This window comes from Lonsdalea quercina (assembly GCF_900107885.1).
GTDB lineage: Bacteria > Pseudomonadota > Gammaproteobacteria > Enterobacterales > Enterobacteriaceae > Lonsdalea > Lonsdalea quercina.
Genome location: NZ_FNQS01000004.1, coordinates 143819 through 312234, shown reverse-complemented (window position 1 = coordinate 312234; position 168416 = coordinate 143819). Strand labels below are relative to the sequence as shown.

The following is a 168416-nucleotide window of genomic DNA, read 5'->3' as shown; positions in this document are numbered from 1 at the left end:
ACCGGTTATGTGTACCGGCATACCTTCGCTCAGCTGATGCAGGTCGATTTCTTCCACTCGGGTCAGAACCTGAAGGCGCTCCAGTCCGATGAGCGTGAGCAGCGGCGTACCTTGCGTGACCTGCAAACCCGGTTGGGCGATTACCGCTTTTCCGCCATCGGGTGCCGACGGCCGTATAATCACTCCCGCAAACGGCGCTTTGATGATTTGCCGCTCACTTTGCGCCTTGACCGCCTGGTAACGCACCTGCGCATTCACCAGCTCCATCTCGGCAATCTCGCGCTCTTCACCTGAACCCCGGGCTTCGAGGGTGTGTAACTCCTCTTCAGCGTTAAGCAGGTCCTGCTGCTGGGTATGCGCCTGTTGGGTCAGCGTATCGACCTCCATCCGGGCGACAATGCCGCGCTCGAACAGTACCCGCGTATCACGCAGATTTGCCTGCGTGACGCCCAGTGTCGAACGAGCGGTTTGTACAGTTCGTCGGGCTCGCGTGACTTCGGGACTACTGCTCCAGTTGCGTAGTTGATAGACGGCCTGCTGAGCTTTAAGAAGCTCCGTCTGAGCCTGCCGCATCTGAATGGCAATCTGCCCCGTGTCTAACCGCAGGAGCGTCTGGTCCGCGCTCACGCTCTGGCCTTCTTGAACCAGGACTTCACGGATCACGCCCTCAAATGGCGCAGACAGCGTTTCCTGCCGGGCAGCTTGAATGCGTCCGACCAGCCCAAGCTGCTGCTCAAGCGGCTGTGGTTGCACCGGTAACCATTGTGCCTGAGCATCCGGTGACGGATCTTTGTCGTTGGATTTCCAGGGGGTCCAGATGGAAACAGTCAGTACCAGAAACAGGATCAGGAGGCCCCCTCCTATACGCCGATGTCGGAGGAGGAGAGACGGGAGGATTGGCAGGCGGTATTTAGTCATTGAGTGCGATATCCCAGCTTTGCAGTGTGGTGCCCAGCGTTTGATCCAGTTCAGCCTGTGTATTCAGATAGCTGATGAGGGCGCTGAGCCGCGCATTCTCGGCATTGCGCAAATCGTTTTCGTAGCTCAGCACCTGAAAGTTGCTGGAGCGGCCCATCGTGAGTTTTTCTCGTTCAATTTCCAGCTTGCGGCGAGAAAGGTCACGCGCGCGCTGGGAGATTTCATACTGCCGCCAGCGGGTGCCGATATCACGAACGGCATTGGTGACTTTACGTTCTAACTGCTGGTGGGCTTCCGCTAATTGAATCTCCTGATTGCGGACACTGACCTGGGCCTGCACTTCGGCCTGGCGAGGACTCAGGTCGCCGATGGGGATGTCGACCTGTATTCCTACGTAGTTTTCCCAGGCGCGTGAAGTGCCGCTGTGGGGATCGCGATTGCGTACCTGACTCGCGCCTCCCACAAGTGACACATCCCAGAGCCGACTGTCTCGCGCCACCGCCAGATTGAGGGTGGCCTGTTTGATGTAGATAAGCTGAGAGAGCCAGGCAGGCTGGGCGGCTTCAGCCTGTTGCAGCGCTCGATCCGCATTGATATTCACTTTTTTTGCCTGCAAAGACTCCGTCGCAACAATCGGCGTATTCAGGTCCAGAGCCAACAATTGCAGCAGCGACAGCCGTGCTGTATCCAGCTGATTATGTGTTTCTTCGTAAGCCAGCTCTTGCGAAGCCACTTCGGCTTCCGTTTGCACGATATCGAACTCGGCCATGCGCCCGGCGGCGATCATCGCGCGGTTGACCTCAAGCAGCTGGCGAGCGCGCTCCAGAGAATCTCGCGAGATTTTCAACTGCTCCTGCGCTTCCAATAGCGTCCGATAGGAGGAGATGACCTGTGTGATGGTCTCCGACACCGTGGATTTCAAGTTGAGACGGTTCGCCTGCTCGGTCAACTGCGCGAGGCGAACGGGGGCCGTGGCAATATCTTTTCCCGCGCCGCGCAGCAAAGGTTGAATTAGGGAGATATTGGCGCCGTCATTGCGTGACAGCCCGGCGTCATCGGATTTGACGTGACGATATGTCCATCCCAGGCTGACGCGGGAGCCATACGGTGTGAGCAAGGTGGTGGTGGGTGTCACGGTGCCCTGACGGTAGCGGTCGTCCTGATTACGATAGGAAAGATAACTGCCACTGAGGGTCAGTTTGGGGGTGAAGCGGTCCTCGGCGACGCGAAGGTCGAATTTTTGGGCGATCCGATCCAGATATGCGCTGCGGATCGATCGGTTGTCACGCAGGCCCAGATAGATCGCATCGCTTAACGTAAGATCGATGGCCTGAGCATTAAGTGAGGAAGCGGCTACCGCCGCAGAGGGCCGGCCCTGACGCGTTGCCTGAGAGGGATGCAACGGCTCATTCATGAGCGCCAACGCCACCGAAGGGGCGGTGATCGAAAGTATAAAAAGGGGAAATAGACTACGCATCACGTAATGCCTGTACCGGAGTCAGGCGCGCCGCTGCCATCGCCGGAGACAGCCCGAAGAACAAGCCGATGGCAATGGCGCTGCCGATACCGAGGGGAAGCGACGCGGCCGACAGTGAAAAAGACGACCAGCCCGAATAATTAACGAACGTCCAGGCGATGAGTAAGCCCACCGCGGCACCCATGAGAGCGCCAATCGTCGCCAGCACGATCGCTTCCAACAGAAAAAGCCGGGCAATGTCTCGAGGACGCGCGCCTAGCGCCATCCGTACACCGATTTCGCGGCGTCGTTCGGCAACGTTCATCACCATGACGTTCATGACGCCGATGCCGCCGACCAGCAGAGCGATACCGCCCAGACCGGCCAGAAGCCAGGAAAACAGGCGCGACTGCTGCGCCATGCCCGCCAGCAGAACCCGGGGGATCTGCACATCTATTTCGAAGCCGGGCATGTTGCTCTCCAGCCAGTGCTGCAAGCTAGGCGCAGTCTGCTCTAGCGTGGCGATGTCGGGATTGCGCGCCAGCACACTGGTGATCTGCGGTGTGGGGACGATGCGTCGCATGCCCTCAATCGGCAATAATATGGAATCGTCGGGCGATAACGGGAGCAGGGGGGTTTGTCCTTTGGGCTGCAGAATACCAATGATCTGAAACAGGTAATCGCCAAGCTGGATTGTGTCGCCTACGTTGACGGAGACGCCCACATTCTGCCACTGCGTCACCATGTTGGCCCCTAATACGGCGTGCGTGCTGTGCGCATCGAATACGCTCAGGAAGCGCCCCTGCGCTAATCGCAAACCCAGTACGTTAGGCAGTTCAACATTGCTGCCGAGTAGTGGAGGATTCAGCGTGCGTCCTTTGAAACGTACATCCAGACTGGTAGGGATCACAGGGGCTGCCGCCGTAATCGCGGGCAGCCTCTTGCGCAATGCGTCGGTATCCAGTTCGGTCAGGGCAGGCTTCGTTTCGACGGCGTCGCCGAGGGGAACCTGGATAGTGGCGACAAGCAGATCGCTCCCCATTCCTTTGAAAACACTCATGGCTTCATGTTCAGCGTTATGCCCGATATTCAGCAGAGCGACCACCGCCATACACCCTACAGCTATCCCCAGCAGCGCCAATACGGCCCGACGGCCCAACTGACGCAAATTCTCTACCGGTTCGCGCAATAGCTGTAGCCATGTGGGGCCGTAGCGATGCGATGGCGTTGAACTAGGGGGGAAGGGAATATGGGCGTTAAGCATGTCGCCTCTCTTCAACCCGGCCGTCGCAGACTTCAATACAGCGCGCCATGCGCTGGGCAATGCGGTTATCGTGAGTCACCACCACCAATGTCGTGCCGTATTCGTGGTTTAGGGACAGTAAGAGTTCGATGATGTCGTGCGCCGTTTGGCTGTCGAGGTTACCGGTGGGTTCATCCGCCAGGAGCAGACCCGGTTCACCGATCAGCGCACGGGCGATGGCAACGCGCTGGCGCTGTCCGCCTGACATATCCGCCGGGCGGTGAAGGTGGTGGCTGGCGAGGCCGACGCGATTCAGTTGAATCATGGCCGCCTGTCGGGCTTGCGGCTGCGATACGCCGCGATACAGCAGGGGTAAAGCCACGTTGTCGAGAGCATTGAGCCGTGGCAGCAAGTTGAAGCTCTGGAACACGAAACCGATGAGCCGATTACGCGCTATCGCACGTGACTCGGCATTGACGCGAGACATATCTTCGCCTGCCAGTAGCAATCGGCCTGTGGTCGGTTCGTCCAGTAATCCAATGAGGTTGAGGAGTGTACTCTTGCCCGAGCCGGATGCACCGACGATCGCGCAACGTTGGCCCTTGGGAATCGAAAACGATACATCATGCAACACGTTCTGAGTGGACGCGCCTGTCGTGTAGGCGTACGTAATCTTTTCAAGGCAGATCAATCTGTTGTTGCCAGTCGTTGGCATCTTCCCTCCTGCCTGCTTTTCATCCATGTGGGCGCTATAGCGGCGACCAACAACGATCCCGTGAAACTTTACTTCTGACGGCTGCGATCTACCGATAAAGTCATCTGATCCACTAGTGATTGCAGTTCATCTTTAAATTGGGTTGAATCGGTACCGTTTTCCAGCTGTGTCAACGTTTGTTGTACTTCATACCCCTCAGGCAATTGCGCTTTTTCGATCGCCGGTAGCGAATTGCTGTGATCCGACACTTCCTGGTAGCTCTCTGCGCTGATCTTGCCAGTGCGGTGGTATTCGTCCATCATTTTAGCCACCACTTTCACACGCCATTGATACTCTTGGTCATCGGCTTCTCTGAGGGCAGCCCGACGCTCGTTGACCGTGAAGGAACCGCTGTCATCATACGCAATCAGCGCCAGCTGGTCGCGGGACATCCCTTTGAACGGGTTGGTTGCTTCGCCATTAGAAAAATCGGTAGCCTGTTGGGCTTGGGCCAGTCGTTGTGGATCGTCAGAAGCAGGCACCTCGGCGTCGTGAGCCGCTTTGTTGCGCGTGTAGCTTTCGCCGAAGAGCTTTTCACTCGTCGATTGTGCGAAAGCCGCGAGTCCTTTACGGCTTGTGGTGGCATCTCGCTCAGCGGCGCGTGTGGCGGCATCGCTCAGTTGAATCGAAAGTGAGGAAACCCGTGTCGTTGTGCTGGTGGGGGTGTCCAAGGCGCTGTAAGCCTGTGATTGGGTTGACTCACTGCTGTAGTTGACGGTGTTTTGATCGCTGACTTGTGATTGTTGGGCGGTGGAACCCAGTTGATTAATGCTGTTCATCGGGAGTCCTCAATTGTCTTGATTAGCGTCATCGCTGATGGAAAAAGGTGGCCTGTGGTACTTTCAGCCGCCCTTTAACTAGGGTTACTTCATCGTGAATTCAGCAGCCCATGAAAAATCAATCACGCTCTGATATTTGAGGGTTGCAGTGCAAATGGCCCCGTTACTAGATATCGCGTTTTTGGACCATTTGGGGACCTTTGATCGAGCACCGGGAATGAGACCTCCACCAATGAATTGGTTTAAGAACGTGGTGCTAAATTCGCAGGTTTTTCTCCCCATCGTATATCGTATTATCGCTGCATTTGCATCGGCGATAATTTTACTTTGGACGATAAAAATATCAGTAGATTGGGGAAGAACTGTCGTTTTTGGTTTAGGTGTTGAGTTGCCATAAGAACTTAACTCGTTCGTGGTCACCATTTTATAGATCGCGTCTTGTGTACCCAGATTCTTAAATGTGACAGTCACCGGGGGACCAGCGAATGCTGCGCCTGCGGTGCAGAATGTGGTGGCAACAAGGGCGATGGTTGCTATTTTTTTGATGTTTTTCATTAGATTATTGCATTCTTTTGTATTTTGTAATTTTGAGCTGATGTCTCTTTAGCTCAGAATTACAGCACTTTGCTGTGCGAGTTTCGTGTGACCAACGTTTTTTGGAAAACGGATTTATTAATAATTGAAATAAATCACAGTTAATAAATATCACTGATTAATATTTCGATTTTTCCTATTAGGGTATTTAACGGCAAACTCGAGTGAAAACTTTAGAATTGTTAATTTTTTTCAGCCAGTCTAGCGTATTCTAACAAATATTCTAATGCCTTTTTTGGTGATTTGTCTATGTTAAATAACAGCATGCGTTTTCTGAGGGGGATGGATTGATGGTCATGAATGTAAAATTTGGTTAATTTATTGAATGCTGCAATGGATGCTTTAGATGACAATATTATAAGTTTTATGCATATTAATTTTTTCACCTATTTAATTAAACATCAAGAAATGGCCAATACGTGTTTTTACAGTATTATTTCCTGTGAAATGTATCGAGTATATTAATTCAGAGAGCCACGTATTTAGCTAAATGAATCTAAGGAAACATATTCTCGGCTAAAAAATAAGAAAGTTGAACTCTGCTAATGGTTGTGAATTCGAAATAATTATTTCTAATTCAATAATGACAACGCGGTAATTATTTCTATATAAGGTTATTTTAGTCGCCAATATATCCCTCTCATCTTGGCCTCAAAAAGGCCCCGTTATTTTATGCGTTATTAAGATTTGCTAAATATGACACGTCTCTATTTTTCTATCGCAATGCTGTTGTAAGCCTTATTTTTGCTTGTGAAGCCGCTCACATAATAAAATATTATCGGTCGTGAGCGTTGCCGGAACCTGCCATCTTTTAATCAGCGATGTTTCTTATACATTCAAAAACTATCACTGATAGGGAAGGGAACGATGTCGAATTTACCTATGTGTATGCTGGCCGCAGCGATGTCATCCGTGGTGCTGCCTCAGACCGCCGATGCTGTTGAAGAAAATAAAAATCGTGAATGGTGGAAAGAGGTTGTCGTTTACCAAATATATCCGCGTTCATTTAACGATAGTAATGGAGACGGTATTGGTGACCTCAATGGTATTACAGAGAAACTGGATTACCTGAAAAAACTCGGCGTTGATGTGATTTGGCTCAGCCCGCATTTTGACTCCCCAAATGCGGACAATGGTTATGATATTCGTGATTACAAGAAGGTCATGAAAGAGTTCGGCACGATGAATGATTTCGACCACATGCTTAACGAAATTAAACGCCGTGATATGCGTTTGATAATTGATTTAGTGGTTAACCACACCAGTGATGAGCATCAGTGGTTCAAAGAGAGCAGAAAGTCGAAGGATAATCCGTACCGCGATTACTATATTTGGCGAGACGGGCGCAATGGTGAGGTGCCCAATAATTACCCCGCTTTCTTCGGTGGTTCTGCCTGGAAAAAAGACGATCAGACCGGCCAGTATTATCTGCACTACTTCGCCGAGAAGCAGCCTGACCTGAACTGGGAAAATAAAAAGGTTCATCAGGAGGTCTATGACATTATGCGCTTCTGGCTGGATAAAGGCGTCTCCGGTTTTCGCATGGACGTGATCCCTTTTATTTCCAAGCAGCCCGGTCTGCCTGATTTAAGCCCGCAGCAGCTGGCCCAACCGCAAAATGTGTTTGCTACAGGGCCGCACATCCATCAATACCTGCATGAAATGAACCGGGAAGTGCTGGCGCCCTATAACGCGATGAGCGTTGGCGAAGCCTACGGTGTGACGTTCGAGGATACGCCCAAGTTCGTTGACGCGGATCGCCAGGAATTGAATATGTTGTTCCACTTCGATGTCGTTCGTCTCGACCGCGATGGCTGGCGTAAGACGGACTGGACCCTGCCTCAACTCAAGACTGCCTTTGCTAAAATCGACCGCTCCGGGGCGGCTGGCTGGAACACCAGCTTCCTGAGTAACCATGACCTTCCGCGGGCGGTGTCACATTTCGGTGATGACAGCGATGCATGGCGGGACGTGTCCGCCAAAGCGTTGGCCACACTGATGATGACCCAACGGGCTACGCCCTTTGTGTATCAGGGTGAAGAGCTGGGCATGACTAATTACCCTTTCACCAGCGAAAAGGAGTTCGAAGACGTTGAAATCCGGGGATTATGGAAGGAGTTGGTGGAAGGGGGAAAAGTCTCGTCCAAAGAGTTTCTGGATAATGTGCGCCAAACCTCCCGCGATAATGGCAGAACGCCGATGCAGTGGAGCACCGCGGCTCAGGGGGGATTTACAACTGGCACGCCGTGGCTGGCGGTAAACCCCAACTATACGAAAATCAATGCGGCGGCTCAGGTCGACGATGACCATTCGGTCTACGGTTATCATCGTCAGCTGATTGCGCTGCGGCGTCAGACTCCGGCGCTGATCCATGGTGAGTATCGCGATCTGGCGCCGGAACATCCTAAGCTTTTCGTTTATACTCGCACGTTAAAAGATCAGCAGTATCTGGTTGCCATTAACTTCTCGCGCGAGACGCAGAACTGGTCGTTGCCGGCAGATAAGAAGATTGTTCGATCCGTCATCAGCAACCGGCCGGAAAGTGCCGCCTCAGCGGGTGCCGATCGTCTGACTCTACAGGCCTGGCAGGCCGCCATTTTTAAACTGTAGCCTGCTAACCAAATCGTCACGCCTAACGCTTCGCGGCGTGACGGTTCCTATTGTGTTTCTCCTGTCGTCCGCCAGTACCCAGGTTGCCAACGATGACGCTCTTCCTGATCTTGCGTCGTTTTCACCACGTTGAACAAGCGCGATGAGTTTATTCAACGTGAGAAGGACAGGCTGGTTTCCTCGGCCTTTATGGCATAATTTTTGAGGGATTTTTAGCCACAAACGCGAGTGTGTTATCGATGTCGGCACTCGTCGTGGCGTGATTTAACGATGGCGAGGGTGGGATGCAAGAAGCAAAAATGGAGCGCGTACGACTGTTGGAAGCGCGTTTGCGACAGGCGATGTTGGACTCGGACGTCACGGCGTTAGAAACGCTGTTGGACAGGGAGCTGATATTTGTCAGCCATCTGGGACAGGCGCTGGGACGACGTGACGATCTCGACGCGCATCGTTCGGGGCTGATCAAGATCCATGATTTGCAGACAGCAAATGAGCGAATACTGCTCAAAGACAACGTCGCTATTGTTGCCGTAAAAACACAGATTTCCGGCAGCTTTGGTGGGCAACCTTCTGATGGAGTATTCCTCTTCACGCGGACATGGTTACTCTCGCCGGACTCGATGAACGGGCGTGTTATTGCAGCCACCTCCGTGCGTTTGATATCAGAGGACGCCATGCCGCCGTATTTAGATTTCCAGTTGTCATAGCTGGCTTCCGCCACACCGTTTTCGCGTCACACATCCTTCACGTGCCGATCCTCTTCAACTTCTTTTAGAACCCGCAGGATCTGAGTTTCAGTGAAACGCGCTTTCTTTATGATGCGCCTCCGCTGGTTGTCTTTTGACCAGATAACGCGATTAAGCAGTAAGACTAAATTCAGGGGGACTACAATGGTGCCTATTCTCTTCTGGCCTCTGACTCTACCCACACCGACATCCTCCCATCAATTGATATTATTTGCTGTTACATCGAGTCTTTATCGTCGCACCAACGTGGGGTGTTCTATTGGTTTAAGACAAAACCGACCGGGTAGACGGCTTTACGCTTCAAACTTGAGAGGAGATCTCAGGCCGTACTCAGCGTGTTGATGTCACGTTCGGCCTGCTCCAGCAACGAAATTCATGCAGTCCGCGGTTGTTGACAGCGCTGGGTCACGATGCGTAAGCAAGCGCATACCGCGCCGCAGGTGAGGGTCAAGTCAGATCCTTTTCCTCTTTAAAAACGTTGATTACTCCCTCGATTCGGTTTACCCACACAACGATGATACTTAAAATAGTTTTGACTATGTCACGGCGAAAACCTTGAGGAAATAGTGAGGTTACGTGAGTGTGCATAGGTATAACTAGCCATTAATACGTCGAAGATTCAGTTGTTTTGATATGAATAACCTTGGCTGAATTCCGAGGTATAACGGCCAGTACATATTGATATAAAGTAAGGATGCTTTAACTATGCAACCTAAAATGTGGGCAACCGCACTGGTGTGCGGCGCGCTTTCGGCGGGGGTTACCGCTGGCTCTCAAGCACAATGTATTTCCAACCACACCACGGAAAGTGATTCAACGTTTCCCTCCACGTTAAAAGGCAAGCTCGCCTATCACACCTACGGCAGTTATGCCGATGGCACCAGCCAAATCTTTATCTATGACTTCTCTGCCAACAAAGTGACGCAGGCGTCTTCATCGGCGTGGGGAATTCAGGACCCGATGAACGCGGTATTCAGTCCGGACGGTAAATGGCTGGCCTTTATGGGGATCAAGGACGATGCCTGGAATGTCTTCATGTGGCAGGTCGACTCGGCCGAACTCCCGGTCAATCTGACCAAAAGCACGGGAGAGACGAGAAATGAAGATCCCAAGTTCAGCGCTGATGGCGCTGCGCTGTTTTTCAAGCAGGATGGCGATGTGGTGAAGGCGACGTTGAGCTTTGAAAATGGGGGGCCGGCGTTCAGCTCGCAGACCAATCTGACTAACGCCTCTTCAACGATAGAAAGCTCAATGCCCTATCCGTCCGCCGATGGCACGCAAGTCTATTACGCGGCAGGGAAGGCATCGGGCGTCACGGGCATTTATCGTCTGACGCTCGCGACCGGCAAAAAGGTGGTTTTCGACAAGCCGAACGGCCTGGAAGCCTACTATCCGACGGTTCGTCAGGATGGAAGGGTGTTTTACTCGCGCTGGAAGGACTCGGGCGGAGCCGATCAGCTCTATACCAAGGTGAATCCGAGCGATAAGGCCGAACAACTGTCGATTAATGATTGCGACAGCAACAACTCCGACGCCTTCCCCGTGAGTGGCACTGACTATGTCTTCTTTTCGTCTACGTCTGAGGGTAAATACCAGCTGTACCTTGGCGAGGTCAGCACGGGTAAACGCTGGAGTCTTTCCTCGTTTCACGTTAATGACGACACGGATAAAGAGACTCTGGGGGCTAACTACTTCGGCGGATAAACGGCATATCGCATGACGAAGGACGCCGTTGAGGCGTCCGTTCTGGACAAAAGAAACCAGGCGTAGTTTGTCTGGTTTCGCCCGTCCCGACCTCGTGATAAGTAAGCGCTTGCAAACTATGGGCTTAGCAGGTTGGTGACGAAGCCCATGATGCGTATCAGGACGAAGCTCCCGCCTTTCAAACGGAGAATGTTCACCGGGTCTGACCGTCTGCCAGGCCAGATACAGAAGATAAAGCGCCCCGCATAAACGCATGGTGTCATAGGCATGGGGATCGCCTTGACCAGCGCGATAATTCCCGCCGCCGCGCGCATCAAGTAAAACACAAATCCCACTGTAACGCCGCCTGGCGAACTCAAGCATGTATCCCGCTATCAAGGCGGTATCACGCGAGATCGCGGGCGTGAACTTCTGCGAGCCGGCTGCTTTTGGAGTATCCCTTCTGCCCGTCAAACTGAAAAAATTTCCATTTTTTTTAATTATTGTCTGATTATTGAACTAACCTAATTGAATCGTTTTTGATGGTCATGGCAAAGCTGCCGGCCGACAGGGGGCTGCGATAGATGGAATATTGTGGTCGCACGCGTGTCGAGGAGTGAAGAGTCAAAACGCTTGCCAATTAGAATTCCCTGGGCCATAATGCCGTCCCCGAAACATGCTGTATTTTAAAATCTTTAAAAATCAGCGTGTTACAAAAGCCGCGGCGTAAATTAATTCCTTTTTGCAACAGCGCTATCGGTTTTATCCTCCAAGAGCATTCTTGCTCTCCGGAAAAGTAAATCTCATAAGTTTTTAAACAGACTTATCCACAGATTTCTTGACGACGGTGTTTGATGGCACACCGAGGGTCCGAAGATCGCTATTTTTTATCCCAATGAATTTAAAAGAAAAATTTTAGATAAAAAACGCCACTATGATCACTTGTACTTTTTGTTGCACTTGATTGGCAAAGAGTTTTTAAATTTATCCACAGGCGGGACAGGCGAAAAATCGGCGAATTTTTGTCCACACCGTAACATCCTCCTGATTGCCCCTTCACCGCCCTTTCTCTCGCTAATCTGGCCCAGTCATTCGCCAACGACATAGGGCGGAGTAAACTGATAGCTGTTTCCGCGGCCTTTACGGAAAAATGAGGCATTTTCGGTCAGCTTGGGTGACTTCCGGGGTGAGGACGAATTGCCAAGGGGCCGCGTTATCGCGTCCACGCCCGGTGTCGGCGGCGCATCTGCAGAAATGAGAGGGAGCATGCCATGATCGATTGCAGCATCAATTCTGTGTCCGAAGCATTACCTGATACGGTCTTCCGAGCCGACTGGCTACGACGAGAGGAGGCAGGGGCGGCACAATCGGCAGGCGTGTCGCTCTACACGCTGATGCAAAGAGCGGGTTCCGCCGCATTTAGACTGGCGCGTTTGCACTATCCGTCAGCTCGGCACTGGCTGGTTTTGGCCGGACACGGCAATAACGGCGGAGATGGTTATGTGGTGGCAACCCTGGCGAAAGCCGCTGGTCTGCGGGTATCGGTAATAGTCTGCCCTGGAGAGCGTCCGTTGCCGCCCGAAGCCGAACAGGCCAGAGCGCAATGGATCGCCGATGGCGGTACCGAACTAACGCCGGAGGCTGCCTGGCCTGATGATATCGATCTGATTATCGATGGTCTGCTGGGCACTGGTCTTGCCGCCGCGCCCAAGGCTCCCTACGATCGACTGATTGAGGCGGCCAATGCGCATCCGGCGCCCACGGTGGCGCTGGATATCCCCTCTGGATTGAATGCCGAAACCGGTCATACTGCGGGCGCGGTGATCGACGCCGCACACACCATCACCTTCATTACGCTGAAACCCGGCCTGCTGACCGGTCTGGCCCGAGACTATGTCGGTCGGCTGCACATCGACGATCTGGCGCTGTCGCCGTGGATAGCGCGTCAGGATGCGCCGATTCAGCGCATCACGCCGCGTCATCTTTCTCAGTGGCTGAAGCCTCGCCGGGCGGGCGCGCACAAAGGGGATAATGGCCGTCTGCTGATTGTCGGCGGCGACGCGGGGACCGGCGGTGCGATTTTCATGGCGGGTGAATCCGCTCTGCGTACAGGTGCCGGTTTAGTGCGAGTACTTACTCACCGCGAATACCTTGCAGCGCTGCTGGTTTCTCGTCCCGAGCTGATGGTTCAGGAGCTGAACACGGCGACGTTGCGGCAAGGGCTGGAGTGGGCGGATGTGATCGTAATCGGCCCCGGCCTGGGTCAGGGGGAATGGGGCAGAAATGCCCTCAGGATCGCAGAAAATTGTAACAAATCCATGTTATGGGATGCGGATGCGCTCAACCTGCTGGCAATCAGTCCGCATAAACGTCAGAATCGCATCCTGACGCCCCATCCCGGCGAGGCGGCACGGCTGCTGAACTGTCGCGTTGTCGACATTGAGAGTGACCGCTTACTTGCAGCGGAAAAGCTGGTGAAACGCTACGGCGGCGTTGTAGTACTTAAAGGTGCGGGAACGGTGATCGCCAATGAGCAAGGCGCGCTGGCCATCGCTGACGTCGGCAACCCCGGTATGGCTACGGGTGGGATGGGCGATGTGCTTTCCGGCATTATCGGTGCGCTGGCGGCGCAGAAACTTTCGTTGTATGACGCGGCCAGAGCCGGATGTGTGGTTCATGGCGCCGCCGCCGACTGGCTGGCGAAACAGCGCGGCCCCCGCGGCATGCTGGCGACGGATTTGATGCCCGTACTGGCGCAGTATGTAAATCCTGAGTGGATATCCTTAGAAAAGACAGAATGAAGACATTTTCTCTATCTCTGCCTGACGAAGCGGCAACTATTGCACTCGGTGCGACACTGGCGCAGGCCTGCGACCGCGCCGTCATTATCTATCTGTATGGCGATCTGGGCGCGGGCAAGACCACGCTGAGCCGCGGCTTCCTGCAAGCGCTCGGCCACACGGGCAACGTCAAAAGTCCCACCTACACGCTGGTGGAGCCTTACATGCTGTCGCCGCGTCCGGTTTACCATTTCGATCTGTACCGCTTGGCGGACCCCGAAGAGCTGGAGTTCATGGGCATTCGCGACTATTTGTCCGAGGACGCCATCTGCCTGATCGAATGGCCTCAGCAGGGCGCGGGGATACTGCCTCCTGCCGATCTGGAGCTGCACCTGAGCTATCAGGATGCGGGGCGTCAGGCGGAGATTCAGGTGTTGTCTGACACAGGCGAACATATTGCGGCGCGTTGTATAGGTCAGTCGGAGTAGACGTGATGATCGTGCGGTTGATGAAGGCTTTATTGGGTGTTGTCCTCTTCCTGTCCTGGCCGCTTTGGGCGGCGAATCTCTCAGATGTTCAGGTCGATAACGCTTCGGGGCTGGCAAAGGTGACCCTGAGTTTCAGCGGGCAACCGATCTACGCATTTTTCCCGCTCAGCAATCCCGATCGGGTCGTGATCGACATCCGGGAGACCGGGGTAATCAAAGGGCTGCCGCTCGCATTCAGCGGTAGCAATCTGATCGATCGCATTCGGACCAGCGAAGCGAAAGACGCGCAAAGCCTGCGTCTGGTACTTGAACTGACGAAGCCTGCCAAAACGCGTGCGACGACGACGAGGCACGGCGACACCTACACCGTGGTTTTCACGGTGAGCGCCGAACAGCCGCAGCGCGCAGCCAACCGGACATCGACGACGGAAGCCCGCGTAACCACGCGACCGGTCAAGCCGGCCGAGCCGCCGCAAAGTCCATTCGACAATAAGCCAACGGTGGTGACCAGTACCGCTTCGACGACTCCGTCTCGCGCGTCCGCACGCCGTCCGACCTCTACCGGCGATGAGATCGTGGTGGCGATTGACGCCGGACACGGCGGCCAGGATCCCGGCGCCATCGGTCCCGGCGGATTGCAGGAAAAAAATGTGACCATCGGCATCGCGCGTAAGCTGCGCGACCTGCTGAACAAGGACCCGGTGTTTAAACCGGTACTGACGCGTGACGGCGACTACTTTATTTCCGTGATGGGGCGTTCCGACGTGGCGCGTAAGCAGGGGGCCAATCTGCTGGTTTCTCTCCATGCGGACGCGGCGCCCAACCGCGGCGCAACGGGCGCGTCGGTGTGGGTTCTGTCTAACCGCAGGGCCAATAGCGAAATGGCGAACTGGCTTGAACAGCACGAGAAGCAGTCTGAGCTGCTGGGGGGCGCGGGCGACCTGCTGGCGAACAACAACGCCGATCCTTACCTGAGTCAGGCGGTGCTGGACCTACAGTTCGGGCATTCGCAGCGCGTCGGCTACGACGTGGCGGTCAAGGTGCTGCGAGAACTGCAACGCGTCGGCAGCCTGCACAAAGTCCACCCCGAACATGCCAGCCTCGGCGTGCTGCGCTCGCCGGATATTCCGTCGTTACTGGTCGAAACCGGGTTTATTTCCAATCCTGGCGAAGAGCGTCTTTTGGGCAGCAGCGACTATCAGGAGCGTATCGCAAAAGCGCTCTATCTGGGGCTACGCGGCTATTTCGAGACGCATCCGTTGCAGAATGCGCCCAAACATGACAAACGGCCTGCCATTTTGCCGGTCTCCAAACCGGTGGTTTCCAACGGCGCGGCGCCTGTCGGCTCCGCAACGCGGCATACCGTGGGGAAAGGTGAAACGCTGTCGGGGATTGCGTCGCGTTACGGTGTGAGTATGTCGACGATACGCGATGCGAATAACCTGAAAAAAGACGTTGTGTGGGTAGGGCAGAGACTGAGGATTCCGGGGGGCGTCGCATCGCAGGTCGCACAGACACGAACCGCCCCGGCAATCCAGAGAGCCACCACGGCGAAGAGGGTGACGCATAAGGTGGTGCGCGGTGATAGTCTGAGTTCGATTGCAGACCGTTACGATGTCAGTATGAAAGCGCTCCAGCAGGCAAACAAGCTGCCATCGCAGACGGTACAGTTAGGACAGACGCTGGTTATCCCTGCCACCTGAGGCCGACATTGCAGCAAACCAAGGAGATAAGATGCCGATTCTGGTTCTACCCCCCCAACTGGCTAACCAAATCGCCGCTGGCGAGGTAGTGGAACGGCCTGCGTCCGTGGTCAAGGAGCTGGTGGAAAACAGTCTGGATGCGGGAGCGACGCGCATTGATATCGACATCGAACGCGGCGGCAGCCGGCTTATTCGTATTCGTGACAACGGCAGCGGGATCGGCAAGACAGATTTGACGCTGGCGCTGGCGCGTCATGCCACCAGTAAAATCGCGACGCTCGACGATTTGGAAGCCATCATGAGTCTGGGCTTTCGCGGCGAGGCGCTGGCGAGTATCAGTTCGGTTTCCCGCCTGACGCTGACGTCTCGCACCCGCGATCAAAATGAAGCCTGGCAGGCGTATGCCGAAGGACGGGACATGGCGGTCACGGTGAAACCGGCCGCGCATCCGGTCGGCACGACGCTGGAAGTGCTGGACCTGTTCTACAACACGCCCGCGCGTCGCAAATTCCTGCGCACCGAAAAAACCGAATTTATGCACATCGACGAGGTGGTCCGGCGTATCGCGCTAGCTCGCTTCGATGTGGCGTTTAATCTCCACCATAACGGCAAGCTGGTGCGGCAATACCGGGCGGTGACCGATCCAACACAGCATGAGCGGCGTCTGGGCAGCATCTGCGGTACGGCGTTTATTCAGCATGCATTGGCCGTATCCTGGGAACATGGCGACCTGAAGATCCGCGGCTGGGTGGCCGACCCGACGGGGTCTCAGCAGTTGCCGGAGCTGCAGTATTGCTACGTGAATCAGCGGATGATGCGGGACAGGCTGATTAACCACGCCATCCGACAGGCCTATCAGGATCAGCTGCGCAGCGATCAGCAGCCTGCGTATGTCCTCTATTTGGAAGTTGACCCGCACCATGTGGATGTCAACGTACATCCGGCCAAGCACGAGGTCAGATTCCATCAGGCCCGACTGGTGCACGACTTCATCTATCAGGCGGTGATGACCGTACTCCAGCAGGCGGCTGCGCCCGCGCAGGCGGTTCCCCCCCAGGGCGAGACGCCGACGCCGGTCTGGCAGCAGGAAAACCGCACCGCGGCCGGCGAGAACCACTTTGCTCGACCTGCGCAAACCGAGCCGCCGGCACGAATGCCGACTTCCGGCGGCAAAGCACAGGAGCGCCCGCCCGCCTCGTATCCTCACGGAGCGGGGTATCAGCGCAAACAGGGCGAGCTGTATCAAAAACTGCTACAGCCTGCCTCCGAGCGGTCGATACCTTCAGGCGACGAGTCGCCGGTCCCCGCAGCGCCTTCCCGCGCCAACATCGCGCAGACCGCACAGGGCGAGGTTCCGCTGGTCAGTCGGTCAGAGGGATTAGGCAGAGTGTTGACCGTCTATCCGCCCTGCTATGCGCTGGTGGAGTATCAGCAGGGATTGGCCCTGCTGTCTCTGCCCGTTGCCGAGCGCTATGTCCGTCAGGCGCAGATGACGCCCGGCGAGGAGGGGTTACGGCCACAGCCGTTGCTGATCCCCCAACGTCTAACGCTGGGAAGTAAAGAGCGCGCGGCGGTGACGGAGAGTCAAGAACGGCTCGCCCAGTTTGGTATTGATATCGTGGTTGAGCAGCAGCGCGCCACACTGCGCGCGGTACCTTTACCTTTGAGACAACAAAATTTACAAAACTTGATCTCTGACCTGTTAGGCTATCTCGCTGATTGCCCTCAGTCAGATTCTGATGAGGTAGCGGCGTGGATAGCGCGGCGGTTGTACAGCGAGCATGAGAGCTGGACTCAGGCCCAAGCGGTGCAACTGTTAGCGGATATTGAACGTCTCTGTCCTGAGCGGGTCAAAGTTCCGCCATCAGAGTTTCTTTATGTGATGGATATTGAGTCCGCCATCAAGGCTTTAAAGCATGACTGAACGTGAAACAACGCAGTACCCGCCGGCCATTTTCATTATGGGACCGACGGCTTCCGGAAAGACGGCGTTAGCCATGGCGTTACGGCAATCCCTCCCCGTTGAGTTGATCAGCGTGGATTCCGCATTGATTTACCGGGGCATGGATGTCGGCACCGCCAAGCCTACCGCTGAAGAGTTGTCGCAAGCGCCGCACAGATTGATCGATATCCTCGATCCGGCTGACGCCTATTCGGCCGCTGATTTTCGCCGAGATGCGCTGAAGGAGATGGCGGAGATCACCGCCGCTGGTCGAATCCCTGTGCTGGTGGGGGGAACGATGCTGTACTTCAAGGCGCTGCTTGAAGGGCTTTCGCCCTTGCCGCCCGCGGATCCGGAAGTGCGACGGGAAATAGAGGCGCGTGCGCAGCGAGAAGGCTGGGAAGCGTTGCATAATGAACTGCGAGAGATAGATCCCATCGCGGCCACTCGGATTCATCCAAATGATCCGCAGAGACTGTCGCGGGCACTGGAAGTTTTTTCCGTTTCAGGTAACACTTTAACCGAACTGACAAAAACATCGGGTGAAGCGCTGCCTTACCACGTGCACCAGTTCGCCATCGCTCCCGCGTCGCGCGAATTATTGCATGAGCGTATTGCACTACGGTTTCAACAGATGTTGCAGGCAGGTTTTGAGTCGGAAGCACGCGCGCTGTTCGCTCGTGCCGATCTGCATCCAGGTTTGCCTTCCATCCGCTGCGTCGGTTACCGCCAAATGTGGTCCTACTTGTCCGGTGAAATAGATTACGACGAGATGGTTTATCGTGGGATCTGCGCTACCCGACAGCTGGCAAAACGGCAAATAACCTGGTTACGCGGGTGGGACAATGTGTGCTGGCTTGATAGCGATGAGCCGCAGGATGCGTTGGGTAAGGTCATGCAGGTTGTTAGTGCATAGGTTGGACGATTGTGTACAATTGGCTGATTCTCGGCACAAATTTTTATACCGCTATTTTAGAGCCACAGGGTTCTTTGTTACAAACAACAAGCAAATAAGGAAAATATAGAATGGCTAAGGGGCAATCTTTGCAAGATCCGTTCTTGAATGCTTTGCGTCGTGAACGTGTTCCAGTTTCTATTTATCTGGTAAATGGCATTAAGTTGCAGGGCCAGATTGAGTCGTTTGATCAGTTTGTTATTTTGCTGAAAAACACGGTTAGCCAGATGGTTTACAAGCACGCTATCTCTACGGTGGTTCCGTCTCGTCCGGTGTCTCATCACAGTAATAATCCTGGCGCGAATAACTATCATGGTAATAACACGACTAATCAGCAGTCGCAGCCTCAGGAAAGCGATGACGCTGAATAAGAGTTATTACCGATTTACCTCAGCGGGGGAAGGACATAGTGTCGTTTCCCCGTTTGTGGCTGCATTTGTTTGTTTGAGAGGTTGTTCGGTTGTTTGACCGTTATGAAGCCGGTGAACGGGCCATACTAGTTCATATTCACTTTTCCCAAGAGAAAGATACTGAAGATCTGCTGGAGTTCGAATCTCTGGTGTCTTCTGCCGGAATCGAATCGCTACAGGTGATCACCGGCAGTCGCAAAGCGCCTCATCCCAAGTATTTTGTCGGCGAGGGTAAAGCAGAAGAGATCGCCAAGGCGGTTAAAGAAACCGACGCTTTCGTCGTGCTGTTCAATCACGCTTTATCACCCGCACAGGAGCGTAATCTCGAGCGCCTGTGCGAATGCCGGGTCATTGACCGGACCGGATTGATTCTTGATATTTTCGCCCAGCGCGCCCGCACCCATGAAGGGAAACTGCAGGTTGAGCTGGCGCAGTTGCGCCATCTGGCCACGCGTTTGGTGCGCGGCTGGACTCATCTTGAACGCCAAAAGGGCGGGATAGGGTTGCGAGGTCCCGGTGAAACTCAGCTGGAAACCGACCGTCGTCTGCTGCGTAACCGCATTAGTTTGATTTTGTCGCGCCTTGTCCGTGTTGAGAAACAGCGTGAACAGGGAAGACGCGCACGTACGCGCGCGGAAGTGCCTACGGTGTCGCTGGTGGGGTATACCAACGCCGGTAAATCCACGTTGTTTAATCAGATGACGGCGGCGGACGTGTATGCTGCCGATCAGCTATTCGCCACGCTGGATCCCACGCTTCGTCGGATCGATGTGCCTGACGTCGGTGATACCGTGTTGGCGGATACCGTCGGTTTTATTCGCGAGCTGCCTCACGATCTGGTCGCGGCATTTAAAGCCACGCTGCAGGAAACTCGCCAGGCATCGCTGTTGCTTCATATCGTTGATGCGGCCGATCCTCGCATGGACGAAAATATTGAGGCGGTTAACGAGGTACTGACGGAAATCGAAGCCGATGATATCCCGACGCTGCTCGTCATGAATAAAATTGATGCGCTGGACAATTTCGCTCCGCGCATCGATCGCAATGCAGAGCATCAACCGGTCAGAGTCTGGCTGTCGGCGCAAACCGGCGAAGGAATACCTCTGCTGTTCCAGGCATTGACCGAACGGTTGTCTGGGGAGATCGCACAGTACTCCCTGCAGTTGCCTCCGCAGGAGGGGCGTCTGCGCAGCCGCTTTTACCAGCTTCAGGCAATAGAAAAAGAATGGATAGAAGAAGACGGCAGCGTGGGGCTGGTGATTAGAATGCCTATCGTCGACTGGCGTCGTCTCTGTAAGCAGGAGCAGCAATTAGAAGACTATATCGTTGAAGTTTAGTCTGATGAACTCTGGGATATTTGACCCCGAAGAACACCTATCATAATGAATGGAGCTAAACATGGCGTGGAATCAGCCCGGTAATAACGGACAGGACCGCGACCCGTGGGGGAGCAGCAATAAAAATAGCGGCAACTCTGGCGGAAACAACAAAGGTGGTCGAGATAAGGGGCCACCGGATCTTGACGACATCTTCCGCAAACTGAGCAAAAAACTCGGTGAGCTGGGCGGTGGAAAAAACTCAAGCTCCGGCGGCAGCGGTTTCGGCTCCGGCGGCCGTATTTTAGGCGTGGTGGCCGCCATCGCCGTGGTTATCTGGGCGGCGAGCGGTTTTTATACTATCAAAGAAGCTGAGCGCGGCGTTGTCACCCGTTTCGGCAAATTCAGCCATCTGGTCAGCCCTGGCCTGAACTGGAAACCCACGTTTATTGATGACGTACGAGCGGTCAACGTCGAATCTGTTCGCGAACTGGCGACGTCCGGCGTGATGTTGACGTCGGATGAGAACGTGATCCGCGTTGAAATGAACGTTCAGTACCGCGTCACACAGCCGGAGCAGTATCTGTTCAGCGTAACCAACGCGGACGATAGTCTGCGTCAGGCGACCGACAGCGCGCTGCGCGGCGTGATCGGCAAATACACGATGGACAAGATACTGACTGAAGGCCGTACCATCGTGCGTACCGACACCCAACGCGTACTTGAAGAAACTGTTCGTCCCTACAACATGGGAATCACGCTGCTGGACGTCAACTTCCAGGCAGCTCGTCCGCCGGAAGAAGTGAAAGCCGCATTCGACGATGCGATTGCCGCGCGCGAGAACGAACAGCAGTACATCCGTGAAGCGGAAGCCTATGCCAATGAAGTTCAGCCGCGTGCGAACGGCCAGGCTCAGCGTATTCTGGAAGAGGCTCGCGCCTACAAGACGCGTACCGTTCTGGAAGCGCAAGGTGAAGTGGCTCGTTTTGCTCGCGTGTTGCCGGAGTATAAGGCCGCGCCTGAGATTACTCGTGAACGTCTCTACATCGAAACCATGGAACGCGTGTTGAGCAGCACCCGCAAGGTGTTGGTAAATGACAAAGGCGGTAACCTGATGGTTCTGCCGTTGGAACAGATGCTGCGTGGTCAGAACAATACAGGCGGCAATCCGACCAATACGGTTGCGCCGCTGCGTAATTCCTCGACCTCGTCTAACAACAGTTCGAGCAGCAACTACAGCTCTTCGCGCAGCAGCATCAACGGCAACATCATGGATCAGCGCCGGGCGAACGCCCAGCGGGATGAGATCACTCGAGTAGGGAGAGAATAATCAATGCGTAAGTCAGTACTATTTATTCTGATCCTGGTGCTTCTGGTGATCTACGCTTCACTGTTTGTCGTACAGGAAGGGCAGCGCGGGATCGTCATGCGCTTCGGCAAAGTCCTGCGCGACGATGAGAACAAGCCGCTCATTTATGAGCCGGGTTTGCACGTCAAGATCCCGGTCCTTGAATCTGTGAAGACGCTGGATGCCCGTATTCAGACCATGGAAAACCAGGCCGATCGCTTTATCACCAAAGAGCAGAAAGACCTGATTGTCGACTCTTACATCAAATGGCGTATCAGCGATTTCAGCCGTTACTATCTGGCGACCGGCGGTGGCGACATCTCCCAAGCCGAGGTGCTGCTGAAACGCAAATTCAACGACCGTCTGCGTTCCGAGATCGGACGTCAGGATGTGAAAGGCATCGTGACGGACTCTCGTGGTCAACTGATGATGGACGTTCGTGACGCGTTGAACACCGGCACCGGCGAGACCACTGAAGCCGATAACGCCATCGCCTCCGCCGCCGCGCGTGTAGAGCAGGAAACCAGCGGCGAGTTGCCGAAGGTGAATCCGAACAGCATGGCCGCTTTGGGGATCCAGGTGATCGACGTGCGTATCAAACAGATCAACCTGCCGACGGAAGTGTCGGATGCGATCTACCAACGTATGCGCGCCGAACGTGAAGCCGTTGCTCGTCGTCACCGTTCACAGGGACAGGAACAGGCTGAGAAGCTGAAAGCCACTGCGGATTATGAAGTGACGCGTACACTGGCGGAAGCGGAGCGCGAAGGCCGTATGACGCGCGGTGAAGGCGATGCCGAGTCTGCGAAACTGTTCGCCAATGCGTTCAGCCAGGATCCGGACTTCTATGCCTTTATCCGTAGCCTGCGTGCCTATGAAAACAGCTTCAACAGCGGTAATCAGGACGTCCTGGTGTTAAGCCCGGACAGCGACTTCTTCCGTTACATGAAGTCACCTGAGAAGACGGTGCCGGCACGCTAATTTTCGTTCCGCTGGTTAGCTAATACGCAGCCCGCGTTGTGTGTTGTCTGTGGTAGTTTTCCTGCCGCACGGTCAGCGCCCGACGCGGGCTTTTTTGTGTCTGGAGTTTTTTATGAGTGTATCTGTCTGGCTGGCCTTGGGGTTGGTGTTGATTTTTGAAGGGCTGGGGCCGCTGCTGTTTCCCCGTATTTGGCGACGCATGATCCTCGGTATCGCACAATTGCCGGATGCGGTTTTACGCCGCTTTGGGGGCGGCATAGTGGTCGCAGGCCTTGTGATCTACTACATGTTGCGTAGCCGCATGGAAGGCTAAAATTGACGACAGTTTTCTGCGCAAACGTGTGCTAAAAAGTACTGAAAGCATACAAATGAGATGTTAGAATCTTTTTTTAAGCAACACTGGTGATTGTGAGATGGGTAAGAACGTTGTCGTACTGGGCACCCAATGGGGTGACGAAGGTAAAGGCAAGGTCGTCGACCTGCTGACTGAACGCGCTAAATATGTGGTGCGCTATCAAGGTGGTCACAATGCTGGCCATACCCTGGTTATTAACGGTGAAAAAACCGTCCTCCATTTGATTCCTTCAGGCATCCTCCGCGAAAACGTGGTCAGCATCATCGGTAACGGTGTGGTGCTGGCGCCTGATGCATTCATGAAAGAAATGACGGAACTTGAAGCGCGCGGCGTGCCAGTACGCGAGCGTTTGCTGCTGTCCGAAGCCTGCCCGTTGATTTTGCCGTACCACGTTGCCTTGGATAACGCTCGCGAGAAAGCGCGCGGCGCCAAGGCCATCGGTACGACCGGTCGCGGCATCGGTCCTGCCTACGAAGATAAAGTGGCCCGTCGCGGCCTGCGAGTAGGCGACCTGTTTGATAAAGAAAGCTTCGCCGTCAAACTGAAAGAAATCATCGACTATCACAACTTCCAGCTGGTGCACTACTACAAAGTCGAACCTGTCGACTATCAGAAGACGTTGGACGACGTGCTGGCGATGGCGGATATCCTGACCTCTCTGGTTGTGGATGTTTCCGATCTGCTGGACAAAGCCCGCCGACGTGGCGATTTGGTGATGTTTGAAGGGGCGCAGGGGACTCTGCTGGATATCGACCACGGCACCTACCCGTATGTTACCTCTTCCAATACCACCGCAGGTGGCGTGGCGACCGGCTCAGGCCTGGGTCCGCGCTACGTTGACTACGTCCTCGGCATCGTCAAGGCCTACTCCACCCGCGTAGGTGCCGGTCCGTTCCCGACCGAGCTGTTTGACGACGTGGGTGACTTCTTGTGTGAGAAAGGCAACGAGTTTGGTGCGACCACCGGTCGTCGTCGACGCACAGGCTGGCTGGATGCGGTCGCCGTGCGTCGCGCGGTACAGATCAACTCCTTGTCCGGCTTTTGCATGACCAAGCTGGACGTGCTGGACGGTCTGAAGGAAGTGAAGATCTGCGTAGGCTACCGCCTGCCGGATGGTCGTGAAGTTGACGTCACGCCGCTGGCGGCCGAAGACTGGGATGGCATCGAGCCGATTTACGAATCGCTGCCGGGCTGGTCCGAGTCTACCTTCGGCGTGAAAGACCGCGCAGGCCTGCCTAAGGCGGCGCTGGACTATATCAAACGTGTAGAAGAAGTGACCGGCGTGCCGGTGGACATCATCTCAACGGGGCCGGATCGCGAAGAGACTATCGTGTTGCGCGACCCGTTTGACGCCTAATGTAACCGGGTGCTCAAACGACGAAAGGACGGGATATTCCCGTCCTTTTTCTTTTATGCCGACCGGCAGATAATGCGTTGGAAGAGAAAGGGGAGTGTTGTTCCCCTCGGCGGTCAGACCATCAGGCCATCAGGCCATCAGGCCATTAGACCACCAGACCACCAGACCACCAGACCACCAGACCACCAGACCACCAGACCATCAGCTCTTTGCCTGTTCCTGTTTCTGAAACGTTTCCAGCAGTTTTTCATGAATATTGCCGAATCCGCCGTTGCTCATGACCAAGACATGGTCACCGGGCTGTGCGGTCTTGGCGACCATATCCACTAGCGTATCGATATCCGCACTCCAGTGCGTTGGCTGCACACAAGCTTCCGCCACTTCTGCGACCTGCCAGGAGATATGCTGCGGCTGGAACAGGAAGACTTCATCCGCGCGACCCAGCGACGGAGCCAACTCGGTTTTGCAATGTCCCAGCTTCATGGTGTTGGAGCGGGGTTCCAGTACGGCCAGGATCCTCGCCGTGCCGCCGACTTTGCTGCGTAGAGCCGCCAGCGTGGCCAGTATCGCCGTCGGGTGATGCGCGAAATCATCGTAAACGGTAATGCCGTTCGCGGTGCCGCGTTGTTCCAGGCGGCGACGCGCATTGATGAAGTGGCCCAGCGCGCGGCAGGCTTCCGCCGGCGGAACGCCGACATGGCGGGCGGCGGCGATCGCCATCAGGCCATTATGCATGTTGTGTTCGCCAACCAGGCTCCACTCGACTTCACCGACCAATTCATCGTTCAGATAAACCTGAAAAATGCTGGAGTCCGGCACGCTCTTCTTCGCCTTCCAGATGCCGTCGTCCCCGACCAGTTCCTGTTCGCTCCAGCATCCCATCGCCATGACTTGTTTAAGCGGCTGATCGTTGCAGGGAACAAGGATTCGACCCGTTCCCGGCACCAACCGCACGAGATGGTGGAACTGTTTCTGAATCGCCTTTAGATCGTCAAAGATGTCGGCATGATCGAATTCGAGGTTATTCAGAATCAGGGTTCGTGGACAGTAATGAACGAACTTGGAACGTTTGTCGAAGAAGGCGCAATCATATTCGTCGGCTTCCACGACGAAGAACGGGCTATCGCCCAATCGCGCAGAGACGTCGAAGTTACCGGGCACGCCGCCAATGACGAAGCCGGGATTGTAGCCGCAGGCTTCCAGTATCCAGGTCACCATCCCGGCGGTCGTGGTTTTGCCGTGGGTTCCCGCGACGGCAATCACCCAGCGCTCGCGCAACACGTAGTCGTGGAGCCATTGCGGCCCGGAGACATAAGGTATGTTCCGCTCAAGCACGGCTTCGACGCAGGGATTGCCGCGGGACATTGCGTTACCAATAATAACCAGGTCGGGTTGAGGCTCCAGCTGCGAAGGATCGTATCCCTCAATCAGGGTGATCCCCTGTTCTTCCAGTAGTGTACTCATGGGGGGATAGACGTTGGCATCTGAGCCAGTCACCTGATGTCCCAGCGAGCGGGCCAGCAGCGCTAGCCCTCCCATGAAGGTGCCGCAGATACCTAATATATGAATGCGCATACGTTTCCCAACTATCTACAAAAGTCTGACTTATTCTAACGCTACGGATAGTTCTCAAGAAATGGATTTGACTATGTGCTCGCTTTCTCTTTGGGCTACACTGCAAACGCAAACGTTGGCGGTACATAATTAGACCGCTTTTCATCTGCTGACTATGGAATAGTGTTATGAAAACGTTAGGCGAATTCATCGTCGAAAAACAGCACGATTTCTCACATGCCACGGGTGAACTCACCGCGTTGCTGTCTGCAATCAAGCTGGGCGCGAAAATCATTCACCGCGACATTAATAAAGCGGGTCTGGTGGATATTTTAGGCACCAGTGGTGTTTCCAATGTGCAGGGCGAAGTACAGATGAAGTTGGATCTGTACGCTAATGAAAAGTTGAAGGCGGCGCTCAAAGCGCGTGGTGAAGTCGCCGGCATCGCTTCCGAAGAAGAAGACGAAATCGTCATCTTTGAAGGTGAGCGGTCCGAAAATGCAAAGTATGTCGTGTTGATGGACCCGCTGGACGGCTCTTCCAACATCGACGTAAACGTTTCAGTCGGCACCATTTTTTCTATCTACCGACGCATTACTCCGCTGGGTTCTCCGGTGACCGAGGCTGATTTCCTTCAGCCTGGCAGCAAGCAGGTCGCCGCCGGCTACATTGTCTACGGCTCCTCGACCATGCTGGTCTACTCCACCGGTCACGGGGTTCATGCCTTTACCTATGATCCCTCATTGGGCGTTTTTTGCCTGTCGCATGAGCGAGTTCGCTTCCCCGAGATGGGAAACACCTACTCCATCAACGAAGGCAACTACATTAAGTTCCCGCAGGGCGTAAAAAAGTACATCAAATACTGTCAGGAGCAGGATGAGGCCACGATGCGGCCTTATACGTCACGTTATATCGGATCGCTGGTGGCGGACTTCCACCGTAACTTGCTGAAAGGGGGGATTTATCTCTACCCGAGTACGGCCAGTTATCCGCAGGGCAAGCTGCGTCTGCTGTACGAATGCAACCCGATGGCGCTGCTAGCGGAGCAGGCGGGCGGCAAAGCCAGCGATGGACATCGCCGTATTCTGGATATCCAGCCGCAGAAACTGCATGAACGCGCTCCGTTCTTTGTGGGGACTGAGTCGATGGTGAACGACGTCGAGCGCTTCCTGCGCGAATATCCCGACGATTAACGAGGGACGTCTTCAGACAAGTGTGGCGCGTTCGAAAGAGCGCGCCACATTTCTTTTATTGCGATGAGCCTCGGCCGGGCGTTATTTCGGCGTCGTTATAAGCTGCAAGATGACGCTAGTGCTGTTCGAACCAGCTTTCAAGAATGACGACCGCAGAGGCGGAGTCGACGCTGCCTTTATCCAGAGCCCGGAAACCGCCCTGAGCGAACAGTCCGGATCGTGCTTCCACCGTGCTTAAACGTTCATCATGCAGTTCCACCACCACGCCGAAGCGGCCATGAAGGCGCTGAGCGAATTTTCTCGCACGCGCCGTCAGTGGCTGTTCCGTGCCGTCCATGTTCAGCGGCAGGCCGACGATCACCAGCTCGGGCTGCCATTCCCATATCAGCTTCTCGACCTTTTGCCAGTCTGGCGTGCCGTCCTGTGCTTTGAATGCTTGCAGCGGGCGGGCGGTGCGCGTCAGATCCTGACCGATGGCGACGCCGATGCTGCGGGTGCCGAAGTCGAATGCCATGATGGTGCGGTGGCTCATCAGGCGTGTCCCGCATCACTGGCGATCATATGGATATCCACGCCGAGCTTCTTCGCGGCGACGCGCCAGCGGTCCGCTATCGGCGTGTGGAATAGGATGTCCTGATCGGCGTTGACGGTCAGCCAGGCATTGTCCAACAGCTCGCTCTCAAGCTGTCCGCCTTCCCAGGCCGTATAACCCAGGGCAACCAGCGTGTTATTGGGCTGGTCGACCGTCCCCATCGTCTCCAGTACGTCCTTGGATGTGGTAATCATCGTATCGGGCGATACGGAGATACTGGAGGCGAAGCCCGCCTGCGGGGTGTGAAGAATAAAGCCGCGGTCATCCGCCAGCGGACCGCCGGAAAAAACCGGTTTATCCAGCCGAATATCGGATTTTGACTCCGGCGGAGTGATTTTCAGTTTTTTCAAAATATCGTCGACGGTGAACTGCTCCATCGGTTTATTGATGATTAACCCCATCGCACCGTCTTCACCGTGTTCACAGACGTATACCACGGACCGTTTAAATACCGGATCCTGCATCGCAGGCATCGCGATAAGAAAGTGATGCTGTAAATTCATGGTCAGTTCTTATCGTTTTCTGTCGTTGTTAAGGTTCGTCGCCAGCCGACGAACCCGGCAGATGTGCATGGTCGACCAGAGATTGTTTCCTGGCCGTCGAAGAGTGATCAGCGTGCGGACAGCCGCCGTTCGATGGCGTCCATCAGCATGCCGGTAATGGAGATGTCCGGGAACGCCGCTTCGATCTCACGTACGCAGGTTGGGCTGGTGACGTTGATCTCGGTCAGACGGTCGCCGATGATATCCAGGCCGACGAAAATCAGTCCTTTCTGTTTCAAGGTCGGGGCGACGGTTCGGGCGATCCGCCAGTCGCTTTCGCTCAGCGGACGCGCTTCTCCCCGCCCGCCCGCGGCCAGATTACCGCGCGTTTCTCCCCCTTGCGGTATACGGGCCAAGCAGTAAGGAACCGGTTCTCCGTCCACGACCAATACGCGCTTATCGCCGTCTTTGATGGCGGGCAGATAGTTCTGTGCCATGCAGTAGCGGCTGCCGTGTTCGGTCAGCGTTTCAATGATGACCGACACGTTGGCGTCATCCTGTTTCAGGCGGAAGATGGAGGCGCCGCCCATGCCGTCCAGCGGCTTGAGGATGACGTCTTTATGCTGCTGGTGAAACTCGCGCAGTTTGTCGGCGCGGCGGGTGACCCGCGTCGCGGGCGTCAGGTCGGAGAACCAGGCGGTGAACAGCTTTTCATTGCAGTCGCGCAGACTTTGCGGTTTGTTAACGATTAGCGTGCCTTTTTCTTCAGCGCGTTCAAGGATATAGGTGGCGTAGATGAACTCGGTATCGAACGGCGGATCTTTACGCATCAGCACTACGTCCAGCTCATGCAGGGCGATATCTTGCGCGTCGCCGAACTGATACCAGCCGTCGTAGTTGTGCTCGACGCTGAGTTTGCGAGTGGTGGCGCGTGCTTCGCCCTCGTTCAGATAGAGATCGTCCATCTCCATATAATGCAGCTCCCAGCCCCTGCGCTGCGCTTCCAACAGCATGGCGAAGCTGGTGTCTTTTTTAATGTTGATGGCTGCAATCGGGTCCATCACGATGCCGAGTTTGATCATTCTCTTTCTCCTTTACCCCAGATCGCCGAATCGAACCTGCAATGCGGTGATTGCGGTGAGCGCTGTGGTTTCTGTACGCAGAACGCGAGGCCCCAGCAGAATATCGGTAAAGCCGTGTTCTGCCGTCATCGCAATTTCATCGGACGAAAGGCCGCCTTCCGGGCCAATCAGTAGCCGGACACGTTGCACCGGCGTGGGTAGCGTGTTGATGCTGTGCGTCGCCCGCGGATGCAGGTTCAGTTTTAACCCATTGTCCGGTTCCGCGCACCAGCTTTCCAGCGACAGGGGAGGACGAATGAGTGGAATACGGTTTCTACCGCACTGTTCGCAGGCGCCGATAGCGATTTTTTGCCATTGGGACAGCTTTTTCTCCAGACGATCACCGTCAAGCTTGACGCCGCAACGTTCTGAAAACAGGGGAGTAATTTCATTCACGCCCAGCTCAATGGATTTCTGGATAGTGAATTCCATTTTCTCACCGCGTGAAATCACCTGTCCGAGATGCAGATGCAGCGGAGACTCCCGGTCTTCCTGCTGCGCGGCGTTATAGCGTACTTGTACCCGTTTTTTGTCGGCCAGCAGAATTTCCGCATCGAAAATGCAGTTGCTGCCGTCAAATAACTGTAGCGCCTGACCGCGGTTCATGCGCAGTACGCGGCCGATATGATTGGCGGCGTCTGCGCTCAGGTCGGTTTCGCCGCCGCCTGTCGATAGCGTTTCAGGATGGAAAATGCGCGGTATTCGCATTGATGTTCTGGCCTTTACGTTATGTCTGTCGGAATGGGCGGATCCGCCCGGGTGAAGCCCACCGCCGTCCGCGGACGGCGGTGTTGAGGACCTAAGCTATAGTAGGTAGCCGGATCACTGCTGGCAAGCTTGTTGCACGTAGGGGTTGTGATTGCCCTGCACCTGGGCGATGCGATTGTCGCGGGTACATTCCCACTGCGTCACGGGATACCGCTGGTTCCAGATTTCAAACAGCTGGGTCTGCTGGCGGGAAAGCGTTAGATGATAGCGGTCGCGCATATAAAAATAGGTGCGGGCGATGGGGCCGCGAGCGCGTTCGGGCGGTTCAACCATCTTGTTTTTGAAGTCGATTTTCATCTCGCACTGACCGTACTGCTTCTCGCTGCCGTTCCACTGGTTATACATCAGGTTGCCGCGGTCGCCGTTGACCTCGCCGATGGCTGGCTCTAGGTTATGCAGGTCGGTCTCCATCTCGCGGTAGACCTCATCCTGCTCGCAGTTTTTACGGCCGCCATTTTGCCAGCATTGACGCTGGTGGCCGAACTGCCAGGCCGGTACGACATGTTCCCATTCGATACGGTTGGCGCGATTGGCGTTTTTACGGACTTCATAGCCGCAGGACTGAAGATCGGGGATGCCTTTCTTGCCTTGCCAGATGATACGGCAACCGCAGTAGAAGCTGCCCGGCACGTCTCGGTTGATTTTCACCGCGGCGGCTTTGGCCTGAGTGAAACTATGAATTTCCTGGCTGAACGCAGAAACAGTAATCAGGCCGTAGCCTACGGTAGCGATAACAAGAATGTTGCGAAGCATGTTCCAAAGCGCCTTAGGCATAAAAGCGTGCAGAGTACCGGAAGCGCTACGGTGAGGCAACGCCATGCTCGGTCGGAAAAAACTGGAATCTAAGGTTAACTCGCTCCTTTTCCCTCGCGCTTGAGAGGGGTGCCGCAGCGCCGGCAGCGGTACTCGGTTTCGCCGCGGAGGATGCGATTATGACGCCTTACCGTCAGTTCGTGTTGCTGACAGGCGCACTGGTAGCGAAAGGTTTTCCCCCGCACAGACGTCACGGCGAATGTATGCGTACGGCGAGCCGGCACCGCCAGAACATGCTCCATCATCCATCGCCAGGCTTTGCTGTGTGGGGGCGCTTTGCCGAAGCGAGCGTAGACCAGCAGGTGCGCCAACTCGTGGGGGACGACTTCATCGATGAATGCCTGTTGATTTTCCTGCAACAGCACGGGGTTAATCCGAATTTCCCAATCTTGCAGCCAGGCGCTTCCGGCGGTGGCGCCGCGCTGGTTATAGGTGACAATGGGTTCGGGGTAGTCGCTGTCGAGAGCAGCATTGGCGAGCGCCAGCTTTTCTCGCAGGCAGCGCATTACCGCCTGATGGAGTGCGATAGGGACGCGTTCATTCTTCATGGCGTCAAGCATACGGTGACCGGGGCACGGTTGTAAACGTGCCCCGGAAGGGAAGGGCTATTCGCCGATACTGCGCAGGCGCTTGCCGGACATCAGGTTATGTTCGATGTGCTCCAGCGAGACGTTTTTGGTCTCCGGGATCAACAGTAGCGTCAGTACGATGAACAAGACGTTGAGGCCGCCGTAGACCCAGAAGGTATTGGCGTTTCCCAACGTGTTCAGCAAGGTCAGGAAGGTCGCTCCGACGATCATGTTGGCGATCCAGTTCGTGGTCGTTGAGACGGTGATGCCGAAATCCCGACCGCGCAGCGGCTGGATTTCCGAGCACAACACCCAGATTAGCGGACCGGCGCTCATGGCGAATCCGACAATAAACATCAGCAGCATGATGATGGCGGCATATTGCATCCCGCTGGAAGTCATGCCGATGTGCAGCATTGTTCCCAGCACGCCCATACCGAAAGCCATGACTACGAAGCCCAGAATCAGCGTCGGCTTGCGTCCCCAGCGGTCAACCAGACCGATGGCGATGAAGGTGGCCAGTACATTGACGGCCCCGACGATCACGGTTCCCCACATCTGCTGTCCGGTGCTGGTGAAGCCTGCGATATCGAAGATCTTCGGCGCGTAATACATGATGACGTTCATGCCGGTAAACTGTTGCATCACCTGCAACAAAATGCCCAGGTAGACCGCGCGGCGGAAGTTAACATTACGGGTAAACAGCGCCCAGCCGCTCTGTTTAATTTGCAAGCTTTCCCGAATCTCATCCAGTTCTTTTTTCGCCTGTTCGGTGGAGTCTCGCAGCCTGTCCAGCACGCGTCTGGCGTCGTTAAAGCGTCCCTTGGCCGCCAGCCAGCGCGGGCTGCCCGGCAGGAAGAATACGCCGATAAACAGCAGCACTGCGGGGAGCGTAATCACCCCCAGCATCCAGCGCCAGGAGCCGGTGTAGCTGAACGCCGTGTCGGACAGATAAGCCCCGAGAATGCCGATAGTGATCATCAACTGATACATGGAGATCATGCTGCCGCGGATTTTCTCGGGCGCGATCTCGGACAGGTACAGCGGCGCCGTATAAGACGCTACGCCGACGGCGAGACCGAGGATCACGCGGGAGAAGATCAATACTTCGACGTTCGGCGCCAATGCCGAACTCAGCGAGCCGACGACAAACAGGACGGAAGCCACCATCAGGCTGGTTTTTCTACCCAGATGAGACGAAAGCCAGCCGCTGCCGATAGCGCCGATAGCCGCGCCGAACATCATTGAGCTGACGACCCACTCTTGCTGATGACTCGTCATTTGAAATGTTTGTGTGATAAACGGCAGCGCGCCGGCAATCACTCCGATATCCAAACCGAACAGCAGCCCTGCCAGCGCGGCAAGAAAGCACACCAAAAACGTCATGGTTTTATTGGACGTTCTGTTGTTATTTTTAGCCCCAACCATACAACCTCACTTGTGAATATTAACCCTGGTACGCCGTAGCATAGGCTGCCATGGCATCGCGTTGTGTGATCCGCCCCTAATAGGTGTAAACGGTTACAATTTTGTTGCCGATTGTTGATATTGGCTGGCTATCTATATATGACAATTCAGCATTCAGGCAATCCGAAAAGCGCCAGGGAATGATCTGTAATCGATTACAAAAAAGACGATAAACAACGCAGGATACGCATCGGTGAGGATTATCAAGGTGTTACGGAAAGGTAAATGTAGCCAGAAGCGGGTGAGAGGTCTGTGCGGAAGTATCTGAAAAGTGAGGAACTTAAATAATACCAAAGCCAGCCGTGCTGGCTTTGGTGGAACAGCAGGAATTACAGGCCAGCGGCGTCGCGTAGTTTCGGAGCGACGTCGGTTTTCTCCCAGGGGAAATGCTCGCGGCCAAAGTGGCCGTACGCAGCGGTTTCCTGATAGATCGGATGTAACAGATCCAGCATCTGGATCAGACCGTACGGACGCAGATCGAAATATTCGCGCACCAGTTCCGCCAGTCGATCGGAGGAGATCTTCTCGGTGCCGAAGGTTTCGACGGCGATGGACGTCGGTTCAGCCACGCCGATGGCGTAGGAAACCTGAATTTCACAACGATCGGCCAGGCCAGCGGCCACGATGTTCTTCGCCACATAACGCGCCGCATAGGCTGCGGAGCGGTCGACTTTAGACGGATCCTTACCGGAAAACGCGCCGCCGCCGTGACGCGCCGCGCCGCCGTATGTATCGACGATGATCTTACGGCCGGTCAGGCCACAGTCGCCCATCGGGCCACCGATGACGAAACGGCCGGTCGGGTTGATGAAGTATTTGGTGCTGGCGGTCAGCCATTCGCTAGGCAGCACAGGTTTGATGATCTCTTCCATCACCGCTTCCTGAAGATCTTTGAGTTTGATGTCTTCAGCATGCTGAGTGGATAGGACCACGGCGTCGATACCGGCGATTTTGCCGTTATCGTAAGCGAAGGTGACCTGGCTTTTCGCATCCGGACGCAGCCACGGCAGCGTACCGTTTTTACGCACTTCGGACTGGCGCTGTACCAGACGGTGGGCGAAGGTGATCGGTGCGGGCATCAGCACGTCGGTTTCGTTGGTCGCATAGCCAAACATCAGGCCCTGGTCGCCGGCGCCTTGCTCCAGCGGATCGGTGCGGTCAACGCCCTGATTGATATCCGGAGACTGTTTGCCGATGGCGCTCAGCACTGCGCAAGAGTTGGCGTCGAATCCCATATCTGAATTCACGTAGCCAATGTCGCGAACCGTGCGACGCGTGATCTCTTCAATATCTACCCAGGCGCTGGTCGTAATTTCACCACCGACTAACACCATTCCGGTTTTGACGTAAGTTTCGCAAGCGACGCGTGCTTTGGGATCCTGTTCCAGAATCGCATCAAGAACCGCGTCAGAGATCTGGTCGGCGATTTTGTCAGGATGTCCTTCGGAAACAGACTCGGATGTAAATAGGTGTCTAGCCATGAGTTTCTTTACCTTGTAAGAGCAAAGCCGTTAAGCAGTGTATCGGTTAATCGGTATAGACGGATTAACATCTGGATGGCTATTTTAGGTCGGTTTTTAGTCCTATTGCCAGTAGTTTTTGCCCGTCGAACCGGATCCCGTTTGATGGTATCTATCGCCCTTTGCCGCAACTCCGCGGATTGTTACGAATTTCATTTTGATTTTCTACGTTGGGATCGGTATAACCGCCGCTCAGTTTCAATACCCGTGATATGCTTGGTTTTTTGCCGTTTCCATTATTGGCCAGACCGCACAGCCTGCGGCCTGCTGGGAGGTGATAGGATTAATGATCCGTTGTTTGTTCCGTGAGTCGCGCTCTCCGCGACGCGCCGTCGCCGCTATGGCGCTTTCGTATCATCTCTTTCCGCTTTCAGCCCAGCATTGTCTTTCCCGCAGTGCGACGCAGGATTCCCGCGCCGGCTGACCCTCTTTCATTCCTGTGCAGATGGACGCCGCGCGTTCTTCTGATGATGGTTTCCCTGGATTTTTACCGAAACATATCTCGGAGCCTGACATCGTGCTTTACACTGAAAAGAGTCACAAAACGACGGCATACTACTCTCTGCCGGGCCCTGCATCATTCGTGGTGCAGGCTGAACGCCTGTTTCAGGTTGTCTACGCTGGAGCATCCATGATTGACGATAACGCTACAACAGAAGGGGACTGCCATGTCTGACGACATGATCCATTCGCACTCGTCAGCGGCGGGTAAGCACGACAATGTACGCTCCATGCAGGAGGTGGCCATGAATGACCGCGACGCTAGCGAAATGCTGCGCACCTACAATATTGCCTGGTGGGGCAATAACTATTATGACGTCAACGAACTGGGGCATATCACCGTTTGTCCCGATCCGGAGGTGCCTGAAGCGCGTGTCGACCTGGCTAATTTGGTGAAAGAGCGTCAGGGGAAAGAAGATCGTCGTTTGCCTGCGCTGTTCTGCTTCCCGCAAATCCTGAAGCACCGTCTGCGCTCTATCAACGGCGCGTTCCAGCGTGCTCGCGAATCTTTCGGCTACGAAGGCCGCTACTTTTTGGTTTATCCAATCAAGGTGAACCAGCATCGCAGAGTGATCGAGTCGCTGGTGAACTCCGGCGAACCGCTGGGGCTGGAAGCGGGTTCCAAGGCGGAGCTGATGGCCGTGCTCGGTCATGCCGGCATGACCCGCACCGTTATCGTCTGCAACGGTTACAAAGACCGCGAATATATTCGTCTGGCGCTGATCGGCGAGAAACTGGGGCACAAAGTGTACCTGGTGATTGAGAAAATGTCGGAAATCCGGCTGGTGCTGGAAGAAGCGGAGCGTCTGAACGTGGTGCCGCGTCTGGGCGTACGCGCCCGACTGGCCTCTCAAGGCTCCGGCAAATGGCAGTCCAGCGGCGGCGAAAAATCCAAATTCGGACTGGCGGCAATACAGGTACTGCAACTGGTCGAAATGCTGCGCGAGGCCAACCGCCTGGAAAGCCTGCAATTGCTGCATTTCCACCTCGGCTCTCAGCTGGCGAATATCCGGGATATCGCGACCGGCGTGCGCGAATCGGCCCGCTTCTATGTCGAACTGCACAAGCTGGGCGTGAATATTCAGTGCTTCGACGTGGGCGGCGGTTTGGGCGTGGACTATGAAGGGACGCGCTCGCAGTCGGACTGCTCCGTGAACTACGGCCTGAACGAATATGCCAACAACGTCATCTGGGGTATCGGCGACGCCTGTAACGAACATGGTCTGCCGCATCCAATGGTGATCACCGAGTCCGGCCGTGCCCTGACAGCGCACCATACGGTGCTGGTGTCCAACATCATCGGCGTGGAACGTAACGAGTTCAGCGAGCCGGAAGCGCCGGGTGAAGACGCCCCGCGCGCGCTGGAAAGCATGTGGTCGACCTGGAATGAGATTACCCAAACGGGCAACCGTCGCTCCCTGCGTGAATGGCTGCACGACAGTCAGATGGACCTGTACGATGTCCACACGCAATATGCGCACGGCATGTTGGATCTGACGCAGCGGGCGCAGGCGGAACAACTTTATCTGAGCATCTGCCAGCGTATTCAGCAGCAGCTCGATCCCAGCAATCGCGCGCACCGACCCATCATCGACGAACTGCAAGAGAGAATGGCGGACAAGCTGTACGTCAACTTCTCGCTGTTCCAGTCTATGCCGGATGCGTGGGGTATCGACCAACTGTTCCCGGTGCTGCCGCTGGAAGGGCTGGATAAACTGCCGGAACGTCGCGCGGTCTTGCTGGATATCACCTGCGATTCCGATGGCGCGATCGACCATTATATTGATGGCGACGGTATTGCCACGACCATGCCGATGCCGCCGTACAATCCGGAAGATCCGCCGCTGCTGGGCTTCTTTATGGTGGGCGCCTATCAGGAAATTCTGGGCAACATGCATAACCTGTTCGGCGACACCGCCACCGTGGACGTTTTCGTCGGAGAAGACGGCAAGGTCGACATTGTGGAGTCGGACGAAGGCGATACGGTTGCGGATATGCTGGAGTACGTACAACTGAATCCGGATGTACTGATGTCTCGCTTCCGCGATCAGGTAAATGCGGCTCAGCTACAGCCGGAGCTGCGGGCGCAGTTCCTGCATGAGTTCGAGACCGGGCTGTACGGCTACACCTACCTTGAAGACGAATAACATCTCCCGAAGCGTCACAATACAAGAAGGCTGAGTGTGAACTCAGCCTTTCTTCTTTCTGCCGTCATCATGCCGAGATTTCAGGTCATAGACGTTGTCCTCTGGGACTTCGCGCCATGTTAGCAAGCGACCGATGATAAGGCATTCGAGCCGTAGGAATGGACAGAGTAATGCGATGAAGACCTCGGGCGGGATAAATGAGCTGTGGTGGCGGAGATCAGTGAAAAGGGCGCCGCGGCGCCCTTTGTCTTTATCTGAAAGCATCCGCGATTATTTGTTTTCGGCGATACGCTTGCGGATATGTTCGGCGCGTTCTTTAGACGCCGGGTGGGAGTCAAACATGCTGCTGTCGCGGCCTGCATCCATCTTCGCCAGTTTCTCGAAGCTGGTCGCCAGACCTTCGCGGTTGACGCCACGCTTTTTCAACAGATCGAAGGAGTAGTCATCAGCCTGAGATTCCTGAGCCTGAGAGAACTGCGCGTTAACCAGCGCTTCGCCCAGATCGGCCAACTGAGACTTGGACAGCGTAGCGGCAACGCCGCCCGCAGACGCGGCTGCGGAGCGTGCCGCTTCTGCCGCGTAAGCGACCTGCATGGCTTTACGGGTGTGGCCCAGCGCGACGTGGCCCATTTCGTGGCCCAGTACACCTTCCACTTCGTTATCGTCCATCATGTCCATTAGGCCGCTGTAAACGCGGATGCAGCCGTTAGCCATCGCCCAGGCGTTGACGTCTTTCGTCAGGTAAACTTTGTAATTAGCCGGGGTGCCGTTGATGTCGTGACCGAGTGAGTTGGCGATTTTATTCAGGCGTTTGGTGTATTTGCTGTTGGCGGGTGCGATGCTCGCCTCTTTATCCATTTCCTCACAAGACTGCGTGCTCAGCGTTTTCACGTCTGAATCACTCAGAGAGGCGGCTTTGAAAGCCTGGGTGCCGGACTGCAGCATTTGTGCTGCGTCCATGCTCTTACAGCCGCTTAATGACGTTGCCATGACGATCGCTAACAGTGAAACTCGTAATTTCATCCCTTATCTCCCTAGGATTGTAAGTAAAAACAACACGTCTTCGACTAAAGACGTAATAAAAACGTGGATAATGTAAGGGAATGTACATGGTATTAATAGGAATAAATTCAGAACATTTAATTCGTCAGGAAATAGTACGCTGTAACCCTGAATGGATGGGCAACGGGGAAGTTTAACGGGGCTGAAACGGCATAGATCCCCCGTCCCAGAGGCGTTTTGGCGCGTACGGTACCCAGTGCATTCGACTAGGTTTTCATGTACATTTAAAACTATCTCTTCTTGGTCTTTTCGGGCTAACGTTCTGATTTATATATCGTGTGTTCGGCAAGACACTTGTTCAATCCGATCTGGAGTAAAGCATGTCCTCTCGTAAAGAACTTGCCAATGCTATCCGTGCGTTGAGCATGGATGGTGTGCAGAAGGCCAAATCTGGCCATCCGGGCGCACCGATGGGTATGGCCGATATCGCCGAAGTCCTGTGGCGTGACTACCTCAATCATAATCCTGCTAACCCGCACTGGGCGAACCGCGACCGCTTCGTGCTGTCCAACGGCCACGCCTCCATGCTGATCTACAGCCTGCTGCACCTGACCGGCTACGATCTGCCGTTGGAAGAGCTGAAGAATTTCCGTCAGCTGCATTCCAAAACGCCGGGTCACCCGGAGGTCGGCTATACGCCGGGCGTAGAAACCACCACGGGTCCGCTGGGGCAGGGGATCGCCAACGCGGTCGGTATGGCTATCGCCGAGCGTACGCTGGCGTCGCAGTTCAACCGCCCGGGGCATAACATCGTCGATCACCACACTTATGCGTTCATGGGCGACGGCTGCATGATGGAAGGGATCTCGCACGAGGTCTGTTCACTGGCGGGGACGCTGAAGCTCGGCAAACTGACCGCGTTCTACGATGACAACGGCATTTCCATCGATGGTCACATCACCGGTTGGTTCACGGACGATACGGCCGCTCGCTTTGAAGCCTACGGCTGGCACGTGATCCGTGGTATCGACGGTCACGATGCGGATGCGATCAAACGCGCCATCGCCGAAGCTCAACTGGTGACCGACAAACCGTCTCTGCTGATGTGCAAAACGGTCATCGGCTTTGGTTCGCCGAACAAGCAGGGTACGCATGAAGTGCATGGTGCTGCGCTGGGCGATGCCGAAGTAGCCGCAACCCGAGAAAATATCGGCTGGAACTACGGTCCGTTCGAAATCCCGGCCGACATCTACGCCGAGTGGGATGCCCGCGACGCGGGACAGCGCAAAGAAGCTGACTGGAACAAGGCGTTCGACGCTTACGCCAGCGCCTATCCGGATCTGGCCGCTGAATTCCGTCGTCGTGTCGACGGCGAACTGCCGGCAAACTGGCAGGCGGAATCCGCCAAATATATTGAAGAACTACAGGCCAACCCAGCCAGTATTGCCAGCCGTAAGGCTTCTCAGAATGCGCTGGAGAACTACGGCAAGCTGTTGCCTGAATTCCTGGGTGGATCGGCAGATTTGGCGCCAAGCAACTTGACCATGTGGTCAGGCTCCAAGCCGCTAAATGAAGATCCTGCGGGCAACTATATCCATTATGGTGTGCGCGAATTTGGTATGACCGCTATCGCTAACGGGATTGGCCTGCACAGCGGTTTCATTCCTTATACCGCGACCTTCCTGATGTTCGTGGAGTATGCGCGTAACGCGGTACGTATGGCGGCGCTGATGAAACTGCGCAGCATCTATGTTTATACCCATGATTCCATCGGTCTGGGTGAAGATGGTCCGACTCACCAGCCTGTTGAACAGCTGGCGAGCCTGCGTGTTACGCCGAACCTCAGCACCTGGCGTCCGGCTGACCAGGTCGAAACCGCCGTGGCATGGAAATATGCGATTGAACGTCAGGATGGTCCTTCCGCTCTGATCCTGTCTCGTCAGAATCTGGCGCAGCAGGAACGTACCGCTGAGCAACTGGCGAATATCGCCAAAGGCGCTTACGTACTGAAAGACAGCGAAGGTCAGCCTGACCTGATCCTGATCGCTACCGGTTCTGAAGTGGAACTGGCCGTGGCGGCTTGGCAGCAGCTGACGAACGACGGCGTGAAGGCGCGCGTGGTTTCCATGCCTTCTACCGACGCGTTCGACAAGCAGGATGCTGCGTACCGTGAATCTGTCTTGCCTGCCGCCGTCAGCGCGCGCGTGGCGGTGGAAGCCGGTATCGCCGACTACTGGTACAAATATGTCGGCCTGAACGGGGCGATTGTCGGCATGACCACCTTTGGCGAGTCTGCTCCGGCCGAGCTGTTGTTCAAAGAGTTTGGTTTCACAACCGAAAACGTGGTCGCAAAAGCGAAAGCCTTGCTGAAATAAGTACTGCGTTTGCCGAAACAGGCCGGGGAATTTCCCCGGCTTTTTTTATCTTCGATCCCTGCTTTTTCAATGCGACAAGTAGTTGTATTCATTTTTTTGACGTACGTCACTCTTCTGGCACATGCCCGTGGGGACGATTCCCTTTGACAATGAATTCGTTTATGCTAGCTGAAGCGTTTCAGTCATCGGAGCAGTCACCCATTTCCGCTCAATCAGCCGGGTTTTACGGGCCGATGACGAAGAGAACGCAAGGTATAACCAACGGTTTATTCCTGACGATGTACTGATTATTCTATAGGACCAGCGGTTTTATCATTGCACAGGGAATTTCATGACGATCCGTATTGCGATAAACGGTTTTGGTCGGATAGGACGCAGTGTACTGCGGGCTCTCTATGAGTCCGGACGGCGCGCCGAGATCTCCGTCGTCGCGATCAATGAACTGGCGAATGCCGAAGGGATCGCTCACCTGCTCAAATATGACAGCAGCCACGGCCGTTTTTCGTGGGATGTCGGTCAGGAATGCGACCAGTTGTACGTGGGGGATGACATCATCCGCCTGCTGCACGAGCCGCAGCCGCACAACCTGCCCTGGAAAGAACTGGGCGTGGACATCGTGCTGGACTGTAGCGGCGTTTACGGCAGTCGGGCCGATGGCGAAGCGCATCTGGCCGCTGGCGCCCGCAAAGTGCTGTTTTCGCATCCTGGCACGCCAGATCTGGACGCCACTGTGGTGTACGGTGTCAACCACAATGATTTACGGTCCGAGCACCGTCTGGTGTCGAACGCATCCTGCACCACCAACTGTATTATTCCCGTGATAAAACTGCTCGATGACGCATTTGGCATTGAAAGCGGCACCGTCACCACCATTCATGCTTCCATGAACGATCAACCGGTGATTGACGCCTATCACCATGATTTGCGTCGCACGCGTGCGGCCAGCCAGTCAATCATTCCGGTGGATACCAAACTGGCGGCGGGAATCACGCGGTTTTTCCCGAAGTTTCAGGATCGTTTCGAAGCGATATCCGTGCGGGTTCCCACCACGAACGTCACGGCGATCGATTTGAGCGTTAGCGTGAGATGTAAAGTAAACGTCTGCGAAATCAACAACCTGCTGCAAAGCTCAGCGCGAGGGGCATTTCGTGGTATAGTTGACTACACAGAATTACCGTTAGTTTCGGCCGATTTTAATCACGATCCGCACAGCGCGATCGTGGACGGAACACAAACCCGGGTCAGTGGACATCATCTGATAAAAACACTGGTCTGGTGCGATAATGAATGGGGCTTCGCCAACCGTATGTTGGATACAACTCGGGCAATGGCGGCCTGCGGATTCTAGTACGCGGCGGCGGTTCTGCCGACGCCTCGCTCAAGCAACTTTAAGAGAATCAACCAAGAGGATTCACCATGGCTGTAATTAAGATGACCGATCTGGATCTGGCTGGCAAACGTGTGCTGATCCGTGCGGATCTGAATGTACCGGTTAAAGCTGGCAAAGTGACGTCCGATGCGCGTATCCGCGCATCTCTGCCGACAATCGAAAAAGCGCTGAAGCAGGGTGCCCGCGTGATGGTGACTTCCCACCTGGGTCGTCCTACCGAAGGCGAATACAACGAAGAATTTTCTCTGCTGCCGGTTGTTAACTACCTGAAAGACAAACTGTCTTCACCCGTCCGTCTGGCGAAAGACTACCTGGAAGGCGTTGATGTCGCGGAAGGCGAACTGGTTGTTCTGGAAAACGTCCGCTTCAACAAAGGCGAGAAGAAAGATGACGAAGTGCTGGCGAAAAAATATGCCGCGCTGTGCGACGTATTCGTCATGGACGCCTTCGGTACGGCTCACCGCGCTCAGGCTTCGACTCACGGCGTAGGTAAATTCGCCCCCATCGCCTGCGCAGGTCCGCTGCTGTCTGCTGAACTGGAAGCGCTGGGCAAAGCCCTGGGCAAACCGGCTCGCCCGATGGTCGCAATCGTCGGCGGTTCTAAAGTTTCCACCAAACTGACCGTTCTGGACTCTCTGTCTAAAATCGCTGACCAGCTGATCGTCGGTGGCGGTATCGCCAATACCTTCATCGCGGCTCAGGGTCACAACGTGGGTAAATCCCTGTACGAAGCGGACCTGATTCCGGAAGCGAAAAAACTGCTGGAAACCTGTGATATCCCGGTACCGAGCGATGTGCGCGTGGCGACTGAGTTCTCAGAAACTGCAAGCTGCACGATGAAATCCGTCTCTGAAATCAAAGACGACGAACAGGTGCTGGATCTGGGCGACGTTTCTGCAGAACGCCTGGCTGAAATCCTGAGAAATGCCAAGACTATCCTGTGGAACGGTCCGGTAGGTGTGTTCGAATTCCCGAACTTCCGTAAAGGCACCGAAGTGATCGCTCAGGCGATTGCCGATAGCGACGCTTTCTCTATCGCGGGCGGCGGCGACACCCTGGCTGCTATCGACTTGTTCGGCATTGAAGATAAAATCTCTTACATCTCTACTGGCGGCGGCGCCTTCCTTGAGTTCGTTGAAGGTAAAAAACTGCCAGCCGTAGTGATGCTGGAAGAACGCGCTAAGCAGTAATATCGAACGACGGGAGAGGTATCTCCCGTTTACGGTTGCCTCTATGCTGAGGTGGAGGCGACCGTTGCTATCTCTAACCCCCCACGGCCAACGAAACAGGACACGTAACATGTCTAAAATCTTCGATTTCGTAAAACCTGGTGTCATCACTGGTGATGACGTACAGAAAGTTTTTGCAGTCGCAAAAGAAAACAAATTTGCCCTGCCCGCCGTTAACTGTGTCGGTACCGACTCAATTAACGCCGTGCTGGAAACCGCTGCAAAAGTTCGCGCACCTGTCATTGTGCAGTTCTCCAACGGCGGTGCTGGCTTTATCGCAGGTAAAGGCCTGAAATCCGATGTTCCGCAGCAAGCGGCTATCCAGGGTGCTATCTCTGGCGCGCATCACGTTCATCAGATGGCTGAATACTATGGTGTTCCGGTTATCCTGCACACTGACCACTGCGCGAAGAAACTGCTGCCGTGGCTGGACGGACTGCTGGACGCCGGCGAAAAATTCTTCGCGGCTAACGGCAAACCGCTGTTCTCTTCTCACATGATCGACCTGTCTGAAGAGTCTCTGGAAGAAAACATCGAAATCTGCAGCAAATACCTGACTCGCATGGCGAAGCTGGGTATGACGCTGGAAATTGAACTGGGTTGCACCGGCGGTGAAGAAGATGGCGTAGATAACAGCCATCTGGACAACTCCGCGCTGTACACTCAGCCGGAAGACGTGGCTTACGCGTACGAAAAACTGAACGCTATCAGCCCGCGTTTCACCATCGCGGCTTCCTTCGGTAACGTACACGGCGTTTACAAGCCGGGTAACGTCCAGCTGACTCCGAAAATCCTGCGCAACTCTCAGGACTTCGTTTCTGAAAAATACAACCTGCCGCACAACAGCCTGAACTTCGTGTTCCACGGCGGTTCTGGTTCTACTGCTGCGGAAATCGAAGAAGCGGTTGGTTACGGTGTGATCAAAATGAACATCGATACCGACACCCAGTGGGCTACCTGGGAAGGTATTCTGCAGTACTACAAGAAAAACGAAGGCTACCTGCAGGCACAGCTGGGTAACCCGGAAGGCGCTGACAAGCCGAACAAGAAATACTACGACCCGCGTGCATGGCTGCGTGCTGCGCAGAGCACCATGATCGCCCGTCTGGAACAAGCCTTTAAAGAACTGAACGCGATCGACGTTCTGTAATAAATACAATCTAAACGGCTTCAATAAGGCTCCTTCGGGAGCCTTATTTTTACTGCAGTTTTATACAAATGACGGTAGATTTTGGTGTGAGTGAGTGAATCAGTTTAGCGAGTTTCAAACAGGAGTGAGTCAATGGAAGATTTAGGTGTAACAGAAAGCGTCAGTCGCGTGCAGACCTGGTTGACCAACAACCAACATGTGCTGCTGGAGTATGCAGTAAATATTATTTCCTCGCTGGTCATTCTGATTGCCGGATTGATTGTCGCGCGGATCTTGTCCCGCACGCTGAACCGCCTGATGCGGGCGCGGAGTATTGATGCTACGGTTGCGGATTTCCTCTCCGCCATTGCGCGTTACGGCGTGATTGCATTTACACTAATTGCCGCGTTGAGCCGCATCGGCGTACAGACGGCATCGATTATCGCCGTGTTGGGTGCCGCCGGTTTGGCCGTAGGTTTGGCACTGCAAGGCTCATTGTCTAACTTTGCTGCTGGCGTGCTGATTGTCATGTTCCGTCCTTTCCGTACCGGCGAAACGGTCGATCTGGGCGGGGTGAGCGGTACCGTCACTCAGGTGCAGATTTTCTCCAGTACGTTGCTGACGGTTGATGGTCGAATCATCGTCGTCCCGAACGGCAAAATCATCTCCGGCAATATCATCAACAGCTCCCGCGAGCCGAATCGTCGTACCGAGATCATCGTGGGCGTCGCTTACGATGCGGATATCGATGTGGTGAAAAAAGTGCTGGGCGATATCATCAATGCGGATGAGCGTATTCAGAAAGATAAAGATGTCGTGATCCGGTTGAACGAAATGGCAGCCTCCTCTCTGAACTTCGTTGTGCGCGTATGGACAAGCAACGCAGACTCCACCGTGGTGTACTGGGACTTGCTGGAAAACTTCAAGCGCGCGCTTGATGAACACCAGATCGGCATTCCTTACCCGCAGATGGATGTGCATCTGCACCAGACCGCGACGGCGGAACCCGCCGACAAGGCGTAAATCAGACCTTTCTTTTTATGCGCTGCCCACACGCTTTACGGTCAGCGCATTTCCATTCTTCATTTTCCTTTTGTTTACCAAACCCCCCTGCCAATCTTTAGAAACTCTCCTATATTGTGGGGGAGCCACCTCACGTATGGTGTGCATTGCCGTCATAATTTGAAAGGAGAGAGTGTGAAACTCAAGACACTGACATTGGCTGCGATTATCGGTATGGGGACGCTATCCGCCGCGGCTACAGCCAACGAGTTGCCTAATGGCCCGCATATCGTCACCTCTGGCTCAGCCAGCGTAGACGCCACGCCGGATATCGCCCGACTGGCTATTGAAGTCAGCGTGTCCTCCAAGGATGCCGCTGACGCTAAAAAACAAGCGGACGCCCGCGTTGCGCAATATTTCGATTTCCTCGCCAAACAGGGGATCGACAAAAAGGATATCAATGCGGCTAATATCCGCACCCAACCTGAATACGATTATCTGAAAACCGGCGGTAGCGTGTTGAAAGGCTATAGTGCCGTCCGACAGGTGGAAGTGACCGTACGTCAATTGGATAAGTTAAACGAGCTACTGGATGGCGCGCTGAAGGCCGGCCTGAATGAAATCCGTACGGTCGATCTGAGCGTATCTCATCCCGATACCTATCGGGATCAAGCTCGCCAGAAGGCGATTGAGCAGGCAAGCAGCCAGGCGAAGGCGTTAGCCGGTGGTTTCAAAGCGACGCTGGGGCCGATTTACAGCATTCGCTATCACGTCGCCAATTACCAGCCGGTGCCGGTGGCTCGTATGCTGAAAGCGTCGGATGCCGCCGTACAGACGATGGCGTCACAGACCTACGAACAGCAAACCATTCATTTCGACGATCAGGTCGACGTCGTATTTGAGTTGCAACGTCAGCCCTGATCCCCCGATTTCGCGGGCGCGGAGCATACTGCGATCAAGGCTGACGCAGCACCCGACGCCCGTGTTCCAACAGCGCATCCGTCACTTTACGCATCATCCGGCTTTCCGGCGCGAAGCGATGCCAGTACAGCATCCGGCGCTGTAGCAGGCCGGGTGTAAGATCGATCAGCTCGCCATTAGCCAGCTCACGTTCGATCTGCAGGTGGGGGATCATGCAGCAGGTGGTGCCCTGACGGGCCAACTGAACAAAAGCTTCCGACGAGTTCACGATATGGCAGGGGACGCTGCCGGGCGACAGGTCGAAGTTTTGCTGTAAAAACGCCTGATGCATGTCATCCAAATGGTCGAAAGCCACCGCCGGTGCGCGCAGCAGGGCGGAGCGCGTGACGCCGTTTGGAAAATAGCGTGTGGCGAATTCCGGCGAGGCGACGAAAAGATAGTCCAACGCGCCTAGCGCGTCGACCAGACAGCTGGGCAGGGGCTGCGGTTGAATACTGACGGCACCGACTACCTCGCCGCGTCGCAAGCGTTCCTGCGTGCGCGTTTCGTCCTCAACCTGCAGATTCAGACGTATCGGGGAATCCGCCAATACAGACTGCAATGCCGGCAGCAGCCAAGTCGCCAGACTATCGGCGTTGACCGCCAGCGATAGCAGGAGAGGGGCCTCGCTGCTATTTTCATCGCCAAGCCATTCTTCTTCCAGCAGTTCAACCTGATGCAGCAACGCCAACAGCTTTTGCCCCTGTTCGGTCGGACGGGGAGGGATCGTTCTGACCAACAGCGGCTGACCAAAGAGATTCTCAAGCTGCTTGATGCGCTGCGATACGGCGGATTGAGTAATGCAAAGTTTCTGTGCTGCGCGTTCAAAGCCCCGCTCGCGGATTACGGCGTCCAGGGCCTGAAGAGTGCGATAGTCCGGGCGTTTCATGAAGGGGGAAAGTTCCTGTGAATAATATTACTCTTTTCACTATGCCATAATTTTTGGCGTCACCTCTCTAATAAATGACGCGTTTATCTGCGAACTCCTCAAATTTGCGTATACGCAAACGCTAAATCACGCCTTTTAGGTAACGTCTGCCTTATAATACGCACACTTTTTAAAGCAACAGGCAATCAGACCATGACACAGGATGAACTCAAAAAAGCCGTCGGCTGGGCCGCGCTGGATTACGTGCGCCCCGGTACTATCGTCGGTGTTGGCACAGGCTCGACGGCGGCGCATTTTATTGATGCGCTGGGCACCATCAAAAATCAGATCGAAGGCGCCGTGTCCAGTTCGGACGCCTCTACAGCCAAACTGAAGAGCCTGGGTATTCCGGTGTTTGATTGCAATGAAGTTGATGTGTTGGACGTTTACGTGGACGGCGCGGACGAAATCAACGGCCCTATGCAGATGATTAAGGGCGGGGGCGCGGCGTTGACGCGTGAAAAAATCGTCGCCGCCATCGCCCGGCAGTTTGTCTGTATCGTCGATGCCACCAAACAGGTCGATATTCTGGGGCGTTTCCCGTTGCCGGTTGAGGTGATCCCTATGGCGCGGTCTTACGTCGCGCGGGAACTGGTCAAATTGGGCGGTCAGCCGGAATATCGTCAGGGGGTCGTGACCGACAACGGCAACGTCATTCTGGATGTGCATAATCTGAATATTTCTGACGCGATTGCGATGGAGAACCGAATTAATGGTATCGCCGGTGTGGTGACGGTCGGTCTGTTTGCCAACCGTGGCGCGGATGTCGCGCTGGTGGGAACGCCGGATGGCGTGAAAACGATTAAGCGCAGCTAGTCAGGGATAGTCTCGCGCCGTCTCTCTCCGGCCTGTTTGGGCAGGCCGGATTTGTGGCAATCAGGCGCAATTTTTTTACCCGGCATTTTTGGTGCTTAATATCACTTTTTCTTATTTGGCACGGCCACTATAGGGCCGGCTTCTTATTTAGCAGCATTTTTTGCCACAAATGTCGCTTTACGGTGCCGCTTCCTCGCGCCGGGAAGCAATCGTTTGTATTGCCGCCCGCGTAATTTTTGTTATGTTTGCAGGCAATGGTTTTGCAAACCGTCACATCTGAAGTCTGAAAAAATAAGGTCGGGAAATGGCAAAGGTATCACTCGAAAAAGATAAGATTAAATTTCTGTTATTAGAAGGTGTACACCAGAATGCGGTCGATAACCTGCGTTCCGCCGGATACACCAACATCGAATACCATAAAGGCGCGCTGGATCCGGAAACGCTGAAAGAGTCGATTCGCGACGCTCACTTCGTCGGCATTCGTTCGCGTACGCACCTGACCGAAGAGATCTTCGCTGCGGCGGAGAAACTGGTTGCCGTCGGGTGCTTCTGCATCGGCACCAACCAGGTTGAATTGCCGTCCGCCACCAAGCGCGGTATCCCGGTCTTTAACGCGCCGTTCTCCAACACCCGCTCCGTCGCAGAGCTGGTCATCGGCGAACTGCTGCTGATGCTGCGCGGCGTTCCAGGGGCTAATGCCAAGGCACACCGCGGCGAATGGCACAAACAGGCTATCGGCAGCTACGAAGCCCGCGGAAAAAATCTCGGGATTATCGGCTACGGTCACATCGGTACTCAGCTGGGTATTCTGGCGGAAAGCCTGGGCATGCATGTTTATTACTATGACATCGAAAGCAAACTGTCTCTGGGCAATGCGCAGCAGGTTAATCAGCTGTCCGACCTACTGAAAATGAGCGATATCGTCAGTCTGCACGTGCCGGAAACCGAGAGTACACAAAACATGATCGCGGCTGACGAACTGGCTCAGATGAAGCCGGGCGCCATGCTGATTAACGCCTCACGCGGTACTGTGGTGGATATTCCCGCGCTGTGTGAAGCCTTGAGCAGCAAGCATCTGTCCGGTGCGGCGATCGACGTTTTTCCGCAAGAACCGGCCTCCAACAAAGAACCGTTCCTGTCGCCTCTGTGCGAATTTGATAATGTGCTGCTGACGCCGCACATTGGGGGGTCTACCCAGGAAGCCCAGGAAAACATCGGTGGGGAAGTGGCTAGCAAGCTGGTGAAATATTCCGACAACGGCTCTACGCTGTCCGCGGTGAACTTCCCGGAAGTCTCTTTGCCGACCCACAGTGCCCGCGCCAGCCGTCTGCTGCATATTCATGAAAACCGTCCAGGCATCATGACGCAGTTGAACACCATTTTTGCCAACGAAGGCATCAACATTGCCGCGCAGTATCTGCAAACCAGCGCTGATATTGGCTATGTCGTGATTGACGTGGTCACCGACAGCGCTGACACCGCGTTGCAGTTGATGAAATCTATTCCGGGCACCATTCGCGCCCGCCTGCTGTACTGATTATCGTCTTTATCTCTGTCAGAAAACCGGCCCTGTGAGGGCCGGTTGTGTTTTTTTACTGGCAGTCGATGACGATTTTGCCTTGAGTATGCCCTTCCAATACGGTTTTATGCGCGGCGGCGAGTGTTTCCGTCGTTAATCCGTTTAGCACCTGGCTGGCGGTTCCTTTCAGTTTGCCTTCGTCGACGTCACGAGCGATCTGCTGCAATATTTCTCCCTGTCGGCTCATGTCTGGCGTGGAGTACATGCTGCGGGTAAACATGAACTCCCAATGCAAGGCGGCGCTTTTGAGCTTGAGCTGCGTTTGGTCCAGCGGATGCGCATTTTCTACAATCGTGCAGATTTGGCCCAAAGGCGCAATCAACTGACCTATGGCGTCCCAGTGACCGTCGGTATCGTTGAGGCAGAAGATGTAATCCACCTGCTCGAATCCTTGCTGTTTGACCTCATCCACCAGATTACGGTAGTTCACTACGTGGTGCGCGCCACGCCGCTTACACCATTCGACAGAGTCCGGACGGGAGGCCGTGGTGATAATGGTCACCTTGCTGTGCAATGCGGCCAGGGAGATGGCCATGGAGCCTACGCCGCCCGCGCCGCCGATAATCAGCAGCGTCTTGCCGGCTTCCGCGTCCTGTATTTTCAGGTGTTCGAACAGTCCTTCCCAGGCGGTCAGCGAGGTCAGAGGCAGCGCCGCCGCCGCCGCCCAGTCCAGCGTTTTGGGTTTATGCGCGACAATGCGAGAGTCGATTAACTGATGAGTGCTGTTGCTGCCGGGGCGGGTAATATCGCCGGCATACCAGACCTCATCGCCTTCCTGAAACCCCGTTACCGCAGAGCCGACCTTCAGTACGATGCCACTCGCGTCCCATCCCAGGGTACGCGGCGTCTTCAGGCCGTCGGCGCGTAGCATCGCATGCACTTTGGTATCTACGGGGTTGATGGAAACCGCTTTGACGGCCACCAAGAGATCGTGGTCGCCCGGAGACGGGATGTCCTGAGTGATTTCAATAAAATTTTCCGGTTGTTTAGGATCAACCGCGATCGCTGTTGCTGTCATAGTGAACTCTCCCATTCTGCAAGGTATTGGAGTCGATGTAGCTGTGGATCACAGTGTAGAACGACAGAAGGAGGCTGATAAGATGTACAATAAATAACGCAGTGTTCGAAAAAGAAGAACAATTATGTTTAACCAACTAAAAGATATGGCGCTGTTCGCATTAGTCGCTGAGAGCGGTAGCTTCACACAAGCCGCACAGCGGGCGGGCATGGCGAAGTCGAGCCTGAGTCAGCGCGTCAGCCTGTTAGAGCAGCGGCTGGGACTGCGGTTGATGAATCGCACCACGCGTAAAATCAACCTTACGTTCGCTGGCGAGCGCTATCTGATTCATTGTCAGGAGATGCTGCAGGCGCAGGAGCGCGCGGAATTGACGATCCAGCATCTGCGGGATAATCCGAGTGGTCGCTTACGCATTACCAGCCCGGCGGGCGTGGGGGCTACTCTGCTGGCGGGATTGACAGCAGAGTTTCAACAGCGCTTTCCTGCGGTCATGCTGGAAGTGTCGGTATCGGATAACGTGATCGATTTGGTCGCCGATGGGTTTGACATTGGCTTGCGCACCGGTAAACCACAGGATTCATCCCTGATAGGGCGAGCACTGGGATTTACGCCGCGTTATCTGGTGGCGTCCACCGGTTATCTGGAACGCGCTGCGTCGCTGACGCATCCGCGTCAGCTACAGGAGCACAGTTGCATCGCGCATCGTGCCTGGAGCGAGTGGGTTCTGCATCGGGGAAAAGAGTACTACCACTGTATGCTGCCGCGCTCTCATGTCACGGACAACTTGCTCTACGCTCGCGCATGTGCGATTGCCGATGGCGGCATTACGCTTCTTCCCGAATTTTTGAGTCGAGAAGCTATCGCCACCAGAACGTTGGTAAGGGTGTTGCCGCAATGGCAGGCGGAGCCGAACGATCTGTATCTTGTCTATCCCAGTCGTAAATTGAACTCGCCTGCGCTGGCTTGTTTCATTGATTTCATGTTGCAGCACGAGGTTTTCTTCCCACAAGCGTCAGAGACTTAACACAGTGGATAGCGCCCTTGTTTCTGGCTAATGACAGAGTCGCCTTCGTCCGATGTGTCGCGAAGCTGAGGGCCGCGCTGGAGGGGCCGCTTTTGATATTCATTGATATGGTCGATAGCCATGCAGACCAGACTGATGTCGAGCTATCCATAGGGAAAAGAGATGAGTCGGGTTTAGAGGAGCGGTGCCGTTAGGTACGTAATCGGTTTACTGAACGGTGTAAGCAAACCCGGTCAACAATGCGTGAAGAACTATTTTGGAGCCGATGAGGCTTATAAAGGAGGCCCGCACTGGGGCGAGCCTCATGACTTAAACTTCATCGAAAACGTTACGCCATTTTTTTGTACTTAATGCGATGAGGCTCCAACGCTTCCGCACCCAGCGTGCGCTTCTTGTACTCTTCGTATTCGGTGAAGTTACCTTCGAAGAACTCGACTTTGCCCTCATCCTGATAATCAATGATGTGGGTCGCGATACGATCCAGGAACCAGCGGTCATGCGAGATAACCATGGCGCACCCTGGGAATTCCAGCAGGGCGTTTTCTAACGCTCGCAGGGTTTCGATATCCAGGTCGTTGGTCGGTTCATCAAGCAGCAGCATGTTGCCGCCGACCTGAAGCAGCTTCGCCAGATGGAGACGACCGCGCTCACCACCCGACAGTTCGCCGATGCGTTTGCCCTGATCCACGCCTTTGAAGTTGAAACGGCCGACATAGGCGCGGCTAGGCAGCTCGAAGTTGCCGATGCGCATAATATCCTGACCGCCGGAAACTTCTTCCCAGACGGTTTTACTATTATCCATGTTATCGCGGAACTGGTCGACGGAGGCCAATTGAACGGTTTCGCCCAGGCTGATTTCGCCGCTATCTGGCTGTTCCTGACCGGATAACATACGGAACAGCGTGGATTTACCCGCGCCGTTCGGGCCGATAATGCCCACAATCGCGCCTTTTGGCAGAGTGAAGGAGAGATTGTCGATCAGGACGCGATCGCCGTAAGACTTGTGCAGGTTAGTCACTTCCAGGACCTTGTCGCCGAGGCGCTGACCGGCCGGGATAAACAGTTCGCTGGTTTCATTACGCTTCTGGTACTCAACGCTGTTGAGTTCTTCAAAACGAGCCAGACGAGCTTTGCCTTTTGACTGACGGCCTTTAGCCCCTTGTCGAACCCACTCCAGTTCTTTCTCGATGGACTTGCGACGTGCCGCTTCGGCAGACGCTTCCTGTGCCAGACGCTGGTCTTTTTGCTCCAGCCAAGAGGAGTAGTTGCCTTCCCACGGGATCCCTTCGCCACGGTCAAGTTCCAGAATCCAGCCTGCCACATTGTCGAGGAAGTAACGGTCATGGGTGATCGCCACGACCGTGCCTTCATAATCGTGGAGGAAGCGCTCCAGCCACGCGACGGATTCGGCATCCAAGTGGTTGGTCGGTTCATCCAGCAGCAGCATGTCCGGTTTTTCCAGCAGCAGCCGACAAATGGCGACACGGCGACGTTCGCCACCCGAGAGATTGCCGATTTTGGCCTCCCACGGCGGTAGACGCAGCGCATCGGCCGCGCGTTCCAGCTGATTGTCGAGGTTGTGGCCATCATGCGCCTGGATGATCGCCTCAAGCTCGCCCTGTTCTTTGGCGAGTTTATCGAAGTCCGCATCCGGCTCGGCATAGGCCGCGTAGACTTCGTCCAGACGACTCAGCGCCTGTTTGACTTCACCGACCGCTTCTTCAATAGCTTCGCGTACGGTCTGCTCCAGATTTAACTGGGGCTCCTGCGGCAGATAGCCGATCTTGATGCCGGGCTGCGGACGAGCCTCGCCTTCAATGTCTTTATCAATTCCGGCCATGATGCGCAGCAGTGTTGATTTACCGGCTCCGTTCAGACCAAGTACGCCGATCTTGGCGCCCGGGAAAAAGCTGAGGGAGATATCTTTCAGAATATGGCGTTTCGGCGGAACAATTTTGCCGACGCGGTGCATGGTATAAACGTATTGAGCCACGTTGCTCTGAGCCTCTCTCTATCAATGTTGGTGCGGCGGCAGACAGTTTCGTCGCACCGTAGGGGAATCGGTCGGATGCGGGCATAGCTCGCTAATCCGGCCGATGAGTTCACTGTGAAGAAGTTTAGCTGTTTTCAGCCAGCGATCCCAGCCATCAAGCGTTTTGGACGTTTGCTGTGCGTAACGGATTCCAAGAGGATGCAACGACAGAGTAAAGTTTCATTGATAACTGGGAACCTGCTCGGAAATGGCATAAATACCGTTAATTTTCCGAGTGATGAATATTCCATGCTGGCGTATCGTTGTCTTACTGGATGTGCCACACTTAGCGGATATGACAAGCCTGACGGCTGTTAGACAGGCTCATCGGTGCTGGGAGCATGGGCGCCTGCGGGCAGATAAACGATAACGAATGAGGTCAGCGTAGTATGTTCAAAGTGGTGTATTGGCGCTATGCCCTGGTGGCAGTTTCTCTGGCTGGAGTTTCGATTGCCGCGCAGGCTGATTCCCTTACCAGTCAACGTGAACGCTATCAGCAGGTGAAGGCTGCCTGGGATGCGAACCAGATGGATACCGTGGCGCAGTTAATGCCTACCCTGCGGGATTACCCGCTTTATCCTTATTTGGAATATCGTGCTCTGACGCAGGATTTGACGCAACTGACGAGCATTCAGGTGAAGCAGTTTATCGCGTCGCATCCCACACTTCCCGTCACTCATAATTTGCAGACCAGCTTTATTAACGAGCTGGCACGGCGTGAGGACTGGCGGGGATTGCTGGCGTTCAGCCCGTCAATGCCCAAACCGATGGCCGCCCGCTGCAATTATCTTTATGCCAAATGGGTCACAGGGCAGCGTCAGGGCTTATGGGAGCAGAACCGAGATATCTGGTTGAATGGTCATTCGCTGCCGGCGAGCTGCGACAATTTGTTGACGTCCTGGCAGCAGTCGGGAATTTTGACGCCCTCGGTGGTTCTTGAACGTATCCTCCTGGCGATGGATTCGGGTAGTAGTAGTTTAGTGGCGCATCTGGTGCGGCAATTGCCGCCGGACTATCAAACCATCGCCGATGCGTTGAGCGCGCTGCAACGCGATCCGATGACGCTGGAACATTTCGCCCGTACCGTCGGGCCGACGGATTTCAGCCGTAAAGTCACGCTGACGGCGTTTAAACGCGTTGTCCGTCAGGATCCTGATGAGGCGCGTTCCATGTTGCCCATTATCGTGCGTTTACAGGGGTTGAGTAGTAGTGAGCGCAGCAAGATGGAAGAAGACGTGGTATGGCGTCTGATGGGGAAAGAGATCTCTGGCGAGCAGGCGGAATGGCGTGATGCGGTGATACAACGTAGTCAGTCAACCGCCTTGCTGGAACGTCGCGTGCGAATGGCGTTGGGAGAAGGCGACCGACGTGGACTGGCGGTGTGGTTGGCGCGCCTGCCCGCCGAGACATTGCAAAAGGACGAGTGGCGATACTGGCGAGCTCGGCTGGCAATCGAAAATGGGCAACGTGCAGAAGGCGAAGCGCAGCTGCGTGAATTGATGAAAGCCCGCGGTTTCTATCCCATGATCGCAGCGCAGCAGCTGAAAACCCAATATCCCTTAACGATCAAGGTGGCGGCCAAACCCGATCGAACGGTGGAGCAACTTGCTGAAGTCGCGCGTATTCGTGAGCTGATGTACTGGCATATGGATAATCTGGCGCGCACCGAGTGGTCAGGGCTGGTGGCGAGTCGTGAGCGGTTACAACAGGAGGCGCTGGCTCGTTTTTCATTCGATCAAGGCTGGTACGATCTTAGCGTTCAGGCCACGATTATCGCCAAGATGTGGGACAACCTGGAAGAACGTTTCCCGCTCGCCTGGAACGATGAATTCCGTCGTGCGACTCAGGGCAAAGACATATCTCAAAGCTATGCGATGGCGATAGCGCGACAGGAAAGCGCGTGGAATTCTCAGGCGAAGTCCGCCGTGGGCGCGTCAGGTCTGATGCAATTGATGCCGGCGACAGCGTTGCACACTGCCAAAAAATTTGATGTCGCGAGCTATTCCAATAGTGCACAGCTCATGGATCCGCAGACCAACATCGAGTTGGGTACGCTCTATTTGGAGTATGTTTACCAGTCGTTTGGTCAAAACCGCATTCTGGCGTCTGCCGCGTATAACGCTGGGCCGTCTCGGGTCAATACCTGGCTGGGAAACAGTAACGGGCGTATCGACGCCGTCGCGTTTGTGGAAAGTATCCCGTTTTCGGAAACACGGAATTACGTCAAAAATGTGCTGGCTTATGACGCGTATTATCGCTACTTCTTGAAACATAACTCGCCGGTGTTAACGGACAGCGAATGGCAGCACCGCTATTAGACTGGCTGCAGGTCAAGGTCGTCGGAAGTGGCTACTTTGGCCAGATAACGCATGCAAAGGTGTTTTACGATGTAAATTCGTTTCTTAAAACATGTTATGCTTGCGTACTAGTTTCTTGATATGGCAAAAGGCTATGACGACACCATCTCCTTACGATCCCGCACTGTCGGAAGAAGACAATGAAAACTGGTCTTATTTTCTGGATCTTTTAAGGCAATCAGTGAAGGACGACCTGGCGCTACCGCTGTTGCAGTTGCTGTTGACGGCGGATGAACGTACAGCGCTCGGAACTCGGGTGCGTATTATTCAGGAGTTGATGCGCGGTGACTTGAGTCAGCGCGAGCTGAAAAACGAATTAGGGGCCGGCATTGCAACCATCACGCGAGGGTCGAATAGTTTGAAAGCTGCACCGCCCGACTTGAAGAATTGGCTTGAAGCGCAGCTTCTGGAAAAAAAATAGGGGAGTTCGACGGGATACGGTTTACGCCTTGGAAACCGCCTGTTGAAACAACGTGTTGTGAAACGGCACCAAGGCCAGTAGTAAGGCCTGATGATAAACGCTGGCCCGTGTCAGCTTACCATTGGTGAACACGCCAATCGCGCCGCCTTTTTGATTCACGTTTTCAATACCGCTCAGGCGCGCCATTTCTTCGCCTAGCTCTCGGCCTTCGCGAACCCCCAGCAGGACCGCTTCTGGGAGCATCAAACTGGCGGAACGGGACTCTCCCCGAATCGTCGCGTTCTCGACAACCATCCAGGCGAAAGTCATGTTGTCTTCGATGCCGGCCTCGACCCCGACCCAGAAATCAGCCTCGGGACGAACCTGACGGGCCATCATGACGCGGTTTCTTGCCCCCGTACGTGTTTCCGAGGAACCCAAAGGCTGATGTGGAACGCCGCTGTCTACGTCGACTCCCTCAATGCGGCAATTTTCCGCACCAAAAACATCAGCAAATGCTAAAGTTACGGCGTTGATTTTTGCCGGGTTAGTCGTAGACGCTACAACGTAATACATAATGTTCTCTACTCTAGTCGTTAATTTGACGCAGTATAACGGAAAACAATCATGTTACAGGTATATCTTGTTCGCCACGGAGAAACCGAATGGAACGTGGCGCGGCGCATCCAGGGGCAATCAGATAGCAAACTGACGTCGGTGGGCGAGCAGCAGGCTCATCGCGTGGCGGAACGGGTAAAAAATCTGGGAATTACCCACATCATTGCCAGTGATCTGGGCCGAACGCGCCGTACGGCCGAAATCATTTCAGAGGGCTGCGGCGGTTGCCCCATTCTGCTCGAACCCAACCTGCGTGAGCTGAACATGGGGGTTCTGGAAGAGCGTCTGATCGACTCGCTTAATAGCGAGGAAGAAGGATGGCGCAAGCAAATTGTGGATGGCACACGAGATGGTCGTATTCCTAAAGGGGAGTCACTCTCCGAATTGGCCGAGCGGACGCACAAGGTGCTTGAGTTTTGCCTGACTCTGCCTCCCGGTAGCCGTCCTCTGCTGGTGAGCCACGGTATTGCACTGGGTTGTTTGCTCGGAACGCTACTGGGTTTACCTGCCTGGGCAGAGCGGCGACTTCGTTTGCGTAATTGTTCGCTGTCCCGTATTGACCACCAGCAGAGTCCGTGGCTGGCTTCTGGTTGGGTCGTTGAGACGGCCGGCGACGTTTCCCATCTGGATGCCCCGGCACTGGACGAACTACAGCGCTAGCGCCGCACCGGGATGAAGTATTCGCAGCAGATCACCGCAGGTGCTTCATCCGGTCTCACTCCGCCGGACAGCTTGAAACGCTCGATGTCGGACCCTTTGCGCCGGGTCAGCTTGAGGGTCGGCAGGCAGGTGTCATACAGGCTGACAATAAAGTTCTGAAGATCATCTTTCGGGCCTTCATAGTTGAACTTCACGTACTCGCCGCCCGGCAGGGTGATGGATTCGCCTGGGGCAGTGCCTTCCGGAACGTTATCTGGCTCCATCGCCGTGGTATAGAGCACTTCATGCTCGTCATCTTTGTCTTTGCTCGGACGAGAGTGAGCCAATCCATACAATCGGTCTGGAATTTGCTTGGCGTCACCGAGATACTGGCGCCAGTAATGAACCCTAAGCTCCATTCGGAAATGGCACAGCTGTTCCAACGTGCCGCTATAAATTTGCGTCAGGCCTACCAGTTTTATTTCTGGCAGTGTGATGAACTCAGGCTGAGGCATGGTAAAAGCGCCCAGTCGAATTGGAGCCTGAATGCCATGAGTATTCCAGTCATCCGAGCGTCGGTATGATGCCGGCGTTTGGGAAAATTGTTTCTTAAACGCGCGTGTGAAGGTTTGCTGAGAATCAAAACGATATTGCAGAGCGATATCCAGAATGGGCCGGCTCGTCAGGCATAGTGCCACGGCGGCTTTGGTCAGACGTCGGGCACGGATGTAAGAGCCGATGGCATGGCCCGTGACGTCCTTGAACATTCTCTGCAGATGCCATTTCGAATAACCCGCTTTTGCCGCGACTTTGTCCAGCGACAAAGGCTGGTCCAGGTGACCTTCCAGCCAGTTAAGCAGGTCATGTATGATACTGGCTTGATCCATAGCTCGTCCTCATAGAACACTCAGAGCGATAAAGGTTATAAGACGCTGCATGATAGCAACTTTTTTCATCTACGACTGCCAGGAATTTCAGGTAAAGGCTCAAGGGCGCACGTCGGCAGAGTGACTATTCGCAGCCGGTGAAGCAAAATAAGCTTTCTTAAAATACCTCTACACGCCATGAGTGATGGCTACATATCAGGAAAATTGCAAAATGTTCAAAAAGTCATTGTTGAGTCTTGGACTCTTTCTAAGCGTTGCGGTTTCAGCGAGTGCTGAAGAGGTGGGCTCTGTAGATACGGTATTCAAGCTGTTTGGTCCCGACCATAAAATTGTGGTGGAGGCTTTTGACGACCCGGATGTCACCAACGTTACCTGCTATCTGAGCCGGGCTAAAACGGGAGGGATCAAGGGGGGATTAGGGTTGGCCGAAGATACGGCTGACGCGGCAATCTCGTGTCAACAGGTGGGGCCGATCACGTTGAGCGAGAAAATCACGAAGAGTAAAGGGAAGGGCAACGTGGTTTTCCAACAGCGCACTTCGTTAATTTTCAAAAAATTACAGGTAGTGAGATTTTACGATGAGAAACGCAATGCGTTGATCTATCTAACTTACTCTGACCGTGTCATCGACGGTTCGCCCAAAAATGCGCTCAGCGCGGTGCCTATAATGGCGTGGGGAAAAACGCAGTAATGCCGTAGAGAGGGGCAAACCGGAGGCTTTCGTTCCGGTCTGCCCAACCCGTTACTCTTCCAGATCACCACAGAAACGGTAACCTTCGCCATGAATAGTGGCGATGATTTCCGGCGTATCGGCGGTGGATTCAAAGTGTTTACGGATGCGGCGGATAGTGACGTCGACCGTGCGGTCATGCGGCTTTAGCTCGCGGCCGGTCATTTTCTTCAACAGTTCCGCTCGGGACTGGATTTTTCCCGGGTTTTCGCAGAAGTGCAACATGGCGCGGAACTCGCTGCGCGGCAGTTTGTATTGTTCGCCATTCGGGCTGATCAGCGAGCGGCTGTTGATATCCAGCTCCCAGCCGTTAAAACGATAGCTTTCCACCAGACGGCGCTCTTCTGTGCCGCCGCCCAGATTCATGGTGCGAGACAGCAGGTTGCGTGCTCGGATGGTCAGTTCACGCGGGTTAAACGGCTTGGTGATGTAATCGTCAGCGCCAATTTCCAGGCCCAGAATCTTGTCGACTTCGTTATCACGGCCCGTGAGAAACATCAGCGCCACGCTGGCTTGTTCACGCAGTTCGCGCGCCAGCAGCAGGCCGTTTTTACCCGGCAGATTAATATCCATAATCACGAGGTTGATATCGTTCTCTGACAGGAGCTGATGCATTTCAGCACCATCGGTGGCTTCGTGAACGATGTATCCCTCGGCCTCGAAAATGCTTTTGAGGGTATTGCGAGTGACTAACTCGTCTTCGACAATAAGAATGTGGGGGGTCTGCATGTTTGCTACCTAAATTGCCAACTGATAATTTGAGAAGTACAAAAGTCTGGATTCTTCAGGCGCTCTAGAAATAATGTTCACCGTCTCACGCGCCAACTGACTCAAGTACGTAAATGCGTTTCGATGCACTTTTCCTCACCCGCAAAGTGTTTTAATGGCTGGTGAGTGGAGGCGCTAAACTCGGCCTCAAATTTTAAAAGTGGCGCACAGTTTAACCTTATTAACAGCAACATAACAGTAAGCACTGATTTCGCCAGCCAGCAAATTTACGGTTCTGTTGACATATATCAAATTTGATTGTAGCACGTTAAAATTTTTGTGAAAAACAGATATGAAAATGTCAATCGAAGTCACATTTTGGCGGCATGTTGAATCGTTTTGCCCAAAAAGTTGTGGAGTTTTTCACCCGAGCGAAGACAGAAAGTGTCCGTAATAGGGTGATACCCATGGTTTTTTATTTTGGATGCGCCATTTCAGTTAATTCATTACGTTGACTATGCAGTGGAAATAAACAAGCAAACTATTGTTGTTTTTGTGTTGCGGTAATGTTTAATTCCTAATTCCATCCCCCTCTTTATTCCTTCGCTTATTACGGCTTTCTTGTTGAAAGCACGAATTCTCCCACTTTTTACAGTGTTTGGCTGACGCCTTTCAGCGGCGCGCAAGTCATGCCTTTGTCATCTCCATTCTGCTATCCGTGATAAATTGTCTCTCACCCCCCGCGTTGCACGGTTTAGCGCGCAAGGGGAAGGTGTTTTGGCGATGCGGTATCTAAAGGGGCAGTCATGCAGTTTCATATTATTTTAGTAGCTCCGGCACGGGCTGAGAATGTGGGCGCAGCGGCGAGGGCAATGAAAACCATGGGGTTCACTCGGCTGCGCATTGTCGATAGCCGCGCGCATCTAGAGCCAGCCGCCCGTTGGGTCGCTCATGGCTCGGGAGATATTCTGGATGGTGTTGAGTCCTTCCCCTCGCTTTCGGCGGCATTGGCTGACGTTGATTTTACCGTCGCCACTACGGCGCGCAGCCGTGCGCGTTATCACTATTACTGCACGCCAGCTGAATTGCAGGGCGTGATGGAAGAAAAACGAAGCTGGGTTTCTTCCGCCGCGCTGGTGTTTGGGCGTGAAGACTCCGGGCTGACCAACGAGGAGCTGGCGCTGGCCGATGTCCTGACCGGCGTGCCGATGCAGGCGGACTATCCTTCATTGAACCTGGGCCAGGCGGTCATGGTGTACTGTCATCAGTTGTCGTCGCTGATGAATGTGCGGTCGGAGAAGGCGCCGATCGCGCAGGCGGGGCAGTTGAACGCGCTGCGTCAGCGTATGGATCGCTTGCTGGTGGATATCGGGGCGGAACAGGATGCCAAACTCAAAGATTGGTTGCATCAGCGCTTAGGCATGCTGGAACAGCGGGATACCGCGATGTTACACATGCTCCTTCACGACATCGAAAAAGCTCTCCCGAAAGAAAATCAGGGGAAATAAGTTTTTTGAAGTCAAATATAAGACTGAGTTATTTTTCATAAACCAATCTGTGGTGGTTGATTAATTTACTGGTTTATCTGTCTGTTTGGCGGTGCGCTGAATGTCGGCTAAAAAACAGAAATCCATTGACTTAGCGGTATGATTGCCCTAACTAATAGGGCCAGTAAAAGTTGATTACGAACGAGATACGACTATTCCATGCGCCCATTTAGCCTGATTACCACGATGATTATTACTATCACCGATACGATGTATTGCGGTGCGGGCTGACGCGTAAAGAAGAATCCAAAAAGGCCCGCACTTCACAGTGCGGGTTTTTTTTTATGGCAGGCGAAATCCTGCCTGCCACAAGCGGCAATCAAGAATGCAGTGGGCGTTTTTGTTGACGGAAATTCAGGAGAACAGAAAAAAATGCGAGTGTTGAAATTTGGCGGGACTTCGGTGGCTAATGCGGAACGATTTATTCGCGTTGCCGACATTATTGAAAGTAATGCTCGGCAGGGACAGGTTGCCACCGTCTTGTCCGCCCCGGCAAAAATTACCAACCATCTGGTTGCGATGATCGAAAAAACCGTTGCCGGACACGACACTGAGACGCATTTTACCGAAGTACAGACGATTTTCTCTTCGCTGTTGTCCGGGTTGGAAAAAACGCAGCCGGGTTTCCCTTACGCACGTCTCAACACGTTGCTCGATCAGGAATTGGCGCTGATCAAGCAGGTACTTCACGGAATCTCTCTGCTGGGCCAGTGTCCGGATAGCGTCAATGCCACCATGATTTGTCGCGGCGAAAAATTGTCCATCGCTATCATGGAAGGCATGTTCCAGGCGCGCGGCTACCAGGTTTCGGTCATTAATCCGGTCGAGAAACTGCTGGCGCAGGGGAATTATCTGGAGTCTACCGTCGATATCGCCGAGTCGACCCGTCGCATCAATGAACAGGCGATCCCCAAGAACGACGTGATCCTGATGGCGGGTTTTACCGCCGGTAACGAGAAAGTCGAACTGGTGGTGCTGGGCCGCAACGGTTCCGATTATTCAGCTGCGGTCCTCGCCGCCTGTTTGCGCGCAGAGTGTTGCGAAATCTGGACCGATGTCGACGGCGTCTATACCTGTGACCCTCGCCAGGTACCGGACGCGAGGTTACTGAAGTCCATGTCGTATCAGGAAGCCATGGAACTCTCCTACTTCGGCGCCAAAGTTCTCCACCCTCGCACCATCGCTCCCATCGCCCAGTTCCAGATACCTTGCCTCATCAAAAACACTGAAAATCCCAAGGCTCCCGGCACGTTGATCGGGCTAGACAGTTCCGACAAACAATATCCGGTGAAGGGCATCACCAACCTCAGCAATATGGCGATGATCAACGTCTCCGGCCCGGGGATGAAAGGCATGGTCGGCATGGCGGCGCGTGTATTCGCCGCCATGTCCCGTTCAGGGATTTCCGTCGTGCTGATTACGCAATCTTCTTCTGAGTACAGCATTAGCTTCTGCGTTTCGCAGAATGAACTGCGCCACGCATGCAAAACGCTGGAAAATGAATTCTATCTGGAGCTGAAAGAGGGCGTGCTCGACCCGCTCGACGTGATCCAGCGTCTGGCTATCATCTCCGTGGTCGGCGATGGCATGCGCACGCTGCGCGGCCTGTCGGCGCGTCTGTTCACCGCGCTGGCCAGCGCGAACATCAACATCGTTGCGATTGCCCAGGGGTCTTCCGAGCGCTCCATCTCCGCCGTAGTCAACAATGACGTCGCCACCATCGGCGTGCGCGTTGCCCATCAGATGTTGTTCAACACCGAGCAGGTGATTGATGTCTTCGTGATTGGCGTCGGCGGCGTCGGCGGGGCTCTTTTAGAACAGATTCATCGCCAACAGCCTTGGCTCAAACAGAAACACATCGACCTGCGCGTATGCGGCATCGCCAACTCGAAAGCACTGTTGACGAATATCAACGGCATCTCGATGGACCATTGGCGCGACGATCTGGCGAAAGCCCGCGAGCCGTTCAATCTGGAAACGCTGAGCCGCCTGGTGAAAGAGTATCACCTGCTGAATCCTGTCATTGTGGACTGCACCTCCAATCAGGCCGTGGCCGATCAGTATGTGGACTTCCTCAAAGACGGTTTCCACGTCGTCACGCCTAACAAGAAAGCCAACACCGGCAGCTTGAGCTATTACCATCAGCTGCGCGATGCGGCGGCTGCGTCTCGCCGCAAGTTCCTGTACGACACCAACGTGGGCGCCGGTCTTCCCGTCATTGAAAACATGCAGAACTTGCTCAACGCGGGCGACGAACTGGTCCAGTTCAACGGGATCCTTTCGGGGTCGCTATCCTTCATCTTCGGCAAGTTGGATGAAGGTATGACGCTGTCGCAGGCCACGCTGCTGGCGAAAGAAAAAGGGTATACCGAGCCGGACCCGCGTGACGATCTTTCCGGTATGGACGTTGCGCGCAAGTTATTGATTCTAGCGCGCGAAGCGGGGTACGAACTGGAGCTGGACGATATTCTGGTCGAATCCGTATTGCCGGACAGTTTTGATGCGTCTGGCGATGTCGCGACCTTTATGGCTCGCTTGCCGGAACTGGACGGCGAGTTCGAACGCCGAGTACTGAAGGCGCGCGATGAAGGGAAAGTGCTACGTTATATCGGTATGATTGAAGACGGGAAATGCAAAGTCGCCATCAGCGCGGTGGGCGGTAATGACCCGCTGTTCAAGGTGAAGGACGGTGAAAACGCCCTGGCCTTCTACAGCCGCTACTATCAACCTCTGCCGCTGGTGCTGCGCGGCTACGGAGCAGGAAATGACGTGACGGCGGCGGGCGTATTCGCCGACCTGTTACGTACCTTGTCATGGAAGGTGGGAGTCTAATCATGGTCAAAATTTATGCGCCGGCCTCCATCGGGAATGTGAGCGTTGGGTTTGATGTGTTGGGCGCCGCTGTTTCGCCGCTAGACGGCTCTTTGCTGGGAGACTGCGTCTCCGTCAGCGCGGCTGATGCGTTCAGCCTGAAGAATGAAGGGCGCTTCGTCAGCAAACTGCCGACAGAGGCTCGCGAAAACATCGTTTATCAGTGCTGGGAGCGTTTCTGTCAGGAAATTGGCGAAACGGTGCCGGTCGCGATGACGTTGGAAAAAAATATGCCGATCGGCTCCGGTCTGGGTTCAAGCGCCTGTTCCGTGGTCGCCGGGCTGATGGCGATGAATGAGTTTTGCGGTAAACCGCTGGATGACCATTGCCTGCTGACGCTGATGGGCGAGCTGGAAGGCCGCATTTCGGGCAGCGTCCATTACGACAACGTCGCGCCGTGTTTTCTGGGCGGCATTCAACTGATGGTGGAAGAGTGCGGGATTGTCAGTCAACCGGTACCGGGATTTGACGACTGGTTGTGGGTGATGGCTTACCCTGGCATTAAAGTATCGACCGCCGAAGCGCGGGCAATTCTGCCGGATAGCTACAGCCGTCAGGACTGTATTCGCCATGGTCGCTATCTGGCGGGCTTTATTCACGCGTGTCACACCGGCCAGGCTGAACTGGCGGCAACGCTGATACACGATGTGATTGCGGAACCTTACCGCACCCAGCTGCTGCCCGGTTTCGCCGCGGCACGGCAGGCGGCGCAGGACATCGGCGCGCTCGCGACCGGGATTTCCGGTTCCGGTCCGACGCTCTTTTCCATCTGCAACGACAGGGCGGTAGCGCAGCGTCTGGCGGACTGGCTGCGGGTAAACTATCTGCAAAATGACGAAGGTTTTGTTCATATTTGCCGTCTGGATACGTCCGGCGCGCGACAATTGGGATAACGCATGAAACTGTACAATCTGAAAGATCATAACGAACAGGTCAATTTTGCTCAGGCGATACGACAAGGCTTAGGAAGCCAGCAAGGTCTGTTTTTCCCGCTGGATCTGCCGGAGTTTGATCTGACGGCGATCGATGAGCTGCTGGAGCAGGACTTCGTGACCCGCAGCAGCCGTATTTTGTCGGCCTTCATCGGCGACGAGCTGCCGCCTGAAACGGTTTACCAGCGGGTCAAGGCGGCGTTCGCTTTTCCTGCGCCGGTGGTGCCGGTCAGCGAAGATATCGCGGCGCTGGAATTGTTCCACGGTCCGACGCTGGCCTTTAAGGACTTCGGCGGCCGCTTCATGGCGCAGATGCTGGCGGAAGTCGCCGGCGATCAGCAGATCACCATTCTGACCGCGACTTCCGGGGATACCGGCGCCGCGGTGGCGCATGCCTTCTACGGTTTGGAAAACGTGCGCGTCGTTATCTTGTATCCGCGCGGTAAGATCAGCCCGCTGCAGGAAAAACTGTTCTGTACGCTGGGCGGCAACATCCATACCGTTGCCATCGACAGTGACTTCGACGCCTGTCAGGCGTTGGTGAAACAGGCGTTCGACGATCAGGAACTGAAGGACACGATCGGTCTGAACTCGGCTAACTCCATCAACATCAGCCGCCTGTTGGCGCAGATTTGCTACTACTTCGAAGCCGTCGCGCAGCTGCCTCAGGAAGCGCGCAATCAGCTGGTGGTCTCTGTCCCGAGTGGAAACTTCGGCGATCTGACCGCCGGCCTGCTCGCCAAGTCTCTGGGCCTGCCGGTAAAACGTTTCATCGCCGCGACCAATGCGAACGACACCGTGCCCCGTTTCCTGCAGAACGGAACATGGCAGCCTAAACAGACGGTTGCCACGTTGTCGAATGCGATGGACGTCAGCCAGCCGAACAACTGGCCGCGCGTGGAAGAGCTATATCGCCGTAAAAACTGGCAGTTGAATACGCTGGGTTTCGGTGCGGTCAGCGACGACACCACCAAGGAGACGATGCACGAGCTGGAAGCGCTGGGCTACACCTCTGAGCCTCATGCGGCCATTGCCTATCGTTTGCTGCGCGATCAACTACAGCCTGGAGAGTTCGGTTTGTTCCTGGGAACGGCGCATCCGGCGAAGTTCAAAGAGAGCGTGGAAGAGATTCTGGGCAAAACTCTGGAACTGCCCGCCGCGCTGGCTGAGCGCGCCGATCTGGAACTGCTGTCCCACAACTTTGGTCCTGACTTTGCTCCGTTGCGTAAGTTCCTGATGGAACTGCCGCGTTAAAGCACATCGCAACCCATCGTGAGGCGATCCTTCTCCTTACGAGGGTTGCGAAAGTCCGGCGGCATTGCAGGCATCAGGCCAGCAGGCCCGCGCCGCCGGATGGCTGACTGATATACAGCGTGGGTTGCAGGCCGGTCAGGCGCGGGTACTCCCGCTCAATCACTAAGCTGATATCGCGCGTCATTTCTGAAGGCACCAGCGCGACGACACAACCCCCGAAGCCTCCTCCCGTCATCCTTGCGCCGCCCGTATCGCCGACCTCGTCCTGAATCAGTTTCGCCAACGTATCCACGGGCGGGACCGTGATGTCAAAATCATCGCGCATGGAAAGATGCGATTGTCTCATCAGCGTAGACAGTCTCGGCATGTCGCCTGCGGTCAGCGCCTCGGCGGCGGACAGCGTGCGGGCGTTTTCCGTGATGACGTGACGAGCGCGGCGCATGGCAAGATCGTCCAGCCCCGTTTTTTCCTGCTCGAACCGATCGAGAGAAACATCCCGCAGCGCGGCGACGCCGAAGTGACGCGCGGCCGCTTCGCACTGCTGCCTGCGCAGGTTGTACTCGCTGTCCACCAGACCACGATGGACGTTGGAGTGCACAATCATGACGGCGATCCCGGCGGGCATTTTCACCAGCGAGTGATCCAGCGAACGACAGTCGATCAGCAGGGCATGACCGGCGCGTCCCTGAGCCGAAATATACTGGTCCATAATGCCGCAGCTACAGCCGACGAACGCGTTCTCCGCCTGTTGCCCATTAAGCGCAAGCTCAAGCTGGCTGAGCGACAGTCCGTTCAACGCCTTAAAGGTCTGACCGATGGCGACTTCCAGCGACGCCGAGGAGCTTAATCCTGCGCCGGTGGGGACGTTGCCGACGATCGCCATATCCAACCCGGTCAGGTTGACGCCGCGCATCAACAGATATTTCACCGTCCCACGGACGTAGTTAGCCCAACCAAAGGTAGGATGCGGCACGATATCCTGAGCCAGTTCGAACTCATCCTGTTGTTGATCGTAATTGATGGCGACGACCCGGATACGGCTATCATAGCGTGGGCGGGCGGCGATCACGGTTTGATAATCAATCGCGCAGGGCAGGACAAAGCCCTCGTTATAGTCGGTGTGTTCGCCGATTAAATTGACGCGCCCCGGCGCCTGGACGAAGGCGGCCGGCGCAAACCCGAAGGTCTGCTGGAAAACCGCGTCTGCGGTCGTTTTCAAGTGGGTGATGTGGGTTGTCATCAGTCGGCCTCAGACGTGTTCGCGAAAGTGAATGTCGCTGACCGCGCGCAGGCGTTCCGCCGCCTGCTCTGCCGTCAGATCGCGCTGGGCTTCCGCCAGCATTTCATAGCCCACCATAAATTTTCGGATGCTGGCGGAACGCAGTAGCGGCGGATAGAAGTGCGCATGTAACTGCCAGTGGTCGTGGCTTTCCGCGGTGAAGGGGGCGCCGTGCCAGCCCATAGAATAGGGAAATGAGCACTGAAACAGATTGTCGTAGCGGCTGGTCAGTTTTTTCAGGGCGAGCGCCAGATCGTCGCGCTGTCGCTCGTTCAACTGCGGCAACCGCCGAACGGCGAACTTCGGCAGCAGCAGCGTCTCAAACGGCCACGACGCCCAGTATGGGACTACCGCCAGCCAGTACTCGGTTTCCACCACCGTGCGTGCGCCCGCCTGCTGTTCGCGTTGCATGTAGTCGAGCAACATCGGGGTGCCGTACCGCGTCAGATAGTCGCGTTGCTGCTGGTCTTCAATTAATGCCTCGTTAGGCAGAAAATCATTGGCCCAGACCTGCCCATGCGGATGCGGGTTGGAACAGCCCATCATCGCGCCTTTATTTTCGAACACCTGCACCCACGGATACCGCTCTCCCAGTTCCGCGGTCTGATCGCTCCAGGTATCAATCACGGCCCGCAACGCGGGAAGGGGGAGCAGGGGAAGTGTCTTGCTGTGGTCAGGGGAGAAGCAGATCACGCGGCTCAGTCCTCGGGCGTCACTCATCTGAAACAGGGGATCGTTGCCTGACGGGACATCCGGGGTATCCGCAAGCAGCGCCGAAAAATCATTGGCGAAGACAAACGTGCCGGTGTAGTTGGGGTTGGTTTCCCCTGAAATACGGGGGTTTCCGGCGCACAAATAGCAGCTCGGATCGTGGACGGGTGGCGTCGTCAGATCGGGACTATCCTGCTGTCCTTGCCAGGGCCGTTTGGCGCGATGCGGCGAGATCAGCACCCAGTCGCCTCTAAGAGGGTTGAAGCGTCTGTGTGGGTGTTCTGTAGGTTCAAACAACATCATGGACGACTCCTGTGTCATCACCGGGACCGACGTGCCGTAGCACCGTGCGTTGGTCCGCTTTTGGACTGGATAAACCCCTAAACTATGTAATCAGTTACACTTCATTTTAAATAGGAAGAATCGAGTAATTTCGGGATTTGTAGGAATGTATTTTTGTTGTCTTTTTACCTTTGGTGTAACCGGTTACCCTATTTAAGCAGCGACGGGGCATTTTGTGAAGTGCTGTGAGAGAGAAGGACCGTGACGGCGATCGCGTAAACGTAGCGCTGTTGGTTGAGGTTCCCTGGAAGGTCGCAGGCTTAGGGCGAAAGCGGTATATTGAGCGGCATGGCGAGCGCTGTGTGCCGCCCCGTAATAGGCAATGACGTCAATGAGTGTGCCGCAGCACGCCGTTACGTATACAGGAATGTGATATGGCTACCATAAAGGATGTTGCCCGTTTGGCGGGTGTCTCAGTTGCGACAGTTTCCCGTGTGATTAATGACTCCCCCAAGGCCAGCGTGGCGTCGCGTGAGGCCGTGACTCAGGCGATGGTGGCGCTGCGGTATCATCCTAACGCCAACGCGCGCGCGCTGGCGCAGCAGAGCGCCGAGACGATGGGACTGGTGGTGGCGGATGTCTCCGATCCCTTTTTCGGCACGATGGTAAAAGCGGTTGAACAGGTGGCTCAAAGCGCCAGAAAGTTTCTGCTCATCGGCAATGGTTATCACAATGCTGAGCAAGAAAAACAGGCGATCGAACAGCTCATTCGCCACCGTTGTAGCGGTTTGGTGGTCCATGCGAAAATGATCGCTGACGATGAGCTGGCGATATTGATGGACCATATTCCGCATATGGTGCTGATCAATCGGGTGCTTGAAGGTTATGAACATCGTTGCATCGCGTTGGACGATCGTCAGGGCGCCTTTTTATCCACGCAGCATTTGATTCAGTCAGGCCATCGGCGCATCGGTTTTCTGTGCTCGAACCATCCTATTTCCGATTCCATCGACCGTTTGAAAGGGTATAAAGAGGCGTTGGCTAAACATCAAATTACCTACGATGAACGGCTGGTGGCGCGTTCCACGCCGGACGAAGCGGGCGGCGAAATGGCGATGACGATCCTGCTGAGTCGCGGCGGCAATATGAGCGCGGTGGCCTGCTACAACGATTCGATGGCGGCTGGGGCGCTTTCGGTGCTGGACGATAACGGCATCGCGGTGCCGCAGGCGATGTCGCTGGTAGGATTCGACGACGTACTGATCGCCCGTTATTTGCGTCCGCGTCTGACGACGATCCACTACCCTGTATCGGCCATGGCGGTGCAGGCCGCGGAGCTGGCATTAGCGCTGTTTGAAGACAGAGAACCGGCGGAGTCAACGCATCTGTTTCACCCAACGCTGGTGAGGCGTCAGTCGGTCGCGGCGCCGTCCGAGCCATGTTGATGCCGTGGTCTAACGTGCTCGATAGGGGAGATAGTCCTCTATCCCCGGTTTGAGTATCGCGCCATGGCCACCGCTGCAACGCCTCTTTATCTTGATACGTCGCTCTGAACGCCTTATTGGAGGTGTGATCCAGAACCCCCTGGATGGCGGTAATACTCGCTAGTCCGGCGTTTCCAACGCAAAGTGGCGGTATGATAAAACCGGATGTCGGCATCCGGAATGGCGTCGGCGAGGCGTTTCAGGATTGCCTGACCGACGATGCCAGCGTCGTCTCCTGGTTCAAGGCTGTCAGACAACTCCCTGGCGATTTTTCGAATTTCCCTGCCAGCCTTGCTGCAAGGACTGGAGCGTTAAGAGCGACGACGGGTCGGATGACTGTGTTGGACGGGGGCGGAGGTGTACATCCCAAATGCTTCCACTCACGGCGGCAGAGGGCGGCGAACCGTGGTCCGCCGGCGGCTTCATCTTTGCCTATGCACGCTCTGCGCGTTTGAAGACCAGCTCGTCCGCTGACGACGCCTCGGCGGCAAAGCCGTATCCCTCAAGATCGAATTCTTTCAACTGTTCCGGTTTCGTGAGCTGGTTCTGGATGATGAAACGGCTCATCAACCCGCGAGCTTTTTTGGCATAGAAACTGATCACTTTATATTTGCCGTTTTTCTCATCCAGAAAGACCGGTTTGATAATGCGTGCATTGAGTTTCTTTGGCTTCACGGACTTGAAGTATTCGTCGGAGGCGAGGTTGATCAAAATGTCGTCGCCTTGCGCTTCCAGCGCCTGATTCAGCGTGCCGGTAATGGTATCGCCCCAGAACTGATACAGATTATCACCCGCCTGATTTTTGAGTTTGATGCCCATCTCCAGCCGGTAAGGCTGCATTAAATCCAGCGGCCGCAGTACGCCGTACAGTCCGGAAAGAATACGCATGTGTTGTTGAGCGAATGAAAAATCACGATCGCTGAAGTCTTCAGCCGCCAGGCCGGTATAAACGTCGCCTTTGAACGCGAGCAGCGCCTGGCGTGCATTATCCGGCGTAAAATGGGGCTGCCAGTCGTTGAAGCGCGCCGCGTTGAGTCCGGCCAGTTTGTCGCTGATGCCCATCAGAGAGGATATCTCCGCAGGAGTCAACGTCTTGCAGCGTTCGATGAGCTGGGACGAACGCTCCAGCAGTTCTGGCTGAGAATGACGCGTTGTCGGGAGGGGGCTGGTGTAGTCCAGCGTTTTAGCCGGAGAAATCGTGATAAGCATGAGCAGGTTCCCTGTGATTTCATTGCGCAATTTTAATAGCACTAATGTAGCAAAAAACGGGCTGACGCCGGGGAAGGAAAGGGCGATGGTTGCGACAGGGGAGGTTAATTAACGCGTCTAACTGGAGATTTTTCTCGTTTTTATATCCACAGAGACGAAAATGTTATTCGCGATTATTTTCATTTTTCTTATTGATTTACAAGGTTAAAATAATAAGAAAACCTAGAGGTAAGCCCATTGTCGGGCCGTCTTGCGTGGGGTTTCGCGCATGTTATCATCAATTTCTGGCGACGGCACCCTGCCACCAGTTCATGTACTAACAATGAGAAAGGCCAACATGACGGATAAACTGACTTCCCTACGCCAATACACTACGGTGGTGGCTGATACCGGTGATATCGCGGCAATGAAACTGTACAAGCCGCAGGATGCCACCACGAACCCTTCTTTGATTTTGAATGCGGCCCAGATCCCGGAATATCGCAAACTGATTGATGACGCCGTGAACTGGGCGCGTCAGCAGAGCAACGACCCGGCTCAGCAGGTAACCGACGCCTCCGACAAACTGGCTGTGAACATCGGGCTGGAAATTTTGAAGCTGGTTCCCGGCCGTGTTTCCACCGAAGTGGATGCTCGACTGTCCTATGACACCGAAGCCAGCGTGGCGAAAGCGAAACGTTTGATCAAACTCTACAACGATGCCGGGATCGACAACGAACGTATCCTGATCAAACTGGCTTCTACCTGGCAGGGCATCCGAGCGGCGGCGCAGTTGGAAAAGGAGGGCATCAACTGCAACCTAACGTTACTGTTCTCCTTCGCTCAGGCCCGCGCCTGTGCGGAAGCGGGCGTGTTCCTGATCTCACCGTTCGTGGGCCGTATTCTCGACTGGCACAAAGCCAACGGCGAACAGCAGACGTTTGAACCGCAGGAAGATCCGGGCGTTATCTCGGTGAGTGAAATTTATGATTACTACAAATCTCACGGCTACGAAACGGTGGTTATGGGGGCAAGCTTCCGTAACAGCGGTGAAATTCTGGCGTTGGCGGGCTGTGACCGTCTGACCATTGCGCCTGCTCTGCTGAAAGAGCTGGCGGAAGCGGAAGGTAGCGTCGAACGCAAACTGTCTTATAGCGGAGAGATTCAGGCGCGTCCGGCTCCGCTAACGGAATCCGAGTTCTATTGGGAGCATAACCAGGACCCGATGGCCGTGGATAAATTGGCGGAGGGGATCCGCAAGTTTGCCGTCGACCAGGGCAAGCTGGAAAAAATGATTGCCGATCTGCTGTAAGACGGCAAAGGCAGTAAACATTTCCTACGGCCAGCTATCGCTGGCCGTTTATTTTTCAACACGGTTACGGCTTTTCTTCGCAGCGTATAACTTGATGTCGGCCCGATTAATGACTTGTTCCAACGTTTCTTCGCCAGCCGCGTATTCCACTAAACCAATACTGACGGAGAGATGACGTTTGGATAATTTGTCGTATGTCATTTCGTGGATCGCAAGGCGAATCCGTTCCGAGACTCTGTAGGCGTTATCCAACGTCGTATTCGGTAATATCACCGCGAATTCGTCGCCGCCCAAACGCCCCAAAATATCGCCTCTGCGAAAATAGTTTCGGGTAACGTCAGCGACATCTTTCAAGGTTTCATCACCCGCGGCATGGCCTAGCGTATCATTAATTTTCTTGAAGTGATCCAGGTCGATCAGCAGGACGCACAGCGGTTGTCGTTGCTGGGTGGCATTGCGCATGACTTTATTAGCGGCATGGTAAAAGGCATCTCTGCGCAGGCAGCCGGTTAGATCGTCGTAACGCGCGATGGCCGGTAGTTCAATCAGGTACTTTTTTATCAACAGCGCCAGCATCGTCCCGAGAAAAGCGCCAAATAGGCTGATGCTAAGCAGCGCCACCAACGAACTGAGAGAGGAAAATACGGATCTGAATACAGGCGGTCCACTCAATGTGGCAAACCGGATACGGATACCCACCAGATCATCTGTGGACGACAGTAGAGGAAGTACGGACGTTAACTGATCTTCCTTGTTCAACTCCCCTACGGTAGGCAGTTTGCTCTGGCAGACGCGAGCGATCGACTTTTCACTCAACGTGATATCAAATGACGAGAGTCGGTGAATACACTCTTTGACGACATCGTTACTTCGGAAAGAAAGAATAATCACTCTGGAGAAGAGCGATTCACCATTTTTATAGCTATGGTCGCTTTCTACAAGTCCATTACCATTATTAAATGATTCATAGATCTGAATGATATTATCGAAATAGCGTTTTTCTTCCTGCCAATTCTTTCGCTGCGTGTTCAGCAGAATGCAGGCAGTAATGAGAAATGAGACTATACCAAACAGGATGAACGCGATCGGTGTATGGGATAGGGTTTTTAAAACATTGCGTTGGAATTTATTCATTCAGACATCTTATTCGAATTAAATCATTCACCTGGAATAGTTATGCAGGACAATCATAAGTAATATTGAAGAGAAACATTGTTCGCGATACCGCTCGCCAGCGCAGTATCGCGAGACCGCTATTTTGGCGGTTTTATTCTCAAGTGTCAGTAGTTGGCGATAATATATTATCGCATTCTCGAATTCATTTTTTGTCGCATGGAGTTGACCCAAACGCGCCCTCATTCGTCGACAGAAAAATGAAAAAGCAATGAAGTCGTGGTGGGTATTTCCTGATAGCCCACCAGGGCTATTTTAGAGGGTGCTATTGACGTTGGGCTGATAAAATGAGCTTTTCCGAGACAATAAAGGTAGGCACGAGGTCATTATGAACAGTTTGCGCATTGGGTTAGTGTCGATTTCTGACAGGGCATCCAGCGGCGTTTATCAGGATAAAGGGATCCCGGTACTGGAAACGTGGCTTTCACAAGCGCTGACGACGCCGTTTGAGATACAGTCGCGCCTGGTACCGGACGAGCAAGCCCTGATCGAACAGACGCTGTGCGAGCTGGTGGATGAATCCGGCTGTCACCTGGTGCTGACCACTGGCGGAACCGGCCCGGCCCGACGCGATGTGACCCCTGATGCCACGCTGGCGGTCGCCGACCGGGAGATGCCGGGATTCGGCGAACAGATGCGGCAGATCAGCCTGAAATTCGTTCCGACGGCAATACTGTCGCGTCAGGTGGGGGTAATTCGCAAACAGGCGTTGATTCTGAACCTGCCGGGCCAGCCCAAGTCGATTCAAGAGACGCTCGCAGGCCTGAAGGATGATGCGGGTCATGTCATCGTTCCGGGGATTTTCGCGAGCGTTCCCTACTGTATTCAACTGCTGGAAGGTCCCTATATTGAAACCGATCCTCAGGTCGTGGCCGCTTTCCGTCCTAAAAGCGCGCTTCGCGAGTGACCGCAATGCGTTCGGCGCTCGCTCGTCATAAGAATTAGATGGGGCTGGCTGACGTGAATTTGTCGGTATAGTCATGGTTTAGTAAGGAAACGACAGCGCCTTGATTCAATGGCGCACAGCGCGGTCATTATGGATAATGCATCTCATCGGCAGTTGAATCGACAAGATTACAAAACCCTTTCTCTGGCGGCGCTGGGTGGCGCTTTGGAGTTCTACGATTTTATCGTGTTCGTCTTCTTCGCGCCGGTGATCAGCCAGCTTTTCTTCCCGGCCGATATCCCCGAGTGGCTTCGCCAGCTGCAAACGTTCGGCATTTTCGCCGCGGGCTATCTGGCCCGGCCGCTGGGCGGGGTCGTCATGGCTCACTTTGGCGATCTGGTTGGGCGTAAAAAGATGTTCAACCTGAGCATCCTCCTGATGGCGTTGCCGACGCTGGGCATGGGCTTGTTGCCGACCTACGCAACGATAGGCATTGCCGCTCCGGCGTTGCTGTTGCTGCTACGTTTATTGCAGGGGGCTGCTATCGGCGGCGAGGTGCCTGGCGCCTGGGTCTTTGTTGCAGAGCACGTGCCGCCCAAACGCATTGGCATCGCCTGCGGAATTCTGACGTCGGGCCTTACGCTGGGCATTTTAGTGGGGTCGCTGCTGGCGTCAGTGCTGAATACGTTGATGTCTCCGGAGCAAATTCTGTCCGCCGGTTGGCGCATTCCGTTCTTTATCGGCGGCCTTTTCGGTTTTATTGCGATGTATCTGCGGCGTTGGCTCAAAGAAACCCCCGTGTTTGTCGCAATGCAGACACGCAAACAGCTGGCGAAAGAGCTGCCGCTCAAATCGATCATGCAGGCGCACAAAAAGTCGGTGGTGTTATCGATGATGCTGACCTGGCTGTTGTCGGCGGGGGTGCTGGTCGTGGTGCTGATGTCGCCCACCTATTTGCAGCAGGTTTACGGGATTGCCCCCGCGCTGACCCTACAGGCAAACAGTCTTGCGACCGTGATGCTGATGTTAGGCTGCATTGTCGCAGGCGGTATTGCAGACCGGCTGGGACTGGGCGTGACTTTCATCGGCGGCAGTCTGCTGCTGGCCGCCTGCAGCGGGGTATTTTATACCCATGCGGCGGATAGCACGGAAATCCTGTTCGTCAGCTATGCGCTGGCCGGATTCAGCGTCGGCGTGACGGGGGTGGTGCCGTGCGTGATGGTGCGTGCTTTTCCCCCTGCCGTGCGATTTTCCGGCATTTCATTGTCTTACAATATCGCCTACGCGATTTTTGGCGGACTGACGCCGATTTTGGTGACGTCCTTGATGAAACTGACGCCGCTGGCGCCCGCACTGTACGTCCTGTTCCTGTCGATGGGCGGGGTGCTGATAGGCGGCTATCTGCTGCGTTGTATGCGCGGAAAAGAACAGAGCGAAGATTTCTTTGCAAGCGAAGCGCCATCTTATTTCTCCGAACGCGAATAAATCGTCTCGCACGTCGTCACTCAACGTATCGGCGTTCACTGGTCCTATCTCTGACGGAGAAATTGTTCTCCTTCGGCGACAAAACCGCGGGAAAAGCGCGCTCAAGCGCGGCGCCAGAAGGCGGCTTGGCGCCTTTCTTCTGTACACAGAAAAAGCAAAATAGCAAAAGAATGGTTTTTTTTACCAACTAGCCCTTGATGCTGGCATTGTCGTCCCCATCTATGAGTCATCGAGAACAGTTTGACCGAATACGGCATGGTATTGCGGGGAGTTGAAAACTCATCCGCGGCCCACATAGTAGGTTGAACTACCACAACCGAATATGACTTTTAGTGGAGATGTTTAGATGGGTAAGATCATTGGTATCGACTTGGGAACAACCAACTCTTGTGTTGCGATTATGGATGGTACGAAGGTTAAGGTACTGGAAAACAGCGAGGGCGATCGCACCACGCCTTCCATCATTGCTTATACGCAAGACGGTGAAACTCTGGTTGGCCAACCGGCTAAACGTCAGGCGGTGACCAACCCTAAAAACACGCTGTTTGCTATCAAGCGTCTGATTGGTCGTCGTTTCCAGGACGAAGAAGTCCAGCGTGACACCAACATCATGCCGTACAAAATCATCGGCGCCGATAACGGCGACGCTTGGCTGGAAGTGAAAGACCAGAAATTGGCTCCGCCGCAGATTTCCGCCGAAGTTCTGAAGAAAATGAAGAAAACGGCTGAAGATTATCTGGGCGAGGCCGTCACTGAAGCGGTGATTACCGTACCGGCTTACTTCAACGATGCTCAGCGTCAGGCGACTAAAGACGCCGGCCGTATCGCAGGTCTGGAAGTCAAACGTATCATTAACGAACCGACCGCTGCCGCTCTGGCCTACGGTTTGGATAAAGAAGTCGGCAACCGTACTATTGCGGTTTATGACTTGGGTGGCGGTACGTTTGATATCTCCATCATCGAAATCGATGAAGTAGAAGGCGAAAAAACCTTCGAAGTACTGGCGACCAACGGTGACACCCACCTGGGTGGCGAAGACTTCGACAGCCGCCTGATCAACTACCTGGTTGACGAGTTCAAAAAAGAGCAGAACTTCGATCTGCGCAATGACCCGCTGGCCATGCAGCGTCTGAAAGAAGCGGCAGAAAAAGCGAAAATCGAGCTGTCTTCCGCACAGCAGACCGACGTTAACCTGCCGTACATCACGGCTGACGCTTCTGGCCCGAAACACCTGAACATCAAAGTGACTCGCGCCAAACTGGAATCGCTGGTAGAAGATCTGGTCACGCGTTCTTTAGAGCCGCTGAAAGTGGCGCTGCAGGATGCCAAACTGTCTGTTTCTGACATCAACGACGTGATCCTGGTTGGTGGTCAGACCCGTATGCCGATGGTGCAGAAAAAAGTGGCTGACTTCTTCGGCAAAGAACCGCGCAAAGACGTTAACCCGGATGAAGCTGTGGCTATCGGTGCTGCCGTACAGGGCGGCGTGTTGTCTGGTGATGTGAAAGACGTACTGCTGCTGGACGTTACCCCGCTGTCTCTGGGTATCGAAACCATGGGCGGCGTAATGACTTCGCTGATTGCCAAGAACACCACGATCCCGACCAAACACAGCCAGGTGTTCTCTACGGCGGAAGACAACCAGTCTGCTGTGACGATCCACGTACTGCAGGGTGAACGTAAACGTGCTCAGGACAACAAATCCCTGGGCCAGTTCAATCTGGACGGCATTCAGCCGGCGCAGCGCGGCGTACCGCAGATCGAAGTTACCTTCGACATCGATGCCGATGGTATCCTGCACGTGTCCGCGAAAGACAAAAACAGCGGTCGCGAACAGAACATCACCATCAAAGCGTCTTCCGGTCTGAACGAAGACGAAATCCAGAAGATGGTGCGTGAAGCTGAAGCCAACGCGGAATCTGACCGTAAGTTCGAAGAACTGGTTCAGACCCGCAACCAAGGCGACCACCTGCTGCACAGCACGCGTAAGCAGCTGGAAGAACTGGGCGACAAACTGGCTGCCAGCGACAAAACGGCTATCGAAGACGCGCTGAAAGCGCTGGAATCTTCGCTGAAGTCTGAAGATAAAGCAGACATCGAAGCGAAAATCCAGGCGCTGGCTGAAGCCTCCACCAAACTGCTGGAAGCATCTCAGCAGCAGGCTCAGCCGGAAGCCGGTGCCGCTGGCGGTGAAAGCGCGGACCGTAAAGACGACGATGTCGTTGATGCGGAATTCGAAGAAGTCAAAGACAAAAAATAATCGCCCTTGAGCGGGCGCGGCAGCGGTAAATGTTACCGCTGTCGGCAAGGCAATCAGCACGGGCGTCGGGGAAACTCTGCGCCCGTGCACGCATGTTGAGGGCAGATAACAAGCATGGCTAAGCAAGACTACTATGAAACGTTAGGCGTTGCGAAAGGCGCGGATGAACGTGAAATCAAGAAGGCGTATAAGCGCCTGGCGATGAAGTTTCACCCGGACCGTAACCCCGGTGACAGCAGTGCTGAAGCCAAATTTAAAGAAGTCAAAGAAGCCTACGAAGTGCTGAGCGATTCGCAGAAACGCGCTGCATACGATCAGTATGGTCATGCTGCGTTTGAACAAGGCGGCATGGGCGGCGGCGGTGGTTTCGGCGGCGGCGCAGACTTCAGCGATATCTTTGGCGACGTTTTCGGCGACATATTCGGTGGCGGACGCCGTCAACGTGCGAGCCGTGGCTCCGATCTCCGTTACAACATGGATCTGACTCTGGAAGAAGCCGTGCGTGGCGTCACCAAAGAGATCCATATTCCTACGCTGGAAGAGTGTGATGTTTGTCATGGCAACGGCTCCCGTCCGGGCAGCTCGCCGGCGACCTGTCCAACCTGCCACGGTAACGGCCAGGTGCAAATGCGTCAGGGATTCTTCACCGTGCAGCAGGCGTGCCCGCACTGTCACGGTCGCGGCAAGATCATCAAAGATCCGTGCGTGAAATGTCACGGGCATGGCCGTATGGAAAAAAGCAAAACGCTGTCGGTTAAAATTCCGGCGGGCGTGGACACGGGGGACCGCATTCGTCTTTCCGGCGAAGGCGAAGCCGGTGAAATGGGCGCGCCAGCGGGCGATCTGTACGTCCAGGTCCAGGTGAAGCAGCACCCAATTTTCCAGCGCGAAGAGAACAACCTGTACTGCGAAGTGCCTATTAACTTTGCGATGGCGGCATTGGGCGGCGAAATCGAAGTGCCGACGCTGGATGGCCGCGTGAAGCTGAAAGTCCCGGCGGAAACGCAGACTGGCAAACTGTTCCGAATGCGTGGTAGAGGCGTGAAGTCCGTTCGCGGCGGCGCCCAGGGCGACCTGCTGTGTCGCGTTGTGGTGGAAACCCCGGTCAGCCTGAATGAGCGTCAGAAAGAGCTGCTGCAGGAGCTGGAGCAGAGCTTCGGCGGACCTTCCGGCGAGCGCAACAGTCCGCGTTCGAAAAGCTTCTTCGACGGCGTGAAAAAGTTCTTTGACGACTTGACCCGTTAAGTCCGTTCTCGCGTCGATTCCATCAACGGCCCGCTTGCGGGCCGTTTTTTATGGCGCGACGCTGCGCCGTTTTCTTTCCCCTCGTGGACAGTTCGCGTGATGGCGGCCTTCTTGAACGCCTTGGCGCGTTGTGACAAAAACGTCATATCGCGACGATATGCTTAGGCACTTCCTCTCTAGCTTAAACGGATGCCTATCATGCAACGATTTTCCCACCGCTTCTGTGCGTTTCTGTGTTTGGCGATGGTGTCTGCCGCGGCCTATTCCGCCACCGCGCCTCAGGTGATCGCTCATCGGGGTGGGACCAGCGACGCGCCGGAAAATACGAGGGTTGCGGTTGAATCCGCGCTTAAGAACGGCGCGGATGCAATCTGGGTTACGCTGCAGGAGACGAAAGATGGCGTGATTGTGCTTTATCGCCCGACGGATCTTAAGGCGCTGACCGATAAACAGGGCCCGGTTTCTGCGTATACCAGCGCTGAATTGGCAAATGTGGATGCGGGATGGGCTTTCGGCGATATCCCGCATCACCCCTTCCGAGGCAAAGGTATTGGCATCCCCCGACTGGATGCGATTTTGCGTGCTTATCCTCAGGTGCCGTTCTATCTGGATATCAAATCGCCCGACGCTGATCCGGTGCGTTTCGGCCAGGCGCTGTTGAAAACGCTGCTGGAAACCAGAAGTTTGGCGCGCACGCGCGTTTATTCCACGGATGCTCGTTATCTTGAGGCGTTGCCGCCGCAAATTTCTCGTTTCGAAACCCGAGACCGTACCAGAACCTTGCTGGCGAATGTTTCCATGGCACATCTATGTGACCCGCTTCCGGCCGCGCGCGTACCGCATTGGTATGGGTTGGAGTTGCGTCGCGAGGTCGAGGTCGTCGAGCGCTTCACCTTGGGAGAAGGGCGTTCCAAAGCCGTACTGACCTGGGATAAAGAAGCGATGGACTGCTTCCGGTCGGCCGGGGCGGCGCAGGTGATTCTGTTCGGCGTCAATACGCCAGCCGACTACCAGCGTGCGCGGGAGTTAGGGGCGGATGGCGTGCTGGTGGATTCTCCGCGCGGCGCATGGTTTTTTCGTCAGGGAAACGTGAAATAGCGCTGCACACCGCCATCAAGAATGGCGGTTGGTGCGGAGATGACACGATTTTTCAGCCCCAAAGGCGCTCAACATTTTGGTGTGATTCGTTTCTGCCGAAGGTTATCCGGTTTTTGTTGAATATTGAGGCATTTTCAACGAGTGTATGGGCTGATTCCCGACTTCCTGACATCACAAGAAGACGGTGTACCGATTTCGCTTAAAGAGAGAATGTCCTGATGATGAGGCTATTGCGCCGGTTAGCCCGGCTGGATGCGGCGGCGGGAATGACGCTGATTGCAGCAACGCTGCTGGCGTTGCTGATGGCGAATATTCCGCTGACGGCAATGGGATATGACAAGGTGCTGACTACGCCGCTCGACGTCACGGTGGGTGGGATAAACTTTCACGCCACGCTGCTGCACGCAATCAACGATGGCCTGATGACGCTGTTTTTTTTGATGGTGGGGCTTGAGGTAAAACGCGAGCTGATGGTTGGCGCATTGGCCAGCCGTCGTCAGGCGCTATTACCCGTAGCGGCCGCTCTCGGAGGCATGGTGGTCCCCGCGCTGATCTATCTGGCGATCAACGCCGCAGATGTGCACACTCGAGTGGGTTGGGCCATTCCGACGGCGACGGACATCGCCTTCGCCGTGGGTATTCTGGCGTTGCTGGGCAAACGGGTGCCGCTGGGACTGAAGGTTTTCCTGCTGGCGCTGGCGATCATCGACGATCTCGGGGCTATTCTGGTGATCGCGTTCTTTTACACGCAGCAACTGAATGGGCTGGCTCTGCTGGGGGCGGCGTTGTCGGCGCTGGTTCTGGCATATTTGAACTGGCGACAGGTAATGAACTCACCCGCGTATTTATCAGTGGGCGCCGTTCTGTGGCTTTGTGTTCTGCTATCGGGCGTGCATGCCACGCTGGCGGGAGTGGTGGTTGGATTCCTGATCCCGCTGCGCGCGCCGGCCGGGCAGCCGTCGCTCGCGACCGCGTTGGAGCACCGGCTGAGCGGCTGGGTCGCATTTCTGATTATCCCGCTATTCGCATTCGCCAACGCGGGTATCGCGCTACAAGGTGTTGATGCGGGACAGATGCTTTCTCCGCTCACGGTGGGAATCGCCGCCGGTCTGCTGATAGGAAAACCGCTGGGGATTATGGTGTTCAGCGGGGGAGTAATCGCTCTTGGGCTGGCGAAGTTACCGGCAGGCGTGAACTTTCGTCAGCTCAGCGCGGTATCGGTGCTGTGCGGCATCGGCTTCACGATGTCCATTTTCATCACGCTGCTCTCTTTCGGTGGCGAAGCGGATGCGGCGACGGTTCTGTATGCCAAGCTGGCGATCCTGACGAGTTCACTAGCGGCCGGCGTGTTTGGTTTTATCGCCTTGCGTATTGCGCTGCCTGCCATATCGGCTCATACGCCGGCGCCCAGAGAGTGACGGGGCGCCAGGCGCTGTAGCCATCGTATGAGGGAAGACGATCGCCGCAATTAACGGCGCTGGCGATCCCTCAGGGGTTTTAAGTTAACAGACTGTAATATAAGATAAAATCTAAGTTTTCAGGATTTCAGACATAAAAAAACCGGCCTAGGCCGGTTTTTTCTAGCAATGTTCGCGAGAACGCGATTATTGCAAAGCGTTGATCTGTGCGATCAGGTTTGACTTATGACGTGCAGCCTTGTTCTTGTGAATCAGGCCTTTGCTAGCCTGACGATCCACGATCGGTTGCATTTCATTAAACGCTTTCAGTGCTGCTTCTTTATCGCCAGTGGCGATCGCCGCGTATACTTTCTTGATGAAAGTGCGCATCATGGAGCGACGGCTTGCGTTATGCTTGCGACGCTTTTCAGACTGTACGGCGCGTTTCTTAGCTGATTTGATATTAGCCAAGGTCCAACTCCCAAATATATTCTATCGAGGACAATTCAAAGGCCGAGGAATATGCCCGGTTAGCCTTCTTTTGTCAATGGATTTGTGCAAATAAGCGCCGTTTGTACGTCAGCGCTTGTTACGTTGTGATGGCGCAGGATTTTAACAGCTTCACGTCGGGGAATATAGTCTTTCGCGCCATAAATCGGTATTAAAACGCGCAACGCGTATTAACGGACTGTTCTTGGCAACCACATGCCTTATCGGCCGTGAGATGCCGTCACTCCAGGCGGCGTTTTTGCGCTTTTTAAACTCTCCGCCAGTGCTGAAATCAGAAGAGCTGGCGACAAAAGGCACGCATCCCGGGTTAACCTTACCCGTTGTACAAGGTATAATCCGCCGATTTCCACTGTTTTGAGCCAGTTATGCAGCTAATACGCGGTATACACAATCTTCAGGCACACCATCATGGCTGTGTGCTTACTATTGGTAACTTTGACGGTGTCCACCGCGGGCATCATGTGCTGCTCGAACGCCTGAAACAGGAAGGGCAGAAGCGCGGACTGCCTGTGATGGTCATGATTTTTGAACCCCAGCCGCAGGAGCTGTTCGGCGGCGAAAACGCGCCCGCCCGACTGACCCGGTTGCGCGATAAGGTGAAATATCTGTCGCAGGCCGGCGTCGATTACCTGCTGTGCGTGAAGTTCGACGCGGCCTTCGCCGCCCACGATGCCCATGCCTTTATTTCCGATCTGCTGGTGAACAAGCTGGGCGTGAAATTCCTGGTGGTGGGGGATGACTTCCGCTTTGGCGCTGGTCGCAAAGGGGATTTCCTGTTATTACAGAAAGCGGGCGTTGAGCTGGACTTTGAGGTCATCAGCACCGATTCGTTCTGCAACGGTGGAAAGCGAGTGAGCAGCACCGCGGTGCGGGAAGCGCTCAGCCAAGACGATTTGGCTCAGGCCGAAGCGCTATTAGGGCACCCGTTCAGTATTTCTGGGCGCGTGGTGCATGGCAATGCGCTCGGTCGCACGATAGGTTTTCCGACGGCGAATGTGCCGTTGAAACGCCAGGTATCGCCGGTCAGTGGCGTGTACGCCGTAAGCGTCTATGGGCTGGGGGATGAGCCAATTCCCGGCGTGGCCAACATCGGAACGCGCCCGACAATCACCGGCGACAAACGTCAGCAGTTGGAAGTGCATTTGTTTGACGTCACGCTGGATCTGTATGGCCGCCACATAGAAGTGGTCATGCGCAAAAAACTACGTAATGAACAGCGGTTTGCTTCGCTTGATGCGCTGAAGCAGCAGATCGCTAATGATGAGGTGGCGGCCCGTGAATTCTTTGGGCTAAAGGCACCGGTTTAATTTTTCTAGCCGAAAACGAAATCGAGAATCTAATGAGTGACTATAAAACTACCCTGAATTTGCCGGAAACAGGGTTCCCGATGCGTGGCGATCTCGCCAAGCGCGAACCCGATATGCTGAAACGTTGGTACGATCAGGATCTATACGGGATTATTCGTAGCGCCAAGCAAGGTAAGAAAACCTTTATCCTGCACGATGGCCCCCCGTACGCCAACGGCAACATTCACATTGGTCACTCGGTTAACAAGATTCTTAAAGACATCATTATCAAGTCCAAAGGGCTTTCCGGCTATGACTCGCCCTATGTTCCGGGCTGGGATTGCCACGGCCTGCCCATCGAGCTGAAAGTTGAGCAATTGGTCGGCAAGCCGGGCGAAAAAGTCAGCGCGGCAGAGTTCCGTCAGGAGTGTCGTAAGTACGCGGCAGAGCAGGTCGCCGGCCAGAAAAAAGACTTCATTCGACTGGGCGTGCTGGGCGAGTGGGATCATCCCTATCTGACGATGGACTTCGACACCGAAGCCAACATCATCCGCGCGCTGGGCAAAATCATCGCCAACGGTCACTTGCACAAGGGCGCCAAGCCGGTTCACTGGTGCGCCGACTGCGGTTCCGCACTGGCGGAAGCGGAAGTCGAATACTATGACAAAACCTCTCCTTCTATCGATGTCGCTTTTAGCGCGGTCGACCGTTCCGCCGTGGCGGCGAAGTTCGGCGTGTCTGCCGATGCGGTAGAGGGCGCCATTTCCCTGGTGATTTGGACTACGACCCCGTGGACCCTGCCGGCTAACCGCGCTATCTCTCTGAATGCGGAATTTATTTACCAACTGGTGCAGGTGGACGGTCAGGCGCTGATTCTGGCGGCGGATTTGGTCGAAAGCGTCATGCAGCGTCTGGGTGTTGCCGAATGGAAAGTGCTGGGCGAATGCCAGGGTAACGCGCTGGAACTGCTGCGCTTCAATCACCCGTTCATGGGCTTCGATGTCCCGGCTATTCTGGGCGAACACGTCACGCTGGATGCCGGTACGGGCGCCGTCCATACTGCGGGCGGACACGGTCCGGACGACTATGTCATCAGTCAGAAATATCAGTTGGAAATCGCCAACCCCGTGGGGCCGGACGGCTGCTATCTGCCGGGCACGTTCCCGGGGCTGGACGGCCTGTTCGTCTTCAAAGCTAACGACATCGTCGTTGAGATGCTGCGCGAGCGCGGCGTGCTGCTGCATGTTGAAAAACTGCTGCACAGCTATCCTTGCTGCTGGCGTCACAAAACGCCGATTATCTTCCGCGCGACCCCGCAGTGGTTTATCAGCATGGATCAGAAAGGGCTGCGTCAGCAGTCGCTGTCGGAAATCAAAGGCGTGCAGTGGATCCCTGACTGGGGGCAGGCGCGAATCGAAACCATGGTCGCGAATCGCCCAGACTGGTGTATTTCCCGTCAGCGCACCTGGGGCGTGCCGATGTCTTTGTTCGTGCACAAAGAGACCGAAGAGCTGCACCCGCGTACCGTGGAACTGATGGAAGCCGTCGCTAAACGCGTTGAGCAGGATGGCATTCAGGCATGGTGGGATCTGGACCCGGCGGAGCTGCTGGGCGAAGACGCCGCCAACTACGTCAAAGTGCCTGATACGCTGGACGTGTGGTTTGATTCCGGTTCCACCCATGCGTCAGTCGTCGACGTGCGCCCGGAATTTGGCGGCCACGCGGCGGACATGTATCTGGAAGGCTCCGACCAGCATCGCGGCTGGTTTATGTCTTCTCTGATGATCTCGACCGCCATCAAGGGTAAAGCGCCGTACCGTCAGGTACTGACGCACGGCTTCACCGTGGATGGGCAGGGTCGCAAAATGTCCAAGTCCATCGGCAACACGGTCAGCCCGCAGGACGTGATGGATAAACTCGGCGCCGACATTCTGCGCCTGTGGATCGGCTCTACCGACTATTCCGGTGAGATCGCAGTGTCCGATGAAATCCTGAAACGTTCCGCCGACGCCTATCGCCGTATTCGTAACACCGCGCGCTTCCTGCTGGCCAACCTGAACGGTTTCGATCCGGCGCAGCACAGCGTGGCGCCTCAGGATATGGTCGTGCTCGATCGCTGGGCGGTTGGTTGCGCGAAAGCCGCACAGGAAGAGATTCTGGACGCGTACGAAAACTACGACTTCCACCGCGTAGTTCAGCGTCTGATGCAGTTCTGCTCGATCGAGATGGGATCGTTCTATCTCGATATCATCAAAGATCGTCAGTACACCGCCAAGAGCGACAGCGTCGCGCGCCGCAGCTGTCAGACGGCCCTGTTCCACATCGCCGAAGCGCTGGTGCGCTGGATGGCGCCGATCCTCTCCTTTACGGCGGATGAGATCTGGGCTTACCTGCCGGGCGAACGCGCGCAGTACGTCTTTACCGAAGAGTGGTATGACGGCCTGTTCGGGCTTGATGGTGCAGAAAGCATGAATGAGGCTTTCTGGGCCGACATGCTGCAAATCCGCAGCGAAGTGAACAAGGTGATCGAGCAGGCGCGTAACGATAAACACATCCGTGGTTCTCTGGAAGCCGCCGTCACGCTGTATGCGGATAGCGCACTGACTGAGAAGCTGAATCAGCTGCAGCCGGAACTGCATTTCGCGCTGCTGACCTCTAAAGCGACCATCGCGTCTTACGACGATGCGCCTGCGGATGCGCAGCAGACGGAATTATCAGGGCTGAAAATTGTCCTTGATAAGGCTGACGGCGAGAAATGCCCGCGTTGCTGGCATTTTGAAACGAATATCGGCACGGACTCCGAGCATCCTGAAGTGTGCGGTCGCTGTGCTACCAATGTCGGTGGCGCGGGCGAAGTGCGTAAATTCGTCTAATGAGACACTCTATGAAATCAACGGGACTGCGCTGGCTTTGGCTGGCGCTGGTAGTGCTGGTAGTGGATCTGGGCAGTAAGCAGTGGGTCATGACCCACTTTCAGTTGGGAGAGTCGCTGCCGCTGATCCCATTCTTTAATCTGACCTATGCCCATAATCCGGGCGCGGCGTTCAGCTTCCTGGCCGATAAAGATGGCTGGCAACGCTGGTTCTTTGCGGTGATCGCGCTGGCGATTACGGCGGCGTTGCTGGTACTGATGTACCGCTCCAGCGCCAGCCAGAAGTTGAACAACATTGCTTACGCCATGATTATCGGCGGCGCGGTGGGTAACCTGACCGATCGGTTGGTTCATGGCTATGTGATTGACTTTGTTGATTTCTATATCAATGACTGGCATTACCCCATCTTCAATATTGCCGATGCGGGCATCTGTATCGGCGCATTGCTGATTGTGTTGGAAGGTTTTTTCGTGTCCTCTGAGAAGAAAAAAGCCGAAGGTAAATAGCGCATGTCTGAGCGTGTTCAGAATCATAGCGCCGTGCTGGTGCATTTCACGTTGACGCTGGAAGACGGCTCTGTGGCGGAAAGCACTCAGCGCAGCGGAAAGCCGGCGCTGTTCCGTCTGGGGGACGGAAGTCTGTCCCCCGAGTTGGAGCAGCAGCTGCTGGGGCTACAGGCGGGCGATAAACGTCGCTTTAGCTTACCGCCCGAGTCCGCTTTCGGCGACGCCAATCCCGATTTGATTCAGTTTTTCCTGCGACGCGACTTCGCCGAAACCGGCGTGCCCGACGTAGGGACGATCATGTTGTTCAGCGGCATTGGCGGTCAGGATATGCCGGGCATTATTCAGGAAGTGGCGGAAGAGTCCGTCACCGTCGATTTCAACCATCCGCTGGCCGGACATACCATCACGTTTGACATCGACGTGCAGGCTATCGATCCCCCGTTACAGGAGGAGAAGCATGAAAATCTTGCTGGCTAACCCCCGCGGGTTTTGCGCGGGCGTCGACCGCGCCATCAGCATCGTGGAGCGCGCGCTGGAGATCTACGGCGCGCCGATTTACGTTCGTCACGAGGTGGTGCATAACCGCTTCGTGGTTAACGGCCTGCGTGAGCGCGGCGCTATTTTTATCGAACAGATCGATGAAGTTCCGGATGGCGCGATCCTGATTTTCTCGGCGCACGGCGTCTCACAGGCGGTGCGGGCAGAAGCCAAAAGTCGCGATTTGAGCGTATTCGACGCCACCTGTCCGTTGGTCACCAAAGTGCATATGGAAGTCGCGCGCGCCAGCCGGAAAGGGATGGAAGCCATTTTAATCGGCCACGCGGGTCATCCCGAAGTGGAAGGCACCATGGGGCAGTACAACAACCCTGAGGGGGGGATGTATCTGGTCGAAAGCCCGGAAGACGTGTTCGCGCTGCAGGTTAAACACGAAGACAAGCTGTGTTTCATGACGCAAACCACCTTGTCTGTGGACGACACCTATGCGGTGATTGATGCCCTGAGGGCGCGTTTTCCGAAGATCATCGGGCCGCGTAAGGACGACATTTGCTATGCGACGACTAACCGGCAGGAAGCCGTACGTCATTTGTCCGGCGAAGCGGACGTCGTGCTGGTGGTCGGCTCTAAAAACTCCTCTAACTCAAACCGTCTGGCGGAGCTGGCGCAGCGCGTCGGCAAACGCTCTTATCTTATTGACTCGGCTGACGATATTCAGGAAGCCTGGTTCAATAATACGGCGTGCGTAGGCGTCACAGCCGGTGCATCGGCGCCCGACGTGCTGGTGCAGGAAGTCGTACAGCGTCTCCGGTCGCTGGGTGGCGAAGTCGCGCACGAGATGGTCGGACGCGAGGAAACCATCGTTTTCGAAGTGCCGAAAGAGCTGCGCGTTGACGTTAAGCAGGTCGACTAACGATCTGACAGAACGACAGCCCGTTCGGCGCTGTCGTTTCCTCCTTCCAGAAAATATTTCCCTGCGTTGAAACTGCATGTTTATGCGTTATAGTGATGAACCTGCATGACGCCTTTATCACCGCGAAAATGGCATCCCAGTCCCCTTAGCGAGCGGTGGCGCGGGTCACAGAGACGGGATGCGCGCTTAATTTTACCGGTCGGCAAATCTATTCACTTTCTTCCGTCCGGTTTCGTTACCCTGAATGCATTTTTTATGCATGACATGAAATAAGAGAGAAGACATGAAGGATTCATCAATCCGTATTGCAGTTGCCGGTGCTGGCGGACGCATGGGGCGTCAGCTGATACAGGCGGTTGATCACATCGACGGCGCAGTACTGGGTGCCGCGTTGGAGCGAGCAGGGTCTACGCTGGTCGGCAGCGATGCCGGCGAACTGGCCGGGCTGGGAAAACGGAATGTGGTTGTTTCTGACTCCCTCGATGCTGTGAAGGACGACTTCGACGTTTTGATCGATTTTACGCGTCCCGAAGGCACATTGGCGCATCTGGCGTTCTGTCGCCAGCACGCTAAATCCATGATTATCGGCACGACGGGCTTTGATGATGCGGGCAAAGCCGCAATATCCGAGGCGTCCGCTGAGATAGGGATCGTTTTCGCCGCCAACTTCAGCGTGGGCGTGAACGTGATGCTGAAGCTGCTGGAGAAGGCGGCGAAGGTCATGGGCGATTACACGGACATTGAAATTATCGAAGCGCATCACCGCCATAAAGTGGACGCGCCTTCGGGTACGGCGCTGGCTATGGGCGAGTCTATCGCTGGCGCTTTGGGGCGCGATCTCAAAAGCTGTGCGGTCTATGCGCGTGAAGGCTACACCGGCGAGCGAGACCCGAAAAGCATCGGTTTCGCGACCGTTCGCGCGGGCGATATCGTCGGTGAGCACACCGCCATGTTTGCAGATATCGGCGAGCGTGTAGAGATAACCCACAAGGCTTCAAGTCGGATGACCTTTGCAAATGGCGCAGTGAGGGCGGCAATATGGATAAGTGCTCATAAATCCGGCCTTTTCGATATGAAAGATGTGCTTGGACTCGATGATTTATGATTTTTGAAATTATGTTATATTTATAACATCATGATTTTAATGACACCTTTTGGTGTCATTTTTGTTTTTATGTAAAAATATAGTCTTTTTATATTTTTTGCTTTATATCGTTTTAATTTCTATTTTTTAATCCCCTTAAAGGCCCTTTTTTTACTTCGTATTGCTCTGTTTTCGGCGAACGATGCTATCTCAATCATCTTTTTGGTTATTTCGGTTAGCAACCGTTTTCTTACGCCATTTTATGTGTGTTTTTATGGCTGTCGACCAGGATTATTGACTGGATACGTATAAATACAAGAAAAAATCCTGTTTTGGATGGACAATTGACCGGGTCGTCATTAAAATGCGCCCAATTTGCCGAAAATTTACCTTACAGGTGGTTTTTGCATTGATTTAGATCGGTGAATCTGAATTAATATGCAAATAACGTGATTGTTTATTCCTTGGAGGGTGTTTTGATTAAGTCAGCGCTATTGGTTCTGGAAGACGGAACCCAATTCCACGGTCGGGCCATTGGGGCAGAGGGATCGGCCGTGGGGGAAGTGGTCTTCAATACGTCGATGACCGGTTATCAAGAAATCCTCACTGATCCTTCCTATTCCCGCCAGATTGTCACTCTTACGTATCCCCACATTGGTAATGTCGGCGTCAACGCCAGCGACGAAGAATCCTCATCCATTCAGGCACAAGGCCTGATTATTCGCGACCTCCCCCTCATTGCCAGTAATTACCGCAGCCAGGAAACCCTTTCCAACTACCTCCAGCGCAACAATATTGTGGCGATTGCGGATATCGATACCCGCAAGTTGACGCGTTTGCTGAGGGAGAAAGGCGCGCAAAACGGCTGCATTATTGTGGGCGACGCGCCGGATGCGGCGCTGGCGTTGGAAAAAGCGCAGTCATTCCCGGGCCTGAAAGGCATGGATCTGGCGAAAGAGGTGACGACAACCGCCAGCTACGAATGGCGTCAGGGGAGCTGGACGCTGCAGGGCGATCTGCCGACGGTGAAAGACGAAAGCGAGCTGCCTTACCACGTGGTGGCCTACGACTACGGCGCCAAGCGAAACATCCTGCGCATGCTGGTCGATCGCGGCTGCCGTCTGACCGTCGTGCCAGCTCAGACTTCGGCTGAAGACGTGTTGAAACTTCGTCCGGACGGCGTGTTTCTGTCCAACGGTCCCGGCGACCCGGCGCCCTGCGATTATGCCATCGACGCCATCAAAACCCTGCTGGACACCGAGATCCCGATCTTCGGCATTTGCTTAGGCCACCAGCTGCTGGCCCTGGCCAGCGGCGCCGACACCATCAAAATGAAATTCGGCCACCACGGCGGCAACCATCCGGTGAAAGATCTGGATGCGGGCCGCGTGATGATCACCGCTCAGAACCACGGCTTTGCGGTAGACGAAGCCACGCTGCCGGCGAATTTGCGCGTCACGCACAAATCGTTGTTCGACGGCTCATTGCAAGGCATTCACCGCACCGATAAACCGGCTTTCAGCTTCCAGGGACATCCAGAAGCCAGTCCGGGTCCGCACGACGCCGCGCCGCTGTTTGACCACTTTATCGAGCTGATTGAGTCTTACCGTAATACCCAATAATCAGAAGACGCTTAGTCGCGCCGCGCCGAGTCATCTTCCTTGGACGGCGGCGAGTAAGCGGGTTCTCAGGAGCGAGAAATGCCAAAACGTACCGACATAAAAAGTATCCTCATTCTGGGCGCCGGCCCGATCGTCATCGGTCAGGCGTGCGAGTTCGACTACTCTGGCGCGCAGGCATGCAAGGCGCTGCGCGAAGAGGGCTACCGCGTCATTCTGGTGAACTCCAACCCGGCAACGATCATGACCGACCCGGAGATGGCGGACGCCACCTACATTGAGCCGATTCACTGGGAGGTCGTGCGCAAAATCATCGATAAGGAGCGGCCGGATGCGGTGCTGCCGACGATGGGCGGCCAGACGGCGCTGAACTGTGCGCTGGAGCTGGAGCGCCATGGCGTGCTGGAAGAATTCGGCGTCACGATGATCGGCGCGACCGCCGATGCCATCGACAAAGCCGAAGACCGCCGTCGCTTCGATATCGCCATGAAAAAAATCGGGCTGGATACCGCCCGTTCCGGCATTGCGCACTCGATGGAAGAAGCGCTGGCCGTTGCCGCCGACGTCGGCTTTCCCTGCATTATCCGCCCCTCCTTTACAATGGGCGGCACCGGCGGCGGCATTGCCTACAACCGTGAAGAGTTCGAAGAGATCTGTACCCGCGGTCTGGACCTCTCTCCAACCAACGAGCTGCTAATCGATGAGTCGCTGATCGGCTGGAAAGAGTATGAGATGGAAGTGGTGCGGGACAAAAACGATAACTGCATCATCGTCTGCTCTATCGAAAACCTGGACGCAATGGGGATCCATACCGGCGACTCCATCACCGTTGCCCCGGCGCAAACGCTGACGGACAAGGAGTACCAAATCATGCGTAACGCCTCGATGGCGGTACTGCGTGAAATCGGCGTTGAGACCGGCGGTTCCAACGTCCAGTTCTCGGTAAACCCGAAAAACGGTCGTCTCATCGTCATCGAGATGAACCCGCGCGTCTCTCGTTCCTCGGCGCTGGCCTCCAAGGCAACCGGCTTCCCGATTGCGAAGATCGCCGCGAAGCTGGCGGTGGGCTACACGCTGGACGAACTGATGAACGATATCACCGGCGGACGTACGCCGGCGTCCTTCGAACCCTCTATCGACTACGTCGTTACCAAGATCCCGCGCTTTAACTTTGAAAAATTCGCAGGCTCCAACGACCGCCTGACGACGCAGATGAAGTCGGTGGGCGAAGTGATGGCGATCGGCCGCACACAGCAGGAGTCGTTGCAGAAAGCGCTGCGCGGACTCGAAGTGGGCGCGACCGGGTTTGATCCGAAAGTGGATCTGGACGACCCCGAGGCGCTGACCACCATTCGCCGGGAGCTGAAAGACGCGGGCGGCGATCGCATCTGGTATCTGGCCGATGCTTTCCGCGCCGGAATGTCGATAGACGGCGTTTTCAACCTGACGAATATCGACCGCTGGTTCCTGGTGCAGATTGAAGAGCTGGTGCGTCTGGAAGAGCAGGTGGCGGAAGGGGGCGCAAACAGCCTGACGCCGGACTTCCTGCGGATGCTGAAGCGCAAAGGGTTTGCCGATGCGCGTCTGGCGACCTTGGCGGGCGTTTCCGAAGGGGAAATCCGTAAGCTGCGCGACAAATACAACCTGCACCCGGTCTACAAACGCGTGGATACCTGCGCCGCCGAATTCTCGACCGATACCGCCTACCTCTACTCCACGTATGAAGACGAGTGCGAAGCGAATCCGAATGTCGACCGCGATAAAATCATGGTGCTGGGCGGCGGGCCAAACCGTATCGGTCAGGGTATCGAGTTCGACTACTGTTGCGTACATGCATCGCTGGCGCTGCGGGAAGACGGCTATGAAACCATCATGGTCAACTGCAACCCGGAAACCGTTTCTACGGACTATGACACGTCCGATCGCCTCTACTTCGAGCCGGTCACGCTGGAAGACGTGCTGGAAATCGTCCGTATCGAAAAACCGAAGGGCGTGATCGTCCAGTACGGCGGCCAGACGCCGCTGAAGCTGGCGCGTGAGCTGGAAGCGGCCGGCGTACCGGTGATTGGCACCAGCCCGGATGCCATTGACCGCGCGGAAGACCGCGAACGTTTCCAGCAGGCGGTTGACCGCCTGGGCCTGAAACAGCCGGCGAACGCCACGGTCGTCGCCATCGAACAGGCGGTGGAAAAAGCCGCAGGCCTCGGTTATCCGCTGGTGGTGCGCCCTTCTTATGTTCTGGGCGGCCGCGCGATGGAAATCGTCTACGACGAAACGGACCTGCGTCGTTACTTTCAGACGGCAGTCAGCGTCTCCAACGACGCGCCGGTGCTGCTGGACCGCTTCCTGGACGACGCGGTGGAAGTGGACGTGGACGCCATCTGTGACGGTGAACAGGTACTAATCGGCGGCATCATGGAACATATCGAACAGGCTGGCGTGCATTCCGGCGACTCCGCGTGTTCGCTGCCGGCTTACACCCTGAGCCAAGACATTCAGAATGTGATGCGTCAGCAGGTGGAAAAACTGGCGTTCGAACTGTCCGTGCGAGGGTTGATGAACGTGCAGTTCGCGGTGAAGAACAACGAAGTGTACCTGATTGAGGTAAACCCGCGTGCGGCGCGGACCGTGCCGTTCGTCTCCAAGGCCACCGGCGTGCCGCTGGCAAAAGTGGCGGCGCGCGTGATGGTAGGCAAAACGCTGGCCGAACAGGGCGTAACCCAAGAAGTGATTCCGCCTTATTACTCGGTGAAAGAAGTGGTGCTGCCGTTCAATAAATTCCCGGGCGTCGACCCCATTTTGGGGCCGGAAATGCGCTCGACCGGCGAAGTCATGGGCGTGGGCCGCACGTTTGCAGAAGCGTTCGCCAAAGCCATGCTGGGCAGCAGCTCCGCGATGAAGAAAAACGGCCGCGCGCTGCTGTCGGTCCGCGAGGGCGACAAAGGCCGCGTCGTGGATCTGGCGGCCAAGCTGCTCAAACACGGGTTTGAGCTGGATGCGACTCACGGCACCGCGGTGGTGCTGGGCGAGGCGGGCATCAATCCGCGTCTGGTCAATAAGGTGCACGAAGGGCGTCCGCACATTCAGGATCGCATCAAGAACGGCGAATATGCCTATATCGTGAATACCACGGCTGGTCGTCAGGCGATTGAGGACTCTAAGCTAATTCGTCGCAGCGCGTTGCAGTACAAAGTGCACTACGACACCACCATGAACGGAGGGTTTGCCACCGCGATGTCGCTGAATGCCGACCCGACCGAGCAGGTGACCTCGGTGCAGGAAATGCACGCTAAAATCAGCCGATAACTCCCTTTCATAGAGTGGGTCGATAAACGGGCCGATCGGTTATGCCGATTGGCCCGTTTTTTATCGATATTTCATTATGTTGAATCTTTATTCGGTAGCATAAAAGACTACCTTTCCTGAAAAAGACGCATTTAGCGTCTACGCTTAAAGGGTGACTCCAACCTGTGCGGGTGAGTGTTTTTTATCCGTCTGAACATCCTTTATCAGGAGATAAGTATGGCTTCGCATGAGAAAGAAGGTCAGTCTTCACGTCCCGCTTTAACCGGCAAAAATCCGGTCGACGCCTACCCCCAGCCCCCGTTTCCCAGCCAGCCGCAAACCCCGCCGGGGCTGGCGAGCAAGATGCAGCCGCAGCCGGATCACGGCGAGGAAAGTTATCGCGGTACGGGCCGACTTGAGGGACGAAAAGCGCTGGTGACCGGCGGAGATTCCGGTATTGGCCGCGCGGTGGCGATCGCCTATGCGCGTGAAGGGGCGGATGTCGCGATCAACTATCTGCCGGAAGAAGAGTCTGACGCTAAAGAGGTCATCGACCTTATTCGCGCCGAAGGCCGTACGGCTGTGGCGATACCGGGCGATATTCGCGACGAAGCGTTCTGCCACAAACTGGTGGACGAAGCGGTGCATAAGCTGGGCGGGCTGGATATCCTGGTGAATAACGCCGGACGCCAGCAGTATGTGGAGTCGATTGCGCAACTGACGACCGAAGCGTTCGACGCCACGTTCAAAACCAATGTTTACGCGCCGTTCTGGATCAGCAAAGCCGCGTTGCAGCATATGAAACCCGGCTCGGCGATTATTAATACGACCTCGGTCCAGGCCTTTAACCCGAGCGCGATTCTGCTGGATTATGCGCAGACCAAGGCTTGTAATGTGGCGTTCACCAAGGCGCTGGCGAAACAGATCACCGGCAAAGGGATCCGTGTCAATGCGGTCGCGCCGGGACCCTATTGGACGGCGCTACAGCCGAGCGGCGGCCAGCCGATGGAGATGGTGCAGCAGTTTGCCGCGAGTTCGCCGATGGGACGTCCGGGGCAGCCGGTGGAAATCGCGCCGCTGTATGTCACGCTGGCCTCGGCCGAAGCCAGTTACACATCTGGTCAGGTGTGGTGTGCGGATGGCGGCACCGGCACAGTGTAGTCATCATCGTCTCTGGCGTGGAGCGGCGATGGCCGTTCCTCGTCATTATACGACCACGTCGATGCCCTGTTGGTTTCACTACGTTGAAGCCCATCCTGCTGTACTCTTGCTCTGGTTCCTCTCCCTGGCTAGCTGCCGTAATTCCTATCGTCATCAAATTCATCGCGAAAAATTCGTGCATAATGTTTCCGATCACGCTGTGGCCGGCCTGTTCGAACCATCCGCCATGAGCGACGGCGCGGCGGAGCCGCCGCTGTCTGCGACAGCGTGAATTCTCGGGACTTTTGAGTCGGATCGGAGCATCAACATGATCAGTTCAGGTATCGCTCAACGGGACATCACCCGGTTGTGTATTCAATGTGCGCTGATGCTGCTACAGCACGGCGCGGAAAGTACGGTAGTGGAGCAATTATCCTCCCGTCTGGGGAAGGCGCTGGGCGCCGACAGCGTGGAGAGTTCAATTTCCGCGAATGCCGTGGTGCTGAGCACGATCGTCAATGGACACTGTTTGACCACCACACGCAGAAATGAGGACCGCGGTATCAATATGCACGTGGTGACGGAGGTGCAGCATGTCGTGATTTTGGCCGAGCATCGCCTGCTGGGCGTTCAGGAGGTCGCGAAGCGGTTCGACCACATCAAACCGCTGCGTTACCCGCGCTGGATTGTCGTGAGCATCGTCGCGCTCTCTTGCGGCTGTTTCAGCCGGTTGAACGGCGGCGGCTGGGATGCGTTTCTCATCGCGCTGCTCGCCAGCGGGCTGGCGATGTATGTGCGCCAACTGCTGACGGTCCGCAGCTTTAATCCGCTGATCAACTTCTGCATTACCGCCTTCGTCGCTACTTCGGCCTCCGGACTGCTGATGCGGGTGCCGGGGCTGGAGAATTCCGCCACGGTGGCGATGGCGGCCAGCGTGCTGCTGCTGGTTCCGGGCTTTCCCTTGATTAACGCGGTGGCAGATATGTTCAAAGGGCACGTCAACACTGGGCTGGCGCGCTGGGCGATCGCCAGTCTGTTGACGCTCTCCACCTGTATCGGCGTGGTATCGGCAATGGCGATATGGGGGCTGCGTGGATGGGCTTAGAACTTCTCTGGATGTTATTGCAGGACATGGCGCTGGCCGCCGTACCGGCGCTCGGTTTCGCTATCGTGTTCAATGTGCCGGTAAGGGCGTTGCATTATTGCGCCGTGCTCGGCGCGCTGGGGCATGGCTCCCGCTTTCTGTTGATCCATTTCGGCCTGCATATTGAATGGGCTTCCATGCTGGCTGCTATCCTGATCGGCGCGCTGGGCATTCACTGGTCGCGCTGGCTGCTGGCGCACCCCAAGGTATTCACCGTTGCGGCGGTGATCCCGATGTTCCCCGGCATTTCCGCCTATACGGCGATGATCTCAGTGGTGGAGCTGTCGCACCAGGGCTATAGCGAGGCGTTAATGCAGCAGTTGATCACTCAATTTCTCAAGGCCAGCTTCATCGTCGGGGCGCTCTCCATCGGACTGTCGCTGCCCGGATTGTGGGTTTATCACCGGCGTCCGGGAGTATGACAAATCAGAGACCTCAGAGAACAAATTTGGATACGGTTCATTTATCGACGCCCGAACCGGCTTTCCGTATAGTGGCAACAATTTTTTTTGCCTACAGGGTTCTACCATGGTTATTAGTTTGATTGCTGCGATGGCGGTGGACCGGGTTATTGGGATGGAAAACGCCATGCCCTGGCATCTCCCAGCTGACCTGGCGTGGTTCAAGCGTAATACGCTCGATAAGCCCATTGTGATGGGGCGCAGCACGTTCCGCTCTATCGGTCAGCCGCTGCCGGGACGGCGCAATATCGTGATCAGCAGTCAGCCGGGCGACGATGACCGCGTGATTTGGGTGACGTCACCGGAGGCGGCGCTGGCGGAGGCGGGCGATGTCGAAGAGGTCATGGTCATCGGCGGCGGCAGTATTTATCGGCAGATGTTGCCTCTGGCACAACGGCTTTATTTGACGCACATTGACGCCGAAGTCGAAGGCGACACTCACTTCCCGGACTATGAGCCGGATGAGTGGCGCTCTACGTTCAGCGAGTTTCACGAAGCGGATGAACGCAATTCTCACCACTACTGCTTCGAAATATTGGAACGCCGCTAACCCTCTCTTCTCAAACCCGCTTACCGGCGGGTTTTCTTTATCCCGCTCTAATGTAAAAGCGGGCGCTCAGGTCGATGCCAGCCGTCGCTCAAGCGTTCGTGTGGGACAGGTATGTGCTGTGCGGATATCCGGAAGGCGTCAACCGTGGTGCGCCCAACATCACGGCGGATAATACGTTTAACAGCCTGGATGGTTTGAGATGCAACCGGGAAGGGCGGTGGATCCTGACGGACGGTAATTACAGCAACACCGGTGACTTCGCCGGACAGGGTATCACCCTATGTTGGCAGGCGATCCCGTCTGCGGCGAGATCGAACGTTTTATGATAGGGCTGAAGTCCTGTGAATTGATCTAAACCTCCTTCACACAGGACTACCGTACGATGTTCGTTAACGTGCCGCATCCGGGTGAAGAGGACGATTCGCACTTCCCTCACAACGGTGTACGCCCTCGTTCATCGATGCGTAGGTCAGTCATTCGAACGTCGGGGTAAACGTCATTACGCCGAGTCACTTGACGCTGTCTGCGGGAAGCGCTCAGGCACGAATAAAAAAGAGATGCCTCTCGGCATCTCTTTTTCACGCTCATGTCTTTTCGCTTTCTTGCGAACGGGGAGGCTATGCCCCTCCGATTCCGATGCGTTTACCCGGCGTTTTGCGCGTTGTCATCCTGCCGCATAAACTGGGACGGCTGGTGGTAATAGCGCTGCGTTTCCCAGTGAAGCAAGGTCAGCGAGCCTCCCCAGCAGCAGCCGGTATCCAGCGCATAGATGCCTTCCGGTGTGCCTTTGCCTTCCAGCGATGCCCAATGCCCGAAGGCGATGGCGTATTCGCTTGGCACCGGTCCGGGTAAATTGAACCAGGGCTTAAGCATGGACGGCGCCTGCGCGGGCGGTGTTTTACACATCATATCCAACTGTCCGCCGCTGAAGCAGTAGCGCATGCGGGTGAAGACGTTGGTGCTGAAGCGCAGTCGCGGCAGGCCGCTCAGTTCCGGCAACCAGTTGTTCGGCATGTCGCCGTACATCGCATCCAGAAATAACGGATAGCTGTCGCTGCTCAAGATGGATTCGACTTCGCGGGCGCACATCTGCGCGGTGTCCAGATCCCATTGCGGCGTAATCCCCGCATGAGCCATCACCAGCTTAAGATCCTCATCGACCTGCAGCACCGGTTGGCGACGCAGCCAGTTGATGAGATCGTCGATATCCGGCGCGGCGAGCAGCGCGTCCAGCCGGTCTTTGCTTTTCTGACGGCTGATGCCGGCGTAGACCGCCAGCAGATGCAGGTCGTGGTTGCCGAGCACCATGCGTACCGACGAACCCAGCGAGCGCACGAAGCGCAGTACCTGCAATGAATCGGGGCCGCGGGCGACGAGGTCGCCGGTTAGCCATAGCGTATCCCGCGCGGGATCGAAAGAAACTTGCGCCAATAGCGCTTCCAGTTCAACGAAACAACCGTGAACATCGCCAACAAGATAGGTAGCCATAATTAGTGTATCAATGAAGGGATTGCCAGGCGGAATACCGGGATAGATTCCTGGAAAGTCTCACCCTGATGGTCGAGCATCTGGTAATGGCCTTCCATCGTTCCCAACGGCGTTTCAAGAATGGCGCCGCTGGTATATTGGAATTCACTGCCGGGATGTATGACGGGCTGAACGCCGATGACGCCTTCGCCCTGAACTTCAGTCTGACGCCCGTTGCTGTTGGTGATGAGCCAGTAACGGCTCATCAATTTGACGTCGTGGCGCCCCAGATTGCGGATAGTGATGGTGTACGCAAAGACGTAGCGATCTTCTTCCGGCGCAGACTGTGCTTCTACATAGAAACTCTGAACCTGTATGCAAACTCGGGGCGCGTTGATCATGACGACAACTCCAGTTTATTCCTGCGTCGTAGGCTGACTGCTGAGCCAGTTAGCGAGCTTGCAATACTGCTCTACAGTCACGTTTTCTGCGCGATCGTTGGCATTGATGCCCTGTTCCGCCAACTGCTCTTGCGTAAACAGGTTGCCCAGACTGTTGCGCAGCGTTTTACGGCGCTGATTGAAAGCTTCCGTAGTAATTCTGCTCAGCACTCGGGTATCGACCTGAGGATAAGGCGACGTCGTGTGAGGCACCAGCCGCACGACCGCAGAGTCGACTTTTGGCGCCGGTCTGAATGCGGTGGGCGGAACTTCGAGTACCGGGATAACCTGGCAGTAATACTGCGCCATGACGCTCAAACGGCCGTAGGCTTTACTGTTAGGACCCGCGACCAGCCGATTGACCACCTCTTTCTGCAACATAAAGTGCATGTCGCGAATAGCTTGAGTATAGCTGAACAGATGGAACATCAGCGGTGTGGAAATATTATAGGGCAGGTTGCCGAAAACCCGCAGCGGCTGGCCGATTTGCTGCGCCAACTCGGCGAAGTCCACTTTCATGGCATCCTGCTGAATGATGGTGAGCTTATCTTTCAACGCGGGATGGACTTCCAGCCGTGCGGCCAGATCGCGGTCCAGCTCGACGACGGTAAAGTGGTTCAGTCGTTCTCCCACAGGCGCGGTCAGAGCACCCAGGCCGGGGCCGATTTCCACCAGCGCCTGATCCGGCTGCGGGTGAATGGCGGAGACAATGCTGTCGATCACAAAATGATCGTGTAAAAAGTTTTGCCCGAAACGTTTACGGGCGAAGTGGCCTTGGTGTACTCGATTATTCATTACGATTAGCAATCATTTTAATAGCAAGATTTAGGGCGGTACTGAAGCTGCCGGGATCGGCCTGGCCGGTGGCGGCCAGCTCCAGCGCCGTGCCGTGGTCGACCGATGTACGGATAAACGGCAGACCCAGCGTGATGTTGACTGCCCGGCCGAAGCCCTGATACTTCAGAACCGGCAATCCCTGGTCGTGATACATCGCCAGCACGGCATCCGCCGGCTGCAAATATTTAGGTTGGAACAAGGTGTCTGCCGGCAGCGGGCCGACCAGCTGAATGCCTTTCTCCCGCAGCTCATCGAGCGCCGGAATGATGACGTCCAGCTCTTCCCGTCCCATATGACCGCCTTCGCCCGCATGGGGATTCAGGCCGCAAACATAGATCGACGGGTTTGCAATACCGAATTGGGTCCGCAAATCGTGATCGAGAATGGTGACGACTTCGTGCAAACACTGGCGGTCGACCGCATCCGCCACGTCTCTCAGCGGCAGATGCGTCGTTGCCAGCGCGACGCGCAGTTTCTCGGTCGCCAGCATCATGACGACCCGCTCGCAATGGCTGCGTTCGGCAAAGAATTCGGTGTGCCCGGTAAACGGCACGCCAGCCTCGTTGATGATGCCTTTATGCACCGGACCGGTAACCAGGGCGGCAAATTCGCCACGCAGACAGCCGTCGCAGGCCTGAGCCAGCGTCTCGACGACGTAACGGCTGTTCTCCACGTTCAACTGGCCGGGAACGACGGTCCCGGCCAGTTCGACCGGCAGAACGGTCAGCGTACCGGATTGCTGAGGATGCGCGGGTTGAGCGGGAAGATACTCCCGCACCGACAGCGGGACATTCAGCGCCTGTGCCCGGTTCAACAGCAGCGCGGGATCGGCGCAGACCACCAGCTCGACCGGCCATGTCTGTAGGGCCAGCGAGACGATCAGATCAGGACCAATCCCGGCGGGGTCGCCGGGGGTGATCACGATGCGTGGCGTGCTGCGTTCAGTCGACATTAGTTGCTTTGTCCATCCAGCACTTTGACATAGGCGGCAGCGCGTTTTTCCTGCATCCAGGTCTGGGCTTCTTCCGCAAACTTGCGGTTGAACAGCATGCGGTAGGCGCGCTCTTTTTGCGCCGCGTCGGTCTTATCGACCTGACGGGTGTCCATCAACTGAATGAGGTGCCAGCCAAAGGAGGAGTGAACCGGCGGGCTGATTTCGCCTTTGTGCAGTTTCAGCAGCGCGTCGCGGAATACCGGATCGTAGACGTCAGGTGAAGACCAGCCCAGATCGCCGCCCTGATTGGCGGAACCCGGATCCTGCGATAGCTGGCGCGCCTGAGCGGCGAAGGTGGTGCCGCCGCTCTTGATCTGCTGCGCGACGTCCAGCAGTTTGGCGCGGGCCTGATCGTCCGTCATGACGACAGAGGGCCTGAGCAGAATGTGGCGGGCGTGCATTTCCGTGACGGAGACGGTTTTGTCTTCGCCGCGGATGTCGTTGACGCGCAGAATGTGGAAGCCGACGCCGGAACGGATTGGGCCGACTATCTGGCCTTTCTGCGCCTGCACCAGGCTTTCTGCGAACAGCGTCGGCAGCTCCTGCAGTTTACCCCAGCCCATCTGTCCCCCTTTCAGCGCTTGCTGATCGGCGGAGTAGGTGATGGCGAGCTTGCCAAAGTCGGCGCCTTCGTTCGCTTCTTTCACCAGACGCTTAGCCAGATCTTCGGCCTGATCGACTTCCTGCTGCGTCGGGTTTTCCGACAGCGGCAGCAGGATATGGCTCAGATTGACCTCGGTATCGCCGGTGTTCTGATTGGAGACCTGCTTGGCCAGCGCATCGACTTCCTGCGGGAGGATGGTGATGCGGCGGCGCACTTCATTATTGCGCACTTCGGCGATGGTCATGTCTTTGCGGATCTGGCTGCGGTAGGTATCGTAGCTGATGCCTTCCTGCGCCAGGCGGTCGCGCATCTGAGCGACCGTCATGCGATTCTGCGCCGCGATGCCGCTGATGGCGCTATCCAACTGCTCGTCCGTGATCTGAACGCCCATCTTCTGGGCCATTTGCAGCACGATGCTATCAACAATCAGGCGATCGAGGATCTGATGGCGCAGCGTGGCGTCATCGGGCAACTGCTGGCCGGCGCCCTGTGCGTTCAGCTTGACCGACTGCAGTAAGCCATTGACATCACTTTCCAGCACGACGCCGTTATCCACCACCGCGGCAACGCGATCAACGACCTGCGGCGCGGCAAACGCTGTCGAGACGCTCAGCGTCAGTCCCAGAATCAGTGCTTTCCAGTTGTTCATACCTTTCCCATTAAATGTCATCCGCCTGGAGGCGGGTTAAATGTTGAATTGCTACCGGTATTAGACGCTTATTGCGGCCAGAGTTCCCGGCGGTACACCATTAGAAAGAGCGTTGGTACGGCAAAATGCCATTCGCCAGCATTTTGTCTGTGCCCAAACTGTAGTTGCTGCTTAGACCGCGTAGTTCAAACGACACGCCCACTTTGTTGTCGTAGACGCTGCTGTTGGAGGCGGTGTTCCAGGTGGTGATCTTCCTTTCGTAACCGACATTGACCGCCCAGCAACAGGTGGAATATTGCAGACCAATCAGCTGATCGGCCGGCTGGTTCATCTTGGTGTCGTAGTAATACGCGCCGACGACGGCCCAGCGCTCGGACAGCGGCCAGCTGCCGGTCATCCCCACCTGAGAAATGCCCTGCTGATAGGCCGGAAGAGTACTGTCGTTCAGCATGGATTGAATATATTCCGCGCTGGCGTAGCGGTAGTTCAACTGCAGCATGCGTTCGCCGCCACCGCGGTATTCCACCACGGCGTCGCCGACCGTGAAGTTATCCACGCGGGCGTCGTACTGCGCGCCGCCGCGGATTGCCCAGTTATCGGCGATCTTCCAATAGGTATCGCCCGCCCAGGTCAGGCTGCCGTTGTGGTAGTTGTTGTCGAGCGACGAGTTGGTGTTGCCGGTGCGCGGACGTTCGAAGTAGTAGATCTGACCGAGCGAGGCGTTGAAACGTTCCACCAGCGCGTCGTCGTACAGGCGGGTGGTGACCCCGCTCGCGACCTGGTTGGCCGAAGCAATCCGGTCGAGGCCGCTGTAGGTTCGGTCGCGGAACAAGCCCGCGTAGTCGCTTTGCAGCAGGGTGGAGTCATAGGTACGAATGTTGGTCTGGTCGCGGTACGGTACGTAGAGGTACATGGCGCGCGGTTCCAGCGTCTGGGTATACCCCTTCGCCCAGTCCATATCCCGTTCAAAGACCAGTTTGCCGTCGACTTTGTACTGCGGCATCACCCGGTTGACCGACTCATCCAGTGGGGTGTTGTTGGTATCGCTATTGTAATGAGTCAGATTGCTCTGCTGATAGTGGGTCGCCATCAGCTTGGCTTCGGTATTCAGACTTGCCCAACCGTTGGACAGCGGCAGGTTGAAGGTCGGCTCGGCGTGCAGTCGAGTCGCCGTCGGCATATCCGGGTTCACGTTGGTAAATTTCACCGCCTGCCCGTAAAGGTGCATGTCGACAGGACCCAGATCGTTAAGGTAGTAGTTCATGTCGAGCTGCGGCTGTGCGCGATAGACATCCGAGGTATTGCTGAATATCTGATAGCTGCGCGTCGACAGCGTGGCGTCGAAGTTGCGGTCGGCGTAAGCGGCGCTGAACTTCTGGGTGGCATAGCCGTCGGTGGTGGAGCCGTATTTGGACTCCAGATCGGTGAAGTAGTACGGGTCGCTGACCTTGGTGTAGTCGACGTTAAAACGCCAGACCTGGTTCAGCACGCCGCTGTGCTGCCAGTACGTCAGCCAGCGAGTGGTATTGCTGTCGGCCTCATAGGTGCCAGCTTTGATCTCTTTGTCGTACTGCTTATCGTTAGGCAGCCAGTCCAGCTCGAACACGCCGGCGCCCGCACGGGTCAGGTAGCGGAATTCGTTCTCCCACTGCAATCCACGTTTGGTCTGTACGTGCGGCGTAATGGTGGCGTCGAAATTCGGGGCGATGTTCCAGTAGTACGGCGTCATCAGCTCGAAGCCGTTGTTTTTGCCATACTTGGCGTTCGGGATCAGGAAACCGGAACGTCGGCGATCGCCCACGGGGAGCTGAAGATACGGGCTGTAGAAAATCGGGACGCCGGCGATGCGGAATCGCGCGTTCCAGATTTCAGCCACTTCTTCTTCCCGGTCGTGGATGACTTCCGAACCCACGACGCTCCAGCTATCGTCACCCGGCAGGCAGGACGTAAAGGTGCCGTTTTCCAGAATGGTGTATCGGTTGTCGTCGCGCAGCTTCATCTTGTTGGCATCGCCGCGGCCCTGACGTCCGACCATCTGGTAGTCGCCTTGGTACACGTCAGTGTCTTTGGTATTCAGGTTCGACCAGGCTTTCGGCCCTTTCAGGATCACCTGATTGTCATCGTAATGCACATCGCCGGTGGCGGTGACCGTGCGGGTCGGGTCGGTTTTACCCGTCTGCTGAATCTGATTCAGCTCGACCTCCTTGGCGGTCATCACCCGGTTGCCTTGCTCAATATTCACATTGCCGGTAAATACGGCGTTGTCGGGATAGTTCGCCTGGGAGTGATCTGCCTGGATGTGGACGGGCAGCTGACCGGTGTCGCCGGTCACCAGCGGACGGTTATACGTCGGTACGCCGAGCATACACTGAGAGGCGAGGTCCGCCATGGCTTGCTGGCTGTAGAGCGCTGACCACACTAACGAGGCCAGCAGAGTTGGGAAACTTTTTTTCATACGCGGTATCAGGTGTTCCGTCATCAGGGGCATCATGCCGGCAAACCGTCAGAGACTATATCACGCGCTGGCGCAGCGCCAGTGCTAAATCCCCGCCGTTTTCTACGCGCTGCCGTTAGGAGCAAAGATAAATGACGGGTATGATAAAGCAATTTTTAGCCGACGGCATGAGGATTTGAGGAGTATATGCGCTATTGGGGAAAGTTGCTGGGGCTGGCGATGGGCGCAGCGTCCAGCGGTGGCGTCAGCGCGGTGATAATCGGGCTGCTGGTGGGTCATTTATTTGACAAAGCCCGCTTGTCGCGTCGGCGTACCGCTTTTTCCGCACACTCCTCTCGTCAGGCGCTGTTCTACATCACCACGTTTCAGGCGATGGGGCATCTCACCAAGTCGAAAGGGCGGGTGACCGAGGCGGATATTCTCGCCGCGACCCATGTCATGGATCGGCTGGAGCTGCGTGGAGCAGCGCGCAATGCGGCCCAACAGGCGTTTCGTGAAGGCAAGTCTCGTCAATTCCCAGTTCGGGGCAAGCTGCGTCAACTGCGCGATGTCTGCATCGGTCGTTTCGATATGGTTCGCCTGTTTCTGGAAATTCAGTTACAGGTCGCTTTCATCGACGGCGCGCTGCATCCCAACGAACGCCGGTTGCTGTATGTCTTTGCCGACGAACTGGGGGTGACGCGGGCGCAGTTCGAGCTATTTCTGCGCACCATGGAACGCGCGACGCAACAATCACATGCTCAGTCTCGACACGGCAATGGTGGGTGGTCCCAGCAGGGCGGTAATGCGCATCAGCGTCGGGGGCAATCACATAACGGACGCTCTCAGCATCAGCGGCCGCCAATACCTCCGCGGGGGCCGACCGTGGAAAGCGCCTGCCGGACGTTGGGCGTACGTTCCAACGATGATGCGGTGACGGTGAAGCGAGCTTATCGCAAGCTGATGAGCGAACACCATCCGGACAAGATGGTGGGGAAGGGGCTGTCGCCGCGCATGATCGAACTCTCCAAGCGCAAAGCGCAGGATATTCAGGTGGCCTACGAATTTCTCAAGGTTCACAAGTTCTCGCGTTAACGTCTCCTCGCGCCCCCCTTCTCCATCATTGACTCTTATTTTATTGTTACTTGGCGATCCGTCAAAAATCAGGTTCACAGCGAAAATGCATCGGCTCATGCGTGGCCGGATGGGTGATAAACAGCGCCTGCGCGTGCAACTGCAAACGAGACGCCATTGCCCGTGCGGCGGGCGGCGCGTAGAAGCCATCTCCCAAAATCGGATGTTCAATAGCCAGCATGTGCACCCTCAGCTGATGGGAGCGGCCGGTGATCGGCATCAGTTTTACCCGGGTTGTTCCGTCATCGTCGCGAGACAGCACTTCCCACAACGTTTGCGCGGATTTGCCCTCGGTGAAACAGACTTTCTGTTTAGGACGGTTGGGCCAGTCGCAAATCAGCGGTAAATCGACCAGCCCCTTGTCCTGCGCCATATGCCCCCAAACGCGGGCGATATAGGTCTTTTTCGGCTCGCGTTCGCGGAACTGGCGCTTAAGCTCACGTTCAGCCGCTTTGGTCAGCGCGACGGCAATGACGCCGCTGGTCGCCATATCCAACCGATGAACGGACTCGGCGGACGGGTGTTCCGCCTGAATCCGGCTCATGATGCTATCGCGGTTTTCCGGCGCGCGGCCGGGAACGGACAACAGGCCGCTAGGTTTGTTGACCACCATGAGATGCTCATCCTGATAGAGCACCTGTAGCCAGGGGTCTTGCGGCGGGTTATAGGGGTCCATGACCGACTCCGAGCTGGCGGCAAGGTGCTCTCCTCGCCGCGTGAGTGATAAGCGCCATCATGGCGCGGTTACTGGTGAGAAACCACGACCAGACGGATGGCGTCCAGACGCCAGTTTGCCTGCTCGAGATTCAGCAGCACCTGTTCCCGCTGTGTTTCCAGTGCCTTTAACTCATCTTCGCGGATGTTCGGGTTCACCGCTTTGAGCGCTGTGAGGCGTTCCAGTTCGTGTCGCAGCGCTTTGTCGGCAAACTGAGTGGCCGTTGCAATCACCTTCTGCGCTTGTTCTGCGATCAGCGGCTCCGCTTTTTGCAGCATGTCATGCACATCGGGCTGCACAGCGTTCACGAGTTTGCTGGCGGTATGGCGGTTGACCGCGGCCAGCTGGCGGTTGAAGCTCTCGAACTCCACCTGCGCGGCGAGGTCGGTCCCCTTGCGATCCAGTAGAATGCGCACCGGCGTCGGCGGCAAGAAACGGGTGAGCTGCAGTTTTTTCGGCGCCTGCGCTTCGACCACATACACCAGCTCCGCCAGCAGCGTGCCGACCGGCAGCGCTTTGTTTTTCAGCAGCGATACGGCGCAGCTGCCGGTATCCCCGGACAGGATCAGATCCAGTCCGTTGCGGATCAGCGGGTGCTCCCAACTGATGAACTGGGCGTCTTCGCGGGACAACGCCTGCTCGCGATCAAAGGTGATCGTACAGCCGTCCTGGGACAGACCGGGGAAGTCAGGCACCAGCATGTGTTCGGACGGACGCAGCACGATCAGGTTGTCGCTGCGATCTTCCTGATGGATGCCGATGATATCGAACAGATTAAGCGCGAAGTTGACCAGCGTGACATCGTCGTCCTGCGCGGCAATATCGGCGGACAGTTTTTTCGCCTGTTCGCCGCCGTTGGAGTGCATTTCCAGCAGGCGGTCGCGACCCTGCTCCAACTGAGCTTTCAGCGCATCGTGCTGCGCGCGGCACTCACGAATAAAGTCGTCGACGCCGTCTTGCTCTTCCGGATGGGCAAGCAGGCCGATCAGGCGATCGTAGTGGCTGTCGTAGATGGAACGACCGGTCGGGCAGGTATGTTCGAATGCGTCCAGGCCTTCGTGATACCAGCGGACCAGCAGCGCCTGCGCGGTATTTTCCAGATAAGGCACCAGAATCTGGATGTCATTTTCCTGACCGATGCGGTCCAGACGACCGATGCGCTGCTCCAGCAGGTCGGGGTTGAACGGCAGGTCGAACATCACCAAATGGCTGGCGAACTGGAAGTTGCGCCCTTCAGAGCCGATCTCGGAGCAGATTAACACCTGAGCGCCTTCCTCTTCCGAGGCAAAGTAGGCGGCGGCGCGGTCGCGTTCCAGAATCGACAGACCCTCGTGGAATACCGCGGCGCGGATGGCTTCACGCGTGCGCAGCGCCTGTTCCAACTGCAGCGCGGAGGCGGCTTTGGCGCAGATCACCAGCACTTTCTCGTCGCGATGGCTGGTCAGGTAGTCGAGCAGCCACTCTACTCGCGGGTCGAAGCTCCACCAGGTGGCGTTTTCATCTTCGAACTGCTGATAGATTTGCTCTGGATACAGCATATCCTGAGCACGCTTCTCGGAGGTCTTGGAGCCGGACATGATGCCGGACACCTTGATCGCGGTCTGATACTGGGAAGGCAGCGGCAGCGGGATCGTCTGTAGCTGACGTTCCGGGAAGCCCTGTACGCCCTGACGGGTGTTGCGGAACAGCACGCGGCTGGTGCCGTGGCGGTCCATCAGCATAGCGATCAGCTCTTCTCGCGCTGAATGCGCTGCGTTCTCGTCCTTGGCGTTGATGGCTTTCAGCAGCTCGCTGATATCCTGTCCGCCCAGCAGCGACGTCAGCGCCTGGAGATCGTCCGGGCTGGCCTCGTCGCCGGTCAGTAACTGCGTCACCGCATCGGCCACCGGCTGATAGCGTTGCTGTTCGGCCACAAATTCGGCGTAGTCGTGGAAGCGATTCGGGTCCAGCAGGCGCAGACGGGCGAAGTGGCTTTCCTGCCCCAGTTGCTCCGGGGTCGCGGTCAACAACAGCACCGCCGGGGTGACGCTCGCCAGTCGTTCAATAGCCTGATACTGCGGGCTTGGTTCGGCTTCACTCCACGTCAGGTGATGCGCTTCGTCCACCACCAGCAGGTCCCAGTCGGCGTTGGCCAGCTGTTCAAAACGTTTCGGGTTGCGCTGAACAAAGCTCAGCGAACAGATGATCAGCTGCTCGGTTTCAAACGGGTTGCTGCTATCCAGCAACGCCTCAGCGTAGCGTTCGTCGTCGAACAGAGAGAACAGCAGGTTGAAGCGGCGCAGCATTTCCACCAGCCACTGGTGCTGCAGGGTTTCCGGCACTACGATCAACACGCGTTCGGCGCGGCCTGACAGCAGCTGTTGATGGATGATCATCCCGGCTTCGATGGTTTTCCCCAGACCGACCTCGTCCGCCAGCAGAACGCGCGGCGCATGGCGCTGGCCGACTTCGTGTGCGACATAGAGCTGATGAGGGATCAGGCTGGCGCGCATGCCGCGCAGACCGCTCCACGGTTGCTGGGCCTGAGCATGCAGGTGCTGGCGGGCGCGATAGCGCAGGGCAAAGCGATCCATCCGGTCGAGCTGGCCGGCGAACAGGCGATCCTGCGGTTTGTTGAAGGTCAGCTTGCTGTCGAGGAAGACTTCTCGCAGCAGGGCGGGCGTCTCATCGTCGAGCCGCTGGCCGATATAGGTACGCAGACCGTTTTCGTCGCTAACCTCGTCGACCTGCATCTGCCAGCCTTCGTGGCTGGTGACGGTATCGCCTGGGTTAAACATGACTCGGGTGATGGGGGCATCATTGCGTGAATAGAGGCGATTCTCGCCGCTGGCGGGGAACAGCAGGGTTACCATTCTGGCATCAACCGCCACTACTGTTCCTAATCCCAATTCGCTTTCTGTGTCGCTGATCCAGCGTTGACCAAGTGTAAAAGGCATATGTGCTTAGCTCGATACTCGTCGTTGTCGAAAATTGTCTGAATGACAGTCATTGTCGGCCAACCTGCCGGGAAAAAGGCGTAAATGCTGCATTGCCCGTCGTGGCATGGCAGGCGCCTGGTCGGCATGACCCGTGTTGTTATGTGTGAGTTAGCGATGTCCTGCCGTCATTTGCGAGCGCGCTGACGGCCTGTCGGCGCGATAGGCGAATGCCGCCCCGCTACGTGTGCGCCGTTCGCGCATACAAAGACGATGGCCTGAAAGACCTGCGCTATGCGCCGTCCTGCGCGGATGCGGCCCGAATCTGAATGCATGGGCTGACGACAGCGCAAGGTCTTATCGAAAATACCGCCGGATTCGGAAAGGGCGTTATGGTACTGGATGGACGCGCGTTCGTCACCTGCCAAACCGCCGTCGATGGATCAAAACAGCCCCATTTGTCCGGTAACCAGCATCGTGAAATCGTCTTGCAGGAAAGGCAGAATCGCATCCGCCACCGGCTGCAGCTGTTTTTCGACGTAGTGTTGATAATCCAGCGGCGAATGGCGCGTTTCCAGCGGTTCAGGGCCGTTGACGGTCATAACGTAGCTGATCCAGCCGCCGTTTTGATACTGGAGTGGACGCCCGTGCTCCCGGTTGTATTCGTCGGCCATTCTGGCGGCCCGCACCTGTGGCGGGACATTGCGCTGGTATTCACTCAGCTTGTGGCGCAGCCGCTTACGGTAGACCAACTGGTCGTCCCACTCGCCGTTCTGGGTTTTGCGCACATAGTCGCGCACCCAATCCTGATAGGCCTCTCGCCGGAAAATTCGCGCGTAGAGCTGTTGCTGAAACCGTTGCGCCAAGGGCGTCCAGTCGCTGCGCACGGTCTCCAACCCTTTAAATACCATCTGCGGCTCGCCGTTGGCGTTCAACGTCAGCCCGGCGTAGCGCTTTTTACTGCCCTGTTCCGCGCCGCGGATCGTCGGCATCAGGAAACGCTGATAATGGGTTTCGTACTCCAGTTCCAGGGCGCACTCCAGCCCCTGGGTCCGTGCCAGATGCTCTCGCCACCACGCGTTCACGTACTGCGCCAGTTCCCGGCCGATGGCGTCCGCTTCCTGCTCGTTATGGGCGTGATTGAGCCAGACGAACGTCGAGTCGGTATCGCCGTAAATCACCTGATAGCCGCGGGCTTCAATCAGCGCCTGCGTTTGCTGCATGATGTCGTGCCCGCGCAGGGTGATGGAGGAGGCCAGTCGCGGATCGAAGAAGCGGCAGCCGCTTGAGCCTAGTACGCCGTAGAAGGCGTTCATGATGATTTTCAGCGCCTGCGAAAGCGGTTTGTTGCCGCTGCGCTTCGCCGCCTCGCGCTCCTGCCAGATGCTGCCGACAATCGCGGGCAGGCAGTGCTGCTTGCGGGAAAACCACGCGCCGCGATAGCCCTCAACTGAATGTTGTTCGTCCGGGTGCCGCATGCCGACGGTCAGCCCGACGGGGTCGATCAGAAAGGTGCGAATGATGGAGGGGTAGAGGCTTTTATAATCCAGTACCAACACGGAGTCATATAAACCCGGACGGGAGTTCATGACGAAGCCGCCGGGGCTGGCTTCCGGCGGTATCTCGCCAAGGTTGGGGGCGACGAAACCCGCCCGGTGCATCCGGGGGAAATAAAGGTGGGTAAACGCCGCCACGGAGCCGCCGCTGCGGTCTGCCGCCAGACCGGTGAGGCTGGCGCGTTCCAGCAAAAACGGCAGCAGTTCGGTCTTGTCGAAGATGCGCGTCACCAGCTCGCAGTCTTTCAGGTTGTAGTGGGCGAGGGCTGGCTTGTCTTCAGCGAAGCGGCGGTCGATCTCGTCCATCCGCTGGTAAGGGTTATCCATCGCTTTCCCTTCACCCAACAGCGTTTGCGAGACGAACTCCAGGCTAAAGGAGGCGAAGTTCCAGGTGGCGGACTTGAGCGCTTCAATGCCGTCAACAATCAGTCGGCCGGGGGCGCTGGCGAAAAAGTGCCCCTGCTTGTAGCCATGTTCCCGCCATTCCAGCTCCGCCTGCTGCCGGCCCAGTCGTAGCGGAATGCCGTAACGTTCGGCGTGCTTTTGCAGTACCCGCAGGTCGAACTGCACCAGATTCCAGCCGACGATGAGATCGGGATCGTACAGCTGAATCCAGTGATTAAGCTGTTCCAGCAACTGTGGCCGGCTGGCGACGTACTCCAGCGTGAGGTCGCCCGCGTCAGCCGGGTCGCCGTTGGGCGGACCCAGCATAAACACCTGCCGCTGGCCGCAGCCTTCCAGGCCGATGCAGTACAGTTCGCCGTGGCGATTGGTTTCGATATCCAGCGACACCATGCTGAGCGGCGGACGATAGTGCGGCTCGGGTTTCATTCTGGCGTTGATGAGACGTCCTTCCGGGCCGGCGTCGCCGTCGAACCAGACCGGCGCAGTGATAAATCGCTCCATCAAAAAACGTTCAGGTGGGCGAATATCTGCTTCATAAATGGGGACGCTGGCTTCCTGCAACCGTTTTTCGATACGCTGTAGCTGGCGGTATTGCGGGCAGTAAAGGCCCAGCAGCTCTTCGTGATGAAAACTTTTCATTTCCAGCGGGCGAAGCTCGGCCTTTTTCTCGCCGTTCAGCGCGGCGCGGACTTCCGCTTCATGGCGGGCGGGAACAAAAGCCACGGCCTGTTGCAGAGGAAGACGCACCCGTTGCGGGCCGTCGTTGGTGGCGAGCCAGAACTCGACCTGTATGCCGGCCGGCGTATCTTGCCAATGGCGGGTGAGCGCAAAGCCCTGACGCGGGGAGGGAACAGTCATAACCTCAGGCCGTATGAAGAAGAAAGACGTCATTAAGTGTGGTTATCTATACAGTGGTTGTCCAGCCTTTTTCGCCTGCCACCTGGTGAGGCAGCGCTTGTGTTCGCGGTGCGCCCGAAGTCCGAATGATTGATTTGTCTTATGAAAGCCGCGTAAAAATCCGCACCATGCGAACGCAATGCGGGTGGCTCATGGTGCAACAGACGCCCATCGCGGGCATTTAAGGCAATCACTTCCTGTTATATCTGATTTATTAATTGATTAATAACGCGTTTATCCGCCCCGGCTAATTGGCATGGTAATTGCTGATTTTCCCATTGTGGTGCGGGTTGTGCCCGTGCGCATTTTTGCTGGCGATAGCCCTATACACAGCTTCATTTCACGATGGGAACGTAAACCACTATTCATTGACGAGGCGGAACATGAAGAGAAGAGTTTTCTACACAACGATAGCGGCGGTCTGTGTGTCCTCAGCGCTGGCGGCCGCGAATGTCATGGCGGACGAAGTGAAAATCGGTGTGGTGCTGCCCTTGAGCGGCGCGTTGAGCGGTTATGGCCAGCCGTCACAGAAAGGGGTGACGCTGATTAACGGCATGGAGCCGACATTAGCCAATGGCGATACCGTCAAGCTGATCATCATTGACGACAAGAGCGACAAGGTTGAAGCCGCCAACGCCATGCAGCGTCTGGTTTCCAGCGACAAGGTGGATGCGGTGATCGGCGAGGTGACCTCAACCAATACGCTGGCGATGACCAAGATGGCGGAAGACACCAAAACGCCGCTGATTTCTCCCACGGCGACTAATGACCGCGTGACGCGCAACCGCGAGTACGTCAGTCGGGTGTGCTTCTCCGACAGCTTCCAGGGCGTGGTAGGCGCGAACCTGGCCAGCCGCGATTTGAAAGCCAAGAAAGCGGCCATCATGTTCGACAGCAGCAACGACTACTCGGTCGGTCTGGCGCGCGCTTTCCGCAATCAGTTTGTGAAAAACGGCGGCACCATCGCGGTGGAAGTGCAGGCTCCCGGCGGCAGCAAGGATTTCAAAGCGCAGCTCTCTACCGTTAAATCTCACAACGTCGACATGATTTACATGCCGATTTACTACACCGAAGGCGCGCTGATTGCCGTACAGGCTAAACAACTGGGGCTGAAAGTGCCGGTCGTGGGCGGCGACGGTCTGGCGGCCGATCCGATCTTCTTCAAACTCGGTCAGGACGCGGTGGAAGGCTACATGACCACCGACTACTACTCGCCGAACGCAAAAGAGCAGACGCCGGACGGCGAGAAATTCATTCAGGCCTGGACCGCCAAATATAACGAGCCGACCCATACCTGGGGCGCGATGACGGCGGATGCTTACAAAATGATCGTCGCCGCCATGAATAAGTGCAGCGATCCGCACGATCGCGTTTGCGTGAACAAGAATCTGCGCGCAACCACCAACTTTACCGGTATTACAGGGACGTTGACCCTGAAAGGCGGCGACGCCATTCGTCCTGCGGTCATCAACGAAGTCAAGAACGGACAGCTGGCGTTTAAAACGGTGGTCAATCCTTAATCGGCGGGAAGTAGTAAGGAGCGCACAATGGATTTTGCCGTTTTTTTACAGCAGGTGGTCAATGGCATGAGCCTTGGCAGTATGTATGCGCTGATCGCGATTGGTTACACCATGGTGTATGGCGTACTACGGCTGATTAACTTCGCCCATGCGGATATCATGATGGTCGGCGCCTTTGTGGCGCTGATCAGCTTTACCTCCTTCGGGCTGCCTTTCGGGGCAGCTATTTTGTTTTCGGTACTGATCTCGGCTTTGCTTGGGGTTGCTATCGATCGCATTGCCTATCGCCCACTGCGGCAGGCATCCAAAATCTCCATGCTGATCACCGCCATCGGCGTCAGCTTCTTTCTGGAGAACCTCTTTAACGTGGTGTTCGGCGGCAGCCCGCGTTTCTTCGAATCGCCGCCGTTTTTCAATCAGACGATGACGCTCGGTCAAATCGTGATCACTCAGGTGGCGTGGATGGTGCCGCTGATCACGCTAGTGCTGCTGGCGATCATTCTGCTCATTCTGTACCGCACCCGACAGGGGATGGCGATCCGCGCGGTGGCGTTCGACGTCAATACCGTTCGCCTGATGGGCATTGATGCTAACCACATTATTTCGCTGGTGTTTGCGCTGGGGAGCGCGCTGGCCTCGCTGGGCGGCGTGTTCTATGCCATCAGTTACCCAACCATCGATCCGCTGATGGGGGTATTGATCGGCCTGAAAGCCTTCGCCGCAGCGGTGCTGGGCGGGATTGGCAGCGTGACCGGGGCGGTCATCGGCGGCTTTATTCTGGGCTTCACCGAAGTGGTGGCGGTCGCCGTATTTCCTGAGCTTGGGGGGTACAAAGATGCTTTCGCCTTCCTGTTTTTAATTTTGGTGCTGCTGTTCAGACCGGTGGGCATCATGGGTGATGAACGACTGGAAAGGAGCCGCTTCTGATGAGAATGCCGCAGACCTCCTCTTCGCTGCTGTTGTGCTATATCGTTTTGTTCGCGCTGGCTTTTTTAGGGTTATTTACCGTGCAGAGCGCGTTCGATGACTATGTACTTCGGATTATCTGCAACATCTTTATTTTTATGATCCTGGCGGTCAGCTACAACCTGATCAACGGGGTCACCGGTCAGTTGTCGCTGGAGCCGAACGGCTTCGTCGCCATCGGCGCGTATGTCACGGCGCTATTACTGCTGACCGCAGACAACAAAACGGACATGTTCGAAATGGCGTCGCCCAGCCCCTTCATTCTGGCTTTGCACACCACGTTCCTGCCCGCGCTGATCATTAGTGGTATCTGCGCCGCGGTGGTCGCTGTCTGTCTGTCGTTCCCGGTCTTTCGCGTACGCGGCGACTACCTGGCGATAGTGACTCTGGGGTTTGGCTTCATTATCAAGATCCTCGCGATCAACAACCCGCAGATCACCAACGGCGCTATCGGACTGAATGAGATCCCGCAGGCGGACCACATTCTGTACTGGTGCGGGTTTATCGCGTTGATCGCCGTACTGTTCGTCCTGCAACTGGTGTATTCCAAATACGGGCGGGCGATGAAGGCGGTGCGCGATGATGAGGACGCCGCAATCGCCATGGGCATCAACACCTTCCGCATCAAAACCTGCGCGTTCGCGACCAGCGCCTTTTTCGAAGGCATCGGCGGCGGCCTGTTGGCCTCCCTGCTGACCATCATCTCGCCGGATCTGTTCGACTTTATGCTGACGTTCCAGCTGCTGATCATCATCGTGCTGGGCGGATTGGGCAGCACCACCGGCGCGATCCTGGGAACGATCATCGTGGTGGGCAGCGGCGAGTGGCTGCGCTTCCTTGACCAGCCATTGACGCTATTCGGCCAGGACCTGGGCGCGCACCCCGGTCTGCGGATGGTGGTGTTCTCGCTGGTGCTGTTGATCATCATGCTGTTCGCGCGCGAAGGGCTGCTGGGCAAACAGGAAATCTGGGAAATACGCAGGAGGCGGCAGAATGGCAAATGAGACATTACTTCGCGTAGCGGACGTCACCATGCAGTTTGGTGGGCTGCGCGCCATCGACGGCGTCAGTTTTAAGATAGCGCCCGCGGAGATCTTCGGTTTGATCGGGCCGAACGGCGCCGGAAAAACCACGCTGTTCAACGTGATTACGGCCAACTACAAGCCGACCGGCGGCACGGTGGAGTTGGAGTCTCAGGCGCTGACCGGGCTGAAACCGAATCAGGTGGTGAACCGGGGGATCGCCAGAACGTTTCAAAATATCCGGCTGTTTCCGTCCATGACGGTGCTCGACAATGTATTGATCGGACTCGACCGTTTTATTCATTACTCCTTCCTCGAAGCCGCTTTGCGTTGCGGGCGCTTCTTCACGGCGGAAAAACGCGCGCGGGAAAAAGCGATGCAGCTGCTTGAGTACATCGGCATCGCCGAACACGCGCATTCGCTGGCAACCAATCTGAGTTACGGCAACCAACGTAAGGTGGAGATTGCGCGGGCGCTGGCGACATCGCCCAAACTGCTGTTGCTGGACGAGCCTGCCGCGGGGATGAACCCACGCGAGACGGCCGAACTGGCGCAGCTCATTTTTAAAATGCGGAAAGACTTCGGACTGACGGTGCTGTTGATCGAACATGATATGTCGTTTGTTAACTCCCTTTGCGAGCGGGTGATGGTGCTGGATTACGGCAAGGCGCTGTTCAGCGGTACGCCGAATGAGGCCATCAATCATCCCGACGTCATCGCCGCGTATCTGGGGGACATCGATTATGCTTAAAGCGACCGATCTACGGGTTTTTTACGGCCTGATTCAGGGGCTGAAGGGGATCGACATTGAGGTCAACAACAGCGAGATCGTGACGTTAATCGGCAGTAACGGGGCCGGGAAAACGTCGACGCTGAACGGCATCATCAATCTGGTGAAGTCGACGGGCGTGGTCAATTTTCTCAACGAGGATATCTCTCGTCGACAGACGCATCAGATCGTGCGTCAGGGGCTGGCGCTGGTGCCGGAAGGGCGCAAGGTGTTCACCAATCTGACTATCGAAGAAAATTTGCGAATGGGAGCCTATAACAACCCGATCAGATTCAGCTATCTGCGCGACAAGATGTATGCCATGTTCCCCCGCTTAAAAGAGCGTCGCGCGCAGCTGGCGGGCACGATGAGCGGCGGCGAACAGCAAATGCTGGCGATTGCACGGGCGCTGATGAGCGAACCGGCGTTACTGATGCTGGACGAGCCAAGTCTGGGACTGGCGCCGAAGGTGGTGGGCGAGCTGTTCAACATCATCCGCCAACTGCGCGAGGAGAAGATTACGATCCTCCTGGTCGAGCAGAATGCGACGGCGGCGTTGAAAATCGCCGACCGGGCCTACGTGCTGGAAAACGGCAAGATCGTCCTGCAAGGGCCTGCGCAGGCGATCCTGGCGAATCCGGAGGTGAAGGCGATGTACCTCGGCGGTTGAGGTTTGCGGGAGAGTTGCCATCGCCGATCCTCTGTCGCGGGGGGGCTTCCTGCGTCAGGGGCCTGCACGATGGGTTCATCCAGCAAGCTGCCGAGCCGGCGGCGAGCGAGGGGCTGCCGTCCGGCGGTTTTCTGCTATTATCCCGAAGTCCTGATTTTTAGCGCAGATAAGTAGGGATTTATGCAAGCCTGGCTTGAGCACTTGGTTACTCAATCGTTAGCCTATTCACTGCTGGCCGTTTTGCTGGTGGCTTTTCTTGAGTCGCTGGCGTTGGTGGGGTTGCTGCTACCGGGCACCATAATGATGGCGTCGCTGGGCACGTTGATTGGCAGCGGACACCTGGGACTGTATCCGGCCTGGGGGGTTGGCATTATCGGCTGCCTGCTGGGGGATTGGATCTCCTATTACGTCGGCTGGCGCTTCAAGGATCGGCTGCATGGCTGGTCGTTCGTCAAGAAGCACAGCGCCTACCTCTATCGCGTCGAAAAAATGCTGCATCAGCATCATCTCGCGACCATTCTGGTCGGGCGCTTTATCGGCCCGACACGGCCGCTGATCCCTATGGTCGCGGGGATGCTGGAACTGCCCCCGAAACGATTCTTGGTACCGAACATCATCGGCTGCCTGACCTGGCCGCCGGTGTATCTGATGCCGGGAATTTTGGCGGGGGTGGCGATTGATATTCCCCACGCGGCGGACAGCGGCAGCTTCCGCTGGCTGTTGCTGATCGCCGCGGTGCTGACCTGGTCCGCTGGTTGGCTGCTGTGGCGCGCGTGGCGTACTCGCCGAGCGCCGTCTGAAGGATGGCTGACGCCAGCGCGTTTACGCTGGCTGGCGCCGATAGCCACGGTTGCTGCGGTGATCAGCCTGGTGCTGCTGTGGCGGCACCCGCTGATGTCGGTCTACCTGCACCTGCTGCTGCAAATTTTTCGCGGCTGATTAGCGGTAAAACTCAGCCACCTGCTCGAAAATGCGGGTGTCGTCGCCGTGGCGGCGCACCTGCAGCACATCTTCCAGTTTTTCTACCTGACTGATCATCTGCGCCAGACGATCGTCGTCGTTCACCAGCAGCCAAATGCGGCTTTGTTCACCGCCTGGCAGCGGCATACACATGATGCCTTCCACGTTGAACGCCCGGCGGGCGAACAGCCCGCAGACATGCGACATGACGCCGGGATGGTTGCGTACGGACAGCTCAAGCGTGACCTGGGGTGAAGAGGATGCGGTTTGCATAGCATTAATCTCCAATCATCTCAATATTGGCGGCGCCCGGCGGCACCATCGGATAGACTTTTTCGTTCACATCGATCAGCGCGTGAATCAGCGCCGGACCCGGCTGGTTCAGGATGTCGCGCAGAGCGGCTTGTGGATCTTCCGCCGCGTTCAAATCACAGGTCGCCAGTCCGAAACCGGCGGCAATCGCCAGGAAATTGGCCTGATAGCTGTAGTCGGACGCCACGTAACGCTGTTCGTAAAACAGATCCTGCTGCTGGTGGACCATGCCCAGCGCCTGATTGTTCATCAGTACGATTTTGACGTTAAGGCGTTGTTCGGCCAGCGTCGCCAGTTCCTGAATATTCATCATCAGGCTACCGTCGCCGGAGAAGCACACCACCGTGCGATTGGGTTCCGCCAGCGCGGCGCCGATCGCAGCCGGTACGCCAAATCCCATCGTTCCTAAACCGCCAGACGTCAGCCACTGGCGCGTGCGGCGCAGCGGGTAGGACTGGGCTACCCACATCTGATGCTGACCGACGTCGGTGGAGATAATGGCGCTGTCGTCCAGCGATTCGGCGACGGCATGGACCAGTCCGTAGTGGCTCAACGGATCGTCCTGTTGCAGAGTGGCGGGGAACGCCTGCTGTAATTCATTCACCTGCTGTCGCCATTCGGCGCGCGTCTGCGGCGCGATCAGCGGCAGCAGCTGCGTCAGTCCTTTTGCAACATCGGCATGCAGCGCCACGTGCGGCTGGCGGATTTTGCCCAGCTCGGCGGCGTCGATATCCATGTGAATAATGCTGGCGTTCGGGCAGAACTGCTCGGCTTTGCCAATGGCGCGATCGTCGAAGCGTGCGCCCAACACGATCAACAGATCGGACTGTTGCAGGATCATGTTGGTGGATCGTGCGCCGTGCATTCCCAGCATGCCCAGCGACAGCGGATGATCGGCAGGCATGGCGCCGAGCGCCATCAATGTCATGGTAGTGGGAATACCGGCGGACTCCGCCAGTTGGATCGCCTGCCGGTGGGCGCCGGCGCTGACGATCCCGCCACCGAGATACAGCACGGGACGGCTGGCTGCGTTGATCATCGCCGCCGCCTGCTCAAGGGCCTGCGGTTCGGCGGCGACCGGCGCGTCATTCGGCGCAGGCGCAGGCAGGGCGTCCAGATCAATGGTGGCGGTCTGTACATCTTTCGGCACGTCGATCCATACCGGGCCGGGGCGGCCGGACTGCGCGATGCGGAAGGCCTCGTTCATCACGTGGGCCAGCTCGTTGATGTTTCGCACCAGATAGTTGTGTTTGGTGACGGGGATGGAGATGCCGTAGGTGTCCACTTCCTGAAAGGCATCGCTGCCGATCATATTGGAGGAGACCTGAGCGGTAATGCAGACCAGCGGAATGGAATCGAGTTTCGCATCGGCAATCGCGGTCAGCAGGTTGGTCGCGCCGGGGCCGCTGGAGGCCATGCAGACCGCCGCTTTGCCGCTGGCTCGCGCCATGCCCTGAGCGATGAAGCCCGCGCCTTGCTCGTGTCGCGCCAGTACGTGGCGAATGGTTCGGCTTTGTCCCAGCGCATCGTACAACGGCAGGGCGGCCCCGCCGGGAATGCCCGTGACGGTCGTGATGCCTTGCTGCTCCAGCATGTGGACGATCAGCTCAGCTCCGGTATAACGCATAGTCATATCCTTTATCAGAGCCGGTGCAGTTTGGGAGCGGGGATAGAAAGGACAAACCCCGCTCGGCTGGCGCCGGCGGGGTTTGAGAATCTCTTCTGGATTCGGACCCGTTACGGCGCGTTGCCGACCACGACGACGACCACTAGGCGCACGACGACAACCGCATCGACGAGTGCGGTGTTGGAGAGTGCTAGCGTGGAGGACGTGTGTTTCACGGAGAATCCTGTCGTTGGTTTTTTTTAAACCATGTGTATGGACAGGCCAATAGCACATGGGCTGTGGCAGACAATAACCCACAACCGTGAAAAGGTCAAAACCTGTTCGCTATCCGTTTTTATTTTGTTCAGCGGGGACGATCCCAAGGATCTGAGCGGCGGCGACGCGCCCTTGTTGCAGGTCGCAGGTTGAGCCGTCGTAAGCCACGTGGCCGTCGACCACCAACGCGGTGCGATCGGCGATACGGGCGGCGTCCTCAAGGTGGTGCGAGACCATCAGCAGGGTCAGCTGGCGGTCGCGGCATACGTCGTCGACCAGCGTCAGCATCTCTGCGCGCAACGCCGGGTCTAGCGCGGAGAACGGTTCGTCCAGCAGCAAAATCGGCTGCTGACGCAATAGGCAACGCGCCAGCGCCGCCCGCTGCCGCTGGCCGCCAGACACCTGCGACGGCAGCCGATCCAACAGCGCGGTCAGCCCGACGCGTTCAGCGATGTGATTCAACGCCACGCGTTGCGGCTGTGTCAGCTTTAGACCGGGATGCAGTCCCAGCGCGATATTCTGCGACAGCGTCAGGTGGGGGAAGAGATTATTTTCCTGGAACAGAATCGACACCGGCCTTTTCGCCGGTGGCGTCCGGCGGTGATCCGCGCCGTTCAGCATAAGGCGGCCGCCGTCCGCAGGAAGAAAACCGGCGATCAAGCTGAGCAGGGAGCTTTTGCCTGCGCCGCTGGGACCGAGCACGGCAACGCGTTCACCGGCTTCCACGCGCAGATCAAACCGCATCGGCTGGTGCTGGTAGAGATAAGTCAGTTTATCGAGAACGATCATAATCGCCTGCCCGTTTTTCAATCAGGGTGAACAGAACAAAACATAGCAGCAGCAAAAGCAGAGCGGTCACGGCGCCGTCGGCGCTGCGGTAAGCGCCGATTTGCTGGTACAGATAAAACGGCAACGTTCGGAACTGCTCATTGCCGAACAGCGCGATGATGCCGAAATCGCCAAGCGAGAGAATCGAGGCGAACGCCAGCGCTTGGGCGATGGGCGCTCGCAGCGCTCGTAGTTCGATGGTTTGCAGTCGCCGCCAGCCGCGGATATCCAACGACTGACACAGCAGGTTGTAGCGTTCGGCGATGTCATACATCGGATTTTCCAGCACTTTGAGCGCGTAGGGGATCGCCATCAGCGCGTTCGTCGCCGCCACCAGCCACAGGGGCGACGTCGGCAGCCCGATGGTGCCGTTCAGCAGCAGGAAAAATCCGCTCGCCAGTACGATACCGGGCATCGCCAGAATCAGCATGCCGCTGAGATCCAACAGCTGGGCGGAAAGCGGGCGGCGACGCAATTTGAGTTCCCGGCTGCTCCACAGCAGCATTAGCGTGAGCAGCACGCACAGCAGGCCGGAGATGATCGCGACCTTCAGCGAGGTCCACAGCGCATCCCACAGTGCGGGGTGACGCAACACGACGGGCAGGGAGGTGTTCAGTCCATCCGCCACCACGGCCAGCAGCGGCGGCAGCAGCAGCATCAGCGCGGCCACGATCAACAGCGCGTCCGTTATGCGATTAAACCGGGTGTCCTGAGGATTGCGCCAGCGCGTCTGCTGGCTGTATCCGACCGGCAGCAGTTTGGCCAGCCGCTGGCTGAGCAGAACCAGACCGAGGCAGCATCCCATCTGGATTAGCGCCAACAGCGAGGCGCGCGCCGGATCGTAGTCAAAGCTTAGTGCCTGATAAATTGCCAGCTCAATGGTGGTGGCTTTGGGGCCGCCGCCCAGCGAGAGCACGACGGCGAAACTGGCGAAACAGAGCATAAAGATCAGCGCGGCCGCAGGCAGGAGCTGTCGGCGCAGCCACGGCCACTCGACGATGCGAAAGTGCTGCCATTCACTCATCCCGAGCTGCGCGGCCATCTGCCGCTGTTCGGTAGCGATGCCTTCCAGCGCCTGCAACATCAGACGTGTGGCTAGCGGCAGATTGAAGAAAACGTGCGCCAGCAGTATGCCGCCAAGTCCATAGGGCGAAAATGAGTAGGGTAGGCCGAACGCCGCCGTCAACTGCGAGAGCCAGCCGTGCCGACCGTAGACGCTCAGCAGGCCGAACACGGTCACCAGCACCGGCAGCACCAGCGTCATGGCGTACAGTCTAAGCAGCCAGCGATGCCCCGGAAAACGGCGGCGATACAGCGCGCGCGCCAGAAAAATCGCCGGGATGGTCGACAGCAGCGTCGAGAGCGACGCCTGCCAAAATGTGAAGCGAACGACGTGCCAAAGGTAGTCGTCCTGCCACAGCGCGCGCCACGGATTCTGAGGCGCCTGAAGCCACAGCGCGCCGAAAGCCAGCGCCGCGACCACGACCAGCAGCAGGGCGGCGATGGCGCCGGGCCAGAGCCAGCCGGGGATTAGCGGCTGACGGCGCGTTGCCATGCCTGGATCCAGTCGTTACGCTGCGCGGCGACCTGTTGCGACGTATACGACAACGTCGTCGCGGGTTTGTCCAGACGCTGGAAGCCCGCGGGCAGCGGCATGTCGATGACCGGATACATCCAATTGGTGGTCGGGATGAGCTGCTGGAAGGCTGGGCTGACCATGAACGTCAGGAAGCGCTCGGCCAGCTGCGGCTGTTGGCTGCTTGCCAGACGGCCGGCGACCTCCACCTGGAGATAGTGTCCCTCGCTGAAGGGCGCCGCGGCATAGTTGTCTTTCTTCTCTTCGATGATGTGATAGGCGGGCGAGGTGGTGTAGCTCAGCACCAGATCGGCTTCGCCCTTCAGGAACAGACCATAGGCTTCGCTCCAGCCTTTGGTGACGGTGACCGTTTTCGTAGCCAGCTTCTGCCAGGCTTGCGGGGCGCTGTCGCCATAGACTTTTTGCATCCACAGCAGCAGGCCCAGGCCCGGCGTGCTGGTACGCGGATCCTGATAAATGACTTTCCACGGCTCTGGGCTGTCGACCAGCTCATGCAGGCTGCGAGGCGGGTTTTTCAGTTTGTCGCGATCGTAGATGAAGGCGAAGTAGCCGTAGTCGTAGGGTACAAAGGTATCATTGTGCCAGCCGTCCGGCAGCGAGAGCGCGTCGGTATCGACCGTCCGTTTGCTGAACAGGCCGGTATGTTCAGCCGCCTCTAGCAGGTTGTTGTCCAGACCCAGCACAATATCGGCCTGCGTGCGCTTTCCTTCCATCCGCAGGCGGTTGAGCAGCGCCACGCCGTCGGCCAGCGCCACGAATTTCAGTTCGCAGTCGCACTCTTTCTCGAATGCGGTTTTCACGCCGGGACCGGGTCCCCATTCCGAGGTAAAGGAGTCGTAGGTATACACGGTCAGCGTAGGCTTCGCCAACGCCGGAGCAGAGAGAATCAACAGGCAGGACAGTAATTTTTTTAACACTTTGCACTCCTGAAATAAGGGTGGCAAAGGTCTTTGAGCAAGCGGCAAAGCACTCCCAAATCCCTTCGCCGGTATTAACCGGATCAGGTTCGACGGGTATTTTCTCAGCGTAAAGCGGACGGTATGACGGCACCGGACTTTATCGCACCCCGTTGAGAACTCAGGCATTGTAGAGACTTCATGCCCGGAGTCAAAGCGCGCGTCAGTTTTCCGGCGGCGCGAACCAGGCGGATTTGAAATCAAACCACCCCAGCGTATTCATACGAATGCCGCGCATGCTGCGTTGCCCTTGCAATTGGAGCCAGTGGTGAAAAAGCGGATGGATCTGCTGCTGAGTTATGAGCGATTGGCTCCAGTCCGCCAGCGACCAACCGCCCTGACGCCACTGGCTGGCGTCTTCGGTGAGATCCCGATCCAGACAGTGCTGCATCAGCGGCAGTTCGTAGAGCAGGGCGAACAAGGAGAACTCGAGCGGCAGATAGAAATTGGCGCTGCCGAGCCAGATGTCGCTCGCCTCGGCGCCCTGATACCACTCAGCATAGTCGATACGGCGGACCGACAACGTGACGCCGTGAGCCGACAGCAGCCGACGAATGATGTCGCTGATGTCCTGATACTCGGCGTGCTCATGATAAAAAGTGAGGGTCAGGTGCGAGAGGTCTTCAGGTTTGTCCAGCGTCAGGCGGGGCTGGGCGTGGTGCCAGCGCGGCAGCAGGCCGTAGGCCGGGGACCAGTTGCACTGGTAAGTTTCGTCGGCGAGTCCGAGCAGGGCGACCGGACTCAGTACCTGACATAGCCAGTCCCTGACCTCCCGGCGCGAGGTCAGCGGCGAACGTCGGTCGAACAGCAGGAAGTAGCAGCCTTCCTCCAGCCGGTTCTCCAATTCGTTGTTCGGCGAGTTATCGTTTTGTAGTTGAAGGGAACAGGAGGGGGTATCCGGCGCGTCCGGCAATACCCAGATGCTGACCTCGTCGATCAGCGCACGATAGCCAAAGTAGTCGTCGAAGGCGTTGATTTTCAGCTGCGTATTACTGTTGCGCAGAACGGCGTAAGGGCCGGTGCCCACCGGGTGGCGGGTGAAGTCGGGGAGCGTTTTCCACTCCTGCGGCAAAATCATCGCGGACACGCTGCCGAGCAGCCAGGGAAACCAGACATCCGGCGTCGCCAGGCGCACGTCCAGCACGGACGGGATGGGCGATTCGACGGCACAGATATGTGAAAACAGCGGCATCGCGGTGATGCGTTGCAGAGACGCGATCACATCTTCCATCGTCAGTTCCCGACCGTGATGGAAACGGACGGCGGGGCGCAGGTAAAAACGCCAGTGCTGGGGGGTGACCTGCTGCCAGTGGTGGGCTAAGTCCGGCAGGAGTTCCCCATTTTCCTCATTTATGGTGGTTAACCCGCTAAAGATCTGCCGGGCCAGATGCGTCTCCGAACGCCGTAGCGCAGAGCCGGGCATCAGATTACGCATCGGCCGGTAGTAGGCGATGCGCAGCAGATGCTTACCCTGCCTGAAGCTGCGCCCGATATGGGATAGCAGCATTTGCCGCACCTGCGATTTGTCCCCCACCAACTGCACCAGCTGGTCGATCCGATCTTGCTCCAGCAGGTCTTCCGCCCGCTGTTGCTGTAGCGTCAGGCCGGTATAGAGGAAGCTGAGCCGCGAGCGTTTTCCTCGTCCCGCTTCTGCTTCCCAGGTCAGCCATCCCTCTTCCTGCATGGCTCGCAGGAGCGAGCGAATATGCCGCCGCGAGCAGTTAAGGACGCCGGTCAGCTCCTGTAGCGTGGTGTCTGTAGGCTGTCCTTGCAGGTGTTGCCAGAGCCGGATGAACTGTTGTTGCAGTCGCGATGAGGACATAAAGGGGAACTCCTCAGCCTAAAGTCATCAATATATTTTCCCCTATCTTACGTTGATACTTTGTCACAACGAAAGCGCAAATAATGAACGGTCGGAGGGCATGACGATGGCACTATCACGATTGTATCGAAGTTATCGCAGCATCCTGTCCCTGGGACACTCGGCGTGGGGACGCTGGTTGTCGGCTTCTCAACGTCTGACGCTGCTGATGCAGGTGACGCAATGGCAGACGGAGACTCTGTCTGATGAGGAATACCGCCACTGGATTTGAGGGCGAAGCAGTTTCTATTTTCTGAGTGATGGTGAAAATTTCACCTGCCGACGGTTATTCCGTCGGCTTTTTTTTGGGCTGAAATAAGTAACCGTATCTTATGCTAATATGGGCTATAGAAGTGTGTAAAGGAACGTCAAAGTCGATATAAACATTCAACCTATGGTAACATGCTAGTAAATGAAACTGGGTTAATCGGTTATAGCGAAATAAAAAACTATCTTGATGTGACCATCCTTCAGTGAGACGTTTCAATTCAGTCTATTACATTAAAACAGGTAAAATAATTCACTATGAAGTTACGTAGAAAAAAGGCACAACCCATCGTTCTGGGCGATGTCACCATTATTGACGACACTCGTTTACGTAAAGCCATTACCGCAGCTGCGCTCGGCAATGCCATGGAATGGTTCGATTTTGGTGTGTATGGCTTTGTGGCTTATGCATTGGGCCAGGTCTTCTTCCCCGGCGCTAACCCCAGCGTCCAGATGATCGCCGCATTGGCGACATTCTCTGTTCCTTTCCTGATTCGTCCGTTGGGCGGGCTGTTCTTCGGCTCCTTGGGCGACAAATACGGCCGTCAGAAAATATTGGCCATCACCATTATCATCATGTCGGTCAGTACATTCTGTATCGGCTTGATACCGTCCTATAACTCCATTGGGATCTGGGCGCCGATACTGCTGCTGCTGGCCAAAATGGCCCAGGGCTTCTCCGTGGGCGGCGAATATACCGGCGCGTCGATCTTCGTCGCTGAATACTCCCCGGACCGGAAGCGCGGATTCATGGGGAGCTGGCTGGACTTCGGTTCCATCGCCGGGTTTGTGCTGGGCGCGGGCGTCGTGGTGCTGATCTCCGCCATCGTCGGCGAAGCCGCGTTTCTGGAATGGGGCTGGCGTATCCCGTTCTTCCTGGCGCTGCCGTTAGGGATCATCGGCCTTTATCTGCGTCATGCGCTGGAAGAAACACCTGCGTTTCAGCAACACGTTGATAAAATGGAAAAAGACGATCGCGACGGTTTGAGCAGCGGTCCCAGAGTCTCGTTTAAAGAGATCGCAACAAAACACTGGAAAGGTCTGCTGGCCTGTACGGGGTTGGTGATTGCCACCAATGTCACCTACTACATGCTGCTGACTTACATGCCGAGCTATCTGTCGCATAACCTGCACTACTCCGAGAACCACGGCGTGCTGATCATCATCGCCATCATGATTGGGATGCTGTTTGTTCAGCCGGTGATGGGGCTGCTGAGCGATCGCTTCGGACGTAAACCATTCGTAGTGATCGGCAGCATAGCGATGTTCCTGCTGGCAATCCCGTGCTTCATGATGATCAACAGCGGCGTGATTGGCCTGATTTTCCTGGGACTGCTGATCTTGGCGGTGATTTTGAACGCCTTTACCGGGGTCATGGCTTCTTCCCTTCCCGCTATGTTCCCGACGCACATTCGCTACAGTGCGCTGGCCAGCGCGTTCAACATTGCTATTCTGATTGCCGGTCTGACGCCAGCAGCAGTAGCCTGGTTGGTCGAAGCCAGCAATAACCTGTTTATGCCAGCCTATTACCTGATGGTTATCGCCGTTGTTGGACTGATTACAGGGATCTTCATGAAGGAAACGGCCAACAAGCCGCTGAAAGGCGCCACGCCTGCGGCTTCTGACCTGAGTGAGGCCAAAGAGCTGCTGCGTGAGCATCACGATAATATCGAGCATAAAATCGAAGACATTAACGTGCAAATCACCGAGCTGGAGAAGAAACGCCAGATGCTGATCGACCAGCATCCTCGCATCAACGAATAATCGTTAGCTGCTGTCAGGAAAGCATTCTGCTTTCCTGACGCCAAATCAGGCAGAAGTCCATTGGGCCTCTGCCTGATTTTTTTTGCGCCGCTTCCCATGAATTTGCTGTCGCACCGGGATAATATTCACCGACGCGCCCACCATGCGAAAGATCAATTAAATTAAATGATTGGCTGATCATAGTGTCGATACAAAATAGTTGAAGCTCGAATGTAACCCGTTGTATTGTCCGCAGCGTTTTATTTTTGTTCTATTTTGAAAGGAAAACTCGCACATGGCCGAATATGGAAAAGCAGTACCAAGAGAAGTAAAGGGATGGAACTGGGGCGCATTTATGTTCAACATCGTCTGGGGTATCGGCAACAAAACCTATCTGCCGCTATTGTGCTTTATTCCTGTATTGAACATTGTCTGGATGTTTGTGTGCGGCTTCAAAGGCAACGAATGGGCGTGGCAGAACGCCGACTATGATGATGTGGAAACGTTCAAACGCGTACAGAATAGCTGGAATAGGGCCGGTCTGTTCGCCTTCGTTCTGGCGCTGGTCTCGGTGTTCTTATCCATTTTTGTTCTGTCCACCATGATGGCGTCACTCGCAGGGGCGCTGGTGCGTTAATCCCATCAAAACAATGGCATTTGTTGCTGGATAACGAATGCCATTTTTCGGTTATTTCTCCCCCTTCTGAACCGCCTCAATAGCCTGCATGTTCATTCTTCATCTCACTTTGCGAGGCTGCTTCCACTCTCTGTAAATGCCAGTATCAATAATTGTTCTCATTATCACTTGAATGCTAACATTCCTGGCTCATATACGGTGGAAACCCAAGGGAATGAGTATGGCGGGAGCGAAAGAGTACAAGATTTTCGAGGTTGCGCTGGCGCGTAAGCAGCGACTGAGTCCGTCCATGATGCGCTGTGTTTTTAGCGGCGAGTCGGTGAGCCAGATGACGACCGGCGCGCCCGATCAGCGCATCAAACTCCTGTTTCCGGCGATCGATGGCACGCCGTCTCAACTGCCGGACGTCGCGAATTGGTATGCCGAGCTGCTGGCGTTGCCGAAACGCCAACGTCCGATTGCGCGGACCTATACCCTTCGCCGCCTGAATGCGGCTGCGGGGGAAGTGGAGGTGGAGTTCGTCATTCACGGCACGGAAGGTCCTGCGTCATCGTGGGCGATGCGCGCTGAACCGGGCGATCGCCTTCAAATGGTGGCGCCCTGCGCCGCCTCGCAGAGCCACCAAGGCGGCTATGAGTGGCTGCCCACCGAACAGACCCGCCGGGCGTTGCTAATCGCTGACGAAACCGCGTTTCCCGCCGTGAAGGGGATTCTGGAACAACTGGCCGGTCAGGCGTCGCCGCCTCAGGTTCAGGCTTTTATCGAATTGCCGCTTCGTGCCGACTGTCAGGATCTCAGCCATTTCTCCTTCGCTGATATTCATTGGTTGCCGCGGGAGGAATGCGGGGCAAAACACGGAGTGCGGCTGTTGGATGCGGTACGCGATGCGCTTATCTTGCCGCAGGTCCCAATCATGCCTTCCGTCGTGTCGTTAACGGAAGTCCCGGACGACGAACTGTTGTGGGAAAGGGCGGAGAGTCAGCACGGGCAGTTTTTCGGCTGGGTAGCTGCCGAATCATCGGTGGTTAAAGCCTTGCGACGATATCTGGTGGGCGAGCGGGGTATAGCGCGAGAGTCGATGGCGTTTATGGCGTATTGGTGTCAGGGGCCGCGCCGGGAGGGATAAGAACAGGCCCGCTTAAGCGGGCCTGGGACAGGATGAGCGGATAAGCCTTAACGTAGGAACGTCGGCTGCGTTTCCTCATAGCGGGCAATTGCCGCTTCGTGTTGCAGCGTCAGGCCGATGTTATCCAGACCATTGATCATGCAGTGGCGACGGAAGCTATCGATTTCAAACGGATAACTCTTGTCGCCCGCCTTCACGATCTGAGCTTCCAGGTCGACGGTGAAGGTAATGCCTTCGTGGTTTTCTACCAGGGTGAACAGCTCGTCGACGTCGGCGTCGCTCAGTCGAACCGGCAGCAGCTGGTTGTTCAAGGCGTTACCGTAGAAAATATCAGCGAAGCTCGGCGCAATCACCACGCTAAACCCGTAGTCGGTCAGCGCCCACGGCGCATGTTCGCGGGATGAACCGCAGCCGAAGTTTTCACGGGTCAGCAGGATGCTGGCGCCTTTGTAACGAGGCTGGTTCAGCACGAATTCGGGATTAGGCTGCTGGCCCGCATCATCCAGAAAACGCCAGTCGTTGAACAGGTGCTGGCCGAAACCGGTACGGGTCACCTTCTGCAGAAACTGCTTGGGAATGATGGCATCGGTATCGACGTTGGCGTTGTCCAGCGGGACGACCAGACCAGTATGTTGAGTAAATTTAGTCATGGGTTATCCCTCTCAGTTCAGTTCACGAATGTCGGCGAAACGCCCGGTCACCGCGGCCGCGGCGGCCATTGCGGGGCTGACCAGATGAGTCCGGCCGGCACGGCCCTGACGTCCTTCGAAGTTACGGTTGCTGGTGGACGCGCAGCGTTCGCCCGGATTCAGACGGTCATTGTTCATCGCCAGACACATTGAGCAGCCAGGCAGGCGCCATTCGAAGCCGGCCTCGATAAAGATCTTGTCCAGACCTTCCTCTTCCGCCTGCGCTTTTACCGGGCCTGAGCCGGGAACGACCATCGCCTGTACGCCCGCAGCGACTTTACGGCCTTTGGCGATCGCGGCGGCGGCGCGCAGATCCTCGATCCGCGAGTTGGTGCAGGAGCCGATAAAGACTTTGTCGATGGCGACCTCGGTCAGTTTGATCCCCGCTTTCAGCCCCATGTAATTCAACGCTTTTTCGGCGGAGGCGCGCTCGACCGGATCGTTGAAGGATTCCGGTGACGGGATGGCCTGATTCACGCCAATCACCTGACCGGGGTTGGTGCCCCAGGTGACCTGCGGCGCGATGTCGGCGGCGTTCAGCGTAACGACGCTGTCAAACTGCGCATCCGCATCTGACTTCATCGTTTTCCAGTAAGCCACGGCTTTATCCCACTCATCACCCTTCGGCGAGAACTGGCGCCCTTTCAGGTAGGCGAAAGTCGTTTCATCCGGAGCGACAAGACCGGCTTTGGCGCCCATTTCAATCGCCATGTTGCACAGTGTCATGCGGCCTTCCATGCTCAGCGCTTCGATGGCCTTGCCGCAGAACTCGACCACGTGACCGGTGCCCCCGGCGCTGCCGGTTTTGCCGATGATCGCCAATACGATATCTTTCGCGGTGATGCCGGGAGCAGCATCGCCGGCGACTTCAATCTTCATGGTTTTCGCGCGACCTTGTTTCAGGGTCTGGGTCGCCATCACGTGTTCGACTTCGGAAGTCCCGATGCCGAACGCCAGCGAACCAAACGCGCCGTGTGTGGCCGTGTGGGAGTCGCCGCAGACGATGGTCATGCCCGGCAGCGTCATTCCCTGCTCAGGACCGATCACGTGAACGATGCCCTGATAAGGGTGGTTCAGATCGTACAGCTGTACGCCGAATGCTTTGCAGTTCTTGATCAGTTCTTGCATCTGGATGCGGGCCATCTCGCCGCTGGCGTTGATATCGCGCGTCTGGGTGGAGACGTTATGATCCATCGTGGCGAAGGTTTTTCCGGGCTGACGCAGCTGGCGGCCCTTGGCGCGCAAGCCGTCGAACGCCTGGGGCGATGTCACTTCATGCACCAGATGACGGTCGATATACAGCAGCGGCGTTTCGTTTTCCGCTTCGTACACGACGTGCGCATCAAATAATTTCTGATATAACGTTTTACCCATGATCACACCCCTTCCGCGACATAGCGGGCAATAACGTCGCCCATTTCACTGGTGCCGATGGCTTTGCCGTCACGAGCCAGATCGCCCGTGCGGTATCCGGCCTCCAGCGCATGATTCACCGCTTGCTCAATGGCGGAAGCGGCGGCATCTTCACCCAGGCTGTAACGCAGCAGCAGGGCCGCAGACAGGATTTGTGCAATCGGGTTGGCGATGTCTTTGCCAGCGATATCAGGCGCGGAACCGCCTGCGGGTTCATACAGACCGAAGCCGGATTCGTTCAGGCTGGCGGAAGGCAGCATGCCCATTGAGCCGGTGATCATGGCGCATTCGTCGGACAGAATGTCGCCGAAGATGTTGGAACACAGCACTACGTCGAACTGGGCCGGATCTTTGATCATCTGCATCGTGGCATTGTCGATGTACATATGGTTCAGCTTCACATCCGGGTAATCTTTGGCGATTTCGGTAACGACCTCGCGCCAAAGAATGCTGCTCTGCAACACGTTCGCTTTGTCGATAGACGTCACGGTATGACGGCGTTTACGTGCGGATTCAAAGGCGATGCGGGCAATACGTTCAATTTCGAAACGGTGATAAATCTCAGTATCGAAAGCGCGTTCATCTTTACCGCTGCCTTCGCGGCCTTTCGGCTGGCCGAAATAGATCCCGCCGGTCAGTTCGCGGACGCACAGGATGTCGAAGCCTTTCGCGGCGATGTCTTCGCGCAGCGGGCAGAATGCTTCCAACCCCTGATACAGGCGGGCCGGCCGCAGGTTGCTGAACAGGCTGAAGTGTTTACGCAGCGGCAGTAACGCGCCGCGCTCAGGCTGCTCAGACGGGGGCAAATGTTCCCATTTAGGACCGCCGACGGAACCGAACAGAATCGCGCTCGCCTGTTCGCAGCCGGTAATGGTGTCTATGGGCAATGGCGTACCCTGACGGTCAATGGCGGCGCCGCCGATATCATATTCGCTGGTTGTTATGTTCAAACCAAAACGTTGACGTAAGGCTTCCAACACTTTATATGCCTGCGCCATGACTTCCGGACCGATGCCGTCACCAGGCAGTACGGCGATATGGTAACTTTTGTTCATCACACTGTTTCCTGACTATTTTGTTTGTTGTTCTGCTGCTGCAAACGCAGTAATTCCTTTTCAACCATCTGCGCGCGCTGAATATTGTTCAATACGTTCACCATGGCGTTCGCGGAGGATTCGACGATATCCGTCGCCAGACCGACGCCGTGGAAGCGACGGTTCTGATATTCGACCACGATGTCTACCTGACCCAGCGCTTCTTTGCCGTGACCTTTGGCGGACAGCTGATACTGCACCAGATTGATATCGAAACCGGTGATACGGTTGATGGCTTTGTAGACGGCGTCGACCGGGCCGTTGCCGGTGGCGGCTTCTGATTTGATTTCTTCGCCGCAGGCCAGTTTGACCGACGCCGTGGCCATGACGCTGGAGCCTGATTGTACGCTGAAATAATCCAGGCGGTAGAGGGCCGCGTCTTCTTGTTTATTGTTGATGAACGCCAGCGCTTCCAGATCATAATCAAACACCTGGCCTTTCTTGTCCGCCAGTTTCAGGAAGGCGGAATACAAATCATCCAGGTTGTAGTCGCACTCCTTATAGCCCATCTCTTCCATGCGGTGTTTCACGGCAGCACGGCCTGAGCGCGACGTCAGGTTCAGCTGCACTTCTTTCAGACCGATGGATTCAGGCGTCATGATTTCGTAGTTTTCGCGATTTTTCAGAACGCCGTCCTGATGGATGCCGGAAGAGTGGGCGAAGGCGTTGGCGCCGACGACGGCTTTGTTGGCCGGAATCGGCATATTGCAGATTTGACTGACCATCTGGCTGGTGCGGTAAATTTCCTGATGATTGATGTTGGTGTGCAGATTCATCAGCTTCTGGCGCACTTTGATCGCCATAATGACTTCTTCCAGCGCACAGTTACCGGCGCGTTCGCCGATGCCATTCAGCGTCCCTTCGACCTGACGGGCGCCCGCGTTGACCGCCGCCATGGCGTTGCCGACCGCCAGACCCAGATCGTCGTGGGTGTGGACGGAGATGATGGCTTTGTCGATATTGGGAACGCGCTGGTACAGCGAAGCGATGATATTGCCGAATTCATGAGGCAGGGTGTAGCCGACGGTATCTGGAATGTTGATGGTGCGGGCGCCGGCGTTGATAGCGGCTTCCACGACGCGACTCAGATCGTCAATCGGCGTCCGTCCCGCATCTTCACAGGAGAACTCGACGTCGTCAGTGTAGTTGCGCGCGCGCTTGATCATACAGGTTGCGCGTTCAATCACGTCATTCAGCGTACTGCGCAGCTTGGTGGCGATATGCATCGGCGAGGTGGCGATAAAAGTATGAATACGGAATGCGTCTGCCACTTTCAGGGCTTCAGCCGCGACATCGATATCCTTCTCTACACAGCGAGCCAGTGCACAGACGCGGCTGTTTTTGATCTGCCGGGCGATGGATTGTACTGAATCGAAATCACCAGGCGATGAGACCGGGAAGCCCACTTCCATCACATCGACCCCCATACGCTCCAATGCCATGGCGATCTGAATCTTTTCCTTGACGCTCAGACTGGCCTGCAGTGCCTGCTCACCATCACGCAATGTGGTATCGAAAATAATCACTTCTTGGCTCATCGCTCTGGTTCCTTTGTCTAGTAAATTCTGACGCCCGGCGAGTAAAAAAAAACCCGCGCAATGGCGCGGGTTTTTTTGAAGGTGTGGCGTGAAAATCAGCTGTAAATTTCGCCCACCGGCATACCGCGCATGTTGGATGCGATAAGTAGTAGGCCTAGTAGTTTTGCGAAGTGGGACATGCTGATTGTCTTCCAATGTTTGTTAGTAAATTGCTTCTCTATTATTGGTACTTGAATACTGTGGGTATGTCAACGTTTGATTTTTGTGACAAAGAGGGGATTTCCGGCGATAAATTTGGCCTGATTTGTTCTAAAAATAGCCAGACCGCGCGATGGGTAAGTGGAGTCTTTGGGCTGGTTATGTCGGCATACAGGACCCCATATCGCGCTTTTTCAGTCAGAAAAGAGGGTTAGCGCCGATAATATTTTTTGCTGAACTCACTGAGGCTCATGGGATATTTTCAGACCAACGCCGATTCTTTTGGAGTTTTAACGTAGTAAAAGTGTTTTTTGCAGCCAATTCCCCGAATGCGTGTAAACGTGTTTAAGTCCGCGGAATTAGCCTGACGTAAAGACTGCCATTATGTTGATGCGTTCTATTTTGAGAAGAGCGAAATCACGCGAATTTTATCCCGCGAAAATCTGCCGTAAAACGGCTGTTTATGCGGATAAAAAAATTTGTCGGCAGGGTTAATGGTAAGAAAAAGCGCGTTGGAAAGGTTTTTCGGGTCAGCGACGCTGTTTTCACCGATAGAGAGGCTGAACCGCTCTCAAGCTGGTTGTGGATATGGGGCGCGGGCGCTTAAGCGCTCAACGCCTTTACTCGAAGGGGCGCCTGTGCACTGTTATAACCTGCTGCAGCTCCCGCAGGGCACTGACAATACCTAAATGGTCTATGAGCGTCATCATACTGTGATAAAAGCGGTTGCCGTCCGGAAGGTTGTGCGGTTAGATCGAGCAGATATCCTTGGTTAGTTTATGGCTATCATTCCATTCATTCTTCATTAACTGACTTATTAAGGGGTTACCAGTGAAACTGGATGAAATTGCGCGTCTTGCGGGGGTTTCGCGTACGACGGCCAGTTATGTCATCAACGGAAAGGCGAAGCAGTATCGCGTGAGCGATAAGACCGTTGAAAAGGTCATGGCGGTGGTCCGTGAACACAATTATCATCCCAATGCTGTAGCCGCTGGGCTACGCGCCGGACGAACGCGTTCTATCGGCCTGGTCATCCCCGATTTGGAAAATACCAGCTATACCCGCATTGCCAACTATCTTGAGCGTCAGGCCCGCCAGCGTGGCTATCAGTTGCTGATAGCATGCTCGGAAGATCAGCCCGATAACGAAATGCGCTGCATCGAACATCTTTTGCAGCGTCAGGTGGATGCCATCATCGTGTCCACGTCTTTGCCCCCGGAACATCCTTTCTATCAGCGCTGGGTTAAAGATCCTTTGCCGATTATCGCGTTGGACCGCGCGTTAGATCGTGAGCACTTCACCAGCGTGGTGGGTGCGGATAGGGAAGATGCGGAAATGCTGGCGAGGGAGCTGCGTAACATTCCGGCTGAACGGGTGCTCTATCTGGGCGCGTTGCCGGAATTATCCGTCAGTTTCCTGCGCGAACAAGGTTTTCGTCAGGCCTGGGAAAACGATCCCCGGCAGGTGAAATATCTCTACGCGAACAGCTACGAACGCAGTGCGGCGGCAGCGGTATTCTCGGACTATTTGCAGCACAACCCGATGCCGGAGGCTTTGTTTACGACCTCTTTCCCTCTATTGCAAGGCGTGATGGACGTGACATTGAAGCAGAGCGGTCGGTTACCCAATAATCTCGCTATCGCCACGTTCGGCGACAACGAGCTGCTGGATTTCCTGGAATGTCAGGTTCTGTCCGTCGCGCAGCGCCACCGGGAGGTGGCTGAGCGGGTACTGGAACTGGTACTGGCGAGCTTGGATGAACCACGCAGGCCGAAGGCGGGACTTTATCGTATCCGTCGCAGTCTTTATCGCCGGGGGTCATTAAGTCGTCGTTAAAGGGATAGGATATTGCCGGGCCGAACTTCCCGGCAACGCCTGCTATTCCGGCCGTTATCATCGTTGTTTAATGCACACCCTCTGGATATCTCTCTGCGAATTTTTACTCAGTGCGTGTTATTTTCGAGTTTTCGCCTAAGAAAAGTCCCGTTTTATAAGAAAGTTTTTTTACCTTTCTACGCCACACCCTAATGGAAAATTAATGGATAACGAGGCGATCCCGGCTTTTGACGGATACGCAAAACAGCTGACGACAAAATTCCAGGAAATAAGGCCACGCCTATGACCCTCGATATCACGCCATTACTGCTAACGGCCGTGACCATTTGCGCGGTGTTGGCGCCAATGATGAGCAAAATAACCCGCTATACCGGCGACTGAAAATTGATGTAGACAATCAGGCCAGTGATGTTTTTGGTCCTGATGTTTCGGGGCGTCCGATCCTGAGTTTAATCGACGATGCGATTGCGGTAGATCCTATAAGACCCTGCAATAACGGTATTAACTGGGGTAAAAAGCAGCCGAAAGCAAAGCGACTACTGGCGCGACATGCTTGAAATCAGTATGTCGATCGCCATGCCGATCACTAAACAGTAAATCACCCTGGCGAAGGTGTCAGCCAGCGCGCCGCGCAGGCATGAGAACCGGGTGAACACGCCAGTTGACTTCTGAGTATCGAAGATCAAACTGTTTGTGGGGCTGTATTATCGGGATCAGTAGGGAAATACTTATTTAAAACAAAACATTGTATTTATTTCCAGAGAACGCGATGTGCAGATCGCTGTTCCTCTCTTTCTTATTTAGAATCGGCTTTGCTTTAGACCTTACAGATTAGTATTAGCGAGAAATGAAACATTCGCACTGTAAATATAAACAGTCTTTCTGCCCCGAAGAAATTCTTTCCAAGCATTGATGACGCCGTTGATAAGATATTCTTAATGGAAAACATTCTGTTTTTCTCAGCGAAAATGTTTTTTTACAATTCAAAACTGCATTGGGGATTTAAGAACACCCCTTTTTGACAAAAAAGATTGTTAAAAAATTCAGATAAATCAGGGGGTGATGACGAAGTCAGGTTTTATCGAAAATAGAAAATACGTAACGATATGTGGCTGTGAAAATAATATTGCATCGGTTGTTAAAGCGTATATCTTTCACGCATTCGAGGGGGCCTGGTTAATTTCTCTTATTTAATCACAGCCTTAATACTCATTATTTTTTATTGGTGTTTTCTTAACAGTTTTTCCCCCGCTAAAACTTGCTGAAAATAATGCCTGCCCGCCTCCGTACTTGCTTGACAAGGTTTTCCTCCCCTCCGTAAACTCTGGAGCGTGGGAATTTGTGGGACAAAGTGGTAGAAAATGGCATGAAGGGCTAAATACAACCATGTTTCGTGGGGCAAGTCTGGTCAATCTCGACAGTAAAGGACGGCTCGCCGTTCCGACCCGATACCGGGACGTACTGAACGAGGAAGCGCAGGGGCAAATGGTTTGCACCATTGACCTTCACCAGCCATGCCTGCTGCTTTATCTCTTGCCTGAGTGGGAAATCATCGAACAGAAGCTCTCTCGCCTGTCGAGCATGAATCCCGCCGAACGTCGCGTTCAGCGTTTGCTGCTGGGACACGCCAGTGAGTGCCAAATGGATGGTGCCGGGCGTTTATTAATCGCGTCTACGCTGCGGCAACATGCAAAGCTTACAAAAGAAGTGATGCTGGTCGGGCAGTTCAACAAGTTTGAACTGTGGGATGAACAGACCTGGTATCGACAAGTCAAGGAAGACATCGAATCTGAACAATCGACTCAGGAACCGCTATCTGATCGATTGCAGGACTTATCTCTATAGTCATGACAGAAACTTTTAAACACACGACCGTGCTGTTGGATGAGGCCGTCAACGGCCTGAACATTCGCGGCGACGGTATTTACATTGACGGTACGTTTGGCCGCGGCGGTCACTCCCGTCTGATTCTGTCCCATTTGGGGCCGGAGGGTCGCCTGCTGGCAATCGATCTCGATCCTCAAGCTATCGCCGCTGCCAGCGACATTGACGATGCGCGTTTCTCTATCATTCACGGTCCTTTTTCTTCAATCGCTGAATACGCTGAGGAACGCGGACTGAAGGGAAAAATCAACGGCGTACTGCTGGATCTTGGCGTCTCTTCGCCGCAGCTTGACGATCCGGAGCGTGGTTTTTCCTTCATGCGCGACGGCCCGCTCGACATGCGTATGGATCCTACCCGCGGCGTCTCTGCTGCCGAATGGTTGATGAAAGCGGAAGCGGAAGATATCGCCTGGGTGCTCAAAACCTTTGGCGAAGAGCGTTTCGCACGCCGTATTGCGCGCGCCATTGTTGAGCGTAATCAGACCGAACCGATGACGCGTACGAAAGAGCTGGCCGAGCTGATTGCCGCCGCCAGTCCGATCCGCGAGAAACATAAACATCCCGCAACGCGCTCTTTCCAGGCTATTCGTATTTATATCAACAGCGAACTCGAAGAGATCGAACGTGCGCTCAACGGCGCGCTGGATGTGCTGGCTCCTGAAGGCCGGCTGTCAGTGATCAGCTTCCATTCCCTTGAAGACCGCATCGTGAAGCGTTTTATCCGCCACAACAGCCGTGGGCCGCAGGTGCCAGCTGGTTTGCCGTTGACGGAAGAACAGCTTCAGGCGCAGGGGGGAAGAACCCTGAAAATCGCAGGAAAAATGAAGCCGTCCGACGCTGAAGTCGCGGAGAACCCGCGCGCCCGCAGCTCCGTATTGCGTTTCGCCGAGAGATTGTCCTCATGATCGGGCACGAGCGTCACTCCCTGGCTGGCGTTATCGCAGAAGATTTGCTGCGGCACGGCAAACTGCCGTTGCTGCTGCTGGTCGCGGTCTTGATTTCGGCCGTGTTGGTGGTGACGACGGCGCATCGCACGCGCCTGCTGACCGCGGAGCGAGAGCGCCTTCTGCTGGAACGTGACGCGCTGGATATCGAATGGCGCAACCTGATTCTGGAAGAGAATGCGCTGGGCGACCACAGCCGTGTCGAGCAGAACGCGATAGAAAAACTCTACATGGGCCATGTCGATCCTTCGCAGGAAAATATTGTGGTTAAACAATGAACTGACAGGTTATTACTTAATAAATGAAACCCGCACGCACCGGAAGGTTGAAACGTCAGGAACAACATGCCAGCTTCGTCAGCTGGCGTTTTGCGTTGCTTTGCGGGGGGATTCTGATCTGTCTGATCGGCCTGATGCTGCGCACCGCCTATCTCCAGGTCATTGCGCCAGATAAGCTGGTGCGTGAAGGCGACATGCGCTCCCTGCGTGTGCAGGAAGTTCCGACCGCGCGTGGGATGATTAGCGATCGCGCGGGCCGTCCGTTGGCGGTCAGTGTCCCGGTCAATGCCATCTGGGCCGATCCCAAGGAAGTGAACGACCACGGCGGCATTGCGCTTGATACGCGCTGGAAAGCGCTGGCCGATGCGCTGGACATGCCGCTCGACCAAATCGCCACTAAGGTTAACGCTAACCCTAACGGTCGCTTCGTTTATCTGGCGCGTCAGATAAACCCCGCCATCGGCGAATACATTCATAAACTAAAACTGCCGGGCATCAATCTGCGTCAGGAGTCGCGTCGCTACTACCCGTCAGGTCCGGTGACCTCTCATCTCATCGGCTTCACCAACATCGACGGACAGGGAATCGAAGGGATCGAGAAGAGTTTCGACCGCTGGCTGACCGGCCAACCGGGCGAGCGCACCGTGCGTAAAGACCGGTTTGGGCGCGTTATCGAGGATATCTCCTCCGTCGACAGTCAGGCCGCGCACAACCTGATGCTGAGCATCGACGAACGCCTGCAGGCGCTGGTGTACCGTGAGCTGAATAACGCGGTCGCCTTTAACAAGGCGGAGTCCGGCACCGCCGTGTTGGTCGACGTCAACACCGGCGAAGTGCTGGCGATGGCCAATAGCCCGGCTTATAACCCCAATAACCTATCCGGCACCTCCAACGACGTCATCCGCAACCGCGCCATTACCGATATCTTTGAACCGGGTTCCACGGTGAAGCCGATGGTGGTTATGTCCGCGCTACAGCGCAACGTGGTGAAAGAGAACAGCGTTCTGAATACGCTGCCTTATTACATCAACGGACACGAAATCAAAGATGTGGCGCGTTACAACGAACTAACGTTGACGGGCGTGCTTCAGAAATCGAGCAATGTCGGCGTATCCCGACTGTCGCTGGCAATGCCTTCCTCAGTGTTAGTGGATACTTACTCTCGTTTTGGGCTGGGTAAACCCACCAACCTCGGGTTGGTCGGTGAAAGCTCCGGGCTGTTTCCTCATCGTCAGCGCTGGGCGGATATCGAGCGTGCCACCTTCTCATTTGGCTACGGTCTGATGGTCACGCCGCTGCAACTGGCGCGGATGTACGCCACAATCGGCAGCTTCGGCATCTATCGTCCTCTTTCCATTACCAAAGTCGACCCGCCAGTGTCGGGAGAACGTATCTTCCCGGACAACATCGTACGCACCGTGGTGCACATGATGGAAAGCGTCGCGCTGCCGGGCGGCGGCGGCTCAAAAGCGGCAATTAAAGGCTATCGCATCGCGATCAAGACCGGTACGGCGAAAAAAGTCGGGCCGGACGGTAAGTACGTCAACAAATACATCGCTTACACCGCCGGTGTTGCCCCGGCCAGTAATCCCCGCTTTGCGCTGGTCGTGGTCATCAATGACCCGCAGGCCGGGAAATACTACGGCGGTGCGGTCTCTGCGCCGGTATTCGGCGCCATCATGGGCGGCGTGCTTCGCACCATGAACATCGAGCCGGATGCCCTGGCGACGGGGGAGAAAAATGAATTCGTTATTAACCGAAAAGAGGGCTCAGGTGACAGATCGTAATTTGCACGATTTGCTGGCGCCGTGGGTTGCCAACGCTCCCGAGCGCGCGCTGCGGGAGATGACGCTGGACAGTCGCATTGCCGCGGCGGGCGACGTCTTTGTCGCTATCGTCGGACACCAGACCGACGGGCGACGCTATATTGCGCAGGCCATCGCTCAAGGCGTGGCTGCGGTGATTGCCCAGGCGGATGAGGAAAATCCGGAAGGCACCGTGTGTGAAAAGCACGGCGTACCGGTGATTTATCTGGATGAACTCAATCAGCGGCTTTCGGCGCTGGCGGGACGTTTCTACCATCAGCCAGCGGAGAGACTTCGCCTGGTCGGCGTGACCGGCACCAACGGCAAAACGACCACCAGTCAGCTGTTAGCGCAGTGGAGTCAGGCGCTGGGGGAAACCAGCGCGGTGATGGGCACTATCGGCAACGGCTTGCTGGGACGAGAAGCCCCGGCGGAAAACACCACGGGATCGGCCATCGGCGTACAACAGACGCTCAGCCAATTGGCTGATGCGGGCGCAACGTTCGCCGCGATGGAAGTTTCTTCCCACGGACTGGTTCAGCATCGCGTTGCCGCGCTGCCCTTCGCCGCCGCCGTATTTACCAATCTGAGCCGCGACCATCTCGACTATCACGGCGACATGGCGCATTACGAAGAAGCCAAATGGGCGCTCTTCGCGGAACATCAGGTCGGTGAAGCTATCATCAACGCGGACGACGAAGTGGGTCGACGCTGGCTGAGCCGGCTTCCTGACGCGGTAGCCGTGACGCTGGGATCGTCGCGTCCAGAGGGCCGCAGCCGTTGGCTGCAAGTGAAAAGCGTGGAGTATCACGACAGCGGTTTTACCGCGCAGGTGGATTCCAGCTGGGGGCAAACCACTGTTCACAGTCGCCTGATGGGCGAGTTCAACGTCAGCAATATGATGCTGGCGCTGGCGACGCTGCTGGCGCTGGGCTATCCGCTGGAACAGTTGGCTGAAACATCCGCGTCGATCCAACCGGTGTGCGGCAGGATGGAAGTCTTCCACGCCGAAGGCAAACCGACCGTCGTGGTGGATTATGCGCACACACCCGATGCTTTGGAAAAGGCGCTGGAGGCCGCGAGACTGCACTGTCAGGGGCAACTCTGGTGCGTGTTTGGCTGCGGCGGCGATCGTGACAAAGGTAAGCGCCCACTCATGGGCGCGGTAGCGGAACAGCTGGCCGACCGGGTCATCGTGACGGACGACAACCCGCGCAGCGAAGCGCCGCAGGCTATCGTCAAAGACATCCTCAGCGGCCTGATGGACGCCGGCCGTGTTCAGACGATTGAAGGTCGGACGGCGGCGGTCAGCAGTGCGGTGATGCACGCGGGGCCGGATGACGTGGTGCTGGTGGCCGGTAAAGGTCACGAAGATTATCAGATCGTGGGCAATCAACGGCTGGATTACTCCGACCGTCTGACGGTCGCGCGTCTGTTGGGAGTGGTGGCATGATTCGCGTAACGCTTAGCCAATTGGCGAACGTTTTAAACGCCCGTCTGGAAGGGGACGATCTGGCGATCGACGCCGTCTCGACGGATACCCGCCATCTGGCCGATGGCTGCCTGTTCGTGGCGCTGCAGGGTGAGAAATTCGATGCCCACGACTACGCCGAGAATGCGATCAGCCAGGGCGCGGCAGCACTGTTGGTGAGTAAGCGCTTACCTGTTTCGGCGCCGCAACTCATCGTGAAAGATACGCGGCTGGCGCTGGGCGCGTTGGCTGCCTGGGTACGGCAGCAATCATCGGCTCGCGTCGTCGCCCTGACCGGTTCGTCCGGGAAGACGTCGGTCAAAGAGATGACTGCGGCAATCTTGCGGCAGTGCGGCAACGTTCTTTATACCGCCGGGAATCTGAACAACGACATCGGCGTGCCGCTGACGCTGCTGCGACTGACGTCGGAACACGATTTCGCCGTCATTGAACTGGGCGCGAACCACATCGGCGAGATCGCCTACACCGCTGACCTCACGCGGCCGGAAACGGCGCTGGTCAACAATATTGCGGCCGCGCATCTGGAAGGGTTCGGGTCGCTGGCCGGCGTCGCGCAGGCCAAAGGCGAGATCTTCAACGGTCTTCCCGCCGACGGCGTCGCTATTCTGAACGCTGACAGTAACGACTGGCCGCACTGGCAAACGACCCTGACGCAGAAAACCGTCTGGCGCTTTTCGCCGGAAGCCGCAGAGGATGTGAACTTTTTCGCCAGCGACGTCGTCGTGACGGCGCAGGGCACGACGTTCACCTTGCACAGCCCGTTCGGTGAGATTCAGGTGATGCTGCCGCTGCCGGGCAAACATAATGTTGCCAACGCGCTGGCGGCCGCGGCGCTGGCGATGTCCGTCGGTGCATCGCTGAAGGACGTGAAGTCTGGACTGGCGCAGCTTGAGGCGGTGCCGGGACGTTTGTTCCCGCTCTCTCTGGGCGGTGAGCAGCGGGTGCTGGACGACAGTTACAACGCCAACGTCGGCTCCCTGACGGCGGCGGTACAGGTACTGGCGGATATGCCGGGGTATCGGGTACTGGTCGTCGGTGACATGGCGGAGTTGGGGCGGGAAGCCGAAGCGTGCCACCGGCAGGTCGGCGAGGCCGCGCGGATCGCCGGTATCGACCGCGTGCTGAGCGTCGGCACGTTAAGCGAATTGATTAGCCAGGCCAGCGGTCAGGGCGAACATTTTCAGGATAAAGCCGCGGTGGTCGCCCGTCTTCGGGCGCTATTGGCGGAACACACAGTGATTACCATTTTAATAAAAGGCTCACGCAGCGCTGCGATGGAGCAGGTAGTACGGGCATTACAGGAGAAGGCAACATGTTAGTGTGGCTGGCCGAACAACTGGTCAAATTTTATTCCGGCTTCAACGTCTTTTCCTACCTGACGTTTCGAGCCATTGTCAGCCTGCTGACTGCATTAGTGATCTCGCTCTGGATGGGGCCTCATTTGATCGCCTGGTTGCAGCGTTTACAGATTGGGCAGGTCGTTCGTAGCGAAGGGCCGGAGTCGCACTTCAGCAAACGCGGTACGCCGACGATGGGCGGCGTGATGATACTGGCGTCGATCACGATTTCCGTACTGCTATGGGTGAATCTTTCGAATCCGTACGTCTGGTGCGTGCTGTTGGTGCTGCTGGGGTACGGCATCGTCGGATTCGTGGACGATTACCGCAAGGTCGTGCGCAAAGATACCAAAGGGCTGATCGCGCGCTGGAAGTATTTCTGGCAGTCGCTATTGGCGCTGATCGTCGCTTTCTCCATGTACGCCATTGGCAAAGACACGCCGGCGACGCAGCTGGTCGTGCCGTTCTTTAAAGACATCATGCCGCAACTGGGGTTGATGTACGTGGTTTTGGCTTACTTCGTCATTGTCGGCACCAGCAACGCCGTCAACCTGACCGACGGTCTGGATGGCTTGGCGATTATGCCGACGGTGTTTGTCGCCGCGGGCTTCGGGCTGGTGGCGTGGGCGACCGGGAACATGAACTTCGCCAACTATCTGCATATTCCGTACATCCGTCATGCCAGCGAACTGGTGGTGGTATGCACGGCGATAGTCGGCGCGGGGCTTGGGTTTCTGTGGTTCAACACCTATCCGGCGCAGGTCTTTATGGGCGACGTCGGTTCGCTGGCGCTGGGCGGCGCGCTCGGGACGATCGCCGTGTTGCTGCGTCAGGAATTTTTACTGGTGATCATGGGGGGCGTGTTCGTGGTCGAAACGCTGTCGGTGATCCTACAGGTTGGCTCCTTTAAGCTGCGCGGCCAGCGGATTTTCCGCATGGCGCCGATACATCACCACTATGAGCTTAAAGGGTGGCCGGAACCGCGCGTGATTGTGCGATTCTGGATTATTTCTCTGATGCTGGTGCTCATTGGACTGGTCACACTGAAGGTACGGTAACGACATGGACTATCAGGGTAAAAAAGTCGTCATTATCGGGTTGGGCCTGACCGGGCTATCCTGTGTTGATTTCTTCCTCACGCGCGGGGTGACGCCTCGTGTGGTGGATACCCGTGTCAGTCCGCCCGGTCTGGATAAACTACCTGAACAGGTCGAGCGCTACGTAGGCGGATTAAGGGACGAGTGGCTCATGGACGCCGACCTGATCGTGGCCAGCCCCGGCATTGCTCTGGCGACGCCCGCATTATGCAGCGCCGCAGACGCAGGTATTGAGATTGTTGGCGATATCGAGCTGTTTTGCCGCGAGGCGCAGGCGCCCATCGTCGCGATCACGGGGTCGAACGGTAAAAGCACCGTCACCACGCTCATGGGGGAAATGGCGCGTGCGGCCGGTTGGTCGGTGGGCGTCGGCGGCAACATCGGCGTTCCGGCGCTGGAGCTGCTCAAGCAGGAGTGTCAGCTCTATGTACTGGAGCTTTCCAGCTTCCAGTTGGAAACGACCTCTAGCCTGCACGCGGCGGCGGCCACCATTCTGAACGTCACGGAAGATCATTCCAATCGTTATCCGCTGGGGCTGCAACAGTACCGTGCCGCCAAACTGCGTATCTACGAAAACGCCGCCGTCTGCGTGGTGAATGCCGATGATGCGCTGACCATGCCGGTGCGCGGCGCCGACGATCGCTGCCTGAGCTTCGGCGTCGATGTGGGCAACTATCACCTGAATCGGCAGCAGGGCGAAACCTGGCTGCGGGTTAATGGAGAGCGCGTGATCAATACGCGCGAAATCAAATTGGTCGGTCAGCACAACTATACCAACGCGCTTGCCGCGCTGGCGCTGGCCGATACGGTGGGTATTCCGCGCGCTTCGGCGCTGGCGGCGCTCACCGACTTCACCGGTCTGGCGCATCGTTTCCAACTGGTGCTGGATCGCAACGATGTGCGTTGGATCAACGACTCGAAGGCGACCAACGTCGGCAGCACCGAGGCGGCGTTGAGCGGGCTGCACATCGACGGCACGCTGCATCTGCTGCTGGGCGGAGACGGTAAGTCCGCCGACTTCTCCCCGCTGAAGCCTTATCTTCAGGGCGATAACGTGCGGCTGTACTGTTTTGGTCGCGATGGCGATCTGTTGGCGGCGCTGCGCCCGGATATCGCCCTGCGTACCGAGACGATGGCGCAGGCGATGACGCAGATTTCCCAGCAGGTCCGCCCGGGAGACGCAGTGTTGCTGTCCCCGGCCTGTGCGAGTCTGGATCAGTTCCGCAGTTTTGAGCAGCGCGGCGATGAATTTGCACGTTTGGCGGAGGAACTGGGCTGATGCGAATGGCGGCGATAGTGGAACGATTGAGACGCTGGGTCATGGGAACGCGCGAAAGCGATAACCTCAGCGCCGTGCTATACGATCGTACGCTGCTGTGGCTGACGCTCGGACTGGCAGTCATCGGTTTCGTGATGGTGACATCCGCTTCCATGCCAGTGGGTCAGCGTCTGGCTGGCGACCCGTTCTTGTTCGCCAAGCGCGACGGGCTTTATCTTGCGTTGGCCTTTGGTTTGTCGCTGATCACCATGCGGGTGCCGATGGGCGTGTGGCAACGCTACAGCCCGCTTTTGCTGCTGGTGGCGATGGTTTTGCTGCTGGTTGTGCTGGTGGTGGGGAGTTCGGTCAACGGGGCGTCCCGTTGGATATCGCTGGGGCCGTTGCGCATCCAGCCAGCCGAACTGTCGAAGCTGGCGCTGTTTTGCTACCTCTCCAGCTACATGGTGCGCAAAGTGGAAGAGGTACGAAACAATTTCTGGGGATTCTGCAAACCGATGGGTGTGATGGTGGTGCTGGCGGTGCTGCTGCTGGCGCAGCCTGACCTCGGCACGGTGGTCGTGTTGTTCATCACGACGCTGGCCATGCTGTTCCTGGCGGGCGCCAAACTCTGGCAGTTTCTGGCGATTATCGGCAGCGGCATCTTCGCGGTCTGTCTGCTGATAATTGCGGAACCGTACCGTATTCGCCGCGTGACATCTTTCTGGAATCCCTGGGATGATCCGTTCGGCAGCGGCTATCAGTTGACGCAGTCGTTGATGGCATTCGGACGAGGCGAAATATGGGGGCAAGGACTGGGAAATTCGATTCAAAAACTGGAATATCTGCCGGAAGCGCACACTGACTTTATTTTCTCCATTTTAGGCGAAGAACTGGGCTATATCGGTGTGGTTTTGGCGTTGTTAATGATATTCTTCGTCGCCTTTCGGGCGATGTCGATTGGACGGCGCGCGCTGCAGATTGATCAGCGCTTTTCAGGGTTTCTGGCGTGTTCCATCGGCATTTGGTTCAGTTTCCAAACATTGGTCAATGTAGGAGCCGCGGCGGGCATGTTGCCGACCAAAGGGTTAACCCTGCCGCTGGTCAGTTACGGGGGGTCCAGTCTGTTGATTATGTCGACCGCCATCGTACTGCTGTTACGCATAGATTATGAGACGCGCCTGACGAAAGCGCAGGCGTTTACGAGGAGTGCCCGATGAGTGGCGAAGGCAAGCGTCTGATGGTGATGGCGGGCGGAACTGGGGGGCATGTGTTCCCTGGACTGGCCGTGGCGCATCATCTGATGGCGCAGGGATGGCAAGTGCGCTGGTTAGGCACCGCTGACCGTATGGAAGCCGATTTGGTGCCCAGGCACGGTATTGAAATTGATTTTATCCGCATTTCTGGCCTGCGCGGAAAAGGGTTAAAAGCGCTGATTTGCGCGCCGCTGCGTATTTTCCGCGCGGTGCGTCAGGCGCGGGCGATCATGCGCGAGTACCAGCCGGACGTCGTACTAGGTATGGGCGGTTATGTTTCCGGTCCCGGCGGCTTGGCGGCGTGGCTGTGTGGTATTCCGGTGGTGTTGCATGAACAGAACGGCATCGCCGGGCTGACTAATCGCTGGTTGTCGCGTATTGCAAAAACGGTCTTGCAGGCATTTCCGGGCGCGTTTCCCAAAGCGCCCGTCGTCGGAAATCCGGTGCGGACCGACGTGTTGGCGCTGCCGTCTCCGGCGGAGCGTCTGGCGGAGCGGTGCGGGCCTATCCGTGTGCTGGTTATCGGCGGCAGTCAGGGCGCTCGGGTCTTGAACCAGACGTTGCCAGGCGTGGCCGCTACGCTGGGCGACAGAATCACGATTTGGCATCAGACCGGCAAAGGCGCGCAGGCTGACGTTCAGGCCGCATACGCAATAGCCGGACAACCGCAGCACAACGTCGTCGAGTTTATCGATGATATGGCGGCGGCATATGCCTGGGCCGACGTCGTCGTTTGCCGCTCCGGGGCGCTGACGGTCAGTGAGATCGCCGCCGCCGGCTTGCCGGCGCTTTTCGTGCCGTTCCAGCATAAGGATCGGCAGCAGTATTGGAACGCGTTGCCGTTGGAACGGGCAGGCGCGGCCAAAATTATCGAGCAGGCCGATATCAGCGTTGACGCCGTCAGCGATGTATTGGGCGGCTGGGACCGCGCTACGCTGCGCGACATGGCCGAAAAGGCCCAAACGGTCGCCATTCCTGATGCGACCGCGCGCGTTGCGGCTGAAGTCGTGGCGGCGGTTCAACATTAATCATGACATCGCTGGACACAGGACGGCGATCAAATAGGTAGCGATAGGTAAAAGTGAATACACAACAACTGGCGAAACTGCGTTCAATCGTGCCCGAGATGCACCGTGTCCGGCACATCCACTTTGTTGGCATCGGTGGTGCCGGCATGGGCGGTATCGCCGAAGTTCTGGTTAATGAAGGCTATGAGATTAGCGGCTCCGATCTGGCGCCGAATGCGGTCACGCAGCAGTTGAGCGACCTGGGCGCGCAGATCTATTTCCACCATCGTCCAGAAAATGTGAATGGCGCGAGCGTGGTGGTTGTATCCACCGCCATTTCCGGCGACAACCCGGAAATCATCGCCGCGAAGGAAGCGCGTATCCCGGTGATTCGTCGAGCGGAAATGCTGGCGGAACTGATGCGCTTTCGTCACGGCATCGCGGTCGCGGGTACGCACGGCAAAACAACGACGACGGCGATTGTCACCAGTATTTATGCGGAAGCCGGGCTGGACCCCACATTCGTCAATGGCGGGCTGGTAAAAGCGGCGGGTACGCATGCGCGACTGGGATCCAGTCGCTACCTGATCGCAGAAGCGGATGAAAGCGATGCGTCTTTCCTGCATCTACAGCCGATGGCGGCGATTGTGACCAATATCGAAGCCGATCATATGGATACGTATCAGGGCGATTTCGAGAACCTGAAGCAGACGTTTATCAACTTTCTGCACAACCTGCCGTTTTATGGGCACGCGGTGATGTGTCTGGACGATCAGGTTGTTCGCGAACTGCTGCCGCGTGTGGGACGCCACGTGACGACGTACGGATTCTGCGACGATGCCGATGTGCGTATCGCCAGCTACCGTCAGGTGGGGGCGCAGGGCCACTTTACATTGGAGCGTCAGGGGAAACCACTGCTGCACGTAACCCTGAATGCGCCGGGTCGCCACAATGCGTTGAACGCGGCGGCGGCGGTTGCTATCGCATCAGAAGAAGGTATTGAAGACGACGCGATCCTGCGGGCGCTCGAGCGTTTCGAAGGCACCGGCCGCCGTTTCGACTTCCTGGGCGAATATTCTCTGGAGCCGGTGAACGGTAAAAGCGGCGCGGTCATGTTGGTGGATGACTATGGCCATCATCCCACCGAAGTGGACGCTACGATCAAAGCGGCGCGGGCGGGCTGGCCGGAAAAAAGGCTGGTGATGATTTTCCAGCCTCACCGCTATACGCGTACGCGTGATTTGTACGACGACTTCGCGCACGTGCTGTCTCAGGTGGACGTGTTACTGATGCTGGACGTTTATTCGGCAGGAGAAACGCCTATTCCAGGGGCAGATAGCCGCTCTTTATGCCGTACAATTCGCGGAAGAGGTAAGATTGATCCGATTTTAGTGCCGGATATAGAGAGTTTACCTGAATTGTTGGCACCGGCGCTGCAAGATGGGGACCTCGTGATGGTTCAGGGCGCGGGTAATATCGGCAAACTGGCCCGCAAGCTGGCGGATTCACGCCTACAGCCGCAGGTCAGAGGGTAAACCGGAATGACTGAAAAGGTTGCTGTATTGCTAGGGGGATCATCCGCAGAACGCGATATCTCTTTGCTCTCTGGGCAGGCCGTATTGGCCGGTTTGCGGGAAGCTGGAGTGGATGCGCGAGCGATAGATCCCCGCGATTTCCCGGTCAGTTTCCTTAAAGAACAAGGGTTTAGTCGGATATTTATTGCGCTTCACGGGCGTGGAGGCGAAGACGGTTCCATGCAGGGCGCGTTGGAGCAACTGGGGCTGCCGTATACCGGCAGCGGCGTCATGGCGTCGGCGCTTACGATGGATAAATGTCGCACCAAACAGATTTGGCAGGCGTCAAATTTACCGGTAGCGCCTTATATCGTGCTGAATCGGCGTCAGTTTCAGCGCAGTAATCCATCTGGTTTGCTAGAGTTAGTAGAACCTCTCGGTATGCCTTTGATTGTCAAGCCGAGTCGGGAGGGTTCCAGCGTTGGAATGAGCAAAGTCGAGCAGGCTGATGCATTACCTACGGCGCTGGAAGCGGCCTTCAATCATGACGAAAATGTGATGGTGGAAAAGTGGTTGAGCGGTCCGGAGTTTACGGTGGCTATTCTCGGTGACGAAACACTGCCGTCGATCCGCATTGAGACGACAGGCACGTTTTACGATTATCAGGCGAAGTACGCGTCGGAAGACACTCGCTATTTCTGCCCAAGCGGTTTGACGGCGGAGCAGGAAAGCGAACTGGCTTCCCTGTCTCTGGCGGCCTATCGCGCGCTGGACTGCAGCGGTTGGGGACGGGTTGATGTAATGATGGATGACGGCAGATTTTACCTGTTAGAGGTCAATACCTCGCCGGGCATGACCGAGCACAGTCTGGTGCCGATGGCTGCCAGACAGCATGGCCTGACGTTTCCACAATTGGTGACACGCATTTTGGAGCTGGCGAGCTGATATGTCGCAAGCGGCGCTTAACACACGCGGACGCGAGCCCGAATCCAACGGCGCGCGTCGCAGCAACGGCGGCCAACTGGCGGGCATGATTTTCCTGCTGATGGTGGTGGGCACCATCGCCTGGGGTAGCTGGATGGTGGTGGGGTGGATGAAAGACGCCAGCCGGCTGCCGCTGTCCCGGCTGGTGGTGACGGGAGAAAGAATCTACACCACCAACGACGACATTCGTCAGGCGATACTGTCGCTCGGGGCGCCGGGCACGTTTATGACGCAGGACGTTAACGTCATTCAGCAGCAGATTGAACGGCTGCCGTGGATTAAACAGGCCAGCGTACGCAAGCAGTGGCCGGACGAATTAAAGATTCATCTGGTTGAATACGTGCCTTTCGCACGTTGGAATGACCAACTGATGGTTGACAGCGATGGAAACGCATTCAGCGTACCGGCGGAACGTATCGGTAATAAAAAGATGCCGATGCTGTACGGACCGGAAGGCAGCGAAGCCGACGTGCTGGAAGGGTATCGAAACATTAACCAGATACTGAGCGCCGGCAAGTTTCAGCTGAAAATGGTTGCGATGACCGCGCGCCATTCCTGGCAGGTCGGTCTGGAAGACGATATCCGCCTGCAGTTGGGACGCGACGATCAGGCTCGCCGTCTGGCGCGATTTATTGAGTTGTATCCGCTTCTTCAACAGCAGGCGAAGGACGGAAACAAGCGGATTAACTATGTGGATCTGCGTTACGACTCAGGCGCGGCGGTAGGTTGGGGTCCGGCGTTTATCGATCAGCAAGAAGACATTGATCGTCACCAAAACGGTAATCAGCAACAGAATCAGGCACAGGCTAAACAGCAATGATCAAGTCGACGGACAGAAAACTGGTAGTTGGGCTGGAAATCGGTACAGCAAAAGTGGCTGCGCTGGTAGGGGAAGTTCTGCCCGATGGCATGGTCAATATTATCGGTGTGGGTAGCTGCCCGTCACGGGGTATGGATAAAGGCGGCGTGAACGACCTGGAGTCGGTGGTGAAATGCGTACAGCGCGCCATCGACCAGGCAGAGTTGATGGCAGACTGCCAGATCTCATCGGTTTATCTGGCGCTGTCCGGCAAACATATCAGCTGCCAGAACGAGATTGGCATGGTGCCGATCTCCGAAGAAGAAGTGACGATGGACGATGTGGAAAGCGTCGTCCACACGGCGAAATCCGTTCGCGTACGCGATGAACATCGCATCCTGCACGTCATTCCGCAGGAATACGCGATCGACTACCAGGAAGGCATCAAGAATCCGGTAGGGTTGTCCGGCGTGCGTATGCAGGCAAAGGTGCATTTGATCACCTGCCATAACGATATGGCGAAGAACATCGTCAAAGCCGTTGAGCGTTGCGGACTGAAAGTCGACCAGCTGATTTTCGCCGGACTGGCATCCAGCTATGCGGTGCTGACTGAAGACGAACGTGAACTGGGCGTCTGCGTCGTTGATATCGGCGGCGGCACCATGGACATGGCGGTCTATACTGGCGGCGCGCTGCGTCACACCAAGGTGATTCCGTACGCAGGTAATGTGGTCACCAGCGATATTGCTTACGCTTTTGGTACTCCGCCTACGGACGCCGAGGCGATCAAAGTTCGCTACGGCTGCGCGTTGGGCTCCATCGTGAGCAAAGACGAAGCGGTTGAAGTTCCCAGCGTGGGCGGGCGTCCGCCTCGTAGTCTGCAACGCCAGACGCTGGCTGAAGTCATCGAGCCGCGTTACACCGAGCTGCTGAATCTGGTGAACGACGAGCTATTGCAGTTACAGGAGCAGTTGCGTCAGCAGGGCGTCAAGCATCATCTGGCGGCCGGTATTGTGCTGACGGGGGGAGCCGCACAGATTGATGGCCTGGCCGCATGCGCCCAGCGTGTGTTCCATACGCAGGTGCGTATCGGGCAACCGCTGAACATCACGGGCCTGACGGATTATGCGCAGGAGCCCTACTACTCTACGGCGGTAGGGTTGCTGCACTACGGTAAAGAATCTCACCTGAACGGTGAGCATGAAGTAGAAAAACGCGCCTCAGTGAGCCATTGGTTTAAGCGACTGAATAGCTGGCTGAGAAAAGAATTTTAACGGTTATCAAAAGAGATCCAGGCACAGCTTTTTTGATCTCGAAGTAACACAGGCATAAGACGGAGAGAAACTATGTTTGAACCTATGGAATTAACCAACGACGCGGTGATAAAAGTCATCGGCGTCGGTGGCGGCGGCGGTAACGCGGTCGAGCATATGGTGCGTGAGCGCATTGAAGGCGTTGAGTTCTTTGCGGTTAACACTGACGCGCAGGCACTGCGTAAAACGGCGGTTGGGCAGACCATTCAGATCGGTAGCGGTATTACCAAAGGTCTGGGTGCTGGGGCTAACCCGGAAGTCGGCCGTAACTCTGCTGAAGAAGACCGCGAGGCGTTGCGCGCATCTCTCGAAGGCGCCGATATGGTATTTATCGCAGCCGGTATGGGCGGTGGTACAGGTACGGGCGCTGCCCCGGTCGTGGCCGAAGTGGCTAAAGATCTCGGCATACTTACTGTTGCTGTCGTGACCAAGCCGTTCAACTTCGAAGGCAAAAAACGCATGGCATTTGCGGAACAGGGCATCGCGGAGCTGTCCAAGCACGTGGATTCCCTGATCACCATCCCGAACGACAAACTGCTGAAAGTACTGGGACGCGGCATTTCCCTGCTGGATGCGTTCGGCGCCGCCAACGACGTGCTGAAAGGGGCGGTTCAAGGTATCGCAGAACTGATTACTCGTCCGGGGTTGATGAACGTCGACTTCGCGGACGTTCGCACGGTGATGTCCGAAATGGGCTATGCCATGATGGGTTCCGGCGTGGCGCGTGGCGAAGACCGTGCGGAAGAAGCGGCCGAAATGGCGATCTCAAGTCCGCTGCTGGAAGATATCGATCTGTCCGGCGCCCGTGGCGTTCTGGTCAACATCACGGCGGGCTTCGACCTGCGTCTGGATGAGTTCGAAACGGTGGGTAATACTATCCGTGCTTTCGCTTCCGACAACGCGACCGTGGTTATCGGTACGTCTCTGGACCCGGAAATGAACGACGAACTGCGCGTCACCGTGGTGGCGACCGGCATCGGCATGGACAAACGTCCGGAAATCACGCTGGTGACCAACAAGCAGAGCAGCCAGCCGGTAATGGACCATCGTTACCAGCAGCATGGCATGTCCCCTCTGCCGCAGGAAAAACCGGCTGCCGCCAAGGTCGTCAACGACCAGAACGCGCAGCCTAACAAAGAGCCGGATTATCTGGATATCCCGGCGTTCCTGCGCAAGCAGGCCGATTAACCGGCCGCTTGGTTGGATTCTCCGCTCTTTGTGCTAAACTGTGCCGCCGGCCTTGGTATAGACTAGGGCCGTTGGTTCGGATTAAATGCGAGATAACACGATGATCAAACAACGTACATTAAAACGTATCGTACAGGCGACAGGGGTCGGTTTACATACCGGCAAAAAAGTCACCCTGACAATGCGTCCTGCACCGGCAAATACCGGGGTCATCTATCGTCGCACTGACTTGAATCCACCGGTTGATTTTCCGGCTGATGCCAAATCCGTGCGTGATACCATGCTCTGTACTTGCCTGGTCAATGAGCATGACGTGCGAATTTCGACCGTGGAGCATCTGAACGCCGCGCTGGCGGGTCTGGGTATCGATAACGTGATGATCGAAGTCGATTCTCCCGAAATTCCGATTATGGACGGCAGCGCCAGTCCGTTCGTTTACCTGTTGCTCGATGCCGGTATTGAAGAGCTGAACTGCGCTAAGAAGTTCGTGCGGATAAAAGATACCGTGCGTGTAGAAGATGGCGACAAGTGGGCGGAACTGAAGCCTTATAACGGTTTCAATCTGGACTTCACCATCGACTTCAACCACCCGGCGATCGACTCTGGCGCACAGCGCTACAAGCTAGAGTTCTCTGCGGACTCTTTCGTCCGTCAGATCAGCCGTGCGCGGACCTTCGGTTTCATGCGAGATATTGAATATCTCCAGTCCCGCGGGCTGTGCCTGGGCGGCAGCTTTGACTGCGCGATTGTCGTTGACGATTATCGTGTGCTGAACGATGACGGTCTGCGTTTTGAAGATGAGTTCGTTCGTCACAAAATGCTGGATGCCATCGGCGACCTGTTTATGTGCGGCCATAACATTATTGGTGCCTTCACGGCATTCAAGTCTGGTCATGCGCTGAACAACAAACTGCTGCAGGCTGTGCTGGCAAAACAGGAAGCGTGGGAATACGTGACCTTTGAAGATGAGGCGGAAATGCCGCTGGCGTTCAAAGCGCCTTCGACGGTACTCGCCTGACGAGTCAGAACAACAACTTGTCGTTTTCATGACTGGTTATCACTGGTTTTCTCTCCGGCCAGTGAAGCCAGTCTTTTTAATATCCGCTGTAACCTTTCCGGGCTGTTTTCCGCTAATCCATTCAATATCTCTGCACTTTGCGGACTCAGTGAACGTCGCTTCGGCGCATCGATAGAACCAACGCCGGTTGTGGTTTCCGACGGCTTATTATTTTGGTGCGCTTTAGCAGCAAGCGAGGGATTAATCCGGATGTCGATTGCGGCTAATGATGGTAGTATTTGAGCACGCAAAGCGGAGAGTAGCGCTGGCTGTTCATAACGTAGCCGCATCATCCAGCTGGCGTTCGCGGTTTCCAGCACCAGCAGATTCCGCCGGTAGTTCGCCACGCGGCACCAAGGGTGCATTTGCGCAGGCAATATCGCGCAGACGGCGCGATTAAGCTTTACCAGCGCGGCAGCGCGCTGCTGAATATCCCGTAGCGGACCGCTTCCGGTTTCCGATGCGCTATCAAAAAAAGATTCTAGTGACTGTGGACGACTATCACGCATAACGCAGGCTCCGACGGACAGTAAACTTGTGATTGGTATTCTAAATCGTTGGCGACAATTTGGCAGACGTTATTTTTGGCCGCATCTCCTGCTGGGGATGGTCGCGGCTGGTTTTGGTCTGCCCGTTAGTCTGTGCGAATCCCAAAATACGTCGTCCCTGTCGACTTCGGCTATCAGTCGCCATAATGTTTCCGCCTTTAGCCTGACCAATTTAGTGGCATTAAAAGATGCCCATCGGCGTTCATCCGTCGGCATTGATTATTGGCATCAGCATGCCATTCGCACTGTTATCCGGCACTTATCGTTTGCACTCACTGCGCCGCAGCCTTCTTCGGTGGCTGAAGTGGTCGTCGCCTCGCCTGCACAGCACCAAATCCTGATTGAAACGCTTCACGCGCTACTGACCCAGGAAAATAGGGTGCCGGCGCTGGATGTAACCACCTACTTCTCCGCCGTATCCACGCTATCCCATCATTCCGGGATCTGGCTCGCCCAGACGCTAGGGATACGCGCCGGACCGCTCAGTTAAACCGCTTTTCTGTCAACACGCGCAATAGCCGGGTGAGTTCGCCTGGTTTTCTGATGTTATGCCACGGTAGAGACGGTGGTATTGTAGAGATTAAAATTATTATGTTAGTAAAACTATTGACCAAAGTTTTCGGTAGCCGTAACGACCGTACCTTACGCCGTATGCGTAAAACTGTAGATGTTATTGCTCAGCTTGAACCGGCTATGGAAAAGCTGTCTGATGACGAGCTAAAAGCCAAAACGCAGGAGTTCCGCGAACGTCTCAAGAAAGGGGAAACGCTGGAAGCGCTGTTGCCCGAAGCCTTTGCCGTCGTACGTGAAGCGAGTAAACGAGTTTTCGGCATGCGCCACTTTGATGTTCAGATGCTGGGCGGGATGGTGCTTAATGAACGCTGCATCGCTGAAATGCGTACTGGTGAAGGTAAAACGCTGACCGCGACGCTGCCTGCTTACCTGAATGGCCTGACCGGTCGCGGCGTGCATGTTGTTACCGTAAACGACTACTTGGCGCAGCGTGATGCCGAGAACAACCGTCCGCTGTTCGAGTTTCTTGGTCTGACGGTGGGGATCAACCTGCCAGGCATGCCGGCGCCGGCAAAGCGTGAAGCGTATGCAGCCGATATCACTTATGGCACCAACAACGAATACGGTTTTGACTACCTGCGCGACAATATGGCGTTCAGCCCGGAAGAGCGCGTTCAGCGCCCGCTGTTCTACGCGTTGGTGGATGAAGTCGACTCCATCCTGATTGATGAAGCGCGTACCCCGCTGATCATTTCTGGACCTGCCGAAGACAGCTCCGAGATGTACATCCGCGTCAATAAAATCATCCCGTCGTTGATCCGTCAGGAAAAAGAAGATTCCGACACGTTCCAGGGCGAAGGCCACTTCTCCGTGGATGAGAAATCCCGTCAGGTCAATCTGACCGAACGTGGTTTGGTGAAAATTGAAGAACTGCTGGTAAAAGAAGGCATCATGGAAGAAGGCGAATCCCTGTATTCGCCTTCGAATATTATGCTGATGCATCATGTGACCGCTGGTCTGCGGGCGCACGTCTTGTTCACGCGCGACGTCGATTATATCGTTAAAGACGGCGAAGTTATCATTGTCGACGAACATACCGGTCGTACCATGCAGGGGCGTCGCTGGTCTGACGGCCTGCATCAGGCCGTTGAGGCGAAAGAACACGTCACCATTAACAACGAAAACCAGACGCTGGCCTCCATCACCTTCCAGAACTACTTCCGTCTGTACGAAAAACTGGCGGGGATGACTGGGACTGCGGATACCGAAGCTTTCGAATTCAGCTCTATCTATAAGCTGGATACCATTGTCGTCCCGACAAACCGCCCGATGATCCGTAAAGACCTGCCCGATCTGGTGTATATGACAGAGCGGGAGAAGATCGACGCCATTATCGAAGACATCAGGGAGCGTACGGCGAATGGTCAGCCGGTGCTGGTGGGGACCATCTCGATTGAGAAATCGGAAGTGGTCTCCGACGCGTTGACTCGCGCAGGAATCAAACACAACGTTCTGAACGCCAAGTTCCATGCCATGGAAGCGGATATTGTCGCGCAGGCCGGTCGCCCGGGCGCCGTGACCATCGCCACCAACATGGCCGGTCGTGGTACGGACATCGTGCTGGGCGGCAGCTGGCAGACGGAGATCGCCCAGTTGGAAGCCCCGACGGAAGAGCAGATTGCCGCCATCAAAGCAGACTGGCAGTTGCGCCACGATGCGGTGCTGGCTTCGGGCGGTTTGCATATCATCGGCACCGAGCGCCATGAATCGCGTCGTATCGACAACCAGCTGCGTGGCCGTTCCGGTCGTCAGGGGGATGCCGGTTCTTCTCGTTTCTATCTTTCAATGGAAGATGCTCTGATGCGTATCTTCGCCTCTGACCGTGTGTCCAACATGATGCGTAAGTTGGGGATGAAGGAAGGCGAAGCCATCGAACATCCTTGGGTGACCAAAGCCATTGCCAATGCACAGCGTAAGGTGGAAAACCGTAACTTCGATATCCGTAAGCAGCTACTGGAATATGATGATGTCGCGAACGACCAGCGCCGTGCTATTTACACGCAGCGTAATGAACTGCTGAACTCCGCCGATATCAGCGAAACAATCAACAGTATTCGTGACGATGTGTTTAAAGCGACGATCGATAACCATATTCCGCCGCAGTCTCTGGAAGAAATGTGGGATATCGACGGTTTGGAACAGCGTCTGAAAAACGATTTCGATCTGGAAATGCCAATTGCTGAATGGCTGGAAAAAGAGCCTCAGCTGCATGAAGAAACGCTGCGTGAACGTATCCACCAGCAGGCGATGGAAGTTTACGCCCGCAAAGAAGAGGTTGTGGGCGTCGATGTCATGCGCAACTTCGAAAAAGGCGTAATGCTGCAGACGCTGGACTCCCTGTGGAAAGAACATTTGGCAGCGATGGACTATCTGCGCCAGGGCATCCATCTACGCGGCTATGCGCAGAAAGATCCGAAGCAGGAGTACAAACGTGAGTCGTTCTCCATGTTTGCAGCGATGTTGGAAGCGTTGAAATATGAAGTCATCAGCACGCTGAGCAAAGTTCAGGTTCGCATGCCGGAAGAGATCGAAGCGCTGGAACAACAGCGCCGTGAGGAAGCTGAACGACTGGCGAGCCAGCAGCAGCTGAGCCATCAAAGCGAAGCAACTGCCGCGCCGTCTGCGGGTGGTTCATCCGAGCGTAAAATCGGCCGTAACGATCCTTGCCCTTGCGGTTCGGGCAAGAAATACAAACAGTGCCACGGACGTATCCAGAACTAGTCTTCATCACGGTTGGATAACATTATCGGTATCAATAAAGGCGGTCATTGACCGCCTTTTACTTGGGGAAAGGCTTATGACGCAGAAACCTTTGTCAGTCGCAGTAGGCATTATTCGTAACGCCCAGCGACAGTTTTTTATCGCCTGCCGCCAGGCTGGCTCGCACATGGCCGGTAAATGGGAGTTTCCCGGTGGAAAAGTGGAAGCGGGGGAGACCCCCGAACAGGCATTGATTCGTGAATTGCGTGAGGAAACAGGGATTGAGGCGCACGACCCTCAGGCGCTGACGGATAAAACATTTTCCACGGGCGATCGGCTCATCACGCTGCATTTTTTCCTGGTAGAACATTGGCAAGGAGAACCCTATGGCCGGGAGGGGCAGCCGTCGCGCTGGCTGACCGTCGACGAACTGCAAGAAGAGGAATTTCCGCCAGCGAATGCGGAGATGATCCGCTGGCTAAAGCAGTCGGCGTAATACCGCAGGTTAATACTTGGTTTCGCTCCAGTTTTCGCTGTCAGTAATCGCTTCATTACTGGGAATGCGTTTCTCTTCTTCAGCCCATTCCCCGAGATCGATTAACTGACAGCGTTTGCTGCAGAAAGGGCGGTAAGGGCTTTGTTCTCCCCACACCACAGGTTTGGCGCAGGTTGGACATTTTACGGTGGTGATATCGTTGCTCATCTTAGTCACTCCTAACAGCAAGCCAGTTCGAACGTCAGGCGGTCGGGCACTTGCCCATGCTCGCTGTCCAGCGGCATAAAGCGAATCGCATAACGGCTCTTGTGGCCAGAAATTTGTGGGTATAGCTGATGCTCCTGTGCGATCTGTATGCGCAGGAGGTCGGCGTCGGCTGCATTGTCCTGATAGAAGCCTTTCAGGCTGATTTGTGGACGGAAGATCGCTGAGTTGCGGATGAGGTCCAGAATCATCCCCAGCGTTTGTTCGAACGGGGCGACGCTGTCGAGCCAGACGCTGACCTGGCGGTTTCTGTGCTCGACAGGTTGATGCAGCCAGCTATGCAGCGTCGGCAAGTCGAAGTTACAGCATCCCCCAGGGATGCTCAGCCGTTGGCGCACCATGCCAATAAGGCGATCTTCTCGCAGGCTCTGGCCCATACGCGGGGCGGCCATCAGTTGACTGGCCTGTTGGCGTAACTGCTGGCGAAAGGCGTCAATCCGCGCCTGATCGACGCCGGGCACGTCCTGCCACTGTGTTAACTTCTGCTGCTGGCGTTCTAGTTCTTTCATCAAATCGGGTCGAACGTCGCCGCGTTCGAGTATATCCAACAGGTCGGTAGCGGCGCGGAAAAATCCCAGCGCGTTCCCCATGTGTTCCAGCATCTGGTTGTCATGCATTTGTTGAAGCAGAAACTCGAGACGTAGCCAGGTCCGCGTTTTCTCATTCAGCGGATATTCAAATAATAGGGTTGAGGAAGCATCACTCATTATTTTGTCATCCTGTCTTTTGCGGTTGCCGCCAGCTCAAGATAGCGCTGATGCAGCATGGCAATTTGTGGAGCGAGTTCGCTCTGGCTATGGCTATTGTCGATGATGTCGTCGGCATAAGCCAGACGCTGTTCTCGCGTGGCTTGTGCGGCCAGAATTTTTTCCGCCTGTTGGAGGGAAACCCCATCTCGCGCCAGCGTACGCTGTAGCTGAATTTCCGGGGTGACATCCACAACCAGAACACGTTGCGCCTGCGATTGCAGGCCGCTTTCGATTAGCAGGGGGATCACCCACATCACGTATGGACCGGGGGCGGCAAGCAACTGGCGTTGGGTTTCCGCGTGGATTAATGGATGCAGCAATTGGTTTAGCCACGCTTTTTCACGTTCATCGGAAAAAATTTTTTCCCGTAGGGCGGCGCGGTTGAGCGTATCGTCGGTGTTCAGTATCTCGGGGCCGAAGCGTTTTGCGATAGCGGACAACGCTGACGTTCCTGGCTCAACGACCTGACGGGCGATAATGTCCGCATCGATGATAGTGATGCCTTGCCGGGCGAAACCTTCAGCGACGGTGCTTTTGCCGCTGCCGATACCGCCTGTAAGCGCTACGATGTATGCCATGGTATCGATCTGCAAAATTACCGGGTAAATTTACGGGATTCTAGCCTAAATAAAGGTAAATTCGCAGTCTTGCCGCAGGATTATTCGCGCGTATGATTAGGCTACTGGATAGGTTTTAAAGCATACCGACTATCTCCCCGATGGTCTTCGCCACTGACCAGGACACCTCCTTATGCGTATTGAAGAAGATTTAAAGTTAGGCTTTAAAGATGTTCTCATCCGTCCCAAACGCTCCACCCTCAAGAGTCGCTCGGAAGTTGAATTGGCGCGCGATTTCACCTTTATGCATGCGGGCTGCCATTGGTCGGGCGTGCCGGTTATTGCGGCCAATATGGATACGGTCGGCACTTTTCGCATGGCTCAGGCGCTATCCACGTTTGGCGTGCTGACCGCCGTGCATAAACATTACTCCGTTGAGCAGTGGCAGCAGTTTGTTACACAGTCATCGGAAGACGTGTTGCGCCACGTCTTAGTCTCTACGGGGACATCAAGCGACGATTTTACCAAACTGAAGCAAATTCTGGCCCTCTCTCCAGAGCTGAAGTTTATCTGCATCGACGTCGCTAACGGCTATTCCGAGCACTTTGTCTCTTTTGTGCAGAAAGCGCGAGAAGCGTGTCCTGATAAGATCATTTGCGCCGGGAATGTGGTGACCGGCGAAATGGTCGAAGAGCTGATTCTTTCCGGTGCGGATATCGTCAAAGTTGGGATTGGTCCCGGTTCCGTTTGCACCACCCGGTTGAAAACGGGCGTGGGCTATCCGCAGCTATCGGCGGTGATCGAATGTGCCGATGCAGCGCATGGACTCGGCGGACAAATCGTCAGCGATGGCGGTTGCTCCGTGCCTGGCGACGTCGCCAAAGCTTTCGGCGGCGGCGCTGATTTTGTCATGCTGGGCGGGATGCTGGCGGCACACGATGAGTGCGAAGGCACCATAGCCGAAGAAAACGGTCAGAAAATGATGCTGTTTTACGGCATGAGTTCGGCATCAGCGATGGAGCGCCACGTTGGCGGCGTAGCCGGCTATCGGGCTGCGGAAGGTAAAACCGTTAAGCTTCCGCTACGAGGTCCGGTGGAATACACCCTTCGCGATATCCTCGGCGGCTTGCGTTCCGCCTGCACTTACGTTGGTGCTTCACGCCTGAAAGAGCTGACCAAACGCACGACGTTCATCCGCGTCGCCGAGCAAGAAAACCGTATTTTCAACGTTTAGCTTTCCGCTTCCTCAACTGACGGGATCAGGCTCCCGTCAGGACATGCCCCAACTGGAAAATAGGCAGATACATGGCGATCACCAGCGTACCGACAATGACGCCCACCGTGCCCATCAGTAGCGGCTCCAAGGTATGAGGCAGCTTTTCTGCAAACTGCTGCGTATTGTTTTCATGCCATTCGGCTAACTGTGCGAACAGGTGCTCTAGTGCGCCTGTCTCTTCTCCGACTCTGATTAACTGTGGGCAGGGCGCTGGGAACAGCGGTGAGCGTTCTACCGCCTGACTCAGCGGGATGCCGCGTTCGATGAGGTTCTGTATCTCTTTTAATTCACTCTGGTAAAGAGGATGTCCGAGCGTCGCGGCGGCGCTCAGTCCGGCCGGCAGCGGCAGTCCTGCACCGTGAGTCATCGCCAGCGTATGGAAAATCTGGCTGAGACAACGCCCGCGAATAAGTGTGGCAATGCCGGGCACTTTGAGCCACAGACGTTGCTCTCTACGCCGCCAGCGTGGAAAGGTTCTGCGCGCCCAGCCGTAGGTTGCCGCGAGTACGATGCTTATTGTGACGAGAGCGGCCCCATCGCGCATACACCGTTCCGAAAAGGTCAGTAAAGTCTGAGTCAGCATGGGAAGCGGGGCGTTAAACGAGGCGTAGAGTCGGCCGAACTCAGGCAGGACCAAGGTGATCATCAGTGCGCTAACCACTAGCACGGCGGCGGAAACGAAGAGGGGATAGCGTAGTGCTTTGGCAACTTTATACGCCAATTGCTGACGCGCCTCCTGATAGGCGGAGAGCTGCTGGCAACAGTCGCTGAGCTTACCGGTCAGTTCGCCTGCGGCAATCAGCGAGCAATACATCAGCGGAAATATATGGGGATAGTGCCGAAGCGCCTCTGCCAGCGACATGCCTTGTGCGACCTGTCGGCCGACGGTGTGTAAGACACATCGCCACGCCGGTTTGTCATGCTGCCGAGCCATGAGGTTCAACGATTCCAGTAGCGGAAGCCCGGCCTGCAATAGCGAGCCTAGCTGGTGAATGACGGGAGTCAGCTGCGAGCTGCGCCAGGCATAACGGGTCAGGTATTGTCGGATCTTCAGGTTAAGGGGTTGGTAACCCAGTTCGAGCAGATGATCGTACACCTGTTGGCGGTGGGTCGCGATAAACTCGCCGCGACACAGTTCACCTTTGCCGCTGAGGGCCTGCCAGTCGTACAGCTTTTGCATTGCCATCTCAGTCTCCTTCCTCCACCCCGTCACCCACTACCCGATAGACCTCATCCAGTGATGTGATGCCTTCATTGACTAACGCCAGACCAGCATTGAACAGCCCATTTGAGCGGGAATTCTGGTCTGGCGCCTTTTCGTAGGAGACTTCTCCGTTATCCGCCAGCGTTTGCTGGAGGTGAGGGGTAATGGCCAACAGGTCGTAAATCGCGGCTCTGCCATAATAGCCTGAAAAACAGTGATTGCAGCCCCGTGGGCGCCATTGCCGTAGTGGACCTGACCAGGCTGCATGGGGCGATATTGGTTCCGAGGGCACCCGCTCGCGGCAATGAGGGCACAGCCTGCGAACTAAGCGCTGAGCAATGATGAGTTTCAGCGCCGAGGCAAGCAGGTAGCCGGGAACGCCAAGATGTCTTAGCCGCGTGATGGTCTCGCTGGCGGAGTTAGTGTGCAGCGTGGATAGCACTAAGTGACCGGTTTGCGCCGCTTTGACGGCAATATCTGCCGTTTCGGCGTCGCGAATCTCTCCAATCATGATGACGTCGGGATCCTGGCGCAGCAGGGCTCTTAGCACCCGGCTGAAGTCCAGCCGACTTTTGGCATTGACGGCGGTTTGATTGATCCCTTCTAACGGAATTTCTACCGGATCTTCCACGCTGCAAATATTGCGGCTGGTACTATTGAGCCAGCGTATGGCGCTATAAAGCGTGAATGTTTTCCCGCTCCCCGTCGGGCCTGTGACCAAAATCATACCTTGAGGCAGTCGCAGGACCCGCTTGAATAGCCGTAATGCGCTTGTAGAAAGCCCCAGCGTGTCCAGCGTTAGCGCATGTTGCTGCGTTTGTAATACCCGCAGTACGACCTTTTCGCCCGTTTGTATCGGAAGCGTGGCGATACGTAATGAGTAACGTTCCCGATCGAGCTGCAGGGTAAATTGACCATCCTGTGGTAGACGGCGTTCAGCGATATCCAGCTTCCCCATGATCTTAAGCCGTGCAATAAGCCGGGGCGTCAGTTCGTCAGGGGCTGAAGGAATTTCCTGTAAAATGCCGTCAATGCGCAGTCGTATCCGGCAATGCATCACCATCGGCTCGAAGTGGATATCCGAGGCCCGCCGCTGAATCGCTGAATTCAGCGTCTGATTGATGAATCTGACTACCGGGATATCTTCCTGCTCTTCGACTTCAGATACAGGCTGATAGGTCGACGCCTTTTCCATGGCGCTTTGCGGCGGGGCAAGCGCTTTCTCCAGTCTGGCCGCAGGCCATTTCTCGATCAACACGTGACGGTTGCCGGCGAATTTCAACGCCGTCAGCATTTCAGTGGTTGGCGGGCTGCCGACAGCAACGGTAATGGATTGTTCATCAATGGCCAGTAGCAAAGCGTGATAACGCTGGCACAATACGTCGAGCTCTTCGCTAAGTATTTGTAACGTCATGAGATCACCCCGCAGCATCATCCAGCCGGAAAACGTCGAGACAGGCCCGACTGAGCGTGTCGGCCCCGGTTTCCGTCAGGCAATTTTTGGTCCAGTTCAACGATCCAGTCTGAGGCTCCAGCGTCGGCGTCATCACCACGCTTAGCCCTTGCAACGAGGATTGACCTGTCAACGTGATGACGCCTCGGAAAACGGTAACCTGACTGATATAACGTGTGGTTGTACCCGTTGGAATGCCCTGATTGCCTGCACTGCAAAGAGCCAGATCGGCATTGCTCAGCCCACAGAGATCGACGGCTATTTTGTAAGAGGCCGCCGTTTGCAGCATGTCGGTCATTGCCGCTTTTTGCAGGTATCCCTGATAGGCCGGAATTCCCAGGGCGCTTAGCACGGCAATGATGACGATCACAACCATCAGCTCAATCAACGTAAATCCTTGCTGTAACATGATTTCAGTCCTTGATGTGGCGGGTGGCGGCAGAATAAGGGAAGGCAACCATTTCGGCGACAGGCGATAGCCCAGTTCGTAATCCGCTTCGCAAACTGTTTTATGAGTTGCAGTTAGCGCCCGATTTTTTTCCTGGCAACTTCCAATTTCTATATTTGTCTCATCAGAAAGTGGCGCTAAACGGTATGCTTGCAGTGAGTATTGGCCGTTGGGAAATGTGTCGCTGACTTTTAAAGCCGCATGACGGGTGAATGACGAGCAGGGGAAAGATGCTACGCTTTGGTCTGTGCGAGGCGTTTGCCGCGTAGAAGAATGCGCGTAAAACGACAGGTTAATAGGAGTTTGTAGATGGAATTGGTAGATGGTTGGCTAACGGATGTGGCGCGCGTACCGTCCCCGCATTGTGACGAAAGGCCTGAGGGCGACATTCCCTCGCTGCTAGTCATACACAATATCAGCCTGCCGCCGGGCGAGTTCGGCGGTCCCTATATCAATCAATTGTTTACAGGAAGACTGCAGGCGGCTGAACACCCTTATTTCGCCGAGATAAGCCATCTGAGGGTTTCGGCTCATTGCTTGATTCGTCGGGATGGCAGCATCGTTCAATATGTGCCCTTTGACCGTCGAGCCTGGCATGCGGGCGTCTCCAGATTTGAGGGGCGCGAACGCTGTAATGATTTCTCTATCGGTATTGAACTCGAGGGGACCGACACGCTTCCTTTTACGGAGGAACAATACCGGCAGTTGGCATCGGTCACCCAGCTATTATGTCTGACTTATCCGATTACGCCGAATCGAATTTGCGGTCACAACGATATTGCTCCAGGTCGTAAAACCGATCCCGGTCCTGCTTTCGACTGGGATCGATATCGACATTTAGCGCAGAAATAGCGATCTACAAAGGGAGTCTAAATCGATGACGCTGTTTACGTTGTTGCTGGTTTTGGGATGGGAACGCCTGTTTAAACAAGGCGAACATTGGCAGTTGGATCACCATTTTGCGGTGAGGCTTCGGCATCTTTCTTCGCCGTCCTTGATACAAACCCTGCTTTTGTCGCTGGCGGGTATGGCAACGACCGCGCTGCTGATGGGGCTGGTCAGCGGCTTGTTGTTCGGTCTGCCGATGCTGATTTTATGGGTTATTATTGGTTTGCTTTGCGTGGGGGCTGGCGAGGTGAGGCTGCACTACCGTCGGTATTTGCAGGCGGCGCTACGCGGTGAAGCGGATGCGGAGCGCCAAATGTCCGGTGAATTGGCCCTGATTCATGGGTTGCCGGTGGACGGTAGTGAATCGGATAGGCTCAAGGAGCTACAGAACGCTTTGCTGTGGATTAATTTTCGTTATTACCTGGCTCCGCTGTTCTGGTTTGTGGTCGCCGGGCCTTATGGTCCCATTGCGCTGGTCGGTTATGCCTGTCTGAGAGCGCGTCAAACGATGCTTGCTCGTTACCACACCCCGTTGGAGCGGGCTAACTCTGGCGTGGATACATTGCTGCATTGGCTCGACTGGATCCCTGTGCGGCTGGCCGGAGCGGCTTATGCTTTGATGGGGCACGGCGAAAAAGCGTTGCCCGCCTGGTTCTCCGCCTTGCTGGATTTTCACAGTAGCCAGTATTGGGTGCTGACCCAGCTGGCTCAATTTTCACTGGCGCGAGAAACCCATATCGATCCTCTCGCGACGCCGATTGCTGCCGTTAAGTTGGCAAAAAAGGTGACGTTGATGATTGTAGTGGTGGTGGCGCTATTGACCATCTACGGCGCGCTGGTATGACTCGTTGCCAGAAGCCAGAAGCCAGAAGCCAGAAGCC

At 55.9% G+C, this 168416-nt stretch carries 143 protein-coding genes, 2 pseudogenes, 1 riboswitch and 1 other annotated feature; of the genes and pseudogenes, 90 read left to right on the top strand and 55 right to left on the bottom strand.

From position 1 onward, the window contains the following. From BLU64_RS08245 to BLU64_RS08220, 6 genes are all read right to left on the bottom strand, one after another. A partial coding sequence (locus BLU64_RS08245; RefSeq protein ID WP_083351065.1) for an HlyD family secretion protein occupies window positions 1-918 on the bottom strand: 918 nt, incomplete at its 3' end. Then, window positions 911-2332, bottom strand: coding sequence for a TolC family protein (locus BLU64_RS08240; RefSeq protein WP_244888418.1), 1422 nt, complete (start codon window positions 2330-2332; stop codon window positions 911-913). The genes BLU64_RS08240 and BLU64_RS08245, both read right to left, overlap by 8 nt. Before the next feature lie 55 nt (window positions 2333-2387). Beyond that, window positions 2388-3638 carry an ABC transporter permease gene (locus tag BLU64_RS08235; protein ID WP_026741594.1) on the bottom strand — a complete coding sequence of 417 codons (1251 nt, stop codon included), beginning with the start codon at window positions 3636-3638 and terminating at the stop codon, window positions 2388-2390. Next, entirely contained in the window at window positions 3631-4332 is a 702-nt protein-coding gene (locus BLU64_RS08230) for an ABC transporter ATP-binding protein (RefSeq protein WP_026741595.1), read from the bottom strand. The genes BLU64_RS08235 and BLU64_RS08230 overlap by 8 nt, the downstream gene beginning before the upstream one ends. A gap of 68 nt (window positions 4333-4400) precedes the next feature. After that, on the bottom strand, window positions 4401-5150 hold the full coding sequence (locus tag BLU64_RS08225; protein ID WP_074728353.1) for a hypothetical protein: 750 nt from the start codon (window positions 5148-5150) through the stop codon (window positions 4401-4403). Between the two features lie 84 nt (window positions 5151-5234). After that, the gene (locus tag BLU64_RS08220) at window positions 5235-5705 is read right to left on the bottom strand and encodes a hypothetical protein (RefSeq protein WP_026741597.1); all 471 of its coding nucleotides are present in this window, start codon (window positions 5703-5705) and stop codon (window positions 5235-5237) included. A gap of 906 nt (window positions 5706-6611) precedes the next feature. On the opposite strand from BLU64_RS08220, the gene BLU64_RS08215 reads away from it, so the two are divergent. Further along, a complete protein-coding gene (locus BLU64_RS08215) occupies window positions 6612-8354 on the top strand; it encodes a glycoside hydrolase family 13 protein (RefSeq protein ID WP_036152335.1) in 1743 nt (580 codons plus the stop codon). 284 nt (window positions 8355-8638) lie between these two features. Further along, window positions 8639-9061: a nuclear transport factor 2 family protein gene (locus BLU64_RS08210; RefSeq protein WP_071999726.1), complete on the top strand. Its 423-nt coding sequence runs from the start codon at window positions 8639-8641 to the stop codon at window positions 9059-9061. On the opposite strand, the pseudogene BLU64_RS08205 reads toward BLU64_RS08210, so the two are convergent. Next, window positions 9007-9171 (bottom strand): annotated as a pseudogene (locus BLU64_RS08205) (transposase); the annotation flags it as partial. The gene BLU64_RS08210 and the pseudogene BLU64_RS08205 sit on opposite strands and share 55 nt — an antisense overlap. Window positions 9172-9805: 634 nt before the next feature. Here BLU64_RS08205 and BLU64_RS08200 point away from each other — a divergent pair. The 12 genes from BLU64_RS08200 to BLU64_RS08140 all read left to right on the top strand — a co-directional run bounded on the left by BLU64_RS08200 (window position 9806) and on the right by BLU64_RS08140 (window position 24418). Continuing rightward, window positions 9806-10804 carry a TolB-like translocation protein gene (locus BLU64_RS08200; RefSeq protein ID WP_074728351.1) on the top strand — a complete coding sequence of 333 codons (999 nt, stop codon included), beginning with the start codon at window positions 9806-9808 and terminating at the stop codon, window positions 10802-10804. 1250 nt (window positions 10805-12054) lie between these two features. Continuing rightward, window positions 12055-13584: a bifunctional ADP-dependent NAD(P)H-hydrate dehydratase/NAD(P)H-hydrate epimerase gene (gene nnr, locus BLU64_RS08190; RefSeq protein ID WP_074728350.1), complete on the top strand. Its 1530-nt coding sequence runs from the start codon at window positions 12055-12057 to the stop codon at window positions 13582-13584. Continuing rightward, window positions 13581-14051, top strand: coding sequence for a tRNA (adenosine(37)-N6)-threonylcarbamoyltransferase complex ATPase subunit type 1 TsaE (gene tsaE, locus BLU64_RS08185; RefSeq protein WP_026741602.1), 471 nt, complete (start codon window positions 13581-13583; stop codon window positions 14049-14051). The genes nnr and tsaE overlap by 4 nt, the downstream gene beginning before the upstream one ends. 5 nt (window positions 14052-14056) lie before the next feature. Then, window positions 14057-15754, top strand: coding sequence for an N-acetylmuramoyl-L-alanine amidase AmiB (gene amiB / locus BLU64_RS08180; protein ID WP_026741603.1), 1698 nt, complete (start codon window positions 14057-14059; stop codon window positions 15752-15754). Between the two features lie 31 nt (window positions 15755-15785). After that, window positions 15786-17678 (top strand): DNA mismatch repair endonuclease MutL, encoded by a 1893-nt coding sequence (mutL, locus tag BLU64_RS08175; protein ID WP_074728348.1) that lies wholly within the window; start codon window positions 15786-15788, stop codon window positions 17676-17678. After that, a complete protein-coding gene (miaA, locus tag BLU64_RS08170; protein ID WP_026741605.1) occupies window positions 17671-18612 on the top strand; it encodes a tRNA (adenosine(37)-N6)-dimethylallyltransferase MiaA in 942 nt (313 codons plus the stop codon). The genes mutL and miaA overlap by 8 nt, the downstream gene beginning before the upstream one ends. 110 nt (window positions 18613-18722) lie before the next feature. After that, on the top strand, window positions 18723-19022 hold the full coding sequence (hfq, locus tag BLU64_RS08165) for an RNA chaperone Hfq (RefSeq protein ID WP_026739005.1): 300 nt from the start codon (window positions 18723-18725) through the stop codon (window positions 19020-19022). A gap of 89 nt (window positions 19023-19111) precedes the next feature. After that, entirely contained in the window at window positions 19112-20398 is a 1287-nt protein-coding gene (gene hflX, locus BLU64_RS08160) for a ribosome rescue GTPase HflX (RefSeq protein WP_074728346.1), read from the top strand. Between the two features lie 61 nt (window positions 20399-20459). Next, window positions 20460-21707, top strand: coding sequence for an FtsH protease activity modulator HflK (gene hflK / locus BLU64_RS08155; protein ID WP_074728344.1), 1248 nt, complete (start codon window positions 20460-20462; stop codon window positions 21705-21707). 3 nt (window positions 21708-21710) lie between these two features. Beyond that, a complete protein-coding gene (gene hflC / locus BLU64_RS08150; RefSeq protein ID WP_074728342.1) occupies window positions 21711-22706 on the top strand; it encodes a protease modulator HflC in 996 nt (331 codons plus the stop codon). A gap of 112 nt (window positions 22707-22818) precedes the next feature. Next, a complete protein-coding gene (locus BLU64_RS08145; protein WP_026739009.1) occupies window positions 22819-23019 on the top strand; it encodes a DUF2065 domain-containing protein in 201 nt (66 codons plus the stop codon). Window positions 23020-23119: 100 nt separating this feature from the next. Continuing rightward, window positions 23120-24418 carry an adenylosuccinate synthase gene (locus tag BLU64_RS08140; protein WP_026739010.1) on the top strand — a complete coding sequence of 433 codons (1299 nt, stop codon included), beginning with the start codon at window positions 23120-23122 and terminating at the stop codon, window positions 24416-24418. 201 nt (window positions 24419-24619) lie between these two features. Here the strand turns inward: BLU64_RS08140 and mpl are convergent, their stop codons facing one another. Continuing rightward, the gene (gene mpl, locus BLU64_RS08135; RefSeq protein WP_026741609.1) at window positions 24620-25993 is read right to left on the bottom strand and encodes a UDP-N-acetylmuramate:L-alanyl-gamma-D-glutamyl-meso-diaminopimelate ligase; all 1374 of its coding nucleotides are present in this window, start codon (window positions 25991-25993) and stop codon (window positions 24620-24622) included. Between the two features lie 167 nt (window positions 25994-26160). On the opposite strand from mpl, the gene fbp reads away from it, so the two are divergent. Continuing rightward, window positions 26161-27165: a class 1 fructose-bisphosphatase gene (gene fbp, locus BLU64_RS08130; protein ID WP_026741610.1), complete on the top strand. Its 1005-nt coding sequence runs from the start codon at window positions 26161-26163 to the stop codon at window positions 27163-27165. 115 nt (window positions 27166-27280) lie between these two features. Here the strand turns inward: fbp and ruvX are convergent, their stop codons facing one another. The 8 genes from ruvX to metK form a co-directional block, all read right to left on the bottom strand. After that, a complete protein-coding gene (gene ruvX, locus BLU64_RS08125) occupies window positions 27281-27697 on the bottom strand; it encodes a Holliday junction resolvase RuvX (RefSeq protein WP_026741611.1) in 417 nt (138 codons plus the stop codon). Beyond that, the gene (locus tag BLU64_RS08120) at window positions 27697-28260 is read right to left on the bottom strand and encodes a YqgE/AlgH family protein (RefSeq protein ID WP_026741612.1); all 564 of its coding nucleotides are present in this window, start codon (window positions 28258-28260) and stop codon (window positions 27697-27699) included. The genes ruvX and BLU64_RS08120 overlap by 1 nt, the downstream gene beginning before the upstream one ends. Window positions 28261-28367: 107 nt before the next feature. After that, window positions 28368-29321, bottom strand: a complete 954-nt coding sequence (gene gshB, locus BLU64_RS08115) for a glutathione synthase (RefSeq protein ID WP_026741613.1) — start codon at window positions 29319-29321, stop codon at window positions 28368-28370. Between the two features lie 12 nt (window positions 29322-29333). After that, complete coding sequence (gene rsmE, locus BLU64_RS08110) at window positions 29334-30068, bottom strand: 16S rRNA (uracil(1498)-N(3))-methyltransferase (RefSeq protein ID WP_026739016.1); 735 nt, start codon at window positions 30066-30068, stop codon at window positions 29334-29336. Between the two features lie 114 nt (window positions 30069-30182). Then, complete coding sequence (gene endA / locus BLU64_RS08105; protein WP_026741615.1) at window positions 30183-30881, bottom strand: deoxyribonuclease I; 699 nt, start codon at window positions 30879-30881, stop codon at window positions 30183-30185. A 95-nt stretch (window positions 30882-30976) separates the two neighbouring features. Further along, complete coding sequence (locus tag BLU64_RS08100) at window positions 30977-31489, bottom strand: SprT family zinc-dependent metalloprotease (RefSeq protein WP_026741616.1); 513 nt, start codon at window positions 31487-31489, stop codon at window positions 30977-30979. 57 nt (window positions 31490-31546) lie between these two features. After that, on the bottom strand, window positions 31547-32938 hold the full coding sequence (locus BLU64_RS08095) for a sugar porter family MFS transporter (RefSeq protein WP_026741617.1): 1392 nt from the start codon (window positions 32936-32938) through the stop codon (window positions 31547-31549). A gap of 368 nt (window positions 32939-33306) precedes the next feature. Beyond that, window positions 33307-34458 (bottom strand): methionine adenosyltransferase, encoded by a 1152-nt coding sequence (metK, locus tag BLU64_RS08090; RefSeq protein ID WP_026741618.1) that lies wholly within the window; start codon window positions 34456-34458, stop codon window positions 33307-33309. A 707-nt stretch (window positions 34459-35165) separates the two neighbouring features. Here metK and speA point away from each other — a divergent pair. Further along, on the top strand, window positions 35166-37145 hold the full coding sequence (gene speA, locus BLU64_RS08080) for a biosynthetic arginine decarboxylase (RefSeq protein WP_026741620.1): 1980 nt from the start codon (window positions 35166-35168) through the stop codon (window positions 37143-37145). 270 nt (window positions 37146-37415) lie between these two features. On the opposite strand, the gene loiP is transcribed toward speA, so the two are convergent. Next, window positions 37416-38168, bottom strand: a complete 753-nt coding sequence (gene loiP / locus BLU64_RS08075) for a metalloprotease LoiP (protein WP_026741621.1) — start codon at window positions 38166-38168, stop codon at window positions 37416-37418. A 359-nt stretch (window positions 38169-38527) separates the two neighbouring features. Between loiP and tkt the strand changes: the two genes are divergently transcribed. From tkt to BLU64_RS08045, 6 genes are all read left to right on the top strand, one after another. After that, on the top strand, window positions 38528-40522 hold the full coding sequence (tkt, locus tag BLU64_RS08070) for a transketolase (RefSeq protein ID WP_026741622.1): 1995 nt from the start codon (window positions 38528-38530) through the stop codon (window positions 40520-40522). Window positions 40523-40853: 331 nt separating this feature from the next. Beyond that, window positions 40854-41870 (top strand): erythrose-4-phosphate dehydrogenase, encoded by a 1017-nt coding sequence (gene epd, locus BLU64_RS08065; RefSeq protein WP_026741623.1) that lies wholly within the window; start codon window positions 40854-40856, stop codon window positions 41868-41870. Window positions 41871-41938: 68 nt separating this feature from the next. Further along, window positions 41939-43102, top strand: a complete 1164-nt coding sequence (gene pgk, locus BLU64_RS08060) for a phosphoglycerate kinase (protein WP_074728340.1) — start codon at window positions 41939-41941, stop codon at window positions 43100-43102. A 109-nt stretch (window positions 43103-43211) separates the two neighbouring features. Beyond that, window positions 43212-44291 carry a class II fructose-bisphosphate aldolase gene (gene fbaA, locus BLU64_RS08055; RefSeq protein ID WP_026741625.1) on the top strand — a complete coding sequence of 360 codons (1080 nt, stop codon included), beginning with the start codon at window positions 43212-43214 and terminating at the stop codon, window positions 44289-44291. Between the two features lie 132 nt (window positions 44292-44423). After that, window positions 44424-45293: a small-conductance mechanosensitive channel MscS gene (mscS, locus tag BLU64_RS08050; protein ID WP_026741626.1), complete on the top strand. Its 870-nt coding sequence runs from the start codon at window positions 44424-44426 to the stop codon at window positions 45291-45293. A 174-nt stretch (window positions 45294-45467) separates the two neighbouring features. Next, the gene (locus BLU64_RS08045) at window positions 45468-46193 is read left to right on the top strand and encodes an oxidative stress defense protein (protein WP_074728338.1); all 726 of its coding nucleotides are present in this window, start codon (window positions 45468-45470) and stop codon (window positions 46191-46193) included. A gap of 34 nt (window positions 46194-46227) precedes the next feature. Here BLU64_RS08045 and BLU64_RS08040 read toward each other — a convergent pair whose 3' ends face one another. Further along, window positions 46228-47121 carry a LysR family transcriptional regulator ArgP gene (locus BLU64_RS08040; RefSeq protein WP_074728336.1) on the bottom strand — a complete coding sequence of 298 codons (894 nt, stop codon included), beginning with the start codon at window positions 47119-47121 and terminating at the stop codon, window positions 46228-46230. A gap of 192 nt (window positions 47122-47313) precedes the next feature. On the opposite strand from BLU64_RS08040, the gene rpiA reads away from it, so the two are divergent. Continuing rightward, on the top strand, window positions 47314-47976 hold the full coding sequence (gene rpiA / locus BLU64_RS08035) for a ribose-5-phosphate isomerase RpiA (protein WP_026741629.1): 663 nt from the start codon (window positions 47314-47316) through the stop codon (window positions 47974-47976). Window positions 47977-48280: 304 nt separating this feature from the next. Then, on the top strand, window positions 48281-49513 hold the full coding sequence (gene serA, locus BLU64_RS08030; RefSeq protein ID WP_026741630.1) for a phosphoglycerate dehydrogenase: 1233 nt from the start codon (window positions 48281-48283) through the stop codon (window positions 49511-49513). A 55-nt stretch (window positions 49514-49568) separates the two neighbouring features. Here serA and BLU64_RS08025 read toward each other — a convergent pair whose 3' ends face one another. Then, entirely contained in the window at window positions 49569-50573 is a 1005-nt protein-coding gene (locus BLU64_RS08025) for a zinc-binding alcohol dehydrogenase family protein (protein ID WP_026741631.1), read from the bottom strand. Window positions 50574-50697: 124 nt separating this feature from the next. Between BLU64_RS08025 and BLU64_RS08020 the strand changes: the two genes are divergently transcribed. Then, entirely contained in the window at window positions 50698-51597 is a 900-nt protein-coding gene (locus BLU64_RS08020; protein ID WP_026741632.1) for a LysR family transcriptional regulator, read from the top strand. 328 nt (window positions 51598-51925) lie between these two features. Here BLU64_RS08020 and ettA read toward each other — a convergent pair whose 3' ends face one another. Continuing rightward, the gene (gene ettA, locus BLU64_RS08015; RefSeq protein ID WP_074728334.1) at window positions 51926-53590 is read right to left on the bottom strand and encodes an energy-dependent translational throttle protein EttA; all 1665 of its coding nucleotides are present in this window, start codon (window positions 53588-53590) and stop codon (window positions 51926-51928) included. A gap of 428 nt (window positions 53591-54018) precedes the next feature. Between ettA and sltY the strand changes: the two genes are divergently transcribed. Together sltY and trpR are read left to right on the top strand one after the other, a co-directional pair. Beyond that, window positions 54019-55947, top strand: coding sequence for a murein transglycosylase (gene sltY / locus BLU64_RS08010; RefSeq protein WP_074728333.1), 1929 nt, complete (start codon window positions 54019-54021; stop codon window positions 55945-55947). Between the two features lie 133 nt (window positions 55948-56080). Continuing rightward, window positions 56081-56407, top strand: a complete 327-nt coding sequence (trpR, locus tag BLU64_RS08005) for a trp operon repressor (RefSeq protein WP_026741635.1) — start codon at window positions 56081-56083, stop codon at window positions 56405-56407. Between the two features lie 21 nt (window positions 56408-56428). Here the strand turns inward: trpR and yjjX are convergent, their stop codons facing one another. Beyond that, window positions 56429-56962, bottom strand: a complete 534-nt coding sequence (gene yjjX / locus BLU64_RS08000; RefSeq protein WP_026741636.1) for an inosine/xanthosine triphosphatase — start codon at window positions 56960-56962, stop codon at window positions 56429-56431. A gap of 51 nt (window positions 56963-57013) precedes the next feature. Here yjjX and gpmB point away from each other — a divergent pair, with 51 nt between their 5' ends. Continuing rightward, entirely contained in the window at window positions 57014-57664 is a 651-nt protein-coding gene (gene gpmB / locus BLU64_RS07995) for a 2,3-diphosphoglycerate-dependent phosphoglycerate mutase GpmB (protein WP_026741637.1), read from the top strand. Here the strand turns inward: gpmB and robA are convergent. Further along, a complete protein-coding gene (gene robA / locus BLU64_RS07990) occupies window positions 57661-58530 on the bottom strand; it encodes an MDR efflux pump AcrAB transcriptional activator RobA (protein ID WP_026741638.1) in 870 nt (289 codons plus the stop codon). The two genes, gpmB and robA, sit on opposite strands and share 4 nt — an antisense overlap. A gap of 211 nt (window positions 58531-58741) precedes the next feature. On the opposite strand from robA, the gene creA reads away from it, so the two are divergent. Beyond that, window positions 58742-59221, top strand: a complete 480-nt coding sequence (creA, locus tag BLU64_RS07985; RefSeq protein WP_026739040.1) for a protein CreA — start codon at window positions 58742-58744, stop codon at window positions 59219-59221. 51 nt (window positions 59222-59272) lie between these two features. Here creA and arcA read toward each other — a convergent pair whose 3' ends face one another. Next, the gene (gene arcA, locus BLU64_RS07980; protein WP_074728331.1) at window positions 59273-59989 is read right to left on the bottom strand and encodes a two-component system response regulator ArcA; all 717 of its coding nucleotides are present in this window, start codon (window positions 59987-59989) and stop codon (window positions 59273-59275) included. Window positions 59990-60774: 785 nt separating this feature from the next. Here arcA and BLU64_RS07975 point away from each other — a divergent pair. The 5 genes from BLU64_RS07975 to thrC all read left to right on the top strand — a co-directional run bounded on the left by BLU64_RS07975 (window position 60775) and on the right by thrC (window position 66572). After that, the gene (locus BLU64_RS07975; RefSeq protein WP_026741640.1) at window positions 60775-61476 is read left to right on the top strand and encodes a tRNA/rRNA methyltransferase; all 702 of its coding nucleotides are present in this window, start codon (window positions 60775-60777) and stop codon (window positions 61474-61476) included. Between the two features lie 198 nt (window positions 61477-61674). Beyond that, on the top strand, window positions 61675-61746 hold the full coding sequence (gene thrL, locus BLU64_RS17870; protein ID WP_139171492.1) for a thr operon leader peptide: 72 nt from the start codon (window positions 61675-61677) through the stop codon (window positions 61744-61746). Then, window positions 61682-61800 (top strand) — a sequence feature (Thr leader region). (Overlaps the previous gene by 65 nt.) Before the next feature lie 87 nt (window positions 61801-61887). Then, window positions 61888-64347 (top strand): bifunctional aspartate kinase/homoserine dehydrogenase I, encoded by a 2460-nt coding sequence (gene thrA, locus BLU64_RS07970; protein WP_026741641.1) that lies wholly within the window; start codon window positions 61888-61890, stop codon window positions 64345-64347. A gap of 2 nt (window positions 64348-64349) precedes the next feature. After that, complete coding sequence (gene thrB / locus BLU64_RS07965) at window positions 64350-65279, top strand: homoserine kinase (protein ID WP_026741642.1); 930 nt, start codon at window positions 64350-64352, stop codon at window positions 65277-65279. 3 nt (window positions 65280-65282) lie between these two features. Continuing rightward, the gene (thrC, locus tag BLU64_RS07960; protein ID WP_026741643.1) at window positions 65283-66572 is read left to right on the top strand and encodes a threonine synthase; all 1290 of its coding nucleotides are present in this window, start codon (window positions 65283-65285) and stop codon (window positions 66570-66572) included. A 73-nt stretch (window positions 66573-66645) separates the two neighbouring features. Here the strand turns inward: thrC and galK are convergent, their stop codons facing one another. Together galK and BLU64_RS07950 are read right to left on the bottom strand one after the other, a co-directional pair. Next, window positions 66646-67812, bottom strand: coding sequence for a galactokinase (gene galK, locus BLU64_RS07955; protein WP_036152353.1), 1167 nt, complete (start codon window positions 67810-67812; stop codon window positions 66646-66648). A 9-nt stretch (window positions 67813-67821) separates the two neighbouring features. Then, a complete protein-coding gene (locus BLU64_RS07950; RefSeq protein WP_074728329.1) occupies window positions 67822-68865 on the bottom strand; it encodes a UDP-glucose--hexose-1-phosphate uridylyltransferase in 1044 nt (347 codons plus the stop codon). 413 nt (window positions 68866-69278) lie between these two features. Between BLU64_RS07950 and galR the strand changes: the two genes are divergently transcribed. Beyond that, complete coding sequence (gene galR / locus BLU64_RS07945) at window positions 69279-70289, top strand: HTH-type transcriptional regulator GalR (protein WP_026741646.1); 1011 nt, start codon at window positions 69279-69281, stop codon at window positions 70287-70289. Window positions 70290-70760: 471 nt separating this feature from the next. On the opposite strand, the gene yaaA is transcribed toward galR, so the two are convergent. Then, entirely contained in the window at window positions 70761-71537 is a 777-nt protein-coding gene (gene yaaA, locus BLU64_RS07940) for a peroxide stress protein YaaA (protein ID WP_026741648.1), read from the bottom strand. A gap of 337 nt (window positions 71538-71874) precedes the next feature. On the opposite strand from yaaA, the gene tal reads away from it, so the two are divergent. Continuing rightward, on the top strand, window positions 71875-72828 hold the full coding sequence (tal, locus tag BLU64_RS07935; protein WP_026741649.1) for a transaldolase: 954 nt from the start codon (window positions 71875-71877) through the stop codon (window positions 72826-72828). Between the two features lie 48 nt (window positions 72829-72876). Here the strand turns inward: tal and BLU64_RS07930 are convergent, their stop codons facing one another. Further along, window positions 72877-73962: a GGDEF domain-containing protein gene (locus tag BLU64_RS07930; RefSeq protein ID WP_026741650.1), complete on the bottom strand. Its 1086-nt coding sequence runs from the start codon at window positions 73960-73962 to the stop codon at window positions 72877-72879. Between the two features lie 367 nt (window positions 73963-74329). Here BLU64_RS07930 and mog point away from each other — a divergent pair, with 367 nt between their 5' ends. From mog to nhaA, 6 genes are all read left to right on the top strand, one after another. Then, window positions 74330-74908 carry a molybdopterin adenylyltransferase gene (mog, locus tag BLU64_RS07925; protein WP_026741651.1) on the top strand — a complete coding sequence of 193 codons (579 nt, stop codon included), beginning with the start codon at window positions 74330-74332 and terminating at the stop codon, window positions 74906-74908. 129 nt (window positions 74909-75037) lie between these two features. After that, window positions 75038-76372: an MFS transporter gene (locus BLU64_RS07920; protein WP_074728372.1), complete on the top strand. Its 1335-nt coding sequence runs from the start codon at window positions 75038-75040 to the stop codon at window positions 76370-76372. A 346-nt stretch (window positions 76373-76718) separates the two neighbouring features. Beyond that, window positions 76719-78632 carry a molecular chaperone DnaK gene (gene dnaK / locus BLU64_RS07915; protein WP_026741652.1) on the top strand — a complete coding sequence of 638 codons (1914 nt, stop codon included), beginning with the start codon at window positions 76719-76721 and terminating at the stop codon, window positions 78630-78632. Between the two features lie 114 nt (window positions 78633-78746). Then, the gene (dnaJ, locus tag BLU64_RS07910; protein WP_026741653.1) at window positions 78747-79877 is read left to right on the top strand and encodes a molecular chaperone DnaJ; all 1131 of its coding nucleotides are present in this window, start codon (window positions 78747-78749) and stop codon (window positions 79875-79877) included. Between the two features lie 198 nt (window positions 79878-80075). Further along, window positions 80076-80975, top strand: a complete 900-nt coding sequence (locus tag BLU64_RS07905; protein ID WP_074728327.1) for a glycerophosphodiester phosphodiesterase family protein — start codon at window positions 80076-80078, stop codon at window positions 80973-80975. A 218-nt stretch (window positions 80976-81193) separates the two neighbouring features. Beyond that, the gene (nhaA, locus tag BLU64_RS07900; RefSeq protein WP_074728325.1) at window positions 81194-82393 is read left to right on the top strand and encodes a Na+/H+ antiporter NhaA; all 1200 of its coding nucleotides are present in this window, start codon (window positions 81194-81196) and stop codon (window positions 82391-82393) included. A 186-nt stretch (window positions 82394-82579) separates the two neighbouring features. Here nhaA and rpsT read toward each other — a convergent pair whose 3' ends face one another. After that, window positions 82580-82843: a 30S ribosomal protein S20 gene (gene rpsT, locus BLU64_RS07895; RefSeq protein WP_026739060.1), complete on the bottom strand. Its 264-nt coding sequence runs from the start codon at window positions 82841-82843 to the stop codon at window positions 82580-82582. 404 nt (window positions 82844-83247) lie between these two features. On the opposite strand from rpsT, the gene ribF reads away from it, so the two are divergent. From ribF to BLU64_RS16985, 14 genes and pseudogenes are all read left to right on the top strand, one after another. After that, the gene (gene ribF / locus BLU64_RS07890) at window positions 83248-84189 is read left to right on the top strand and encodes a bifunctional riboflavin kinase/FAD synthetase (RefSeq protein WP_074728323.1); all 942 of its coding nucleotides are present in this window, start codon (window positions 83248-83250) and stop codon (window positions 84187-84189) included. 32 nt (window positions 84190-84221) lie between these two features. Beyond that, on the top strand, window positions 84222-87041 hold the full coding sequence (ileS, locus tag BLU64_RS07885) for an isoleucine--tRNA ligase (RefSeq protein ID WP_074728321.1): 2820 nt from the start codon (window positions 84222-84224) through the stop codon (window positions 87039-87041). Beyond that, complete coding sequence (gene lspA / locus BLU64_RS07880) at window positions 87041-87547, top strand: signal peptidase II (protein WP_026741658.1); 507 nt, start codon at window positions 87041-87043, stop codon at window positions 87545-87547. The genes ileS and lspA overlap by 1 nt, the downstream gene beginning before the upstream one ends. Window positions 87548-87550: 3 nt before the next feature. Further along, entirely contained in the window at window positions 87551-88024 is a 474-nt protein-coding gene (gene fkpB, locus BLU64_RS07875) for an FKBP-type peptidyl-prolyl cis-trans isomerase (protein ID WP_026741659.1), read from the top strand. Then, window positions 88005-88955, top strand: a complete 951-nt coding sequence (ispH, locus tag BLU64_RS07870; RefSeq protein ID WP_026741660.1) for a 4-hydroxy-3-methylbut-2-enyl diphosphate reductase — start codon at window positions 88005-88007, stop codon at window positions 88953-88955. The genes fkpB and ispH overlap by 20 nt, the downstream gene beginning before the upstream one ends. Before the next feature lie 283 nt (window positions 88956-89238). Further along, window positions 89239-90060 (top strand): 4-hydroxy-tetrahydrodipicolinate reductase, encoded by an 822-nt coding sequence (gene dapB / locus BLU64_RS07865; RefSeq protein ID WP_026741661.1) that lies wholly within the window; start codon window positions 89239-89241, stop codon window positions 90058-90060. A gap of 455 nt (window positions 90061-90515) precedes the next feature. Next, window positions 90516-91661, top strand: coding sequence for a glutamine-hydrolyzing carbamoyl-phosphate synthase small subunit (carA, locus tag BLU64_RS07860; protein ID WP_026741662.1), 1146 nt, complete (start codon window positions 90516-90518; stop codon window positions 91659-91661). Window positions 91662-91739: 78 nt separating this feature from the next. After that, complete coding sequence (carB, locus tag BLU64_RS07855; RefSeq protein ID WP_074728319.1) at window positions 91740-94964, top strand: carbamoyl-phosphate synthase large subunit; 3225 nt, start codon at window positions 91740-91742, stop codon at window positions 94962-94964. Between the two features lie 216 nt (window positions 94965-95180). Continuing rightward, window positions 95181-96104, top strand: coding sequence for an SDR family oxidoreductase (locus BLU64_RS07850; RefSeq protein ID WP_026741664.1), 924 nt, complete (start codon window positions 95181-95183; stop codon window positions 96102-96104). Between the two features lie 28 nt (window positions 96105-96132). Then, entirely contained in the window at window positions 96133-96375 is a 243-nt protein-coding gene (locus BLU64_RS07845) for a hypothetical protein (RefSeq protein WP_026741665.1), read from the top strand. A 36-nt stretch (window positions 96376-96411) separates the two neighbouring features. Continuing rightward, complete coding sequence (locus tag BLU64_RS07840; RefSeq protein ID WP_026741666.1) at window positions 96412-97188, top strand: threonine/serine exporter family protein; 777 nt, start codon at window positions 96412-96414, stop codon at window positions 97186-97188. Beyond that, a complete protein-coding gene (locus BLU64_RS07835; protein WP_026741667.1) occupies window positions 97179-97649 on the top strand; it encodes a threonine/serine exporter in 471 nt (156 codons plus the stop codon). Before BLU64_RS07840 ends, BLU64_RS07835 begins: the two co-directional genes overlap by 10 nt. Before the next feature lie 106 nt (window positions 97650-97755). Continuing rightward, window positions 97756-98238, top strand: a complete 483-nt coding sequence (gene folA, locus BLU64_RS07830) for a type 3 dihydrofolate reductase (protein WP_026741668.1) — start codon at window positions 97756-97758, stop codon at window positions 98236-98238. Window positions 98239-98318: 80 nt separating this feature from the next. After that, window positions 98319-98731 (top strand): annotated as a pseudogene (locus BLU64_RS16985) (alkaline phosphatase PhoX); the annotation flags it as partial. 149 nt (window positions 98732-98880) lie between these two features. On the opposite strand, the gene apaH reads toward BLU64_RS16985, so the two are convergent. The 6 genes from apaH to lptD form a co-directional block, all read right to left on the bottom strand. Further along, entirely contained in the window at window positions 98881-99726 is an 846-nt protein-coding gene (apaH, locus tag BLU64_RS07820) for a bis(5'-nucleosyl)-tetraphosphatase (symmetrical) ApaH (RefSeq protein ID WP_051625430.1), read from the bottom strand. Window positions 99727-99728: 2 nt separating this feature from the next. Continuing rightward, the gene (gene apaG, locus BLU64_RS07815; protein WP_026739075.1) at window positions 99729-100106 is read right to left on the bottom strand and encodes a Co2+/Mg2+ efflux protein ApaG; all 378 of its coding nucleotides are present in this window, start codon (window positions 100104-100106) and stop codon (window positions 99729-99731) included. A gap of 15 nt (window positions 100107-100121) precedes the next feature. Beyond that, window positions 100122-100940, bottom strand: coding sequence for a 16S rRNA (adenine(1518)-N(6)/adenine(1519)-N(6))-dimethyltransferase RsmA (gene rsmA / locus BLU64_RS07810; protein ID WP_074728318.1), 819 nt, complete (start codon window positions 100938-100940; stop codon window positions 100122-100124). Next, the gene (pdxA, locus tag BLU64_RS07805) at window positions 100933-101934 is read right to left on the bottom strand and encodes a 4-hydroxythreonine-4-phosphate dehydrogenase PdxA (protein ID WP_026741671.1); all 1002 of its coding nucleotides are present in this window, start codon (window positions 101932-101934) and stop codon (window positions 100933-100935) included. Before pdxA ends, rsmA begins: the two co-directional genes overlap by 8 nt. Further along, window positions 101934-103229, bottom strand: coding sequence for a peptidylprolyl isomerase SurA (gene surA / locus BLU64_RS07800; protein WP_074728316.1), 1296 nt, complete (start codon window positions 103227-103229; stop codon window positions 101934-101936). Before surA ends, pdxA begins: the two co-directional genes overlap by 1 nt. A 100-nt stretch (window positions 103230-103329) precedes the next feature. After that, window positions 103330-105720 (bottom strand): LPS assembly protein LptD, encoded by a 2391-nt coding sequence (gene lptD / locus BLU64_RS07795; RefSeq protein ID WP_175527801.1) that lies wholly within the window; start codon window positions 105718-105720, stop codon window positions 103330-103332. 150 nt (window positions 105721-105870) lie between these two features. Here lptD and djlA point away from each other — a divergent pair, with 150 nt between their 5' ends. Beyond that, window positions 105871-106758: a co-chaperone DjlA gene (gene djlA, locus BLU64_RS07790; RefSeq protein ID WP_026741674.1), complete on the top strand. Its 888-nt coding sequence runs from the start codon at window positions 105871-105873 to the stop codon at window positions 106756-106758. Window positions 106759-106819: 61 nt separating this feature from the next. On the opposite strand, the gene rluA is transcribed toward djlA, so the two are convergent. The 3 genes from rluA to BLU64_RS07775 all read right to left on the bottom strand — a co-directional run bounded on the left by rluA (window position 106820) and on the right by BLU64_RS07775 (window position 113246). After that, window positions 106820-107473, bottom strand: a complete 654-nt coding sequence (gene rluA, locus BLU64_RS07785; RefSeq protein WP_026741675.1) for a bifunctional tRNA pseudouridine(32) synthase/23S rRNA pseudouridine(746) synthase RluA — start codon at window positions 107471-107473, stop codon at window positions 106820-106822. A 68-nt stretch (window positions 107474-107541) separates the two neighbouring features. Beyond that, window positions 107542-110448, bottom strand: a complete 2907-nt coding sequence (gene rapA, locus BLU64_RS07780) for an RNA polymerase-associated protein RapA (protein ID WP_074728314.1) — start codon at window positions 110446-110448, stop codon at window positions 107542-107544. A gap of 422 nt (window positions 110449-110870) precedes the next feature. After that, window positions 110871-113246 (bottom strand): DNA polymerase II, encoded by a 2376-nt coding sequence (locus BLU64_RS07775; RefSeq protein ID WP_074728312.1) that lies wholly within the window; start codon window positions 113244-113246, stop codon window positions 110871-110873. A 494-nt stretch (window positions 113247-113740) separates the two neighbouring features. On the opposite strand from BLU64_RS07775, the gene BLU64_RS07770 reads away from it, so the two are divergent. The 6 genes from BLU64_RS07770 to BLU64_RS07745 all read left to right on the top strand — a co-directional run bounded on the left by BLU64_RS07770 (window position 113741) and on the right by BLU64_RS07745 (window position 119171). Then, window positions 113741-114805 carry an ABC transporter substrate-binding protein gene (locus BLU64_RS07770; protein ID WP_394296470.1) on the top strand — a complete coding sequence of 355 codons (1065 nt, stop codon included), beginning with the start codon at window positions 113741-113743 and terminating at the stop codon, window positions 114803-114805. A 27-nt stretch (window positions 114806-114832) separates the two neighbouring features. Further along, window positions 114833-115732, top strand: coding sequence for a branched-chain amino acid ABC transporter permease (locus BLU64_RS07765; RefSeq protein ID WP_074728310.1), 900 nt, complete (start codon window positions 114833-114835; stop codon window positions 115730-115732). After that, window positions 115732-116775, top strand: coding sequence for a branched-chain amino acid ABC transporter permease (locus BLU64_RS07760; protein WP_074728308.1), 1044 nt, complete (start codon window positions 115732-115734; stop codon window positions 116773-116775). The genes BLU64_RS07765 and BLU64_RS07760 overlap by 1 nt, the downstream gene beginning before the upstream one ends. Continuing rightward, entirely contained in the window at window positions 116765-117544 is a 780-nt protein-coding gene (locus BLU64_RS07755; protein WP_026741681.1) for an ABC transporter ATP-binding protein, read from the top strand. The genes BLU64_RS07760 and BLU64_RS07755 overlap by 11 nt, the downstream gene beginning before the upstream one ends. Further along, a complete protein-coding gene (locus tag BLU64_RS07750; RefSeq protein ID WP_026741682.1) occupies window positions 117537-118232 on the top strand; it encodes an ABC transporter ATP-binding protein in 696 nt (231 codons plus the stop codon). The genes BLU64_RS07755 and BLU64_RS07750 overlap by 8 nt, the downstream gene beginning before the upstream one ends. 180 nt (window positions 118233-118412) lie before the next feature. Then, window positions 118413-119171 (top strand): DedA family protein, encoded by a 759-nt coding sequence (locus BLU64_RS07745; protein ID WP_074728306.1) that lies wholly within the window; start codon window positions 118413-118415, stop codon window positions 119169-119171. Here BLU64_RS07745 and ilvN read toward each other — a convergent pair whose 3' ends face one another. From ilvN to sgrR, 6 genes are all read right to left on the bottom strand, one after another. Then, complete coding sequence (ilvN, locus tag BLU64_RS07740) at window positions 119172-119465, bottom strand: acetolactate synthase small subunit (RefSeq protein WP_026741684.1); 294 nt, start codon at window positions 119463-119465, stop codon at window positions 119172-119174. A 4-nt stretch (window positions 119466-119469) separates the two neighbouring features. After that, complete coding sequence (gene ilvB / locus BLU64_RS07735) at window positions 119470-121131, bottom strand: acetolactate synthase large subunit (protein WP_074728304.1); 1662 nt, start codon at window positions 121129-121131, stop codon at window positions 119470-119472. A gap of 324 nt (window positions 121132-121455) precedes the next feature. Beyond that, window positions 121456-122175, bottom strand: a complete 720-nt coding sequence (thiQ, locus tag BLU64_RS07730; RefSeq protein ID WP_026741686.1) for a thiamine ABC transporter ATP-binding protein ThiQ — start codon at window positions 122173-122175, stop codon at window positions 121456-121458. Further along, entirely contained in the window at window positions 122159-123769 is a 1611-nt protein-coding gene (gene thiP / locus BLU64_RS07725; RefSeq protein WP_074728302.1) for a thiamine/thiamine pyrophosphate ABC transporter permease ThiP, read from the bottom strand. The genes thiQ and thiP overlap by 17 nt, the downstream gene beginning before the upstream one ends. Then, window positions 123745-124728: a thiamine ABC transporter substrate binding subunit gene (gene thiB / locus BLU64_RS07720; protein WP_026741688.1), complete on the bottom strand. Its 984-nt coding sequence runs from the start codon at window positions 124726-124728 to the stop codon at window positions 123745-123747. Before thiB ends, thiP begins: the two co-directional genes overlap by 25 nt. 42 nt (window positions 124729-124770) lie before the next feature. Further along, window positions 124771-124890: riboswitch (TPP riboswitch) on the bottom strand. A gap of 40 nt (window positions 124891-124930) precedes the next feature. Beyond that, the gene (gene sgrR, locus BLU64_RS07715; RefSeq protein WP_074728300.1) at window positions 124931-126589 is read right to left on the bottom strand and encodes an HTH-type transcriptional regulator SgrR; all 1659 of its coding nucleotides are present in this window, start codon (window positions 126587-126589) and stop codon (window positions 124931-124933) included. 106 nt (window positions 126590-126695) lie between these two features. Here sgrR and sgrT point away from each other — a divergent pair, with 106 nt between their 5' ends. From sgrT to BLU64_RS07695, 4 genes are all read left to right on the top strand, one after another. Continuing rightward, window positions 126696-126860, top strand: a complete 165-nt coding sequence (gene sgrT, locus BLU64_RS07710; RefSeq protein WP_074728368.1) for a glucose uptake inhibitor SgrT — start codon at window positions 126696-126698, stop codon at window positions 126858-126860. Window positions 126861-127153: 293 nt separating this feature from the next. Continuing rightward, window positions 127154-128659 carry a glycine betaine/L-proline transporter ProP gene (proP, locus tag BLU64_RS07705; protein WP_026741691.1) on the top strand — a complete coding sequence of 502 codons (1506 nt, stop codon included), beginning with the start codon at window positions 127154-127156 and terminating at the stop codon, window positions 128657-128659. Between the two features lie 274 nt (window positions 128660-128933). Next, window positions 128934-129275 carry a ribonuclease G gene (locus BLU64_RS07700; protein ID WP_074728298.1) on the top strand — a complete coding sequence of 114 codons (342 nt, stop codon included), beginning with the start codon at window positions 128934-128936 and terminating at the stop codon, window positions 129273-129275. Window positions 129276-129495: 220 nt separating this feature from the next. Then, window positions 129496-130401: a siderophore-interacting protein gene (locus BLU64_RS07695; RefSeq protein WP_026741693.1), complete on the top strand. Its 906-nt coding sequence runs from the start codon at window positions 129496-129498 to the stop codon at window positions 130399-130401. A gap of 47 nt (window positions 130402-130448) precedes the next feature. Here BLU64_RS07695 and leuD read toward each other — a convergent pair whose 3' ends face one another. The 4 genes from leuD to leuA are packed head-to-tail and all read right to left on the bottom strand — an operon-like array spanning window position 130449 to window position 135135. Beyond that, window positions 130449-131051: a 3-isopropylmalate dehydratase small subunit gene (gene leuD, locus BLU64_RS07690; RefSeq protein ID WP_026741694.1), complete on the bottom strand. Its 603-nt coding sequence runs from the start codon at window positions 131049-131051 to the stop codon at window positions 130449-130451. 12 nt (window positions 131052-131063) lie between these two features. Further along, entirely contained in the window at window positions 131064-132464 is a 1401-nt protein-coding gene (gene leuC, locus BLU64_RS07685; RefSeq protein ID WP_026741695.1) for a 3-isopropylmalate dehydratase large subunit, read from the bottom strand. Between the two features lie 2 nt (window positions 132465-132466). Beyond that, window positions 132467-133558 carry a 3-isopropylmalate dehydrogenase gene (leuB, locus tag BLU64_RS07680; RefSeq protein WP_026741696.1) on the bottom strand — a complete coding sequence of 364 codons (1092 nt, stop codon included), beginning with the start codon at window positions 133556-133558 and terminating at the stop codon, window positions 132467-132469. After that, window positions 133558-135135 carry a 2-isopropylmalate synthase gene (leuA, locus tag BLU64_RS07675; protein WP_026741697.1) on the bottom strand — a complete coding sequence of 526 codons (1578 nt, stop codon included), beginning with the start codon at window positions 135133-135135 and terminating at the stop codon, window positions 133558-133560. Before leuA ends, leuB begins: the two co-directional genes overlap by 1 nt. Window positions 135136-136164: 1029 nt before the next feature. Between leuA and cra the strand changes: the two genes are divergently transcribed. Continuing rightward, window positions 136165-137169 carry a catabolite repressor/activator gene (gene cra, locus BLU64_RS07670; protein WP_074728297.1) on the top strand — a complete coding sequence of 335 codons (1005 nt, stop codon included), beginning with the start codon at window positions 136165-136167 and terminating at the stop codon, window positions 137167-137169. A 536-nt stretch (window positions 137170-137705) separates the two neighbouring features. On the opposite strand, the gene alaE is transcribed toward cra, so the two are convergent. Further along, window positions 137706-137825, bottom strand: a complete 120-nt coding sequence (gene alaE / locus BLU64_RS17865; RefSeq protein WP_157755365.1) for an L-alanine exporter AlaE — start codon at window positions 137823-137825, stop codon at window positions 137706-137708. Window positions 137826-138555: 730 nt separating this feature from the next. On the opposite strand from alaE, the gene mraZ reads away from it, so the two are divergent. From mraZ to lpxC, 16 genes are all read left to right on the top strand, one after another. Continuing rightward, a complete protein-coding gene (gene mraZ / locus BLU64_RS07660) occupies window positions 138556-139014 on the top strand; it encodes a division/cell wall cluster transcriptional repressor MraZ (RefSeq protein WP_026741699.1) in 459 nt (152 codons plus the stop codon). 2 nt (window positions 139015-139016) lie between these two features. Then, entirely contained in the window at window positions 139017-139958 is a 942-nt protein-coding gene (rsmH, locus tag BLU64_RS07655) for a 16S rRNA (cytosine(1402)-N(4))-methyltransferase RsmH (protein WP_074728295.1), read from the top strand. Next, a complete protein-coding gene (gene ftsL / locus BLU64_RS07650) occupies window positions 139955-140275 on the top strand; it encodes a cell division protein FtsL (protein ID WP_026739107.1) in 321 nt (106 codons plus the stop codon). Before rsmH ends, ftsL begins: the two co-directional genes overlap by 4 nt. Window positions 140276-140298: 23 nt before the next feature. Continuing rightward, on the top strand, window positions 140299-142062 hold the full coding sequence (locus BLU64_RS07645; protein ID WP_026741702.1) for a peptidoglycan glycosyltransferase FtsI: 1764 nt from the start codon (window positions 140299-140301) through the stop codon (window positions 142060-142062). Next, window positions 142049-143533, top strand: a complete 1485-nt coding sequence (murE, locus tag BLU64_RS07640) for a UDP-N-acetylmuramoyl-L-alanyl-D-glutamate--2,6-diaminopimelate ligase (RefSeq protein WP_074728293.1) — start codon at window positions 142049-142051, stop codon at window positions 143531-143533. The genes BLU64_RS07645 and murE overlap by 14 nt, the downstream gene beginning before the upstream one ends. Then, entirely contained in the window at window positions 143530-144891 is a 1362-nt protein-coding gene (gene murF / locus BLU64_RS07635) for a UDP-N-acetylmuramoyl-tripeptide--D-alanyl-D-alanine ligase (RefSeq protein WP_074728291.1), read from the top strand. The genes murE and murF overlap by 4 nt, the downstream gene beginning before the upstream one ends. Further along, window positions 144885-145967 (top strand): phospho-N-acetylmuramoyl-pentapeptide-transferase, encoded by a 1083-nt coding sequence (mraY, locus tag BLU64_RS07630; RefSeq protein ID WP_026741705.1) that lies wholly within the window; start codon window positions 144885-144887, stop codon window positions 145965-145967. The genes murF and mraY overlap by 7 nt, the downstream gene beginning before the upstream one ends. Before the next feature lie 4 nt (window positions 145968-145971). Beyond that, the gene (murD, locus tag BLU64_RS07625) at window positions 145972-147285 is read left to right on the top strand and encodes a UDP-N-acetylmuramoyl-L-alanine--D-glutamate ligase (protein WP_026741706.1); all 1314 of its coding nucleotides are present in this window, start codon (window positions 145972-145974) and stop codon (window positions 147283-147285) included. Continuing rightward, complete coding sequence (gene ftsW / locus BLU64_RS07620) at window positions 147285-148481, top strand: cell division protein FtsW (protein WP_074728289.1); 1197 nt, start codon at window positions 147285-147287, stop codon at window positions 148479-148481. Before murD ends, ftsW begins: the two co-directional genes overlap by 1 nt. Then, window positions 148478-149545 (top strand): undecaprenyldiphospho-muramoylpentapeptide beta-N-acetylglucosaminyltransferase, encoded by a 1068-nt coding sequence (murG, locus tag BLU64_RS07615; protein WP_026741708.1) that lies wholly within the window; start codon window positions 148478-148480, stop codon window positions 149543-149545. The genes ftsW and murG overlap by 4 nt, the downstream gene beginning before the upstream one ends. Window positions 149546-149598: 53 nt before the next feature. Next, window positions 149599-151059, top strand: coding sequence for a UDP-N-acetylmuramate--L-alanine ligase (gene murC / locus BLU64_RS07610; protein ID WP_074728287.1), 1461 nt, complete (start codon window positions 149599-149601; stop codon window positions 151057-151059). A 6-nt stretch (window positions 151060-151065) separates the two neighbouring features. Next, complete coding sequence (locus tag BLU64_RS07605; protein WP_026741709.1) at window positions 151066-151983, top strand: D-alanine--D-alanine ligase; 918 nt, start codon at window positions 151066-151068, stop codon at window positions 151981-151983. Window position 151984: 1 nt separating this feature from the next. Next, complete coding sequence (ftsQ, locus tag BLU64_RS07600; RefSeq protein ID WP_074728285.1) at window positions 151985-152842, top strand: cell division protein FtsQ; 858 nt, start codon at window positions 151985-151987, stop codon at window positions 152840-152842. Then, window positions 152839-154095 carry a cell division protein FtsA gene (ftsA, locus tag BLU64_RS07595; RefSeq protein ID WP_026739118.1) on the top strand — a complete coding sequence of 419 codons (1257 nt, stop codon included), beginning with the start codon at window positions 152839-152841 and terminating at the stop codon, window positions 154093-154095. The genes ftsQ and ftsA overlap by 4 nt, the downstream gene beginning before the upstream one ends. A gap of 72 nt (window positions 154096-154167) precedes the next feature. Then, a complete protein-coding gene (ftsZ, locus tag BLU64_RS07590; RefSeq protein ID WP_026741712.1) occupies window positions 154168-155322 on the top strand; it encodes a cell division protein FtsZ in 1155 nt (384 codons plus the stop codon). Between the two features lie 100 nt (window positions 155323-155422). Then, on the top strand, window positions 155423-156340 hold the full coding sequence (lpxC, locus tag BLU64_RS07585; protein WP_074728283.1) for a UDP-3-O-acyl-N-acetylglucosamine deacetylase: 918 nt from the start codon (window positions 155423-155425) through the stop codon (window positions 156338-156340). Window positions 156341-156366: 26 nt separating this feature from the next. On the opposite strand, the gene BLU64_RS07580 is transcribed toward lpxC, so the two are convergent. Continuing rightward, window positions 156367-156888, bottom strand: a complete 522-nt coding sequence (locus BLU64_RS07580) for a DUF721 domain-containing protein (RefSeq protein WP_026739121.1) — start codon at window positions 156886-156888, stop codon at window positions 156367-156369. Window positions 156889-156916: 28 nt separating this feature from the next. Between BLU64_RS07580 and secM the strand changes: the two genes are divergently transcribed. The 3 genes from secM to mutT all read left to right on the top strand — a co-directional run bounded on the left by secM (window position 156917) and on the right by mutT (window position 160696). Beyond that, window positions 156917-157417, top strand: a complete 501-nt coding sequence (secM, locus tag BLU64_RS07575; protein ID WP_026741714.1) for a secA translation cis-regulator SecM — start codon at window positions 156917-156919, stop codon at window positions 157415-157417. A gap of 101 nt (window positions 157418-157518) precedes the next feature. Next, a complete protein-coding gene (gene secA, locus BLU64_RS07570) occupies window positions 157519-160221 on the top strand; it encodes a preprotein translocase subunit SecA (RefSeq protein ID WP_074728282.1) in 2703 nt (900 codons plus the stop codon). Window positions 160222-160297: 76 nt separating this feature from the next. After that, on the top strand, window positions 160298-160696 hold the full coding sequence (gene mutT, locus BLU64_RS07565; RefSeq protein WP_026741716.1) for an 8-oxo-dGTP diphosphatase MutT: 399 nt from the start codon (window positions 160298-160300) through the stop codon (window positions 160694-160696). 9 nt (window positions 160697-160705) lie between these two features. Here the strand turns inward: mutT and yacG are convergent, their stop codons facing one another. Genes yacG through coaE form a run of 3 tightly spaced genes read right to left on the bottom strand, consistent with a single transcriptional unit; the run spans window position 160706 to window position 162287 of the window. Beyond that, a complete protein-coding gene (yacG, locus tag BLU64_RS07560) occupies window positions 160706-160903 on the bottom strand; it encodes a DNA gyrase inhibitor YacG (protein WP_026739125.1) in 198 nt (65 codons plus the stop codon). An 11-nt stretch (window positions 160904-160914) separates the two neighbouring features. Then, window positions 160915-161667, bottom strand: coding sequence for a cell division protein ZapD (gene zapD, locus BLU64_RS07555; protein ID WP_026741717.1), 753 nt, complete (start codon window positions 161665-161667; stop codon window positions 160915-160917). Beyond that, a complete protein-coding gene (gene coaE, locus BLU64_RS07550; RefSeq protein ID WP_026741718.1) occupies window positions 161667-162287 on the bottom strand; it encodes a dephospho-CoA kinase in 621 nt (206 codons plus the stop codon). The genes zapD and coaE overlap by 1 nt, the downstream gene beginning before the upstream one ends. Before the next feature lie 172 nt (window positions 162288-162459). Here coaE and BLU64_RS07545 point away from each other — a divergent pair, with 172 nt between their 5' ends. Further along, on the top strand, window positions 162460-163500 hold the full coding sequence (locus BLU64_RS07545; RefSeq protein WP_026741719.1) for a GMP reductase: 1041 nt from the start codon (window positions 162460-162462) through the stop codon (window positions 163498-163500). A 25-nt stretch (window positions 163501-163525) separates the two neighbouring features. Here the strand turns inward: BLU64_RS07545 and hofC are convergent, their stop codons facing one another. From hofC to ppdD, 3 genes are read right to left on the bottom strand one after another with little or no spacing between them, the layout of a single operon-like run. Then, window positions 163526-164728 (bottom strand): protein transport protein HofC, encoded by a 1203-nt coding sequence (gene hofC / locus BLU64_RS07540; protein WP_026741720.1) that lies wholly within the window; start codon window positions 164726-164728, stop codon window positions 163526-163528. A gap of 1 nt (window position 164729) precedes the next feature. Continuing rightward, window positions 164730-166160, bottom strand: coding sequence for a type II secretion system protein GspE (gspE, locus tag BLU64_RS07535; RefSeq protein WP_026741721.1), 1431 nt, complete (start codon window positions 166158-166160; stop codon window positions 164730-164732). Window positions 166161-166164: 4 nt separating this feature from the next. Continuing rightward, window positions 166165-166608 (bottom strand): prepilin peptidase-dependent pilin, encoded by a 444-nt coding sequence (gene ppdD / locus BLU64_RS07530; protein ID WP_026741722.1) that lies wholly within the window; start codon window positions 166606-166608, stop codon window positions 166165-166167. Between the two features lie 348 nt (window positions 166609-166956). On the opposite strand from ppdD, the gene ampD reads away from it, so the two are divergent. Beyond that, entirely contained in the window at window positions 166957-167499 is a 543-nt protein-coding gene (ampD, locus tag BLU64_RS07525) for a 1,6-anhydro-N-acetylmuramyl-L-alanine amidase AmpD (RefSeq protein WP_026741723.1), read from the top strand. Between the two features lie 25 nt (window positions 167500-167524). Beyond that, on the top strand, window positions 167525-168379 hold the full coding sequence (gene ampE, locus BLU64_RS07520; RefSeq protein WP_026741724.1) for a beta-lactamase regulator AmpE: 855 nt from the start codon (window positions 167525-167527) through the stop codon (window positions 168377-168379). Window positions 168380-168416 lie beyond the last annotated feature (37 nt).

Excerpts from the sequence above, each read along its gene's own strand:
- BLU64_RS08240 (WP_244888418.1), bottom strand. The coding sequence starts at position 2,332 with ATGAATGAGCCGTTGCATCCCTCTCAGGCAACGCGTCAGGGCCGGCCC.
- BLU64_RS08235 (WP_026741594.1), bottom strand. The coding sequence starts at position 3,638 with ATGCTTAACGCCCATATTCCCTTCCCCCCTAGTTCAACGCCATCGCAT.
- BLU64_RS08230 (WP_026741595.1), bottom strand. The coding sequence starts at position 4,332 with ATGCCAACGACTGGCAACAACAGATTGATCTGCCTTGAAAAGATTACG.
- BLU64_RS08225 (WP_074728353.1), bottom strand. The coding sequence starts at position 5,150 with ATGAACAGCATTAATCAACTGGGTTCCACCGCCCAACAATCACAAGTC.
- BLU64_RS08220 (WP_026741597.1), bottom strand. The coding sequence starts at position 5,705 with ATGAAAAACATCAAAAAAATAGCAACCATCGCCCTTGTTGCCACCACA.
- BLU64_RS08215 (WP_036152335.1), top strand. The coding sequence starts at position 6,612 with ATGTCGAATTTACCTATGTGTATGCTGGCCGCAGCGATGTCATCCGTG.
- BLU64_RS08210 (WP_071999726.1), top strand. The coding sequence starts at position 8,639 with ATGCAAGAAGCAAAAATGGAGCGCGTACGACTGTTGGAAGCGCGTTTG.
- BLU64_RS08200 (WP_074728351.1), top strand. The coding sequence starts at position 9,806 with ATGCAACCTAAAATGTGGGCAACCGCACTGGTGTGCGGCGCGCTTTCG.
- nnr (WP_074728350.1), top strand. The coding sequence starts at position 12,055 with ATGATCGATTGCAGCATCAATTCTGTGTCCGAAGCATTACCTGATACG.
- tsaE (WP_026741602.1), top strand. The coding sequence starts at position 13,581 with ATGAAGACATTTTCTCTATCTCTGCCTGACGAAGCGGCAACTATTGCA.
- amiB (WP_026741603.1), top strand. The coding sequence starts at position 14,057 with ATGATCGTGCGGTTGATGAAGGCTTTATTGGGTGTTGTCCTCTTCCTG.
- mutL (WP_074728348.1), top strand. The coding sequence starts at position 15,786 with ATGCCGATTCTGGTTCTACCCCCCCAACTGGCTAACCAAATCGCCGCT.
- miaA (WP_026741605.1), top strand. The coding sequence starts at position 17,671 with ATGACTGAACGTGAAACAACGCAGTACCCGCCGGCCATTTTCATTATG.
- hfq (WP_026739005.1), top strand. The coding sequence starts at position 18,723 with ATGGCTAAGGGGCAATCTTTGCAAGATCCGTTCTTGAATGCTTTGCGT.
- hflK (WP_074728344.1), top strand. The coding sequence starts at position 20,460 with ATGGCGTGGAATCAGCCCGGTAATAACGGACAGGACCGCGACCCGTGG.
- hflC (WP_074728342.1), top strand. The coding sequence starts at position 21,711 with ATGCGTAAGTCAGTACTATTTATTCTGATCCTGGTGCTTCTGGTGATC.
- BLU64_RS08145 (WP_026739009.1), top strand. The coding sequence starts at position 22,819 with ATGAGTGTATCTGTCTGGCTGGCCTTGGGGTTGGTGTTGATTTTTGAA.
- BLU64_RS08140 (WP_026739010.1), top strand. The coding sequence starts at position 23,120 with ATGGGTAAGAACGTTGTCGTACTGGGCACCCAATGGGGTGACGAAGGT.
- mpl (WP_026741609.1), bottom strand. The coding sequence starts at position 25,993 with ATGCGCATTCATATATTAGGTATCTGCGGCACCTTCATGGGAGGGCTA.
- fbp (WP_026741610.1), top strand. The coding sequence starts at position 26,161 with ATGAAAACGTTAGGCGAATTCATCGTCGAAAAACAGCACGATTTCTCA.
- ruvX (WP_026741611.1), bottom strand. The coding sequence starts at position 27,697 with ATGAGCCACCGCACCATCATGGCATTCGACTTCGGCACCCGCAGCATC.
- BLU64_RS08120 (WP_026741612.1), bottom strand. The coding sequence starts at position 28,260 with ATGAATTTACAGCATCACTTTCTTATCGCGATGCCTGCGATGCAGGAT.
- gshB (WP_026741613.1), bottom strand. The coding sequence starts at position 29,321 with ATGATCAAACTCGGCATCGTGATGGACCCGATTGCAGCCATCAACATT.
- rsmE (WP_026739016.1), bottom strand. The coding sequence starts at position 30,068 with ATGCGAATACCGCGCATTTTCCATCCTGAAACGCTATCGACAGGCGGC.
- endA (WP_026741615.1), bottom strand. The coding sequence starts at position 30,881 with ATGCTTCGCAACATTCTTGTTATCGCTACCGTAGGCTACGGCCTGATT.
- BLU64_RS08100 (WP_026741616.1), bottom strand. The coding sequence starts at position 31,489 with ATGAAGAATGAACGCGTCCCTATCGCACTCCATCAGGCGGTAATGCGC.
- BLU64_RS08095 (WP_026741617.1), bottom strand. The coding sequence starts at position 32,938 with ATGGTTGGGGCTAAAAATAACAACAGAACGTCCAATAAAACCATGACG.
- metK (WP_026741618.1), bottom strand. The coding sequence starts at position 34,458 with ATGGCTAGACACCTATTTACATCCGAGTCTGTTTCCGAAGGACATCCT.
- speA (WP_026741620.1), top strand. The coding sequence starts at position 35,166 with ATGTCTGACGACATGATCCATTCGCACTCGTCAGCGGCGGGTAAGCAC.
- loiP (WP_026741621.1), bottom strand. The coding sequence starts at position 38,168 with ATGAAATTACGAGTTTCACTGTTAGCGATCGTCATGGCAACGTCATTA.
- tkt (WP_026741622.1), top strand. The coding sequence starts at position 38,528 with ATGTCCTCTCGTAAAGAACTTGCCAATGCTATCCGTGCGTTGAGCATG.
- epd (WP_026741623.1), top strand. The coding sequence starts at position 40,854 with ATGACGATCCGTATTGCGATAAACGGTTTTGGTCGGATAGGACGCAGT.
- pgk (WP_074728340.1), top strand. The coding sequence starts at position 41,939 with ATGGCTGTAATTAAGATGACCGATCTGGATCTGGCTGGCAAACGTGTG.
- fbaA (WP_026741625.1), top strand. The coding sequence starts at position 43,212 with ATGTCTAAAATCTTCGATTTCGTAAAACCTGGTGTCATCACTGGTGAT.
- mscS (WP_026741626.1), top strand. The coding sequence starts at position 44,424 with ATGGAAGATTTAGGTGTAACAGAAAGCGTCAGTCGCGTGCAGACCTGG.
- BLU64_RS08040 (WP_074728336.1), bottom strand. The coding sequence starts at position 47,121 with ATGAAACGCCCGGACTATCGCACTCTTCAGGCCCTGGACGCCGTAATC.
- rpiA (WP_026741629.1), top strand. The coding sequence starts at position 47,314 with ATGACACAGGATGAACTCAAAAAAGCCGTCGGCTGGGCCGCGCTGGAT.
- serA (WP_026741630.1), top strand. The coding sequence starts at position 48,281 with ATGGCAAAGGTATCACTCGAAAAAGATAAGATTAAATTTCTGTTATTA.
- BLU64_RS08025 (WP_026741631.1), bottom strand. The coding sequence starts at position 50,573 with ATGACAGCAACAGCGATCGCGGTTGATCCTAAACAACCGGAAAATTTT.
- BLU64_RS08020 (WP_026741632.1), top strand. The coding sequence starts at position 50,698 with ATGTTTAACCAACTAAAAGATATGGCGCTGTTCGCATTAGTCGCTGAG.
- sltY (WP_074728333.1), top strand. The coding sequence starts at position 54,019 with ATGTTCAAAGTGGTGTATTGGCGCTATGCCCTGGTGGCAGTTTCTCTG.
- trpR (WP_026741635.1), top strand. The coding sequence starts at position 56,081 with ATGACGACACCATCTCCTTACGATCCCGCACTGTCGGAAGAAGACAAT.
- yjjX (WP_026741636.1), bottom strand. The coding sequence starts at position 56,962 with ATGTATTACGTTGTAGCGTCTACGACTAACCCGGCAAAAATCAACGCC.
- gpmB (WP_026741637.1), top strand. The coding sequence starts at position 57,014 with ATGTTACAGGTATATCTTGTTCGCCACGGAGAAACCGAATGGAACGTG.
- robA (WP_026741638.1), bottom strand. The coding sequence starts at position 58,530 with ATGGATCAAGCCAGTATCATACATGACCTGCTTAACTGGCTGGAAGGT.
- creA (WP_026739040.1), top strand. The coding sequence starts at position 58,742 with ATGTTCAAAAAGTCATTGTTGAGTCTTGGACTCTTTCTAAGCGTTGCG.
- arcA (WP_074728331.1), bottom strand. The coding sequence starts at position 59,989 with ATGCAGACCCCCCACATTCTTATTGTCGAAGACGAGTTAGTCACTCGC.
- BLU64_RS07975 (WP_026741640.1), top strand. The coding sequence starts at position 60,775 with ATGCAGTTTCATATTATTTTAGTAGCTCCGGCACGGGCTGAGAATGTG.
- thrA (WP_026741641.1), top strand. The coding sequence starts at position 61,888 with ATGCGAGTGTTGAAATTTGGCGGGACTTCGGTGGCTAATGCGGAACGA.
- thrB (WP_026741642.1), top strand. The coding sequence starts at position 64,350 with ATGGTCAAAATTTATGCGCCGGCCTCCATCGGGAATGTGAGCGTTGGG.
- thrC (WP_026741643.1), top strand. The coding sequence starts at position 65,283 with ATGAAACTGTACAATCTGAAAGATCATAACGAACAGGTCAATTTTGCT.
- galK (WP_036152353.1), bottom strand. The coding sequence starts at position 67,812 with ATGACAACCCACATCACCCACTTGAAAACGACCGCAGACGCGGTTTTC.
- BLU64_RS07950 (WP_074728329.1), bottom strand. The coding sequence starts at position 68,865 with ATGATGTTGTTTGAACCTACAGAACACCCACACAGACGCTTCAACCCT.
- galR (WP_026741646.1), top strand. The coding sequence starts at position 69,279 with ATGGCTACCATAAAGGATGTTGCCCGTTTGGCGGGTGTCTCAGTTGCG.
- yaaA (WP_026741648.1), bottom strand. The coding sequence starts at position 71,537 with ATGCTTATCACGATTTCTCCGGCTAAAACGCTGGACTACACCAGCCCC.
- tal (WP_026741649.1), top strand. The coding sequence starts at position 71,875 with ATGACGGATAAACTGACTTCCCTACGCCAATACACTACGGTGGTGGCT.
- BLU64_RS07930 (WP_026741650.1), bottom strand. The coding sequence starts at position 73,962 with ATGAATAAATTCCAACGCAATGTTTTAAAAACCCTATCCCATACACCG.
- mog (WP_026741651.1), top strand. The coding sequence starts at position 74,330 with ATGAACAGTTTGCGCATTGGGTTAGTGTCGATTTCTGACAGGGCATCC.
- BLU64_RS07920 (WP_074728372.1), top strand. The coding sequence starts at position 75,038 with ATGGATAATGCATCTCATCGGCAGTTGAATCGACAAGATTACAAAACC.
- dnaK (WP_026741652.1), top strand. The coding sequence starts at position 76,719 with ATGGGTAAGATCATTGGTATCGACTTGGGAACAACCAACTCTTGTGTT.
- dnaJ (WP_026741653.1), top strand. The coding sequence starts at position 78,747 with ATGGCTAAGCAAGACTACTATGAAACGTTAGGCGTTGCGAAAGGCGCG.
- BLU64_RS07905 (WP_074728327.1), top strand. The coding sequence starts at position 80,076 with ATGCAACGATTTTCCCACCGCTTCTGTGCGTTTCTGTGTTTGGCGATG.
- nhaA (WP_074728325.1), top strand. The coding sequence starts at position 81,194 with ATGATGAGGCTATTGCGCCGGTTAGCCCGGCTGGATGCGGCGGCGGGA.
- ribF (WP_074728323.1), top strand. The coding sequence starts at position 83,248 with ATGCAGCTAATACGCGGTATACACAATCTTCAGGCACACCATCATGGC.
- ileS (WP_074728321.1), top strand. The coding sequence starts at position 84,222 with ATGAGTGACTATAAAACTACCCTGAATTTGCCGGAAACAGGGTTCCCG.
- lspA (WP_026741658.1), top strand. The coding sequence starts at position 87,041 with ATGAGACACTCTATGAAATCAACGGGACTGCGCTGGCTTTGGCTGGCG.
- fkpB (WP_026741659.1), top strand. The coding sequence starts at position 87,551 with ATGTCTGAGCGTGTTCAGAATCATAGCGCCGTGCTGGTGCATTTCACG.
- ispH (WP_026741660.1), top strand. The coding sequence starts at position 88,005 with ATGAAAATCTTGCTGGCTAACCCCCGCGGGTTTTGCGCGGGCGTCGAC.
- dapB (WP_026741661.1), top strand. The coding sequence starts at position 89,239 with ATGAAGGATTCATCAATCCGTATTGCAGTTGCCGGTGCTGGCGGACGC.
- carB (WP_074728319.1), top strand. The coding sequence starts at position 91,740 with ATGCCAAAACGTACCGACATAAAAAGTATCCTCATTCTGGGCGCCGGC.
- BLU64_RS07850 (WP_026741664.1), top strand. The coding sequence starts at position 95,181 with ATGGCTTCGCATGAGAAAGAAGGTCAGTCTTCACGTCCCGCTTTAACC.
- BLU64_RS07845 (WP_026741665.1), top strand. The coding sequence starts at position 96,133 with ATGGCCGTTCCTCGTCATTATACGACCACGTCGATGCCCTGTTGGTTT.
- BLU64_RS07840 (WP_026741666.1), top strand. The coding sequence starts at position 96,412 with ATGATCAGTTCAGGTATCGCTCAACGGGACATCACCCGGTTGTGTATT.
- BLU64_RS07835 (WP_026741667.1), top strand. The coding sequence starts at position 97,179 with ATGGGCTTAGAACTTCTCTGGATGTTATTGCAGGACATGGCGCTGGCC.
- folA (WP_026741668.1), top strand. The coding sequence starts at position 97,756 with ATGGTTATTAGTTTGATTGCTGCGATGGCGGTGGACCGGGTTATTGGG.
- apaH (WP_051625430.1), bottom strand. The coding sequence starts at position 99,726 with ATGGCTACCTATCTTGTTGGCGATGTTCACGGTTGTTTCGTTGAACTG.
- apaG (WP_026739075.1), bottom strand. The coding sequence starts at position 100,106 with ATGATCAACGCGCCCCGAGTTTGCATACAGGTTCAGAGTTTCTATGTA.
- rsmA (WP_074728318.1), bottom strand. The coding sequence starts at position 100,940 with ATGAATAATCGAGTACACCAAGGCCACTTCGCCCGTAAACGTTTCGGG.
- pdxA (WP_026741671.1), bottom strand. The coding sequence starts at position 101,934 with ATGTCGACTGAACGCAGCACGCCACGCATCGTGATCACCCCCGGCGAC.
- surA (WP_074728316.1), bottom strand. The coding sequence starts at position 103,229 with ATGAACAACTGGAAAGCACTGATTCTGGGACTGACGCTGAGCGTCTCG.
- lptD (WP_175527801.1), bottom strand. The coding sequence starts at position 105,720 with ATGATGCCCCTGATGACGGAACACCTGATACCGCGTATGAAAAAAAGT.
- djlA (WP_026741674.1), top strand. The coding sequence starts at position 105,871 with ATGCGCTATTGGGGAAAGTTGCTGGGGCTGGCGATGGGCGCAGCGTCC.
- rluA (WP_026741675.1), bottom strand. The coding sequence starts at position 107,473 with ATGGACCCCTATAACCCGCCGCAAGACCCCTGGCTACAGGTGCTCTAT.
- rapA (WP_074728314.1), bottom strand. The coding sequence starts at position 110,448 with ATGCCTTTTACACTTGGTCAACGCTGGATCAGCGACACAGAAAGCGAA.
- BLU64_RS07775 (WP_074728312.1), bottom strand. The coding sequence starts at position 113,246 with ATGACTGTTCCCTCCCCGCGTCAGGGCTTTGCGCTCACCCGCCATTGG.
- BLU64_RS07770 (WP_394296470.1), top strand. The coding sequence starts at position 113,741 with ATGGCGGACGAAGTGAAAATCGGTGTGGTGCTGCCCTTGAGCGGCGCG.
- BLU64_RS07765 (WP_074728310.1), top strand. The coding sequence starts at position 114,833 with ATGGATTTTGCCGTTTTTTTACAGCAGGTGGTCAATGGCATGAGCCTT.
- BLU64_RS07760 (WP_074728308.1), top strand. The coding sequence starts at position 115,732 with ATGAGAATGCCGCAGACCTCCTCTTCGCTGCTGTTGTGCTATATCGTT.
- BLU64_RS07755 (WP_026741681.1), top strand. The coding sequence starts at position 116,765 with ATGGCAAATGAGACATTACTTCGCGTAGCGGACGTCACCATGCAGTTT.
- BLU64_RS07750 (WP_026741682.1), top strand. The coding sequence starts at position 117,537 with ATGCTTAAAGCGACCGATCTACGGGTTTTTTACGGCCTGATTCAGGGG.
- BLU64_RS07745 (WP_074728306.1), top strand. The coding sequence starts at position 118,413 with ATGCAAGCCTGGCTTGAGCACTTGGTTACTCAATCGTTAGCCTATTCA.
- ilvN (WP_026741684.1), bottom strand. The coding sequence starts at position 119,465 with ATGCAAACCGCATCCTCTTCACCCCAGGTCACGCTTGAGCTGTCCGTA.
- ilvB (WP_074728304.1), bottom strand. The coding sequence starts at position 121,131 with ATGCGTTATACCGGAGCTGAGCTGATCGTCCACATGCTGGAGCAGCAA.
- thiQ (WP_026741686.1), bottom strand. The coding sequence starts at position 122,175 with ATGATCGTTCTCGATAAACTGACTTATCTCTACCAGCACCAGCCGATG.
- thiP (WP_074728302.1), bottom strand. The coding sequence starts at position 123,769 with ATGGCAACGCGCCGTCAGCCGCTAATCCCCGGCTGGCTCTGGCCCGGC.
- sgrR (WP_074728300.1), bottom strand. The coding sequence starts at position 126,589 with ATGTCCTCATCGCGACTGCAACAACAGTTCATCCGGCTCTGGCAACAC.
- sgrT (WP_074728368.1), top strand. The coding sequence starts at position 126,696 with ATGGCACTATCACGATTGTATCGAAGTTATCGCAGCATCCTGTCCCTG.
- proP (WP_026741691.1), top strand. The coding sequence starts at position 127,154 with ATGAAGTTACGTAGAAAAAAGGCACAACCCATCGTTCTGGGCGATGTC.
- BLU64_RS07700 (WP_074728298.1), top strand. The coding sequence starts at position 128,934 with ATGGCCGAATATGGAAAAGCAGTACCAAGAGAAGTAAAGGGATGGAAC.
- BLU64_RS07695 (WP_026741693.1), top strand. The coding sequence starts at position 129,496 with ATGGCGGGAGCGAAAGAGTACAAGATTTTCGAGGTTGCGCTGGCGCGT.
- leuD (WP_026741694.1), bottom strand. The coding sequence starts at position 131,051 with ATGACTAAATTTACTCAACATACTGGTCTGGTCGTCCCGCTGGACAAC.
- leuC (WP_026741695.1), bottom strand. The coding sequence starts at position 132,464 with ATGGGTAAAACGTTATATCAGAAATTATTTGATGCGCACGTCGTGTAC.
- leuB (WP_026741696.1), bottom strand. The coding sequence starts at position 133,558 with ATGAACAAAAGTTACCATATCGCCGTACTGCCTGGTGACGGCATCGGT.
- leuA (WP_026741697.1), bottom strand. The coding sequence starts at position 135,135 with ATGAGCCAAGAAGTGATTATTTTCGATACCACATTGCGTGATGGTGAG.
- mraZ (WP_026741699.1), top strand. The coding sequence starts at position 138,556 with ATGTTTCGTGGGGCAAGTCTGGTCAATCTCGACAGTAAAGGACGGCTC.
- rsmH (WP_074728295.1), top strand. The coding sequence starts at position 139,017 with ATGACAGAAACTTTTAAACACACGACCGTGCTGTTGGATGAGGCCGTC.
- ftsL (WP_026739107.1), top strand. The coding sequence starts at position 139,955 with ATGATCGGGCACGAGCGTCACTCCCTGGCTGGCGTTATCGCAGAAGAT.
- BLU64_RS07645 (WP_026741702.1), top strand. The coding sequence starts at position 140,299 with ATGAAACCCGCACGCACCGGAAGGTTGAAACGTCAGGAACAACATGCC.
- murF (WP_074728291.1), top strand. The coding sequence starts at position 143,530 with ATGATTCGCGTAACGCTTAGCCAATTGGCGAACGTTTTAAACGCCCGT.
- mraY (WP_026741705.1), top strand. The coding sequence starts at position 144,885 with ATGTTAGTGTGGCTGGCCGAACAACTGGTCAAATTTTATTCCGGCTTC.
- murD (WP_026741706.1), top strand. The coding sequence starts at position 145,972 with ATGGACTATCAGGGTAAAAAAGTCGTCATTATCGGGTTGGGCCTGACC.
- ftsW (WP_074728289.1), top strand. The coding sequence starts at position 147,285 with ATGCGAATGGCGGCGATAGTGGAACGATTGAGACGCTGGGTCATGGGA.
- murG (WP_026741708.1), top strand. The coding sequence starts at position 148,478 with ATGAGTGGCGAAGGCAAGCGTCTGATGGTGATGGCGGGCGGAACTGGG.
- BLU64_RS07605 (WP_026741709.1), top strand. The coding sequence starts at position 151,066 with ATGACTGAAAAGGTTGCTGTATTGCTAGGGGGATCATCCGCAGAACGC.
- ftsQ (WP_074728285.1), top strand. The coding sequence starts at position 151,985 with ATGTCGCAAGCGGCGCTTAACACACGCGGACGCGAGCCCGAATCCAAC.
- ftsA (WP_026739118.1), top strand. The coding sequence starts at position 152,839 with ATGATCAAGTCGACGGACAGAAAACTGGTAGTTGGGCTGGAAATCGGT.
- ftsZ (WP_026741712.1), top strand. The coding sequence starts at position 154,168 with ATGTTTGAACCTATGGAATTAACCAACGACGCGGTGATAAAAGTCATC.
- lpxC (WP_074728283.1), top strand. The coding sequence starts at position 155,423 with ATGATCAAACAACGTACATTAAAACGTATCGTACAGGCGACAGGGGTC.
- BLU64_RS07580 (WP_026739121.1), bottom strand. The coding sequence starts at position 156,888 with ATGCGTGATAGTCGTCCACAGTCACTAGAATCTTTTTTTGATAGCGCA.
- secA (WP_074728282.1), top strand. The coding sequence starts at position 157,519 with ATGTTAGTAAAACTATTGACCAAAGTTTTCGGTAGCCGTAACGACCGT.
- mutT (WP_026741716.1), top strand. The coding sequence starts at position 160,298 with ATGACGCAGAAACCTTTGTCAGTCGCAGTAGGCATTATTCGTAACGCC.
- yacG (WP_026739125.1), bottom strand. The coding sequence starts at position 160,903 with ATGAGCAACGATATCACCACCGTAAAATGTCCAACCTGCGCCAAACCT.
- zapD (WP_026741717.1), bottom strand. The coding sequence starts at position 161,667 with ATGAGTGATGCTTCCTCAACCCTATTATTTGAATATCCGCTGAATGAG.
- coaE (WP_026741718.1), bottom strand. The coding sequence starts at position 162,287 with ATGGCATACATCGTAGCGCTTACAGGCGGTATCGGCAGCGGCAAAAGC.
- BLU64_RS07545 (WP_026741719.1), top strand. The coding sequence starts at position 162,460 with ATGCGTATTGAAGAAGATTTAAAGTTAGGCTTTAAAGATGTTCTCATC.
- hofC (WP_026741720.1), bottom strand. The coding sequence starts at position 164,728 with ATGGCAATGCAAAAGCTGTACGACTGGCAGGCCCTCAGCGGCAAAGGT.
- gspE (WP_026741721.1), bottom strand. The coding sequence starts at position 166,160 with ATGACGTTACAAATACTTAGCGAAGAGCTCGACGTATTGTGCCAGCGT.
- ppdD (WP_026741722.1), bottom strand. The coding sequence starts at position 166,608 with ATGTTACAGCAAGGATTTACGTTGATTGAGCTGATGGTTGTGATCGTC.
- ampD (WP_026741723.1), top strand. The coding sequence starts at position 166,957 with ATGGAATTGGTAGATGGTTGGCTAACGGATGTGGCGCGCGTACCGTCC.
- ampE (WP_026741724.1), top strand. The coding sequence starts at position 167,525 with ATGACGCTGTTTACGTTGTTGCTGGTTTTGGGATGGGAACGCCTGTTT.